Origin of the sequence: Streptomyces sp. NPDC020299, from assembly GCF_044387825.1 — a bacterium.
GTDB lineage: Bacteria > Actinomycetota > Actinomycetes > Streptomycetales > Streptomycetaceae > Streptomyces.
This window is the reverse complement of record NZ_JBIRWL010000015.1, coordinates 1-230,686: the sequence shown is the minus strand read 5'-3', so window position 1 is coordinate 230,686 and position 230,686 is coordinate 1. Positions and strand designations below refer to the sequence as shown.

General features: G+C 71.4%; 196 protein-coding genes, 5 tRNA genes, 2 pseudogenes and 1 riboswitch (1 of these 204 cut by a window edge). Of the genes and pseudogenes, 79 read left to right on the top strand and 124 right to left on the bottom strand.

The window, feature by feature from the left end:
• The 7 genes from ACH45E_RS33195 to ACH45E_RS33165 all read left to right on the top strand — a co-directional run.
• Positions 1-374, top strand: partial view of a DUF6571 family protein gene (locus ACH45E_RS33195; RefSeq protein ID WP_361446997.1) — the final stretch only. It extends 1,867 nt beyond the left edge of the window; 374 of the gene's 2,241 nt are visible here — the last part of the coding sequence; its start codon lies off the left edge, out of view; the stop codon is at positions 372-374.
• A 35-nt stretch (positions 375-409) separates the two neighbouring features.
• Positions 410-1,048, top strand: a complete 639-nt coding sequence (locus ACH45E_RS33190) for a hypothetical protein (protein ID WP_361446999.1) — start codon at positions 410-412, stop codon at positions 1,046-1,048.
• A gap of 498 nt (positions 1,049-1,546) precedes the next feature.
• Positions 1,547-1,909, top strand: a complete 363-nt coding sequence (locus ACH45E_RS33185) for a hypothetical protein (protein WP_361447001.1) — start codon at positions 1,547-1,549, stop codon at positions 1,907-1,909.
• Positions 1,906-2,538, top strand: coding sequence for a hypothetical protein (locus ACH45E_RS33180; RefSeq protein ID WP_361447003.1), 633 nt, complete (start codon positions 1,906-1,908; stop codon positions 2,536-2,538). The genes ACH45E_RS33185 and ACH45E_RS33180 overlap by 4 nt, the downstream gene beginning before the upstream one ends.
• 9 nt (positions 2,539-2,547) lie before the next feature.
• Positions 2,548-3,138, top strand: coding sequence for a hypothetical protein (locus ACH45E_RS33175; RefSeq protein WP_361447005.1), 591 nt, complete (start codon positions 2,548-2,550; stop codon positions 3,136-3,138).
• A gap of 26 nt (positions 3,139-3,164) precedes the next feature.
• Positions 3,165-3,797 (top strand): hypothetical protein, encoded by a 633-nt coding sequence (locus ACH45E_RS33170; RefSeq protein ID WP_361447007.1) that lies wholly within the window; start codon positions 3,165-3,167, stop codon positions 3,795-3,797.
• Complete coding sequence (locus ACH45E_RS33165; protein WP_361447009.1) at positions 3,794-4,855, top strand: hypothetical protein; 1,062 nt, start codon at positions 3,794-3,796, stop codon at positions 4,853-4,855. The genes ACH45E_RS33170 and ACH45E_RS33165 overlap by 4 nt, the downstream gene beginning before the upstream one ends.
• On the opposite strand, the gene ACH45E_RS33160 is transcribed toward ACH45E_RS33165, so the two are convergent.
• The 3 genes from ACH45E_RS33160 to ACH45E_RS33150 all read right to left on the bottom strand — a co-directional run bounded on the left by ACH45E_RS33160 (position 4,833) and on the right by ACH45E_RS33150 (position 5,771).
• Positions 4,833-4,994 (bottom strand): hypothetical protein, encoded by a 162-nt coding sequence (locus ACH45E_RS33160; protein ID WP_361447011.1) that lies wholly within the window; start codon positions 4,992-4,994, stop codon positions 4,833-4,835. The genes ACH45E_RS33165 and ACH45E_RS33160 overlap by 23 nt on opposite strands.
• A 92-nt stretch (positions 4,995-5,086) precedes the next feature.
• A complete protein-coding gene (locus ACH45E_RS33155) occupies positions 5,087-5,398 on the bottom strand; it encodes a WXG100 family type VII secretion target (protein ID WP_361447013.1) in 312 nt (103 codons plus the stop codon).
• A 34-nt stretch (positions 5,399-5,432) separates the two neighbouring features.
• Positions 5,433-5,771, bottom strand: coding sequence for a WXG100 family type VII secretion target (locus tag ACH45E_RS33150; protein ID WP_361447015.1), 339 nt, complete (start codon positions 5,769-5,771; stop codon positions 5,433-5,435).
• A 284-nt stretch (positions 5,772-6,055) separates the two neighbouring features.
• On the opposite strand from ACH45E_RS33150, the gene ACH45E_RS33145 reads away from it, so the two are divergent.
• Entirely contained in the window at positions 6,056-6,349 is a 294-nt protein-coding gene (locus tag ACH45E_RS33145) for a DUF397 domain-containing protein (RefSeq protein WP_361447016.1), read from the top strand.
• An 81-nt stretch (positions 6,350-6,430) separates the two neighbouring features.
• Here the strand turns inward: ACH45E_RS33145 and ACH45E_RS33140 are convergent, their stop codons facing one another.
• The 3 genes from ACH45E_RS33140 to eccB are packed head-to-tail and all read right to left on the bottom strand — an operon-like array spanning position 6,431 to position 10,708.
• Positions 6,431-7,936 carry a PQQ-binding-like beta-propeller repeat protein gene (locus ACH45E_RS33140; RefSeq protein WP_361447018.1) on the bottom strand — a complete coding sequence of 502 codons (1,506 nt, stop codon included), beginning with the start codon at positions 7,934-7,936 and terminating at the stop codon, positions 6,431-6,433.
• A complete protein-coding gene (gene mycP, locus ACH45E_RS33135; protein WP_361447020.1) occupies positions 7,933-9,168 on the bottom strand; it encodes a type VII secretion-associated serine protease mycosin in 1,236 nt (411 codons plus the stop codon). The genes ACH45E_RS33140 and mycP overlap by 4 nt, the downstream gene beginning before the upstream one ends.
• 19 nt (positions 9,169-9,187) lie before the next feature.
• On the bottom strand, positions 9,188-10,708 hold the full coding sequence (gene eccB, locus ACH45E_RS33130) for a type VII secretion protein EccB (protein WP_361447022.1): 1,521 nt from the start codon (positions 10,706-10,708) through the stop codon (positions 9,188-9,190).
• 185 nt (positions 10,709-10,893) lie between these two features.
• On the opposite strand from eccB, the gene eccE reads away from it, so the two are divergent.
• From eccE to ACH45E_RS33115, 3 genes are all read left to right on the top strand, one after another.
• Positions 10,894-12,231, top strand: coding sequence for a type VII secretion protein EccE (gene eccE / locus ACH45E_RS33125; RefSeq protein ID WP_361447024.1), 1,338 nt, complete (start codon positions 10,894-10,896; stop codon positions 12,229-12,231).
• Entirely contained in the window at positions 12,228-13,016 is a 789-nt protein-coding gene (locus ACH45E_RS33120; protein ID WP_399042064.1) for a hypothetical protein, read from the top strand. Before eccE ends, ACH45E_RS33120 begins: the two co-directional genes overlap by 4 nt.
• 326 nt (positions 13,017-13,342) lie before the next feature.
• Positions 13,343-16,846 (top strand): SCO5717 family growth-regulating ATPase, encoded by a 3,504-nt coding sequence (locus ACH45E_RS33115; protein ID WP_361447026.1) that lies wholly within the window; start codon positions 13,343-13,345, stop codon positions 16,844-16,846.
• A gap of 63 nt (positions 16,847-16,909) precedes the next feature.
• Here ACH45E_RS33115 and ACH45E_RS33110 read toward each other — a convergent pair whose 3' ends face one another.
• From ACH45E_RS33110 to rimP, 9 genes are all read right to left on the bottom strand, one after another.
• Positions 16,910-17,857, bottom strand: coding sequence for a bifunctional riboflavin kinase/FAD synthetase (locus tag ACH45E_RS33110; protein ID WP_361447028.1), 948 nt, complete (start codon positions 17,855-17,857; stop codon positions 16,910-16,912).
• Between the two features lie 120 nt (positions 17,858-17,977).
• Positions 17,978-21,484, bottom strand: a complete 3,507-nt coding sequence (locus ACH45E_RS33105; protein WP_361447030.1) for a trypsin-like peptidase domain-containing protein — start codon at positions 21,482-21,484, stop codon at positions 17,978-17,980.
• A 271-nt stretch (positions 21,485-21,755) separates the two neighbouring features.
• Positions 21,756-22,661, bottom strand: a complete 906-nt coding sequence (gene truB, locus ACH45E_RS33100; protein ID WP_361447032.1) for a tRNA pseudouridine(55) synthase TruB — start codon at positions 22,659-22,661, stop codon at positions 21,756-21,758.
• Positions 22,658-23,110 (bottom strand): 30S ribosome-binding factor RbfA, encoded by a 453-nt coding sequence (gene rbfA / locus ACH45E_RS33095; RefSeq protein ID WP_361447034.1) that lies wholly within the window; start codon positions 23,108-23,110, stop codon positions 22,658-22,660. Before rbfA ends, truB begins: the two co-directional genes overlap by 4 nt.
• Before the next feature lie 36 nt (positions 23,111-23,146).
• A complete protein-coding gene (locus ACH45E_RS33090; protein ID WP_361447036.1) occupies positions 23,147-23,440 on the bottom strand; it encodes a DUF503 domain-containing protein in 294 nt (97 codons plus the stop codon).
• A gap of 154 nt (positions 23,441-23,594) precedes the next feature.
• The gene (infB, locus tag ACH45E_RS33085; protein ID WP_361447038.1) at positions 23,595-26,699 is read right to left on the bottom strand and encodes a translation initiation factor IF-2; all 3,105 of its coding nucleotides are present in this window, start codon (positions 26,697-26,699) and stop codon (positions 23,595-23,597) included.
• 147 nt (positions 26,700-26,846) lie between these two features.
• Entirely contained in the window at positions 26,847-27,143 is a 297-nt protein-coding gene (locus tag ACH45E_RS33080; protein ID WP_361447040.1) for a YlxR family protein, read from the bottom strand.
• 102 nt (positions 27,144-27,245) lie between these two features.
• Positions 27,246-28,232 (bottom strand): transcription termination factor NusA, encoded by a 987-nt coding sequence (gene nusA, locus ACH45E_RS33075; protein WP_361447042.1) that lies wholly within the window; start codon positions 28,230-28,232, stop codon positions 27,246-27,248.
• A gap of 2 nt (positions 28,233-28,234) precedes the next feature.
• Complete coding sequence (gene rimP / locus ACH45E_RS33070) at positions 28,235-28,732, bottom strand: ribosome maturation factor RimP (RefSeq protein ID WP_361447044.1); 498 nt, start codon at positions 28,730-28,732, stop codon at positions 28,235-28,237.
• A 469-nt stretch (positions 28,733-29,201) separates the two neighbouring features.
• Here rimP and ACH45E_RS33065 point away from each other — a divergent pair, with 469 nt between their 5' ends.
• From ACH45E_RS33065 to ACH45E_RS33055, 3 genes are read left to right on the top strand one after another with little or no spacing between them, the layout of a single operon-like run.
• Complete coding sequence (locus ACH45E_RS33065; RefSeq protein WP_361447046.1) at positions 29,202-29,780, top strand: hypothetical protein; 579 nt, start codon at positions 29,202-29,204, stop codon at positions 29,778-29,780.
• Positions 29,777-30,283 carry a ferritin-like domain-containing protein gene (locus ACH45E_RS33060; protein ID WP_361447047.1) on the top strand — a complete coding sequence of 169 codons (507 nt, stop codon included), beginning with the start codon at positions 29,777-29,779 and terminating at the stop codon, positions 30,281-30,283. Before ACH45E_RS33065 ends, ACH45E_RS33060 begins: the two co-directional genes overlap by 4 nt.
• Positions 30,284-30,329: 46 nt before the next feature.
• On the top strand, positions 30,330-31,229 hold the full coding sequence (locus tag ACH45E_RS33055) for an aminoglycoside phosphotransferase family protein (RefSeq protein WP_361447049.1): 900 nt from the start codon (positions 30,330-30,332) through the stop codon (positions 31,227-31,229).
• Between the two features lie 90 nt (positions 31,230-31,319).
• Here the strand turns inward: ACH45E_RS33055 and ACH45E_RS33050 are convergent, their stop codons facing one another.
• From ACH45E_RS33050 to ACH45E_RS33005, 10 genes are all read right to left on the bottom strand, one after another.
• Entirely contained in the window at positions 31,320-33,023 is a 1,704-nt protein-coding gene (locus ACH45E_RS33050) for a proline--tRNA ligase (RefSeq protein WP_361447051.1), read from the bottom strand.
• A gap of 72 nt (positions 33,024-33,095) precedes the next feature.
• Entirely contained in the window at positions 33,096-33,626 is a 531-nt protein-coding gene (locus tag ACH45E_RS33045) for a GNAT family N-acetyltransferase (RefSeq protein WP_361447053.1), read from the bottom strand.
• A 29-nt stretch (positions 33,627-33,655) separates the two neighbouring features.
• A complete protein-coding gene (locus ACH45E_RS33040; RefSeq protein WP_361447055.1) occupies positions 33,656-34,504 on the bottom strand; it encodes a GNAT family N-acetyltransferase in 849 nt (282 codons plus the stop codon).
• 99 nt (positions 34,505-34,603) lie between these two features.
• Positions 34,604-36,376 (bottom strand): alpha-L-fucosidase, encoded by a 1,773-nt coding sequence (locus ACH45E_RS33035; protein WP_361447057.1) that lies wholly within the window; start codon positions 36,374-36,376, stop codon positions 34,604-34,606.
• 171 nt (positions 36,377-36,547) lie between these two features.
• Positions 36,548-37,705 carry a flavodoxin-dependent (E)-4-hydroxy-3-methylbut-2-enyl-diphosphate synthase gene (gene ispG, locus ACH45E_RS33030; protein WP_361447059.1) on the bottom strand — a complete coding sequence of 386 codons (1,158 nt, stop codon included), beginning with the start codon at positions 37,703-37,705 and terminating at the stop codon, positions 36,548-36,550.
• Positions 37,706-37,773: 68 nt separating this feature from the next.
• Positions 37,774-38,436 (bottom strand): transposase, encoded by a 663-nt coding sequence (locus ACH45E_RS33025; RefSeq protein WP_361447061.1) that lies wholly within the window; start codon positions 38,434-38,436, stop codon positions 37,774-37,776.
• 121 nt (positions 38,437-38,557) lie between these two features.
• Positions 38,558-39,847, bottom strand: coding sequence for a site-2 protease family protein (locus ACH45E_RS33020; protein ID WP_361447338.1), 1,290 nt, complete (start codon positions 39,845-39,847; stop codon positions 38,558-38,560).
• A gap of 8 nt (positions 39,848-39,855) precedes the next feature.
• Positions 39,856-41,127 (bottom strand): 1-deoxy-D-xylulose-5-phosphate reductoisomerase, encoded by a 1,272-nt coding sequence (gene dxr / locus ACH45E_RS33015; RefSeq protein ID WP_361447063.1) that lies wholly within the window; start codon positions 41,125-41,127, stop codon positions 39,856-39,858.
• 169 nt (positions 41,128-41,296) lie between these two features.
• Positions 41,297-43,231 (bottom strand): acyl-CoA dehydrogenase family protein, encoded by a 1,935-nt coding sequence (locus ACH45E_RS33010; RefSeq protein WP_361447065.1) that lies wholly within the window; start codon positions 43,229-43,231, stop codon positions 41,297-41,299.
• 565 nt (positions 43,232-43,796) lie between these two features.
• Positions 43,797-44,606 (bottom strand): endo-1,4-beta-glucanase, encoded by an 810-nt coding sequence (locus tag ACH45E_RS33005; RefSeq protein ID WP_361447067.1) that lies wholly within the window; start codon positions 44,604-44,606, stop codon positions 43,797-43,799.
• Between the two features lie 236 nt (positions 44,607-44,842).
• On the opposite strand from ACH45E_RS33005, the gene ACH45E_RS33000 reads away from it, so the two are divergent.
• Both ACH45E_RS33000 and ACH45E_RS32995 read left to right on the top strand, forming a co-directional pair.
• Entirely contained in the window at positions 44,843-45,856 is a 1,014-nt protein-coding gene (locus ACH45E_RS33000) for a LacI family DNA-binding transcriptional regulator (protein ID WP_361447069.1), read from the top strand.
• Between the two features lie 150 nt (positions 45,857-46,006).
• Positions 46,007-48,064: a glycoside hydrolase family 31 protein gene (locus ACH45E_RS32995; RefSeq protein ID WP_361447071.1), complete on the top strand. Its 2,058-nt coding sequence runs from the start codon at positions 46,007-46,009 to the stop codon at positions 48,062-48,064.
• Positions 48,065-48,137: 73 nt separating this feature from the next.
• Here the strand turns inward: ACH45E_RS32995 and ACH45E_RS32990 are convergent, their stop codons facing one another.
• From ACH45E_RS32990 to ACH45E_RS32960, 7 genes are all read right to left on the bottom strand, one after another.
• Entirely contained in the window at positions 48,138-48,851 is a 714-nt protein-coding gene (locus ACH45E_RS32990) for a hypothetical protein (protein ID WP_361447073.1), read from the bottom strand.
• A gap of 35 nt (positions 48,852-48,886) precedes the next feature.
• Complete coding sequence (locus tag ACH45E_RS32985; protein WP_361447075.1) at positions 48,887-51,097, bottom strand: glycosyl hydrolase family 95 catalytic domain-containing protein; 2,211 nt, start codon at positions 51,095-51,097, stop codon at positions 48,887-48,889.
• Positions 51,094-53,061 (bottom strand): beta-galactosidase, encoded by a 1,968-nt coding sequence (locus ACH45E_RS32980; protein WP_361447077.1) that lies wholly within the window; start codon positions 53,059-53,061, stop codon positions 51,094-51,096. The genes ACH45E_RS32985 and ACH45E_RS32980 overlap by 4 nt, the downstream gene beginning before the upstream one ends.
• Positions 53,061-55,274 carry a 1,4-beta-glucanase gene (locus ACH45E_RS32975; RefSeq protein ID WP_361447079.1) on the bottom strand — a complete coding sequence of 738 codons (2,214 nt, stop codon included), beginning with the start codon at positions 55,272-55,274 and terminating at the stop codon, positions 53,061-53,063. The genes ACH45E_RS32980 and ACH45E_RS32975 overlap by 1 nt, the downstream gene beginning before the upstream one ends.
• A 282-nt stretch (positions 55,275-55,556) precedes the next feature.
• Positions 55,557-56,492 carry a carbohydrate ABC transporter permease gene (locus ACH45E_RS32970; RefSeq protein WP_361447081.1) on the bottom strand — a complete coding sequence of 312 codons (936 nt, stop codon included), beginning with the start codon at positions 56,490-56,492 and terminating at the stop codon, positions 55,557-55,559.
• The gene (locus tag ACH45E_RS32965) at positions 56,489-57,523 is read right to left on the bottom strand and encodes an ABC transporter permease subunit (RefSeq protein WP_361447083.1); all 1,035 of its coding nucleotides are present in this window, start codon (positions 57,521-57,523) and stop codon (positions 56,489-56,491) included. The genes ACH45E_RS32970 and ACH45E_RS32965 overlap by 4 nt, the downstream gene beginning before the upstream one ends.
• Positions 57,524-57,550: 27 nt before the next feature.
• Positions 57,551-59,245, bottom strand: coding sequence for an extracellular solute-binding protein (locus ACH45E_RS32960; protein ID WP_361447085.1), 1,695 nt, complete (start codon positions 59,243-59,245; stop codon positions 57,551-57,553).
• Between the two features lie 344 nt (positions 59,246-59,589).
• Between ACH45E_RS32960 and ACH45E_RS32955 the strand changes: the two genes are divergently transcribed.
• Positions 59,590-62,430, top strand: a complete 2,841-nt coding sequence (locus ACH45E_RS32955) for a glycoside hydrolase family 3 C-terminal domain-containing protein (protein WP_361447087.1) — start codon at positions 59,590-59,592, stop codon at positions 62,428-62,430.
• Positions 62,431-62,618: 188 nt separating this feature from the next.
• On the opposite strand, the gene ACH45E_RS32950 is transcribed toward ACH45E_RS32955, so the two are convergent.
• The 3 genes from ACH45E_RS32950 to ACH45E_RS32940 form a co-directional block, all read right to left on the bottom strand.
• Positions 62,619-64,064: an aldehyde dehydrogenase family protein gene (locus ACH45E_RS32950; RefSeq protein ID WP_361447089.1), complete on the bottom strand. Its 1,446-nt coding sequence runs from the start codon at positions 64,062-64,064 to the stop codon at positions 62,619-62,621.
• A 339-nt stretch (positions 64,065-64,403) separates the two neighbouring features.
• On the bottom strand, positions 64,404-65,987 hold the full coding sequence (locus tag ACH45E_RS32945; RefSeq protein ID WP_361447091.1) for a PucR family transcriptional regulator: 1,584 nt from the start codon (positions 65,985-65,987) through the stop codon (positions 64,404-64,406).
• 166 nt (positions 65,988-66,153) lie between these two features.
• Complete coding sequence (locus ACH45E_RS32940; protein WP_361447093.1) at positions 66,154-68,535, bottom strand: ATP/GTP-binding protein; 2,382 nt, start codon at positions 68,533-68,535, stop codon at positions 66,154-66,156.
• 292 nt (positions 68,536-68,827) lie between these two features.
• Between ACH45E_RS32940 and gabT the strand changes: the two genes are divergently transcribed.
• Together gabT and ACH45E_RS32930 are read left to right on the top strand one after the other, a co-directional pair.
• Positions 68,828-70,162: a 4-aminobutyrate--2-oxoglutarate transaminase gene (gabT, locus tag ACH45E_RS32935; protein WP_361447095.1), complete on the top strand. Its 1,335-nt coding sequence runs from the start codon at positions 68,828-68,830 to the stop codon at positions 70,160-70,162.
• Between the two features lie 163 nt (positions 70,163-70,325).
• Positions 70,326-71,159, top strand: coding sequence for a phosphatase PAP2 family protein (locus ACH45E_RS32930; protein ID WP_361447097.1), 834 nt, complete (start codon positions 70,326-70,328; stop codon positions 71,157-71,159).
• A 34-nt stretch (positions 71,160-71,193) separates the two neighbouring features.
• Here ACH45E_RS32930 and ACH45E_RS32925 read toward each other — a convergent pair whose 3' ends face one another.
• The 7 genes from ACH45E_RS32925 to ACH45E_RS32895 form a co-directional block, all read right to left on the bottom strand.
• A complete protein-coding gene (locus tag ACH45E_RS32925) occupies positions 71,194-71,646 on the bottom strand; it encodes a hypothetical protein (protein ID WP_361447099.1) in 453 nt (150 codons plus the stop codon).
• A gap of 135 nt (positions 71,647-71,781) precedes the next feature.
• Positions 71,782-73,200 carry an FAD-dependent oxidoreductase gene (locus ACH45E_RS32920; protein WP_361447101.1) on the bottom strand — a complete coding sequence of 473 codons (1,419 nt, stop codon included), beginning with the start codon at positions 73,198-73,200 and terminating at the stop codon, positions 71,782-71,784.
• A gap of 39 nt (positions 73,201-73,239) precedes the next feature.
• Entirely contained in the window at positions 73,240-74,040 is an 801-nt protein-coding gene (locus ACH45E_RS32915; protein ID WP_361447103.1) for an ABC transporter permease, read from the bottom strand.
• Positions 74,041-74,970: an ABC transporter permease gene (locus ACH45E_RS32910; protein ID WP_361447105.1), complete on the bottom strand. Its 930-nt coding sequence runs from the start codon at positions 74,968-74,970 to the stop codon at positions 74,041-74,043. It lies immediately after the preceding gene.
• Positions 74,970-76,127 (bottom strand): ABC transporter ATP-binding protein, encoded by a 1,158-nt coding sequence (locus ACH45E_RS32905; protein WP_361447107.1) that lies wholly within the window; start codon positions 76,125-76,127, stop codon positions 74,970-74,972. The genes ACH45E_RS32910 and ACH45E_RS32905 overlap by 1 nt, the downstream gene beginning before the upstream one ends.
• Positions 76,124-77,371 carry a spermidine/putrescine ABC transporter substrate-binding protein gene (locus tag ACH45E_RS32900; RefSeq protein ID WP_361447109.1) on the bottom strand — a complete coding sequence of 416 codons (1,248 nt, stop codon included), beginning with the start codon at positions 77,369-77,371 and terminating at the stop codon, positions 76,124-76,126. The genes ACH45E_RS32905 and ACH45E_RS32900 overlap by 4 nt, the downstream gene beginning before the upstream one ends.
• 67 nt (positions 77,372-77,438) lie before the next feature.
• Entirely contained in the window at positions 77,439-78,974 is a 1,536-nt protein-coding gene (locus tag ACH45E_RS32895; protein WP_361447111.1) for a gamma-aminobutyraldehyde dehydrogenase, read from the bottom strand.
• A 208-nt stretch (positions 78,975-79,182) separates the two neighbouring features.
• Here ACH45E_RS32895 and ACH45E_RS32890 point away from each other — a divergent pair, with 208 nt between their 5' ends.
• Positions 79,183-79,743, top strand: a complete 561-nt coding sequence (locus ACH45E_RS32890) for an NADAR family protein (protein WP_361447113.1) — start codon at positions 79,183-79,185, stop codon at positions 79,741-79,743.
• 3 nt (positions 79,744-79,746) lie between these two features.
• Here ACH45E_RS32890 and ACH45E_RS32885 read toward each other — a convergent pair whose 3' ends face one another.
• Complete coding sequence (locus ACH45E_RS32885) at positions 79,747-80,721, bottom strand: hypothetical protein (protein ID WP_361447115.1); 975 nt, start codon at positions 80,719-80,721, stop codon at positions 79,747-79,749.
• A gap of 369 nt (positions 80,722-81,090) precedes the next feature.
• Here ACH45E_RS32885 and ACH45E_RS32880 point away from each other — a divergent pair.
• Positions 81,091-82,211 (top strand): annotated as a pseudogene (locus tag ACH45E_RS32880) (adenosine deaminase).
• Between the two features lie 20 nt (positions 82,212-82,231).
• Entirely contained in the window at positions 82,232-82,939 is a 708-nt protein-coding gene (locus ACH45E_RS32875) for a glycerophosphodiester phosphodiesterase (protein WP_361447117.1), read from the top strand.
• Here ACH45E_RS32875 and ACH45E_RS32870 read toward each other — a convergent pair.
• Entirely contained in the window at positions 82,921-84,621 is a 1,701-nt protein-coding gene (locus ACH45E_RS32870) for a sigma-70 family RNA polymerase sigma factor (RefSeq protein WP_361447119.1), read from the bottom strand. The genes ACH45E_RS32875 and ACH45E_RS32870 overlap by 19 nt on opposite strands.
• Positions 84,622-84,871: 250 nt before the next feature.
• Here ACH45E_RS32870 and ACH45E_RS32865 point away from each other — a divergent pair, with 250 nt between their 5' ends.
• The gene (locus ACH45E_RS32865) at positions 84,872-86,077 is read left to right on the top strand and encodes a serine hydrolase domain-containing protein (RefSeq protein WP_361447121.1); all 1,206 of its coding nucleotides are present in this window, start codon (positions 84,872-84,874) and stop codon (positions 86,075-86,077) included.
• Here ACH45E_RS32865 and ACH45E_RS32860 read toward each other — a convergent pair.
• The 5 genes from ACH45E_RS32860 to ACH45E_RS32840 form a co-directional block, all read right to left on the bottom strand.
• Positions 86,022-86,546 (bottom strand): hypothetical protein, encoded by a 525-nt coding sequence (locus tag ACH45E_RS32860; RefSeq protein WP_361447122.1) that lies wholly within the window; start codon positions 86,544-86,546, stop codon positions 86,022-86,024. The two genes, ACH45E_RS32865 and ACH45E_RS32860, sit on opposite strands and share 56 nt — an antisense overlap.
• A gap of 44 nt (positions 86,547-86,590) precedes the next feature.
• Complete coding sequence (locus tag ACH45E_RS32855; RefSeq protein ID WP_361447124.1) at positions 86,591-87,085, bottom strand: hypothetical protein; 495 nt, start codon at positions 87,083-87,085, stop codon at positions 86,591-86,593.
• On the bottom strand, positions 87,069-87,560 hold the full coding sequence (locus ACH45E_RS32850; protein WP_361447126.1) for an RNA polymerase sigma factor: 492 nt from the start codon (positions 87,558-87,560) through the stop codon (positions 87,069-87,071). Before ACH45E_RS32850 ends, ACH45E_RS32855 begins: the two co-directional genes overlap by 17 nt.
• Before the next feature lie 98 nt (positions 87,561-87,658).
• Complete coding sequence (locus ACH45E_RS32845) at positions 87,659-88,282, bottom strand: class F sortase (protein ID WP_361447128.1); 624 nt, start codon at positions 88,280-88,282, stop codon at positions 87,659-87,661.
• Positions 88,279-88,656, bottom strand: coding sequence for a sortase-dependent protein (locus ACH45E_RS32840; RefSeq protein WP_361447130.1), 378 nt, complete (start codon positions 88,654-88,656; stop codon positions 88,279-88,281). The genes ACH45E_RS32845 and ACH45E_RS32840 overlap by 4 nt, the downstream gene beginning before the upstream one ends.
• A gap of 238 nt (positions 88,657-88,894) precedes the next feature.
• Between ACH45E_RS32840 and ACH45E_RS32835 the strand changes: the two genes are divergently transcribed.
• The 4 genes from ACH45E_RS32835 (at position 88,895) to ACH45E_RS32820 (ending at position 100,615) form a co-directional block, all read left to right on the top strand.
• Positions 88,895-94,018, top strand: a complete 5,124-nt coding sequence (locus tag ACH45E_RS32835; RefSeq protein ID WP_361447131.1) for a hypothetical protein — start codon at positions 88,895-88,897, stop codon at positions 94,016-94,018.
• 3,036 nt (positions 94,019-97,054) lie between these two features.
• Positions 97,055-97,717 carry a response regulator transcription factor gene (locus ACH45E_RS32830; RefSeq protein ID WP_361447133.1) on the top strand — a complete coding sequence of 221 codons (663 nt, stop codon included), beginning with the start codon at positions 97,055-97,057 and terminating at the stop codon, positions 97,715-97,717.
• A gap of 154 nt (positions 97,718-97,871) precedes the next feature.
• Entirely contained in the window at positions 97,872-98,555 is a 684-nt protein-coding gene (locus ACH45E_RS32825) for a DUF4255 domain-containing protein (protein ID WP_361447135.1), read from the top strand.
• Positions 98,552-100,615 (top strand): ATP-binding protein, encoded by a 2,064-nt coding sequence (locus tag ACH45E_RS32820; protein WP_361447137.1) that lies wholly within the window; start codon positions 98,552-98,554, stop codon positions 100,613-100,615. Before ACH45E_RS32825 ends, ACH45E_RS32820 begins: the two co-directional genes overlap by 4 nt.
• 9 nt (positions 100,616-100,624) lie before the next feature.
• On the opposite strand, the gene ACH45E_RS32815 is transcribed toward ACH45E_RS32820, so the two are convergent.
• From ACH45E_RS32815 to ACH45E_RS32805, 3 genes are all read right to left on the bottom strand, one after another.
• Positions 100,625-102,070, bottom strand: a complete 1,446-nt coding sequence (locus ACH45E_RS32815) for an RICIN domain-containing protein (protein ID WP_361447139.1) — start codon at positions 102,068-102,070, stop codon at positions 100,625-100,627.
• Positions 102,071-102,074: 4 nt separating this feature from the next.
• Positions 102,075-103,508 carry a hydrolase gene (locus ACH45E_RS32810; RefSeq protein WP_361447141.1) on the bottom strand — a complete coding sequence of 478 codons (1,434 nt, stop codon included), beginning with the start codon at positions 103,506-103,508 and terminating at the stop codon, positions 102,075-102,077.
• 193 nt (positions 103,509-103,701) lie between these two features.
• Positions 103,702-104,850, bottom strand: a complete 1,149-nt coding sequence (locus tag ACH45E_RS32805; protein ID WP_361447143.1) for a hypothetical protein — start codon at positions 104,848-104,850, stop codon at positions 103,702-103,704.
• A 219-nt stretch (positions 104,851-105,069) separates the two neighbouring features.
• On the opposite strand from ACH45E_RS32805, the gene ACH45E_RS32800 reads away from it, so the two are divergent.
• The 14 genes from ACH45E_RS32800 (at position 105,070) to ACH45E_RS32735 (ending at position 120,429) form a co-directional block, all read left to right on the top strand.
• Entirely contained in the window at positions 105,070-105,660 is a 591-nt protein-coding gene (locus ACH45E_RS32800) for a DUF4157 domain-containing protein (RefSeq protein WP_361447145.1), read from the top strand.
• A 140-nt stretch (positions 105,661-105,800) separates the two neighbouring features.
• Positions 105,801-107,414, top strand: coding sequence for a phage tail sheath subtilisin-like domain-containing protein (locus ACH45E_RS32795; RefSeq protein ID WP_361447147.1), 1,614 nt, complete (start codon positions 105,801-105,803; stop codon positions 107,412-107,414).
• Positions 107,415-107,520: 106 nt separating this feature from the next.
• Positions 107,521-107,964 carry a phage tail protein gene (locus tag ACH45E_RS32790; protein ID WP_133047373.1) on the top strand — a complete coding sequence of 148 codons (444 nt, stop codon included), beginning with the start codon at positions 107,521-107,523 and terminating at the stop codon, positions 107,962-107,964.
• Complete coding sequence (locus tag ACH45E_RS32785; RefSeq protein WP_361447149.1) at positions 107,964-108,497, top strand: hypothetical protein; 534 nt, start codon at positions 107,964-107,966, stop codon at positions 108,495-108,497. The genes ACH45E_RS32790 and ACH45E_RS32785 overlap by 1 nt, the downstream gene beginning before the upstream one ends.
• Positions 108,494-108,652, top strand: coding sequence for a DUF6760 family protein (locus tag ACH45E_RS32780; RefSeq protein WP_165955685.1), 159 nt, complete (start codon positions 108,494-108,496; stop codon positions 108,650-108,652). Before ACH45E_RS32785 ends, ACH45E_RS32780 begins: the two co-directional genes overlap by 4 nt.
• A 2,193-nt stretch (positions 108,653-110,845) precedes the next feature.
• Positions 110,846-111,799 carry a hypothetical protein gene (locus tag ACH45E_RS32775; RefSeq protein WP_399042043.1) on the top strand — a complete coding sequence of 318 codons (954 nt, stop codon included), beginning with the start codon at positions 110,846-110,848 and terminating at the stop codon, positions 111,797-111,799.
• A 63-nt stretch (positions 111,800-111,862) separates the two neighbouring features.
• Positions 111,863-112,285, top strand: a complete 423-nt coding sequence (locus tag ACH45E_RS32770) for a phage tail protein (protein ID WP_361447153.1) — start codon at positions 111,863-111,865, stop codon at positions 112,283-112,285.
• Between the two features lie 23 nt (positions 112,286-112,308).
• Positions 112,309-113,034 (top strand): LysM peptidoglycan-binding domain-containing protein, encoded by a 726-nt coding sequence (locus tag ACH45E_RS32765; RefSeq protein ID WP_361447155.1) that lies wholly within the window; start codon positions 112,309-112,311, stop codon positions 113,032-113,034.
• Positions 113,034-114,941 (top strand): VgrG-related protein, encoded by a 1,908-nt coding sequence (locus ACH45E_RS32760; protein ID WP_361447157.1) that lies wholly within the window; start codon positions 113,034-113,036, stop codon positions 114,939-114,941. The genes ACH45E_RS32765 and ACH45E_RS32760 overlap by 1 nt, the downstream gene beginning before the upstream one ends.
• Before the next feature lie 37 nt (positions 114,942-114,978).
• Entirely contained in the window at positions 114,979-115,431 is a 453-nt protein-coding gene (locus ACH45E_RS32755) for a GPW/gp25 family protein (RefSeq protein WP_361447159.1), read from the top strand.
• Entirely contained in the window at positions 115,431-117,392 is a 1,962-nt protein-coding gene (locus ACH45E_RS32750) for a putative baseplate assembly protein (RefSeq protein WP_361447161.1), read from the top strand. The genes ACH45E_RS32755 and ACH45E_RS32750 overlap by 1 nt, the downstream gene beginning before the upstream one ends.
• Entirely contained in the window at positions 117,392-117,967 is a 576-nt protein-coding gene (locus ACH45E_RS32745) for a phage tail protein (protein ID WP_361447163.1), read from the top strand. Before ACH45E_RS32750 ends, ACH45E_RS32745 begins: the two co-directional genes overlap by 1 nt.
• On the top strand, positions 117,964-119,610 hold the full coding sequence (locus ACH45E_RS32740; protein WP_361447165.1) for an NADase-type glycan-binding domain-containing protein: 1,647 nt from the start codon (positions 117,964-117,966) through the stop codon (positions 119,608-119,610). Before ACH45E_RS32745 ends, ACH45E_RS32740 begins: the two co-directional genes overlap by 4 nt.
• A gap of 120 nt (positions 119,611-119,730) precedes the next feature.
• Positions 119,731-120,429: a response regulator transcription factor gene (locus tag ACH45E_RS32735; protein ID WP_361447167.1), complete on the top strand. Its 699-nt coding sequence runs from the start codon at positions 119,731-119,733 to the stop codon at positions 120,427-120,429.
• A gap of 171 nt (positions 120,430-120,600) precedes the next feature.
• On the opposite strand, the gene ACH45E_RS32730 is transcribed toward ACH45E_RS32735, so the two are convergent.
• A complete protein-coding gene (locus ACH45E_RS32730) occupies positions 120,601-120,891 on the bottom strand; it encodes a putative quinol monooxygenase (RefSeq protein ID WP_361447169.1) in 291 nt (96 codons plus the stop codon).
• Positions 120,892-120,973: 82 nt separating this feature from the next.
• A complete protein-coding gene (locus ACH45E_RS32725) occupies positions 120,974-121,936 on the bottom strand; it encodes a carbohydrate kinase (protein ID WP_361447171.1) in 963 nt (320 codons plus the stop codon).
• A gap of 249 nt (positions 121,937-122,185) precedes the next feature.
• On the opposite strand from ACH45E_RS32725, the gene ACH45E_RS32720 reads away from it, so the two are divergent.
• The 4 genes from ACH45E_RS32720 (at position 122,186) to ACH45E_RS32705 (ending at position 126,294) form a co-directional block, all read left to right on the top strand.
• On the top strand, positions 122,186-123,202 hold the full coding sequence (locus ACH45E_RS32720; RefSeq protein WP_361447173.1) for a substrate-binding domain-containing protein: 1,017 nt from the start codon (positions 122,186-122,188) through the stop codon (positions 123,200-123,202).
• A 164-nt stretch (positions 123,203-123,366) separates the two neighbouring features.
• Positions 123,367-124,362: an ABC transporter permease gene (locus ACH45E_RS32715; RefSeq protein ID WP_361447175.1), complete on the top strand. Its 996-nt coding sequence runs from the start codon at positions 123,367-123,369 to the stop codon at positions 124,360-124,362.
• Positions 124,359-125,195 carry an ATP-binding cassette domain-containing protein gene (locus tag ACH45E_RS32710; RefSeq protein ID WP_361447177.1) on the top strand — a complete coding sequence of 279 codons (837 nt, stop codon included), beginning with the start codon at positions 124,359-124,361 and terminating at the stop codon, positions 125,193-125,195. The genes ACH45E_RS32715 and ACH45E_RS32710 overlap by 4 nt, the downstream gene beginning before the upstream one ends.
• A gap of 76 nt (positions 125,196-125,271) precedes the next feature.
• The gene (locus tag ACH45E_RS32705) at positions 125,272-126,294 is read left to right on the top strand and encodes a LacI family DNA-binding transcriptional regulator (RefSeq protein WP_361447179.1); all 1,023 of its coding nucleotides are present in this window, start codon (positions 125,272-125,274) and stop codon (positions 126,292-126,294) included.
• A gap of 27 nt (positions 126,295-126,321) precedes the next feature.
• On the opposite strand, the gene ACH45E_RS32700 is transcribed toward ACH45E_RS32705, so the two are convergent.
• Both ACH45E_RS32700 and ACH45E_RS32695 read right to left on the bottom strand, forming a co-directional pair.
• Positions 126,322-127,503 (bottom strand): spermidine/putrescine ABC transporter substrate-binding protein, encoded by a 1,182-nt coding sequence (locus ACH45E_RS32700; RefSeq protein ID WP_361447181.1) that lies wholly within the window; start codon positions 127,501-127,503, stop codon positions 126,322-126,324.
• A 169-nt stretch (positions 127,504-127,672) separates the two neighbouring features.
• Positions 127,673-129,112, bottom strand: a complete 1,440-nt coding sequence (locus ACH45E_RS32695; protein ID WP_361447183.1) for a gamma-aminobutyraldehyde dehydrogenase — start codon at positions 129,110-129,112, stop codon at positions 127,673-127,675.
• A gap of 166 nt (positions 129,113-129,278) precedes the next feature.
• Between ACH45E_RS32695 and ACH45E_RS32690 the strand changes: the two genes are divergently transcribed.
• From ACH45E_RS32690 to ACH45E_RS32655, 8 genes are all read left to right on the top strand, one after another.
• Positions 129,279-129,791, top strand: a complete 513-nt coding sequence (locus ACH45E_RS32690; RefSeq protein ID WP_361447184.1) for an Lrp/AsnC family transcriptional regulator — start codon at positions 129,279-129,281, stop codon at positions 129,789-129,791.
• Positions 129,776-131,158 (top strand): aspartate aminotransferase family protein, encoded by a 1,383-nt coding sequence (locus ACH45E_RS32685; RefSeq protein ID WP_361447186.1) that lies wholly within the window; start codon positions 129,776-129,778, stop codon positions 131,156-131,158. Before ACH45E_RS32690 ends, ACH45E_RS32685 begins: the two co-directional genes overlap by 16 nt.
• A gap of 194 nt (positions 131,159-131,352) precedes the next feature.
• Positions 131,353-132,093: an ATP-binding cassette domain-containing protein gene (locus tag ACH45E_RS32680; protein WP_361447188.1), complete on the top strand. Its 741-nt coding sequence runs from the start codon at positions 131,353-131,355 to the stop codon at positions 132,091-132,093.
• On the top strand, positions 132,075-133,328 hold the full coding sequence (locus tag ACH45E_RS32675; protein ID WP_361447190.1) for a hypothetical protein: 1,254 nt from the start codon (positions 132,075-132,077) through the stop codon (positions 133,326-133,328). The genes ACH45E_RS32680 and ACH45E_RS32675 overlap by 19 nt, the downstream gene beginning before the upstream one ends.
• 95 nt (positions 133,329-133,423) lie before the next feature.
• Complete coding sequence (locus ACH45E_RS32670; RefSeq protein ID WP_361447192.1) at positions 133,424-133,831, top strand: VOC family protein; 408 nt, start codon at positions 133,424-133,426, stop codon at positions 133,829-133,831.
• A gap of 67 nt (positions 133,832-133,898) precedes the next feature.
• On the top strand, positions 133,899-135,257 hold the full coding sequence (locus ACH45E_RS32665; protein WP_361447194.1) for an MFS transporter: 1,359 nt from the start codon (positions 133,899-133,901) through the stop codon (positions 135,255-135,257).
• Positions 135,258-135,296: 39 nt separating this feature from the next.
• Positions 135,297-136,412: a Rossmann fold nucleotide-binding protein gene (locus tag ACH45E_RS32660; protein WP_361447196.1), complete on the top strand. Its 1,116-nt coding sequence runs from the start codon at positions 135,297-135,299 to the stop codon at positions 136,410-136,412.
• Between the two features lie 160 nt (positions 136,413-136,572).
• Positions 136,573-137,304 (top strand): LAETG motif-containing sortase-dependent surface protein, encoded by a 732-nt coding sequence (locus tag ACH45E_RS32655; protein ID WP_361447198.1) that lies wholly within the window; start codon positions 136,573-136,575, stop codon positions 137,302-137,304.
• A gap of 85 nt (positions 137,305-137,389) precedes the next feature.
• On the opposite strand, the pseudogene ACH45E_RS32650 reads toward ACH45E_RS32655, so the two are convergent.
• From ACH45E_RS32650 to rpsB, 10 genes and pseudogenes are all read right to left on the bottom strand, one after another.
• Positions 137,390-138,403 (bottom strand): annotated as a pseudogene (locus ACH45E_RS32650) (ABC transporter ATP-binding protein); the annotation flags it as partial.
• Positions 138,403-140,004: an iron ABC transporter permease gene (locus tag ACH45E_RS32645; RefSeq protein ID WP_361447340.1), complete on the bottom strand. Its 1,602-nt coding sequence runs from the start codon at positions 140,002-140,004 to the stop codon at positions 138,403-138,405. The pseudogene ACH45E_RS32650 and the gene ACH45E_RS32645, both read right to left, overlap by 1 nt.
• A 38-nt stretch (positions 140,005-140,042) precedes the next feature.
• A complete protein-coding gene (locus ACH45E_RS32640; RefSeq protein ID WP_361447200.1) occupies positions 140,043-141,125 on the bottom strand; it encodes a thiamine ABC transporter substrate-binding protein in 1,083 nt (360 codons plus the stop codon).
• Positions 141,126-141,193: 68 nt separating this feature from the next.
• Positions 141,194-141,301: riboswitch (TPP riboswitch) on the bottom strand.
• A gap of 23 nt (positions 141,302-141,324) precedes the next feature.
• Positions 141,325-142,431 (bottom strand): 23S rRNA (adenine(2503)-C(2))-methyltransferase RlmN, encoded by a 1,107-nt coding sequence (gene rlmN, locus ACH45E_RS32635; protein WP_361447202.1) that lies wholly within the window; start codon positions 142,429-142,431, stop codon positions 141,325-141,327.
• Positions 142,432-142,486: 55 nt separating this feature from the next.
• Positions 142,487-143,173 carry a hypothetical protein gene (locus ACH45E_RS32630; protein WP_361447204.1) on the bottom strand — a complete coding sequence of 229 codons (687 nt, stop codon included), beginning with the start codon at positions 143,171-143,173 and terminating at the stop codon, positions 142,487-142,489.
• A 111-nt stretch (positions 143,174-143,284) separates the two neighbouring features.
• Positions 143,285-144,472 (bottom strand): phosphatidate cytidylyltransferase, encoded by a 1,188-nt coding sequence (locus ACH45E_RS32625; RefSeq protein WP_361447206.1) that lies wholly within the window; start codon positions 144,470-144,472, stop codon positions 143,285-143,287.
• A complete protein-coding gene (frr, locus tag ACH45E_RS32620; protein ID WP_307622679.1) occupies positions 144,472-145,029 on the bottom strand; it encodes a ribosome recycling factor in 558 nt (185 codons plus the stop codon). Before frr ends, ACH45E_RS32625 begins: the two co-directional genes overlap by 1 nt.
• Positions 145,030-145,171: 142 nt before the next feature.
• Positions 145,172-145,930 carry a UMP kinase gene (pyrH, locus tag ACH45E_RS32615; protein ID WP_116146707.1) on the bottom strand — a complete coding sequence of 253 codons (759 nt, stop codon included), beginning with the start codon at positions 145,928-145,930 and terminating at the stop codon, positions 145,172-145,174.
• 216 nt (positions 145,931-146,146) lie between these two features.
• Positions 146,147-146,983 carry a translation elongation factor Ts gene (gene tsf / locus ACH45E_RS32610; RefSeq protein WP_361447208.1) on the bottom strand — a complete coding sequence of 279 codons (837 nt, stop codon included), beginning with the start codon at positions 146,981-146,983 and terminating at the stop codon, positions 146,147-146,149.
• 177 nt (positions 146,984-147,160) lie between these two features.
• Entirely contained in the window at positions 147,161-148,090 is a 930-nt protein-coding gene (gene rpsB / locus ACH45E_RS32605) for a 30S ribosomal protein S2 (RefSeq protein ID WP_361447210.1), read from the bottom strand.
• Positions 148,091-148,373: 283 nt separating this feature from the next.
• On the opposite strand from rpsB, the gene ACH45E_RS32600 reads away from it, so the two are divergent.
• On the top strand, positions 148,374-148,955 hold the full coding sequence (locus ACH45E_RS32600; RefSeq protein ID WP_361447212.1) for a peptidoglycan DD-metalloendopeptidase family protein: 582 nt from the start codon (positions 148,374-148,376) through the stop codon (positions 148,953-148,955).
• A 43-nt stretch (positions 148,956-148,998) separates the two neighbouring features.
• On the opposite strand, the gene ACH45E_RS32595 is transcribed toward ACH45E_RS32600, so the two are convergent.
• The 18 genes from ACH45E_RS32595 to proS all read right to left on the bottom strand — a co-directional run bounded on the left by ACH45E_RS32595 (position 148,999) and on the right by proS (position 163,646).
• Positions 148,999-149,556 (bottom strand): helix-turn-helix domain-containing protein, encoded by a 558-nt coding sequence (locus tag ACH45E_RS32595; RefSeq protein ID WP_361447342.1) that lies wholly within the window; start codon positions 149,554-149,556, stop codon positions 148,999-149,001.
• 53 nt (positions 149,557-149,609) lie between these two features.
• A complete protein-coding gene (gene whiG / locus ACH45E_RS32590; RefSeq protein ID WP_361447214.1) occupies positions 149,610-150,452 on the bottom strand; it encodes an RNA polymerase sigma factor WhiG in 843 nt (280 codons plus the stop codon).
• Positions 150,453-150,764: 312 nt separating this feature from the next.
• A complete protein-coding gene (dprA, locus tag ACH45E_RS32585; protein ID WP_361447216.1) occupies positions 150,765-151,925 on the bottom strand; it encodes a DNA-processing protein DprA in 1,161 nt (386 codons plus the stop codon).
• A complete protein-coding gene (locus ACH45E_RS32580; RefSeq protein WP_361447217.1) occupies positions 151,922-153,547 on the bottom strand; it encodes a YifB family Mg chelatase-like AAA ATPase in 1,626 nt (541 codons plus the stop codon). The genes dprA and ACH45E_RS32580 overlap by 4 nt, the downstream gene beginning before the upstream one ends.
• A 1-nt stretch (position 153,548) precedes the next feature.
• Positions 153,549-153,923, bottom strand: coding sequence for a YraN family protein (locus ACH45E_RS32575; protein WP_361447219.1), 375 nt, complete (start codon positions 153,921-153,923; stop codon positions 153,549-153,551).
• Between the two features lie 88 nt (positions 153,924-154,011).
• Positions 154,012-154,320: a DUF2469 domain-containing protein gene (locus tag ACH45E_RS32570; protein ID WP_003965949.1), complete on the bottom strand. Its 309-nt coding sequence runs from the start codon at positions 154,318-154,320 to the stop codon at positions 154,012-154,014.
• Between the two features lie 56 nt (positions 154,321-154,376).
• Positions 154,377-154,901: an NUDIX hydrolase gene (locus ACH45E_RS32565; protein ID WP_361447221.1), complete on the bottom strand. Its 525-nt coding sequence runs from the start codon at positions 154,899-154,901 to the stop codon at positions 154,377-154,379.
• Positions 154,891-155,670, bottom strand: coding sequence for a signal peptidase I (gene lepB / locus ACH45E_RS32560; RefSeq protein ID WP_361447223.1), 780 nt, complete (start codon positions 155,668-155,670; stop codon positions 154,891-154,893). Before lepB (ACH45E_RS32560) ends, ACH45E_RS32565 begins: the two co-directional genes overlap by 11 nt.
• Positions 155,671-155,728: 58 nt before the next feature.
• On the bottom strand, positions 155,729-156,715 hold the full coding sequence (lepB, locus tag ACH45E_RS32555; RefSeq protein WP_361447225.1) for a signal peptidase I: 987 nt from the start codon (positions 156,713-156,715) through the stop codon (positions 155,729-155,731).
• Positions 156,606-157,697 carry a signal peptidase I gene (gene lepB / locus ACH45E_RS32550; protein ID WP_361447227.1) on the bottom strand — a complete coding sequence of 364 codons (1,092 nt, stop codon included), beginning with the start codon at positions 157,695-157,697 and terminating at the stop codon, positions 156,606-156,608. Before lepB (ACH45E_RS32550) ends, lepB (ACH45E_RS32555) begins: the two co-directional genes overlap by 110 nt.
• Entirely contained in the window at positions 157,690-158,388 is a 699-nt protein-coding gene (gene lepB, locus ACH45E_RS32545) for a signal peptidase I (RefSeq protein WP_361447229.1), read from the bottom strand. The genes lepB (ACH45E_RS32550) and lepB (ACH45E_RS32545) overlap by 8 nt, the downstream gene beginning before the upstream one ends.
• Before the next feature lie 45 nt (positions 158,389-158,433).
• Positions 158,434-158,784: a 50S ribosomal protein L19 gene (rplS, locus tag ACH45E_RS32540; protein ID WP_030612790.1), complete on the bottom strand. Its 351-nt coding sequence runs from the start codon at positions 158,782-158,784 to the stop codon at positions 158,434-158,436.
• 135 nt (positions 158,785-158,919) lie between these two features.
• Positions 158,920-159,753 (bottom strand): tRNA (guanosine(37)-N1)-methyltransferase TrmD, encoded by an 834-nt coding sequence (gene trmD, locus ACH45E_RS32535; protein WP_361447231.1) that lies wholly within the window; start codon positions 159,751-159,753, stop codon positions 158,920-158,922.
• A complete protein-coding gene (gene rimM, locus ACH45E_RS32530; protein ID WP_361447233.1) occupies positions 159,753-160,304 on the bottom strand; it encodes a ribosome maturation factor RimM in 552 nt (183 codons plus the stop codon). Before rimM ends, trmD begins: the two co-directional genes overlap by 1 nt.
• 94 nt (positions 160,305-160,398) lie before the next feature.
• Entirely contained in the window at positions 160,399-160,638 is a 240-nt protein-coding gene (locus tag ACH45E_RS32525; RefSeq protein WP_005479813.1) for an RNA-binding protein, read from the bottom strand.
• 5 nt (positions 160,639-160,643) lie between these two features.
• Positions 160,644-161,063, bottom strand: coding sequence for a 30S ribosomal protein S16 (gene rpsP, locus ACH45E_RS32520; protein ID WP_133027307.1), 420 nt, complete (start codon positions 161,061-161,063; stop codon positions 160,644-160,646).
• 294 nt (positions 161,064-161,357) lie between these two features.
• Positions 161,358-161,960: a hypothetical protein gene (locus tag ACH45E_RS32515; RefSeq protein WP_361447235.1), complete on the bottom strand. Its 603-nt coding sequence runs from the start codon at positions 161,958-161,960 to the stop codon at positions 161,358-161,360.
• Positions 161,961-162,230: 270 nt separating this feature from the next.
• Positions 162,231-163,646: a proline--tRNA ligase gene (gene proS, locus ACH45E_RS32510; RefSeq protein ID WP_361447237.1), complete on the bottom strand. Its 1,416-nt coding sequence runs from the start codon at positions 163,644-163,646 to the stop codon at positions 162,231-162,233.
• A gap of 199 nt (positions 163,647-163,845) precedes the next feature.
• On the opposite strand from proS, the gene ACH45E_RS32505 reads away from it, so the two are divergent.
• Positions 163,846-164,679, top strand: a complete 834-nt coding sequence (locus tag ACH45E_RS32505; protein ID WP_361447239.1) for a methyltransferase domain-containing protein — start codon at positions 163,846-163,848, stop codon at positions 164,677-164,679.
• Positions 164,680-164,703: 24 nt separating this feature from the next.
• On the opposite strand, the gene ftsH is transcribed toward ACH45E_RS32505, so the two are convergent.
• The 6 genes from ftsH to ACH45E_RS32475 all read right to left on the bottom strand — a co-directional run bounded on the left by ftsH (position 164,704) and on the right by ACH45E_RS32475 (position 174,425).
• On the bottom strand, positions 164,704-166,638 hold the full coding sequence (gene ftsH / locus ACH45E_RS32500) for an ATP-dependent zinc metalloprotease FtsH (RefSeq protein ID WP_361447241.1): 1,935 nt from the start codon (positions 166,636-166,638) through the stop codon (positions 164,704-164,706).
• A 95-nt stretch (positions 166,639-166,733) separates the two neighbouring features.
• The gene (gene ffh / locus ACH45E_RS32495) at positions 166,734-168,287 is read right to left on the bottom strand and encodes a signal recognition particle protein (protein ID WP_361447243.1); all 1,554 of its coding nucleotides are present in this window, start codon (positions 168,285-168,287) and stop codon (positions 166,734-166,736) included.
• Between the two features lie 90 nt (positions 168,288-168,377).
• On the bottom strand, positions 168,378-170,834 hold the full coding sequence (locus ACH45E_RS32490; RefSeq protein ID WP_361447245.1) for a [protein-PII] uridylyltransferase: 2,457 nt from the start codon (positions 170,832-170,834) through the stop codon (positions 168,378-168,380).
• A gap of 35 nt (positions 170,835-170,869) precedes the next feature.
• A complete protein-coding gene (locus ACH45E_RS32485; protein WP_039656487.1) occupies positions 170,870-171,208 on the bottom strand; it encodes a P-II family nitrogen regulator in 339 nt (112 codons plus the stop codon).
• Positions 171,205-172,548: an ammonium transporter gene (locus tag ACH45E_RS32480; protein WP_361447247.1), complete on the bottom strand. Its 1,344-nt coding sequence runs from the start codon at positions 172,546-172,548 to the stop codon at positions 171,205-171,207. The genes ACH45E_RS32485 and ACH45E_RS32480 overlap by 4 nt, the downstream gene beginning before the upstream one ends.
• A 398-nt stretch (positions 172,549-172,946) precedes the next feature.
• The gene (locus tag ACH45E_RS32475; RefSeq protein WP_361447249.1) at positions 172,947-174,425 is read right to left on the bottom strand and encodes a hypothetical protein; all 1,479 of its coding nucleotides are present in this window, start codon (positions 174,423-174,425) and stop codon (positions 172,947-172,949) included.
• Positions 174,426-174,913: 488 nt separating this feature from the next.
• Between ACH45E_RS32475 and ACH45E_RS32470 the strand changes: the two genes are divergently transcribed.
• On the top strand, positions 174,914-175,570 hold the full coding sequence (locus ACH45E_RS32470) for a bifunctional DNA primase/polymerase (RefSeq protein WP_361447251.1): 657 nt from the start codon (positions 174,914-174,916) through the stop codon (positions 175,568-175,570).
• Positions 175,571-175,712: 142 nt separating this feature from the next.
• Here ACH45E_RS32470 and ftsY read toward each other — a convergent pair whose 3' ends face one another.
• Positions 175,713-176,915 (bottom strand): signal recognition particle-docking protein FtsY, encoded by a 1,203-nt coding sequence (ftsY, locus tag ACH45E_RS32465; protein WP_361447253.1) that lies wholly within the window; start codon positions 176,913-176,915, stop codon positions 175,713-175,715.
• Positions 176,916-177,079: 164 nt separating this feature from the next.
• Between ftsY and ACH45E_RS32460 the strand changes: the two genes are divergently transcribed.
• Both ACH45E_RS32460 and ACH45E_RS32455 read left to right on the top strand, forming a co-directional pair.
• Positions 177,080-178,051, top strand: a complete 972-nt coding sequence (locus ACH45E_RS32460) for an LLM class flavin-dependent oxidoreductase (protein ID WP_361447254.1) — start codon at positions 177,080-177,082, stop codon at positions 178,049-178,051.
• Between the two features lie 53 nt (positions 178,052-178,104).
• Positions 178,105-178,467: a hypothetical protein gene (locus ACH45E_RS32455; protein WP_361447256.1), complete on the top strand. Its 363-nt coding sequence runs from the start codon at positions 178,105-178,107 to the stop codon at positions 178,465-178,467.
• A 126-nt stretch (positions 178,468-178,593) separates the two neighbouring features.
• Here the strand turns inward: ACH45E_RS32455 and ACH45E_RS32450 are convergent, their stop codons facing one another.
• The gene (locus ACH45E_RS32450; protein ID WP_361447258.1) at positions 178,594-180,012 is read right to left on the bottom strand and encodes a sugar porter family MFS transporter; all 1,419 of its coding nucleotides are present in this window, start codon (positions 180,010-180,012) and stop codon (positions 178,594-178,596) included.
• 210 nt (positions 180,013-180,222) lie between these two features.
• Positions 180,223-184,080, bottom strand: a complete 3,858-nt coding sequence (locus ACH45E_RS32445) for an AAA family ATPase (protein WP_361447260.1) — start codon at positions 184,078-184,080, stop codon at positions 180,223-180,225.
• Between the two features lie 36 nt (positions 184,081-184,116).
• Here ACH45E_RS32445 and ACH45E_RS32440 point away from each other — a divergent pair, with 36 nt between their 5' ends.
• Positions 184,117-184,281, top strand: a complete 165-nt coding sequence (locus ACH45E_RS32440) for a hypothetical protein (RefSeq protein WP_361447262.1) — start codon at positions 184,117-184,119, stop codon at positions 184,279-184,281.
• Positions 184,282-184,345: 64 nt separating this feature from the next.
• Here ACH45E_RS32440 and ACH45E_RS32435 read toward each other — a convergent pair whose 3' ends face one another.
• Positions 184,346-184,549: a hypothetical protein gene (locus ACH45E_RS32435; RefSeq protein ID WP_030048901.1), complete on the bottom strand. Its 204-nt coding sequence runs from the start codon at positions 184,547-184,549 to the stop codon at positions 184,346-184,348.
• A gap of 382 nt (positions 184,550-184,931) precedes the next feature.
• Entirely contained in the window at positions 184,932-185,213 is a 282-nt protein-coding gene (locus ACH45E_RS32430) for an acylphosphatase (protein ID WP_361447264.1), read from the bottom strand.
• A gap of 170 nt (positions 185,214-185,383) precedes the next feature.
• Here ACH45E_RS32430 and ACH45E_RS32425 point away from each other — a divergent pair, with 170 nt between their 5' ends.
• The gene (locus tag ACH45E_RS32425; RefSeq protein ID WP_361447266.1) at positions 185,384-186,478 is read left to right on the top strand and encodes a CAP domain-containing protein; all 1,095 of its coding nucleotides are present in this window, start codon (positions 185,384-185,386) and stop codon (positions 186,476-186,478) included.
• 25 nt (positions 186,479-186,503) lie between these two features.
• Here ACH45E_RS32425 and ACH45E_RS32420 read toward each other — a convergent pair whose 3' ends face one another.
• Positions 186,504-187,088 carry a flavodoxin family protein gene (locus ACH45E_RS32420; protein WP_361447268.1) on the bottom strand — a complete coding sequence of 195 codons (585 nt, stop codon included), beginning with the start codon at positions 187,086-187,088 and terminating at the stop codon, positions 186,504-186,506.
• A 109-nt stretch (positions 187,089-187,197) separates the two neighbouring features.
• Here ACH45E_RS32420 and ACH45E_RS32415 point away from each other — a divergent pair, with 109 nt between their 5' ends.
• Positions 187,198-187,599: a helix-turn-helix domain-containing protein gene (locus tag ACH45E_RS32415; protein WP_361447270.1), complete on the top strand. Its 402-nt coding sequence runs from the start codon at positions 187,198-187,200 to the stop codon at positions 187,597-187,599.
• On the opposite strand, the gene mutM is transcribed toward ACH45E_RS32415, so the two are convergent.
• The 8 genes from mutM to recG form a co-directional block, all read right to left on the bottom strand.
• Positions 187,572-188,432: a bifunctional DNA-formamidopyrimidine glycosylase/DNA-(apurinic or apyrimidinic site) lyase gene (gene mutM / locus ACH45E_RS32410; protein ID WP_361447272.1), complete on the bottom strand. Its 861-nt coding sequence runs from the start codon at positions 188,430-188,432 to the stop codon at positions 187,572-187,574. The two genes, ACH45E_RS32415 and mutM, sit on opposite strands and share 28 nt — an antisense overlap.
• Before the next feature lie 91 nt (positions 188,433-188,523).
• Positions 188,524-189,342, bottom strand: coding sequence for a ribonuclease III (gene rnc, locus ACH45E_RS32405; protein WP_361447274.1), 819 nt, complete (start codon positions 189,340-189,342; stop codon positions 188,524-188,526).
• A gap of 19 nt (positions 189,343-189,361) precedes the next feature.
• Positions 189,362-189,535 carry a 50S ribosomal protein L32 gene (rpmF, locus tag ACH45E_RS32400; protein ID WP_003951102.1) on the bottom strand — a complete coding sequence of 58 codons (174 nt, stop codon included), beginning with the start codon at positions 189,533-189,535 and terminating at the stop codon, positions 189,362-189,364.
• Positions 189,536-189,537: 2 nt separating this feature from the next.
• Positions 189,538-190,188 (bottom strand): DUF177 domain-containing protein, encoded by a 651-nt coding sequence (locus ACH45E_RS32395; RefSeq protein ID WP_361447276.1) that lies wholly within the window; start codon positions 190,186-190,188, stop codon positions 189,538-189,540.
• A 134-nt stretch (positions 190,189-190,322) separates the two neighbouring features.
• Positions 190,323-191,420 (bottom strand): ATP synthase F0 subunit B, encoded by a 1,098-nt coding sequence (locus ACH45E_RS32390; RefSeq protein WP_361447278.1) that lies wholly within the window; start codon positions 191,418-191,420, stop codon positions 190,323-190,325.
• 98 nt (positions 191,421-191,518) lie between these two features.
• A complete protein-coding gene (gene coaD / locus ACH45E_RS32385; RefSeq protein WP_361447344.1) occupies positions 191,519-191,998 on the bottom strand; it encodes a pantetheine-phosphate adenylyltransferase in 480 nt (159 codons plus the stop codon).
• A 26-nt stretch (positions 191,999-192,024) separates the two neighbouring features.
• Positions 192,025-192,612, bottom strand: a complete 588-nt coding sequence (rsmD, locus tag ACH45E_RS32380; protein ID WP_361447280.1) for a 16S rRNA (guanine(966)-N(2))-methyltransferase RsmD — start codon at positions 192,610-192,612, stop codon at positions 192,025-192,027.
• Between the two features lie 158 nt (positions 192,613-192,770).
• Positions 192,771-194,990, bottom strand: a complete 2,220-nt coding sequence (gene recG, locus ACH45E_RS32375; RefSeq protein ID WP_361447282.1) for an ATP-dependent DNA helicase RecG — start codon at positions 194,988-194,990, stop codon at positions 192,771-192,773.
• Between the two features lie 174 nt (positions 194,991-195,164).
• Between recG and ACH45E_RS32370 the strand changes: the two genes are divergently transcribed.
• Both ACH45E_RS32370 and ACH45E_RS32365 read left to right on the top strand, forming a co-directional pair.
• Positions 195,165-197,003 carry an HSP90 family protein gene (locus ACH45E_RS32370; protein ID WP_361447284.1) on the top strand — a complete coding sequence of 613 codons (1,839 nt, stop codon included), beginning with the start codon at positions 195,165-195,167 and terminating at the stop codon, positions 197,001-197,003.
• Complete coding sequence (locus tag ACH45E_RS32365) at positions 197,000-199,933, top strand: tetratricopeptide repeat protein (RefSeq protein ID WP_361447286.1); 2,934 nt, start codon at positions 197,000-197,002, stop codon at positions 199,931-199,933. Before ACH45E_RS32370 ends, ACH45E_RS32365 begins: the two co-directional genes overlap by 4 nt.
• Positions 199,934-200,123: 190 nt before the next feature.
• Here ACH45E_RS32365 and ACH45E_RS32360 read toward each other — a convergent pair whose 3' ends face one another.
• A complete protein-coding gene (locus tag ACH45E_RS32360; protein WP_361447288.1) occupies positions 200,124-201,791 on the bottom strand; it encodes a DAK2 domain-containing protein in 1,668 nt (555 codons plus the stop codon).
• Between the two features lie 258 nt (positions 201,792-202,049).
• Here ACH45E_RS32360 and rpmB point away from each other — a divergent pair, with 258 nt between their 5' ends.
• The gene (gene rpmB, locus ACH45E_RS32355) at positions 202,050-202,235 is read left to right on the top strand and encodes a 50S ribosomal protein L28 (RefSeq protein ID WP_003993230.1); all 186 of its coding nucleotides are present in this window, start codon (positions 202,050-202,052) and stop codon (positions 202,233-202,235) included.
• Between the two features lie 128 nt (positions 202,236-202,363).
• Here the strand turns inward: rpmB and thiD are convergent, their stop codons facing one another.
• Entirely contained in the window at positions 202,364-203,149 is a 786-nt protein-coding gene (gene thiD / locus ACH45E_RS32350) for a bifunctional hydroxymethylpyrimidine kinase/phosphomethylpyrimidine kinase (RefSeq protein WP_361447290.1), read from the bottom strand.
• On the bottom strand, positions 203,146-204,111 hold the full coding sequence (locus ACH45E_RS32345) for a thiamine-phosphate kinase (protein WP_361447292.1): 966 nt from the start codon (positions 204,109-204,111) through the stop codon (positions 203,146-203,148). The genes thiD and ACH45E_RS32345 overlap by 4 nt, the downstream gene beginning before the upstream one ends.
• Before the next feature lie 195 nt (positions 204,112-204,306).
• Here ACH45E_RS32345 and ACH45E_RS32340 point away from each other — a divergent pair, with 195 nt between their 5' ends.
• Positions 204,307-204,540, top strand: a complete 234-nt coding sequence (locus tag ACH45E_RS32340) for an Lrp/AsnC family transcriptional regulator (RefSeq protein WP_003997603.1) — start codon at positions 204,307-204,309, stop codon at positions 204,538-204,540.
• 20 nt (positions 204,541-204,560) lie between these two features.
• The gene (locus ACH45E_RS32335) at positions 204,561-205,076 is read left to right on the top strand and encodes a DUF3515 domain-containing protein (protein ID WP_361447294.1); all 516 of its coding nucleotides are present in this window, start codon (positions 204,561-204,563) and stop codon (positions 205,074-205,076) included.
• A gap of 21 nt (positions 205,077-205,097) precedes the next feature.
• Here the strand turns inward: ACH45E_RS32335 and ACH45E_RS32330 are convergent, their stop codons facing one another.
• From ACH45E_RS32330 to ACH45E_RS32320, 3 genes are all read right to left on the bottom strand, one after another.
• Positions 205,098-206,255 carry a D-alanine--D-alanine ligase family protein gene (locus ACH45E_RS32330; RefSeq protein WP_361447296.1) on the bottom strand — a complete coding sequence of 386 codons (1,158 nt, stop codon included), beginning with the start codon at positions 206,253-206,255 and terminating at the stop codon, positions 205,098-205,100.
• An 80-nt stretch (positions 206,256-206,335) separates the two neighbouring features.
• Complete coding sequence (locus ACH45E_RS32325) at positions 206,336-207,346, bottom strand: NAD(P)H-dependent glycerol-3-phosphate dehydrogenase (protein WP_361447298.1); 1,011 nt, start codon at positions 207,344-207,346, stop codon at positions 206,336-206,338.
• A complete protein-coding gene (locus tag ACH45E_RS32320; RefSeq protein WP_361447300.1) occupies positions 207,343-208,131 on the bottom strand; it encodes a lysophospholipid acyltransferase family protein in 789 nt (262 codons plus the stop codon). Before ACH45E_RS32320 ends, ACH45E_RS32325 begins: the two co-directional genes overlap by 4 nt.
• 164 nt (positions 208,132-208,295) lie before the next feature.
• On the opposite strand from ACH45E_RS32320, the gene cofC reads away from it, so the two are divergent.
• A complete protein-coding gene (gene cofC, locus ACH45E_RS32315; RefSeq protein ID WP_361447302.1) occupies positions 208,296-208,934 on the top strand; it encodes a 2-phospho-L-lactate guanylyltransferase in 639 nt (212 codons plus the stop codon).
• 9 nt (positions 208,935-208,943) lie between these two features.
• On the top strand, positions 208,944-209,168 hold the full coding sequence (locus tag ACH45E_RS32310; RefSeq protein ID WP_361447304.1) for a hypothetical protein: 225 nt from the start codon (positions 208,944-208,946) through the stop codon (positions 209,166-209,168).
• A 121-nt stretch (positions 209,169-209,289) separates the two neighbouring features.
• On the opposite strand, the gene ACH45E_RS32305 is transcribed toward ACH45E_RS32310, so the two are convergent.
• The 4 genes from ACH45E_RS32305 to leuC form a co-directional block, all read right to left on the bottom strand.
• Positions 209,290-209,940, bottom strand: a complete 651-nt coding sequence (locus ACH45E_RS32305; RefSeq protein WP_361447306.1) for an HU family DNA-binding protein — start codon at positions 209,938-209,940, stop codon at positions 209,290-209,292.
• A gap of 138 nt (positions 209,941-210,078) precedes the next feature.
• Complete coding sequence (locus tag ACH45E_RS32300) at positions 210,079-210,309, bottom strand: hypothetical protein (protein WP_361447308.1); 231 nt, start codon at positions 210,307-210,309, stop codon at positions 210,079-210,081.
• A 278-nt stretch (positions 210,310-210,587) separates the two neighbouring features.
• Complete coding sequence (gene leuD / locus ACH45E_RS32295) at positions 210,588-211,181, bottom strand: 3-isopropylmalate dehydratase small subunit (RefSeq protein WP_361447310.1); 594 nt, start codon at positions 211,179-211,181, stop codon at positions 210,588-210,590.
• A 6-nt stretch (positions 211,182-211,187) separates the two neighbouring features.
• Positions 211,188-212,618: a 3-isopropylmalate dehydratase large subunit gene (leuC, locus tag ACH45E_RS32290; RefSeq protein ID WP_361447312.1), complete on the bottom strand. Its 1,431-nt coding sequence runs from the start codon at positions 212,616-212,618 to the stop codon at positions 211,188-211,190.
• Between the two features lie 193 nt (positions 212,619-212,811).
• On the opposite strand from leuC, the gene ndgR reads away from it, so the two are divergent.
• Positions 212,812-213,528, top strand: a complete 717-nt coding sequence (ndgR, locus tag ACH45E_RS32285) for an IclR family transcriptional regulator NdgR (protein ID WP_145883474.1) — start codon at positions 212,812-212,814, stop codon at positions 213,526-213,528.
• A gap of 96 nt (positions 213,529-213,624) precedes the next feature.
• On the opposite strand, the gene ACH45E_RS32280 is transcribed toward ndgR, so the two are convergent.
• Positions 213,625-214,149, bottom strand: a complete 525-nt coding sequence (locus ACH45E_RS32280) for a DUF4188 domain-containing protein (RefSeq protein WP_361447314.1) — start codon at positions 214,147-214,149, stop codon at positions 213,625-213,627.
• A 79-nt stretch (positions 214,150-214,228) separates the two neighbouring features.
• Here ACH45E_RS32280 and ACH45E_RS32275 point away from each other — a divergent pair, with 79 nt between their 5' ends.
• The gene (locus ACH45E_RS32275; protein WP_361447316.1) at positions 214,229-214,873 is read left to right on the top strand and encodes a MerR family transcriptional regulator; all 645 of its coding nucleotides are present in this window, start codon (positions 214,229-214,231) and stop codon (positions 214,871-214,873) included.
• 55 nt (positions 214,874-214,928) lie between these two features.
• Here the strand turns inward: ACH45E_RS32275 and ACH45E_RS32270 are convergent.
• The 6 genes from ACH45E_RS32270 to ACH45E_RS32245 all read right to left on the bottom strand — a co-directional run bounded on the left by ACH45E_RS32270 (position 214,929) and on the right by ACH45E_RS32245 (position 216,229).
• Positions 214,929-215,001 (bottom strand) — tRNA-Glu (locus ACH45E_RS32270).
• A gap of 44 nt (positions 215,002-215,045) precedes the next feature.
• Positions 215,046-215,117: transfer RNA gene (locus ACH45E_RS32265), tRNA-Gln, on the bottom strand.
• 21 nt (positions 215,118-215,138) lie between these two features.
• Positions 215,139-215,211 (bottom strand) — tRNA-Glu (locus ACH45E_RS32260).
• A gap of 29 nt (positions 215,212-215,240) precedes the next feature.
• Positions 215,241-215,313 (bottom strand) — tRNA-Glu (locus ACH45E_RS32255).
• 21 nt (positions 215,314-215,334) lie between these two features.
• Positions 215,335-215,406: transfer RNA gene (locus ACH45E_RS32250), tRNA-Gln, on the bottom strand.
• Positions 215,407-215,497: 91 nt separating this feature from the next.
• A complete protein-coding gene (locus ACH45E_RS32245) occupies positions 215,498-216,229 on the bottom strand; it encodes an HAD family hydrolase (RefSeq protein WP_361447318.1) in 732 nt (243 codons plus the stop codon).
• Positions 216,230-216,333: 104 nt separating this feature from the next.
• Between ACH45E_RS32245 and ACH45E_RS32240 the strand changes: the two genes are divergently transcribed.
• Entirely contained in the window at positions 216,334-216,618 is a 285-nt protein-coding gene (locus ACH45E_RS32240) for a hypothetical protein (protein ID WP_361447320.1), read from the top strand.
• A 61-nt stretch (positions 216,619-216,679) separates the two neighbouring features.
• Here ACH45E_RS32240 and gltX read toward each other — a convergent pair whose 3' ends face one another.
• The 3 genes from gltX to ACH45E_RS32225 all read right to left on the bottom strand — a co-directional run bounded on the left by gltX (position 216,680) and on the right by ACH45E_RS32225 (position 219,299).
• Complete coding sequence (gene gltX / locus ACH45E_RS32235) at positions 216,680-218,164, bottom strand: glutamate--tRNA ligase (RefSeq protein ID WP_361447322.1); 1,485 nt, start codon at positions 218,162-218,164, stop codon at positions 216,680-216,682.
• Complete coding sequence (locus ACH45E_RS32230; protein WP_361447324.1) at positions 218,157-218,942, bottom strand: fumarylacetoacetate hydrolase family protein; 786 nt, start codon at positions 218,940-218,942, stop codon at positions 218,157-218,159. The genes gltX and ACH45E_RS32230 overlap by 8 nt, the downstream gene beginning before the upstream one ends.
• A 168-nt stretch (positions 218,943-219,110) precedes the next feature.
• On the bottom strand, positions 219,111-219,299 hold the full coding sequence (locus ACH45E_RS32225) for a hypothetical protein (protein ID WP_361447326.1): 189 nt from the start codon (positions 219,297-219,299) through the stop codon (positions 219,111-219,113).
• Positions 219,300-219,861: 562 nt separating this feature from the next.
• On the opposite strand from ACH45E_RS32225, the gene ACH45E_RS32220 reads away from it, so the two are divergent.
• The 8 genes from ACH45E_RS32220 to ACH45E_RS32185 all read left to right on the top strand — a co-directional run bounded on the left by ACH45E_RS32220 (position 219,862) and on the right by ACH45E_RS32185 (position 230,463).
• A complete protein-coding gene (locus ACH45E_RS32220; protein ID WP_361447328.1) occupies positions 219,862-223,692 on the top strand; it encodes a nitrate- and nitrite sensing domain-containing protein in 3,831 nt (1,276 codons plus the stop codon).
• A 9-nt stretch (positions 223,693-223,701) separates the two neighbouring features.
• Positions 223,702-224,115 (top strand): roadblock/LC7 domain-containing protein, encoded by a 414-nt coding sequence (locus tag ACH45E_RS32215; RefSeq protein ID WP_003973453.1) that lies wholly within the window; start codon positions 223,702-223,704, stop codon positions 224,113-224,115.
• Between the two features lie 111 nt (positions 224,116-224,226).
• On the top strand, positions 224,227-224,625 hold the full coding sequence (locus tag ACH45E_RS32210; RefSeq protein ID WP_019058642.1) for a DUF742 domain-containing protein: 399 nt from the start codon (positions 224,227-224,229) through the stop codon (positions 224,623-224,625).
• Positions 224,606-225,181: an ATP/GTP-binding protein gene (locus ACH45E_RS32205; protein WP_030793795.1), complete on the top strand. Its 576-nt coding sequence runs from the start codon at positions 224,606-224,608 to the stop codon at positions 225,179-225,181. The genes ACH45E_RS32210 and ACH45E_RS32205 overlap by 20 nt, the downstream gene beginning before the upstream one ends.
• Positions 225,182-225,559: 378 nt before the next feature.
• A complete protein-coding gene (locus ACH45E_RS32200; protein ID WP_361447330.1) occupies positions 225,560-228,811 on the top strand; it encodes a nitrate- and nitrite sensing domain-containing protein in 3,252 nt (1,083 codons plus the stop codon).
• A gap of 10 nt (positions 228,812-228,821) precedes the next feature.
• On the top strand, positions 228,822-229,235 hold the full coding sequence (locus ACH45E_RS32195) for a roadblock/LC7 domain-containing protein (protein WP_037625176.1): 414 nt from the start codon (positions 228,822-228,824) through the stop codon (positions 229,233-229,235).
• A 96-nt stretch (positions 229,236-229,331) separates the two neighbouring features.
• The gene (locus ACH45E_RS32190; protein ID WP_361447332.1) at positions 229,332-229,901 is read left to right on the top strand and encodes a DUF742 domain-containing protein; all 570 of its coding nucleotides are present in this window, start codon (positions 229,332-229,334) and stop codon (positions 229,899-229,901) included.
• Complete coding sequence (locus ACH45E_RS32185; RefSeq protein WP_361447334.1) at positions 229,882-230,463, top strand: ATP/GTP-binding protein; 582 nt, start codon at positions 229,882-229,884, stop codon at positions 230,461-230,463. The genes ACH45E_RS32190 and ACH45E_RS32185 overlap by 20 nt, the downstream gene beginning before the upstream one ends.
• Positions 230,464-230,686 lie beyond the last annotated feature (223 nt).

The window sequence follows — 230,686 nt, the reverse complement described above, 5'->3', positions numbered from 1 at the left end:
AGTGGAAGGCCTGGGCGAACACTGCTGTCAACATCGGTATCGGCGCAGGCGTCAGCACCGCCGCATCTCCTGTTGCCGGCGCGTTCGCCGTGGCCGCGATGAACGACCTGAGCGGCCAAATGGTCGATGGTCTGTTCCCTGATCCACGAGACCGGTCGGATGAAGTGTTGTTCACGTCGGGCAAGGACTGGGAGAAACACAAGGAATCCGCCCTCCAAGCTGCCCAGATGGCTGCCACCTCGGCAGATGCCGCGTACCCGTCCGGTCTGTCACAGGCGGATAGGGAGGCTGCGGTGCGTGAAGGGCACTTCGACGGCAACAGCCGAGCACACGACGTCCTTGATGAGTACCGGAAGTCGCGAGGAAAGGCGTAAGCGCAAGCCATCGCTCAGCATCATCGGAGAAGGAAATGCAGGAATTTACCCGACGGCGAGGCGTCATTGTCGGCGTTGCCGGAATGTTGGCCATCATCGGAGCTGGCGTAGGCATATGGGTCATCACCTCCGATGACTCCGCGAGGCGGCTCAAGGCTTCGGAGACTTGCAATGAAGCAGTTTTCTCCAACAATCTGAAACCCTTGGAAAGAATCCTTACGCCTGATTCTTCTTTCAAGTCAAGTTGGTCACGATCTGCCACTGATGATTCTTTCAAGATCGTCTGCATGAATTCCACAAACCGTGGCGCTGTCAACATGCATGCCGAAATAAGAAACGGGGATCAGAAGGATTGGCTTGCAGAGTCCGGCGCAGGCGACTCGTCAAATGTCTCGCATTTTGAAACGGGAACTTCGGCTGCAGTTTGGGGAAAGCGTGCAGCCATCTATGTCAAATGCAAGTCGCATGCGGAGGGTTCAAGCCATACAGCGGGATTCGAGCACCCTTATCTGTCAATCGTTGCCACGGCCAGCGGCTCTGCCGGAAGCAAGGATCAGAACCTGAAACAGGACCTGGCTCAGCTGGCCAACCGAATGTTCTTCGAGGCCCAACTGCAGACAGGGTGTCAGGAAGACTTCAACCCCCCGTCCGAACCACCGCGCATCACCGGTTGACCCTGTTCCTGCCCGTGGCCGAATTCGCCGTCATCTTTTTCCGTCTCACCACCGTTCTCATGCTCCGGGGCCTCGCCAACCAGCGCAAGCTCTACCGGCGCTTCGCTGCCTGGCGTTTCCGGAATCCGGGCCCCAGTGAGCCATCGGACGGCGCCTCCGCCTGGCAGCGTGGGATGCCGTTCGTCGCCGGCCGCTGTGACGGTGTTCCAGAGGGCAGCGCGATGAACTTCCGCCGACAAGGCCTCCTGGAATGGGGAGGAGTCAGCAGGCGGGTACCCAGACGGCCTCCTCCGACCCCGATCGCGAGAACAGCAGGACGTGCGCTCACAGACCGGGGATTGATGAGGACGCAATGTACTCCCGTACTCTCGCCAGACCTCTGGGTCTTATTCTGCTTGCCCTTCCCAGTGCCGTGCGTGCCAGCTCAACGGTGGCGACCGAGAGGCCGACCCCGACACGGACTGCAGCGGATCCTTGAACGGTCCCGCGGCCAGTGGCGTGGCCGGCTTGCTGGGATCCGGCTCCTACATCACCTCGCCCGCGTACGAGGGCGTCTCCGGAGCGGCACAGGAGCTCGTCTCCGAATATCGCAGCAAGAAAGTCGCCGACGGTGGGCCGGTTGGACTCTGCTGGATCTACCGGTCGGAGAAGGACCTGAGCGATGTGAGCATCTCCTTCTCGTTCGCCACCGAAGTCCCGCAGAGCAGCCAAGTGGCCTCCTTTTTTTTCACCGCCTACAAAATGGGGACTCTGGGACTGGCCAATTCGAGTCTGATGGAGTTTGGCAGAACTTTACGATTCGAGGCGAGACGAACAATCGCTATGATCATAATGGAATCGGTTATCGGAGGTCGCCGGTGAACCGGTATCGCGTTGCCACTTTTGCGACAGCACTTCTTTTGCTGTCCTGCGCGGCGTGTGGAGATGACAAACCGCCGCGTGGAGCCGACGCGCTCAAAAAGGCGTGCGGCGGCATCCTGGACTCTGCGGAGATCAAGGAAGCCCAGAAAAGCGACAGCTTCGATCGCCTGTACGATGCCTCTGCTTCAGGGGAATCCCATGCTTCCGCGGCGAAAACACTGCTTGACGACGATCATGCAGCATACGCGTGCCGGATCGCCATTGCCGATGCCCCGGCGTCCGGTGACGGCGGCCTGTCGATAAAATTCACCCCCGGCCTGGATAATCTCTTTCCAGAGCAGGAGAATCATAGCTACAGTTCGTACAAGGCCTACAAGCTCGGCTCAGGCATGCAGGCCACCACCGAATCAGGAAGCGCGGACCTGTACTTCCCATGCCGACTTAAGGGTCAGGAGACTCCGATTTCCGTGACGGGCAGTCTGTACAACAGTCTGGATCTGTCTGTAGAGATACGGTTCCGAATTCTGTTCCGGTCCACGCTGAAGATGGTCAGCCTTCTCAAGTGTGAGAACGGAATCAAGTTTCCTGCGCCGGAAACAATGCAACCGCTTCCCCTCAAGAAGAGCTAAGAGTTGGACATGACCAGAACGGCTGTCCTGTTTTTCCTGCTCGCCGCGGCCCTTGCGGCACTCGGCCTCGCCGACCAACGCAAGCTCTACTGGCGCTTCGCTGCCTGGCGTTTCCGGAATCCGGAGGCCAATGAGCCGTCGGATGCCGCCTTCGCATGGCAGCGTGGGGTGTTGTTCGTCGCGGCTGCGGTGATTGTGTTCCAGGGGTGCAGTGCGATGGACTCCGCCAACAAGGCCTCCTGGAGTGAGGAGGAGTTGCGGCAGGCTGTTGCCCGGGCGGCCTCCTCGCTTGAGGACGAGCCTCAAGTCAGCGCGCCAGCCGAGGATTACTCCGGGATGATAGAGGACGCGGTCGTCGACGCAGGGAAGGGGTCGGGGCCCGGTTACGCGGTGAGTGTCGAAGCTTCCGATCCCGATGCCCAGTCCAGAGCAGGGAACTATGTCGTGACCGCCGACGGTGCCGACGCCGCCTTCTGCATGAGCATCTCCCGGTCCCTCTCGGAGGACGGGGGATTCAGTGTTCCTGGCGTCGGTGACCAGTCGGGGAGTCATGTCCCCGCATACGATCTCAAGGTCAGGGTGAGTGAGGGACGTTGCTAAGTATGCAGAGCCCGGTGAGAACTGTGATGGCCATTGTCGCCGTTGCGGTGACCGCGACAGCATGTGGGGTGGATGACCATGCCTCGGGTGAGAGAAGCCGAGAGGTCTGCGACTCGTTCGCCGCGGAAGGCGATGTCGCGTCGGCCCTCTCCCGGATCAGCGACACGGACCGCTTCACCGATTCCGGCTCCAAGCCTGAAGAAACGTTGGCGTCACTTCGCTCTGCCGACGGAATGGTCACGAGCGCGGAGGAACTGCAGGGATCACCGCTCTGCGTCCTGAAGCCTGCTGGCGAAGATGATCCGCTTCTCACCATCTACCTCCGGGAGGCTTCAACCGTCAGCAAGGCGGACTCGGAGAAGGAGAAGACCTTCACGCTCTACGACACAGGTGCATCCGCCATGGCGACGGATCGGCTCGCTTCAATCTACTTCCACTGCCGTATGTCAAACCCACGCAAGAGCATCATCGTCAACGGCACCCTGGAGCGGGAGAACAAGGTCGGCGTTCCCCGCAAGGAGACGACCGACAAGCAGATGCTGGTGATGAATGCCGCTGCGCGCCAGGTGACCGACGAACTCGGCTGTGCCGGAGCCGATCTGGCGGAGGGGACGCCGAAAGCGACGTCCGGGGTGTACTCGAGGGCTGAGAACCGGTGAGGATACGACGCACCCACGTCGTCGCCGTGGTGACCGCCCTGGCCCTGCTGGCCGGTGGCTACGCCTGGTACTGGAACTTCGCGCCGTCCGCCCGGGTCGGCAGGGCGTGTGACGGGATGCTGCCGGTCGACGACACGCTGGCGATGAGCGGGAAGCACGCTCGCCTGGGTGGGCAGGCCGGGCTGAAGCTGGCAACCTGGCACTACGAACCGTCGTCCGACGTGAGTGAGCCGGCGGGCCTGTCGGTGGCCTGCCAGGTCAATGGTGTCGAGGTGCACATCGAGCCGTCCGCCGGCAGTATCAGTCCGTTCGGCGTCTACACCTTCCAGCAAGGCGACGATGTGCTGCCGATACCGCTCGGCAACGGCTGGTCGGGCTTTCTCGTCGCTGAGCCGGAGGGCAGCGTCGGTGTGTCGGTTGTGTTGGACTGCACGAACTGGAAGCCCAGCCGGGGCAGCGGAATCCTGGTCACCGCCGATGCCGACACCGACAGTGCCAGTCCTTCGGCCAGGGCCCGGCTTGCTCGTATCGCTACGGAAACGGCGCGGAAGGCGGCCGGGAAGCTCGGCTGTACAGCCGAGCCGGGAAGCACGGTCTCCAAGGTCGATTCCCGGTCGACGACCGCCCGCAAGAACGCCGACCGGGCCGAAGGCACATGCGCGGGCACCCGCTCGCAATCGCGGGTGCGGGAAACGGCAGCGCGGACGGCCCCGGTCGAGTTCTGCGTGCTGGGGGACGAACTGCGGCTGATGGCCTCGTACGGTCCGTTCACCAACACCGCCGAGACCCGTCACGACGGCGCCTACGGCGGCTTCGACAAGCCCTCGGGGCTCCGGGGTGGGACGGCTTGGGGGACGGCGACGTGCACGGGAGCGCAGGGCATGGGGCTCTATACGGTGTCTCCGCCGGAGGGCTCCGGCCGCCGCTTCGACTCCCAGCCGCTCACGCCGCGGGAGTGGCAGGACCTGCGGCAGTTCGCCAGGCGTTCCGCCGCACGCCACCACTGCTCCTCGCCCGTCCTGCCGCCCGCTACCGCTACTCCCGCGCCCGGTACCTGACCAGCAGCCAGATCAGCAGGATCACGCTCCCGATCAGGATGAGCCACTCCCACCACGCTACGGGACCACCTCCGCCCGAATGGGTGCCGTAGTGGTGGTGGTACCGGCTCGCGGTCGTCGTGAGCAGTGTCGGAGACATCCATCAACCCGCATCGTCGTGGTGGCTGGGCTCGCAGCGGAAAAGACAAAGGGAGGCGGCTTGGTGCCGCCTCCCCTTTCGGGTGGGCCCGATCAGCCCATCAGCATGCGGAAACGTGCCGCGTTGCCCTTGTCCGTGTCCTGGTAGCCGACGACCGAGTCGTCCAGGAGCTGGGCGATGCGGGCCAGCTTCTGGGCCATCTGGTCCATCTGGTCGCTGCTGTCCCGCTGGATTTCGGTGTAGGCCGTCTTGGCCTCACCCTCCCAGGTCTCGGCCACGGCCTTGACCCTGCGCATGAGGGTCTCGAGTTGCTCCGCAAGGTTCTTGGCGGTGTTGCGGACGTCGCTGGCGGCCTGCGTGACGGTGTCGTAATTTACGGCGGTACGGTCGGCGTCGTAGCTCATGAAACGTATCTCCCTCGTGGTTGCGGCGTCGGGCTCAGGCGAGGTCCGTGATGCGGCTCTTGACCTCGTAGGAGTTGTCCACCTTCCGAATGTCGGAGATGCGCTCCTGTTCCTGGTCGTTGAAGCCGCCGACGCTCGCCCTCATTGCCTCTTCGAGGTCGACGAGATCGTCCTGGAGCTTCTTGAGGTTCTTGTTCACACCCTGCTGAACGGTGTCGAACTCCTTGCCCGCCGCGCCCTTCCAGCCGGCCTGGATCATGTCCACGACTCGGTTGAGCGAGGTGACCCGCTCACTCACCTGGTGGTGGAAGTCGCGGATGTCGTTCGCCAGACCTGTGAGCGCGTGTGCGCTGAGGTCAACGCTCGAAGCCATACGTTCTTGCCCTCCTGTTGAAGCGGCGGTGACCTTCACCACCGCGACGGGTCCACCCGGACGGCTGTCCGGGCCCTCCTGGCGGGCAAGACCTGCTGCGCTCTCGCGCGACGCGCGGTCGCAGCGTCGCACCGCCCCCGTGCGGTACCACATGTGTGGCACCCGCAGCCACTCTAGTCACTTGACGTGGTGCTTCCAACTGCAAAGGAGACACAGGGAAGTTCTGAGGGCCAGTAGTGTGACCGCCACAGCGTTCGTACGTCGGGAAAAGGGGTCGCTGCGGGATGACCGAGACGGCTGAGGAGATCAAGGCGCGCAAGGAGCGCGAGCGGGACGAGCTGTACGCCCTCGACATCTCAGGCGTCGAGTGGCAGTGCGCGCCCGGTACGGAGGAGCACGAGGAGCGGGTCGAGATCGCCAATCTTCCCGGCGGGGCCGTGGCCATGCGGTCCTCACTCGACCCGGAGACCGTGCTGCGGTACACGGAGGCCGAGTGGCGGGCTTTTGTACTCGGTGCGCGTGACGGGGAGTTCGACCTGGAACCTGCTCCGCACAACGGCGGACTGCCGACCGAGTAGCGCGGAGAGCGAGACACCGCCGGAGGCAGGCGCGGAGGGCGGCACACGCGCGTGTGCCGCCCTCCGGCGGCCCGTGTCACCTCAGTGCTTGAGGCCCGCCGTGCCGACCCCGAGGACCGACAGCACCGGATACGTCGGGTGGTCGTCGTCCCGGGCCAGTTCACGCGGTGCGAAGAAGATGTGGCCCTGCTCGTAGGTGATCTCCGTCTTCTCCGGGTCGCTGAGTTCGTACTCGTCGTCCTCCGGGAGCTGGAAGAGGAGGTACGGGGTCTCCTTGTCGGTGCGAGAGTTCCAGCTGACCACGGCTGCGGGCTGGACGTCGTCGATGCTCCTTCGGTAGATCAGCAGGTCGTCACCGCTCATACGGAGGGGCACGACCATCTGGAAGGGACGGCCCTCGAACTTGCCGACGGAGGTGCCCTTGTCGACGTCGAAGGCCACGATCCAGTCGGAGGGCTGCTTGATGTCGGTCTGCTCCTTGCTCATGACGTAGAGCCTGCTGCGGCCCACGACCAGGCCGTCACAGTTGTCCACCGTGCCGAAGTACGGCGAGAAGGAGTACCGCTTGCCGCATTTGGGGTCGTAGCCGCCCATAGAGATGGTGGCCAGGCGTTTGCCGTGGCCGGCATCGAGTGTGATCAGGTCGGTGACCTCGCTGTCGCCCGCCGCCACGGCCAGGACGGGCGGGTCGGAGGAGGGCAGGAAGACGTCCTGGACGCCGTCGGCGAGTTTGTACGTCCACCGGGTCCTGCCGGTGCGCGGGTTCAGTTTCTCCACGCGGTAGGTGGCGTCGGGCCCGTCACCGCAGGTGACCAGTGCCAGGAGCGCGCGGCCGCCGGCGAAGCCCGTGTCGTGGCACTGGGAGACCGTGGTGGTGTTCCAGAGCCGCTTGCCGGTCTTCATGTCGTACGCCACCGAGCCATGGCCCCACGCCACGGCGACGACCCCTTTGGTGAGGGTGAGGTTGGTGTTGGTGACGTAGGCGAAGTCGGCCGCGGGCATCTTCTTCTGCCACAGCTTCTTGCCCGTGTCGAGGTCGAGGAGGAGCACCTGGTCGCAGATGCCCCCGGTCTTGGCGCCCTTGGCCTTGGGCGGCTGGATGACCACCGCGGTACGGCCGTCGGCGGTGACGTCCCTGCTGGTGGCACAGATGTGGCCGGCCAGCTTGAGGGTCCAGGCCTTCTCGTCGTAGGTGGGCTCGATCTTGTAGCCCTCGATCCGGTTGGCCACGCCCCTCGCGACGATCTTCCCCGTGGCCCAGGTGCCGGGGGCGTAGCGTGGGTTGATGTCGGTGTTCTTGGAGAGCTTCTCCTCGTTGTGCTGGGTCACGATCTGGCCCTCGGGCGAGACGGGGGCTTTCTCGACGGTTTCCCGGACCTCGTCGAGCGCCTGGTGCGCGGCCACCGGTGTCGCCTTGCCGGTCCCTTTGTCACCGGCCTGGTACCACAGCAGGCCCGCGCCGAGGCAGAGGGCGGCGGCCGTCGACGCCGCTGCCGTCCTCAGGACCCGTCTACGGCGCTTCTGGCGTGTCTTGTCCGCTGCCAGTGCGGACTCCGTGTACATCGACGGGGGTGGGCCGAAGCTCACGCTGAGGGTTCCTTTCGGTGACGGCGGCGCAGGTCGCGCGTGACGACGGCCGCGCCGGCGATGACCGCCACCAGCACGACGGTGATGCCGAGGGCGTAGGTGGCGTACCGCTGGTTGCGCTCCTCAGCGGTCTCCGCGAGGGAGAACCGTGCCACGTCGGGGGCCGGGGCCTTGCTGAGGCCGGGGTCGGGGGTGGGCGAGGACGGCGGGTCCTCGGTGTCGGATTCCTGGATGGCCCGGACCGGGTCGACGACGCCCCAGCCGACGTAGTCGTCGTGGCCGTTGACGGAGCGTTCCGCCGTCTGCTCGATCCGGGTGATGATCTGGGCGGGGGTCCAGTGCGGGTACTTCTCCTTGAGCAGGGCCGCCACGCCCGCGACGAAGGGGGCCGAGAAGCTGGTGCCGTTGTCGGTGCACTGGCCGCCGCCGGGAACGGTGGAGACGATGTCCACGCCGGGGGCCGCCACGCCCACGAAGGTGCCGGCCTGGGAGAACGTGGCACGTTCGTTGTTGCGGTCGGAGGAGGCCACGGCCAGGACGCCGTCGAAGGCCGCCGGGTAGGTGTTCTTGACCTTGCCGTCCAGGCCGTCGTTGCCTGCGGAGGCGACCACGACGACCCCCGCGCCGATCGCCTTGCGGACCGCCTGCGCGAGGGCGGAGGTGGCCGACAGGGGCTTCGTCGTGTCCTGGGAGATGTTGATGACGTCGGCACGTTGCGTCACGGCGTAGTTGATGGCAGCGGCCATCGTGTCCGAGTCGCCGCTCTGGTCGGCGTCGTTCTGGCGGATGGGGATGATGGTGGCGTTCGGGGCGAGGCCGACGAAGCCTGTGCCCGAGCGGGGACGGGCGGCGATGATGCCCGCGACTTTGGTGCCGTGCCCGACCTGGTCGTCGGTCGGGTCGCCGCCCTTGCCCTTGGTGAGGAAGTCACGGCCGTCCGCCTTGTCCACCACTGCCCTGAGCTGCGGGTTCTTGTCGTCGACGCCGGTGTCGATGACGGCCACGCGTACGCCCCTGCCCTTGTTCGTGCCCTGCCAGAGCTCGTCGAGCAGGACGCGCTGCAAGGACCAGGGCGTTCCCTTGATCGGCTTGGCGGGGAACGTGCACTCCCCGCTGCCGTCCAGACGGAGGGAGGGGGCGGGCGGGGCCGCGCCCAGGGTGGTCAGCAGTACGGCGGCGGTCAGCAGGGTTGCCTTCGTCGGCAGCACTCGTACGGCGCTCCTATTGATCATGTCCGTAAACAGAGGCGGGCTACGAGCCCTGCGGCTGCCGGGCGCCGTTGGTGGCCAGGCGCGGGCCCTTCGCCAGGAACTCCGACCAGACCGTGGGCACCTTGGCGGGCCTGACGTTCTGGTAACCGAGCTTGACCTGGGCCTCGCTGGGCTCAGGGGTGCCGTCAGAGGTCTTCTTGCCGGCCCCGATGTCCGACTTCTGGCTGTCGCTGTCCCCGTTGGCCTGGACGGCGTACCGCAGACCGGTGTCGGTGACGAGGAAGAGTGCGCCGGCACCCGTCTCGGTGCCCTGGAACTGGGTGTAGAGCAGGCCCGTTCCGGGGGTGACGTAGGTACTGGTGCCGTCTGCGGTGATCTCGGCCGGGTAGTCGGTGCCCGCCCAGGTACTCAGGGTCGTCGAGTTGTCGTCATCGACATCGCGCAGCACGCTGCACACGGTGTCGCGGCCCGAGGCGGACGAGGCGGAGTTGACCTGGCGGGCCCGCTCACGGGGCCAGTCGGCGGGTTGTCCGGCGAAGGGCTCGCTGTCGGCGGTGAAGTCCTGCAGACCTACGGTGCGGGCCTCTCCGTTCATGTTCAGCGGTGCCGTCTGCGGCGAGGAGATCAGCAACCAGGCGGTGAAGTCGCTGATCGGCTGCACCTTGCCCGGCAGGACGACGTAGTACTTGGTTCCCTCCCCGGTCTCGGTCCGCAGGACCATGCCGACCTTGTTCTCCTCCGCGGAGAGCTGGCCCGGGACGTTCGCGGGCGAGCCGACACCGGAGGGCAGTTGGGGGAAGCGTATGGGCGCGCCCTGGTGCAGGGTGCCGAGCCACCCCTTGGTGACGAGTTGCGGCTTGCGGGAGCCGACGAGCGCGGTGGTCAGCGCGTCGGACTCGACACCGGTGACGGCGTACGACGTGCCGCGCGAGTCGACCAGGTAGCGCCGGCCGGTACGGGTCTTCACGTACAGCACGTCGCCACCGGCGAGGCGGCGCGAACCGTCGGCTTTCGCCGCGTCCCGCTGGGCGAGGACGAAGGTCGCCTCCTGGACGGTCTCGCCCTTGCCGCCGGGCTGCTCGCAGACGGCCCAGCGCTTGGCCTTCCCGGCCTCGTCGGCGGACGGGAGGCGGTCCGGCGCGTACGGGATGCCCAGGATCGGACCGCGCGGCAGCTTGCCCGAATCAAGGACGTCGTCGCTGACCTGGATGACCTGGTAGTCGGCGCCGTTCATCAGCAGGCGCGCGGAGGCGAGGTTGAGCACCGGGTGCAAGCGGTTGACCTTGCCGGTCTTGAGGACGACGTAGCGGGTCGTGGACTGCTTGCCCACGATGACCCGGGTGCCGGGCTTGTCCCAGCCGGCGGGCGCGGTGGGCTGGAACATCCCCCAGGCGCCGAAGACCGCCAAAGTCAGCGCGCCCGCGACGAGGCTGGGCACGACCGCGCGCAGCGGCTTGGGCGCGCCTTCCTCCGATCCGGACGGTGACGGCTGGAGGAAGGCCGCGAGGGTGCGCCTCTTCGCGAACGTGTAGGCGTTGAGTTCGTCCCGCCGTGATGCCATGAGTGACTGTTTCTCCCCGTTGTCACATCCGGAGGCGTGACTGGCCGCCCTCCGATGTCAGACCGGCCCCCTACTATGCCTGGTGTCGGCAGTGGTCGGAGGGGTGGGTAGGGTACCTGGGCCTTCCGGCGCCCAAGTGGGGAGCCGGCACCAGCGAGTTGTGAAAAATACGGGGGGATGGAGTGATGGCTTCCGGTACTCGGACGCGGTCGCGCGAGCGGTCGCGGGGCCGGGGTGCCGCAGCGCCCGGTCCCGAGACCGCTCCGCGGCCGTCGGCCGTTCAGCCGCGGCAGCAGGCATCGGGCACGCCGCACCTCAGGGCACGCCCGGGGCAGGGCGGCTCGTTCCGGCTGCAACGGCTCGTGCTGCTGGAGCTCGCGGTGGCCGTGCTGGTCACCGGCTGGGCGACGGGCCCCGCGGCGCTCGTGCCGGCGGCTCTGGTCGCCGTCGCGCTCGTGCTGCTCGCGGTGGTCAGCCGTCGGGGCCGTTCACTGCCCGAATGGCTGCTGACAGCAAGGGCGTTGCGGGCCCGTCAGCGCCGGGCGGCGAACACCGCGGTTCCGCCGGGCACCGAACCCGCATTGGTGCCCGCGGTGGAGTGCGAGCCCGCCCTGCGCACCTACTCCTATGGTTCCCGCGACCGGCGTCCCGTCGGCATCGTCGGTGACGGGACCTTCGTCACCGCCGTTCTTCAGGTGGAGGCCGATGCCACCGCGGTGCGGGCCGAGCGGAGTCGTCAGCCGTTGCCGCTCGGGCTGGTGCGGGACGCCCTCGAAGTGGACGGTATACGGCTGGAGTCGGCGCAGATCGTGCTGCACACGCAGCCGGCGCCCGCGCTGCACCTGCCCCAGCAGTCCGTGGCCGTGGCCAACTACCTGCCCCTGCAGGAGCAGACCGGCGCTCCGGCCGTCCGCATCACCTGGATCGCGCTGAAGCTGGATCCCGAGCTGTGCGCGGAGGCCGTGGCCGCGCGCGGGGGTGGCCTGCTCGGCGCGCAGAAGTGTGTCGTCCGTACGGCCGACCATCTGGCGAGCCGGCTGACGGGGGCCGGGTTCCGGGCGACCGTGCTCGACGAGGAGGAGCTCATCGCCGCCCTCGCCACCTCGGCCTGCGCCAATCCTCTGGTGACGGCCGACGCCGGGCGGACCGAGGCGCGGGAGCGGCGGACCCAGGAGTCCGGCCGCAGTTGGCGCTGCGACAACCGTCGGCACACCACGTACTGGATCCGCCGATGGCCCCAGCTGGGTGGCGACCGAGGGGCGTCCCTGCCGCAACTGATCGCCGAGATCACCGCCATACCCGCGCTGGCCACCACCTTCAGCCTCACCCTCGCGCGCGGGGAGCGGCAGGAGGTGTCCCTGTGCGGGCATCTGCGGGTTACCGGCCGCAGCGACGACGAACTGGTCTCCGCCCGGCGGGCACTGGAGGGGGCCGCCCGGGAGGCGGGTGCGGGGCTCGCCCGGCTCGACCGGGAGCAGTTGCCCGGGATGCTCGCCACGTTGCCCCTCGGAGGTGTGCGGTGACGACCCCGACGACACGGCGGACCGCCGGCACGGCGGTCGGACCGGAGGGCGCCGAGCCATCGGCCGGCCAGCGGGTGACCGCCCGGCTGCGCAACGGCTTCGGCCTGCTCGGTCCCCGGCATGGGCGGCATGCGCTGCCCGCGGAACTGCTGGACTCGCTCGCGCTGCCCATCGGGGACGACGGGGTCGTGGCCGGTGTGGACTCCGAGGGGCAGCCGGCCGTGCTGGGGCTCAACCGGCCCACTGCGTACGACGTCGTGCTGATCGGTGGGCTGTGGACCGCGCAGGTGCTCGCGCTGCGGGCCGCGGCGACGGGGGCGCGGGTCGCCGTCGAGACCGGTCGGCCGCAGGCCTGGACACAGATGGTGCACGCCATGGGTGGCGGCCAGAACGGCCTTGCGGTGTACGACGTGGGCCGTGTGCCGCCGCAGGGCGCGTCGGCCGGTACGCCGGTCCTGGTGGTGCGGGACTGCGGCATGCGGCCGCCTCGCGGGCGGGTGACTTCCGGTCCGTGGCAGTCGGTGCTGACGCTGCTGCCGTATCTCAGTCCGGTCGCGCCCCGGCTTCTTCGGCAGGCGCGACTGGCGGGCATCCAGCGGGTCTCGCCGGACGAGGCCGGGGAACTGGGGCGCGCCATGGGGCTGAACCGGGTCGAGGTGGAGGCCCTGCCGACGCTCGCCGACGGCGTCACCCTCTGGTGTGCCGACCGTGATCGGCAGTATGTGATGACGCAGCCGACCGATGCCGAGGTCGGATTGTTGGGTACGCCACGGCGGATGGACTGACCAACGGGGTGCACACTGACCCGACTTGATAGTTCTTGCCCGTATTGTTCGTTGATGGTGCGCCAATGCGGCGGCGCAGTGGGCCACTTCCGGGCGGGGTGTGACCTGGTGGGTCGGTGCTGAGGGGCGGACGGGCCTGCCCGGGTGCGGCTCGTGGTGATTAGGCTGGTACCGGGTGCGATGCCAGAACCCGTGGACCGGGCATCGACGGCCCAGGGGGAGAGCCGGTGGATCGGACTACCTCGAACGACTACGGACGACTGAGAACGACACGACATGGTCGCCCCGGCACGGCATGAGGGTGCTCGACCACACCAGGAGGAACTGTGAGCAGCGATCGGGACGGGATCCGCGGGGGCTGGGCCACACCCGGCGATGACCAGCCCGACGCGGAGTCCGCCGTCGAGGCGACGGGCGAGTTCACCATCGACTACGCGCCGCCTGCCTGGTACACGCAGAACGCGTCGCAGGCGGGCGGGGCGGCGGAGGGCTCCGGGCAGGGCTCGAGGGCCGGTGGGGCCTCCGGTCCCGCATCCGGGCCCGGTGCGGCTGGTGCGGCCGGTGGGCCGCCCGCTTCGCCGTACGCGGATGCCGGGGGCGCTCCGATTCCGGGGCTGGCCCCGCCGCCGCACGCGACTCGGGCGGCCGGTTCCGTGGCTCCCGGCGCGCCCTTCATGCCGCCTCCCCCGGCTCCCCCGGCTCCTGCGCCGGGGGCGCCGTTCACGCCGCCCGCGCCGCCTACCGGGGGGCCGGGTGCGGTGCCGAGGCTGCCGATGGGGAGCGGGTTCGAGCCGCAGGCCTCGCAGCAGCCGCAGCAGGCTTCGCAGACGGAGGGGCAGGCTCAGTCGTGGACGCCGCCCGCGCCGCCTGCGCCGCCTGCGCCGCCCGCGCCGGCCGCGCCGGCCGAAGCTGATAATGGTGATCTGGAGAGTGGCGCCACCATGCGTTTCTCGGCCGTCGCGCTGAAGCGCGAGATGGCCGCGATCGCGGAGCGCGCCGATGTCTCCGACGATGACGGTTCGGGTGAGCCGGGTGAGCCGGGCGCGTCGAAGGACGTGGCCGAGGCGGAGGCGCAGGGCACGGGCGAGACCGATGGGGCCGACGTGATCGAGCTCCGGAGCGCGCCCGAGGGCGCCTCCGAGGCGTCCGTGGAGGCCGGCGAAGCGGTCGCCGACTCCGGCGAGGACGCCGAGCCCGTGGCGGCGGAGGCTCCCGCCGAAGAGGCCGCGCCGCAGGCCGACATCCCGGTGGAGGAGGAGGTGGAGGAGGAGTCCGCGGACGCCTCTGCCGAGGACAGCGAGGCGGCTGAGACGGACGCCGAGCCTGCCGTCTCCCCCGCCGCTGACGCGGAGTCCTCGGAGGCCGAGGTCGTGGCCGAGGTCGTGGCCGAGGTCGAGGACGCCATGGGAGCGGAGGCCGAGGTTCAGGACGCCGACTCCGCCGATGCCGAGCCCGCCAAGGCTCCGCGGGCTCAGGATGACGCCCCCGAGGCGGAGCCCGCTGTCGCCGACGCCGTTCCGCAGGACAGCGTTCCGCAGGACGCCCCACCCGCCTGGACTCCCCCGCCGGCGCCGCAGGCCGGAGTGCCTCCGCTGCCGCCGTCGTACCAGCCCGCCGCCCCGACACCGGCGGACCAGTGGCCTGCCCAGCCGCAGCCTCAGCAGCCCGAACCGGTGCCGGGACCGCAGCCCGCCGCCGCGCAGGGCCCGGCGGCCGTGCCGCCGCAGCAGCCCCCGTTCCAGCCCCAGGCGCCTCAGCCCGCGCCCGCCGCCTGGAACCAGCCCCCGGCCCCGCCGGCCGCACCCCAGCCGGGCCAGCCGTACGCCCCCGCCCCCGCGCCCAACCCGCAGACGGGATACGGCTTCCCGCAGCCGGGCACCCCGACCGCGGCGGCACCACAGCCGCCCCACGCCGCCGCCCCCACTCCCAACCCGCAGACGGGATACGGCTTCCCCCAGCCCACCGGTCCCGCCGGCCCACCGCCCGCCCAGCCGGGCCAGGGCTACGGCTTCCCCCCGCCCCCCAACCAGCAGGCCCACAACCAGCCGCAGCCCCCGCAGGCACCCCAAGCCGCACCCCAAGCCGCACAGCCCCAGGCACCCGCACCGGACGCCCGACCCCCCGCCCCCGGCTACGGCTTCCCGCAGCCCGGCACAGCGGCTCCCGCCGCCCCGGTGCAGCAGCCGGGCGGCGCGCCCGTGCCCCCGGCCCCGCACCAGACCGCCGGCTATGGCTTCCCCCCGCCCCCCAACCAGCAGGCCCAGCCCCCGCAGGCGCCCCAGGCACCCGCACCGGACGCCCGACCCCCCGCCCCCAGCTACGGCTTCCCTCACCCCGCGGGCCCCACAGGCACCCCCGACTCCCCCGCCGGCCAAGGCGGCTACGGCTTCCCCCAGCCGCCCAACCAGCCGGGTCAGGAGCAGCAGCAGCCTCCTCAGCCTCCTCAGGCCCCCGTCGATCCCCGTGCCGGGGCCGCCTGGCCGCAGCCCATACAGCATGACCAGCGGCAGATGACCAACCCCGGTGCCGCACCGCTGGGTTACACCGCGGCCGTGGAGCTGTCGTCGGACCGGCTGCTCAACAACAAGAAGCAGAAGGCGAAGAGCGGGCGGCCCGCGGCGGTCTCGTCGCGGTTCAAGCTGGGCGGGAAGAAGGAGGAGGCGGAGCGGCAGCGGAAGCTGGAGCTGATCCGGACGCCGGTGCTGTCCTGCTACCGGATCGCCGTCATCAGCCTCAAGGGCGGCGTGGGCAAGACCACCACGACGACCGCGCTGGGCTCCACCCTGGCCTCCGAGCGGCAGGACAAGATCCTCGCCATCGACGCGAACCCGGACGCCGGTACGCTCGGCCGCCGTGTGCGCCGTGAGACAGGGGCGACCATCCGGGACCTCGTCCAGGCGATCCCGTACCTCAACTCGTACATGGACATCCGGCGGTTCACGTCCCAGGCGCCGTCCGGCCTGGAGATCATCGCCAACGACGTCGACCCGGCCGTCTCCACGACCTTCAACGACGAGGACTACCGGCGCGCGATCGACGTGCTGGGCAGGCAGTACCCGGTCATCCTCACCGACTCGGGCACGGGTCTGCTGTACAGCGCGATGCGCGGTGTGCTCGACCTCGCCGACCAGCTCATCATCATCTCCACTCCGTCGGTGGACGGTGCGAGCAGCGCCAGTACGACGCTGGACTGGCTGTCCGCGCACGGGTACGCCGACCTCGTCTCGCGGTCCATCACCGTCATCTCCGGGGTGCGCGAGACCGGCAAGATGATCAAGGTGGAGGACATCGTCAGCCACTTCGAGACGCGGTGCCGGGGTGTCGTGGTCGTGCCGTTCGACGAGCATCTCGCCGCCGGTGCCGAAGTCGACCTCGACATGATGCGGCCGAAGGTGCGGGAGGCGTACTTCAACCTCGCGGCGATGGTCGCGGAGGACTTCGTACGGCACCAGCAGGCGCACGGGCTGTGGACGAACGACGGCAACCCGCCGCCGGTGGCCGCCCCTCCGATGCCGGGTCAGCCCTTCCCCGGCCAGCCCATGCCGGGCCAGCCCATGCCCGGGCAGCAGTACCCGGCGCCCGGGCAGCAGCCGTACGCCCCGGGTCAGCCCTATCCCCAGCAGGGCCAGCCGCCCGCCCAGCCGTACCCGCCGGCCCAGGGTCAGCCGTACCCCCAGGCCCCGGCCCCCGGCCAGCCCTACCCGCCGGCCCAGGGCCAGCCCGCCCAGCCGTACCCGCCGCAGCCCGGTTACCCGCAGCCCGGCCAGGACCAGGGCCGGCCCCCGCAGGCGCAGCCTCCGCAGCCTCCGCAGGCTCCGCCCCAGCAGTAGGACGGCACAAATAAGGGCGGCCGGTGCGTTCTCGCACCGGCCGCCCTTCGACTACCGCCAGGCCTACCGATCCGCCTCGACCAGCTCCCGGCAGCGCTTCACGTCCTCGGCCATCTGCTCCAACAGGGCCTGAAGCGACTCGAACTTCGCCTGCCCGCGCACGTACGCCAGGAAGTCGACGGCGACGTGCAGCCCGTACAGGTCGAGGCCGACGCGGTCGATGGCGTACGCCTCCACCGTGCGCTCGGTGCCGTCGAACTGCGGGTTCGTGCCGACGGAGATCGCGGCCGGCATCACCTCGCCCTGCGCGTGCAGATAACCGGCGTACACGCCGTCGGCCGGGATCGCGGTGTGCGCGAGCGTCTCCACGTTGGCCGTGGGGAAGCCCAGTTCGCGGCCGCGCTGGGCGCCGCGGACGACCACGCCCTCCACGCGGTGCGGGCGGCCCAGGATCTCGCGGGCGCCCTCGACGTCGCCCTCGGCGACCAGGCGCCGGGTCAGGGTCGAGGAGAAGGGCTCGCCGCCGCCCGCGGCGCCGGTCACGTACAGGTCGACGACCTCGACCTCGAAGTCGTAGATCTTGCCCTGGTCGGTCAGGAACTCGACGTTACCGGCCGCCTTGTGGCCGAAACGGAAGTTCGGGCCCTCGACGACCGCCTTGGCGTGCAGCTTGTCCACCAGGACCTTGACGACGAAGTCGGCCGGGGACAGCTTCGAGAACTCGGTGGTGAAGGGAAGGATCAGCACCGCGTCCACGCCCAGCTCGGCCATCAGTTCGGCGCGCCGGTGGTGCGGGGCGAGCAGCGGCGGGTGGCTGCCGGGGCGGACTACCTCGCTGGGGTGCGGGTCGAAGGTGACGACGACGGAGGGAACGCCCAGCTCGCGGGCCCGGTCCACCGCGTGCTTGATGATCAGCTGGTGGCCGCGGTGCACCCCGTCATAGGAGCCGATGGTGACGACGCTGCGCCCCCAGTCCTGGGGGATGTCCTCCAAGCCACGCCAGCGCTGCACTGTGACCGCTCCTCGAACCCGTGTCCGTATCTACCGTTTACCGCTTACGCAGGTCTAAGGGTGCCATGCCGCGCCTTCCGGGCCCGCATCGGCATGGGGGCTGTGACCCGGCGCACGTCATCACGCCGGTACGTGGGTGCGCAGCAATTCCAGCAGTTCCCGGCGCAGGGGGCGGGAGGCCGGAGTGCCCGGGGCTGCCAGCACGGCCGCGAGGGCCGTCCGTACCGGCGTCGGGCCGCCGTCCAGCAGGCCGGTGACCAGGGGCAGCAGCACGGCGCGGGCAGCCGGTCCCTGGTCGAGGCGGCGGCCGACGAACGCCGCCACGGGCTCGGCGGTCTCCGGCCGCAGCCCGGCCGCCTCCCGCACCAGCGCGGCGACCCGGCCGGCCAGCCGGGGTGTGGTGACGTCGGCGAGGGCGCGCAGCACCGCGCCCGCTCCCACCCCGGCGCGCAGCCGGGCGCGGAAGACGTCGAGAACCTGGTCGGGGTCCGTGGCCAGAGCGGGGACGAGGGCGCTCGGCGGGAACTGCGGGTCGCCGGTGGCGAACTGCCGCAGCGCCTGCGGGAGGTGGCGGGCGCGGGTGTGCGGGTCCCGGACGAGGAGGGCGAGCGCGCCACCGTGCAGGCAGGCGTCGGCGGGGCGGGCGAGCAGGGCGAGGGCCGCGTGGCGCAGCAGCTCGCGGTCGGCCTCGGTCCGTACGTGGGGTGCGGCGCGCAGTCCGTACGCCATGGCGGCGGCTCGCCGCGCCGGCCGCTCGTCGTGCGCCCACCGGTCCACCGCCCGGCAGACGGCGGAGGCCTCGTCCTCGGCGAGCACCGTGAGCAGTTCGTCGCCGCGTCGGTGCGCGCTGTCCACGAGCACCTCCGTGAGGTCGTCCAGTGCGCCGTGCCGGTGGGTGTGCAGCAGCGCCTGCGCGGCCGTGGCCACGGTGGCGTGCGGGGTGGCGGGCAGTGGCCGCTCGTCGTCGAACCAGCGGGTCAGGTGCGGTTGTACGGCGGTGGGGCCGGCGGCGAGGAGCCGGGCCACGGCGTCGAGGTAGCGGGTGCTGGCGGGCGGCGGGGCAAAGGCGTCGTCGTCGCGTCGCCCCGGCCACGCCGGCGGGCCGGGCGGGGTCGCCGACCCGGCGGGCTCCTGCGGGGCCTCGTCCGCCTGGACCAGGCGGCGCAGCAGGTCGAAGCGCTCCTGGTCCGGGATCGGCAGAGCGGTCCAGAAGGCGGGGCCGAAGTCCGCGGAGACGGGGTGGTGCCGGCGCCGGCGGGCGACGATGCGGTCGGCCAGCAGGCGGAGCACACCGGTGTACGGGGTCGCGTCGGGGACCTGCGACAGCGTCTGGGCGAGCAGACGCGCGGCCCACCACGAGTCGGGGTCCGCGTCCAGGGCGTGGACCAACTCCTCCAGGCTTCCGGCGAGTTCGGCCGTGCCGTGCTGGCGGGCGAGGAGGAGCAAGGCCTGGACGACGGGACCGACGCGGTGATGCGGGACGGGCAGCGGGCGGCTCTCCTGCGGGGCCTGTGGGATCTGTGGGATCTGTGGGGCCTGTGTGATCTCTGGGGCCTGTGGGCCCTGCGGTTCCTGCCGGGCGCGACGGCGGTGGACCAGGGCGTGCAGGGCCTCGTCCAGGTCGAGGTGCGTGCCCTGGATCCAGTCGGCGAACTCCTCGTGGGCGAAGCGGTAGCCGTTCCCGGCGGGCACCAGCAGGCCTTCCGTGAGGACGGCGGACGCCCAGCCGGTGCCGCGGCCCAGCCAGGCGGGGGCGGGGCCCCAGGGGAACACCGACTCGAAGGTCGCCCGGTCCAGCTCGCCCTGCCCCGGTCCGAGGCTGCGCCGGGCGGCCTCGTGGACCTGGCGGGAGACCCGGGCGGCGAGACGCCGTACGGCGGTGCCGCGCAGGCCGTTCGCGGCGGCGAGGCGGACCGCGACGCGCAGGCACATCAGGTCCAGGTAGGCGGAGAACACCTCGTGCCGGTCGGCGGGGGTCGCCGGGGTGTCCGGCGGCAGGGCTGCGCGGACTTCCGACAGGAGGCGGAGGGTGAGGGGGTGACGGGCGTCGCGCTCGGTGAGGGCCCCCTCGGGGACGCCGTAGCGGGCGCGGGCGCGGCGGGCCTCGTCCGGGGTGAGGTCGGTCAGGTGCACGCAGGGCGGGAGCGGGCGGGGCGGGGCGGCGAGGGCGGGAACAGCGACGGCGGCACCGACCGCGGGGCGGTACAGCGCCTCCGGCGGGAACTCGGCTCCGGCACCCTCCCAGTACTCCTCCCGGCACGCCACGACCAGCCGTGCCCCGGTCGCGCGCAGCCATTGAGCCGTCGCCGCGGTCCACTCGGGGAGCCGGTGGGCGAGGACGGGAGGCATCTCCTCGGGGCCGTCGAGCAGGAGCAGCAGGGGGCGGCCGACCCGCCCGGCGACACGGGCGAGGCACTCCGGGGTGGCCTCTCCCGGACCGGCCGGACCGCCCCCGCCACCCTGATCCGCAGCGCCGGCCGAGCCACCCGGGTCACCGGCGTCGTCACCGGCGCAGTCCCCGGGAAGCGGCCACCGGGAGGCGGCGATGATACGGGCCGCCCGCTCCAGCGCGCGGTGTGCCGCGTCGGCCACCGAGCCGTCGGCATCCTCGAGGTCGGCTCCGCGCAGCCACAGCGTGGGTGCCGGTTCCGATGCGCGGCCGCGGCGTGCGGCGAGGGCCGCGAGTTCGGTCGTACGGCCGCTGCCCGGGGCGCCGACGAGGCCGAGGACGGCACCACCGCCGGCTTCGGCGAAGGACGTCAACTGCCGGACGACTTCGGTCCGTTCGACGGGATCGACGGTCCCCGGCCCGGTGGCGCCGATCCGGCCCACGTGCCCGGCGAGGGCTCCGGGCGGGCCGTCCTGCCCCACCGAGGTGGCGGTCAGCTCCAGGACGCCCGCCAGATTGAGGTCGGCTCCGTACGCGGGCACGGTCGCGGCGTTGCGGTCGAGGAGTGCGGCGAGCCGGGCGTCGGCCGCCGCGCGCAGCGGCACGGCGAAGCCGGCCTCCCGGTCACCGGACCGCAGGGCCGTGCCGAGGACGCCGAGCACGGCGCCGGTCTCCGGGTCGAGCACCGGCCCGCCGGCCGCTCCGCCGCCGGGCCGCAGCGCGTCCCGGCCCGCCGTGCCCATCGCCAACTCCAGGGCGTCGCCGAGGGGATGGCAGCGGTCCGTGGCCGTGTAGGTCACCTCGACGGCGCCGAGCACCCGTGCCTCGCGCCAGCCGCCGGCGGCGATACGCACATACGCGCCGGTCGTGATCCGGTCCCGTGCGCTCACCGGGAGCGGCTCCACGCCGAGGCACTCGGTGCGGACCAGCGCGAGGGCAAGGGCGGGCAGCGGGGTGACGGCGTCGGCGGTCACGACGCGGGTCCGCTCGTCCGCGGTGCACAGCACCAGCCCGGCCAGGCCGTCGACGGCCTCGTGGCTGGTGACGAGGGTGCCCTGGTGGTCGGCGACGAATCCGGTGCCGCGCGGGCGGCCGGCCAGGTCGCGGATCCGGACCAGACGCGCGTCGAGGGCGCGGTATCCGTCCTCGCCGGGCGTGTCCCGCCGTCGCTCCCGCTGGGTCGCGTCCTCGCGGTCCCGTCCGGTGCCGCCTCCGGTACGCGGGCCCCGTGCCGCCATGATCGAACCCTCCCGACCGTGCACCCGTGCTCTGTCCACGACGGTAGGCCGGAAATGATCAGTGGGACAGATCGTGCGGCGAAAGCGCCCCCTTCCGCTCCCCCCGTTCACTCCGAGCGCCCGCACGGTCGGGTGAATAGGCGGGGGCGGCTGGATACACCCTAGGGGTGGGGGAACCGAGGGGGGACCGTGGAGCGGCGACGACATCCCGTGGCCGCCGCTCCACGGGCAGAACAGCCCACGGACAGAGCCCATGGGCCCCGGGCCCGGGTCAGCCGAAGACGGCCAGGCTCTTGGCCTTGCCCTTGTGCTCCTCGACCAGCGCGAGGAAGCGTCCCTCGGGGTCGAAGACGGCGACGGGGCCGGCGCCCGCGTACTCCTCGGGCATCTCCAGCCGCACGCCGTTGAGGAGCAGCCGGGCGCGCCTGGCGTCGACGTTCCAGCGCTGGAACGCGGCCGTGGCCGCCTCGGCGACGGGCATCACGGTCAGCTCCTCCTGGAGCTGTTCCAGCGTCTTCGCGGCGTCCAGCTTGTACGGACCGACGCGGGTGCGGCGCAGCGCGGTGAGGTGTCCGCCGACACCGAGGCCGGCGCCCAGGTCGCGCGCCAGGGCACGGATGTAGGTGCCGGAGGAGCAGACCACCGACACCACCAGGTCGAGGACGGGCGTGCCGTTCTCGGCGACCGCGTCCCGGACGTCGTACACGGTGAAGGAGGAGACGGTGACTGGCCGGGCGGGGATCTCGAAGTCCTCGCCCTCACGGGCCCGCTTGTAGGACCGCACGCCGTCGATCTTGATGGCGCTGACCTTGGACGGCACCTGCATGATGTCGCCGGTCAGCAGGCCGACGCCGGCGTCGACGGCGTCCCGGGTGACCTTGGAGGCGTCGGCCGAGGCGGTGACCTCGCCCTCGGCGTCGTCGGTGACCGTGGTCTGGCCGAGGCGGATGGTGCCGACGTACTCCTTCTCCGTGAGGGCGAGGTGCCCGAGGAGCTTCGTCGCCTTCTCGACGCCGAGGACGAGCACGCCCGTCGCCATGGGGTCGAGGGTGCCGGCGTGGCCGACGCGGCGGGTCCTGGCGATGCCGCGCATCTTGGCGACCACGTCGTGCGAAGTGAAGCCCGACGGCTTGTCGACGATGACAAGGCCGTCGGGCGTGGTGCGCTTCTGGGTCATTCGGCGGTGTCGTCCGTCTCGTCCTCGGCGTCCGGCTTGCGGTACGGGTCCGCGTCACCGGCGTACGTGGCGCTCGCGGACGCCTCGCGTACCTTCTCGTCGGACTGGCGCGCCTTGTCGAGGAGGTCCTCGATGCTCCGGGCGGTGTCGGGGAGGGCGTCCGCGACGAAGGCGAGGGTCGGCGTGAACTTCACGCCGGCCGCACGGCCGACCTCGGAGCGAAGGATGCCCTTGGCGCTCTCCAGGCCCGCCGCTACGGCCTTCCGCTCCTCCTCGTCGCCGTAGACCGTGTAGAAGACGGTCGCCTCCCGCAGGTCCCCGGTGACCCGGGTGTCCGTGATGGTGACGTGCGAGCCGAGCCGCGGGTCCTTGATCCCGCGCTGCAGCTTCTGGGCCACCACCTCTCGGATGAGGTCCGCCAGCCTCTTGGCACGCGCGTTGTCGGCCACTGGTCGTCTCCCGTTCTTCCTGTTCTACGTTCGAAATCAGTCGTCGTCCCCGTGCAAGCGGCGTCTCACCGACAGCAGCTCCACCTCGGGGCGCCCGGCGACCAGCCGCTCGCAACGGTCCAGTACGTCGGTCAGATGCCCCGCGTCGCCGGAGACCACCGCCAGGCCGATGACGGCCCTGCGATGGAGGTCCATGTGATCCACCTCCGCCGCGCTCACCGTGTACTTCCGCTGAAGCTCGGCCACGATCGGGCGGACGACGGAGCGCTTCTCCTTCAGCGACCGGACGTCGCCGAGCAGGAGGTCGAAGGACAGAGTCCCCACATACATATGTGTGTCCGGATGACCCGCCGGTACGGGATTGACGGGCCCGCCGGCAGATCGGCGGGAACATCAGAACCGTACAACGAACGGCCGGGGCCGATCGACGGAAATATTCTCCGTCGACCGGCCCCGGACCGGACCGTCTCGGAAGCCCGAGCGCTTACACGCGCGGCTTCTCCCGCATCTCGTACGTCGCGATGACGTCGTCGATCTTGATGTCGTTGAAGTTTCCGAGGTTGATACCACCCTCGAAGCCTTCGCGGATCTCGGTGACGTCGTCCTTGAAGCGGCGCAGACCGGAGATGGTGAGGTTCTCCGCGACCACCTTGCCGTCGCGGATGAGGCGCGCCTTGGTGTTGCGCTTGACCTCGCCCGAACGGACCAGGACACCGGCGATGTTGCCCAGCTTGGACGACTTGAAGACCTCGCGGATCTCCGCCGTACCGAGCTCGACCTCCTCGTACTCCGGCTTGAGCATGCCCTTGAGGGCCGCCTCGATCTCCTCGATCGCCTGGTAGATGACCGAGTAGTACCGGACGTCCACACCTTCGCGCTCGGCCATCTGCGCCGCGCGGCCGGCCGCGCGGACGTTGAAGCCGATCACGATGGCGTCGGAGCCCATCGCCAGGTCGATGTCGGACTCCGTGACCGCACCGACGCCGCGGTGCAGGACGCGGATGTCGACCTCTTCGCCGACGTCCAGCTGGAGCAGCGAGGACTCGAGGGCCTCGACGGAACCGGAAGCGTCACCCTTGATGATCAGGTTCAGCTGCTGGACCTCGCCGGCCTTGAGCACCTTGTCCAGGTCCTCGAGCGACACACGGCGCGTGCGCTTGGCGAACGCGGCGTTGCGCTCACGGGCGGCGCGCTTCTCGGCGATCTGACGGGCCGTACGGTCCTCGTCGACCACCAGGAAGTTGTCGCCCGCACCCGGGACGTTGGTCAGGCCCAGGACCTGGACCGGCGTCGACGGGCCGGCCTCGGCGACGTTGTTGCCGTTGTCGTCGAGCATGGCGCGCACGCGGCCGTAGGCGTCGCCCACCACCATCGTGTCGCCGACCCGCAGGGTGCCTCGCTGGACGAGGACCGTCGCCACGGCACCGCGGCCGCGGTCGAGACGGGACTCGATCGAGATGCCCTGCGCGTCCTGGGCCGGGTTGGCCCGCAGGTCGAGCGAGGCGTCGGCGGTGAGGACGACGGCCTCGAGGAGGCTGTCGATGTGCAGACCCTGCTTGGCGGAGATGTCGACGAACATCGTGTCGCCGCCGTACTCCTCGGCCACCAGACCGTACTCGGTCAGCTGACCGCGCACCTTGGTCGGGTCGGCACCCTCGACGTCGATCTTGTTGACCGCGACGACGATCGGGACGTCGGCCGCCTTGGCGTGGTTGAGCGCCTCGACCGTCTGCGGCATGACGCCGTCGTTGGCCGCGACGACCAGGATCGCGATGTCGGTCGACTTCGCACCACGGGCACGCATGGCGGTGAACGCCTCGTGACCCGGGGTGTCGATGAAGGTGATCTTGCGCTCTTCGTCGTTGACCTCGGTCGCGACCTGGTAGGCACCGATGTGCTGGGTGATGCCGCCGGCCTCGCCCGCGATGACGTTCGTCTTGCGGATGGCGTCGAGCAGTCGGGTCTTACCGTGATCGACGTGGCCCATGACGGTGACGACCGGCGGACGGACCACCAGGTCCTCCTCGTCGCCCTCGTCCTCGCCGAACTCGATGTCGAAGGACTCGAGGAGCTCGCGGTCCTCCTCCTCGGGACTGACGATCTGAACCGTGTAGTTCATCTCGCCCGCGAGGAGGTGCAGCGTCTCGTCGGAGACGGACTGCGTGGCCGTGACCATCTCGCCCAGGTTCATCATGACCGCGACGAGCGACGCCGGGTTGGCGTTGATCTTCTCGGCGAAGTCGGTGAGCGACGCACCGCGCGACAGGCGAATGCTCTCGCCGTTGCCGCGAGGCAGCATCACGCCGCCGACCGACGGGGCCTGCATGGCCTCGTACTCCTGGCGCCTCTGCCGCTTCGACTTGCGACCACGACGCGCGGGACCGCCGGGACGGCCGAAGGCGCCCTGCGTGCCACCACGGCCACCGGGACCACCGGGACGGCCGCCGAAGCCGGGACGGCCACCGCCGCCGCCACCGGGACCACCGGGACGGCCGGCGAAACCGCCGCCACCGCCACCGGGACCGGCAGGACGGCCGGCGAAGCCGCCGCCACCGCCACCCGGACGGCCGGCGAAGCCGCCGCCGCCCGGACGACCGCCGCCACCACCGGGACGACCGCCGCCGCCACCGGGGCCACGGCCGCCGGGGCCACCGCCACCGGGACGCGGACCCGCGGCGGGACGCTGCGGCATCATGCCCGGGTTCGGACGCGGGCCGCCGGGGCCGCCGCCGGGACGGGGACCGCCCTGCGGACGCGGCATCGAGCCCGGGGTCGGGCGCGGACCGCCCGGAGCCTGCGGACGCGGACCGCCGCCCTGGGCGCCGGGCGCCTGGGGACGGGGGCCGCCGCCGGGGGCACCGGGACCGCCGGGGCGCGGACCGCCCTGCGGGCGCGGGGCCTGCGGGCGGGCCATGCCGGTGGAGCCACCGGAGGTGAAGGGGTTGTTACCCGGACGCGGACCGGCCGGACGGCCGCCGGGACGCTGGCCCTGGCCGCCGGGACGACCGCCGCCCTGAGCGGCAGCGGGACGCTCGCCCCGCTCGCCTCGCTCGCCCCGCTGGCCCTGGCCGGGACCGCCTGGACGGCCGCCGGGCTTGGGGGCGCCGGGACGCGCGCCGGGGCGCGGACCCTGGGCGGCCGGAGCCTGCGGAGCCGAGGCCTGCGGGGCCGGAGCGGCCGGCGGAGCGGTGAACTCCGGGGCGGCCGGGGCCGGACGCGGCGCGGGCTTCGGACCCGGAACCGGGCGCGGGCCGGGAGTCGGCGCCGACGGAGCCGACGGCTGCTGGGCCGCGGGCTGCGGGGCGGCCGGCTGCGGGGCCGACGGCGGCTTGGGGGCGCCCGGCTTCGGGGCAGCCGGACGTGCCGCCTGCGCCGGAGAGGGCGCGGCGGGCCTGGGGGCGGCCTTGCGCGGGGCGGACTTGCCGTTGCCGCCGCCCTGGAAGGCGTCGGTCAGCTTGCGTACTACGGGCGCTTCGATCGTCGAAGACGCCGAACGGACGAATTCACCGAGTTCCTGGAGCTTGGCCATGACGACCTTGCTCTCCACACCGAACTCCTTGGCGAGTTCGTATACCCGGACCTTAGCCACTTCGCTCCTTTTAGGTCCGGGTTGCGTCCGGACCGTCGCTACTTCATGGGCGTACTCATCGCGTGCTCATCGAGTGCTCATCGCAATCTCGACCTACTTCCAACTCGCGGGGTACCAGGGCCGCACGGGGGTTCCGCGCGACGCTTCTTACGGTGTTGCCTGTTCGGCAACTGTCATCTGCTCGACGTACCGGCGCAACACCTTTGTGTCGAGCGCTCCCGGGGCGCGCAACGCCCGCGTGAACGCCCGGCGGCGTACCGCCTGGTCGAGACAGACCTGGGCGGGGTGCACGTACGCACCCCGGCCGGGCAGCGTACCGCGAGGATCGGGGACGCATGCGTCCTTGATCGCCACGATGCGCAGCAGTTCCGTCTTGGCCGCTCGCTCCCGGCACCCCACACAGGTGCGTTCAGGGCATGCTCCGGCGTGCGTCCGGCCAGACACAGCTAAGTCTACCTCCCCGTACCGACCTCACCCCTTTGGGGCAAAGATCGAACAGTTGTCGTGCATATAACTGTCGTGATCTGAGCGACCTGCGGCCTGGATCTATTCCCCGGCCGGCTCGGTGTCCGGCCGGATGTCGATCCGCCAGCCGGTGAGCCGGGCGGCCAGCCGGGCGTTCTGCCCTTCCTTGCCGATCGCCAGCGACAACTGGTAGTCCGGCACGGTCACCCGGGCGGACCGGGCGGCCATGTCGACCACCTCGACCTTGGACACCCGGGCGGGTGACAGCGCGTTCGCGACCATCTCCGCCGGGTCGTCCGACCAGTCGACGATGTCGATCTTCTCGCCGTTCAGCTCGCCCATCACATTGCGCACCCGGCCGCCCATGGGACCGATGCAGGCGCCCTTGGCGTTCAGGCCCGAACGGGTGGAACGGACGGCGATCTTCGTACGGTGACCGGCCTCACGGGCGATCGCGGCGATCTCGACCGAGCCGTCGGCGATCTCCGGCACCTCGAGCGCGAAGAGCTTCTTCACCAGGGCGGGGTGGGTGCGCGAAAGAGTGACCGAGGGTCCGCGGACGCCCTTCGCCACCCGTACGACGTAACTGCGCAACCGCATACCGTGCTGGTACGTCTCCCCCGGCACCTGCTCCTGCACCGGCAGGATGGCCTCCAGCTTGCCGATGTCGACGAGCACGTTCTTCGGGTCGCGGCCCTGCTGCACCACTCCGGTGACGATGTCGCCCTCGCGGCCGGCGTACTCGCCGAGCGTCGCGTCGTCCTCGGCGTCACGCAGCCGCTGCAGGATGACCTGCTTGGCGGTGGTGGCGGCGATGCGGCCGAAGCCGGACGGGGTGTCGTCGAACTCGCGGGCCTCCTGGCCCTCCTCGAGGTCCTCGGGGTCCTCCTTCGCCCACACGGTCACATGCCCGGTCTCCCGGCTGAGCTCCACGCGCGCGTGTCGGCGGCTTCCCTCGGTGCGGTGATAGGCGATGAGGAGGGCCGATTCGATCGCCTCGACCAGCAGGTCGAAGGAGATCTCCTTCTCCCGAACCAAGCCCCGCAGGGCACTCATGTCGATGTCCACGGCTACGCCTCCTCTTCCTTCTTGTCCTTGCGGCTGAACTCGACCTGCACGCGCGCCTTGACGATGTCCGGGAAGCCGAGTCTGCGGGTGGTGGCCTTGCGGCCCTTGACCCCGGGCACTTCGAGGTCGAGGCCTTCGTCGTCGACCGTCAGGATCCTGGCGACCAGCTCGCCGTCCTCGGCGAGCTGGAACTTCGCCAGCCGGCCGACCGCGCGAGCGTAGTGCCGGGGTTCCTTGAGGAGGCGCTCCGCGCCCGGGGTTCCGACCTCCAGGTCGTAGGCGCCCTCACCCATCGCGTCCGTCTCGTCGAGCTTCGCCGAGAGCGCGCGGCTCACATCGGCGATCTGGTCCAGGTCCGCCCCGGTGTCGGAGTCGACGACGACGCGCAGCACCCGCTTGCGTCCGACGGAGTCCACGGCGATCTCTTCGAGATCCAGGCCCTGGGAGGTGACGAGCGGTTCCAGCAGTTCTCGCAGCCTCTCGCTCTGGGTGGTGCTCATCCGGGTGACTCCTCGGCCGCGTGTGCTGTTGTGGGATGGGTCGCGTGTCTGGTCAAAGGGTATCGGGTCGCAGGGGGTGTTGCCGTCCACGTGTGCCTCCGGCGGTGTGACCCGGTTCGCCGGGGAGCCCGGGTGGCTGCGCCCCTCGGACGGCAGCCCAGGCGGTGCGACCCGTTCGCCCGGCAGCGCGGGCAGCCGCGCCCCTCGCCCGGCAGCGCGGACGGTGTGACCGTTCGCCCGGCAGCGCGGGCGGTGTGACCGGTTCGCCGGGGAGCTCGGGCGGCTGCGCCCTTCGGGCGGGCGTCGTCGGGGACTTGTCGCGCGCGCGGCGAAGTCGTGCGTCGATACGACCTCGCGCCCCTCAGACGGGTCCACGAGCCGGTGACATGGGTCGGCCGGGTTCGCGGGTACCGTGATCACCGGCGGGCCCCCGCCGGTGTGTTCGTACGAGTGCCCGAGGACGTCTGCCGTGCCCCTCCCCTCACCGCCGCGTGCCCTCTTGGGGCCGCGCAGAAGAACCCTGCTCGCGTCGGCCGCCGGAGCGGTGCTGCTCGCGGGCTGCTCCGACGGAAGCGGGGACTCCGGCGGCAGGGGTGGCGGCCTCTCGGTCGCCGAACGGGCACGCGCGCGTGCGGCCCGGGACAGCCTGGGGCTGGTGGAGCGGTACGACGCGGTGATCAGCGTCCATCCGGCGCTGGCGGACCGGCTGGGTCCGCTGCGGGCGGAGACCGCGGCCCACGCGGAGGCGTTCGGGGACGGCACGGCGGGCCCCTCGCGATCTTCGTCGGCTTCTTCGGGTTCTTCGGGTTCTTCGGGTTCCTCGTCGCCTTCCTCGTCTCCTTCGCGGTCCGCGGAGGACTCGGCGGCGCCGGCCGTGCCCGCCGGCGAGAAGGACGCGCTCGCCGCACTCGCCGCCGCCGAGCGCGCCCTCGCCGACCGGCGGGCGAAGGCGCTGCTGGGAGTGGAGGGGGAACTGGCCCGGCTGCTGGCCTCGGTGGCGGCCGCAGGAGCGGTGCACGCGTATCTGCTGACGGAGGGTGGCAGGTGAGCGGCGGGGCGAGGCACGGCGAACTCAAGGCCCTCCAGGCGGCGCTGGCCGCCGAGCACGCGGCCGTGTACGGGTACGGGGTGGTCGGCGGGCGGATCGGCGCGGGACGGCGCACTGAAGCACGGACGGCGTACGACGCGCATCGGGCGCGCAGGGATGCACTGGTCCGCGAAGTGCGCGACCTGGGCGGCTCCCCGGTGGCGGCGGACGCGGCGTACGCGCTGCCGTTCCCGGTGCCGGACTCCGCGGCGGCGGTGCGGCTCGCCGCCGAGTTGGAGGAACGCGTGGCCGGGGTGTACTCCGACGTGGTGCGGGCGACCACGGGTGGGCGGCGCGGCGAGGCCGCCGGGGCGCTGCGGGAGGCTGCGGTGCGGGCGGTGCGCTGGCGCGGGGAGAGCGTAGCCTTCCCTGGTCTCGCCGAGCGGGACGGTGCCGCGGCCGGTACGGCTGGTACGGCCGGGACCCCGGCACCGGCCTCGGGCTCGGCGGCACCGACGGCATGACCCGGCACCAGGAGGGGCCGGCACCCAGGAAGGGAACGACTCGCGCATGGCTTTCGAACCGCCGCAGCGTCTCGTCAGGGCGCTCGGTGAGACGGCACCGGACGGTGACGGCTGGCTGGACGAACTGCCTCAGGCCGTGCGGCAGGCCGTCGCGCTACGCGGGTTGACCGTCGAGCGGGTGCAGGTGCCGGGCGGCCGCAGCAGTCTGGTCGTGCTGGTGCGCCGGGCGGACGGGACCCCGGCCGTGCTGAAGCTGGCCCCGCCGCGCGCCCGGCCGGAGGCCGAACGCGCGGCGCTGGCGCACTGGGGCGGCCTGGGCGCCGTACAACTGCTGGAGGCGGACGGGACCGCGGGGGTGCTGCTGCTCGAGCGGCTGCACCCGGACGTGTCGGTGCGGTCGCTGCCCGAGGCGAAGGCGCTGCTGGAGGCGGCTGGGACGCTGCGGCGGCTGTGGGTGGAACCTCCGGCGGAGTTCTCCTTCGAGACCGTCGACGGGCGGACCGGGCGGCAGGCCGAGGCCATGCGGGCCGGCGCGGCGGCCGACCCCGAGGTCGCCCCGCTGGTCGAGGCGGCGCTCGCGGCCCGTGCGGAGTTGCTGGCCGCGCCGCCGGAGCACCGGCTGCTGCACGGCACCTTCCGGCAGAGCAAGGTGCTCGCCGGGGAGCGGATGCCGTGGCTGGCGGTGGGGCCGGACCCGCTGGTCGGCGAGTGCGCCTTCGACCTCGCCCGGCTGGTCCGGGACCGGGTGGAGGACCTGATCGCCACGCCGTCGGGGGCGGCGACGACCCGGCGGCGGGTGAAGCGGCTCGCTCAGTCGCTGGACGTGGACCAGGACCGGCTGCGCGGCTGGACGCTGTTCCGCGCGGTGGAGTCCGGGGTACGGGCCCGCCGGGTGGGCCGGGAACAGGACGCGGAACTGCTGCTGGAGTTCGCGGGCTGGCTCTGAGTGCCCCGGCCCGGCCGACGCGTGCATGACCGTTCCCCGCCGTAGTGACGTTCTGTCACGCCCTACGGCCGGGGAACGGCCAGAGAGTTCTCAGGCGGTCAGGCGCGCGATCGCCTCGTCCACCGTGAGCTCCTCGCGCTCACCGGTCTTGCGGTCCTTCAGCTCGAGGACGCCCTCGGCCGAGCGGCGGCCCGCGACCAGGATCTTCGGTACGCCGATCAGCTCGGAGTCGGTGAACTTCACGCCCGGCGACACCCCGGCCCGGTCGTCGACCAGGACGCGCAGCCCGGCCGCCCGCAGCTTCTCGGAGACCTCCAGCGCCAGCTCGGTCTGCAGCGCCTTGCCGGCGGCGACCACGTGCACGTCGGCCGGGGCGACCTCGGCCGGCCAGCACAGGCCCTTGTCGTCGGCGGTCTGCTCGGCCAGCGCCGCGACCGCGCGGGAGACGCCGATGCCGTAGGAGCCCATGGTGACGCGGACCGGCTTGCCGTGCTGGCCGAGGACGTCGAACTTGAGGGCGTCGGCGTACTTCCGGCCGAGCTGGAAGATGTGGCCGATCTCGATGGCCCGGTCCAGCTTGAGGCCGGTGCCGCACTTCGGGCAGGGGTCGCCCTCCTGGACGACCACCACGTCGACGTACGCGTCGACGTCGAAGTCACGGCCCGCGACGACGTTCTTCGCGTGCGTGCCCTCCTTGTTGGCGCCGGTGATCCAGGAGGTGCCGAGGGCCACGCGCGGGTCGGCGATGTACGTGACCTTCTCCCCCAGGCCCTGCGGACCGACGTAGCCCCGGACCAGGTCCGGGCGGCCCGTGAAGTCCTCGGCCGTCACCAGCTCCACGGCGGCCGGGGCGAAGTGCGCCTCGACCTTGTCCATGTCGACCTCGCGGTCGCCCGGGACGCCCACGGCCACGATCTCGCCGTCGACCTTGACGAGGAGGTTCTTCAGCGTGGCGGAGGCCGGGACGCCGAGGTGGGCGGCGAGGGTCTCGATGGTCGGGGTGTCCGGGGTCGGGATCTCCTCGAGCGCGGCCACGCCGTCGGCGTCCACCGTCTTCAGCTCGTACGAGATCGCCTCGGTGTTGGCCGCGAAGTCGCAGTGGGGGCAGTCCGCGAAGGTGTCCTCGCCGGCGTCGGCCGGGGCGAGGAACTCCTCCGACTTCGAGCCGCCCATCGCACCGGCGGTGGCGGCGCAGATGCGGTAGTCGAGGCCGAGGCGCGCGAACACCTTCTGGTAGGCCTCGCGGTGCAGGGCGTAGGACTGGGCCAGGCCCTCGTCCTCCGTGTCGAAGGAGTACGAGTCCTTCATGAGGAACTCGCGGCCGCGCAGGATGCCGGCCCGCGGGCGGGCCTCGTCACGGTACTTGTGCTGGATCTGGTACAGGATGACCGGCAGGTCCTTGTACGAGGACGCCTGGTCCTTCACCAGCAGGGTGAAGATCTCCTCGTGGGTGGGGCCGAGGAGGTAGTCGCCGCCCTTGCGGTCCTTCAGGCGGAACAGCTCGGCGCCGTACTCGTCCCAGCGGCCGGTCGCCTCGTACGGCTCACGCGGCAGGAGGGCGGGGAGGAGAACCTCCTGGGCGCCGATGGCGTCCATCTCCTCGCGGACGATGCGCTCCACGTTGGCGAGGACCTTCTTGCCGAGGGGCAGCCAGCTCCAGATGCCGGCGGCGGTACGGCGGACGTAGCCGGCGCGGACGAGGAGCTTGTGGCTGAGCACCTCGGCGTCGGCCGGGTCGTCGCGCAGCGTTTTCGCCATCAGCTGGGACATGCGCTGGACGGGTGCGTTCGCCATGGTTCTCGTACTCCTGCCGGGTAACAGTGATGGCTAGGAGGTTAGCCGGGGGGCCGCCCTGCCCGGAAATCCTTACTTCCGGCGCAGGGGGAGCGGGGCGCCCATGACGGCGTACGGCTTGGGGGCGCTGGGGAAGAGCACCTGCCGGGCCAGGTCCTGGTAGCCGAGCGAGTGGTAGAGGCCGCGGGCCGGGCTGTCGGTGTCGATGGCGGACAGGATCGAGCGGGGTTCGGTGGCGCCGTCGGTGATCGTGGTGATCAGGGCGCGGCCGATACCGAGGTTCTGGTGGCCGGGGTGGACGTGCAGCTCGGTGATCACGAAGGAGTCGTCGAGCCAGTCGTCGTGGCCGCGGGCCCGCAGATACGGTTCGACGACGGTGGACCACCAGTGGGCGCGGTCGTTGGGCATGCCGTAGACGAATCCGACGAGCCGCCCGCCGACCGTGGCGCCGAGGGCCCGCGCTCCCGGGTACTGCATGTGGCGCAGGACGATCTGGCGGCGCACGGCCACCTCGTCGGGGCCCAGTCCGAAGGCGACGGCCTGGACGGCCAGGGCCTCGTCGACATGGGCTGAGAGGTCCAGTGGGCCGATCACGACGTCCATGCGGGGAGACTACAGGGGGGCCTTACTTCTCAGAACAGCACGCTCATGAAGGCGCCGACCTCCCGGAAGCCCACCCGCTGGTAGGTCCGCCGCGCCGGGGTGTTGAAGTCGTTGACGTACAGGCTCACCATCGGGGCCACGTCGGCCAGCGCGTACCGCAGGACCGCCGCCATGCCGGGGGCGGCCAGTCCCTTCCCCCGGTACTCGGGGGCCACCCATACGCCCTGGATCTGGCAGGCCTGGGAGGTCGCCGCGCCGATCTCCGCCTTGAAGACGACCTTGCCGTGTTCGTCGACGCGGGCGAACGAGCGGCCGGAGCCCACGAGTTCGGCGACACGGGCCTGGTAGAGGAGGCCGCCGTCGCCGGCCAGCGGGGAGACCCCGACCTCTTCGGTGAACATCGCCACGCACGCCGGCATGATCGTGTCCATCTCGTCCTTGCGGATGCGGCGGACGTAGGCGTCGGGGGCGATGTCGGCAGGCATGCGGTCGGTGACCATGAGGGGCTGGCGGGTGCGGATCTCGCGGGCGGGGCCCCAGTGCGGTTCGAGCAGGCGCCACAGCTCGACGGTGGAGCCGGCGGGGCCGACGATCGAGGAGCAGCGGCGCCCGGCCCGGCGGGCGCGGTCGGCGAACGCGCGTACGGCGCGCGGGGTGGCGCAGATCGGGACGAGGTTGGCGCCCGCGTAGCACAGGGAGGCCAGCATGCCGTCCTCGTACCAGCCCCACATCTCGCCGCCGAGCCGCCACGGGTCGAGGCCCGCGATCTGGACGCGGGAGGTCACGAAGGCGTTGGCGACGGGCTCGCGGTCGAGGACGGCGAGCGCGGCGTCCAGGTCGCTCGGTTCGAGCACCCGTGAGGTGGTCTGGGTCAACACGTTGCGGGGCCTCACCCTGAGGATCTGCTGATCTCCGCACTGTACCTGCCGAAATTGTGCCGCGCCGCCCCGCGGGGGCGGCGCGGGAGGACGCCTGGGTCAGCCATGGCTCGTGGGATGGCCGTAGCCGACCTGTATCTCGTCGATGCGCAGTTGCCGGTAGTAGTTCGGCACGGTGGCCGCGGACCAGGTGGTGGGGACGTCGAGCAGGATGTACCGGGTGCGGAGGCGGTCACCGAGGTCGATGAAGCGGATTCCGCGGGCGCTTTCCAGCACCCCGGCCTCGACCTCACGCCATGCGGTCCCGTCGTCACTCACGGACACCGTGTAGTCCTTGATCCGCGCGGAGTCCTCCTTCCGTCCGAAGGACTCCCTGTTGTACGTCGGCGACCACTCGCGCTGGTTGATCCCCAGGTAGGACACCTTGCGGCGCTTGCGGAGGTCGAGGGTGTAACCGGCGGGCAGGGCCCCCTCGTTGTCGGTGTACGTGGTGAAGTCGCCATCGGTGAGGGCGGGTTGGCTCGCCTTGACGGAGCCGACCGGGTAGACGCCGCGGCGGTGCCCGGACGTGCGCACCTTGAACACCGTGTCGTACGGGTCCCAGTCGGTGATGCCCCGGACGGTGAGTGTGCCGTCCCGCTGGTCGAAGTGGAGCCGCTTGCCGGTGCGCAGGTCGGTGACACGCTTGATCCGGTAGCCGTTGTCACGGATGCGGACCTGGTCGCCTGAGGTCGGGCGGGTGGTGACGTGGATGTACTGGGTGGTGGCGGGGCGGGCGTTGCTGACGGTGATGTAGCCGTAGGAGCCGTCGTTCCAACTGCCCGGCTGCATGCCGCCGTACAGGAACCCGCCGGCGCGGACGTCGTGCAGGGACTCCCAGATGGGTGGCAGGTAGTCCTTCAGCAGGTCGATGAACTTCTCCTGCGCCGGTGGGAAGCGGCCGTCGACCATCGCCGTGAAGTCCATGAGGGAGAGGATGGAGTTGCCCGCGTTGGCGATGTACCGGTCGACGTTGAGGCCGGCCGACACCGGCCGGTCCTGGCCGTCGTACCACCAACTACCGGTGTCCGGCACCTTGTAGCAGGACTCCGTCAGGCGCGGCTGCGGGGTCCAGATGGCCGAGGGCTGGTCGTAGGGCGGGGTCATCCCGGTCTTCTGCTCGTGGGACACCATGTCCATGATCGGGGTGTCCTCGTTGTTGTTGCTCAGCGTCATGTCCGGGCGCAGTTGCCGTATCTGCTCGTAGAGCTGGTGCTGCTCCCAGTACTCGTTGTCGTTGTCGATCCAGAAGCCGGCGAGCTTCGGGTAGTTCCGCATGACCTCGAAGAAGTTGTCGTAGCTGAACTCGCCGAAGCCCTCGCGGGTGGTGAGGTCGACGTCGTGGCCCTTGTAGGCGGAGTACCCCGCGGAGTCGAGGGTCTCGACACCCTGCTCGGCGTGCCACTTGGGGTCGTCGGTCATGTAGAGGATGGCCTTGAGGCCCTTTTTGGCCGCGGCGTCGACGAGTTCGCCGAGGATGTCGCGCTTCGTCGAGCAGGAGCCGGGGATCTGCGACGGCCAGGGGCGGGCGTAGCCGAGGCGGGAGTGGAAGGTGGCGAGCACGATGTAGCTCGCGCGGATCTTGCGGGCCTCGTCGACCCAGTAGTCGGGGTTCCAGCCGCCGTCGGTGACGGCCTGTTCCCAGGAGGCGCAGTCGTAGTGCCTGGGGGCGGTGAACATGCCCCAGTGGAGGAAGAGGCCGGCGGTGGCGTTGCGGAGCGTGGCCTGCCGGGCGGGGTACGGGGGTGCCGTACCGGCGTGGGCCGCGGGAGCGGTGGCCAGCAGCAGGGCGAGGAGGGCGGCCCAGAGGGCGAGAAGTCTGCGGCGTCTCATACGGTCACCTTGGTCATCCGACGTATAGACGGGGGCGTACGCATGGGGTGAGGCAGGATCGCTGGAGCGCCCCTCAAGATCCCGGCATACATCGGATCTGTCAAGGGAATGGAAGCAATAGCCACGCCCCGCCACAAGAGATGTGGCGGGGCGTGGGAAAGCCGCTGTGGTTCAGTCGGCGACGGACACCGACGGTTCGCCGGAGGTCACGCCGTCGGCTTCCATCTGCTCGGCGAGCTTCATGGCTTCCTCGATGAGGGTTTCCACGATCTTGGACTCGGGGACGGTCTTGATGACCTCGCCCTTGACGAAGATCTGGCCCTTGCCGTTGCCGGAGGCGACGCCGAGGTCGGCCTCGCGGGCCTCGCCGGGGCCGTTGACGACGCAGCCCATGACGGCGACGCGGAGGGGGACCTCCATGCCGGTCAGGCCCGCGGTGACCTCCTCGGCGAGCTTGTAGACGTCGACCTGGGCGCGGCCGCAGGACGGGCAGGAGACGATCTCCAGGCCCCGCTGCTTGAGGCCCAGGGACTCCAGGATCTGGTTGCCGACCTTGACCTCCTCCACGGGCGGCGCGGAGAGGGAGACGCGGATCGTGTCGCCGATGCCCTGGGAGAGCAGGGCGCCGAAGGCGACGGCCGACTTGATGGTGCCCTGGAAGGCCGGGCCCGCCTCGGTGACACCGAGGTGGAGGGGGTAGTCGCACTGCGCGGCGAGCTGGCGGTAGGCCTCGATCATGACGACCGGGTCGTTGTGCTTGACGGAGATCTTGATGTCCCGGAAGTCGTGCTCCTCGAAGAGGGACGCCTCCCACAGCGCCGACTCGGCCAGCGCCTCGGGGGTCGCCTTGCCGTACTTCTGGAGCAGGCGACGGTCCAGCGAACCCGCGTTCACACCGATGCGGATCGGCGTCCCGTGGTCCTTGGCCGCCTTCGCGATCTCCTTGACCTTGTCGTCGAACTGCTTGATGTTGCCGGGGTTGACGCGGACCGCCGCGCAGCCGGCCTCGATCGCGGCGAACACGTACTTCGGCTGGAAGTGGATGTCGGCGATGACCGGGATCTGCGACTTGCGGGCGATCGTGGCGAGCGCGTCCGCGTCGTCCTGCGTCGGGCAGGCGACCCGCACGATCTGGCAGCCGGACGCGGTCAGCTCGGCGATCTGCTGGAGCGTGGCGCCGATGTCGGATGTACGGGTCGTCGTCATCGACTGCACCGACACCGGCGCGTCCCCGCCGACCGCCACGGTTCCGACCTGGATCTGCCGGCTCTTGCGGCGCTCGGCGAGCTTGGTCGGAACGGACGGCATGCCGAGAGAAATCGCAGTCATCTGCTGTGCAACCCCAAGTCGTGGATCAAGATCCGGTCCCGTCAGGCATCGGGCTCCAGGCTTCGAGATTACGGCACGGACGTGAATGGACGCGCACGACGTCCTTGCGGTCCACCCAATGGCGTTCGATGGCGGTGGACCGGGCATGGTGGTGCCAGAAGTGAACATGCTTCCTGGTTGAGCATCATGCCCGGCCCGGCATCCGCACTCAGCAGGGCACCCCAGCGTCGCTTCACGATGTCGGCCCAGACACCGTGGACCAGCCAGGTACGCTGCCGGACCTTGACCTTCGTCGGTTCTCCGGATCTCTCTGGCAGATCGGACCAACAAACTCCGCTGCGCAAGCGATGCAGCATCCCCATCAAGGCCGACCGTAGATCAAGCGGCGACCGAAAATGGTGTGCTGAGTACCTGGAGCGGAGCAATCCTTCGATGCGGGCCCACTGGCTGTCCGTGGGATCGGGAGGAATGAGGGTGCTCGTACGCTCGTGCCAATGGATCGTCAGGCAATTCTTCCCCTCCCACTGTCGAAACACCGGATCCACGATGTCGACCCGCACCCTGACCGACTCGATCAGGCAGCGCCGTTCGGAGGATGACAGACCCCGGAGGTCCGGGGCGGCCCCGCCCAGGACGGCTGTCAGTCGAGCGTGCGTGCCACCCACCCCCTCGAGTTCGCTCAGCCAACCCGCGCATGCCCGGGGTGTTGGCGCACCGCTGGGGTCACCCATGAACAGCAAGAACGTACGAAGCTCGCGTCCGTGTTGCACTAAAAAGCCGCGCTCTTCACTCGCGCGAGTTACGCGAACGAAGAGCGCGGCCTGCGGCCACTCGATAGAGAACGACCGTCTACTAACTGATCTTTACTGGGTTGACGACGTCTGCGACCAGAACGAGCAAGGTAAAGCAAATGAAGATCCCGGCCACCACATAAGCCACCGGCATCAGCTTCGCCACGTCGAACGGGCCCGGGTCCGGCCGGCGCAGCACCTTGGCCACGTTCCGGCGCAGCGACTCCCACAGGGCGCCCGCGATGTGCCCGCCGTCGAGCGGGAGCAGCGGGAGCATGTTGAACAGGAAGAGGGAGAGGTTGAAGCCGGCGACCAGCATGACGAACATCGCCAGCTGCTGAGTGGGCGGGATGTCGAGGGTGAAGATCTCACCGCCGACCCGGGCCGCGCCGACCACGCCCATCGGGGAGTCCGGCTGGCGGGGGGCGTCGTTGAAGGCGGCGTTCCAGAGGGCGGGGATCTTGGCGGGGAGCGCCGCGATGGAGTCGACGGCCTCGCCGATGCGGTCGCCCATCCAGGTCGCCGACTCGCCGAAGTCCTGGCGTACGACGCCGTTGGCGGCGCTGAAGCCGAGGAAGCCGGCCGAGGTGTAGCCGTTGACGATCTGCCCGTGGGAGTCCTTCTTCGCCACCTGGTTCTCGACGAGCGTCGCCCGCAGGGTCAGCTCGTGGCCCCCCCGCTCGACGACGATGGGGACCGTCTTGTCGGGGTTGGCGCGGATCAGGTCGGAGAGCTTGTTCCAGTCGTCCGTCCTGATGCCGTCGAAGGAGACGATCTTGTCGCCCGCCTTGAGGCCCGCGGCGGCGGCCGGGGAGACGGGGTCGGACTTCTTGCAGGTGTCGCGGTTCTGGGTCTGGGAGATCACGCACTTGGAGACCGAGCTGACGGTGGTCGTCTGCTGCGTGATGCCGAAGCCCATCAGCACGGTGAGGAACAGCACCACCGCGAGGATCAGGTTCATGAAGGGGCCCGCGAACATCACGATGACCCGCTTCCACGGGGCACGCGTGTAGAACAGGCGGGTCTCGTCGCCCGGCTGGAGCTCCTCGAAGGCGGCCGAGCGGGCGTCCTCGATCATGCCGCGCCACGGCGAGGTGGAGCGCGCGGTGATCCGGCCGTCGTCGCCGGGCGGGAACATGCCGATCATGCGGATGTAGCCGCCCATCGGGATCGCCTTGAACCCGTACTCCGTCTCGCCCTTCTTGCGCGACCAGACGGTCGGGCCGAAGCCGACCATGTACTGCGGCACGCGGATGCCGAAGAGCTTGGCGGTGGAGAGGTGTCCCAGCTCGTGCCAGGCGATGGACACCAGCAGTCCGAGCGCGAAGACGCCTATGCCGAGGATGAACATCAGGGTCGTCATGCACGCGCCTCCGCGGTCGCCGTCTGCGCTGTCAGTTCCCGGGCCCGGGCCCGTGCCCAGGTCTCCGCCTCGAGGACGTCCGACACCGTGAGTGAGGTTCCGGTCCCGGGGGTGCCGTGCTCCTCCACCACCCGGGTGACGGTCTCCATGATCCCGTTGAACGGCAGCGCGCCGGTGCGGAACGCCTCCACGCACTCCTCGTTGGCCGCATTGAACACCGCGGGGGCGGTGCCCGCGAGCTCACCCACGTGGCGCGCCAGGTTGACCGAGGGGAACGCGTCGTTGTCGAGCGGGAAGAACTCCCAGGTGGAGGCCTTGCTCCAGTCGAAGGCGGGCGCCGCGTCGGGGACGCGTTCGGGCCAGCCGAGACCGATGGCGATCGGTCCCCCCATGTCGGGGGGCGTCGCCTGGGCCAGTGTCGATCCGTCCGTGAACTCAACCATCGAGTGGACATACGACTGGGGATGCACGACCACCTCAATGCGGTCGAAGGGAATGTCGTAGAGGAGGTGCGCCTCGATGACCTCCAGGCCCTTGTTGACGAGGGTCGCGGAGTTGATCGTGATCACCGGGCCCATGGCCCAGGTGGGGTGCGCGAGGGCGTCCTCGACCCTGACATCGGCCAGCTGCGCCTTCGTACGGCCGCGGAAGGGGCCGCCGGAGGCGGTGACGACCAGCTTGCGTACGTCGGCCCTGGTACCGGCGGCCAGCGCCTGGAAGAGCGCGGCGTGCTCGGAGTCGACCGGGATGATCTGGCCGGGCTTGGCGAGCGCCTTGACCAGGGGGCCGCCGACGATGAGCGACTCCTTGTTGGCGAGCGCGAGGGTGCGGCCGGCCTCCAGGGCGGCGAGGGTGGGGGCGAGGCCGATGGAGCCGGTGATGCCGTTGAGCACGGTGTGGCAGCCGGAGGCGGCGACCTGGGTGGCGGCGTCAGGCCCGGCGAGGATCTCGGGGAGCGGCTCACCGGTGCCGTACCGGGCGCCGAGCGCCTCGCGCAGCGCCGGTACGACGTCCTCGCGGGCGACCGCGACGGTCCGCACCCGCAGCCGGTGCGCCTGCTCGGCGAGGAGGGTCACCCGGCCGCCGTTCGCGGACAGGGCGGTCACCCGGAAGCGGTCGGGGTTGCGCAGCACGAGGTCGATGGCCTGGGTGCCGATGGACCCGGTGGAGCCGAGGATCACCACGTCCTTGGGACCGTCCCCCGCGAGAGGGTCGTAGACGAGGTGCGGGTCGGCGAGAGGCGCCGGACTGGCGGGACTGTCGGTCATCCCCCCATTGTTGCCGCATTCGGCGACCGGGAGGACAGCGCGTCCCTCGGGCGGGTGCCTTATCTGGATTCTCCACCAGTTGTCCATATTCGGACACCGCGTCGAACAAGCCGAACCGTACGACGCGGCGACGCGGTGTCCGGGTGGCGGGTACCGCCGAGCCGCTGCGCTAGCGGACCGGGCGGTGCACGTTCTCCCGTCGGCTGGGGCCCGGGGTCGCGTCGGCGATCCAGGGGCCGTCGCCCGACGGGTCGACGATGCCCTGCTCCAGCCACTCGTAGGCGCCGCCGAGGACGCCCTTGACCACCTTGCGGTCGACGTCGTCGGTGTTGTTCCAGAGCCGGTCGAAGAGTTCCTCGACCCGGATGCGGGACTGGCGGCAGAAGGCGTCGGCGAGCTGGTAGGCCTCCCGGCCGTGGTCGCCCTGGCTGCGCAGCAGCTCGGCCCGGACACAGGCCGCGCTCATCGCGAACAGTTCGGCGCCGATGTCCACGATCCGGCCCAGGAAGCCCTGCTTGGTCTCCATCCGGCCCTGCCAGCGGGACATGGCGTAGAAGGTGGAGCGGGCGAGCTTGCGGGCGTGCCGCTCGACGTAGCGCAGGTGGCCGGAGAGGTCGACGCCGTGCTTGAACTGGCTGTACGAGGAGGGCAGCTGGCCCGGGCCCGCGACCAGTCTCGGCAGCCACTTGGCGTAGAACACACCGGCGTTCGCGCCTGCCTTCGCCTTGTCCTGCAGGGTCTTGTCGGGGTCGATGAGGTCTCCGGCGACCGAGAGGTGGGCGTCGACGGCCTCGCGTGCGATCAGCAGGTGCATGATCTCGGTGGAGCCCTCGAAGATCCGGTTGATGCGCAGGTCGCGCAGGATCTGCTCGGCGGGTACGGCGCGCTCGCCGCGGGCCTCCAGGGAGGCGGCCGTCTCGAAGCCGCGGCCGCCGCGGATCTGGACCAGTTCGTCGGCCATCAGCCAGGCCATCTCGGAGCCGTACAGCTTGGCGAGGGCGGCCTCGATGCGGATGTCGTTGCGGTCCTCGTCGGCCATCTGGCTGGACAGGTCCAGTACGGCCTCCAGCGCGAAGGTGGTCGCCGCGATGAAGCTGATCTTGGAGCCGACCGCCTCGTGCAGCGCGACGGGCTTGCCCCACTGCTCGCGGGCCGCCGACCACTCACGGGCGATCTTCAGGCACCACTTGCCCGCGCCGGCGCACATCGCGGGCAGCGAGAGGCGGCCGGTGTTCAGGGTGGTCAGGGCGATCTTCAGGCCCGCGCCCTCGGGGCCGATGCGGTTCGCGGCGGGGACGCGCACCTGGTGGAAGCGGGTGACGCCGTTCTCGAGGCCGCGCAGGCCCATGAAGGCGTTGCGGTTCTCGACCGTGACGCCGTCCGAGGCGGCCTCGACGACGAACGCGGTGATCCCGCCCTTGTGTCCTTCGGACTTCGGTACGCGCGCCATGACCACGAGCAGGTCGGCGATCACGCCGTTGGTCGTCCAGAGTTTCACCCCGTCGATGACGTAGTCGTCGCCGTCGGGGACGGCCGTGGTGGCCAGCCGGGCGGGGTCGGAGCCGACGTCCGGCTCGGTGAGGAGGAAGGCGGAGATGTCGGTGCGGGCGCAGCGGGGCAGGAAGGTGTCCTTCTGCTCCTGCGTGCCGAAGATCTTCAGCGGCTGCGGTACGCCGATCGACTGGTGGGCCGACAGCAGGGCGCCGACGGCGGGGTTCGCGGAGCCGGCCAGGGCGAGGGCCTTGTTGTAGTAGACCTGGGTCAGGCCGAGGCCGCCGTACTTGGTGTCGATCTTCATGCCGAACGCGCCGAGTTCCTTGAGGCCGTCGATGACCTCGTCCGGGATCTGCGCGTCGCGCTCGATCCGGGCGCCGTCGATCTTCGTCTCGCAGAAGTCGCGCAGTTTGGCGAGGAACTCCTCGCCGCGCTGGGCGTCCTCGTCCGCGGGGAGCGGGTGCGGGTGGATGAGGTCGAGCCGGAAGCGGCCGAGGAACAGTTCCTTGGCGAAGCTTGGCTTGCGCCAGTCCTGTTCCCGGGCGGCTTCCGCCACCTGGCGGGCCTCCCGTTCGGTGACGGTGGGTTTCTTGGTGGTGGGGGCGGACATGAGGCTCACCTCGCCGCGAAGAGGGATGATTGCGGACCGTTCGTTACCGACCAGTGCTACTGGATCGTTGGTACCCGAAACGGGCCGCCCCCACCAGTCCTGGCGCGTCCGTTCGGCCCAAACCCGTACCCCGTCGCTCCGCGATGTGCGGGGGATGCGGGCGCGGGGTGATCCGGCGGACGGTTTCCTCGCCCCCGCCGCCCCTACCCTTCCCATCCCCAGGGGCTCCGCCCCTTCAACCCCGCCAGGGGCTCCGCCCCCTGAACCCCCGCGGGGCTCCGCCCCCGCACCCCGCCGGGGGCTGCCACCCCCAACCCCCCGCGGGGCCTCGCCCCCGCACCGCCGGGGGCTGCCACCCCCAGAACCCCCACGGGCCCCGCCCTCGCACCGCCGGGGGCTGCCACCCCCAGAACCCACACGGGGCCCCGCCCCTACACCCCACCGCGGGCCGGCGCCCCCAGAACCGAGAGGCTCCGCTCCCAGCCCCACGGGACTGCGCCCCTGAACCCCGCCTGGGCCCGGACGGCTTTGTCCCGAGCGCCGGGTGGGCTGGGGCGGGGGGCGGTCAGTTGATGTCGATCGAGTACGACTTGGTGTCCAGTCGGCCCGAGCCCTTGAAGACCTCGGTGCCGGATTCGATGCCGGAGACGTACTTGTCGTTGGTGAGGAGTTCGCGGCGGACCAGGGCCTGGGTGAAGTCGTCGAGGTTCAGCGTGGCGGTGGTGGTGTTGGCGCGGCGGACGAAGGAGTAGACGTTCCAGCCGATGTCGCCCCGGTAGATGTCCCACATGGCGCCGTCGAGGCTGACGCTGCCGTACTTGGTGCCCAGCGGGCCCGCGCCGCCCTGGCGGTTGAGCCAGATCATGATCTCGTCGGTGGGCTGGTCCTGCCAGTCCGCGGTGTTCTTGGCGTGCAGCCACAGGTCGTAGGCGACGTTCAGCGTGCCGGGGTTGGAGCTGAGCGAGAAGTTCCACTTGGCGGTGACCTTCTTGCGGTCGCCGACCCGGATCGGCAGCCCGGTGGCCGCCTTGTCGGCCTTCCAGCCCCAGTGCCAGCCGAGGACGGTACTGGCGTACGACTTGACGTCCGAGTCGGTGCCCTTGCTGTTGTTCGCCCAGGTGTAGTTCGTGCCCCAGGAGATGGTGGAGCCCGAGGCCGAGTTGTCCCAGACGCACTGGGTGCCGGTGCCCTTGTCCTGGCCCCAGAGGTTGTTGTTCACGTAGTACTTGCCGAGCGTGATCGTGTCGAAGGCCGTGCACTTCCTGCTCGACTCGCCGGCCTGCGCGACGGTGACGCCCGCGGCGGCCGCCAGGGCGACCGAGGCGGCGAGAAGCGTCTTCGCCTTCTTCGACAGGCGCGGTCTGCGGTGTTGCATCAGGGGTCCTTCCGGGGGACGGTTCGTGTACCGCCTCTGTGTGGTCGCGGCCCGGCCGGAAGGTTGCCGTACTCCTGCGGACAGTGCCGCCGAGGCATCGTCCACGAAATAGGTGTCGAAGCGCTTCGACAAAGTATGGACACCCACTCACTGCCGGGGCTACTGTCGATACACCCTCACTCGCCCTTGTCAGCAACGCGCACTGTCGAAGCGCTTCACAAAGCTTGGAGAGCTGGATGGTCACCCTCGCCGAGGTCGCCCAGCACGCCGGAGTCTCGGCGAGCACGGTGAGCTATGTCCTCAGCGGCAAGCGGTCCATCTCCACCACCACCCGCCAGCGGGTCGAGCAGAGCATCCGGGAGCTCGGGTACCACCCCAACGCGGGCGCCCGCGCCCTGGCCAGCAACAGGTCGAACATCATCGCGCTGATGGTCCCGCTGCGCACCGACATGTACGTGCCGGTGATGATGGAGATCGCCATCGCGGTGGCCACCACCGCGCGTGCGCACGGCTACGACGTCCTGCTGCTCACCGGCGAGGAGGGCCCCGACGCGGTGCGCCGGATCACCGGCAGCGGACTGGCCGACGCGATGATCCTGATGGACGTCGAGCTGGAGGACGAGCGGCTGCCGCTGCTGCGCCAGACCGACCAGCCCTCCGTCCTCATCGGTCTGCCCGCCGACACCACCGGCCTGACCTGCGTCGACCTGGACTTCGCGGCGACCGGCGCGCTGTGCGTGGAGCACCTGGCGAAGCTGGGCCACCACGACATCGCTGTCATCGGCGAGGCCCCGGCGGTCTACGAGCGGCACACCGGCTTCGCCGAACGTACCCTCGACGGCCTGCGCGCCCGCGCGCGGGAGCTGGGCCTCAGGGTGCTGCACCGCCCGTGCGAGGGCGGGTACGACGCGATGGCCGTGACCCTCGCCCGGATCCTCGACGAACGACCCACCACCACCGGGTTCGTGGTGCAGAACGAGGCCGCCCTCGAGCCGCTGCTCGCCCTGCTGCGCCAGCAGGGCCGGGCCGTGCCCGAGGACGTGTCGGTGGTCGCGGTCTGCCCGGAGCAGGTCGCCGTCCAGGCCTCCGTGCGGCTGACCTCGGTCGCCATCCCCGCGCAGGAGATGGGCCGGCACGCCGTGGAGCACCTGGTGGCCAAGCTGGACGGCCGCGGAGGCGACGAAGTCGTGCTGATCTCCCCCGAGTTGACCGTCCGGGCGAGCTCCGGGCCGGCACCGGCCGGTTCCTGACCACCCACCGCTCCACGCCGGGGTTCCGTGTCCGGCGTTCCGTGTCCGGCGTTCCGTGTCCGGCGTTCCGTGTCCTTACGAACCCGTCGCCCCTCGCGGGGCACCCCCATGCCTGCAGTCCCCGTCTGCACTCCCCCCAGGAGCACGCACGTGAATCAGCCTGCCGAACACCCGCCTGCCGCAGCGCAGCCCAAGGTCAGCCTCGCGCAGTCCTCCCCCACCGTCGGCACGTTCCGCGAGCGGGACGGCGCGCTGGAGTGGAGCGGTCGCCAGGAGACGGTACGCATCGAGCCGTGGGGCCCGGACGCGGTCCGGGTGCGGGCCCGGCTCGGCGGTCCCGTGCTGGAGGCCCTGCCGGGCGCCCTGCTGGACACACCGCCCGCCACCGAGAGCACCGTCAAGATCGGGGACGGCGAGGCGCGGCTGACGGTCGGCGCGCTGACGGTGGAGGTCGACGCCGGGGGCCTGATCCGCTTCCTGCGCACGGACGACCTGTCCGAGCTGCTGGCCGAGGCGCGCGCCCACTTCTGGTGGCCGGGCTCCCGTCTGTACACGGCGGTCGGCAACGGCCACCACCGCCTGGAGCAGCGTTTCGCCGCCTACGAGGGCGAGAAGCTGTACGGCCTGGGCCAGCACCAGCACGGCCGTCTCGACCAGAAGGGCCTGGTCCTGGACCTGGTGCAGCGCAACGCCGAGGTCGGCATCCCGGTGCTGGCCTCCAGCCGCGGCTACACCCTGTTGTGGAACAACCCGGCGATCGGCCGCGTGGAGCTGGCGCACAACGGCACCCGCTGGGTGGCGGACTCCGCCCGCCAGATCGACTACTGGATCACCGCGGGCGCCCCGGCCGACGGCCAGCGCCGCTACAGCGCGGTGACCGGCCGGACGCCGATGCTCCCTCAGTGGGCGGCGGGCTTCTGGCAGTGCAAGCTGCGCTACCGCACCCAGGACGAACTCCTCGCCGTGGCACGTGAGTACAAGCGCCGGGGGCTGCCCCTGGCCGCGATCGTCTGCGACTTCTTCCACTGGACCCACCTGGGCGACTGGAAGTTCGACCCCAAGGAGTGGCCGGACCCCGCGGCGATGGTCCGCGAACTGGAGGAGATGGGCGTCAAGCTGGTGGTGTCCGTGTGGCCGTCGGTGTCCCCGCTGTCGGAGAACCACCCGGTGATGGAGCAGCGCGGCTACTTCATCGGCACGCAGTACGGCCCGATGGCGCACGCCGACTGGCCGGACAAGGAGGTCGCCTCCACGGTGCAGGTGGCCTTCTACGACGCCACCAACCCCGAGGCCCGGGAGTTCGTCTGGTCCCGGGTGAAGGAGAACTACCTCGATCCGTACGGCATCACGGCGTTCTGGCTGGACGCCTGCGAGCCCGAGCTGAAGCCGGGCTTCCCGGAGAACCTGCGCTACTGGGCGGGCCCGGGTCTGGAGGTCGGCAACAGCTACCCCGCCGAGAACTCCCGCGCGTTCCACGAGGGCCTGCTGGCGGCCGGCGAGGACGAGGTGATCACCCTCAACCGCTCGGCCTGGGCGGGCAGTCAGCGCCACGGCGCCGCCCTGTGGTCCGGTGACATCGGCACCGACTTCCCGACCCTGCGCCGCCAGATCGCGGCCGGCCTGAACACCGCGCTGTCCGGGATCCCCTGGTGGAACACCGACATCGGCGGCTTCCACGGCGGCGACCCGGACGACCCGGCGTACCGGGAGGTCATGGTCCGCTGGTTCCAGTTCGGCGCGCTGTCCCCGCTGATGCGCCTGCACGGCTTCCGCGACCCGGGCATGCCGCTGGGCCCGGAGATGACCGGCGGCCCCAACGAGGTCTGGTCGTACGGCGAGGAGGCCGGCGCGATCCTCGAGCGGTACCTGCGGCTGCGTGAACGCCTCAAGCCGTACGTCCTGCACGTCATGCGGGAGGCGCACGAGGAGGGGCTGCCGGTGATGCGGCCGCTGTTCCTGGAGTTCCCCGACGACCAGGCGGCCTGGTCGGTCGACGACGCCTACCTGTTCGGGCGGGACCTGCTGGTCGCCCCGGTGCTGACGGCGGGCGCCACCGCCCGCACGGCGTATCTCCCGGCGGGCGCCCGCTGGACGGACGCGTGGACCGGTGAGACCTACGAGGGCGGTACGACCGTGACGGTCGACGCCCCCCTGGACCGCATCCCGCTGTTCCTGCGGGACGGGGCACGGCTGCCTGTAGCGGAGTAGCCGTCCCCGGATGCGGAGGTGCGGCCGGTCCCGTAGGGGAGGGACCGGCCGCACGACCATGCGGTCAGGTGGTTCAGCTGCTGCTGACGCTCTCGCTGTTGGTGGTGAAGTTCAGGCCGCCGGACGAGGACGTGATCTCGAAGCCGAACTGCACGTCTCCGATGGTCACGTTGCCGAACCAGCCCTTGGTGTCCTTGATCCACTTCAGGATGGGCAGCACGTTGACCGTGCCGGAGGTGGAGTTCGAGGTGCGGACGAACGAGAAGACGTCGTTGGAGCCGTTGTTGCCCTTGTAGACGGTCCAGGTGTGGCCGCCGAGCGTCAGGTTGCCCTGCGAGGTGCCGAGGGGGCCGACGGCTCCGGTCTTGTTGACCCAGAGCATGATTTCGTACTTGTGGTTGGTGTCCCAGATGTCGTACGACGTGTTGTACGCGCCGGACGACGGGACCGTGACGTTGTAGCCGCTGGTGAGCGAGGCCAGCGAGGTGATCGACTTGTTGACCGTCTTCGTGGCGTTCGGGTACGCCTTGATGCCGCCGGTGCCCGGGTGGTTGGCGTTGACGCCCCAGTTGGTGCCGGAGTTCGCCCATATGCACTGGCTGCCGGCGCCGGAGCCCCAGATGTCGTTGTAGAGCGTGTAGCCGTTCAGCGTGGTGTTGCCCCACTGGTCGCAGGAGCTCCAGACGGCGGCCGAGGCGGGGGCGGAGGCGAGGCCGACGGTGGCGCCGAGGGCCATCGCCGGGGCCAGTACGGCCATCGTGATCCTGCGCAGCGTGCGAAGTGCCATGGTGTCCCTTCCATGGGTGGGGGGAGTGCGCGGGGTTACCACGTCCCCAGGGTGAGGACGCGGTCTTCTCCGGCGACGAGATCGAGCGGCTGTGCGCCGGAGGAAGTCCTGAGTTCGATGCGGTGACTGCGGGTGGGGCGCAGCACCGCGGTGGCCGTCTCGCGGCTCCAGGTGAGGTCCAGCTCCGCCCCGAACCGGGTGAGTACGCCCCGGATCCGGCCCTCGGGGTACGTGGCCGGGAGCGCGGGCAGCAGGACCAGGCGGTCGGGGGTGGAGTGCACCAGCATCTCGATCAGCACGGCGGGCAGGGTGTGGGCGGCGTCCGCGTTGTAGACGTCGCGGCCCGGGTAGTGGGCGCTCATCAGGGAGGCGTGGAAGAAGTCGCCGTCCAGCACGTTCGCGAGCGCCCGGGCGACCCGGTCACCGTCCCGGAGCCGGGCCGCGATCAGGGCGTGGTGGAGGTGGCCGTGGGCGGAGTCGTTCTCGGCGCCGCGCAGTTCGAGGGCGCGGTGGGCGGCGGCGGCCAGTCGGGGGGTGTCGTAGGGGTTGATCTCGTCGAGGGGCCAGACGCCGTAGAGGTGGCTGAGATGGCGGTGGTCGTAGCTGTCGTCCAGGCCGGGCCAGGCCCATTCGGCGAGGGCGCCGTCGGTGTTGGTCCGGTGGGGCGGGAGCCGGTCGGCGAGTGCGCGCCAGCGGTCGGCGTCGGGGGTGCCCGGGTGGTGGCCGGCCGCGGTCCGCAGGGCGTGGCGGGCCGCCGAGAGGTCCATGGCCGCGTTGATCGCGCCCCAACTGGCGTTGGCGGGGCGGTTCTCGGGCGAGTAGGAGGGGACGACGACCAGCTGGCCGGCGTCGTCGGTGCGGGTGAGGAAGTCCTCGTAGAAGCGGGCGGTCTCGGCGAGGGCGGCGGCGGTGCGCGGGTCGCGTTCGCCGCGGGTCTCGTCGTGGTCGACGAGGGGCTTGAGCAGCCAGTCGGCACCGGCGGTCCACAGCTGGTGGGGGTACTCGCGGTCGAAGTGGTACGTGTGTCCGGACTCGCCGTCGGTGTGGGTGGGGGCGACGACTCCCCGGGCGCCGAAGACGGCGCGGGCGTTGTCCCGCCAGTGCGGCAGCTGCCGGTGGACCAGGTTCGCGTGCGCCTCGGTGACCTCGGGCAGCGCGGCCGCGGCGGCGGAGGCCGTCTGGAGGTTGAGATTGGCGTTGGTGGTGAACGCCCCGGACCAGGCGGTGTTCCAGTCGCCGGTCCACAGTCCGGTGAGGCGGGGCGGGTTGAGGCCGGCCGAGGACAGCAGGTGGTAGCGGCCGGCCGCGAAGAGCCGCTCCAGGAGGGCGGCGCTGTGCGGCCGCTTGAGCAACTCCGAGCCCGGCAACGCGCGTTCGGCCGGATCGGCGGCGAGGTCCAGGGTGACGCGTTCGTAGGCGGTGCGGTGCGGGGAGACGTGGCGGGCGAGGAGGGTGTCGTACGGCTGCTCGCCCCACGCCTCCCGCAGTTCCCGGGCCTCGGCCACCGTGTCCAGCTCTTCCGTGTGGCGGCGGACCCGGGTGAGGAGGAGCACCGACTCGGCGCCCGTGACGCGTACACCGGGCGGGGCGAGGCTCGTCGTGCCGCCCGTGACCACGACCAGGGTCAGCCCGGTGTAGGCGCGGTCGCTGTCCGGGTAGCGGGCGCGCAGGGTGAGCAGGGCGCCCTCGGGGGTGAGGAGCGCGCCGTCGCCGACCCCGAGCCCGGCGGGTGCGTTCGGCAGCCGGTGGTCGAGGCTGATGTCGAGGGTGAGGTCGGGCGCCGTGACGGAGTGGGCGACGAGGTCGTCGGCCCGGGAGACGAAGACGCGGCTGTCGAAGTCCGCGCACTCGGCGATCGTCTCGCCCGTGGTGAAGTCCACGGAGCGGCGGTAGCCGTGGCAGGTGCCGGGGGGCCTGCGCAGCCGGATCTGGAAGGCCGGGTGGAAGGGCTGCACCCATTGCAGCGCACGGCCGTCGGTGAAGTCCTCGGCGGCGGTGAGCTCGCCCGCGAGCAACCGGTCCTGGAGGGCGGGCAGTTCGGCGGCGAGCCGGGGCGGGCGGGCGTGTTCGCCGCCGTTGGGGCGGACCAGGGTGTGATGGGTGACGATGACCCGGTCGTCGTTCGGATCGCCGAACACAAGGGCGCCGTGGTGGCCGTTGCCGCTCAGGAAGCCGTCCTCCCAGCGGTCGGCGGGGAGGGGTTCCCAGGTTCCGTGCGCGAGTTGCCCCGCGAGGTCGTGCGTCATGGGGCCAGTACCGCCGTTCCGTAGCGTCCGAGAGCGATCCGATCGGTGACTGTAGCCCCTGTGAGCAGGTCGTGATGGATGCCGGGCACCTCGACGGTGACCGGCTCGCGCCCGTGGTTGAGCAGGAACAGCGACTCGCCGCGCCGGACGGCCTCGACCCCCGCGGGCAGACCGTCGAGCACCGGGCGGGCGCCCGCCTCGCCGGCGATCCGGGCGAGCAGAGCGCGCAGCGCCTCCGGCTCCGGGAGCGTGGAGACGTACCAGGCGCGGCCCCGGCGCAGTACGGCGGGCAGTCCGTCGAGTTCGCCGCCCTGGTAGGGGATCGTCCCGTCGACGGTGTCGGCGGCCTCGATCTCCTCCGACCACAGCGTGCCCCGGAAGCCGTCGCACTCGACGCTCTCCCCCGCGTCCAGCGGCCACCACTCGTGCAGCGTGCGGATGCCGAACAGCTCGCGCAGCCGGGCGTCCATGCCGCCGGGGCGCACCCGGTCGTCCTCGTCGGCGACGCCGGTGTGGAAGCCGCAGACGAGGGTGCCGCCGCCCTGGACGTATGCGAGGAGGTTGGCGACGGCGGTGTCCGTGAGGAGGTACAGCTGCGGCACGACGACGCACCTGTACGCGGACAGGTCGTGCTCGGGGTGGGCGAAGTCGGTGGTGAGGTGGGACTCCCACAGGGCGCGGTGCCAGGCGTGCAGGACGGCCGGGTGGTCGGCCTCGGTGGAGAGGCGGCCGTCCTGGGCGGCGGCCCACCAGGCGTGCCAGTCGTGCAGGATCGCGATGTCGGCGGTGACGTGGTGGCCGGTGACCCGCGGCGCGATCTTCGCCAGCTCGGCACCGAGCCGCTTCACCTCCTGGAAGGTGCGGCCGTGCTCGCCCGCGTGGCTGACCATCCCGGAGTGGAACTTCTCCGCGCCCTGCCGGGACTGCCGCCACTGGAAGTAGCAGACGGCGTCCGCGCCCCGGGCGACGGCCTGGAGGGACCACAGGCGGTTGAGGCCGCGGGGCTTGGGGTGGTTGACGCCCCGCCAGTTGACCGGCCCGGCCGCCTGCTCCATCAGCATCCAGGGACCGCCCGCCTGGGATCGGGTCAGGTCCTGGACCAGCGCGCCGTGCTGGGCACCCAGGGGGTCGCGGGGGTCGGGGTAGAGGTCGACGGAGACGACGTCCTCCTCCTCGGCCCAGCGCCAGGCGTCCTGACCGAAGAACAGCGGCATGAAGTTGGTGGTGACCGGGATGTGCGGGGTGTGGCGGCGGACGATGTCGCGCTCGGCGGCGTAGCACTCCAGGAGCGCGTCGGAGGTGAAGCGGCGGAAGTCCAGCACCTGGGTGGGATTCTTCATGTAATGGGGCTGCCGGGACGGCAGGATGCCGTCCCAACTGTCGTAGCCCTGGCTCCAGAAGGCCGTCCCCCAGGCGGTGTTGAGCGCGTCGAGGGTGCCGTACTTCTCCCGCAGCCAGCGGCGGAAGGCGGCGGCGGCCTCGTCGCCGTGGTCGTAGGTGCAGTACTCGTTGTTGATGTGCCACATGGTGAGGGCCGGGTGGGTGCCGTAGCGGGCCGCGAGGTCCTCGGTGATGGCGGCGGCGTAGCGCCGGTAGGTGGCGCTGGAGTGGGAGAAGTGCTGCCGGCCGCCCCACCACTCGGTGCGGCCGTCCTCGGTGACGGGCAGGGTCTCGGGGTGCAGCCGGCCCATCCAGGGCGGGGGCGAGGAGGTGGGGGTGGCGAGGACGACGCCGATGCCGTGCTCGTGCATGAGGTCCATGAGCCGGTCCAGCCAGCCGAACTCCCGTGCACCGGGCTCCGGTTCCAGCTTCGCCCAGGAGAAGACGCCGAGGGTGACGGAGTTGACGCCGGCCTCCTTCATCAGCCGGACGTCGTCGTACCAGGTCTCCTCGGGCCACTGCTCGGGGTTGTAGTCGCCGCCGAAGAGGATGCGGCTTCCGGTGGCGGCACTGAGGTCCGGCATCAGGCGGGCTCCCCGTACTGGATGCCGCGTCCGTTCGTGGCCAGGTAGACGCGGCCGTGGATCCGCGGGTCACCGGTGATGGCGTCGCCGGTGAAGCCCCACTGGTGGGCGTCGTCGTTGATCCGCACCCAGGTCTTCGCCTCGTCGTCGGAGCGGTGGACGGCGGTGCTGCTCCCGGTCGAGCCGACCTGGTAGATCGCCGGGTAGCCGGCGCCGTCGGCGGCCTTGCCGAACCCGAGGACGTACGAGGCCCGGCAGCTGCCGACCTTGGTGAACGCGGCGCCGCCGTCGGTGGAGCGGTACAGCCCGTTCCCCTTGGTGCTCAGCCACAGGTCACCGGAGCGGCCGGGGGCGGCGACCAGCTTGAACTGGGTGTCGCCGGACGGGAGCCCGGTGGCGCCCTTCGTGAAGGTCAGGCCGCCGTCGGAGCTGACGTACACCGTTCCCGTGTCGGTGTCGAACGTGTAGAAGCGCGTCGCGTCGGCCGGGTCGGCGACCGGTGTGGCGCCCTTCGGGCAGGAGGAGATCTCGGACCAGGTCGCGCCGTTGTCCGCCGAGCGCTGCGCCGGGTACCGGGTGCCGTCCCAGTGCACGAAGGTCCACAGCAGCACGCTGCCGTCGGCGTTGACGGCGATCGGTCCGGGAGCGTCCTTGGCGATGGCGGGCTGGGCGGCGAAGGGGGCCCAGCTCCGCCCGCCGTCGCCCGAGTAGGCGCCGTTGCCGTGGTCGCCCCAGCCCGAGCGGACGACGTACGACGGCTTCCTCGCGGCCTGCGCCAGTCCGGTCGCCGTCCCGAACACGGGGTTCGTCGCCATGCCGCGCGACGGCGACGCCGTGAGCCGGTCGTGGTACAGCACGCCGATGTCCCCCGACCCGCTGATCAGGTGTGCTGTCCCGGTCGGCGGCGAGATCAGCTGGCGTACGGATGTCTCCTCCAGGCCGCGGATCCGCGGGGCCCAGTGCCTCAGGTCGCGGGTGCCGTAGAGGGTCGCGCCGGTGCCGTAGAGGACGTGCTTGGAGTCGTACGGGTCGACGGCGACCGCCTGGATCCACCAGCCGAACTTCGGCTGGTCCGCGCCGAACGTGAGGAACGGGGTCTCGGAGACGTCGAGGACGGCCTTGTCCTTGAGGGACTTCCAGGTACGGCCGCCGTCCGTGGTGCGGAACAGGGTGTCGACGGCCGCCCAGCGGTTGTTGGTGGAGACGACGACGGTGCCGGGGCGGCGGGCGTCGACGGCGACTCCTCCGTAGCCGAAGGTGTCCGCCGACCCGTCGGAGGTCGTTCCACCCGGCTCCACCGGGGTGACCTCGGTCCACTTGCCGGTGGCGGTGTTCAGCCTGTGCACGCTGCCGGTGGACTGGCCGCCCGGGCCGGGCGCGTCGGCGTACGTCACATACAGCTCGCGGGTGTGGCGGTCGTACGCGGCACGGATGGGGACCTTGGCGGAGGTGCCGGTGGGCCGGCCGGGGACGGCCTCCCAGGTGGTGCCGTCAGTCGTCCGGTACAGGTTGGCGGTGCCCGTGGTGCCGTCGCCGTCACCCCAGCCGGCGTAGACCGCGCGTCCGGCCGCGACGAGGAGGACGACGCCCTGCCCGGAGGCGCTCGCGGTCGCGGGGAAGCCGGTGGCCGCCGCCCAGGTGGCGCCCCGGTCCGTCGACTTCAGCAACCCGTCGTGCCGGGTGCCCAGCCACAGGGTGTCGCTGTCGCGCGGGTCGACCAGCAGCCGCTCCCCCGCGCCCCGCCCGTCCTCGTTGGCGCCGAGCTTCACCGACAGGTCGGTACGGGTCCAGGTGGCGCCGCGGTCGTCGGAGCGCAGGACGGCGCCGTCGCCGGCCCAGGACTGGGTGTACGTGCCGACCGCGAGGTAGAGCCGGCCGGGGTGGGCGGCGTCGACGGCCATGGCCTCGACGCCGAGAAGGTTCCAGTCGTCCCAGCCGATGTGGTCGATGAGCGGGACCCAGCGGGCCTCTTTGTCGTCCCAGCGGTAGGCGCCGCCGATGTCGGTACGGGCGTAGGCGAGGCCGCGGACCCTTGGATGGAACAGGACGCCGGTGACGAAGCCGGTGCCGCCGATCATCGCGTTGCGCCAGCGGTACGCGGGCCGCGTGGCTTCGGCGGCGTGGGCCTTGCCCGGGAGTGCGGGGACCGCCGTCAGGGCGGCGGCTGCCGTTCCGGCGAGGACGGCTCTGCGGCTCAGCGGGGAAGCGGGCATGGTGGGACCTCGGTGGGTTCGTAGTGCGGGATTGATGCTGGACGGGGACGGGTCCGCTCACCGGCGCTGGCGGGGTGCCTCCCCCACTCTCGGCTTCGCTCGAGCGGCACGACTGCCCGCAGCTACGCGGGCTGCGCTGCTGGGCGGGCGGCAGCCGCACCGACCTCAAGGGGCGCGGGACTGTGTCGATGTGCGGCTCCGCCGCGTGGGCGCGACCAGCCACGACGGAGCCGCAGCCACCGAACCGCCGTCACCCCTACGGCGAGTAGCCGGGCTCGGGCTTCAGCCCTTCACCGCTCCGGTGAGCATGCCCTTCTTGAAGTGCTTCTGGACGAAGGGGGACAGGAAGGCGACGGGAAGCAGGGCCATCACCATGACCGCCATCTGGATGGCCAGCCCCGACAGCTGGCCGGTCCTGATGGCCTGGCCCAGACCGACCGGCTGCTGCTGCCGCTGGACGAGCTGGATCATGACGTTCTGCAACGGCATCTTGTCCTGGTCGTTCAGGTAGATCGAGGCGTTGAACCAGGCACTCCAGTACCCGACGGCGTAGAACAGCGTGATCACCGCGAGGACGGCCCGCGACAGCGGCATGACGATCTGCCAGAGGATACGGAAGTCACCGGCGCCGTCGATGCGCGCGCTGTCGGTGAGTTCCTGCGAGATCCCCATGAAGAAGCCGCGCAGCACCAGGATGTTGAAGACGCTCACCGCGCTCGGCAGGATCAGCGCGAGGTAGGAGTCCATCAGGCCGAGGGACTGCACCAGCAGATAGGTGGGGATGAGGCCGGCGCTGAAGAACATGGTCGCCAGCAGCGTCATCAGGATCCAGCGGTGCCCGAGCGAGCCGCTGCGGGACAGACCGTAGGCGCACAGGACGGACACCGTCATCGAGAACAGCGTGCCGACCAGGGTGATGAGGATGCTGACGACCGTGGCCCGGGTGACCTGGCCGCCGCTGAGCAACTCCTTGTAGGCGATGAAGGTGATGCCCTTGGGCACGATCACCAGACCGCCCGCCTCGTCGATGGTCTTCCGCGAGGAGAGGCTGGTGACGACCACGATCCACAGCGGGAAGAGGACCGCCAGGCAGGCGAACGACAGGACCAGGCCCTTGCCCGCGAGGCCGGCCTTCGAGGGCTCTTCCTCCCATGCCGGGCGTTCGGGCGCGGCCCACCGGTTCGGCCTGCTCGCCGGTTTGTCGATGACGGTGGTCATTTCTTGTACACCCCCTGCTCGCCCATGAGATGGGCCACCTTGTTCGCGGCGAGGACCAGGCCGATGCTGACCACGCCCTTGATCAGGCCGGCGGCGGCCGCGTAGCCGAAGTCCTGGTTGCGCACACCGGTCCACCACACGAAGGTGTCGAGGACCTCCCCGGCGTCCGGTCCGACGGCGTCGCGTTGCAGCAGTATCTGTTCGAACCCGACGGTCAGGGCGTCGCCGACGCGCAGCACGAGGAGCAGCGCGATCACCGGGCGCAGGGCGGGAAGGGTGACGTGCCACATGCGGCGCCAGCGGCTCGCGCCGTCCATCGCGGCGGCTTCGTAGAGGTCCTGGGGAACCGAGGCCAGCGCGGCGAGGAAGACGATGATCCCCCACCCCGCGTCCTTCCACACGCTCTGCGCGGTGACCAGGAAGGGGAAGGTGTGCGGGTCGGTCATGATGTCGAAGCCGTCGTAGCCGTGCTGCCGCAGCAGCTGCGCGAGCATGCCCGCGCCGCCGAACATCTGCTGGAAGACGGCGATGACCAGTACCCAGGAGAAGAAGTGCGGCAGGTACAGGACGGCCTGCGCTACGGCCCGCACCCGGGGCCGGACCACGCTGTTGATGAGCAGCGCGAGCAGGATCGGGATCGGGAAGAACAGCACGAGCTGGAGGAAGAACAGCAGCAGGGTGTTCTGGACGGCGCTCCAGAAGTCGGGGTCCTGGAAGATCCGCTGGAAGTTGTCCAGGCCCACGAAGGAGCTGTGCAGGATGGAGACGATGCCGTTGTCGCTGATGTAGGGGTCGTAGTCCTGGAAGGCGACGACGTTGCCGAGGATCGGCAGGTAGTTGAAGACCAGGAGCAGCACGACGGCCGGCAGCGTCATGAGGATCAGGACGCGGTCGCGTCTGAACCTGAGCCGCAGGCCCAGCTTGCCGGAGCCTTGTTTCTCCCGGGTGCCGGTGGCGTCGGCGGACGCCACCGGGGTCTTCTCGAGCATGCTGGCCTCGGCACCGCTGCGAGGCACCGTGCTGTGGGACACGGCTGTTCTCCTTGCCTCAGAACCTGGTCAGCTCGCCGCCGAGCCGTTCTCGTCGAGCAGCTTCTTGTACCAGTCGCGGAGCTTGTCCCCGCCCTTGCTCTTCCAGTCCGAGATGGCCTGCTGCATGTCGCTGATCTTCTTGTGGCCGCGGACGATGTCGTCCTCGAGCTGCTCGAAGTTGTCGCTGAGGTTGGTGTAGCGGGAGGGCTCGACGACCTGCATGCCCCAGAAGGACGACTTCTTGGTGTGGGAGCCGACCCGCTGCTGCCACTCGACCATGCCCTTGGTGTAGTCCGGGAGGTCGGGGTGCGCGATGGTCGCGGCGGGACTCGCGACCATGACGAAGGCGTTGACGACCTCGTTGTTGCCCTTGTCGTTCTTGACGGGCAGGCCGTTCTTGAGCGTGTAGTGCGTGCCCTCGACGCCGTAGTTGGTCATCATCCACTCCTTGGTGCCGTACGGCGCCGCGGTGACGTCGGCGACCGCCAGCACGTCGCGGATGACGGACTCGGAGGCCTTCTTGCTGACGAAGGCGAAGATGCCGGCCGGGTTCGCGGCCCAGAACGTCGGGGTACCGCCGTCGTGGGCCCACAGGTCCATGCCCCAGACCTTGAAGTCGGGGTTCTGGGTGATCTGGGAAGCCTGCCGCCCGTACCAGTTGGAGATGTCGTCGTTCCAGATCAGGAACTCGCCCTTCGCGAACAGGGGGGCCGGGTCGCCGATCTGGCTCTTGCCCAGCCTGAACTGGGGATGGACGTAGCCGGCGGCCAACAGCTTGCGCGCCCACTCCAGCGCTTCCAGGTACTCGGGGGTCTCGATGCGGTTGATCATCTTGCCGTCGACCATGGTCCAGCCGAGCGACTTCTCCCCGCCGCTGATCACGCCGAAGGTGTTGAACGCGGTCCACTTCATGTCACCGCAGGCCCAGCGCTTGGCCTTGGGAGCGTTGATCTCCTTGCACAGGGCGGTGAATTCGTCTGCGGACTTCGGGACCTCGTAGCCCTCCTTGTCGAAGATGTCCTGACGGTAGAGGGGCACGATGTTCTGGACGTACGGAGCAGGCATCGGCAGGCCCATCAGCTTGCCGCCGAAGATGGAGCGCTGCCAGGCGTCGGTGGGGATCGCCGCGAGGTTGGCGTACTGCTTGACCTTGTCGCCCGACAGGTAGGGGCCGAGGTCGGCGAACTTGCCGATGATGGCGCTGGGTATCCGGCCGGTCATGTTCCAGCCGGGGACCACCACCACGTCCGGGATGTCGCTGGAGGCGAGCACCGCGCCGAGCTTCTGGTCGTAGGTGTTGCCGTCCTGGTTGCGCCACTGGACGTCGACACCGGTCAGCGCGTTCATCGACGTGTAGTAGGGGTTGTCCTGCTTGGGCGGCGAGCCCCAGTACGGCGCCATGATGGTGACCTTGCCGCCCTTGCCGAGCTTCTTGGACACCGAGGTCTTGAGGGTGGCGACGTCGAGCTTGGCGGTGAAGCCCATCGCCGAGCCGTTCTTGGACGGGATGTCAGGGTTCACCACGCTGCTGGCCACGTAGGCGGGCAGGATCTTCTTGGCGTTCTTGCCCGACGTGGTTCCGTCCCGCGACCCGCTGTCCGACCCCCCGCAGGCGGTCAGCAGCGGCATCCCTCCCGCCACCGCTGCGGCGGCGACCGCCGTGGAGGCGAGGAAACTTCTCCGGCTGGCCCCGGAGGCGGCGGAGGCGGCGTTCGGCGTCATTGCGTCAACCCTTCATGGCACACCAGGACACCCGGCGGGAGGCCGTCGGCTGCGGTGTCTCGAGTGGAACTGGCTGAGCTGAAGCGGTTCGCAGCTGCTCTGGCGAGTCGTCGAAGCGCTTCGATGTTGCTGCGAGGTTAAGTGAACACCTGGGGGTGCACAAGGGTCGATTCCAAGATTCCTCCGGGGTGCGCGCGCGCCCGACAAGCCTCATATGCGGCTTGAAATGCCGGTGAGAAGTCAGAGTTGGTGCGCCGAAGAGGCTTGACACCCACCCGCATGTCGAATGAGCATCGAAGCGCTTCGAAAGCGCCTCGCCGCTCCATCTCAAGGGGAACCCGCCCGTGACCGAACACACGCCGCCCTCGCCGCCCTTCCGCGATCCGCAACTGCCGTTCGCGAAGCGCATCGACGACCTGCTGTCGCGGCTCGCGCTGGACGAGAAGGTCGCCTTCCTGCACCAGTTCGCGCCCGCCGTGGAACGGCTCGGCGTCGCCGCGTTCCGCACCGGCCAGGAAGCGCTGCACGGCGTGGCCTGGATGGGTCCGGCGACGGTGTTCCCGCAGGCGGTGGGCCTCGGCGCGACCTGGAACCCGGAGCTGGTCCGCCGGGTCGGCGACGCGGTGTCCAAGGAGGTGCGGGCGATGCGCGCCCGCGACGACCGGGTCGGCCTCAACGTCTGGTCCCCGACCGTCAACCTGCTGCGCCACCCGCTGTGGGGCCGCAACGAGGAGGGCTACTCGGAGGACCCGAAGCTGACCTCGGCGATCGCCACGGCCTACACGCACGGCCTGCGCGGAGATCACCCGGTCTACTGGCGCACAGCGCCGGTCCTCAAGCACTGGCTCGCCCACAACAACGAGACCGACCGGGCCGTCTCCTCGGCCTCCGTCCGCCCGCGCGTGCTGCGCGAGTACGATCTGCGGGCCTTCAAGGAGACGGTGGAGGCGGGCGCGGTGGCCGGGGTGATGCCCGCCTACAACCTGGTCAACGGGCGCCCCAACCACCTCTCCCCGCATCTGCGTGAGCACCTGCGCGCCTGGACCGACGAGGACCTCCTGGTCTGCTCGGACGCGAGCGCACCCTCGAACCTGGTCGACTTCGAGCACTACTTCGACACCCACGAGGAGGCCACCGCGGCCGCCCTGCTGGCCGGTGTCGACAGCTTCACCGACCACGGCACGGACGGCTCGCAGATCGTCGCGCGGGTGCGCGGGGCGCTCGACCGCGGCCTGCTGACCGAGGCCGACATCGACACCGCCGTCCGCCGTCAGCTGTCGGTCCGCTTCCGGCTCGGCGAGTTCGACCCGCACTACGACCCCCACCTGGGCACCGGCGAGTTCGACACCCCGGGACACCGCGCGCTCGCCCAGGAGGCGGCCGAGCAGGCGGTGGTCCTGCTCAAGAACGACGACGGCCTGCTGCCCCTCGCCCCGGACACCCGCGTCGCCGTGGTCGGTCTGCTCGCCGACGAGTGCAAGCTGGACTGGTACAGCGGCACCCTCCTGCACCGGTCCACACCTCTGGAGGGCCTGTACGAGCGGTTCGGCGCGGAGCGGGTGGAGTTCGCGGAGGGCGTGGACCGGGTCCTGCTCAAGACCTCCGCCGGTACGTTCCTGCACGTACCGCCCGCCCCCGAGGCCCCCGACGAGGTGCGCGGCGCCGAGGGCGCCCTGGACCCGGCCCTGCTCGCCGGCCGCACCGATCTGCCCCCGCTCACCACCGACGCCACCGGCACCGAGTTCGCGCTCGTCGACTGGGGCGAGGGCGTGCTGACGCTGCGCGCGCCCGACGGCCGCTATCTGTCGGTCGCCGAGGACGGCCGTGTCCGCGCCTCCGCCGACCAGCCGGGCGGCTGGGTCGTGCAGGAGACGTTCCGCCTGGAACGTCACGGCGACGGTCACCTCCTCAGGCACATCGGTACGGGCCGCCATGTCTCGGTCTCCGCGGACGGAGTAAAGGTTGCCGATGACAATCCGGAAATCCTGGAGCTCATCGTCACCGAACGGGCCGAGGACGCAGTAACGCAGGTCACGTCGCGGGCCGACGTGGTCGTGGTGGTGGCGGGCAACGACCCGCACATCAACGGCCGCGAGACCGAGGACCGTACGACCCTGAACCTGCCCGCCCACCAGGAGCGGCTGCTGCGCGCGGCGCGGGCCGCGAACCCGAACACGGTGCTGGTGCTGACCTCGGCGTACCCGTACGCGGTGGACGTCGCGCGGCTGCCCGCCGTGCTGTGGACCGCGCACGGCGGGCAGGCCGCCGGCACCGCCCTGGCCCGTGTCCTGGCCGGTGACGTCTCCCCCGCGGGCCGTCTGCCGCAGACCTGGTACGCGGCCGACGCCGACCTGCCCGACCTGCTCGACTACGACGTCATCGGCGCCCGCCAGACGTACCTGTACCACGAGGGCACGCCCCTCTTCCCCTTCGGCCACGGCCTGTCGTACACGTCCTTCACGTATGCCGACCTGGCGGTCCGGCCTGCGGACGACGCGGTGCACGTGTCGTTCACGGTCACGAACACCGGTGACGTCACGGCGGACGAGGTCGCCCAGCTCTACACCCGCGCGGTGGACCCGTCGGCCGTCCGCCCGCGCCGTGAGCTGGCCGCCCACCGCCGGGTCACCCTGACCCCGGGCGAGCGGGCGGAGCTGAGCTTCGCGGTGCCCCTGGCCGCCTTCGAGTTCTGGGACGTGGCGCAGGGCCGGTGGTGCCTGGAGGAGGGGCCGTACGACCTCCTCGTCGGCGCCTCCAGCGCGGACGTCCGGCTGCGCGCGACCGTCCACCTCGACGGCGAGAGCGCCGCCCCGCGCGCGGTGCTCCGGCGCGGCCTGGAGGCGGCCGACTTCGACGAGCAGTCCGGCGTCGCTCTGGTGGACCGTACGAAGGTGTCGGGGGACGCGGTGACGCCGGCGGACTCAGGCTCCGCCGAACTGGTCTACCGCGACTGCGACTTCGGTGACGGCGTGACGGAGGTGACGGTCCAGGTGGCGGGTGAGGGCGTGGTCGAGCTGTCGCTGGACGGCGGCCCGGTGCTGGCGGCCCTGACGCTCGAGGAGCCCACGGCCGGCCCGTACGACTACACCTCGCTCGGCGCCGGGATCGTCGCCGAGGGCGTGCGCGACGTGCACATCGGACTGCGCGGCCCGGTGCGGCTCGCGCGCGTCGGCTTCTCCGGTTGAGGGTCCGGACGAAGCCGGCACAGAGAAGGGGCCCGGCACCGGAAGACACCGGTGCCGGGCCCCTTCGGGGCGCTCGGGGCGACCCAGGGTCTGTCCGGCGGATCATGCCGCAGACGCGGGGCTTGGCACGCCCACCAGTGCCGATGAGGCACCGTCCATTTCCTGCGGCCTGATCCGCCGGACAGACCCTAGAGGGCGAGCCCGGTGAGGACCAGCACGCGCTCGTACGTGTAGTCGTCCATCGCGAACTTCACGCCCTCGCGGCCCACGCCGGACTGCTTGGCGCCGCCGTACGGCATCTGGTCGGCGCGGTAGGACGGGACGTCGCCGACGACCACGCCGCCGACCTCGAGGGCGCGGTGGGCGCGGAAGGCGGTCTGCAGGTCGTGCGTGAACACGCCCGCCTGGAGGCCGTACTTGGAGTCGTTGACGGCGGCGAAGGCCTCGGCCTCGCCGTCCACCTTCCGCACGGTGAGGACCGGCCCGAAGACCTCCTCGCAGGAGATGGTCGTGTCGGCCGGTACGTCGGTGAGCACGGTCGGCGCGTAGGAGGCGCCATCGCGGTCACCACCGGTGAGGAGGGTGGCCCCCGCCTCGACGGCCTCCTTCACCCACGACTCGACGCGCTTGGCGGCGTCCTCGCTGACCAGCGGGCCCACGTCGGTCTTGTCGTCGCCCGGGTCGCCGGTGACCTGGGCCTCGACGGCGGCGACGATGCGCGGGAGGAGACGGTCGTAGACGGACGCGTCCGCGATGACCCGCTGCACCGAGATGCAGGACTGGCCGCCCTGGTAGTTGGAGAAGGTGGCGATACGGGTGGCGGCCCAGTCGAGGTCCGCGTCGGAGGCGTAGTCGCCGAGGACGACCGCGGCGCCGTTGCCGCCCAGCTCCAGGGTGCAGTGCTTGCGCGGCACCGAGTCCATGATCGCGTAGCCGACCTTCTCGGAACCGGTGAAGGAGATCACCGGCAGCCGCTCGTCCTGGACGAGGGCGGGCATGCGGTCGTTGGCGACCGGGAGGATGCTCCAGGAACCGGCCGGCAGGTCGGTCTCGGCGAGCAGGTCGCCGATGATCAGGCCGGAGAGCGGGGTGGCGGGCGCCGGCTTGAGGATGATCGGGGCGCCGGCGGCGATGGCCGGGGCGATCTTGTGGGCGCACAGGTTCAGCGGGAAGTTGAACGGCGCGATGCCGAGGACGACGCCCTTCGGGAAGCGGCGGGTGAGCGCGAGGCGGCCCTGGCCACCGGCGTCGGTGTCGAGGCGCTGGGCCTCGCCGCCGTTGAAGCGGCGGGCTTCCTCGGCGGCGAACCGGAACACGGAGACGGCGCGGCCGACCTCCCCCCGGGCCCACTTGATCGGCTTGCCGTTCTCGGCGGAGATCAGCTGGGCGATCTCCTCGGAGCGCTCGGCGAGGCGCTTGCTGACGTGGTCGAGGGCGGCGGCGCGTACGTGGGCCGGGGTGGCGGCGAAGTCCTCGCGGACGGCGTGTGCGGCGGCGACGGCCTCTTCGACCTGGGCGTCGGTCGGCACGCTGACCTTGCCGACCAGGCGGCCGTCCCAGGGGGAGGCGACGTCGAAGGTGTCCTCGCCGGTGACCTGGCGGCCGGCGAGCCAGAAGGCGTGGGTGGAAGTCATGTGCGTGTTCCGGCCCTTCCGTGTTTCGGGGGTGACTTTGTCGGGTGTCCGGGTCCCACGGTAGGGCGGGGGCGGCGGGAGAGCGCTTGTCCGTGTCGTACGGGTGCGGGTCGGCTGTACGCCGGTTTGGCGTGGTCGGGGCTGGGGCCCGGTCTCCTCGCCCCCGCCGCCCCTACCCATTCCCATCCCCAGGGGCTCCGCCCCTTCGACCCCGCCAGGGGGCTGCGCCCCCTGAACCCCCCTTCGGCCTGAACGGCCTCGTCCTCAAACTCCCCCAGAGCGGGCACCCCAGACGGGCTGACAAGAGCGGGCCGTGCCTCCCAGCCCATCCGCACGGTGCTAGTCGGTCGACGTGGCCTTCAGCGCCAGCCACAGCTCCATGCGGACGTCCGGGTCGTCCAGGGAGCGGCCGAGGATTTCCTCGACGCGGCGCATCCGGTAGCGGAGCGTGTGGCGGTGGACGCCGAGGTCGGCCGCCGCCGCGTCCCACTGGCCGTGGCGGGAGAGCCAGGCGCGGAGGGAGGCGACCAGGTCACCGCGGCCCGTGGCGTCGTGTTCGTGCAGCGCGCGCAGCAACCCGTCCGCGAACGCCTTCACCGCGTCGTCGGCCAGCAGTGGCAGTACCGAGCCGGCCGCCAGTTGTTCGTGTTCGACCAGTACGCGGCCCCGTCGGCGGGCGACGGACAGTGCCTGCTCGGCCTGCTTGTAGGCGGCCGCGGCGGCGATCGGCCCGGCGGGCGCGGACAGCCCCACCACCGGCTCGCCCTCGTCGGCGCCGCCCTGCTCGGGCTCGGCCCGCGCCGTCTCCAGCGCGGCCGCGTACTCCGCGCAGGCGGCCACCGCGGCGCCGCCGTCCGCGGCGAGCACCACCAGCCGCTCCCTCTCCGGCACGATCAGCACGGCCTCCCCGGAACGGGCGGCGGCGGACTCCACCGTCTCGGCCAGCCCGCCCAGCGGGTCCCCGCCCGTATCGGCGGCGGTGAGCATGGTGGCGACGATCATCCGGAAGGGCGCGTCGAGGAGCCCGCCGTACAGGTCGCCGGCGACGGCCCTCGCGTGGTCCGGCTCCCCGGCGAGCAGCATGCGCAGCACGGCCGCGCCGACCCGCTGCTCGGCCGCGTGCAGCGACCGGGAACGTTCGGTGGTGAGGGTGAGCAGGGCGATGGCGGAGTGGACGGCGTACCGCTCGGCCGTGCCGAGGGCGGCGGCCGTGCCCACGGCGAGCGCCGCGCGCGGTCGCCGGCCGGTGCCGAGGGTGTGCAGCTCGACCCGGTCGTCGTGGTCCGGGAGGCCGACCACCGACGAGGCGGGCGCGGGCCGGTCTCGCAGCCGCTCCACGTCCGCGGTGATCCGGGTGGCCCGCCGGCCGGCCCATTCCGGCGCGGTGGCGACGACGGCGCCCGAGGCGTCGTACAGCGCGGCCCAGCCGTCTACCTGGGTGGCGAGCGCGCCGAGCAGCCCTTCGGGGCCGGCGCTGAGTGCTTGCCTCGTGAGTTCCCGCTGGGCGGCGAAGCCGGCGGTCACCGCCCGGTACTGCTCGGCGGCGATGGCGGCGGACACCGCCTTGCTGATCGCGAGGAAGGGGGTGCGGCGGGGCACCTCCAGCAGCGGCAGCCCTTCCTGTTCGGCGGCGTCGACGAGGGCCTTGGGGATCTCGTCGTAGTTGACCCCGATGGCGAAACCGAGCCCGACGACACCCGCGCCGACCAGCCGCTTCACATACCGCCGCATCGTCTCCGGGTCCTCGGCGTCCAGCTTGAGCGCGGTGATCAGCAGCAGCTCGCCGCCCTCCATGTAGGGCACGGGGTCGGCGAGCTCGCTGACGTGGGCCCAGCGGACGGGCACGTCGAGGCGGTCCTCGCCCGCGCGCACGGTGAGCTTGAGCGCGGAGTGGTGGACGAGCGAGGCGAGCGTCGGGGGCATGGGGCCTTCAGGTCTGGGGAGATCGGGTGATCATTGTGATCTTTTGGCCGTGGCGTATGAACGGCCTATGCCGATTCTGCCTCACCGTACGGTCACCCGCCGACCTTATGTACGCACCTCCGTACGTGCCTCCGTACGTGCCTCTGTACGTGCCTCCGTAGAGACCTCAACCACGCAGATCCACCAGCAGCGGCGGGGCGTGCTCGCCCTTGACACTCGTCAGCGACAGCACCGCGTGCCCCGGGGGTACCGCGTGCGCCAGCTCGGACGCGGACCACCGCTCCCGCTCGACCTGTTTGGTCGTCACGGCGTCCGTGGTCACGGCCTTGCCGGTCACCAGCTTGCGCAGGGCGTGGATCGCCCGGGTCATCGGCTGGTCCGCGAAGACGGTGTGCTTGGCGACCTCCTTCGTCTCCACCCACTCGGTGCCCCAGGCATGGGCGAACCGGCTGCCGTCCCAGGTCGTGACGCCGGAGAACGCCATACGGCACCCGACGGCGCCCAGCAGCGGGCCGTGCAGCGCCTCCGGCACGTCGGCGATCGAGCGCAGCGCGAGGACGACGCCGGCGTTGTCGGAACGCAGCCGCTGGATCCGGCGCACCGACTCGGCGGTGACGGCCCCGGTGGCGTCGTCGAGCACCAGGCACGCGAAGTGGCGGCCCCGCCCCTCGCGCACGACGGTGTGGAACTGCGCGAGGACGAGCCGGGTGATCAGCCGGGACGCCTCCTCGTGCCCGCGCTCGGGCAGATCGATACGGACCCGCAGCGGGTGATGGGCCACGGCACGCAGGGAGAAGGACCGGCCGACGCCCCCGGCGCCGAAGAAGTCGGCGAAGACGGGCCGGTCGAGGAGTGCGAGCCGGTCGGCGAGCGCCGGTCCCGTGTCGGCCGCGGCCCCGGTCTGGCGCATGCGGGCGTCTAGTTCACGGCGCATCACGGCGTGCCGGTCGTCCGTGAGCGCGGCACGCAGGGACGACAGCGCCGACTGCTCCCCCTCCAGGAGTTCACGCAGCACCGGCAGCGGCGGGAAGTGCCCGTGCACGGCCCGGTAGGGGCCCAGCAGCTGGGCGAGCGCCGTGGCGGCACTCTGGCTGCTGACGGTGTCGAGATCGCCCACCAGGGCCTCGGCGAGGAACGCGGCGGCCTCGTCGGGGTCGTCGGACTCCGCGTACGGATCGAGGTCGTGGACGGACGCCGGGTCGCCGATGCGCACCACGACGTCGTAGGCCGAGTCCGGGCCGAGCGGGGATCCGGCGGCGGAGACGGCGACCAGGGCGCACCGGCCGGTGAGCGCCTGCAGCGCCAGCGACTCGGTCACCGGCCCGACCACGTGCCTGGTCTTGCCGGAGCCGGGCGGCCCCACCAGCAGCAGCGAGGTGGCGAGAACGTCCGGGCCGACGGCCGCGCCGGCGTCGTGATAGGCGCGCGGGGTCCGCTCGCCCGGCGTCCACCGCCCGATGCGCACCTGTCCTTCGAGCAGGTCGTGCCGGGCGGTGCGGGCGGGCAGGTCCCGGCCTCCGGACGGGTGCGTCCAGGCCGCGGCGCCCTGCCGTAGCACGGTGTCCGTGAAGGCGGCCGGGCTCGCCTGGCTCCTGGCCCGCGTCCAGGCGTGGGCCACGCGCGCGCAGTCCACGTCGTTCATCCGGCCGCCGGCCACTTCGGCGGTGAGCAGCTCGGCCGCCTGGTGCTGGCCCGCGTCGCGGAGTTCGGGCCAGTGCGACCGCGGCAGGTCCGCGGCCGGTGCCGTGGTGGGGTGGGCGGCGGCCCGGCGACGCTCGGCGAGCTCCTTCGCGTACGTCCACCAGCCGCCGGCCCGGGCGAACGGCCAGAGGACCAGCACGGTGACGAGTGTGTAGAGGCTGTCGACGAACAGCTCGGAGCTGAACAGGTCGTAGCCGCCCGCGACCAGGGCGGTGAGGGCGAGCAGCGGGTCGAAGACCGGTACGGCGTCCCAGCCGACGACCGGGAAGGCGCCCGGGAAGACGAGGCTCAGCGCGCCGAGGGCGCCGACGGCCGCGAGCAGGGCCCGTACGGGCTGCGGGCGGCGGCCCACGAAGTGCCGGACGACCTCGGACCAGCTGCCCAGCCGGACCACGGCGTAGACGAGGACGGCGAAGAAGGCGCCGTCGTAGACCACCAGGGCCTCGTGGCCCTGCCACTGCCGGGGCGAGACGGTCCCGCCCCACCACCAGTCGTCCGGCGTGAACAGCTTCAGCAGCGCCCACTCGTAGGGCAGGCTGCCCTGGCGCCACAGGGACCACACGAGCAGGGCCACGACGAGTGGGATCAGGAGGCCGACGACGGTGATCGGGGGGAGCCGGTCCGGCGTCCGCGCGTCCTTGGGCGGCCGGTGGCCGAGGCGCCAGATGCCGGGCGCGGCGGCGGGCCGGGGTTCGTCGAGCCAGTCGGCGACGGCCGACCGGTGCCCCTCGGTCCCGGGAACGCCCGGAGGCCTCGGCGGCATCGCCGGGACGTCTTGCGGTCCCGCCGGACGCGGCACAGGATTCGCATGCGTACCCCGCGCGTCCCGCGTCCCGTCGCTGTCCATCTCCCTTGCCCCCTGAGCAGCCGTTTGGTCCACCATCAGCGAGTCAATCTAACGCCCCGGCCTGGGGAGTTCACCGCTTACGCGGCCGAGAGGAGGCCGAGAGAGCGGACGGAGCCCCGGGGACGCCCCGCGAGCGGGCCCGGACCGCCATGTCCACCATGTCCACCACGGACAACATCGATTCCCGACAACGCCCACATGGAGCATGCCCGCCCCCCTCTCGCCGACCTAGCCTGCGAAGAAGAGAAGAAGGCAAGAGTCGTCAAGGCCGTAGAACCACCAGGAGCCCCCCATGAGCGCACTTCCGCAGGAGCGCCGCGTCGTCACCGCCATCCCCGGTCCGAAGTCGCAGGAGCTGCAGGCCCGCCGTACCGCCGCGGTCGCGCAGGGCGTGGGCTCCGTGCTGCCCGTGTTCACCGCGCGCGCGGGTGGCGGGATCATCGAGGACGTCGACGGCAACCGTCTGATCGACTTCGGTTCCGGCATCGCGGTGACGAGCGTCGGCGCGTCCGCCGAGGCCGTCGTACGCCGGGCCTCCGCCCAGCTCGCCGACTTCACCCACACCTGTTTCATGGTCACCCCCTACGAGGGCTACGTGGAGGTCGCCGAGGCCCTCGCCGAGCTCACCCCGGGTGACCACGCCAAGAAGTCCGCCCTGTTCAACTCGGGCGCCGAGGCCGTCGAGAACGCCGTCAAGATCGCCCGTGTGTACACCAAGCGCCAGGCGGTCGTCGTGTTCGACCACGGCTACCACGGCCGGACCAACCTGACGATGGCGCTGACGGCGAAGAACATGCCGTACAAGCACGGCTTCGGTCCCTTCGCGCCCGAGGTCTACCGGGTGCCGGTGGCGTACGGCTACCGCTGGCCGACCGGCCCGGAGAACGCCGGCCCCGAGGCCGCCGCGCAGGCCATCGACCAGATCACCAAGCAGGTCGGCCCGGACAACGTGGCCGCGATCATCATCGAGCCGGTGCTCGGCGAGGGCGGCTTCATCGAGCCGGCGAAGGGCTTCCTGCCCGCGATCCGCAAGTTCGCCTCGGACAACGGCATCGTGTTCGTCGCCGACGAGATCCAGTCCGGCTTCTGCCGTACGGGCCAGTGGTTCGCCTGCGAGGACGAGGGCATCGTCCCCGACCTGATCACCACCGCCAAGGGCATCGCGGGCGGCCTGCCGCTGGCCGCCGTCACCGGCCGCGCCGAGATCATGGACGCCGCGCACGCGGGTGGCCTGGGCGGCACCTACGGCGGCAACCCGGTCGCCTGCGCCGGTGCGCTCGGCGCCATCGAGACGATGAAGGAGCTCGACCTCAACGCCAGGGCGAAGGACATCGAGGCGGTCATGAAGGGCCGCCTGACCGCCATGGCCGACAAGTTCGACGTCATCGGTGACGTCCGCGGCCGCGGCGCGATGATCGCGATCGAGCTGGTCAAGGACCGCGCCACCAAGGAGCCGAACCCGGAGGCGACCGCCGCGCTCGCCAAGGCCTGCCACCAGGAGGGCCTGCTGGTCCTGACCTGTGGCACCTACGGCAACGTGCTCCGCTTCCTGCCCCCGCTGGTCATCGGCGAGGACCTCCTGAACGAGGGCCTCGACATCATCGAGCAGGCCATCGCGCGGATCTGAGCCACCGGTCCGCACCGGTGACGGACAGTGAACCCACAGCTACGGCAGGCCGTGTGAAGAACGTGTGCGAGGTGGATGACGGGACGCGGTTTCACCTGTCCTGGCGCCACCCGCTGCCGTAGGTTCTCACCAGATGAGAGATACACCCCGCCCACAGGGGACTGTGGGTGACATCAGGCCGGGGCCTCCCCAGCTTCGACCTGGTCGTGCCCTCGCGCACACAACCGGGGCCTCTGGCTCCGGATCTCCTCACCGATCGGACAGTCGCCCGCCCCAAACCCCCCGGGGCGCGCGACGATCCGGTCCGGACGGCCATCCCGGAACTCCCCCCCCTGTTCCGGGGTGGCCGACCTCCTTTCTTCTCTCTTCCTTCCTCCTTCTCCTGGGCCTGCCGGCCCTCCTTTTCGCGTTCCTCACCTGGCAGGTCGTCAGCGACGGCCCCTTGGTGCGGCTCGACGAGCGGCTGAGCCGCGCCCTGGTCCATCCGGACCGCTTCTCGGAGTTCCTCGCCGATCTCGGCAACGTCCAGGTCGCGGTGCCCGCTCTCGCGCTCGCGCTGGTGTACGCGGCATGGCGGGGCCGCGCCACTGGTACGGACCGCTGGTGGCTGCCGCCCGCCGCGGCGGCCGTCCTGATGGCGCTGGTCCCGGCGGTCGTCGTCCCGGTGAAGGACTGGGCCGCCCGCCCGGGCACCCCGGCCATGCCGCCGAGCGTCGGCTACTACCCCTCGGGCCATACCGCCACAGCGGCCGTCGCGTACGGCGCCGCGACCCTCCTCCTCCTCCCTTGGCTGCGCTCGGCCCCGGCCCGCCGCGCGCTGGTCGCCGGCTGCGTGGCCCTCGTGCTCGGCGTCTCCTTCGGCCTGGTCCGGCGCGGCTACCACTGGCCGCTGGACGTCGTGGCCAGCTGGTGCCTGTGTGCGGTGCCGCTCGCCGGGCTGCGGCTCGTGCTCGTACTCGCGTACGACCGAAGCGGGCGCCGGAGTCCGCCGGCGTGAAGGTCAGCGGTATCCCCGTCGTTGGTTCCCCCGGTCAGCGGTCCCCCTCGGTGGCCAGTCCGGCCGCCGCTTCGTGCATCGCCAGTTCCAGCAGCGCGGGATCGGTCAGCGTCCCCGAGCCGTCCGGCGGCACCAGCCAGCGCACGGTCCGCGGCGCCCGGCCCGGGTGCGGCACGACGATCCAGGTCCCGGGTCCGGCGGTGCGGATGCCGGTGCCGAGCCAGCGGGCCGCGGTGCCGGGCGGGACCAGGAAGCCCACCCGTGAGTCCCCGAAGTCGGCCAGCACCGGTCCCGGCTGGTCGAGGATGCGAGTGAGCACGTCCAGCGTCGGGTAGCCGAGCGCGCCCGGGAGTATGAGCACGTCCCAGGCCCTGCCCGCGGGCAGCAGGGCGAGCCCCGGCGGGTTGCGCTCCCATTCCCAGCGGCAGGCCTCGGGATCCGGTGCGACGGATGCCAGCCACTCGAGCGCCGTCCTGGCCCCAGTCATGAGAAGACCTCCCTCTCGTGCGTGCCCCACGAACGTGGTTCACGAGGGAGAGGGAGGTCTCCCGGCGGGCATTACGCGGGTTCCGGTACCCCGTTGGAGTGAACCGGGGCACCCCCGCCCGCCGTCCGCCGGCGGTCAGCTGTCGAAGCCCAGCCCCAGTCGGTCCATCGTCTTCAGCCACAGGTTGCGACGGCCGCCGTGGGCGTCCGCGCGGGCCAGGGACCACTTGGTGAGGGCGATACCGGTCCAGGCGAAGGGCTCGGGCGGGAACGGCAGGGGCTTCTTGCGGACCATCTCCAGCTCCGTCCGCTCGGTGCGTTCCCCGTCCAGCAGGTCCAGCATCACGTCGGCGCCGAAGCGGGTGGCGCCGACGCCGAGGCCCGTGTAGCCCGCCGCGTACGCCACCTTCCCCTGGTGGGCGGTGCCGAAGAACGCCGAGAAGCGCGAGCACGTGTCGATCGCGCCGCCCCACGCGTGCGTGAAGCGGACGCCCTCCAGCTGCGGGAAGCAGGTGAAGAAGTGCCCGGCGAGCTTGGCGTAGGTCTCCGGGCGGTCGTCGTACTCGGAGCGGACGCGCCCGCCGTAGTGGTGGATCGCGTCGTAGCCGCCCCACAGGATCCGGTTGTCGGCGGACAGCCGGAAGTAGTGGAACTGGTTCGCGGAGTCCCCCAGGCCCTGTCTGTTCTCCCAGCCGATCGACGCCAGCTGCTCGGCGGACAGGGGCTCCGTCATCAGCGCGTAGTCGTAGACGGGGACCGTGTAGGAGCGCACGCGCCGCAGCAGGCTGGGGAAGATGTTCGTGCCGAGCGCGACCCGGCGGGCGCGGACCGTGCCGTACGGGGTGCCCACGGCCATGCCGCCGCCGTACGGCTTCAGGGCCAGGGCGGGCGTGTGCTCGTAGACCCGCACGCCCAGCCGGAGGCAGGCCCGCTTGAGGCCCCAGGCGAGCTTGGCCGGGTGCAGCATGGCCACGCCCCGGCGGTCGAACAGGCCCGCCTCGAAGGTGGGCGAGTTCACCTGCTCGCGCACGGCTTCGGCGTCGAGGAACTCGATGCCGTCGGCGAGGCCCTTGTCCTGGAGCTCCTTGTGCCAGTCGCGCAGCTCCCACGCCTGGTAGGTCTCGGTGGCCACGTCGATCTCGCCGGTGCGCTCGAAGTCGCAGTCGATTCCGTGCCGGGCGACCGCCGCCTCGATCTCGTCGAGGTTGCGCTCGCCCAGCTTCTGGAGCGTGTGGATCTCGTCCGGCCAGCGGGTGAGGCCGTTGGGCAGTCCGTGGGTGAGGGAGGCGGCGCAGAAGCCGCCGTTGCGGCCCGAGGCGGCCCAGCCCACCTCACGGCCCTCCAGCAGCACCACGTCCCGCTGCGGGTCGCGCTCCTTGGCATTGAGCGCGGCCCACAGTCCGCTGTAGCCGCCGCCGACGACCAGCAGATCGCAGGTCTCGGTGCCGGTGAGAGCGGGCTCGGGGTGGGGCTTGCCGGGGTCTTCGAGCCAGTACGGGACCGGCTGTGCTTCGGAAAGAGAAGTGATCCAACGGGTCATGGCGCTCGGGGCCATGATTTCAACTCCCCACAGAGTCGATCCGGGTTGTTCCGGTCATGCCTTTTGCTTGTTCCGGCGGTTGGTGATGAGCATCGAGGTCAGGACGAGCAGCACGGCGACCAGGAACATGGCCGTACCGATGACATTGATCTGGACGGGCGTTCCGCGCTGCGCCGAACCCCACACGAACATGGGGAAGGTGACGGTCGAGCCCGCGTTGAAGTTGGTGATGATGAAATCGTCGAAGGAGAGCGCGAAGGACAGCAACGCGCCCGCCGCGATTCCGGGTGCCGCGATGGGCAGGGTGACCCGCAGGAAGGTCTGCACCGGCCCGGCGTAGAGGTCCCGGGCGGCCTCCTCCAGGCGCGGGTCCATCGACATCACGCGTGCCTTGACCGCGACGACGACGAAGCTGAGGCAGAACATGATGTGCGCGATCAGGATCGTCCAGAAGCCCAGCTGAGCGCCCATGTTGAGGAACAGGGTGAGCAGCGAGGCCGCCATGACGACCTCCGGCATGGCCATCGGCAGGAAGATCAGCGAGTTCACGGCCGACCGGGCGCGGAAGCGGTAGCGGACCAGCGCGAAGGCGATCAGGGTGCCGAGCAGCGTGGCGCCGACCGTCGCCCAGACGGCGATCTGGAGGCTGATGGACAGCGAGCCGCACATGTCGGCGACCCCGCACGGGTCCTTCCAGGCGTCCGTGGAGAACTGCTGCCATTCGTAGTTGAAGCGGCCCTTCGGTTTGTTGAAGGAGAACACCGTGACGATGACGTTGGGCAGCAGCAGATAGGCGAGCGTCAGCAGTCCCGCGATGACGACGAGACGGCGCTTGAGCCAGGTGAGCATGGGCATTTAGACCAGATCCTCCGTCCCGGACCGGCGGATGTAGATCGTGACCATGAGGAGGATCGCGGCCATGAGGATGAAGGAGAGGGCGGCGGCCGTCGGATAGTCCAGGATCCGCAGGAACTGCGTCTGGATGACGTTGCCGATCATGCGGGTGTCGGTGGAACCGAGGAGTTCGGCGTTGACGTAGTCGCCGGCCGCCGGGATGAAGGTCAGCAGCGTGCCGGAGACCACGCCCGGCATCGACAGCGGGAAGGTGACTTTGCGGAAGGTGGTCCAGGGCCTGGCGTACAGGTCGCCGGCCGCCTCGTGCAGCCGTCCGTCGATCCGCTCGAGCGAGGTGTACAACGGCAGGATCATGAAGGGCAGGAAGTTGTACGTCAGGCCGCACACCACCGCCAGCGGGGTGGCCAGTACGCGGTCGCCCGCCGTCCAGCCGAGCCAGTCGGTGAGGTCGAGGACGTGCAGCGTGTTGAGGGCGCCGACGACCGGGCCGCTGTCCGCGAGGATCGTCTTCCAGGCGAGGGTGCGGATCAGGAAGCTGGTGAAGAACGGCGCGATCACCAGGATCATGATCAGGTTCCGCCAGCGGCCCGCCCGGAAGGCGATCAGATAGGCCAGCGGGTAGCCGAGCAGCAGGCACAGGATCGTCGCGGCGGCCGCGTAGAAGACGGAGCGCAGGAACTGCGGCCAGTACTCGGCCAGCGCGTCCCAGTAGGTCGCGAAGTGCCAGGTGACCTTGTAGCCCTCCTCCAGGGAGCCCGTCTGCACGGACGTGGAGGCCTGGTAGATCATCGGCAGGGCGAAGAAGACGATCAGCCAGAGGATGCCGGGCAGCAGCAGCCAGTAGGGGGTGAACCGGCCGCGCTTGCGCGGGGGCTTCTTCTCGGGGGCGGCGGGGGCGAGAGGCGGGGGCGCCTCGGTGAGCGTCGACATCAGGCGGCGACCTCTTCCTCGGTGCCCGCATCGATGTCCTGGTCCGCGTCCAGCCCGAACGTGTGCGCCGGGCTCCAGTGCAGGACCACGTCGGCACCGGGGACGAGGCGGCCGTCCCGGTCGACGTTCTGCACGTACACCGCGAACTCGTCGCAGACCGGGGTGTCGATCACGTACTGCGTGGAGACACCGATGAAGCTGGCGTCGGCGATCTTGCCGGTGATGCGGTTGCGGCCCTCCGGGATCTCCCCCGCGTCGTCGGCGTGCGTGAGCGAGATCTTCTCCGGGCGGATGCCCACCAGCACCTTGCCGCCGGCCGCCGCCGGGGCGGAACACCGCGCCTGGGGCAGTACGAGCTTGCCGCCGCCGGCCTTGAGGACGATGTCGTCGCCGTTCCTGGTGTCGACCTCGGCCTCGATCAGGTTGGAGGTGCCGAGGAAGTTCGCGACGAAGGTGGTCTGCGGGTTCTCGTACAGGTCGGTGGGCGAGCCGAGCTGCTCCACGCGGCCCGCGTTCATCACGGCGACCGTGTCGGCCATCGTCATGGCCTCCTCCTGGTCGTGCGTGACGTGGACGAAGGTGATGCCGACCTCGGTCTGGATGCGCTTGAGCTCCAGCTGCATCTGGCGGCGCAGTTTGAGGTCGAGGGCGCCGAGGGGCTCGTCGAGCAGGAGCACCTTCGGGTGGTTGATGAGTGCGCGGGCCACGGCGACCCGCTGCTGCTGGCCGCCGGAGAGCTGGTGCGGCTTCTTGCGCGCCTGCTCGCCCAGCTGGACGAGGTCCAGCATCTCCTCGACCTGCTTCTTCACGGTCCTGATGCCGCGCCGGCGCAGACCGAAGGCGACGTTCTCGAAGATGTCGAGGTGCGGGAAGAGGGCGTAGGACTGGAAGACGGTGTTCACCGGCCGCTTGTACGGCGGCAGGTGGGTGACGTCCTGGTCGCCGAGGTGCACGGTGCCGGAGGAAGGTTCCTCCAGACCGGCGATCATGCGCAGGGTGGTGGTCTTGCCGCAGCCGGAGGCGCCGAGCAGGGCGAAGAAGGAGCCCTGCGGGACGGTCAGGTCCAGCGGGTGGACGGCGGTGAAGGAGCCGTAGCTCTTGCCTATGTGGGAGAGGCGGACGTCGCCGCTGCTGTCAGTCGTCTTCATCGTCGTCACGCCCCTGTGAGCTTCGCGAACTTCTCTTCATAGGCCGTCTCTTCCTTCTGGCTCAGGGAGCGGAAGGCATGGGACCTGGCCTGCATGGCCTTGTCGGGAACGATCAGCGGGTTGTTCGCCGCGTCCTTGTCGATCTTCGCAAGGTAGGGCTTCACACCGTCGACCGGAGACACGTAGTTGATGTAGGCGGCGAGCGCGGCGGCCTGAGCGGGCTCGTAGTAGAAGTCGATCAGCCGCTCGGCGTTCGTCTTGTGGCGCGCCTTGTTGGGGACCAGCATGTTGTCGGTCGACGTCATGTAGCCGCTGTCGGGGATGACGAAGTCGACGTCCGGGCTGTCCGCCTTGAGCTGGACGACGTCACCGGCCCAGGCGACGCAGGCCGCGAAGTCGCCCTTGGTGAGGTCGGAGGTGTAGTCGTTGCCGGTGAAGCGGCGGATCTGGCCCTTGTCGACGGCCTTCTGGAGCCGGGCGATCACCGCGTCGAAGTCGTCGTCGCTGAACTTCGCGGGGTCCTTGCCCATGTCGAGCAGCGTCATGCCGATGCTGTCGCGCATCTCCGACAGGAAGCCGACGCGGCCCTTGAGCTTCGGGTTGTCGAGAAGGTCGGAGACCGACTTCACCTCGATGCCGTCGAGCGCCTTCTTGTTGTAGGCGATGACGGTCGAGATGCCCTGCCACGGGTAGGAGTAGGCGCGGCCGGGGTCCCAGTCGGGGTTGCGGAACTGCGCCGACAGGTTGGTGTAGGCGTGCGGCAGGTTGGAGGGGTCCAGTTTCTGGACCCACCCCAGGCGGATGAGGCGGGCGGCCAGCCAGTCGGTGAGGACGATGATGTCGCGGCCGGTGTCCTGCCCCGCGGCGAGCTGCGGCTTGATCTTGCCGAAGAAGTCGTTGTTGTCGTTGATGTCCTCGGTGTACTTGACCTCGATGCCGGTCCGCTTGGCGAACGCCTCCAGCGTGGGGTGGTGCTTGCCGCTGTCGTCGATGTCGATGTACTCGGTCCAGTTGGAGAAGTTGACGACCTTCTCCTGGGCCGAGTGGTCCGCGGCGGACGTGCCGCCCTGCGTCCTGCCGGCCGCCGGGATCCCGCAGGCGCTCAGCGCCCCGAGACCGCCCAGGGTGAGCGCGCCGCCCGTGGAGGCGCGCAGCAGCGACCGGCGGGTCATGGCAGCCCGGCCGTTGCGGAGGCTGCGCCGCATCGCGGCCACTTGGACCGGCGTCAGGCGGCCGGGCTCGTACTGCTCCATGCGCGTGGTGCCCTTTCGGAAGGGTGGGTCGGGCCCGCCGTGGTCGTCCGGCGGCGGCCGGTCTTCGCTATCGGTCCCCGAAGATCGTGCGGTGCCAGTCCTTCCGGACCACCGCTGTGTTGTCGAACATGACGTGCTTGACCTGGGTGTATTCCTCGAACGAATACGCCGACATGTCCTTGCCGTAGCCGGACTGCTTGTAGCCTCCGTGCGGCATCTCGCTGATGATCGGAATGTGGTCGTTGACCCAGACGCACCCCGCCTTGATCTCGCGGGTCGCGCGGTTCGCGCGGTAGACGTCCCGGCTCCACGCCGAGGCGGCGAGGCCGTAGGGGGTGTCGTTGGCCAGCCGGATGCCCTCATCATCACCGTCGAACGGGAGCACGACCAGCACGGGACCGAAGATCTCCGCCTGGACGACTTCGCTGTCCTGCGGTGCGTCGGCGATCAGGGTGGGCCGGTAGTACGCGCCGTTCGCGAGGTCCCCCTGCGGAGCCTCGCCGCCGGCCACCACGCGCGCGTAGCCACGCGCCCGGCTGACGAAGGCGGCGACGCGGTCGCGCTGGACGTGCGAGATGAGCGGGCCGAGGTCGGTGCCGTGGGCGAACGGGTCGCCGAGCCGGACACTGTCCATGAGGGCGGCGGTCCGCTCGACGAACGCCTCGTAGAGCGGGCGCTGCACGTACGCGCGCGTGGCGGCGGTGCAGTCCTGCCCGGTGTTGATGAGCGCGCCCGCGACGGCGCCGTGGACGGCCGCCTCCAGGTCGGCGTCGTCGAAGACCACGAAGGGTGCCTTGCCGCCGAGCTCCAGGTGGAGGCGCTTGACGGTGGCGGTGGCGATCTCGGCGACCCGCTTGCCGACGGCGGTGGACCCGGTGAAGGAGGTCATGGCCACGTCCGGGTGGCCGACGAGGTGCTCGCCGGCCTCCCGGCCGGTGCCGGTGACGATGTTGATCACCCCGTCCGGGATGCCCGCGTCGGTCGCCGCCTGGGCGAAGAGCAGTGAGGTCAGCGGGGTCAGCTCGGCGGGCTTCAGCACGATGGTGTTGCCCGCGGCGATCGCCGGGAGGATCTTCCAGGCGGCCATCTGGAGCGGGTAGTTCCAGGGCGCGATGGAGCCGACGACACCGATGGGTTCGCGGCGGACGTACGAGGTGTGGTCGCCGGAGTACTCACCGGCGGACTGCCCCGCCAGGTGCCGGGCGGCGCCCGCGAAGAAGGCGGTGTTGTCGATGGTCCCGGGGACGTCGAACTCCCGGGTGAGCTTGAGCGGCTTGCCGCACTGGAGGGACTCGGCGCGGGCGAAGTCCTCGGCGCGGTCGGCGATCACGGCGGCGAAGCGGTGCAGCGCGTCGGAGCGCTCGCCCGGGGTGGTCGCTGCCCAGGCCGGGAAGGCCTCGCGGGCGGCGGCCACGGCCGCGTCGACGTCGTCCGTCCCGGCCAGCTCGTACGTGTACACGTCCTTGCCGCTCGCCGGGTCGACCACGGCGTGCGTGCGGCCGGAGGTGCCCGGGGTGAGGCGTCCGGCGATGAACTGCGCGCCGTCCGCGAGGCGCTCCTGCGCGGGGAATCGTTCCGGGGTGGCGGTGCCCGGGTTGTGCATGTCGCTCTCCTCGGCCGTCGCCCCGTCCCGGGGGGCGGGTGGCGTAGCTCCAGCTCGATTTGAGTGCCGATCCTGACAGAGCGGAGGGACTCCAACAAGTGATTCCGTTGTTGCCTTTTGGTTACGCGACGGAATCTGTCGACCAGGTGTCGAGTGGGCGCGGTAAAGGGGGGACGGAGTGTCAGTGGTGCGTGCCAGACTCGCGTGCATGGGGAAGATCGATGGTGTGGAAGCCCTGATCAGGGAGGTCCGCACGGGGGCGCGGGTCAAGTACCTGCACTTCTGGGGGCACCGGCCGCGGCCGGACGGGCGGGTCGGCGCGAGCTGTCTGAGCCAGTGGTGGCCGTCACCGTTCGTGGTGGACGGGGTGGAGTACGCGACGGCCGAGCACTGGATGATGGCCGGCAAGGCGCGGCTCTTCGAGGACGCCGAGGCGGAGCGCCGGGTGCTGGCGGCCGGGCATCCCTCGCAGGCCAAGAAGGCGGGGCGGCTGGTGCGCGGCTTCGACGAGGCGATATGGGAGCGCGAGCGGTTCGGGATCGTGGTCGAGGGCAGCGTCCACAAGTTCGCCGCGCACGATGATCTGCGGGAGTTCCTGCTGAACACCGGGGACCGGGTCCTGGTGGAGGCGAGCCCCGTGGACCGGGTGTGGGGCATCGGCCTCGCGGCGGACCACGAGGCGGCGGCGGACCCGGAGCGGTGGCGGGGGCCGAACCTGCTGGGGTTCGCGCTGATGGAGGCGCGGGAGAGGCTGGCGCAGGGGGCCTGAGCGTCAGGCCGTCGCGGCGTAGAAGGCGATCGCCGCGAAACCGAGGACGATGCCGGCGGCCCCGCAGATGATCCCGGCCAGGGCCTGGCCGCCGTTGGTCGCCTCACCGCGGCGCGCCTTGCCGCGGCCGATCCCGCCGAAGATCACCGCCAGTACGCCGAGCACGATGGCCAGCGGCCACAGACAGAAGCAGAGGGCGGCCAGGATGCCCAGCGACAGCGCCGCCGTGCCCATCCCGTTGCTCGGCATCGGCTGCATACCGGGCCAGCCGTATCCGGGCCCGGCCGGATAGCCGTACGGGAGCTGTCCGGGGCCGTCGGGGGCTATGGGTGGCGGCGGGACGGGGCTGTACAGGTGCTGCGGGGTGGTCGCGGCAGGCGGGGCGAAGGGGTTCGCGGGCGGGCTCCACGCCACGGGCGCGGCCGGGGCGGCCCAGGCCGGCGGCGCGTCCGGAAGAGAGGTGACGGTCCGCTGGTCGTGGACGAAGGGCGATGCGGGGCTGCCCGCGGCACCGGAGACGGCGGTGTCGCCCGGGCCGGGACGGGAGGCCGGGGCCGCCCAGGGACCGGGGTCGGTCCGCGGGGCGCCGGACGGTGCGGGAGCGCCCGCGGCACCGGAGACGGCGGTCTCGCCCGGCCCGGGAACGGCGGCCGGAGCCGCCCAGGGACCGGGGTCGGCCCGCGGGGCGTCGGACGGTCCGGGCGCGGTCCGGTCCGGGACTCCCGGCTTGTCCAGGGGCACGCCGGGTCCCGAGCCGCGGTGTTCCCGGTCCACCGGCGCCTGGCGCGGGGGCACGGAGTCCGCCGGCACGCTGTCGACGTCCGGTGCGGGTGCGCCGGGGGCAACGGTCTCGCCCGGGCCGGAGTGGGAGGCCGGGGCCGCCCAGGGACCGGGGTCGGCTCGCGGGGCGTCCGGCGGTGCGGGCGCCGTCCAGGGGGAGGCGGGCGCGGCCGGGGCTCCGGGCTTGGTCAGGGGCACGGCGGGTCCTGGACCGTGATGTATTCGGTCCACTTGCGGCTGGCCCGTGGGCACACGGTCCGCCGGCGCTTTGTCGACGGGCGGTGCGGGTGTCGCCCGTGGGGAGGCGGCCTCGGGCTCGGCTCCGGGCTTGGTCAGGGGTACGCCGGGTCCCGGGGCGCCAGGTCCTCGGTCCGCGGGCACGCGGTCCGCCGGTGCGGGGTCGCCCGCTTCCTGGCCCGGGAGGGGTTCCGCGGGGTTTCCCGGAGCCTGTGGCGCCTCTTCGGGCATGGTCGGCGGTCCCCTCTCGTCGGCGTGCCGTCATCGTAAGGCCGGTCCACGCTCGGTACGGGCCCGGCCTACGATGATCCCCGAGTCACCGATCAGCCGATCACCCGCGCCCGGACCCCGGTCCGTGGGCGCCGTTCCGGGGAGGAACCTTGACCGACTTCAGCGCCGTACCCGCCGCCGGCACCGCCGACCGCGGCCTGCACGCCTTCATCGCGGGGCTGCCCAAGGCCGAACTGCACGTCCACCACGTCGGCTCCGCCTCCCCCCGGATCGTCTCGGCACTGGCGGCCCGCCACCCCGACTCCAAGGTCCCCACCGACCCCGAGGCCCTGGTCGACTACTTCACCTTCACGGACTTCGCGCACTTCATCGACGTGTACCTGTCGGTCGTGGACCTGATCCGGAACCCGGAGGACGTCCGGCTGCTGACGTACGAGGTGGCCCGCGACCTGGCCCGGCAGCAGGTACGGTACGCCGAGCTGACCATCACCCCGTTCTCCTCCACCCGGCGCGGCATCGACGAGGCCGCCTTCATGGACGCCATCGAGGACGCGCGCAAGGCGGCCGAGGCCGAGTTCGGGACCGTGCTGCGCTGGTGCTTCGACATTCCCGGCGAGGCGGGCCTGGAGTCGGCCGAGGAGACGGCACGGCTGGCCACCGACGACCGGCTGCGCCCGGAGGGCCTGGTCTCCTTCGGTCTGGGCGGCCCCGAGATCGGCGTACCGCGCCCGCAGTTCAAGCCGTACTTCGACCGGGCCATCGCCGCCGGGCTGCACTCGGTGCCGCACGCGGGCGAGACCACCGGCCCGCAGACGGTGTGGGACGCCCTGACCGAGCTGGGCGCCGAGCGCATCGGGCACGGCACCAGCTCCGCGCAGGACCCGAAGCTGCTCGCCCACCTCGCCGAGCACCGCATCCCGCTGGAGGTCTGCCCGACCTCCAACATCGCCACGCGCGCGGTCCGCACCCTCGACGAGCACCCGATCCGGGAGTTCGTGCGGGCCGGGATCCTGGTCACGGTCAACTCCGACGACCCGCCCATGTTCGGCACCGACCTCAACAACGAGTACGGGGTCGCCGCCCGCCTCCTCGAGCTCGACGAGCGCGGCCTCGCCGACCTCGCGAAGAACGCCGTCGAGGCGTCCTTCCTGGACGCGGCGGGCAAGGCCAGGATCGCCGGGGAGATCGACGCCTACACCTCGGCGTGGCTCGCTTCCTGACCCCCCGCACAATGGGGTCCATGCAGACCGTGACCGCCGTGGCCCACCGCGGAGACCCCTACCGCTTCCGTGAGAACACGCTCGACTCACTGCGTTCCGCGCTCGACCAGGGCGCGGACGCGGTCGAGTTCGACGTACGGCTCACCCGTGACGGCGTGCCCGTACTGCTGCACGACGCCACGCTGAAGCGGTTGTGGGGGCACGACCGGCCGCTGCGCTCGCTGTCGGCCGACGAGGTGCGCGGACTCACCGCGGGCGGCGTGCCGACGCTGGTGGACGCGCTGGCCGCGACGGACGGCACCCGGGTGCTGATCGACCTGCCCGGGCGGCCCGGCCCCCGGCCGGTGCGGGAGATCGTCGGCGTCGTACGGGAGTGCGGGGCCCGGGACCGCGTGTACTACTGCGCCGGTGCCGAGACGATGCTCGCGGTGCGTGCCGCGGACCCCGCCGCCGAGATAGCCCTGACCTGGACGACGCTGGCGCCCCCGCGGGCCGGCCTGCTCGACGTCGTACGCCCGCGCTGGCTGAACTACCGCTTCACGCTGGTCGACCACGCCCTCGCGGCCCGCGTCCACCGCGGCGGCCACCTGCTGTCCGTATGGACCCCCGACACCCGCCGCTCCCTGCGCCGCCTGCTCGACCTCGGCGTGGACTCGATCACCACGAACCGCATCGACCTGCTGTGCGCCCTGCGCACGCACACCGCCGGCTACACCCTCGACCGCTGAGCGACCGTCGCCGGGTCGGCGGGCGTGGCACGGGTGAGGTACTGGGGAACCGGGGCGTCGTCCTTGCCGGTGTCCCGGACGAGACCGTAGCGCTCGGCTCCCTGGCCGGGGCCGGTCGTCACGTCCTTCTCCACCGCGTCCCAGGTCGTCGGGAAGACGTTCAGTCCGTAGTCGGCGCCGCGCTCGTTCACGGTGAGGGTGACGCTGCCGTCGACGTAGAAGTACTCGTTCTGCCACATCTGCTGGGTGCCGGACGGCAGGACCGCGTAGCCGGTGGCCGAGTCGCCCATGCCGGTGGCGGAGCTGTCGGTGCTGCTGACGGGGTCGTCCATGCGGCGGCCACCGCCCGAGGCCACATGGAAGATCTTGCCCTTCAGTCCGGTCCAGCTCGGCATGACCAGGCTGCCGGCCCGGTACTGCGGTGAGATCTGCCAGCGGACGAGGACGTAGCCCTGGCCGCTGAGGGTCACGCCGTCTCCCCGGTGGTTCATGGTGGCGTGCGCCCCGCCGCTGCTGGTGATGCCGGACGCGGGCCGGTGCGGCAGGGCCGCGGGCGGGGTGTCCGGGTCCGGGGCGCGGTCGACGGCGTCGACGACCGTGCCGTACCGGCCCGTCTTCGGCGAGGAGGACGGCGTCGGCGAGGGGGACGCGGTCGCGGAGCGCGGGCGGGTGGTGGCGGCCGGCGGCGGGGGCGCGGTCACGGTGTGCGCCGTGGGGGCGGGCGCGGTGTGCGCGGGCGGGTCGTCGGGAGTCTGTACGACGACGTACGCGCCGCCCGCGACGATCGTCGCGCCCGCCGTCACCGCAACGGCCGGCTTGGTCAGCGCGCCCAGCACCTTGGCGGACCAGCCGGCCGTCGTCGCCGTGGCCGCCGCGGTGGCGGCCACCGCCGTCTTGCCGCCGAGGGCCAGCGACAGCGCGAAGCCCGCCGGGACCGGAACCAGGGCGATCCCGGCGAGGAGCCGCGCCGCCGGTACGACCGGTTCGCGGGTGTCGCCGCAGTAGCCGCAGCCCCTGATGTGCCGGGCCAGCCGTTTGCGCCAGACCGAGTCGGGGCGGCCGTCCCAGCGGGCGGTCAGCTCCCGCAGTTCGGGGCACGCCCCGTCCAGCGCACGCACGATGCCGCGCGAGGTCTCCAGCCGCTCCTTCATCCGCTGCACCCGCACGGCGGCGTGCTGCCGGCTGATGCCGACGGCCGCCGCCAGTTCGCGCCGGGTCAGTTCGCCGGCGACCTCCAGCCACCACAGCGACAGCAGTTGCCGGTCCTCGGGGTCCAGCCAGCGCACGGCCTCCGCGACCTCGCGCCGCTGCCCCTCCAGTTGCAGCCTCAGCACGGTGAGTCCGGCGAAGTCGGCGGCGTCCTCGGGCACGTTCTCGTCCAGCCGCCGGTCCGGCCTGCGGCGGGCCCGGTCCCGTATCTGCCGCATGGCGATGGCCATCAGCCAGGACCGGAAGCTGTCCGGGTCCCGCAGGGCGTTCAGGTTGCCGACGGCCCGCAGCATGGTCTCCTGGACGACGTCGTCGACATCGGCGTGGCCGTTCAGCGCCCGGCCCACGACGTTGTACACCAACGGCAGCCAGCCCTGGACCAGTTCGTCCATGGCCCGCCGGTCGCCGTCCTGTGCCGCCGCGATGGTCGTGTGCCAGCGCCGCCCGGCCTTGTCGTCGGCGTACGTCCTCATGTCCGCACCTTCTCAGCCGGGGCCGGGTTGTTGACAATGCCGGGGATCACACCTGCGGAGACGGAGTGAAGGGCTCCGGGATAACGGTTTTTTCGCGCCCTAGGTGTCATCCCTGACAACGACCGGACCAGGCAGGGAAGTTGGTGAGGGATGGGCCAGGGTCGGCGCCCTCCTCGACGACGATCCGGAGGCCGTGGGCACGAGGCGAGGATGATCACAAAGCTCTCGCCCGCCCTCTCAGGAGCATTCGATGCGCGTACGCAGCCGCACCACCGTCCTCACCGCCTCCCTCGTCCTGGCCCTCGCGGCAGGCCCGCTGGCCGGGCCCGCCTTCGCCACGTCCGCACCGGCCGCCTCCGCACACGCCACCTCCGCCCCGGACGCCGAAGCGCTGCGCGCCGCGATCGCGGGTCTGCCCGACGCGGACGCGACCGCCGCGCTCGTCCGGGTCGGCGGCACCGACGGCGGCTGGCGGGGCAGCGCGGGGGTGCACGATCTGGCGAGCGGCCGGGCGGCGGACCCCGACGCGCGCTTCCGGGCCGGTTCGACGACGAAGGTGGTGACGGCGGCGGCCGTGCTAAGGCTCGCCGCCGAGGGCCGCGTCGACCTGAACGCGTCGATCGAGCGCTACCTTCCGGGGCTGCTCGGCCCGAAATTCCGCGAGCCGGTCACCGTACGGCAGTTGCTGAACCACACCAGCGGTATCCAGTCCGGCGACGGCTGGGGCGACTCCTTCGAGGAGCAGTACGCACACCGCTTCGACACCCTCACCCCCGCGCAGGTCGTGAAGTCCGCGGTGGCGAAGGGGCCGGAGTTCTGCCCGGGCAAGAAGCAGGACTACCTCAACATCAACTACACGATCCTCGGCATGCTGATCGAGAAGGTGACCGGCCACTCGTACGCCGACGAGGCCACCCGGCTGGTGCTGCGCCCGGCCGGGATGCGGGACTCGTACTTCCCGGGCACCGACCCGCGCATCCTCGGCCCGCACAACCACGGCTACCAGAAGGTGACGAAGGCCGACGGGACGACGGAGTTCGTCGACGTGACGGAGTGGAACCAGGCGGACCGGTGGGCGGCCGGGGACATGATCTCCACGACCGCCGACCTGGAGCGGCTGCTCACCTCGCTCTTCCGGGGGCGGATCGTGCCCGGTCCGCAACTGGAGGAGATGTTCACGGTCCCGTCGGGGATCGACGGCGCCACCTACAGCGCGGGGCTCCAGCGGTTCGAGTACGAGGGGCAGGTGTACTGGCTCAAGTCCGGGGGCCGGTACGGCTACAACAGCCTCATCGCGGCGACCAGGAACCTGAGCCGCACCCTCGTCTACTCGGTCGGCTCGACGGACGCCAAGGGCGAGGACATGAACCCGGTGGCCAAGCGGATCGCCCTGGCCGCGCTCAAGCAGCGGGAGCAGGAACCGGGTTCGGCGAACCGATCGCATCCAGCCGCTTGATCTTCCGCCGTACGACATACAGCGGGACGATCCCGAACACCCCGAACGACATGTCGATCATGCTCCACCAGAAGGGGATGTGACGGATCGGCCCGCAGATCAGCGCGAGCGGGATGATGCCGGCGCAGGCGATCATCCCGAACTCGACGACCCAGATGTTGCGGACGGGGTCGCGGTACGGCCCGTAGAAGGCGACCGCGATGACCAGGTGGGCGAAGGCCAGCCAGTCCGTGCCGTAGAGGAGGAAGGGGTACTCGGCGTCGGCGGTGTCCAGCCCGTGCCGCACGCGCGAGATCCAGTCCATGAGTCCCGGCAGGTGCTCCGGCACGGACAGCGAGCGCAGCACGTCCTCCGTCCAGCGCAGTTCGTGGACCAGGGGGAAGGCGGTGGCGCCGCTGAGCACCAGGCACACGACGAAGCAGGCCAGCCAGACGCGGATGCCCTTGAGTTGGGCGGCTCTGTCGCTCATGGCAGGAGCGTACGCCCAGAGTTGAACGTGTTCAAAACCGGAGTTCAGGACCGGGTGCGCGGGGTCCGCTCCCGACTCACCGACGGCTCCGCGTCGGGCACGCTCGGTGTCGCCGAGGCCGAGCGGTTGGGCGCGCTCGTGGGGGTCTTCTCGACCGGCACGCGACCGCGGGTCGGGCTCGTTCCGGTGGGACGGGGGGTGGGGCGAGGGTTCGGGACGGTGGTCTGGCCGCGGCCGGGTGTGGCCGACGGGGAGGGCACGGCCGACGGACTGCTCGCGGGGGGCGGGGCGAGCGGGACCACCGGGGACGCGGGGGGCTCGTGGCCCGACCGCAGGAACGGCAGCGCGAGGACGGCGGCGACCGCGCACGACGCGCCGACTCCGGCCGCAGCGCGCAGCACCCTGCGGCGGCCCGCGGTCCGGCGGATCTCCTCGAACCGGCCCGGGGGCACGGCGAGATGCTCGGAGGGCGGGCGGAGGATGACGGCGAGGGGGTCGTCGGGGTCGAAGTCCGGACCGTCGTCAGGGTGTGTGATCAAGACTTCTCCTCAGGTGGGCGCGGAGCAGTTCACGGGCCGCGTGCAGGTCGGCCTTGACGGTTCCTTCCTTGCGCCCGGTCAGCACGGCCACCTCCCGGATCGGCATGTCAGCGTAGTAGTGCAGCAGGATCGGGGTGCGCAGCCGTTCGGGCAGCGCCTGCACGAGCAGCCGGACCGACGGGTCGGCCTGTTCGGCGGGCGGGCGGACGGCCGCTTCGACACCGGCGCGGTGCACGGCCCTCCGCTCGCGCTCGATCTTGCGCCAGTGGTCCCGGACGAGGTTGGCGGCGGTGACGTAGAGGAAGCCCCGGGGTTCCGCCACGGACGTCCAGCGGGCCCAGAGCCGGGTGAACGCCTCCGAGGCGACCTCATGGGCCGTCTCGTCGTCGTCGACCAGCCGGCGGCACCAGCCGGCCAGGCGCGGATAGAGGGCGGCGAACAGCTCGGCTGCTGCCTTCTCGCGGGACCGTTTCAACGCTCTCCATGAAGGGGGTTCGGGCACTCGTGGGGAAGAGCCCGGGCCGGCGGCGGGGGTTCCGCCGGCCCGGTATCGGGTCGTCCGGCCGGGACGGGTCAGGAACTCGCGGCGCTCAGCGCGGCGAACACGATCACGTTGTCCCGGTATCCGTCGCCGGTACGGGCGCCGCCGCAGGTGATGAGCCGCAGCTCGGGCCGGTGCACGTCCCCGTAGACCTCCTCGGTCGGGAAGTCGGCCTTGGCGACGGTCCGTACGGTGGTGACGGTGAACTCGGCCGAGGTGCCGTTCTCCAGGCGCGCCGCGATCCGGTCGCCGCGGCGCAGCCGGTCGAGGTGCCGGAAGACCCCGTCCCCGTAGGCGCCGACGGTGACGTGACCGAGGATCACCGACGGGCCCACCTGACCGGGCGTCGGCGAGTGCCGGTACCAGCCCGCCCGGTCGTGGGCCGTGATCGGGGGCACCTGCACGCTGCCGTCGGAGGCCAGCCCCAGCCGCAGCACCGGGGTGTCGACCCCGATGGACGGTATCCGCAGCCGCACCGGGACCGAACGGCTCAGCGCGTGCTCCCCGTGGGCGGCGCCACCGCCGGCGGCGGGCCGCCCGGCCGTGGGCGTACCGGCGGAGGGGGTGGTGGCGGCCCGGTGGGGCGTGGAACCGCAGCCGGCGAGCAGCGAGGCGGTCGCCGCGGTGACGAACGCGCGCCTGGAGAGCGAGGTCATGCCCCGGTCGCCCGACGGCGGCGCACGACGAGGAGCGCCGCACCGCCCACGGCGAACGCGCCGGCGGCACCTGTGCCGATCAGCATGCCGTTCGACCCGGAGTCGTTCGACTCGGGGGCCACACCGGTGTTGGGCGCGCCCGAGGGTACGACGTCGACCTGGCCCCGCCGCTCGCGCGGCACGGCGCTCGGCACGGGGGTGGCCGCCCTGGTCGGCTCCGCGGACGGAACCTTGCTGGGCCTGGCCGAGGGCGCGGTGGTGGCCTCCCGCGCGGGCGACGGGCTCGCACTCGTCCCGGCGGCGAAGGCGGGCACCGTGCTCGCCAGCACGGCGGCGCACGCGAAGGCGGCGGCACTGAGGACTGTTCGGCGCATGAATCGCTCTCTTTCGTCGTCCGGCCCGCCCGTCGCGGGGCGGGCCGTGTCATGGATCGAGCAGAGAGACGAGGGAGCGGTGGGGCGGGTTGTAAAGAGATGGCAAAGCCGCCCGGCGTGCGTCGTCCGAGGCCGTCCGATTAACGGGAGTCGACATACCGGTGATGCGGGAGCGGCGAATGTCCCGGGTGTCCGGTGACCGCCCGCCGGCGGTGCCGGCGGTGATTACTTTTGGGCCGTGCGGACACAGCAGCAGCCAGGGGACGGCCGGGCGAAGGGGCCCCAGCGGGCTCCCCTGGCCCCTCGCACCCCGGAACCTCCTTCACAGCCCCTGCTCGCCCTACAGCGGTCCGCGGGCAACACGGCCACCGCGCGGGCGCTCAGGCACCGGCAGGACGGGATGTCCCGGCCCGTGCCCCGGCAGCGGCCCGCCGCCGCGCCGCCGGGCATCAGGGAGAGCGAGCGGGGGTTCACCCTGCCGCCGTACCTGACGGACCTGACGGCGGCCGGGCTGTCCACGGCGTACGGGCTGACCGGGCACGACTTCGTCCGCACCACCGTGGCCGGGGCCGTCGGGCACGACGGGGGCACGGTCGCCGACATCGCCGCCGAACTGGCCGGCCGGCCGGAGAGCTTCTTCGGGCGGGGCCGCGCCTTCGCCGTGCGGGGGAAGACCGGCAAGGAGTGGTTCGACGTCACCGTCACCGTCTCCCCCGCGCCCGACGACCGGCCGCCGGTCTTCCACCCGAGGGACGTCCTGGGCGAGGTCGGACCGGACCCGGACGGGGCGCCCCTGGCGGAACTGGACGACGCCGAGGGCAAGGACACCAAGGTCGACGTCCAGCACAACACCGCGGCCACCGTGGGCAGCACGGCCGGCTCGTCCTCGGCCAAGGGCGCGGGCGGCATGGCCTTCGGGCTCGCGCCCGTCGTGCCGGGGCTGTGGCTGGGCGGCGCCGCCACCGGCACCGTCCAGCCCTGGCAGTCCTCGCGGGAGTCCCGCAGCCAGAGGAACGTGGCCGAGCCGCGCGTGCTGCGCAGCGACAAGGGCTCGGTCGAGGTGCCGCGCAGGGTGCGGTACGGGGTACGGATCAGGAAGCACGGCGCACGGGACGAGCAGACCTCCCAGGGCCCCGGCACGCTCACCCAGCGGGTGCCGACCGAGCACCTGGTCCCGGCCGGCACGGGGGCGCCCCGCGCGCCGCGCCCCGTCGGCGAGGACACCGCCCGACTGGTATCGCTGGCCGACTCCATGGCCCCGGTGGGCGTGGCCGACACGGCCGCCCCGCACCAGGGCGGCGGCGGGCTCTTCGACGCGGTCGCCTCCGTCCTGCACCCCTCGCTGAGCGCACCCGGCGCGCCCGGCCGGGCCCGGCTCTACGAGGCGACCTCGACGGCGACGGTCCTGGAGGACCTGCCGCGGCTGCTGCGGGACGGCGTGACCGGCGCGGACCTGGCCGCCAAGGACGGCGGCACCGTGGGCAGTTACCGCATGCGCGCCGCGATCACCGGGCTCTCGCCGGCCTGGGGCACCGGCAAGACCCAGCTGCGCACCCACCAGCAGACCCAGCACTCCGTCACCGAGTCCGCGGGCAAGGGGCGTGCGGCCGCCGGCGGAGTGGGGCCGGCGATCGGCGTCGGCGCGGCCGGGAACGCGGCCGTCGTGCGGGGCACCGCCATGCCGGTCGCGTCCGCCCGCAGTGCGCGGTTCACCGTGGCCGAGCAGACGGTGTCCAGCCGGCAGGGCGCGGAGGTCCGGGGCGAGAAGGTGCTCTACTTCGGGACCGTCAGGTTCACCGTGGAGGGTACGGGCCCCCGGTCGGCCGGAATGGTCCTCGACCCGCGGGCCCGGGTCGCCGGGCACACCATGAACGTGTGGATCAGCCTGCGCGCCGACGAGGCGCGCTCGCTCGGGCTGCCGCTGCCGCCGGGGGTGACGGCGGGCGAGTTCATCGAGAAGCCGAAGCGGAAGGTGCGGGGCGCGGACGGCGCGGAGACCGAGGAGGACGTCGAGCGCCATCTGCCCTTCGGCGGCATGGGATCGAGCGTCACCCTGAGCCGACTGGACACCGGGCCGATGGTCAAGGCCGTCCAGGAGCTGTTCGCGACCGATTCCCGGCTGGCCGGCTATCTGCCCGCGTTCGGCGCCACCCCTCACGGGACGCTCCCCGGCAAGGAGGAGGCGGAGGCCCAGCGGCACAACCACCGGGAGCTGATGGCCGCCCTTTCGGAGACCAACCTCCGGGTCAACAAGGACCAGTTGCTGTCCACCGGCATCCGGGTGCGGCTGCGCCGCAAGACCACCCTGCACGCGCACGACGTGCAGATACGGGTCAGGGGCGCGCTGCGCGAGACCGGCTACCTCGGCGACATCGGTGACTGGCTGGTCCGCAGCCACTCCGGCGTCACCAGCAACTCCCAGAGCGGTCGCAGCAGTTCACGGTCGGTCGGTGGTCTCGTCCTCGCCCAGGCCCGGCTGGTGCCCGGTGCGCTGACCGGATCGGCCCGCTACGAGAAGCACAGCGCCGGCACGCGCCGGAACCAGGCCGGACCCACCACCCGTACGGACGTCCTCACCAACGGATCGGAGCAGGCGAGCGCCTTCGGGGCGGCCCTGCGCCTGGACGTGGACGTCACCATGACCTCGCGGCAGCGCAAGCTCGCCCGCAGCCTCACCCCGGGCTCCCCGGGGCAGGACGCGCCGGAGGCGAAACTGCTGGCGGGGCTGAGCATGGGCGAGCAGGACGTACGGCTGCTCACGCCGACGGAGTTCACGCTGGACGAGGAGGGCAGTCAGCGGCGCGACGCGGTGCGGGACCGGCGCAGGGCGCAGGCTCCCGCCCCCGAGCACGACTTCGCCGCCGCGGGCATCGGAGACCTGGCCGCGCTCACCACCCGGCCGGCCGTCGGGCGGGCGCTGCGGGACTGGCAGCTCGTGGAGACGGTCGGCGACGGGCAGCCCATCCGGGACCTGGCCTTCCAGTTGCTGTCCCGGGCCGCCGCCCGCGACAAGGGCTTCCGCGACGACCCGGCACTGGCGACGGAGGGACTCGCCCCGCGGCTGGCGATCGAGGAGCGGTTCAGCCCGCAGGCGATCACGGCGTCCCTGCGGCAGGCGGCGTCCTCGGGCTGGGTGGTCAAGAACCTGCGGTACCCGCGCCGCCTGGCCGCGCTGAACGGGGCGGTCGGCACCCGGCTCGCACTGACCAACCCGAAGTTCCTGCACAGGGGCGCGGGCCCCGGCACGGAGACCTTCGTGCTCGGCGGCCACCAGTCCGCCGGGCAGCAGGGGCGGAGCACCACCAGCACGGTGCAGGTGGGGGCGACGGGCTCGGAGAACGGCCCGCAGTGGCGCACCGGCCAGGGCCTCGCGTCGTACCGCACCAGGGGCCGGGGCTGCGCCGAGGCCTCCTCCGTGTCCGGCACGGTCGAGCGCAACGCCCACACCCCGAAGAAGGCCCCGCTCTACCTGGTCCAGTGCGACCTGCTGGTCAACATGGTCGCGGAGGTCAGGGTCACCGGCGGCGGTCCCTATGTGACGAAGGCCGCCCGGACCCTGCCCGCCGCGGCCGCGGTGTGGCTGACGGAGGAGCAGTTGCCCGCGGCGATACGCCGACAGCTCGGGCTCGACGCGGAGGCGGCCCCGGTGCCGTCCTCGGCGCGGGGAGTGGACGGGGCGGAGAGTTCCCGGACGGCCGCCGAGCGGGCCGCCGGTCAGGACAGGGCCGCTGACCGGGACGCGAGTACGTCCTCCGCGCCCGCGCCGGTCCGCTCCGGCCCGTCCCTGGCACGGAACCTCCCCCTCGGCTTCGGCATGGTCGAGGACCTGCCGGACTTCGTGCCGCTGCTGGAGCGGCTGCGGACGCGCCTCGCCCGGACGAAACGGCAGGACCTCGCCGACGACCTGTTGCCCAGGCAGCAGCTCCAGGACCGCAACGACAACGTGCAGCGGCTGCTGCGCGTCCTGGACCGGGACGGTTCGGCGGGACTGCTGTCCAGTGCCATGGACGGCGGGGTCACGGTCGAACTGTTCGACGGACGCCGGACGCCCTACTGGGCGGTGTTCCGGGTCGACCGCGTGGGCGACGGCCGCCGCAAGGGCACGGCGGACGACGGCCGGGACATGGAGTACATCACCTCGGCCGTCGCCCAGCGGGCCGAGTCCCGCGACGAGAGCGTGGTGACCGGCGTCGAGGGCCTCCTCGCGGGGTCGGGCAAACCGGACGGCGGCGCGGGCCAGTTGAAGAGCATGGGCGGCGCGGCGGGGCTCGGCGTCGCCTCCGCCGGCGCAGGCCGCGACGGTGTGGCGAGCCGGGGCCAGCTCGGCATGAAGACGGTCGCGGAGGCGAAGACCGCCAGGGCGGCCAGGATGAACGTGCCGATCCGGGCGAGCCTCGAACTGTACCGGGGCGGCACCCGGGTCGAGATGGTCCAGTTGGCCGGTCTGGCGCTGACCCACCGCGTCCTGGAGAAGGACCTGGAGGCTCTCGGCCGGGTGACCGCGCCCCGCGGGGCCGCTCCGGACGCCTCCCAAGGCGCGCGGAGCGGCCCCCCGGCCGGCCTCGGCGCCTGGCGCGCGGCCGGTGTGCGGCTGCCGATGGAGGCCCAGGTCAACGGCTTCCAGGGAGCGCCCCGGGTACGGGAGCTCGTCACCTCTGCGGTCCGCGCGGCGGGCGGCGGTGACCGCTTCCGGGACAAGGGGGAGGCCGCCGCGTACGCCCTGAACGAGGCGGTCTCCACCGAGTGGCTGATCGCGGCGCTGCCGTTGCTGACCTCCGCCGGGGTGGACCTGCCGCCGGTCCACGCGACCGGTGTCGAGGGACAGGACCTGCGCGCCTCGCTGCACGCGCGGCTGCGCGCCGGGCGGGTCCTGGGCACCGGCGACAAGATGACCTTCGAGACGGTGGGCCAGAGCCACCTGGGGGCGCCCCGCCCCACCCAGGCGGACGGTCAGAGCTCCGCCGACCACGGCCGGCAGGGTCGGGGACTGCTGGGCGCCGGGCTGCTGAACGCCGACGAGTTCCGGCTCAACCAGCTGATGGGCAACGCCGGCGGCTCGGGCGGGGCGACCGACACGGCGGTGAACTCCTCCGGCTCGATGCCGCTGCACAAGCCGAAGACGACCGCCGTCCTGGTGCAGTTCACGCTGGACGTCAGGGTGGTGGCCGAGGTGGCCAACCGGGCGCGGTCCGGGCGTACCTCGACCGCGGTACGGGAGCTCACCCTCCCCACGCCGGTGGTCATCCGCCTGCCGGAGCCGATGGTCCGCCGCATGCTGACGGCCCAGGGCGCCCTGCTCCAGGACCCCGACGACCGGCTGGGCCTGAGGAAGGCGGCGGCACCGGCCCCGCCGGCGAGTTAGCGGCCCCCGGGTCGCCGCCCAGCGCCGCGCTCAGTTCGCCCCGCCGCCGTATCCCCAACTTCTTGTAGACGTTGGTGAGATGGGTCTCCACGGTGCGCCGGGCGAGGTGCAGCAGCGCGGCGATCTCGGTGTTCGTACGGCCGTCGGCGGCGAGTTGGGCGATGCGGCGCTCGCTGCCGGTGAGGGCGCCGGAGCCGGTGCGGGCGGCGCCCTTACGGCGGGCCCCGCCCTCACGGAGGGCCTCCTCGGCGAGTGAGCGCAGGCGCGGCGCCGCCAGCCGCTCGGCGCGTTCGGCCGCCTCCCGCAGTCCCTCCCGGGCCCGGGCGCGGTCGCCGGCGGCGGTCAGCTGCCGGCCCCGCGCGACGAGCGCGGCCACCAGCTCCGGCTCCGTGCCGGTACCGGCGTCCCGCAGCACGCGTACGGCCTCCTCGGCCAGCTCCAGCCCTCTCCGGCCCCCCGTGACCGTGCCGAGCACCCGCACGGCGCGGCCCACCGTGCGGGGCGTGCCCCACACCCTGGCCAGCCGCAGTTCCTCCTCGGCGAGCGCGAGCGCCTCCCGGGGGCTGCCGAGCGCGAACCGGCACTCGGCGGCGGCCGAGCGCCACGGGGTGACGACGGGACTGACCACCTCGCGGGCCGACTGGCGGCGGCCGCACTCCAGGAAGTCGTGCAGGGCGCCCGCCGGGTCGCCCGAGGCGGCGCGCTGCACACCGCGTGCGTACAGGAACCGGTTCAGCTCCCAGTTGTCGGGCGCCGCGTGCAGGTCGAAGCCGTCGGCGAGCCGCCGCGCCTCGTCCGTACGGCCCTGTTCCACGAGTGCGATCAGGGTGAGGGCGTGGGCGTTGGCGGGCCCGGTGTCCGCGGTCACGGGCGGTTCGGCGGGCAGCCGCCCGTACTCGCCGCGGGCCGCCGCGATGTCGGCCCGTGTGTTGAGCAGCGCCTCGTGCATCGGGTGCAGCAGGTCGGGGCGCTGACCGGCCAGACCGCGGTCCACGAGCCGGTCCGCCTCGTCGAGTTCGTCGGCCCACTGGGCGACCGCGGCGGCCGTGCCCAGCAGGAACGGCTCGGCCAGCGGGTCGGCGGGCTCGGCGAGCAGGGCACGCACCTGCTTCATCGCGTCGTCCGCCGAGGTGAGCCCTGCGGTGGCCGCGTGCCGGACGAGCAGGGCCCGGGTGGCCGGCCCGACCAGCTCGGGCGAGCGTTCGGCGGTGTCGCACAGCCACCCGTACACGTCACGGCGGATCGTCTGGTCCTGGTCGGACAGCAGCGCGGAGGCACTGTGCAGGGGAACCGCGAGATCGGGGCGGTCGGCGAGCTGGCCGTCCACCGTGCGCAGCACCTCGACGGCGGCGCGGGCCCTGCCGCGTCCGGCCAGTGCGGTGCCGAGGGCGAGGGCGGCCCGGACCCGGTCCTGCGGGGCGCCGGGCAGTCGCAGGGCCTCGCTGAGCCGGGAGATCCCGGACGCAATCCCCGGTCCCGCGCACTCCAGGGAGCCCAGTTCGGTCAGCAGCCGCTGCCGGCGCTCGTCGGGCAGCGGCTCGTCGAGGGCCCGGCGCAGGAAGGTGACGGCGGCGTCGGCACGGCCGTCGCGCAGGGCCAGACCGGCGGCTTCCTGGAGCACGCCCGGCGCCCAGGGGTCGCCCACCGGGCCGGACAGCAGCAGTTGCCGGGCGACCGTCTCGGTGGGGGCGCCGCGGTGCAGCATCCGTTCGGCGGCCTGCCGGTGCGCCGCCCGCCGCCGGTCCGCGGGCACTCCGGTGAGCACCGCGTCCCGCAGCAGGGGGTGGGCGTACCGGGCGCGGCCGTCGGCATCGGGCGACAGCACGCCCAGGCCGGTCATCGCGGTGAGCCAGCCCGTCACCCGGGCCGGGTCGGCGTCCGCGAGTTCGGCGAGCAGCCCGCCCAGGCCTTCCGCGGTGCAGCCGGGGTCGGCGCCCGCCGTACCGTCCCAGCCCTCGTCCAGGGCGGCGAGCGCCCGCGCCACCTCCGCCGTGCCGGGCCCCGCGCTGTCCAGCCACCACGACACGGCCGCCGGGTACGCGCCCGGGTACAGCGCGGCGGCGGTCTCCGGCACGGCCGGCTGCCGGTCCGGGCCGGCGAGGTCGTCGAGGAGGGCGTGCAGCAGCATCGGGCTGCCGGCGCCGGCGCGTACGCAGTCGTCGACCCATGCCTCGGTGGCGGCCGGGGCCCGGGTGCGTACCAGTTGGGCCGCCGCGTCCGCGGTGAGCGGGGCGAGGGTGTGGGTGTGGACGAGGGCGGGCGAGAGGGTGTGGGTGAAGCCCGGTGCGGACGGGTCGATGTCGTACTGGCTGCGTTCGGTGACCGCCAGCAGGATCGGGATCCGTAATCGGTCCACGTGCCGGGCGGACTCCACCAGCCAGCGGTACGAGGGGGCGTCGGCGAGGTGGACGTCGTCCACGGCGATCAGCAGCGGCGACTCCTCGGCGTACTCGCGCAGGATCCGCCACAGCAGCGCGGCCTGTTCGCGTTCGCCGCCGGCGCCCTCGGGCTGCCCGAACCACTGTACGGGGCCGAGGAGTTGGAGGACGGCGGCGAAGGGGACGGTGGCGTCGCCGGGTGCGCAGCGGGCGCGCAGCACCCGCATGCCGTGGTCGGCGGCGTCCTCGGCGGCGGCTTCCAGGACGGTGGTCCGGCCGGTGCCGGTGGCCCCGCGCAGCAGCACCAGGCCGCCGTTGCCGGCCCGGGCGCGCGCGGCCCCGGCCGCCAGCAGCGCGGCGGCCTCGCGGAGTTCACCCGGCTGGTCACGGTGCGGTCCGGACATCCCTGCCTCCTTGCTCGGACGGGTCACCGTCGTACACGTCGCAGCCGTCGCGGTCGTTGCGGTCGTCGCGGCCGTCGCGGAAACCACGGGTGTCGTGCGGGTCACAGACCTCGTGGTCGCCGTACCGCCGATCTCGTGGTGCCGCTCGTGGTGCTCCACGATTGCTCGGGTCCCTGTGGCCCCAGGAGTGTGGGGACCACACGCCTGCCACCGGTCCCACAGAGGTGGCAGGCACGTGGACATGGGGGAACAGTTTGCTCAGCTCATCGCGGCCCACGCATCCCGGCGCGCCCGGTTCCGCCGAGCGGATACCGGTGACGGTGCACGCCCCTGACCCGATCCTGCGGGAGGGGGTGCTGAGCCAGTTGCGCCGGTACCCGGAGATCGACCTCAGAGAGGAGTCGGGGCCGGACACGGTGGCGCTGCTCGTCGACGACGTGCTCGACGAGGCCGCGCTGACCCGGCTGCGCCGGCTGGTGCGCAGCGAGGGGGCACGGGCGGTGCTCGTCGTGCGGGCCCTGCGGGAGGCCGAGCTGCTCGATGTGATCGAGTGCGGGGTGGGCGCGATCGTGTGGCGCCACGAGGCGACCGCGACCCGGCTGGTGCAGGCCGTCCTGGCGGCGGCCCGCGGCGACGGCGACCTGCCGGCCGACCTGCTCGGCCGGCTCATCACCCAGGTGGGCACGCTGCACCGCGGCGCGGCCGGCCGGCCGGGCGCCCCCGCCTCGGGCCTGACTTCGCGCGAGGTGGACGTACTGCGGCTGGTCGCCGAGGGGTTCGACACCGGAGAGATCGCCAGCAAGCTGTCCTACTCCGAACGGACCGTCAAGAACGTCGTGCACGGACTGACCACGCGGCTGCACCTGCGCAACCGGGCGCACGCCGTGGCGCACGCCCTGCGTGAAGGCTACATCTGACCGAACGGGCATACGAAACCGACCCCTTGGGCACTCCGCTCTGCCCCGCCGCCGTCCCCGGCGTGCCTGCGGGGACGGCCGCCCCGGAGGGCAGGATCGGGTACGGCGGCAGACGGACGGGCGGGACCGGGCACGGCAGGGCGGGAGCACGACGGTGATCCACGAGGTGGACGAGGTACTCAAGGCCCTGCTCGGCGGTGGCGCGCTGACCGGCTCCGGCATCGACGTCGCCTTCGACGCCCCCACCCGGGACTGGGCCGCCCGCCGCAACGCCCCCACGATCAACGCCTACCTGTACGACATCCGGGAGGATGTGAACCGCCGCCAGCGCGGCCACATCCCCGTACTCGACGAGCGCGAGGTGGTCGTCAAGCGCCGCCAGCCGCCGCGCTGGTTCCGGCTGTCGTACCTGGTGACGGCGTGGACCAAGCAGCCGCAGGACGAACACCGGCTGCTGTCCGCCGTGCTGGCCACCCTGATCCCGCGCGAGCTGCTGCCGCCGTCCGAACTGCCCGGTGCGCTGGGCGCACTGGGCATGGCGGTACCGCTGTCGGTGGCCGGTATCCAGACGGAGTCGCGTTCCCTGGCGGAGATCTGGTCCGCGCTCGGCGGTGAACTGAAGCCGTCCCTCGACCTGGTGGTCACCGCGCCCTTCCCGGCGTACCCCGAGTACGACGCCGGGCCGCCGGTCACCGAGGGCGTGGCGGTCCGCGTGCGCACCATGGACGGCGTTCCGGCCGAGGCGGAGGAACGCGCGCACCGGCCCCGGCAGGTGGCGGCGGCCCGGGCCGCCCGGAAGGCCGCCATGCGGCGCGGCGGGGCGGGCCGGGCGTCATGATCACATGGACCCCGGCGTACGACGTGACGGCGGCGGCGTCCGACCCCGCCGCCCCGCTCCTCGCCCGCCTCGCCGCCCTGCGCGACCGGGTCGCCCTGCTGGTCGAGCACCGCTCGGCCGACGACCCCACGGCCACCGATCCCTTGCGCGGCCTGTACCTGTCGGAGGAGGCGGTACGGCATCTGCTGCGCCCGGCGGAGCCCCTGCCGACTCTGCCGGCCGGACCGCCCGGCCCCGCCGGGCCATCGGACGACCGCCTCGCGGCCCTGTCCGCCCGCCTCGGCCTGACCGAGCTCGACGCCGCCCTGCTGCTCATCGCCCTCGCCCCCGACCTGGACCGCACGTTCGAGCCGCTGTACGGCTACCTCAACGACGACGTCAGCAGGCGGCGGGCCACCGCCGCCCTCGCCCTCGACCTGTGCGGCATCCCCGCCCACTCGGCGGGCGCCCGGGCCCGGCTGCACCCCTCGGCCCCGCTGTGCGCGCTGGGGCTGCTCACACTGGAGGAACCCGAACGGCCTTTCCTCGGCCGCTCGTTGCGCGTGCCCGACCGGCTCGTGGCACACCTGCTGGGCGACGACACGCCCGACGCCGCGCTCGCCGGACAGCTCCATCCGCTGCCGGCGCCCCCGCCGTCGTACGACGACGAACCCGGTGGCGACCCCGGCGGCGAGCACCACGAGGGCGATCAGGCCGACTTCACCCGTTTCGTGCACCGGCTGGCCGCCCGGCTCACCTCCGGTCCCCCGCTCACCGCCTATCTCCGCGAGGGCCGCGACGGGGACGGGCTGGTCTGCGTCGCCGCCGCGCTGGACAGGGCAGGCCTCCCCGCCGTGCGCTTCTCGGGCTCCGAGGACCGGGTGCCCGAGCTGCTGCGGGAGGCGCGGCTGGGCGGGTGCGCCGTCGTCGTCTCCGGGCTGCCGGACCGGCCCGGCGCGCTGCTCGGGGAGTTGGGGGCGGCATCCGACGTCACCGTCCTGATCACCGGCCCGCGCCCGTACGATCCCCAGTGGTGCGACCACGACCCCCTCGTCCTGGAGGTGCCCCGGCGCCGCGCCGGGGCGGTGGGCACCTGGTCGGCGGTGCTCGGCGAGGAGCCCGGCTTCGACCTGGCGGCCACCGTCGCCCCGTACCACCTCCCCGACGACCGGATCGCCCGCGCCGCCCGAGCGGCCCAGGGCCTCGCGGGTTTCGAGGGCGCCCCGCTCTCCCCCGCCCACCTGCGCGTCGCCGCCCGCCAGCAGTCGGCCTCCGGTCTGGAGCAGCACGCCCGCCGGATCCGTCCGGCCGTCGACTGGACCGACCTCGTGCTGCCGGACCGCCCGCTGACCCAGCTGCGGGAGCTCGCCCTGCGCGCCCGGCACCGCGACCGGGTCCTCGGCGACTGGCGGCTCAGTGCGGGCGGCGGCCGGGGCCGGGGCGTGCTCGGCCTGTTCGCCGGCGAGTCCGGCACCGGCAAGACCCTCTCCGCCGAGGTCGTCGCGGCCGAGCTGGGCCTCGACCTCTACGTGGTCCAGCTGTCGTCCGTGGTCGACAAGTACGTCGGCGAGACCGAGAAGAACCTCGAGCGCATCTTCACCGAGGCCGACCGCACGGACGCCGTGCTGCTCTTCGACGAGGCCGACGCCGTCTTCGGCAAGCGGTCCGAGGTGAAGGACTCCCACGACCGGTACGCCAACATGGAGAGCGCCTACCTGCTCCAGCGGCTGGAGTCCTTCGACGGCATCGCCCTGCTCACCACCAACCTGCGCGCCAACATCGACGAGGCGTTCACCCGGCGCCTGGACCTGGTGGTCGACTTCCCCTTCCCCGACGCCGGGCAGCGCCTCGCCCTGTGGCGGCACTCCCTGGCCCACGTGCCCTGCGCCGACGGCATCGACCCCGGCCCGGTGGCCGCCGACTTCGAGCTGGCCGGCGGCTCCATCCGCAGTGCCGTGGTGACCGCCGCGTACCTCGCCGCCGGCCGCGACGACGTGGTCACCGCGGCCGACCTCCTGGAGGGCGCCCGCCGGGAGTACCGCAAGGCGGGCCGGCTGCTGCCCGGCGAGGGCGCCTGGTGACGCCGGTGATCAGCCGGTGGTGGGGTGGACGATCAGCCACTCCTGGTCGTCGTCGTTGGAGCAGTCGAAGAGCGTGAGGTTGGTGTCGTTGCCGCCGGTGCTGTAGCCGGCCACGTCCAGGCACTTGTTGTCGCTGGCGAAGTTGCGGATCCAGTAGGCGCCGCTCTGCTGCTTCTGCACCCACCACAGCTGGTTGTCGGCGGTCGTGCCGTCGCAGGTGAACTCGGTGATCGCGGTCCTGACGGGCTGGGCCCCGTAGTTGGGCAGGTCCATGCAGAGCTGGTCCTTGACGTTGCGGATCTGGAAGAGGGGACGGCCGCCGGGACCGCCCTTCGCGTACTTCACCTCCAGGTTCCACAGCTGGTTGTCGTTCGTGGTGCCGTCGCAGGTGAACTCGCGTACGGGGCCGTTGATCGCGCCCTTGTCGTAGTTCGGGATGTCCGCGCACTTCTTGGTGGTGGTGTTGCGCAGCAGGATGTTGCTCGCCGGGACCACGGGCTTCGCGTGCTTCCTGGGCGCGGCCGGTGAACTGCCACCGCCACCGCCGCCACCCGAGCTCCCGCCGCCGTCATCGCCCTTGTCGCCGTCGTCGGGGGCGGCCGGTGTCCCGGCCGCGGCCGACTCGGGCGGGGCGGCCGAGGTGAGGGCCGGGGGGGGTGTCGGGGACGGGGCGAGGGTGGTGCCGGCCTCGGCGACCTTCTCGGTGGCACCGGTGCCCACGGGGGGCTTGTAGGCGATCCACAGCATCACGAAGGTGACCGCGAGAGCCGTGAGGACACCGAAGAAGGTGGCCAGCCAGCGCGGCAGGAACCCGCGCTGGACGTAAGTACCCTCCACGGGAAGGGGGTTCGTGCCCGATCGCTGGACGGCGAGCGTGTACGGCCGCTGTTCCTTCGCCCCGAACCAGATGATCTTCCGCGGCTTCAGCGTCGCCTTCACGAACGCCGCCCGGCCCGGCTCGATCTGCACGTTGCTCGGGTGGATGTCGTACGACAACTGGTCACCGTTGTCACTGCCGCTGACCGAGGCGGTGAGCTTGGTGTTGCCGAGGTTGTCGACCGCCAGCCGGGGCCGCCCACGGAACCGGCCCTTCACCGTCGGCGGCACCAGCTCCGCCCGCACCTCCGTGAACGGGGTGATGGTGAGGTTGCCCTCGGGGACCGTCGTCGCCTCGGGGTGCTCGGTCGGTGTGATCCGCACCGCGTACGGGTTCGGCCCTGCCGTCGCGTCCGGGGTGCGCGGCGGCGCGAAGGTCAGCTCCACCGTCCCCGTCGTCCCCGGGTAGAGCCGCAGGGTCTGCGGTTCCACGGTCGTCCAGGGCGCTATGGGCCCCACCGGCTCGAAGCGGTACTCGTCGACCACGTCACCGGTATTGCGCAACCGCAGCCGCACACACGTACTGCCACCCGGATCCACCGTCGCGGAAGCGGGCTCGAGTGAGGTCCAGAGAGTCATGTCGTCACACCGTCAGCTTGATGGCTTCGAGCCGGCGCGCGTTGTCGAAGTGGCCGGCGGTGTTGAGGTCCGGGCGTGCGTTGTTGCAGGTCTGGTCGTCCCAGTTCTGGTCGCTGATCTTGGGCGTGCTGCAGGCCTGTCCGGAGCCCACGTTCCAGACGAAGGTCACCATGTACGGGTCGTCCTTCTTCGTGCTGCCGATGTAGTTGTCCTTGCCGTCGGCGACGATGGCCGTCCAGCTCGGCTTCCACTTGCCCTGGCCGTTGGTGGACTGGGGGTCGTACACCATGGCGGTACCGGCGGAGCCCTGGACGCCGTACACCGCGACGTTGAGCGCCTTGATCGCCTTGCCCTGTCCGACCGTGCCTGCGACGGTGCCGTCGCACACCGGCTTCTGCCAGCCGTCGTCCTGGACGTAGGCGCGGTAGCAGACGTGCCGCCCGCTGGGGTCGTGGGTCGCCAGCCGGTTCACGGCGGTCGCCGCCGTGTCCGTCTTGGGTTTGGCCGTCACCGTGGCCTTGGCGCCGCCTCCGCCGCCGCCGGACCCGCCCGCCCCGGCCCCGGCCGCGGCACCGGTCTCGGCGGCCGGCGGCGCGCTGGTCATCGCGGGGGCCGGCGGCAGCGCGGGCGACGCGGACGCCGAGGGGCTGGGGGCGAGGGTGGCGCCGGCCTCGGTGACCTTCTCGGTGGCACCGGTGCCCACGGGGGGCTTGTAGGCGATCCACAGCATCACGAAGGTGACCGCGAGGGCCGTGAAGACACCGAAGAAGGTGGCCAGCCAGCGAGGAAGAAACCCGCGCTGGACGTAAGTCCCCTCCACCGGAAGCGGGTTGGCCCCGGACCGGAGCACGGACAGCGTGTACGGCCGCTGTTCCTTCGCCCCGAACCAGATGATCTTCCGCGGCTTCAGCGTCGCCTTCACGAACGCCGCCCGGCCCGGCTCGATCTGCACGTTGCTCGGATGGATGTCGTACGACAACTGGTCACCGTTGTCACTGCCGCTGACCGAGGCGGTGAGCTTGGTGTTGCCGAGGTTGTCGACCGCCAGCCGGGGCCGCCCACGGAACCGGCCCTTCACCGTCGGCGGCACCAGCTCCGCCCGCACCTCCGTGAACGGGGTGATCGTCAGGTTCCCCTCGGGGACCGTCGTCGCCTCGGGGTGCTCGGTCGGCGTGATCCGCACCGCGTACGGGTTCGGCCCTGCCGTCGCGTCCGGCGTACGCGGCGGCGCGAAGGTCAGCTCCACCGTCCCCGTCGTCCCCGGGTACAGCCGGAGCGAGGGGGGTTCGACGGTGGTCCAGGGCGCTATGGGCCCCACCGGCTCGAAGCGGTACTCGTCGACCACGTCACCGGTATTGCGCAATCGCAGCCGCACACGCGTACTGCCACCCGGATCCACCGTCGCGGAAGCCGGTTCCAGAGAAGTCCACAGGCTCACGCCAGCACGCTACGGAAGTGCCGCCACCATGTCGCAGGACTCGGGGCAGCGCTCGCTACCCCAAGGTGCACCACGGGTGCCCCTCCAGCCGGTGCGGGGCGTTGACGATTTCGCCGTGCGACGGGGCAAAGCCGCACCTCATGGGCTGTGCGAACATTCCGAAGCGGTACGAGCCCTGCGCCGGGACCCTCGTTCAGAAGGACCTCTTCCTGGCGCTTCCCGCCGTGGGGGCCGGACGGCTGGAGAGCCCGGAGCCACCCAGCAGCAGCGCCCTGGTGGCCGCGCGGCTCTCCTCCTTGGTCGGCATCCGCTGCTTGCTGGTGTCCAGCTCCTCCAGCTCGGTCATCTCGCCGTACGTCTGGAACGGGCTCGTGGTGCTGAACTCCCTGCCCTCCGGCGGCTGTTCGGGCGCACGGGTGACCTTGAACCTGGCACCGGGCGGGAAGACCGTCTCGCCTTCGCTCTTCTGCACCACGCTGATCGCCGACGACATCTCGCCGCCGTGAAACCCCTGCGCGTCGATGGACAACGTGACCACGTACACGGCCTTCTCCGGGAGATCCAATGTCGCGCCCAGCCGCCGCGTCGTCGACTCGAACTGCACCGCCGTGTACTCCTTGCCCTCTTCGAACTGCCTGGCGTAGGCGTTGAACTGCTCGCGGGTCTCGAAAGAGAGCGTGCGCTGCACCTTCTGCTTGGTCTTGGCGATCTGCGCGAGCCCGGCGATCATCTCGGACGTCTTGTCGGCCACCTCGTACCGCTCGGGGACCTTCCCACTGCGCAGCGCCTTGTTCCACGTCTTGTACTCGCCGCCCTGGTACCTGTCGAAGAGATCCACCTGCTCAGGGGTCAGCCCCCACTCGGCGCGCAGGTGGGACCTCAGCAGCCGGACCAGTTCCTCGCCGCTGCTGACGTCGTGGTTCTGTGTCGTGTCCTCGACCAGCGCACTCAGCGCCGCCGTCTCGGCCGGGGTGAGAGCCGCCGACTGTGCCCCGAGCACGTGCCCACGCGCCTGCTCCAGTGTCAGCTTCTCACCCTTGTACGACAGCGCCCGCTGCACGGGAACGGCGTGGCCCGACGCGCCCCGCACCGCTGAACGCTGCACCGAAGGCGGCGTCGCCTGCTCGTGCCCGCATCCAGCGCCGTGTGCGGGCCGGGTCTCATCCAGAGCGCCCACCACCGCGGCGTTCCCCGCGCTGCGCTGCAGGGCGAGGAGCGCGCCGCTGTCCAGGCCGCCCGCCCCGGGCCGGACCGGGCGCAGCCCGGTCCCGCGCGTGCCGGCGGCCGGAGCGCGGCGCGACTGGGCGTCCTGCCGCGCCCTGTCCAGCTCGTAGGAACGCATGGGACTTCCCTCCGTCGGCGTGGCACGGCATACCCCGCTACGAATACGCCCGTCGCGCGCGGCCCGGAAGGCACTTTCGGGCGCCGTGGGGGGAAGTCTCAACTGCCCGGACCGGCCCGGACCTCAGGGTCACGAAGACTGCCCCATCACCTCTTCCGCCGCGGACCCACATCGTCGTAGAGAGGACTGACACCCACATCCAGGAGGCGGAGAGAGTACATGCGCGCTCATCAGGAGCAGGACCTCGAACAGGTCACCGGCAGGGCGGGACGAGGCACACGTGGAGTCGTCTCACCACCCTCCGCTCACGGGTACGCCCCGGCAGCGGGCACCCCGCTGACACCGGGGCAGGTCCTGGCGCTCCAGCGGACAGCGGGCAACGCCGCGGTGGTCCAGCGCGTCGCTCAGGAGTCGCACACGCATGACGCGCACTGCGGACACGCGCTGCCGGTGCAGCGCTCGACGGTGCACGACGTGCTGGGGACGTCCGGCCGGCCGTTCGTCGGCCCGCAGGCCGAACGGGTGTCGGCGCACTACGGCGGCGCCGACCTCTCCCACCTGCGAGTGCACACCGATGCCACCGCCCAGCGCTCGGCCGCCGAGATCGGGGCCCGCGCCTATACCTCGGGCCATCACATCGTGCTGGGCGCCGACCACACCGAGGAGGACGTCCGGCACGAGGTGTGGCACACCTTCCAGCAGGCCGCCGGACCCGTCTCCGGCGAGGACGACGGCAACGGGCTGAGCATCTCGGACGACGACTCCCACGAGGAGCGGGAGGCACGGGACGCGGCCCGGGCGCGGCCTTAGTCCGGGCCCCGGCGGAGGCACGGGCTGCCCATCCGGGCAAGAACACTGCCCCGGAACGGGTACCCGAAGACGTTTCGGAGCGCGCGCTGCGCGCGTGAGGCTGGAGTTGTTCCTGTCTCGTACCCCGAGGAGAGCAGAGCATGCCGTCCTACCTGTCGCCCGGCGTCTACGTCGAGGAGGTGGCCAGCGGCTCGCGCCCCATCGAGGGGGTGGGCACGTCGGTCGCGGCCTTCGTGGGACTCGCGCCGACCGGTCCGCTGAACGAGCCGACGCTGGTCACCAACTGGAGCCAGTACGTCGCCTCCTTCGGTGAGTTCACCGAGGGGTACTACCTCGCGCACTCGGTCTACGGCTTCTTCAACAACGGCGGATCGGCGGCCTACGTGGTCCGCGTCGGCGGCTCCGCCGAGGGCGCGTCCGTCGACGGCTCGGCGGGCACCGTCCCCGCCGCCGTGGCCGGTTCCGCCGCCCCGGCCGAGCTGCCGCCCGCCGAGCCGCGCCAGCTCGGCACGTTCGCGGTGACGGCCATCGCCCCGGCCAGCAGCGGTTCGCTGAGCGTCGAGGTCGCCGATCCGGAGGGCGAGGGCCCGGCCGAGCGGTTCAAGCTGATCGTCAAGGACGGCGACAAGCCCGTCGAGAGCTTCGACGTGACCGCCAAGAAGGGCGGCCGCAACTACGTCGTCACGCAGGTCAAGGAGCGCTCCAAGCTCATCACCGTCACCGAGGCCGCGCCGGCCGCGCAGCTGGCCCGCCCGGACAACCAGACGGTCGCCCTCCCGGCCCCGGCCGCCGCTCCCGCCGTACCGTCGTCCGGTGCGCCGTCCGGCACACCGCACGAGTCGCACCCCGGCCCGGCGACGTACCTCGGCGACTCCGCCGACCGCACCGGCTTCGGCGGCCTGGAGGCGATCGACGAGATCTCCATGGTCACGGTGCCCGACCTGATGGCCGCCTACCAGCGCGGCGCGATCGACCTGGAGGCCGTCAAGGCGGTCCAGCTCGGGCTGATCGCGCACTGCGAGCTGATGGGCGACCGGGTCGCGATCATCGACCCGCCGCCGAGCATGAACGCCCGTCAGATCCGTGTCTGGCGGCAGGAGACGGCCGGCTACGACTCCAAGTACGCGGCCCTGTACTACCCGTGGATCAAGACCTTCGACCCGGCGAGCGGCCAGTCCCGGCTGATCCCGCCGAGCGGACACGTCGCCGGCATCTGGGCCCGCAACGACTCCGAGCGCGGGGTGCACAAGGCGCCCGCCAACGAGGTCGTACGCGGCGCGGTCGACCTGGAGATCCAGATCACCCGGGGCGAGCAGGACCTGCTCAACCCGATCGGCGTCAACTGCATCCGCGCGTTCCCGGGCCGTGGCATCCGGGTGTGGGGTGCGCGCACCCTGTCCTCGGACCCGGCCTGGCGCTACCTGAACATCCGCAGGTACTTCAACTACCTGGAGGAGTCGATCCTCATCGGCACGCAGTGGGTGGTGTTCGAGCCGAACGACCACGCCCTGTGGGCCCGCATCCGGCGCAACATCTCGGCGTTCCTGGTCAACGAGTGGCGCAGCGGCGCGCTCTTCGGCCAGCGGCCCGAGGAGGCGTACTACGTCAAGTGCGACGAGGAGACCAACCCGCCGGAGTCGGTCGACGTCGGCCGGGTCGTCTGCGAGATCGGCATCGCGCCGGTCAAGCCCGCCGAGTTCGTGATCTTCCGGCTGGCCCAGTTCTCCAGCGGCAGCGGGGAGTTGGAGGAGTAGGACTCACCCGTCGTACGCCCTTTTCGTACGGCCTTTCGGTACGGCCTTTCGGTACGGCCTTTCCGTACGCGTTTCTCAGTAGGACCCTGACAAGGACAGCGAACACATGAGTCTCCAGCCGGGTGACGCCCTCACCTCACACAATTTCGGCCTGCAGATCGACGGCGTGATGGTCGAGTACCTGGCCGAGGTCAGCGGCCTCAGCATCGAGCAGGACGTCATCACCTACCAGCAGAACACCCCCAACGGCCAGAACGTGGTCAAGAACCTGCCGGGTGTGAAGAAGAACGGCACCTGCACGGTCGTGCGCGGTATGACCCAGTCGGCCTCGTTCACCCAGTGGATCAACGAGTCCATCTCGGGCCAGATGACCACGGCCCGCAAGAACGCCTCCATCATCATGATGGACTTCCAGAACAACCCGGTGAAGCGCTACCACCTGCGCAACGCCTGGTGCAACAAGATCGACGCGAGCACGGTGAAGGCGGGCGAGGCGGCCGCCCTCACCGAGACGGTGACCATCGCGTTCGAAGAACTGGTCATCGAGTAATGCGGCGTACGGCTGCCAGGGCCGGTGGCGCCGTCTCCTACTCCGGCGCGGAGGCGCCGGGGGCGGAGACGGGTGTGGACGTGTCCGGGCCGGGGCCGGAGTCGCTGCCGGCCCCTGTTCCGGGGCCCGCTTCGGGGCCCGCCCCCGTGCAGCAACAGGAGTCACTGCGCACGGAGTTCCCCTTCCAGCTGCCGCGCGGGTACGTCGACGAGGCGGGCACCGTCCACCGGGACGGTGTGATGCGTCTGTCGACGGCGCGGGACGAACTCGTCCCGCTGCGCGATGTGCGGGTGCAGGAGAACCCGGCGTTCCTGTCGGTGGTGCTGCTGGGCCGGGTCATCACCCGGCTCGGCACGCTGCCCCTGGTGCACGACGGGATCGTGGAGAACATGTTTGCCTCCGACCTGGCCTTCCTCCAGGACTTCTACCGCCAGATCAACGCGGAGGGCCACACCCGGGCCGCCGTGCGGTGCCCGCACTGCGCGGAGCCGTTCGAGGTGGAACTCGGCGGGAGCCGCCTGGGGGAATCGTGACGTACGCGACCGACCGGCTGCACGAGGAGATCGCGTACGTCGCCTACCACTTCCACTGGAGCCTGGAGGAGATCCTGGACCTGGAACACCACGACCGCCGCCGTTACACGGACCAGATCGCGTCCCTGGTGACGCGGGCCGGCGCGGAGGGCTGAGCGGTGGGTTTCCTGGACCGGTTCCGGAAGCGGGTGCCTGCGGAGGGCTCCGCCGATGCCGCGGTGGGCCCGTCGCCCGCGAGCGGTGACGTACCGACGGGCGGACGGCCGGTGGTGGCCGCCGCCTGGCCTGGGCTGCCCCCGATCCAGCGGGCGCTGGCCCCCAGCCCGTCCGGGGTCGCCGACGCCCGGTTCGGTGGGCGGCTGCCTACGTGGCAGAACCCGTCGTTCACCGCCGCGGGGTCCCCTACGGTGCTCGACGGGCGGTCGAGCGCGATGCTCGGCGGCACCTTCCGCTCGTCGACGGCACGACCCGTCTCCGGCCTCGAAAACCCGCTCGGCGCCCTGCCGTTGGCCGGCCCTCCCGGGCAGCCGGTGGTACAGCGTGCCCCGGCGGTACCGCTGCGGTTGCTTCCGCCGCGGGTGCCGGGGGTGGGGGGCGCGGCGGGTGGATCGGCCTCGCCGGCCCGAACGGCTGTGCCGAGGGGGCCGGTTGCTCCCGGCGGGCCCACCGCCACGTCCGCGTCGGCTCCGGCCGGGGCGACCGCGCCCGGCGGGCCCGCTGCGGCTGCTTCCGCGTTCGTGTCGGCTCCGTCCACCGGAGACACCCCGCCGAGCGGGCCCACTGCGTCCGCCCCCGCGATCTCGTCGGCCCCGGTCGGCGGAGCCGCGCGTACGGGAGTGCAGGCACCCTCGGTCCAGCGGGCGGGTGCCGGCGGCTCGGTGCCGCCCGCTTCGGCGCGGGCCGCCGCGGTTGCCGGTCCGGATGTCCCGGTGGTGTCTCCCGAACCGCCGTCCACCCCGGCGGCGAACGCGCCGCTCCCCGTCTCCGGTCTCCGGGCGACACCCGTGCCGACGGGCTCTTCGCCCCGGCCGAGTTCCCTCACGCGGGCGCGCACCGGGGCGGCGGCGGTTCAGCGACGGACACTGCCGGTGGCCCGACGGCTTCCTACGCCTGTGAGCGGCGCGCCCTCGGGTCCGCCGACGTCGAAGGACACGGGCTCCGCCGCTGACGGCGCCGATCCCGCGCCCACGAGCGGATCACCCACGCCACCCGCGCCCAGCGGCCCGACCAGTGCCCCTCACCACACCGAAACCGCTCCACCCGTCCAGCGACGCCCCTCCGCACCCAACAGCGGCACGACACCCAACCCGCCACCACCGGCCGGAACAACACACCACGCCGAAACCCCCGCCCAGCGACCACAAGCCACACCCACCAGCGGACCACCCACGCCACCCGCGCCCAGCGGCCCGACCAGTGCCCCTCACCACACCGAAACCGGTCCACCCGTCCAGCGACGCCCCTCCGCACCCAACAGCGGCACGACACCCAACGCGCCGACAGCACGGCACACGAGCGGATCCTCCGCGCCATCGCCGGACCACACCCCGGCCACTGCGGCTCACCGTGCCGAAACCGCGCCCACCGTCCAGCGGACAGCGACGTCGTCCGGAGGCATCGGGGCGGCCGACGGCATCTCCGTACAGCGATCCGTGACCGGCGGCGGCCCCACCCCGGCAACGCCGACCCGGGGTGAGGACTCCGGCGCCGAGCACGCCCACGAAAGCCTCCCCGACACGGCCGACGCGTCCCCGGCTCCGCCCGCGACGACCGCCCGCCCCGCCGCAACATCTCCCGTCGTCCAACGACAGCCGGGCGCCGACACCCCGCTGCCCAGCACTACGTCGCCGAACAGCCTCCGCGCGGGCACCGCACCCGCCCAGGCAGGCCTCCCCGCCACAGCCGCCACCCCGGCCCCCTCAACTCTGCCCCCGGCGAGCGCCGGTCCCGCCGCAACACCTCCCGTCGTCCAACAAAGGCCGGGCGCCAACTCCCCCCAGCCCAGCACTACATCGGCAGACCATCACCACCTCCCCGCCACAGCCGCCACCCCGGCACCCTCGACTCCGCCCCCGACGACCGCCCACCCCGCCGCAACACCTCCCGTCGTCCAGCGTCAGCCGGCCACCGGCTCCGGCCGCCCGCGCCCCGCGTCGCCCGACCCCGCTCGCGTCTCGGGTGGTCTGGGGCGCCCCACGGCTGCTGCCCGCCCCGCGCCTTCTGCCGCTACGGCCACATCCCAGCCCCGCTCCGTGGTGGACGCACAGCGGGTCGCGGCGCCCTCGAACACACCGGCCACCCCACCGCTCCCCGAACCGGCCACGCCCAGCACCTCACCCGCGCAGGACATGAGCAAGCCCCCCGTTCAGCGGACGGCGGCGCCCTCCGGCAAGGTGCCCGCGGCCGGCTCCCCCGAGCGCCAGACCCCCGTACGGGCCGACGGCTCTCCCGGCGCGACGCCCGCCATCCAGCGCAGCGTGACCGGCCGGACGTCCCGCCTCGGTCTGGGCGCACCGGTCTCCTCGCCGCCCGCCGCCCCTGCGGCCCCGTCCGTCCAGCCGAGCCCCAAGCAGCGGCCGAGCGCGCCCGCACCGGCAACACACGCCCCCGGCTCCCCCGAGCGCCGGACTCCCGCCCTCCCAGCCATCCCGACGCCTCCTACCGACCCCGCCGACGCGCCCTCGCCCGTGATACAGCGCGTCACCCGGGCCACCGCCCCCCGCCGCTCCCCCCTCGGCGTTCCCATGACCACCCCGCCCGCGGACGCGACACGCGTCGCCGCCGCACCCGCCCCGGCGGCGACGCCGAGCCACCCGACCAGCGTGCAGCGTTCAGCCACCCCCACCGCCCGTACTCCCGTGCCGGTGGCCCCTCTCACGCCACCTCCGCCCCCAGGCACCGCCGCACCCACCCCGCCCCTCCCCGTCGTCCAGCGTTTCGGAAAGTGGGCGAAGAAGCCGGCCAAGGGGGGCTCGGCCACCGGCGCCCTGGCTGCCGCCGCCGCGGCGACCGTCGCCGGCACCGTGCCCACGCCGCCCGTCACCCGCCGGACGGCGGACGCGCCGCCGCCCCCGTACACGGCCCAGGCCGCCGCTCCACCCCCGTACACCCCGCCCCCCGGCGAACCACCCCCGCCCGAATACGCGGCGATCGCGCCGGGCGCCTTCGACCCGAGGGAGCTGACCGACTTCCAGCTGGACGAACTCGTGCACCGGATCATCGGCCGCATCACCCGTCTGATCCGCACCGAACTCCGCCTGGACCGCGAACGGATCGGCAAGCTACGCGACCCCCGTCGCTGACCGGCCCGCCCCGGCCGGCCAGGAACGAAACAAACGACAGGAACGACAGAAAGGCCCCCCTCGATGTCCCGCCAGGACCCGGGCTCCACCATCTGGTTCAGCCTCAGCATCGACGGCGAGAGCCTCGGCTACTTCAACGGATGCGAGGGGCTGTCGTCGCAGGTGGAGGTCGAGCACCGCCAGGAGGGCGGCAACAACGGCTTCGTCTGGCAGCTGCCGACCCGTGTCACGTTCTCCACGATCCGGCTGACCCGCCCGCTCACCCCGGACACCACCAGGGTCGCCAAGTGGATCTCGTCCGTGCAGACGGGGATCAAGCGGCCCACCGCCCAGATCGCGGCGCTGCGCGCGGACGGTTCCGAGGTGGCCCGCTGGGGGCTGATCGACGTACTGCCGGTGAGCTGGACCGGTCCCACCCTCGACCCCGGCAACCCGGCCGTGGCGACCGAGGTGCTGGAGATCGCCCACCACGGGTTCACGGACTGAACGGGCTGAGGGGACGGACCAGCATGGCCAAGGGAAGCAGGGGCGGCGCCGGCAAGAGCCTCGTACGCGCCACGCTCGCGATCCACGAGCCCCCCGTCGGCGGCAGCACGACCCCCGGCGGGATCATCAAGACGTTCGGCTTCGACTTCAATCCGGCGCAGCTGTCGCTGACCCGGCACGCCGAGTGGAAGACCACCCCCGCGCAGATCGAACGGGACGGCTCCCTGCCGGAGTTCATGGGGTCCCGGCCGCGGGAGATGGGCGTGGAGATCTTCCTCGACTCCTCCGACGAACCGACCAGCAACACCGTGCTGAAGAAGGTGGAGTCGCTGCTCGACTGCTGCGAGGTGACGACCAAGAGCATCGCCGCGAAACAGCCCTCGCCGCCCTGGGTGGTGCTCCAGTGGGGGTCCTTCTCCACCGCCCGGTTCACGGCGTACGTGAGTTCCGTGGAGGCCACCTACACGCTCTTCGGGACGACCGGCGTGCCCATCCGCGCCACCTGCCGGCTGCAGCTGCACGAGATCCCCAGCAAGACCAAGGGGCAGAACCCGACCTCGGGCGCGCTCACCGCGCAGCGCGTGCACCGGGTCGTCGCGGGTGACTCGCTGCAGTCGCTGGCCTGGCGGGAGTACGGCAACGCGGCGGCCTGGCGGGCCATCGCCGAGGCCAACGGCATCGACGACCCCGGGCACCTGCCGACCGGCACCGAACTCGTACTGCCCGCCGCCGAGGAGGTGCGTGCCTGATGGTGCGGTCCGCGTTCTCGAACGTCGTCGAGGTGAAGATCGGCGGCGCCAAGCTGCCCTCCGAGTTCTCCCGGGCCGTCGTCGACTGTTACGTCGACCAGGGTGCCGGCGTGCCGGCCGCGTTCCGGCTGACCTTCCGGGACCCGTACCGGCTGCTTCTCGGCAAGCTGGGTGTCACCTTCGGCACCAAGGTCGTCCTCGCTCCGGTCGCCGACGGGCAGGGCGCCTCCGATCCGCTGCTGACGGGCGAGGTGACCGGTCTCGAGGCCGACTACGACGGCACCGGCACCTTCACCGTGATCCGCGGCTACGACTTCGGGCACCGTCTGCTGCGGCAGCGCCGGGTGGCCGCCTACCGCAACCAGAGCGCCTCCGACATCGCCCGGAAGCTGGCCGCCCAGGACGGGGTGCCGGTCGGGCGGATCGAGTCGACGCGGACGGTGTACGAGTTCATCAGCCAGTCCAACGTCACCGACTGGGACTTCCTCGCGCGGCTCGCCGACGAGAACGAGATGGTGATGTCGGTGGACGCGGACGGCAAGTTCCAGTTCGTGAAGCCCAAGTCGGCCTCCGGGGCGCCCTCGCCGAACACCGACGGCGACAAGAGCCCGTTCGTGCTCCAGGCCGGGCACGACATCCTGCGGCTGCGGGCCGCGGTCACGGCCGCCGACCAGGTCGGCAAGGTCGAGTCGCGCGGGTGGGACGTGACCACGAAGAAGAAGCTCACCGCCACCGCGCCCGCGACCACCAACCCCGGTATCGGCATCGGGACCACGCCGGGCGCCGCGGCCGGGAAGTTCAAGACGGCCAAGCTGGTCGAGACGGGCACGCCCTACGACAAGCAGAACGAGGTGAAGTTCGCCGCGGACGCCCTCGCCGACGACGTCACCGGCGCGTTCGCCGAGCTGGAGGTCGTCGCCCGCGGAAATCCCAAGCTGCGTCCGGGAGTTCCGGTGGCGCTCGCCGATGTGGGCAAGCCGTTCGAGGGCAAGTACACCGTCACCTCCGTACGGCACGTCTTCGGCGACGGCAAGCACTACGAGGCCTGGGTGACGGTCAGCGGACGGCAGTGGCGTTCGCTGTACGGGCTCAGCTCCGGCGGCACCGACACCGCGCCCCGGCTGCCCAGCGTGGCCAACGCCCTGGTCACCGATGTGAACGACCCGCTCAAGCAGGGGCGGGTCCGGTTGCAGTTCCCGTGGCTGGACGACACCTACGTCAGCGACTGGACGCGAACGGTGCAGCTGGGCGGCCTCGGCGGTGGCGGCATCTTCCCGATGGACGTCAACGACGAGGTGCTCGTCGCGTTCGACCGGGGAGCCCTCGACCATCCGTTCGTGATCGGCGGGCTCTACAACGGCAAGGACAAGCCGACCGTCGTCGGTGACGTGCCGCTGCACGACACCGTGCGCAAGAAGGCGAGCCGGCACACCGTCTCCGACCGGGACGGCAACCGTATGGACCTGCTCAGCCAGAAGACCGGCGGCCGCAAGCAGGGCGTCCGGCTGACGTCCGGCGACAAGCAGCTGGTCATCAATCTGGACCGGACGAAGACCGAGATCGTCGTGGACAGCAAGGGCGATGTCACGATCAAGGGCAGCCGGTCGGTGTCGGTGGAGGCGGGCGGCGATCTCTCGCTGAGCGCCCGCCGCGGTCTGACCATCAAGAGCGGCGGCCCGCTCAGCATCCAGGGCGGCGGCATGGTCAACATACGGGCCGCGGGCGAGATCGGGGTGAACGCCGCGGGCGCCCTGAACCTGAGCGCCATCGGCATCGCGAGCCTCACCGGCGACGCCACCGTGCAGATCAACTCGCTCGTCAACACGACGATCAAGGCGCCGACCACCCTGGTCGCGTCCCCCACGTTCGGCGTCACCACCATCCCCGTGCCGATGGTGATCCCGTGACGGTCTCCGTGGCCCTGGAAGGCGGGGTGTGGTTCTGATGGCCGAACAGTTCGTCGGCTCCGGCTGGTCGTTCCCGCTGCGCATCGGGCCGACCGGCGGGATCGCCCTGGTCAGCGGGGAGCGGGAGGTCGAGGAGGCGATCCGGCTGGTGCTGTCCACCGCGCCGGGCGAGCGTCCGATGCGGCCCGACTTCGGCTGCGCCATCCACGACCTGGTGTTCGCGCCGGTCAACGAGCAGACCGCGGGCCGCATCCAGCACGAGGTGCACGTCAGCCTGGACCGCTGGGAGCCGCGCATCGAGGTCGACGACGTCGAGGTCACCGCCGGCTCCGACCAGAGCGTGCTGTTCATCGACGTCCGCTACTCGATCCGCGGCACCAACAACCCGCGCAGCCTGGTCTTCCCGTTCTACGTCATTCCGTCCCACGACGAGCCGGACGGGACCACGCCGGCTCACGGCGACTCCCCGGCTCCGGAAAGCGATCGCTGATGGCCCTGCCCTCCCCCAACCTCGACGACCGCCGTTTCCAGCAGTTCGTCGACGACGCCAAGCGCTACATCCAGCAGCGCGCCCCGGAGTGGACCGACCACAACGTCTCCGACCCCGGCGTCACCCTCGTCGAGACGGTCGCACACATGGCCGACCAGATCGTCTACCGGCTCAACCGGGTGCCGGAGAAGAACCACCTGGCGTTCCTGGACCTGGTGGGGATCACCCTGTTCCCGCCGTCCGCCGCCCGCACGGATGTGACGTTCTGGCTGTCGGCGCCCCAGGAGGAGCCGATCTCCGTGCCGCTCGGCACCGAGGTCGCCACCATGCGCACCGAGAGCGAGGAGGCGGTCGTCTTCGCCACTGAGCGCGAACTGATTGTCGTGCCTTGCGAGTTGCGCCATCTGCTGGTGCAGCACAAGGGCGAGGCGGCGGTGGAGCGGACGCATGACCTCGCCGAGGAGGACAAGGACCTGCTCTGCTTCTCGGAGTCCCCCGACCCCGGCGACTGCATGCTGCTCGGCCTGACCGCGGCCGTACCGCACTGCGCGCTCGCCCTGGACCTGGACAGCCGGGTGGACGGCGTCGGCGTGGACCCGCGGCAGCCGCCGCTGGTGTGGGAGGCGTGGACCGCGGACGGCTGGCAGCCCTGCGAGGTCGACCGGGACGGCACGGGCGGCCTCAACCGCCCGGGTGAGGTGATCCTGCACGTCCCCGGCGGGCACGTCCTGTCCCGCAACGCCGGCCAGGAGGCCGGCTGGATCCGCTGCCGGGTCACCGAACCCCTGCCCGGCCAGCCCTTCTACACCACCTCCCCCACCGTCCGGGCCGCCGAGGCCTTCACCATCGGCGGTACGACCCCCGTCGTCCACGCGGAGACGGTGTACGACGAGGCGCTCGGCGAGTCCACCGGGCTGCCCGGGCAGCGGCTGCGGCTCGCGCACGCGCCCGTGGTCGGCGACGAACCGCCCGTACTGCTCCAGACCGCCGAGCACGACGGGTGGGTGGACTGGCAGGTCGTGCCGCACTTCGCGGCCTCGGGCCCGGACGACCGGCACATCACCCTCGACGCCACGACCGGCGAGATCGCCTTCGGGCCGGCCGTGCGCGAACCCGACGGCTCGCTGCGCCAGTACGGGACGGTCGCCCCCAAGGGCTCCCCGGTCCGCGCCCGCCGCTACCGCACCGGCGGCGGCCGTGCGGGCAACGTGGCCCGGGGCGCCGTGCAGATCCTGCGCACCTCCATCCCGTACGTCTCCGAGGTCGTCAACCGGGAGGCCGCGCGCGGCGGGGTCGACGGGGAGACGGTCGAGGAGGCGAAGGTCCGGGCGCCGATCACCCTGCGCGCCCAGGAGCGGGCGGTGACCCTGCGCGACTACGAGGAGCTGGCCCGCCGCGCCGCCCCCGAGACCGCGCGCATCACCTGCCTGGAGGGCGAGGAGGGCGAGCACGGGGCGTACGCGGTACGGGTGCTGGTCGTCCCGCAGGCGGTCCCGGACCCGGGCGGGCGGCTGCGCTTCGAGCAACTGGTCCCCGGAGACGCCCTGTTGGGCCGCATCACCCGGCACCTGGACGAACGTCGGCTGATCGGGACCCGGCTGGCGGTGGGGCCGCCGTACTACCAGGGCGTGACGGTGGTCGCCACGGTGCACGCCTTCCGGGGTGCCGACACCGACCGGGTGCGGCGGGAGGCACACGACGCGCTCTACCGGCACCTCGACCCGCTGACCGGTGGCGCGGACGGCAAGGGCTGGCCGTTCGGGCGGCCCGTGCAGTCCGGTGAGGTGTTCGCGGTGCTCCAGCGCGTGCCGGGGGTGGAGCTGGTCGACCAGGTGGTCCTGCATCCCGCCGACCCGCTGACCGGCAAGCGCGGGGAGGCGACCGACCGCATCGACCTGTCGCCGCCGTCGCTGGTGTTCTCCTTCGACCATCGCGTCCGGGTGATCGGGGACGGCTCCTGATGAGAGGCTCCATCGACGGTCTGGGCTCCTCCGCGCCGATCGGCATGATGCTGCCCGCCGTGTTCGCCGACGACGATCTGGCCCAGCGGTTCGTCGCCGGTCTCGACGAGGTGATCGCGCCGGTCCACAGCGTGCTGGACTGCCTGGACACCTACTTCCGGCCGTCCCTCGCCCCGCTCGACTTCGCCCAGTGGCTGGGCGTCTGGGTCGGTGCGGAGACCGACGGCGGCGAACCCGAGCCGCTGCTGCGGGCCGCCGTGGCCGCCGCCGCGTATCTGCACCGCATCCGCGGCACCCGGCGCGGGCTGGCCGAGGCGGTGCGGCTGGCGTTCGGTGTGGAACCGGAGATCAGCGAGAGCGGGGGCGCCGACTGGAGCGCCCGCCCGCTCGGCCCGGTCCCCGGCGAACCGCGCCCCCGGCTGCACGTCCGGCTGCGGCTGCCCGACCCGACCCCCGCCGACCGGCACCGCCTGGACACCCTGGTGGCCGCCGCCCGGCCCGCCCACATGCCGTACACGGTCCAGGTGACCGCCGCGGACACCGCCCGACCCGCCGAAAGGACCCCGGAGAGATGACGACCACCCAGAACTGCGCCGAATGCGGCACCCGCGCGGAACCGGGGCAGTCGTTCTGCGACGCCTGCGGGGCGGTGCTGAGCTGGACCGGCCAGGCCGGGTCCCGGGCGGCCGGTAGTGCCGCGACGGCATCGGCCGGCGGATCCGGGCCCCGCTCCGGCGACGGACCGGCGGACGACTCCGGCGGTGCCCTGGCGACCCGGCCCGGCACGACCGCGGCCCGCTCCGCCGGCGGACCGGCGGGCGACTCGGGCAACGGCTCGACGAGTCGGTCCGGTACGGCGGACGGTCCCGGCACGGCTGCCGACGGCGGCTCGCGGGAGGCGCGGCCCACCGCGCCCCCGGCCGGGCGGACCGTCCCCGCTCCCGCTGCGGCGTCCGCACCCGGCCCGGCGTCCGGCACGCCGGCCGACGCGGGCCCCGGCTGGGACGCGTTCTCCCGCCGGGACGGCGGTACGGGCCTGGCGCGCGCCCCGCGGGACCTGCTGGGCTCGGGCACGGCGAGCGGGGAGTCCGGGACGGCACCGGCCGCCTCCGGCACCGCCCCGGAACCGGCCCCGGCCGCGCTCGCCGACGGGGACGAGGGCGGTGGGAGCGCCGTCGGCACCGCCGCCGCGCCCGACGCCCCCGACACGGTCCCCTCGCCCATCGGCACCCGCCCCTCCGCCCCCGCTCCCGTGGACGAGACCGCCCCCACCGCACCCGTCCCCAGCGCGGCCCCGGCACCGGCTCCCGGCGCCCCGGACGGCCTGACCGACCGCGCCCGCCAGCTCCTCGTGCCCGTCTCCGACCCGGACCCGCGCCCCGCCGCGTCCCCCTCCGTCGCCCCGGTGCTGCCCGGCCGTCCGGCCCCGCAGCGCCCGCAGGCCGTCCGGGCCCCGGGTGAGGAACTCGGCGCGGACGGCGGGATCCCGTGCCCCTGGTGCGCCACGCGCAACCGGCCCGACCGGCACTACTGCACCCGGTGCGCGATGCCCATGGCCGGGGAGGGCCTCGCCCCCGCGCGCCTGCCGTGGTGGCGCCGGCTGTGGGGAGCCGGCCACCGCGAGGCCCCGTGGGCCGGCGACCGCCCGCGGCTGCGCCGCGCCTTCGACCGGGTACTGTCCTGGCTCGGGGCGGCACTCGTGCTGACCCTGCTGATCGTCCTGGTCGTCAACATCCCCAAGGGCGTCCAGGCGACCCGCGACCACTTCGCCAAGCGGGCCCCGGCCGCCCCGGACAAGGTCGCCGCGTCCCGCTCGTACCCGGGGCACAAGCCCGAGCTGGCCTTCGACAAGCTCAGCAACACCTGGTGGGGCCCGGGGGTGGCCGACTCCGGCCAGGGCCAGTGGATCGAGGCCCGCTTCGACCAGCCGACCCGGCTCCTCGACGTGATCATCACACCGGGGACGTCGACCCACGCCGACCAGCTCTCCAAGTCGGCCCTCCCGCACCGCGTCGAGGCCCGTGTCACCACGGCCGACGGCAAGACCACGACCCGTGAACTCATCCTCGACCAGGGCGCGGGCGCCCAACGCCGCGCCTTCCGGGTCGGCAAGGTCACCGCGGTCCGCCTCACCCTCGAATCCGCCTACCAGCCCTCCCCGAGCAAGCAGGTGGCCATCGCCGAGATCGAGTTCTTCGGCCCGTCGAACGCGAACTGACGCACACGGGGGGGCCGCCCCGCGGCGGCCCCCCGCACGGCATCGGTGGCGCTGCTACCCACGGAGGCCACTCCGGGATAAGATGAACGAAACAGTTTCGTTCATGAACGGGAGACGAGCATGGTCTCCGTACTCGTCGTCAACGGCCAATCCCTCCAACGCCTCGCCCTGCGCACGCTCCTGACGTCCGAGCCCGACCTGACGGTCGTCGGGGAAGCGGCGGGCGGGCAGGACGCGGTCCGGGCGAGCACCGTGCTCCGTCCCGACGTCGTCCTCATGGACAGCCAGCCGTCCGGCACGGACAGCATCGACACCATCCGGCGCATCGCGCGGCCCCCGCGCGTTCCCGGCTTCCCCGGATCCGCCGACGGGGAGGGCTTCACTCCCCGGGTACTGGTCATGACCACGGCCGGTCAGGACGGCTACGCCTCCGCCGCCGTGCGCGCCGGCGCCCGAGGGTTCCTCCCCGACGACGCCTCCCCGGAGGAACTGACCGCGGCCGTCCGTGTCGTGGCGGCCGGGGACGCCGTCATCACCCACGGCCTCACCCGCACACTCATCGACGCCGTCCGGCAGCAGCACACCGCCCTCCCCCGCCCTCGCGCCTCCGGGCTCGACGCCCTCACCGGACGCGAACGAGACGTCCTCATCGCCGTCGCCTCCGGCTGGTCCAACGCCGAGATCGCCGCATCCCTGTCCATCGCCCCGACCACCGTCAAATCCCACGTCAGCAACGTCCTCGCCAAGATCGGGGCCCGCGCCCGCGTCCAGGCCGTGGCCTTCGCCTACGAGACGGGCCTGGTACGGCCCGCGGCCTGACTCGAGTGAGGAAGTTCCCACGCCCCCCGGTCACCCGGGGCGGTTATGCTCGGCAGCGCGAGACGCCTCGTTCTCGATTCCACGAGGTGCCTCTCGTTTCCGCCCTATCGGTGGTACTTCGCCGTCTCGGGGTCAGAGTCGGGGCGGCGAAGCAACCGGTGGCCGCAGCGGCTACAGCGGGGCGAGGAACGTCAGCACGGAGGCGTCCTCCTCGATCAGCGGGGTGAGGGCGGCGTTGAACGGGCCGCCGTACGGGGCGTTCAGGTGCGCCTGGAAGGCGTCCTCGTCCCGGTACACCTCGAAGATCCAGTAGGCGCGCGGGGCGGACTCCTTGGTGTAGACGTCGAAGACGAGGTTGCCCTCCTCCTCGCGCACCTTCAGGGCGTACTCCCGGATCAGGCGGGAGACCTCGTCCTCGGCGCCCTCACGGGCGGTGAACTCGGCGAGCAGGGTCTTCTTCATGGTCTCGTGTCCTCGTTCTCGTCGGGTCTCGTCAGTTCGCGCGGTTCGCGTCAGTTCGCGCCGGTTCGCGGAGATACGTCCGTCAGGCGCCTTCGGCGGTGGCGAGCTGCGCCAGCTGGTTCTGCCAGGGCGGATTGGGGCCGGCGACCGAGCAGGTCAGGGCCGCGACCCGGGCGGCGAACACGCATGCTTCGGCCACCTCGCCGAGCTCCAGACCGGTCAGCCTGCCGCCGAGGTGTCCGCCGGTACCGAGGTGGTGCAGCAGGCCGGCCGTGAAGGAGTCCCCGGCGCCGACCGTGTCGACCACCCGCGTCCGCACGGCGGGCACCCGCACCCGTTCGCCGTCGAGTGAGGCCAGGACACCGTCGGCGCCGCGCGTGATCACGACCAGCCGCGCTCCTTCGGCGTGCCAGATGTCGCACGCCGCCTCGGGCGATGTGCCGGGCAGGAGGAGTTCCAGGTCGTCCTCGCTCAGCCGCAGTACGTCGGCGAGACCGCACCAGTGCGCCAGCCGGGCGCGGTAGACCTCGGGACGGACCAGCAGCGGCCGGACGTTGGGGTCGATGCTGATGGTGGCCCGGACAGCGGCCGCGGCCAGGAACTCCTCGACCACCGCCGCGCCGGGCTCGCGGACCAGCGCGAGGGAGCCGGTGTGCACACAGGCGGTTCCGGACAGATCCACCCCTGCCAGCTCGGCCGGCGTCCACTGCCAGTCGGCGGTGCTCTGCGCGTGGAAGGAGAACGCCGCCTGCCCTTGTGCGTCCAGTTCCGCGACCGCCAGCGTGCTCGGCTCGGTGGCCGCGACGGCATCCGACAGATCCACGCCGGAGGCCTCCAGATGAGCCCGGAACAGCCGGCCGAACACATCACCGGACAGGCGCGCCAGGAAGCGGGCCTCAGTGCCGAGACGAGCCAGCGCCACCGCCGTGTTCGCAGGTCCGCCGCCCGGCAGCACCCGCAGCGCGAGTTCGTTCGAGGCGCTGGCCGGTTCGGTGAAGGCGTCCGCGACGCACTCTCCCAAAACCGTGATCTGACGCGGGCTCATGGGCTGCTCTTCTCTCGGAAAGGCCGGCCGGAAGAGTCACCTCACGACGCGGCTGCCGGCGGGCTGCGCAGGGGTGACGGCCACGGACGTTGCCGATTTGTGACGGGTGGAAGGCATTGACGTTGCCGGGATGCGGAGTCCATCATCCTCGCCAGGCGGTGTCAACGATGACATAAGTCAACGATGACACTCCCGGGCGACATGCTCTGAACCCACCCCGTGCCGCTCGCTATCCCACAGGAGTCGTTCATGTCTCGCACCACTCGTCTGTCCTCCTCCCTCGTCAGAGTCGCCGCGGTCACGGGCATCGCGGCCCTCACCCTGACGGCCTGCGGATCCGGCTCCAAGTCGAGCTCCACGAGCTCCGGCTCCGGCACCGTCAAGGTCGGACTGATCACCAAGACCGACACCAACCCGTTCTTCGTGAAGATGAAGGAGGGCGCGGAGAAGGCCGCCAAGGCGGACGGCGCCCAGCTGGTCACCGCGGCGGGCAAGTTCGACGGTGACAACGCCGGTCAGGTCACCGCCATCGAGAACATGGTCGCCTCCGGTGTGAAGGGCATCCTGATCACCCCGAGCGACTCCAAGGCGATCGTGCCGGCGATCCAGAAGGCCCGTGCCAAGGGAGTCCTCGTCATCGCGCTGGACACCCCGACCGAGCCGCAGAGCGCGGTGGACGCCCTCTTCGCCACGAACAACCTCAACGCCGGCCAGCTGATCGGCGAGTACGCCAAGGCCGCGATGAAGGGCAAGAAGGCGAAGATCGCCGCCCTCGACCTGGCGCCGGGCGTCTCCGTCGGCGTCCAGCGGCACAACGGTTTCCTGAAGGGCTTCGGCGCCACCGACAAGGACGTCGCCTGCGCCCAGGACACCGGCGGCGACCAGGCCAAGGGCCAGACGGCGATGGAGAACTGCCTGCAGAAGGAACCCGGCATCAACCTCGTCTACACCATCAACGAGCCGGCCGCCCTGGGCGCGTACACCGCCCTGAAGGCCAAGGGCCGTGAGAAGGACGTCCTGATCGTCTCGGTGGACGGCGGCTGCACCGGTACCCAGGCCGTCAAGGACGGCAAGATCGCGGCGACTTCGCAGCAGTACCCGCTGAAGATGGCCGCCGAGGGTGTCAAGGCCGTCGTGACGTACGCCAAGACCGGCAAGAAGGCGTCGGGTTACACCGACACCGGCGTCAACCTGATCACCGACAAGGCGCAGACGGGCGTCACGTCCAAGGACACCGCCTTCGGCCTGGAGAACTGCTGGGGCTGAGCCGGCCCGAGGACCGTACGACACCACGACTCCCCCAGCGGGGCGGCCGGCCCCACCTCCCCGACCAGGGACGGCCGCCCCCCTTGTCCGGCGGCGAGGACACCCGTCCTCGCCCTGGGACAAGGTCATCTGTCTTCCGACACGGAATCCGACAAGGACTCTGCATGACAGCCACGACCACGCCGTACGCGGAGCTGAAAGCACCGACCACGGCCCGCAGACTGCTCACGGCACCGACCACCGGACCCCTTGCCGCCCTGATCATCGCCTGCGTCTTCTTCTCCCTCTCGACCGACCAGTTCCTCACCGGGGGGAACTTCTCCCTGATCGTGCAGCAGGTCATGGTCGTGGGCACCCTCGCCATCGGGCAGACCCTGATCATCCTCACGGCGGGCATCGACCTGTCGTGCGGGGCCGTGATGGCGTTCGGCAGCATCGTGATCGCGAAGATGGCGGCCGAGGGCTCCCTGCCCCCGCTGCTGGCCATCGCGCTGGGGCTGGTGGTGTGCGGTGGTTTCGGCCTGCTCAACGGGCTGTTGGTGCAGAAGATCCCGCTGCCGCCGTTCATCGTGACCCTCGGCATGCTCAACGTGGCGTTCGCGCTGACGCACATCTACTCCGAGGAGCAGACCGTCTCGAGCCTGCCCGGCCCGCTGACCGCTCTCGGGGAGACCTTCCCGCTCGGCCACACCGACATCACCTACGGCTCGCTGGTCACGATCGCCCTGTTCCTGGCGTTCGCCTACGCGCTCAGCAGCACCGGCTGGGGCCGGCACGTCTACGCCCTGGGCAACAGCCAGGAGGCGGCCCGGCTGAACGGCATCCGCACCTCCCGCCTGACCATCGGCATCTACACCGTGGCCGGTCTGCTGTACGGCGTCGCCGCCCTGCTGCTCATCTCCCGCACCGGAGTCGGCGACCCCCAGGCGGGCCAGACCGACAACCTCGACAGCATCACCGCCGTGGTCCTCGGCGGGACCAGCCTCTTCGGCGGCCGTGGATCGGTTCTGGGCACCTTCATCGGCGTCCTCATCGTCGGCATCTTCCGCAACGGCCTTCAGCTGATGGGCGTCGCGTCCATCTACCAGACCCTGATCACCGGCGTCCTGGTGATCCTCGCGGTGACCGTCGACCAGATCTCCCGGAAGAAGGCACGATGACCGCCACCGACACCCCCACGCCCGTTCTGCAGGCCCGTGGTCTGGTCAAGCGCTACGGCCATGTCACCGCCATCGACGGCGCCGACTTCGACCTGATGCCCGGCGAGGTGCTCGCCGTCATCGGCGACAACGGAGCCGGCAAGACCAGCCTCATCAAGGCCCTCACCGGCGCGGTGGTCCCCGACGCCGGCGAGATCCGCCTCAATGGCGAACCCATCCAGTTCTCCGGGCCGCAGAGCGCCCGCGCCCACGGCATCGAGACGGTCTATCAGGACCTCGCCGTGGCCGCCTCCATGGACATCGCCTCCAACATGTTCCTCGGCCGCGAACTCCGCCGCCCCGGCGTCCTCGGCAGCGTCTTCCGCATGCTGGACAAGAAGCGGATGCGCCAGGAGGCCGCCGAGCACATGGCCGACCTGAAGATCGGCCTGCGGTCGCTCACCCAGTCGGTCGAGACCCTCTCCGGCGGACAGCGGCAGGCCGTCGCGGTCGCCCGCTCCGTCGCCTGGGCCCGCTCCGTCGTCGTCATGGACGAACCCACCGCCGCCCTCGGCGTCAAGGAGTCCGCGCAGGTCCTCGACCTCATCCGCCGGGTCCGCGACAAGGGCATGCCGGTCGTCCTGATCAGCCACAACATGCCCCACGTCTTCGAGATCGCCGACCGTATCCACGTCCACCGGCTGGGCCGGCGCGCCGCCCTGATCAAGCCCTCCGACTACTCCATGGCGGAGGTCGTCGCCATCATGACCGGCGCGCTCAGCGTCGACGAGACCGGCGGTACTGTCGTAGCGGACTCGGAGGCCGCGAAGGCCGCCGGAGTCCAGGCCACCTGACAACTCGATTCAGCACTCACCGTTTCCGGCCGAGGCCGCGGTCGGAACAGAGGGCTCACAGGAGACGGTTTCCTCCATGGCAGCGAACCGCCGACCCACCCTGGCCGACGTCGCCCGCGAAGTCGGAGTCAGCGCCAAGACTGTCTCCCGCGTCCTCAACGAGGACGGACCCGCCTCGGCGGAGACCCGGGAACAGGTACTCGCCGCAGTGGCCAAGCTCGGCTTCCAGCCGAACCTCATGGCACGCAACATCCGCGTCGGCGGCCCGGACACCACCATCGGTCTGGTCATCCCGGACCTCGCCAACCCCTTCTTCGGAGCCGTGGCCCGCGCCATCGAGGACACCGTCCGCGAACGCGGACTGACCCTCCTCATGGGCTCCTCCGCCGACGATCCCGGCCGCGAACGCGCCCTGACGGACAAGTTCCTCGCCCGGCGCGTCAGCATCCTGATCGTCGTGCCGTCCGTCGGCGCCGACCACACCCACCTCAAGCCCCACCGCACGGCGGGACTTCCCGTGGTCTTCCTGGACCGGCCCGGCGTCGGCCTGTCCACGGACAGCATCGTCAGCTCGAACCGCGCGGGGTCCCATGACGGCGTCGCCCATCTGATCGCCCATGGCCACCGGCGCATCGGCTTCGTCGGTGACCTGCCCGTCAAGCTGTACACCCGCCGCGAACGCCTGGCCGGATACCGCTCGGCGCTCCAGGAGGCCGACATCCCCTACGACCGCTCCCTGGTCGTCAGCGCACACGACCAGCAGGGCGCCGAGGCCGCGACCGCCCAGCTGCTCGACCTGCCCGATCCCCCCACCGCCCTGTTCGCCGGCAACAACATCATGGCGCTGGGCATAGTCGCCGAACTCGCCCGCGGCAAGCGCAAGGAGGTGGCCGTCGTCGCCTTCGACGACGTGTCGCTCGCCGAGGCACTGGAACCGGCCCTGACCGTGGTCGCCCAGGACCCCGAGGAGATCGGCCGCAGCGCCGCGGCCACCGCCCTGGCCCGCCTCGACGGCGACCGCTCACGGGCCCGCACCATCACCGTGCCCACCCGGCTGATCGTCCGGGGCTCGGGAGAGCAGCCCGCGCCCACCCCGTAAGACGTGCCGCGTGCGGGGACGCCCGGCCTACAGCCCCACGATCGCGTTCCACCGCTTGGTGAACTCCAGCCGCTCCGTGGACGTGATGTCCCGCGCGATAGCGAGCCGCTTGCGCATCCCGGCGTCGGGGAAGATCAGGGGGTTGTCGGCCAGGGCGGCGGTGTCCTTGTCCTTGGCGGCGGCCAGGACCTCCTTGGCGGCCGGGACCGGGCAGACGTAGTTGACCCAGGCGGCGAGGTCGGCGGCGACCTCGGGGTCGTAGTAGTAGTCGACGAGGCGTTCCGCGTTGGCTTTGTGGGCGGCCCGGTCGGGGATCATCAGGGAGTCGGACCACAGCTCCGCGCCCTCCTCGGGGACGACGAAGCGGATGTCGGGGTTGTCGGCCTGGAGCTGGATGACGTCACCGGAGTACGCCTGGCAGGCCAGGACATCGCCGCTGACCAGGTCCTTGGTGTAGTCGTTGCCGGTGAAGCGGCGGATCTGGCCCCGGCGGACCTCCTGCTCCACCTGGTCGCAGACGGTGTGGAAGTCGTCCGCCGTCCACTTGGTGATGTCCACGCCGTTGCCCTGCATCAGCAGCGCGAACGCCTCGTCCAGTCCGGACAGCAGGGTCACCCGGCCCTTGAGGTCGCTCGCCCAGAGGTCCTTGACGTGGCGTATCTCGCGGCCCAACTTGCGCCGATTGTAGGCGATGCCGGTGATGCCGGACTGCCACGGCACCGTGTACAGGCGGCCCGGGTCGAAGGCGGGCGAGCGCAGGAGCGGGTCGAGGTACTTCGTCACGTTGGCCTGCCGGGCGCGGTCCATCTTCTGCACCCAGCCCAGGCGCACGAACCGCGCGCACATCCAGTCGCTGACGACGATCAGGTCGCGGCCGGTCGACTGGTGGTTCATCAGCGCGGGGCTGATCTTGCCGAAGAACTCGTCGTTGTCGTTGATCTCCTCGACATAGTCGACCGAGATGCCCGTGCGCTTCTCGAACGCCTCCAGCGTGGGCCGCTTGTTGGGGTTGTCGTCGTCGGTGTCGATGTAGAGCGGCCAGTTCGCCCAGGTCAGCTGCTTGTCGCGGGCGGACACATCGGCGGCGGCACGATCGCCCGGCTTGACGTACGCGGCGGGCACACCACAGCCGGCGAGCGCGCCGAACACGGCGGTACCGCCGAGCGCTCGCAGCAGGGAGCGGCGGGAGGGCAGGTGGGAAGCAGGCACCCAGGCAGCATGCCGCGCCTGCCGTGCCCGGGCAATGGACGCCCCGTCGAGCGAGCCGCGGCGGACGCGACACCATGTCGATCCCACCACCCGGGCGACCGCACACTGTGCGGCCCCGGACCGGAAGCCCGGTCCGGGGCCGCACCCTCACCGCACAACCGCCAGAGGCCTACGCCTCCAGCGACGTCATGACGTGCTTGATCCGGGTGTAGTCGTCGAAGCCGTACCCCGACAGGTCCTTGCCGTAGCCGGACTTCTTGAAGCCGCCGTGGGGCATCTCGGCGACCAGCGGGATGTGGGTGTTGATCCACACGCAGCCGAAGTCGAGCTTCTTGGACATCCGCATGGCGCGGCCGTGGTCCTTGGTCCACACCGAGGAGGCGAGGGCGTACTCGACGCCGTTGGCCCACTCCACGGCCTGGTCCTCGTCCGAGAAGGACTGGACGGTGATGACCGGGCCGAAGACCTCCTTCTGGATGATCTCGTCGTCCTGCTTGAGGCCCGAGACGACGGTCGCGGCGTAGAAGTAGCCCTTGTCGCCGACCTGGTGGCCGCCGGCCTCGACCTTGGCGTGGGCGGGGAGGCGCTCGATGAAGCCGGAGACCTGCTTGAGCTGGTTGGGGTTGTTGAGCGGGCCGTACAGCACGTCCTCGTCGTCCGGCCGGCCCGTCTTCGTCTCGGCGGCGGCCTTGGCGAGCGCGGCGACGAACTCGTCGTGGATGGACTCGTGGACGAGGACGCGGGTGGCGGCCGTACAGTCCTGGCCGGCATTGAAGAAGCCCGCGACCGAGATGTCCTCGACGGCCTTGGGAATATCGGTGTCCTCGAAGACGACGACCGGCGCCTTGCCGCCCAGCTCCAGGTGGACGCGCTTGAGGTCCTTGGACGCGGACTCGGCGACCGACATGCCGGCGCGTACGGAGCCCGTGATGGAGGCCATCGCCGGGGTCGGGTGCTCGACCATCAGGCGGCCGGTGTCGCGGTCGCCGGTGACGACGTTGAAGACGCCCTTGGGCAGGATCGAGCCGATGATGTCGGCGATCAGGACCGTGGAGGCGGGGGTGGTGTCCGACGGCTTCAGAACGACCGTGTTGCCCGCGGCGATCGCCGGGGCGAACTTCCACACCGCCATCATCATCGGGTAGTTCCACGGCGCGACCTGGGCGCAGACGCCGACCGGCTCACGGCGGACGATCGAGGTCATCCCCTCCATGTACTCACCGGCCGAGCGGCCCTCGAGCATCCGCGCCGCGCCCGCGAAGAAGCGGATCTGGTCGACCATCGGCGGGATCTCCTCGGAGCGGGTCAGCCCGGTCGGCTTGCCCGTGTTCTCCACCTCGGCCGCGATCAATTCCTCGGCGCGCTCCTCGAACGCGTCCGCGATCTTCAGGAGGGCCTTCTGCCGCTCGGCGGGGGTCGTGTCCCGCCAGCCGGGGAAGGCCGCGGCGGCCGCGGCCATCGCGGCGTCCACGTCGGCCTGCCCGGACAGCGGCGCCGTCGCGTACGCCTCGCCCGTCGCGGGGTTGACCACCTCGGTGGTCCGTCCGTCGGCGGCGTCCCGGAACTCACCGTCGATGTAGTTGCGCAGACGACGCAGCTCGGTGCTCACTGCCGGCCCTCCAAGGTTCGGGTGTCCATTGACTGAGACACCCACACTAATCCGAGAGCCGACGTTTTCGACACCCCCGGTCGCAGGTTCGGTGCGAAATCCGCAGGCTTCAGCTACGTAAACAACGAATTTCATCGATCACGCCTTGCGGAACTGTCGAGACGTCGTGCACAGTGACCCCGTGGCCAGAAGCGCAGACCAGAGGGACTCCCGCGAGTCCAGGAACGGCGGCCCCCAGCTGGATGCCGTCTCCCTCGCCATCATCGAGCAGCTCCAGGAGGACGGCCGCCGGCCGTACGCCGCGATCGGCAAGGCCGTGGGCCTGTCCGAGGCGGCCGTGCGCCAGCGCGTGCAGAAGCTGCTCGACCAGGGCGTGATGCAGATCGTCGCCGTCACGGACCCGCTCACCGTGGGCTTCCGCCGGCAGGCGATGGTGGGCATCAACGTCGAGGGCGATGTCGAGTCGATCGCGGACGCGCTGACCGGCATGTCGGAAGTCGAGTACGTGGTGATGACCGCGGGCTCGTTCGACATCCTCGCCGAGATCGTCTGCGAGGACGACGACCACCTGCTGGACGTCATCAACAAACGCATCCGGGCCCTGCCCGGCGTGCGCTCCACCGAGAGCTTCGTCTACCTCAAGCTCAAGAAGCAGACCTACATGTGGGGAACCCGATAACCGTGAGCTCAAAGGACCTCAGCCGAACCGCGTACGACCACCTGTGGATGCACTTCACCCGCATGTCCTCGTACGAGAACTCGCCCGTGCCGACGATCGTGCGCGGCGAGGGCACCTACATCTACGACGACAAGGGCAAGCGCTACCTCGACGGTCTCGCGGGTCTGTTCGTGGTCCAGGCCGGTCACGGCCGCACGGAGCTGGCCGAGACCGCCTTCAAGCAGGCGCAGGAGCTGGCGTTCTTCCCGGTGTGGTCCTACGCCCACCCCAAGGCCGTGGAACTTGCGGAGCGGCTCGCGGACTACGCGCCCGGCGACCTGAACAAGGTGTTCTTCACCACCGGCGGCGGCGAGGCGGTCGAGACCGCCTGGAAGCTCGCCAAGCAGTACTTCAAGCTCCAGGGCAAGCCGACCAAGTACAAGGTCATCTCGCGCGCGGTCGCCTATCACGGCACCCCGCAGGGCGCCCTGTCGATCACCGGCCTGCCGGGTCTGAAGGCGCCCTTCGAGCCCCTCGTCCCGGGCGCGCACAAGGTCCCGAACACCAACATCTACCGCGCCCCGATCTTCGGCGACGACCCGGAGGCCTTCGGCCGCTGGGCCGCCGACCAGATCGAGCAGCAGATCCTCTTCGAGGGCCCGGACACCGTCGCCGCGGTCTTCCTGGAGCCGGTGCAGAACGCCGGCGGCTGCTTCCCGCCGCCGCCCGGCTACTTCCGGCGGGTCCGCGAGATCTGCGACCAGTACGACGTGCTGCTCGTCTCCGACGAGGTCATCTGCGCCTTCGGCCGCCTCGGCACGATGTTCGCCTGCGACAAGTTCGGCTACGTCCCGGACATGATCACCTGCGCCAAGGGCATGACCTCGGGCTACTCCCCGATCGGCGCGTGCATCATCTCCGACAAGCTCGCCGAGCCGTTCTACAAGGGCGACAACACCTTCCTGCACGGCTACACCTTCGGCGGCCACCCGGTGTCGGCCGCGGTGGGCCTCGCCAACCTCGACCTGTTCGAGCGCGAGAACCTCAACCAGCACGTCCTGGACAACGAGGGCGCCTTCCTGCGGACCCTGCAGAAGCTGCACGACCTGCCGATCGTCGGCGACGTCCGCGGCAACGGCTTCTTCTACGGCATCGAGCTGGTGAAGGACAAGAACACCAAGGAGTCCTTCAACGAGGAGGAGACCGAGCGCGTCCTGTACGGCTTCCTCTCCAAGGCCCTGTACGACAACGGCCTGTACTGCCGTGCCGACGACCGCGGCGACCCGGTCGTCCAGCTCGCCCCGCCGCTGATCTCCGACCAGGAGACCTTCGACGAGATCGAGCAGATCCTGCGCGCGACGCTGACGGAGGCGTGGACGAAGCTCTGACCTCCGGCGGCCACGCCGGTCATACGGCCCGGGGAGCACCCGTACGAGTGAGAGGGGTGCACCCCGGGCCGCGTGCTGTCCGGCGTCGCGGCCCCGGCTCCTTAGCGTGCCTGGTAACCGATCGGTCCCGCCTTCGTTCCCCCGCACGAGGGACTTGGCACGGGAATCACGGATCAGAACCGAGGTGTACGCCCATGGAGGCCCCGCCGGACAACGACGTGCTCTGGGCACGCTCCCTGCACTACGTGCACCCCGACGGCTCGCCGGCGCTGGCCGGTGTCTCGCTCGGTGTGCGGGTGGGCGAGATCCTCGCCGTCAGCGGACCGCGCGGCAGCGGCAAGACGACCCTGCTGCGCTGTCTGTCCGGCCTGGTGCCGGCGCAGCGCGGGGAGGTCTGGTTCAACAGTGCGCCCGTGCACACCATGGGCCCCGTGCGGCGCGAACGGCTGCGCCGGGACCGCTTCTGCTGGATCGACCCGGCACCGGCGCTGGTCCCCGAGCTGAGCGTGTGGGAGAACACCGCCCTCCCCCTGATGCTGCGCGGCACCAGCCGCCGCCGGGCCAAGGCGGCGGCCCTGGAGTGGCTGGAGCGCCTGGACGTGGGCGACAAGGCCCGCAAGCGCCCGCACGAGCTGGTGCAGGCCGAACGCCAGCGCGTCTCCATCGCCCGGGCGCTGGCCCCCGCGCCCACGGTCCTCTTCGCCGACGAGCCGACCGCCCCGCTGCACCGGGCCGACCGCGGGCACGTCCTGCGGACGCTGACCACCGCGGCCCGCTCGCACAGCATCACCGTGGTGCTGGCCACCCACGACGCGGAGACCGCGGCGCTCGCCGACCGCACGGTGACGCTGCTGGACGGCCGGCGCGTTCACACCGTGCACCTGCCCGAGGCCCCCGAGCCGGAAGGCCGGGCCGCGTGCTCGCTCTCCGCCTGACCCGCCTCGCGCATCCCGTGGTCCAGCTGCGCCGCCTCCTGGTGGCGACGGCGGCCGCGGGCACGGGCTTCCTCCTGCTCGGCACCTTCGGCTACGCGCTGGGCCACCCCGGCGCGCCCGCCGCCTCCCTTCTCCTGCGCCTGGCCTGGTGCGCGCTCCCGCTTGCGGCCACCGTCCACTTCGCGGTGGCCGTCGCCCGCACCGACCCCGGCACCCGCCCCCGGCCCGGCCTGTCCGCGCTGGGCCTGGGCCCGGCCCGCCTGATGACGATCTCCGCCCTGACGACCGCCCTGTCCTGCGCACTCGGCTCGACGGTGGCGCTCCTGCTCTTCCTCCACCTGCGCGGCGATCTGACGGGCATGCCCTTCGACGGCGCCGCCGCGCGGTTGTTCGCCGCCGGCCGGCCGCTGCCCGCTCCGGCCACCCTGACCCTGCTGGCCGTGGTCCCCGCCGCCGCCTCCGCCGCGGCCGCCCTGGTACTGCGCCCCCGGGACATCCGCCGCCCGAAGCCCGTCTCGCCCCGGTTCGGGGCACGCTTCCGGCTCGGTGAGCAAGCACCGGCCGAGGTGCCCGCCTCCGAGGCGGCGACCCCGGACGCCGACTGGACCGACGCCCTCACCGGCCCCCTCACCGACCCCCCGCCACCCCGCGAAGCACCCCGCGGTCTGCCCTGGGGCGTCGCCGTACTGGCCGCGGGCCTCGCCGTGGAGTCCTACACCGGCCCCGCCACCCCGGCTCCCCTCCGGGAAAGCCCCGCCGGGGTACTCGCCGGCTGGGCCCTGACCGCGGCCGGCCTGGTCCTCGCCGGGCCCGGCCTCACCCACCTCTGCGGCCTCCTGTTGCAGGCGGTCCGCCCGGGCGCTCTCAGACTGCTCGCCGGCCGCTTCCTGATGGCGGAGGCCACCCGTATCGGCCGCCCCCTCGGCATCGTCTGCGCGGTCGCCTCCGGCGCGTACGCGATGACGGCCCCGTACGACGCCGCCGCGCCGCCCGTCAGCCCGCTGACCGGCCTCGGCACCCTCCTGGTCGCCGGCTGCACACTGGCCACGCTTCTCACCGCGGCCGTGGAGGTCAAGCAGTCCCGCGCCGACACCACCGCCGCACTGGTCCGCCTGGGCGCCCGCGCCACGCTGCTGCGCGGTGCGGCGGCCCTGCGGGCGGGCACACTGCTCGCCGTCTTCGGCCCGCTCACCCTGGCGGTCGCGCATGTCGCGGCACTCCCGCTGGGCCGCTGAGAAGAATTCGCCGGCCGCCGATGAGATTCCAGGCGGCCACCGGTCTATCAGCCGTACCGACGTAACAACGCACCGCACCCCGACGGGAGACCGGCATGTACCAGCAGATGATCTTCGTGAACCTGCCCGTGAACGACCTGGACGCCTCGAAGAAGTTCTTCACGGAACTGGGCTACACGATCAACCCGCAGTTCAGCGACGAGAACGCGGCCTCCGTCGTGATCAGCGACACCATCGTGGCGATGCTCCTCACCAAGCCGTTCTACGCGACCTTCACCGACAAGAAGATCGCCGACGCGACCAGGACCAGCGAGGTGCTGGTGTGCCTGAGCGCCGAAAGCCGCGAGAAGGTCGACGACCTCCTGGAGAAGGCGATCGCGGCCGGCGGCACGGACACCGGCCGAACCCAGGACCACGGCTCCATATACGGCCGCGCCTTCGACGACCTCGACGGCCACACCTGGGAGATCGTGTGGATGGACCCGGCGGCGATCCAGGGCTGAGCGGCCTGTGGCGTCGATCGGACGGCAGGGGGTGACCTGCTGATGCGACGTTGGCAGAATTCCACGGATGCGTATGCGTGTGCGACCGCGTCTGATCAACCGTGACTTCACACTCTTATGGGCCGGGCAGCTCGTCTCCCAGCTGGGCGATTTCGTCTTCAGCACGACGCTGTCCCTGTGGGTGGGCACAGTTCTGCTCGCGGGGCGTTCCTACGCTCCCGCGGCGGTCTCGGCGCTGCTCGCGGTGGTGGCCGTGGGCACCCTGCTGGCGGGACCGGTCGCTGGGGTGTTCGTGGATCGGTGGGACCACCGGCGGACGATGCTCGGGGCGGACCTGGTGCGTGCGGCGCTGATCGGCGCGCTGACCCTGGTGGCGTTCCTGCCGGCAGGTACGTTGTCGCCGACGGCGTTGCTGGTGCTCGTCTACGGGACAGTCCTGCTGGCGACGTGCGCGGCGCAGTTCTTCAATCCCGCCCGGTTCGCGCTGCTCGGGGACGTGGTGGAGCCGCGCGAGCGGGGGCGGGCGGCGGGCATAGGCCAGGCCACGCAGGCGATCGCGACCATCGCTGGTCCGCCGCTGGCGGCGCCTCTGCTGCTGGCGGCGGGAATCCGCTGGGCGCTGCTGCTCAACGCCGTGTCCTTCGTGGCGTCGTTCGCCGCGGTGCGCGCCGTGCGGACCGGGTCGGCGGGGCGCGCGAAGGCGGTGCTGCCACAGGTGCCGGGGAGCGGACTCCGGGGTGTGCGCGAGGAGTTCACCGAGGGGCTGCGGCTGGTGCGGGGCAGCCGGGTGGTGACCGCGCTGATCGTGACGATATGCCTGGTCACCATCGGCACCTCGGCGCTCAACTCCCTGAACGTCTTCTTCGTGACCGAGAACCTCGGCGCCGCGTCCCGGTGGTTCGGCACGCTGGAGATGGCGCTCGGCTGCGGTCTGGTCCTGGGAGCAATGGGCGCGGGCCGCCTGGGCTCCCGCTACGGCTTCGCCCGGGTCTTCTCCCTGGGCCTGGTGCTCACCGGCCTCGGCCTGGTCCTCTATGCCCGTACGACGTCGCTGCCGCCGGCGCTGGCCGTGCTCGCCGTCGTCGGGCTGCCGGTGGCCGCGGTCAACACCGCACTGACTCCGGTGCTGCTCAAGGCGGTTCCGCAGAGCCACCTGGGCAGGGTCGTCGCCGTGATCGGACCGGCGCAGCAGATCGCGGCGCTGACCGGTGTGGCCGTCTCCGGCTGGCTGGCCAGTTCCGTTCTCCAGGGCCTGGACCTGACCGTCGCCGGACTGCACTTCGGCCGCATCGACTCAGTGTTCACGGCATCCGGCCTCATCGTCGTGGCCGGCGGCCTGTACGCGACGACCGCCCTGCGGGGCAGCGACGGCGCCGAGGAGGCCGACGGCCACGCGGAGACGTCCGCGGCCGCGGAAGACAGGTAGGAGCGAGCGGTCGGGGAACGCACGTCCTAGCATGGCCGCGTGCAGCCCACTTCCTTCCACGCTTCCCACGACCACGAGATAGAGTCCCTCGCCGAGTTCGACGAGGTGGTCGCCGAGCACGGCACGCTCGCCCGGTTCCGTGTCCAGGCCGTCGATCTGACGGCCCGTACAAGTGAGTTGCTCGCCCTGGACACCTCGGGCGCCGTCTTCCTCGGCTGCCCGATGGACCCCGAGGCCGCCGCCAAGGTGCGGGCCGCGGGGGCACTGGTGTTCCCGCCTGTGCCGGGGCTGCCCTTCGATCCGTATCGGGGGTTCGTCTACACGCCCGACGAGTTGTTCGAGTCGCTCGGCGAGGGATACGAGGCGACGCCGGACGCGCGGGCGTACGACTGGTTCCAGCGGACGAAGTCCGACGGGGACGTCTACTCGTCCATGCTGCGTGCGATCCACGACGACGCCGTCTCCGACGCGCTGGACGAACTCCTCGTCGGCGCACGGGTGGTGGGCGTCATGGGCGGCCATGCGATGGAGCGCGGCACTCAGGCGTACGCGGGTGCCGCCTGTCTGGGCCGCGAACTGGCGCGCGCCGGGCTCACGGTGGCCACCGGCGGCGGGCCGGGGGCCATGGAGGCGGCCAACCTCGGTGCGTACGCCGCCCCGTTCGAGGACGGGATGCTGAGCGAAGCGTTGGGACTCCTTGCCAAGGCGCCCTCGTTCCGGCCGTCCATAGCCGACTGGGCGCACGCCGCCTTCGAGGTGCGCGACCGCTGGCCGGGCGGTGGTGCGTCGGTGGGCATCCCGACCTGGTTCTACGGCCACGAGCCGCCCAACCCCTTCGCCGCGCACATCGCGAAGTACTTCGCCAACGCCACCCGCGAGGACGGCCTGCTGGCCCGCTCCACCGCGGGCGTGGTGTTCCTGCCGGGCGCCGCCGGGACCGTACAGGAGGTCTTCGACAACGCGACCCCGAACTACTACGAGTCACGGGGCGAGCCCACGCCGATGGTGCTCGTGGACCGGGCGCACTGGACGGAGCGGCTGCCGGTGTGGCCGCTGTTGCAGGCGCTCGCGCGGGGGCGGTCGATGGAGGCCCGAATCGCCCTTGTTGACCGGATCGAGGAGGCGCCCGAGGCATTGAAACGTATCGCTGGTTAATAAGATGGTAAAGTCAATGCACTTACTCCGCTTGTGCATTGACACTCCTTACGGAGCACTTATAGACCTGTGAGCCTCTTGGGGTTGATGATGCCTCACCTCTGCGTCATGTCATCTCCCCCTCAGCCCCCCGCAGTTATGCACTCTGTAAAGGACAAACGTGTCCCAAACTCGCAGCAACGCACGCCGTTCCGTGCGTGTCCTGGGTGTCGCCTCCGCTTCCGCCGCGCTGGCGCTCGGTGTCGCGGGCACCGCGCTCGCCTGCGAAATAGGTGACTTCTCCGCCGAGGCCACGTGCGACGGCGGCAAGGGCGTCATCGTCGTCACCGACAAGGACGCCGCAGGCACCCCGGCCATCATCACCGTGTTCCTGGAGAACAACGGTGCCGATGTGAAGCAGATAGGCAAGCCGCAGAACATCAAGGGGTCCAGCGCGGGCACCACGGTCACCTTCGCGGAGGACTGGAAGCCCAACGCGACGTACCGCGTCCACGTCAAGGCCGGCAAGAAGGTCGACGCGGACATCTCGCCCAACCTGACCACTCCCTCCACGGCCTGCCAGACCGAGGAGTCCGAGACCCCCTCGGCGCCCGCCACGGAGACCTCGAAGCCGTCGCAGTCCGCCTCGGCCTCCGCCTCGGCCTCGGCCCCCGCCGAGTCCGCGACCCCGTCCGCGTCCGCTTCGGCGTCGGCGTCGGAGGGCACCAGCACCGCCCCCGCGGGCACCTCGAACAACGAGCCGTCCCCGGCGGCCGGTGACTCGAACCTCGCCGAGACCGGTGCGAACTCCAACACCGGTCTGATCGCCGGCATCGCGGCCGCCCTGGTCGCCGTCGGCGGTGGCGCGGTGTTCTACGGCATGCGCCGTCGCGGGGCGGGCAGCGGTCGCTGACGCCTCACTCCTTGTGCACCACCGTGGCCCGTCCCCCCGACCGGGGGGCGGGCCACTGCCGTTCCCCGGAGGGCGGCTGCTCCTCGAGTACGACGATCTCGGCCGCGTCGAAATCCACGCCGACCTCCCCGCCGACCTCCGGCGCCTCCCTGAGCGCGCACGCCGCCTCCAGCCGCGGGGCGTCCTCGGGCTGGAGGAGGACCGCGACATGCGTGCCCTTGAACGTGCGGGCGGTCACCGTGCAGCGCAGCCCCTCACCGGCCGGGACGAGCCGGACACCGGCGGGCCGGACGAGCACCGTACGGGCGCCCTGGGGCGCTCCCGCGGGCACCGGCAGCTTGCCCCACGGCGTGTCCGCGGCCTCTCCGGCGACCGTCGCCCCGGCCACGTTGTCGAAGCCGAGGAAGCGGGCCACGAACTCGCCGGCCGGCCGCTGCCACACCTCCAGCGGGGTCCCGGACTGGGCGATCCGCCCGTCCCGCATCACCACCACCCGGTCGGCCAGCGCGAACGCCTCGCCCTGGTCGTGCGTCACGGCGAGCACGGTGGTCCCCAACCGGCCGAACAGCTCCCGCAGTTCCACCACCAGCCGCTCCCGCAGCGACCGGTCGAGCTGCCCGAGCGGCTCGTCCAGCATCAGCAGCCGGGGCCGGGGCGCGAGCGCCCGGGCCAGCGCCACCCGCTGCTGCTCACCGCCCGACAGCCCGGCGACCGCCCGGCGCGCGGCGCCCGGCAGGCCCACCAGGTCCAGCAACTCCCCCACCCGGGCCTCCTGCTGAGCCTTCGCCGCCCCCTGCATCCGCAGCCCGAAAGCCACGTTGCCGCCCACGTCCCGCTGCGGGAAGAGCTGGTGGTCCTGGAACATCAGCCCCACCCCGCGCCGGTGCGCGGGCACGCCCTTCTGATCGCGTCCGTCGAGCACCACCCGCCCGGAGTCCAGCGGTTGCAGCCCGGCCACCGCCCTCAGCAGCGTCGACTTGCCGCTGCCGCTCGGCCCGAGCACGCACACGATCTCGTGTTCGGCGACCGACAGGTCCACGGCGTCGAGCACCGCCCGCCCGCCGAAGCGCACGGTCGCGGCCGCAAGGCTCAGCAGCATCAGAACTCCCCCGTCCGGTCGGTGCGCAGCCGCTCCAGGACGAGCAGGGCCACCGCGCACACCACCATCAGAATCGTGGAAAGGGCCATCGCCTGCCCGTAGTTGAGATCGCCGGGCCGGCCGAGGAGGCGCGCCACCGCGACCGGCAGCGTCGGGTTGTCCGGCCGCGCGATGAACACGGTCGCCCCGAACTCCCCCAGCGACACCGCGAAGGCGAACCCGGCCGCGATCAGCAGCGCCCGCCGCACCATCGGCAGGTCGACCTCCCGCCACACCCGCCAGGGCGAGGCCCCGAGCACGGCCGCCGCCTCCCTCAGCCGCCCGTCCACGGCCCGCAGCACGGGCAGCATGGTCCGTACGACGAACGGCACGCCGACCAGCGCCTGCGCGAGCGGCACCAGGATCCAGGACTGCCGGAGGTCCAGCGGCGGCTTGTCGAGCGCGATCAGGAACCCGAAGCCGACGGTCACCGCGGACACGCCGAGCGGCAGCATCAGCAGCGCGTCGAAGCCGCGCACGATCCGGCCCGCGTCCCGGCGGGCGAGCGCGGCGGCGGCCAGACCGCCGACCAGCACCGCGATGCCGGTGGCGGCGACGGCGTACTGCAGGGAGTTGGAGATCGCGTTGATCGGCGCCACCAGGAACATGCCGCCGTCCTCGCTGGTCAGCGCCCGGTAGTAACCGAAGCCGGGCGCGTCCAGCGAGCGCCGCACCAGCACGGCGAGGGGCAGCACCAGCAGTACGGCGACAGTGGCGAGGACGCCGGCCAGCAGCGCCCACTGCCCCGCGCCGCGCGGCCGGCGGGCGGTCACGGAGGCGTCCACCAGCCGCAGCGCGGCCTCCCGGCGCCGTACCGTCCAGGCGTGCACGGCGAGGATCGCGCCGACCGCGGCGAACTGCACGATCGTCAGGACCGCGGCCGTGGAGAGGTCGAAGATCTCGGAGGTCTGCCGGTAGATCTCCACTTCGAGCGTGGAGAACGTGGGCCCGCCGAGGATCTGCACGACGCCGAAGGAGGTGAAGGTGAACAGGAAGACCATCAGCGCGGCGGCGGCCACGGCGGGCGCGAGCGCGGGGAGCGTGACCCTGCGCCAGGCGGTCAGCGGCGAGACGCCGAGCATCCGCGCGGCCTCCTCCTGACGCGGGTCGAGCTGCGCCCACAGCCCGCCGACCGTCCGTACGACGACCGCGTAGTTGAAGAAGACATGGGCGAGCAGGATCGCCCACACCGTGGTGTCCAGCCGTACGCCCCACAGCTCGTCGAGCAGCCCGCCGCGCCCGACCAGCGCGAGGAAGGCGGTGCCGACCACGACGGTCGGCAGCACGAACGGAACCGTGACGACGGCCCGCAGCACCTGCTTGCCGGGAAAGTCCAGGCGGGCGAAGGCGTAGGCGGCGGGCAGCGCGATCAGCAGGGTGAGCGCGGTGGAGGCCAGGGCCTGCCAGGTGGTGAACCACAGCACGTGCCGGATGTCCGGCTGGGTGACGACGTCCGCCATTCGCCCGAACTGCCAGACGCCGTCCACCTTCAGCCCGCGGGCCACGATCGCGGCCACGGGCCAGGCGAAGAACACCGCGAAGAACGCGACGGGCAGGGCCATGAGGCCGAGCCGCGCCGCGGTTCCCCGCCTGAGCGCGGCTACTTCAGTACGAGCGACGTCCATGACTTGACCCACTGGTCGCGGTTGGCGGCGATCTTGCCGGGGGCCATGGTCTCCGGGTCCTTGGCGGCCGGACCGTACTCGGTGAACTCCGCGGGCACCTTCGCGCCCTGGACCACCGGGTAGACGAACATGTTGAGTGGCATGTCCTCCTGGAACTCCTTCGAGACCAGGAAGTCGATGAACGCCTTGCCGCCCTTGGCGTTGCCCGCGTTGCTCAGCAGCCCCGCGAACTCGATCTGCCGGAAGCAGGTGCCGGTCGCCACACCGGTCGGAGCGGTGCTGGGCCGCTTCTTGGCGTAGATCACCTCGGCGGGCGGGGAGGAGGCGTACGACACGACGAGCGGCCGGTCGCCGCCGGCCTTCCTGCCCCCGGACGATCCGGAGAACTCCTGGTCGTAGGCCTGCTCCCAGCCGTCGACGACCTTGACGCCATTGGCCTTCAGCTTCTTCCAGTAGTCCTGCCAACCGCCGTCCCCGTACTTCGCGGCGCTGCCGAGCAGGAAGCCGAGACCGGGCGAGGAGGTGGCGGCGTTCTCGGTGACGAGGAGGTTCTTGTACTCGGGCTTGGCGAGGTCGGCGAAGGACTGCGGCGGGGTCAGCTTGTGCTTGCTGAAGTAGGCCTTGTCGTAGTTGACGCAGATGTCGCCGTAGTCGATGGGCGTGACCCGGTGCCTGCCCTTGTCGAGCTGGTAGGCGGCGCCGACGGTGCCCAGGCCCTTCGCCTCGTACGGCTGGAACAGGCCGTTGTCCAGGGCCCGGGACAGCAGGGTGTTGTCGACACCGAAGAAGACGTCGCCCTGCGGGTTGTCCTTGGTCAGGATGGCCTTGTTGACGGCCTGGCCGGCGTCGCCGTCCTTCAGGACCCTGAGCTTGTACCCGGACTGCTTCTCGAAGTCCTTCTGCACGCTCTTCGACACGGCCCACGAGTCGTGGCTGACGAGGGTGACGGTCTTGGAGTCCGCCGATCCCTTGGCGCCGGACGACCCGCACCCTGCCAGAGCGGGCAGCGCGAGCAGACCGAGCCCGGCGGCAGCGGCCACGAACGTCTTGTTGTGCACTGGATTCCTCCTGGGGTTCCAGGAAGAACGCGGCCCCGCCCGGGACACACCCGGGCGGGGCACAACAGCTTGAGTGATGACCGAACTTCCTACCCAGAATGACCTGGGCGAGGTTCAGAGGGTCTGCGGCCCGATCGCCGCACTCTCAGCGCTGTGGCGCTCCCCTGTCGGAATATGAAGATGTGTTGATGCGGCCAGATTACCGCTCGGTGGCGGCGAGCTGACCACAGGCTCCGTCGATCTCCTGCCCACGGGTGTCCCGGATGGTGACGGGCACACCATGGGCGGCGATGGCCTCCACGAACGCCTTCTCGTCCTCCGGCCGCGAGGCGGTCCACTTGGACCCCGGCGTCGGGTTCAGCGGAATCAGATTGACGTGCACGGGCTTGCCCTTGAGCAGCCGCCCGAGCCGGTCACCGCGCCAGGCCTGGTCGTTGATGTCGCGGATCAGCGCGTACTCGATGGACAGCCGGCGCCCGGACTTCTCGACGTAGTCGAACCCGGCGTCGAGCACCTCGCGCACCTTCCAGCGCGTGTTCACGGGTACGAGGGTGTCGCGCAGCTCGTCGTCGGGCGCGTGCAGCGAGATCGCGAGGCGGCACTTGAAACCCTCGTCGGCGAACCGGTGGATCGCCGGGACGAGCCCGACGGTGGAGACGGTGATGCCGCGCTGCGACAGCCCGAGCCCGTCCGGCTCGGGATCGGTGAGCGCCCGGATGGCACCCACCACGCGCTTGTAGTTGGCGAGCGGCTCGCCCATCCCCATGAAGACGATGTTGGACAGCCGCGCCGGTCCGCCGGGCACCTCTCCGTCCCTGAGCGCCCGCATCCCGTCCACGATCTGATGGACGATCTCGGCGGTGGACAGATTCCGGTCGAGCCCCGCCTGTCCGGTCGCGCAGAACGGGCAGTTCATCCCGCAGCCCGCCTGCGAGCTGATGCACATGGTGACCCGGTCCGGGTACCGCATCAGCACCGACTCGACGAGCGTCCCGTCGAACAGCCGCCACAGCGTCTTGCGGGTGGTCCCCTGGTCGGTCGACAGATGCCGCACCACCGTCATCAGCTCCGGCAGCAGCGCCTCCCGCAGCTTGGCGCGCGAACCGGCGGGGATGTCGGTCCACTGCTCCGGGTCGTGCGCGTACCGCGCGAAGTAGTGCTGCGAGAGCTGCTTGGCACGAAACGGCTTCTCCCCGACCTCGGCCACCGCCTCCTTGCGCTCGGCAGGCGTGAGATCAGCGAGATGCCGCGGCGGCTTCTGGGCTCCGCGGGGGGCGACGAAAGTGAGTTCTCCGGGCTTAGGCATGGCCATACCAGTGTCGCAGATCGACAGGGGTGGCCCGGGACGGGTGGCGGGGCGGTCAGGGACGGCCTGGCCCCAGGGTGTCGCGGAGTTCGGCTATGTCGCGTTCGAGGTCTCGGTACTGGTCGCTGACCTTGCGGTCCTGGGTGGGGATGACCCGGCCCTCGTCCAGGGCGGTGAGCCGGTCACCGAGGGCGGCCAGGGCTGCCTGTCGGCCGAACCAGCCTGGGGTGCCCTGGGTCGCGTCCAGTTCCTTCTGGGCCGCGCGGAAGGCGGCGTGGACTCGCTCGCGCAGGGGGAGCAGGTCCTGGCGGAGGCGTTGGGTCTTCTCCCGCAGTTCCAGCATCGACTCGATGAGGCCGGCGAACGACTCCCCGATCTCCGCCATGCCCTGGGCGTGCGCCACGAGTTCCTCGAGGGCCGGCATGATCTCGTCGAGGTCGTTCTCGTCCTTGCCGACGAGCAGCGCCCGTGTGTCGGCGTACTCCTCGGACATCCGGTCTATGTCCCCGAGGATCCGCGTGGCCACGGCGGTCTGCTGCCGGATGGCGTCGACGGGCGTCCCGTCGCGGTGCCCGAGCAGTGCGGCGATCTCCGCGAGCTCCTGCGCCAGCTGCTCCCGCATCTCCAGCAGTGCCTGGTGCGTCTCGTCGGCGGAGTCGATCGTGGACCTCAGGCTCCCGGCGAGCGCCTCGACCGCCTCGGCCGCCTCCTGCTCTCGCCTGGCACGCCTACGTCCCCACATACGAGCCACCCCTCCCGGACACAAATCACGCTGAAGTGATCATATGTTCGGAAGGGGTGGTTCCGGGATTCTCGGACGCAATCGCCGGTACGGACGGTACGGAAGCGGCGGTCAGCCGGACCCTACGAAGATCACCAGCAGAAGCCATACGACTGGGGCCGTCGGCAGCAGCGAGTCCAAGCGGTCCATGATGCCGCCGTGGCCGGGGAGCAGCGTGCCCATGTCCTTGATGCCCAGGTCGCGCTTGATCATGGACTCGCCGAGGTCGCCGAGGGTGGCGCTGGCCGCGACCGCGAGGCCCAGCAGGAGGCCCTGCCACCAGGCGCCGTCGTCGATCAGGAACTGCATGCACAGCGCGCCCGCGACCATGGCGAACAGCACCGCTCCGAGCAGGCCCTCGCGGGTCTTGCCGGGGCTGATGCGCGGAGCGAGCTTGTGCTTGCCGAAGCGCCAGCCGACGGCGTACGCGCCGGTGTCGCTGACCACCGTCAGGAGGAGGAAGGTCAGCACGCGCCACGGGCCGTCGTCGGCCGTGAGCATCATCGCGACGAACGTGGCCAGGAACGGGACGTAGAAGGCCGCGAAGACGCCCGCCGTGACGTCCTTGAGGTAGCCCTCCGGTGGTTCGGTCATCCGCCAGACCAGTGCCGCCAGCGCGGTCAGCGCCATCGCCACCCAGGCGCCCTCGGCACCCCGGACGTACCCGGCGACGACCATCGCCGCACCGCCGACCGCCAGCGGGACCAGGGGCGCCTTGATGCCCTTGCGCTCCTGCAGCCGGCTGGTCAGCTCCCACAGGCCCACGACGACGGCGACCGCCACGACGCCGACGAACACGGCCTTGACGATGAACAGGGACGCGACGATCACCACGCCGAGCCCGACGCCCACCCCTATGGCCGAGCTCAGGTCCCGGCCCGCACTCTTCTTCTGCGGCGCGGGGGCCGGCTGCGGGGCGTCGGACATGGGCTCCGGATTCTGCGGCGCCGCCGGGTCGGGCGACGTTCGCGGCATGTCATACGGACCGTAGGGCTGGGCCTGCGGTGGCGCGTCGCGGAACAAGGGGCCGCTCAGCCGAGCAGCCCCCCGGTCGTCGTCCTGGTCTCCGCCATGAAGGCCGTGAGGGCCATGAGCGGGTACGTCGGCCACGGCCGGCATGGGGCGGGTCTGCTGCACGTCATGTGCATCGTACGCGGGGCCCGCCGGGGCAGCCCCCCGGACCGGGCCCTGGTCGGTGGGCCCCCAGTACCCGGCCTGCGACCCGGCTTGTGGCGGAGCGCCCCAGGAAGAGTCGTTCATCAGACCTCGAGCAGTTCCGCTTCCTTGTGCTTGAGGAGCTCGTCCACCTGGGCCACGTACTTCGCGGTGGTGTCGTCGAGTTCCTTCTCCGCACGGCGGCCCTCGTCCTCGCCGACCTCGCCGTCCTTGATCAGCTTGTCGATGGCGTCCTTGGCCTTGCGGCGCACCGAGCGGATCGACACCCGGGCATCCTCCGCCTTGCCCTTGGCGACCTTGATGTAGTCGCGGCGGCGCTCCTCGGTGAGCTCGGGGAACACCACGCGGATGATGTTGCCGTCGTTGCTCGGGTTGACGCCCAGGTCGGAGTCGCGGATCGCCTGTTCGATGTTGCGCAGCGCGCTCTTGTCGAACGGGGTCACGACGGCCATGCGCGGCTCCGGCACGGAGAACGAAGCCAGCTGGTTGATCGGCGTCAGCGCGCCGTAGTAGTCGGCCACGATCTTGTTGAACATGGCGGGGTGCGCACGGCCGGTGCGGATCGCGGCGAAGTCCTCCTTGGCGACCACGACGGCCTTCTCCATCTTCTCCTCGGCCTCGAGGAGGGTCTCTTCGATCACCACTTGCTCCTGCGTGTCTTGAGTAGGCCCGGCTGCGGTTCCTTGGCGGTGGCGGCGGCCGGCTGCGTCGCGTCTTGTTCCTGCACGGTTCCCGACCGGCAGGACATTGTCCATCCCCCGGCCAGGTCCCGGGGTGGTCCGGTCAGGCCCGGCTGCCCTGATCACCCACGAGCGTGCCGATCTTCTCACCCTTGACGGCCCGTGCGATATTCCCCTCGGCCAGAAGCTCGAACACGAGGATCGGCAGCTTGTTGTCACGGCAGAGGGTGATCGCCGTGGCGTCGGCGACCTTGAGGTCGCGGGTGATGACCTCGCCGTACCCGAGGGCGTCGAACTTGACGGCGTCGGGGTTGGTCTTGGGGTCGGAGTCGTAGACCCCGTCCACGCCGTTCTTGCCCATGAGCAGCGCCTCGGCGTCGATCTCCAGGGCGCGCTGGGCGGCGGTGGTGTCGGTGGAGAAGTACGGCATGCCCATACCGGCGCCGAAGATGACCACGCGGCCCTTCTCCAGGTGGCGCACGGCGCGCAGCGGGATGTACGGCTCGGCGACCTGGCCCATGGTGATGGCGGTCTGGACCCGGCTGTCGATGCCCTCCTTCTCCAGGAAGTCCTGGAGGGCGAGGCAGTTCATCACGGTGCCGAGCATGCCCATGTAGTCGGAGCGGGCGCGGTCCATGCCGCGCTGCTGGAGTTCGGCGCCGCGGAAGAAGTTGCCGCCGCCGATGACGACCGCGACCTCGGCGCCGTCGCGCACGACGGCCGCGATCTCGCGGGCGATCTTGTGCACCACGTCGGGGTCGACGCCCAGGCCCCCGCCACCGGAGAAGGCCTCTCCGGACAGCTTCAGCAGAAACCGGCCGCGTACTTTGCCGTCGTCGCTCTTCTGGGCCTTGGTGGTCATGGGGATCCCGCCTCTGTTACGTGGTGCACATACGAAGAAGGCCACTGCCGGTTGGGGTCGCTTTTCGCTCCCATGCGCGGCAATGGCCTCCTCGTCAGATCTGCTGCCGTCCGCCACATGCCTGGGTGTGGCGGTGTGCGCGGACGACTGCTGTCGACCCTATCGAGATTTCCCCGAGGATTTCTCCGTGGGTCGCTCGACGATCGCGGTACGGACTCAGATGCCGACCTTGATGCGCGCGAAGCGCTTCAGGGTGACACCGGCCTCGTCCAGAATCTTCTGGACGGACTTCTTGTTGTCCAGCGCATACGGCTGACCGAGCAGCGTGGCGTCCTTGAAGAAGCCGTTCAGGCGACCCTCGACGATCTTGGCGATCGCGGCCTCGGGCTTGCCCTCGGCGCGGGTGGTCTCCTCGGCGATGCGGCGCTCGGACTCGACGACGTCGGCCGGCACGTCCTCCTTGGAGAGGTACTTCGGCGCGAAGGCGGCGATGTGCTGGGCGATGCCCTTGGCGACCTCGGCGTTGGGCTTGTCGAGCTCGACGAGCACACCGATCTGCGGGGGCAGGTCGGGCATCGTGCGGTGCATGTAGGCGGTGACGTAACCGTCGGAGAACTGCGCGAAGCGGTCCAGGACGATCTTCTCGCCGAGGTTGGCGTTGGCCTCGTCCACGAACGCCTGGACGGTCTTGCCGGCCTCGATCTCGGAGGCGAGCAGGGCCTCGAGGTCGGCCGGGGAGGCCTTGGCGACGTGCTCGGCGATCGCCGTGGCGGCGGCCTGGAACTTGTCACCCTTGGCGACGAAGTCCGTCTCGCACTTCAGCTCGACCAGGACGCCGGAGGAGTTGTCGTCGGCGATGATGGAGACCACGGCGCCGTTCTCGGCGGAGCGGCCCTCGCGCTTGGCGACGCCCTTCTGGCCCTTGATACGGAGCGCCTCGACGGCCTTCTCGACGTTGCCCTCGGCCTCGTCCAGCGCCTTCTTGCAGTCCATCATGCCGGCGCCGGTGAGCTCACGGAGCTTCTTGACGTCGGCGGCGGTGTAGTTCGCCATGAGTCTGTGAGTCTTTCTCGAAGTCTTGGGAGATCGGAGATGAGCAGGGTCTGCGGGTCCACATGTAGCCGTGGATCGCGGACACCGTGCCGACCAACGGGTGAACAGCGGGGGCGGACTTTCACCGCGCCGGAGGCGCTGTCGGATGCAGTACCGCCCCCGCCGTCAACACGGTTGTCAGGCCTGCTCGCCCTCGGCGGCCGGGGCCTCGGCGGCGGGAGCCTCGGCAGCGGGGGCCTCAGCGGCCGGGGCCTCGGCAGCAGCCGGAGCCTCAGCGGCGGGGGCCTCGGCAGCAGCCGGAGCCTCAGCGGCGGCCGGGGCCTCCTCGGCCTTCTTCTCACCCTCGAGCAGGTCGCGCTCCCACTCGGCGAGCGGCTCGCCCGCGGCCTTCTCACCCTTGTCACCGGTGGCGACGCGAGAGCGGGAGATGAGGCCCTCGGCGACGGCGTCGGCGATCACACGGGTGAGCAGGGTGACGGAGCGGATCGCGTCGTCGTTGCCCGGGATCTTGTAGTCGACCTCGTCGGGGTCGCAGTTGGTGTCGAGGATCGCGACGACCGGGATGTTCAGCTTCCGGGCCTCACCAACGGCGATGTGCTCCTTCTTGGTGTCCACGATCCAGACGGCGCTGGGCACCTTCTGCATCTCGCGGATACCACCGAGGGTCTTCTCCAGCTTGGCCTTCTCGCGCGAGAGCACGAGAAGCTCCTTCTTGGTCAGACCGGACGCGGCGACGTCCTCGAAGTCGATCTGCTCGAGCTCCTTGAGGCGCTGCAGCCGCTTGTAGACGGTGGAGAAGTTGGTGAGCATGCCGCCCAGCCAGCGCTGGTTGACGAAGGGCATGCCGACGCGGGTGGCCTGCTCGGCGATGGCCTCCTGCGCCTGCTTCTTCGTACCGACGAACATGACCGTGCCGCCGTGGGCGACGGTCTCCTTGACGAACTCGTAGGCGCGGTCGATGTACGACAGCGACTGGAGCAGGTCGATGATGTAGATGCCGTTGCGCTCGGTGAAGATGAAGCGCTTCATCTTCGGGTTCCAACGACGGGTCTGGTGACCGAAGTGGACGCCGCTCTCCAGCAGCTCCCGCATCGTGACGACGGCCATGGCCGTATCTCCTTGAATTTCTCGGTTGTGCCGCGGATGCCGGACGGCTCCCGCGCCTGACGCCCACGACGCGCCGTTGCCACATGAGGACCGAGGGGCGCTGATACGAACGGACCGTCGCCGGCCGCGCCTCGTATCGGGGCGTGCGAAGTCGACCCGGTGACCCGGATCGCCACAAGAATTGTACGGGACCGGCGAGGCGCCGGGTGACGCCGCTGTCCACAACCGGTGAGTTGTCCACACGTCCCGGCCATGAACGGCGGGGTGCGGGACGGTTTGCCGCATGCGAGCGAAACGATGTGCGGGTGTGCGGCTGCTCCTCGCGGCTGCCCTGACGGTGACCGTCCTGACCCCCCTGGCCTGGGCCGACGCCCCGGCTCCCCCTGCTCCCCGGGCCCCGCAGGCACCCGTGCCGGCGGTCGGCCGCGCCTGGCCGGTGGGCACCCGTCCGGTGGTGGTGCGTGGCTGGGAACCTCCGGCGACGGTGTACGGCCGCGGCCACCGGGGCGTGGACCTGGCGGCCGGCGCCGCCGTTCCGGTACGGGCGGTGGCGGCGGGCCGGGTGTCCTTCGCGGGCAGGGTGGCGGGCAGGGGCGTGGTGTCCGTGGAGCTGGCGGGCACCGACCTGCGCACCACGTACGAGCCGGTGACGCCCTCGGTGAACAAGGGTGACGAGGTGGCGGCCGGCGAGGTGGTGGGCAGCACGGAGAAGGCGACGGGCGGTCACTGCGCGGGCGGCTGCCTGCACTGGGGCCTGCTCAGAGGCGACACCTACCTGGACCCGCTGTCCCTGCTCCCCCCGTGGCTGCTGCGCAGGGGCCCGTCGAGACTGCTGCCGGTACTGGGCGTACCGCTGCCGGCGTAGCCGCGGCGGGCCCTGCCCGCCCCCACGGCACCCAGCGCCGACGTCAGCCCCGCACACCCCGCAGCGCCATCCCCACCGCGGCGTCCGTGATCGCCTCGGGATCCTCCGCCGCGCCGAGCTCGATCCGCCGCACCGCCGCGTCCACGACGCCCTGGAGCAGCATCGCCGCCAGCCGGGGCTGGGCATGTCCCAGCTCGCCGAGCGCCTCGACGATCATCGCGACGAGCCCGCCGTGCGCCGCCCGGATCTTCTCCCGGGCCCCCGCGTCCAGCTCGCTCGCCGAGATCGCCACGACGGCCCGGTGCCGCCGGTCGCCCACCAGGGCCAGCTGCCGGCGCACATACGCCTCGACCTTGCCCTCGGGTGTCTCCGCCCGTTCCATCGCCGCCGACACCTCGGCCGCCCACACCGGGAAGTCGACCGCGCACAGCTCCTCGACAACGGCGGCCCGCGACCGGAAGTACTCGTACACGGAGGACCGCGCCAGCCCCGTCCGCTCGGCGAGGGCCGGGAAGGTCAGTGCCTCCGTCCCGCCCTCGGACAGCAGGGACCGTGCCGCGTCCAGCAGGGCGGCTCGCTGCATCGACCGGTGCTCGGCCACGGAGGCCGCTCGAATCCTTGGCACGCCGACCACTGTACAAACGCGCCGCTCGGTCAGCGCCCGAAGCTCGCCAGCTTCGCCCGCAGCTGCAGTACCGACTTGGTGTGGATCTGGCTGACCCGGCTCTCGGTGACCCCGAGCACATTGCCGATCTCGGCGAGCGTGAGCCCCTCGTAGTAGTACAGCGTGACCACGGTCTTCTCCCGCTCGGGCAGCGTGTTGATCGCCCGCGCCAGGAACCGTCTGAGCTCCCGGTCCTCGGCCACCTCCACCGGATTGTCGGCGTCGGTGTCCTCCAGCGTGTCCATCAGGGTGAGCCGCTCGCCGCCCTCGCCCCCGGCGTGCAGCATCTCCTCCAGCGCCACCACGTTGGCCAGCGACAACTGGCTGAAGACCGCATGGAGTTCGTCCACCTCGATACCCAGCTCGGCGGCCACCTCCGGCTCGGTGGGGGTACGTCTGAGCCGTGCCTCCAGCGTGGCGTAGGCCCGCTCGACGTTCCGCGCCTTCTGCCGCACCGACCGGGGGATCCAGTCCAGCGCGCGCAGCTCGTCGATCATGGCGCCGCGGATCCGGGTGATCGCGTACGTCTCGAACTTGATCTCCCGGTCGATGTCGAACTTCTCGATCGCGTCGATGAGCCCGAACACCCCCGAGGACACGAAGTCGGCCTGCTCCACATTGGGCGGCAGACCCACGCTCACCCGCCCCGCCACGTATTTCACCAGCGGCGAGTAGTGCAGGATCAGCTGCTCCCGCAGCCGCTCGTCCCCCGTCGCCTTGTAGGACCGCCACAGCTCGTCGAGTGTCGAGGGAGCGGGCGGCCGCACGCTGCCACCGTCGCGGGCGGCTGGGGGGACCGCCGCCCGGTCGGACCCGGAGGTGTGCTGGGGCATTCGTCGCCTTGTGTCGTTCTGCCGTGAAGTGCCGTGAAGTGCTGTTACGGAGTGGAGTGGGCGGAGGAGGGACTGACTGGGTGAGGTGCCGGTCTGGTGTGGAGTTGCAGTGGTCTGCGCCGAGGTCTTCGTGAGCGTAGCGTGACTGACGTGTCGCGGTGCGCGAACAGCGAGCCTCAACCCCTGCGGGGACACCCGCGGCGGTGCCTCCCGGCATGCCGCGTACGTCGCTCTGGGTGACCGAAGAGGTGTGCCAACTCCGAGAAAACCCAAGGGTGTCGGGGGTTCCCCCGGACGGGCGAACACTCTCGGTCAACACCGGGTGGGACCGTCCTCGCCCGGGAACATCGCCTGGCGTGTCAACTTCCAGCCATCGCCGTGTCGTTCGACGTAACCAAGTGCTCGGAGTTCGTACAGCCGGGCGATCGCCTCGTCCCGCGTGGTCTGCGCGCCGCACGCGATCTCCCCGGGCGGGGCCGGCCGGTGTGCGGGCAGGGCGGCGAGGACCCGCCGGGCACCGGGCTCCAGCAGGTCGCGCGGGAGGACCGGGCCGCGCCGCGCCGGAGCCAGCTCGCCGATGTCCCCCACCAGCTCGACGACCTCCGCCGCGTCGGTGACGAGTGCCGCCTCCCCGCGTAGCAGCTCGTGCACCCCCGCCGAGAGGGCGCTGGTGACGGGCCCGGGCACGCCCATGGTGAGCCGCCCCAGCCGCTGTGCCGCCCGCGCCGTGACCAGGGCGCCGCTGCGGTAGGCGGCCTCCACGACCACGGTGCCCCTGGTCAGCGCCGCGATCACCCGGTTGCGCAGGATGAACCGGCTCGGGGTCGGGTGATCGCCGGGCGGCAACTCGCCGATCACGAGGCCCTGTTCCGCGATCCTGCTGATCAGCTGGGTATGTCCGCGCGGGTAGGGCCGGTCGACGCCGCAGGCCAGGACGGCGACGGTGGCACCGCCCGCGCCGAGCGCGCCCCGGTGGGCGGCACCGTCGACGCCGTAGGCGCCGCCGGAGACCACCACCCAGCCGCGCTCGGCGAGCCCGGCGGAGAGCGTGGCCGCCGCATGGGCGCCGTACTCGGTGCAGGCCCGGGCGCCCACGACGGCGACCGATCTGAGCGCCCACATCCGCAAGGAGGCCGGGCCACGCACCCACAGCCCCAGGGGCCGGGCGTCCCCGAGGTCGTCGAGCTGGGCCGGCCACTCGGCGTCCCCGGGGCACACGAACCGCACCCCGGCCGCCCGCGCGACCTCCAGGTCCCGCTCGGGTCCGGCCCGCCCGGCGCGGGCCCGCAGCCCCGCCCAGCGGGCGCCGCTCGCCCCCGGCAGCGGCTCGCCGCCCTCCCGTAGCCGCCGGGCGACCTCCCGCACCCCGTGCTCCCGCACCCAGCGACCGCCCATCTCGTCGCCGGGTTCGAGGACCCGGGTGAGGAAGACCCGGCAGAGCCGTGCGCCGTACGGATCGTCCGGCGGGGTCACGCCGGCGCCCCGATGGCCATCGGCACTCCCCGGGGAACGCCGGTGCGCAGCTGCAGGGCCAGGGCGACGTCCGTGGCGTCGGGCCGGTCATGGCCGACGAGATCCGCCACCGTCCAGGCGACCCGCAGCACCCGGTCGATCCCGCGGGCGGTCAGCACGCCCCGCTCCAGGCTCCGTTCCGCCTCGTCCATCGCACCGCTCGCGGCCTGCCAGCGGCTGCGCAGTTCCCTGCCCGGGACCTCGCTGTTGGCCCGCCACGGGGTTCCGGCCAGGCGTGCGGCGGCCCGTTCCCTGGCCGCCCGGACCCGGTCGGCGACCGTGGCCGTGGACTCGCCGCGCGCGCCGGGCCCGGTGAGCTCGGCCCGGGTGACGGGGTCGACCTCGACCCGCAGGTCGACCCGGTCGAGCAGGGGTCCGGAGAGCCGGGCCTGGTAGCGGCGGATCGCCGAGGGCGGGCATTCGCACAGCGTGTCGCGCTGCGAGAAGCGTCCGCAGGGGCACGGGTTGGCCGCGAGCACCATCAGGAACCTCGCCGGGAACCGCACCACGCCCGCGCTGCGCGCGATCACGACGTGCCCGGACTCGAGGGGCTGCCGCAGCGCGTCGAGGGTGTGGCTGTGGAACTCCGGCGCCTCGTCCAGGAAGAGCACTCCCCGGTGGGCGAGCGAGACGGCGCCGGGCCTGGCGATGCCCGGGCCGCCGCCGACGAGGGACTGCATGGTGGCCGAGTGGTGCGGGGCGCAGTAGGGGGCGACGTCGATGAGGGGTTTGCCCGGCGGCAGGAGCCCGGCCACCGAGTGCACGGCCGTCACCTCAAGCGAGTCCTGCCGGCCGAGCAGGGGCAGGACGGCGGGCAGCCGCTCGGCGAGCATGGTCTTGCCCGCGCCGGGCGGCCCTTCGAGGAACAGGTGGTGCCCGCCGGCCGCGGCCACCTCCACCGCCGTGCGGGCCGAGGTCTGGCCGACGACGTCGGCGAGGTCGTGGTCGAGCTCGTGCCGGCCGGCGCCGATGCTGTGCATGCCGGTGGCCGCTCCCGTGCCGGGCACGCGCAGACCGGCCAGGAGCGGGTCGGGGCGTCCCAGGTCCTGCGGTTCCTCCTCGGGTACGGGTTCCTCCGCCAGGACGGCGATCAGCTGCCGCAGGCTGCGGATGCCGAGCACCGAGACACCGGGCACCAGGGCGGCCTCGGCGGCGGCGCACTCCGGGACGACCATCTGCTCGTACCCGGCGTCGGCCGCGGCCAGCACGGCGGGCAGGATGCCCCGGACCGGGCGGACGCGGCCGTCCAGTCCCAGTTCCCCGATCATCACGATGTCGGCGAGGACCCGGGGGTCGATCCGCTCGGCGGCGCCGAGCACCGCGCAGGCGACGGCCAGGTCGAAGCCGCTGCCCGCCTTGGGCACCGAGGCCGGGCTGAGGCCGACCGTGAGTTTCTTCTGCGGCCATTCGCCGCCCGAGTTCACGACCGCGGCCCGCACCCGGTCCCGACTCTCCGTCAGGCTCTTGTCGGGCAGGCCCACCAGGGTGAACGCCGCGACGCCCGGTTCCAGGTCGGCCTGGACCTCGACCACGACTCCCTCGACACCCACCAGCGCCACGGAGCACGTACGTGCGAATCCCATGTCAGGCCACCCCCCGGACGTGCTCGACCAAGGGTGCGCCGCGGTCGGGGAGCAGCACGCCGACGAGGTCGATGCGGACGCCTCCCGGTGGGGCGCCTCCGTGTTCCTGCGTCCAGCGCTCCGCCAGTCCGCGCAGGCGCTCCGCCTTGGCCGGCGTGACCGCGGCCATGGGGTGTTCGAAGCGGCCCGCCCGGCGGGTCTTGACCTCGCAGACCACCAGGACGTCGCCGTCCCGGGCCACGATGTCGATCTCACCCGTCCTGCCGCAGCGCCAGTTGCGCCACAGGACGGTCATCCCGGCCTCGCCCAGCCGCCGCGCGGCCAGGTCCTCGCCGTACTTGCCCAGCGCACTGCGTTGTGCGTTGCATGCCTTCATCCCGGCACCACCTCCGGCGCCAACGATGAGGGCAGAGCAGCGAGCTATTGGATCTTGGTGGACAAGCCCGCGGCTGTGGACAACTCCGTCACCCGCCCGGGAGCTCCAGGTCGCTCTTGTTCAGCTCCTCGATGTTCACGTCCTTGAACGTGAGCACGCGGACCTGCTTCACGAAGCGGGCCGGCCGGTACATGTCCCAGACCCAGGCGTCCGCCATGGAAACTTCGAAGAAGACCTCACCCTGGACCGAGTGCACCTGCATCTCGTAGTCGTTGGTGAGATAGAAGCGCCGTTCGGTCTCGATCACATATTTGAACAGACCGACGACATCGCGGTACTCCCGGTAGAGCTTGAGCTCCATCTCGGTCTCGTACTTCTCGAGGTCCTCGGCGCTCATGGCATGTTCCCCTTCAGCCGTGCGATCCCACCATTGTGCGCCAGTCCCGCGGGCCCCTAGACGATTTCCGGGTCAAGGGTCACGGGCCTGGCCGGGGGACCCTCGTCGAGCAGCCTGCCAAGGAGCTCGGCGAGTCTGGTCGGATACACCGTCTCATGTGCCCGGGTCAGTTCCCGGCACGTCCACCAGCGTGCTCCCGCGACGCTGCGCCGCTCCAGTTCGGTGAGGGCCGTCGCACGGATCGCGGTCTGGGTCGTACGGGCGAGGTAGTACCACTCGTCCTGGTCCCAGCGGCGGCCCGCGAACGGGAAGGAGCACATGCGCCGCCACAGCACCGGGCCGAGTTCGACCTCGGTGATGCCGGTCTCCTCGGCGAGTTCCCTGAGCGCGGCCTCTTCGCGCGTCTCCTCGCCCTCCAGTCCGCCGCCGGGGGTGAACCACCAGTCGTCGGCCGGGTCGTCCGGCTCGTGACCGTGCAACAGCAGGATGCGGTCGTCGGGGTCGAGCAGGACCACCCGGGCGACTTTGCGCAGCCCGCCCTCGCGGAAGTCCCCGCCCGGCTGCGCGGTCTCAGCCGGCACCGACGGGCTCCGTACGGGCCCGCGAGCGGCCGCCGAGCCGCTTGGCGATGGGGCCGTAGGCTCCGCCGCCCAGGATGAGCACGGCGCCACCGGCGATCAGCAGGCCGATCGTGCGCAGCGGACCGGGCTGGGAGAGGGCACCGAGGGCCTTGAAGCCGGTGGGGCGCTTGAGCATGCCGTTCATGGGCCAGACGACGGCGTCGACACGGGCGGAGACGGCGCTGCGGGCGACCGTGCCGCTGGCGGCGTCGGTGAGGTGGGCGCTGGAGTCCAGGGAGTTCTGGCGATCGTCGCCGAGCAGGAAGAGCCGGCCCTCGGGCACGGTCACCGTCGGGATCTTCTTGGTCTCGGCCAGGCTGCCCTTGGGCAGGTACGGCTCGTCGATCTGCTTGCCGTTGACGGTCAGCTTGCCGTCGGTGCAGCAGGCGACGGTGTCACCGCCGACCGCGACGACGCGCTTGACCACGTTCGCGTTCGTCACCCAGCTCTTGTCACGGAAGATCACGACGTCGCCGCGGCGCACCTCACCGCCGTCGACGCGCTGGGCGAGCACCCGGTCACCGGCGACGATCGTCGGCGACATCGAACTGGTGGGCACCGTGTACGGCCGGTAGACCACCGCCGCCCAGGCGAAGCCTCCGAGGAACAACACCAGGCCCAGTGCCACGGCCACTCCGGACAGCCGCTGTCCCAGCCGGCTGCCCACCTGTGCCGCTGCTGTGCTCCCGCCGCTGCGCGGGACCGTACGCGTCGTGCTCTCGCCACCCATGGACCCGCACCCTACCCGGCGGTACCGACAGGGTGCAGCCCCTCTTTACCTGCCTTGGTCAGCTCTTGCGCTTCCGCCGCCGGACCACCACGGGAAGCACACCCGTCAGGGCGATGGCCTGCGGGGCCACCGTGAGGGATCCGGCCGCGGAGCTCTGCTGGTCGAGGCCCGACTGGTCGAAGGTGTCGGGAACCGGCAGCGTGCCCCAGCGGTTGATCGGCCAGGCCTTGACGATGGCACGCCCGACGACGTCCTTGACCGGGACCATGCCGTGGTACTTGTCGTCCTGGTTGTAGCGCGAGTCGCGCGAGTTCTGGCGGTGGTCGCCCATGACCCAGACGTAGCCCTTGGGCACCTTGACCTTGAACTGGCCGCCCGAGTCGTCGTCGGTGCACGGCGTGTTGCCGGCGTAGACGTACGACTCCTCGTTCAGCGCCTTGCCGTTGACCGTCAGCGGGCCGGTGCCCTTGCATTCGACCGTGTCGCCGCCTACCCCGATCACCCGCTTGATCAGGTCCTTCTCCTGTGCCGACGGCATCAGGCCGATCCAGCTGAGGACCTTCTGCACGGCGTTGGGCTCGGGCGTCGGCTCGCCCTGCAGCCACTTGGTGGGGTCGTGGAAGACGATGACCTCGCCGCGCTCGGGCTCGGAGCCGAACCACGGGGTGAGCTTGTCGACGAGGACCCGGTCGCCCTCCTGGAGGGTGTTCTGCATCGAGTCGGACGGGATCGAGAACGCCTGCACCAGGAACGTCTTGATCAGCAGGGCCAGCACGAGCGCGATGCCGATCAGTATCGGCAGCTCCTTCCAGAAGGAGCGCGGCTTCCTGGGAGCCGGCGTCGAGCCACCGGAGCCCTGGCCCTCGGTCGGGCCCCGGTCCTCGGCCGAGCCCTGCGGCTCGCCCGGCCCCGCACCGTCGCCGCCCGCCGGGGAGTCATTCCCGGAGGTCACGGCGTCGTCCGCGCCGGCGGTCGCGTCCACGGGGCGTCCGCGGTTCTCCTCGCCGTCGTGTCCGGACCGTGCGCCAACCGCCACATCCCCCACGCCAACTCCTCACTCTGTGCCGCCGCCTGCCCCATACACGGTGCAGGCCCACCACTCCCATAACGAGCGGAAGTTCCGCAGGGGTCGGGGGTGGCATCGTTCCGTTGGGATCGTCGGTGACAACCCTATGCGACAGCCGCGAGGACGAGGTCGTCGTGGCCCCCGCGTCGGTGACGGAAGAAAAGGTTTGCGGTTCCTTGAGGCTGGTCCAGTGACCCATCGGCCAGCCGATGACCATCGCGCGTCCGACCACCGAGCTCAGGGCGACCGTGCCTCCGTAGCTGGTGTTCTGGTGGTACCGGGAGTCCGCGGAGTTGCCGCGGTGGTCGCCCATCACCCAGAGCCGTCCCTTGGGGACGGTGATGTCGAACGATGTCTGGGAGGGTGCGTTGCCCGGATACAGGTAGTCCGTCTCGGACAGGGGGACGCCGTTGACGGTCACGCGGCCTTGGGAGTCACAGCACTTGACGTGATCCCCGCCGACCCCGATGACCCGTTTGATCAGGTCCTTCTCGTTGTCGGAAGGCAGCAGGCCGATGAACTGGAGGCCTTCCTTGACCTGCTTGACCCCCACGGGGTCGCTCTTCTTGGTGGTCTGCTCGTCCGCCAGCCAGCCGCCCGGATCGTGGAACACGACGACGTCCCCGCGCTGCGGCTTCGAGCCGAACCACGGGGTGAACTTGTCGACCAGGACGCGGTCGCCGATCCGGATCGTCTGCTCCATGGAGCCCGAGGGGATCACGAACGCCTGGACGAGGAAGGTCTTGAGCACGAGCGCTATCAGGACGGCCACGCCGACCAGGAGAGGGATCTCCCGGACAGCGCTGCGCCTGCGCTTGCGCTTGACCTTGCGCTGCAGCTTGCGCCGCTCCGCACGCGTGCGTCCGCCGGACGGCTTGGCGGAAGCGCGGCGGAAGCCGGTGGGCAGCATGTTCTCGGCGGGGCCACTGGGCACACCGCGCGGTTTGCCGCGGTTACCCATGGGCGCCCTCCGCGGCGGGCACGCGCGCATAGGCGGCGGGGCGCTTCAGGTGCGTGAGACGGGCGGACGGCCAGACGATCCAGTCGGCCCGGCCGATCACGTCACCGACGGGGACCATGCCGCCACCGGGTGAGCCCAGGTGGTCGCGGGAGTCGCTGGAGTCGCTGCGGTGGTCGCCGAGGACGAAGAGCCTGCCGTCGGGCACCACGACGTCGAAGGGGACGGATGACGCGCTGTCCCCGGGGTAGAGGAACGCCGTCTCGTCGACCGACCGGCCGTTCACTTGGATCCGCCCCTCCTTGTCGCAGCAGACAACATGGTCGCCCCCCACACCCACAACGCGCTTGATGTAGTCGGCGTGCCCGAAGTACCCGGTGCCGTCGAACACGACCACATCGCCACGTCGCGGCTGGGCACCGAAACGGTACGCCAACCTATTTACGAGAACGCGGTCCCCGATCCTCAATCCCTGTTCCATGGATCCGCTGGGAATTTGGAATGGCTGGGCCACGAACGCGTTGAGGAGGAGCAAAAACACCAGGCAGACGAGGAGGGTGAGGGTGATCAACCCGCCCGGCAGCCAGTCGGTGATCCGCGACACCAACGCGAAACGCGACCGATCCTCCGTACCCCTGGTGTCGTCGGGGCGGGAGGAGCGGTCGCGCTCCGTCGGCTGTGCTTCGGTGTCCATCGAGGCCAGATGCTATCCGGCCTCGCTGTGACGTCCGGGAGGCGCTCAGCTCTCGCGCTTCTCCTTGATCTTCGCGGCCTTGCCGCGCAGCTCGCGCAGGTAGTACAGCTTGGCGCGGCGCACGTCACCGCGGGTGACGAGCTCGATCTTCTCCACGATCGGGGTGTGCACCGGGAAGGTGCGCTCGACGCCGACGGAGAAGGAGACCTTGCGGACCGTGAAGGTCTCGCGGACACCGGAGCCCTGGCGGCGGATCACAACGCCCTTGAACTGCTGCACACGGGAGCGGTTGCCCTCGATGACGCGGACGTGGACGTTGACGGTGTCACCCGGGCGGAAGGCCGGGATGTCGCTGCGCAGCGACGCGGAGTCGACGGAGTCGAGCAGGTGAGACATTTCGTCTGCTTTCTTCGCTGATGCCACAGGTCATCAACGGGAACTAGGTGTTCACAGGGGCTGCCGCGCGGGTCGGGGCGGACGTCGTGTCCCCCTGTGGCAGGGGCGCACACCGGACGGACGCACAGCAGCGGCCTATTCTTCCACGCCCTCGGTCCTGCGCCAAAATCGGCCGTGGGGCTCGCCCTCCGGGTCGGGGGCCCAGCCCAGGATGGACAGCATCTCGCGGTCCTTCTTGTCGAACGCCTTGGGATCGCAGCGCTCGATGAGGTCGGGGCGGTTGGCCGTCGTACGCCTCAGGGCCTCGTCCCGGCGCCAGCGGGCGATCTTGCCGTGGTGGCCGCTGAGCAGCACGTCCGGGATGTCGCGGCCGCGCCAGAGGGGCGGCTTGGTGTAGACGGGGCCTTCCAGGAGACTCGCCATCGCGCCGGGCGCGAAGGAGTCGTCCCGGTGGGACTCGGCGTTGCCGAGGACGCCGGGCAGCAGCCGTGCCACCGCCTCCGTGACGACGAGTACGGCCGCCTCGCCGCCGGCCAGGACGTAGTCGCCGATGGACACCTCGTACACCGGCATCCGGGTGGCGTACTCGTCGATGACGCGCCGGTCGATGCCCTCGTAGCGGGCCGGGGTGAAGACCAGCCAGGGGCGCTCGGACAGCTCGACGGCCAGTTCCTGGGTGAAGGGACGGCCGCTGGGGGTGGGGACGATCAGCGCGGGGGCCCGGGAGCCCGTCTCGTAGCCGTCGGCGAGGACGGAGTCGAGGGCGTCGCCCCAGGGCTCGGTCTTCATGACCATGCCGGGACCGCCGCCGTACGGGGTGTCGTCGACCGTGTTGTGGCGGTCGTAGGTCCACGCGCGCAGGTCGTGCACGTGCACGTTCAGCTGTCCACGCGCGCGTGCCTTGCCCACGAGGGAGACGTTCAGCGGTTCCAGGTACTCGGGGAAGATCGTGACGACGTCGAGGCGCATCAGGCATCGTCCCCGGCGTCCCGGGAGGACGCGATCTCCGCCCGGTCGTCGATCAGACCCGGCGGCGGAGCGATGACCGCGCGCTGCTCCTCCAGGTCGATCTCGGTGACGATCTCCGCGACGAACGGGATCATGACCTCGGTCCCGTCGGGGCGCTCCACGATGAACAGGTCCTGGGTGGGCAGGTGCGAGATCTCGGTGATCCGGCCGACCTCCGTACCGTCCTCGGTCACCACGTCGAGGTCGACGAGCTGGTGGTCGTAGTACTCGTCCTCCTCCTCGGGGAGCTCGTTCGGGTCGACCTCGGCGATCAGGAGGGTGTTGCGCAGCGCCTCGGCGGCGTTGCGGTCGGCGACGCCCTCGAAACGCAGGAGGAGCCGGCCGCTGTGCACCCGGCCGGTCGCGATGGTGAGCGGCCCCGTCGAGGCGGGATCCGTGGTCAGTACGGCACCGGGTCCGAGCCGGAGTTCCGGCTCGTCGGTACGGACCTCGACGGTGACCTCGCCCTTGATGCCGTGGGCACGGCCGATCCGTGCGACTACCAGCTGCACTGTGCTTGCTCTCCTGTCATACGACCGGCCGTACGACGTCGGGCCGGGGACGGCCCAGTGGCCCTCCCCGGCCCGAGCCGGTGCTGCGAAAACGTCAGCGGACGTGGTCCACGTCGACGAGGTCGACGCGGACGCCGCGGCCGCCGATGGCGCCCACGACGGTGCGCAGGGCGCGCGCGGTGCGGCCGTTGCGGCCGATCACCTTGCCGAGGTCGTCGGGATGCACCCGGACCTCGAGCACGCGCCCGCGGCGCAGGTCGCGCGAGGCGACCTGCACATCGTCAGGGTTGTCGACGATGCCCTTCACGAGGTGCTCAAGCGCCTCTTCGAGCATGCTGCTCAGGCCTCGGTCGACTCGGACTCAGCCGCGGCCTCGTCCTTCTTCTCAGCCTTCTTCTTCTGGGTGATCGCCTCACCCTTGCCCTCGTCGTCACCGCCGAGAGCCTCGAACGTCGGACGCGTGGCCTTCGGCGCGGCGACGAGCAGCGGCGCCGGGGCGGGCTCGCCCTTGAACTTCTGCCAGTCGCCGGTCTTCTTCAGGATGGCGAGCACGGGCTCGGTCGGCTGCGCGCCGACACCCAGCCAGTACGCCACGCGGTCGGCGTCCACCTCGATGACCGACGGGTTGTAGGTCGGGTGGTACTTGCCGATCTCCTCGATGGCCCGGCCGTCACGGCGGGTACGGGAGTCGGCGACGACGATGCGGTAGTGAGGCGAACGGATCTTGCCCAGACGCTTCAGCTTGATCTTGACTGCCACGGGAGTGGATTCTCCTGGATTTGACGTGGTTGGGCACGGCGGAACTGCCGCGTGGGGTTGCGGTACCCGAGTGCCCGACGGACGCGTCAGCCGGAGGAGAGAGGGGTCCTGTGCGGCTGTCGAGTACAGCTAGCCATTGTGCCATACGCGGCGGGTCACTCTTGGCCGAGGGTGCCGAGGGCGGGGAGGGCGTGCCCGGGCATGCCTGAGGGGCACCCGGCGCGGAGGTGAGGTACGTCGGGTGCTCGCCCGGCGGGGAGGGCCGGGTCGCGGCTGCCACGAGCAGCCGTGACCTCAGCTCGCCGCCGCTCCCACGATGTCCGGGATCCGGAACGGCTTGCCGCAGCCGCCGCACACGATCGGGGCCTGGGCCAGGACCGAGGGCACCACCCGGACGTTGCGTCCGCAGTCGCAGACCGCCTTGACACGGACGCCGCCGCCGGAGGAGCCGTGGCGGGCGGCCGGGCCGCGGAACGTACGGGAGGTGTCGGCGGACGTCGCCGCCGTGTGGGCCTTCAGGGCGCGCTGAAGGCGCTCGATGGTCGGCCGATAGCGCCGCTTCGCCTCGGGATTGAGCGTGACCAGCGAGAAACCGCTGCTGGGGTGCGGTTCGTCGGGGTGGTCCAGGCCCAGCTCCTCGGCGATCGCGAGGAATCGGCGGTTGTGGTAGCGACCGGCGCGGGAGGTGTCGCGGATTCCGCGCGCGGCGGCGATGCCGTGGACTGCTTCGTGCAGCAGTCGCTCGAAGGAGAGCTCGTGACCGCAGGCGGACGACGATTCTCCGATCAGGGACTCTGGCGCGGCAAGGTCCGGCAGCTCGGGGTGGTACCGCTGAATGTCGGCCCACGCCTGCGCCAGCTCTGCGGCGAGAACAGGTGGTGTCTGTGTCGTGCTCACGTAATGACAACGAGCCTGGGTGCCCCTGTGTTCCGATTCCGGGCCATCCCAAATAATTTGCACGTACCCGTCAGTTGCCGCTGATGCGTCCTGACGAGGGCGGGTGCGCTGATCTGCCCAGAAGCCGCACAGCTCCTACCAAGCCGGTGCGTAGCCTGACGTACGCCCACGTACGCCCCGGCGCGTAGATGGTGTCCCCGCGCCGGGCCGCCCGTGATGCGCAGGTGCGCAAGACGCGTTTCGGTCGCTCTCGCGCTGAAAGGGCACTACTCAGTAAGCGCGCGCGACGAGCGCGGTGTTACCCGGTGCGTCCTCGTCGTCCGGCACGGAGCCGTCCGCGGCGACCAGACACCGTACGGTCACCGCGTGCTCGGCCAGCTCGGCCTCGCCCTGCGCACCGAGCTTCGCCCAGGGGATACGCGCCCAGCCGCCGGCGCCGACCGCCTCCACTGCCTCCGCGGTCGAGGACACGTCGGAGGTACGGGACTCGCGGCGCTCACGGGACTGCCGCAGCAGCAGCGCCTGGTCCTCCTCCAGCATCGCGGGCAGGACGTCCGCGAGCGTTTCGACCGCCACCGGCTCCTTGCCTCCGGGGATGCGGCGCGCCAGCATCGCGGTGCCGTTCTCCAGGTCCCGGGGGCCGACCTCCACGCGCGCGGGCACGCCCTTGAGCTCCCAGTCGACGGCGCGGCGGCCGAAGGGCGTGTCGACACGGTCGTCGACCTGGACGCGCAGGCCGGCCGCCTTCAGCCGGTCGCCGATCTCGCGTACCTTGGCCAGGACCGCCTCGTCGCCCTTGATCGCGAGGACGACGACCTGGGTCTGCGCCAGGCGCGGCGGAACCCTGAGGCCGTTGTCGTCGCCGTGCATCATCACCAGCGCGCCGATCATGCGCGTGGTCGAGCCCCAGGAGGTCTGCCAGACCAGCTCCTGCGTGCCGTCCTTGGACAGGTACGAGGTGTTGAAGGCCTTGGCGAAGTTCTGGCCCAGCTCGTGGCTGGTCGCCATCTGAAGGGCCTTGCCGTCGCCCATCATGCCTTCGAGCGTGAGGGTGTTGATGGCGCCCGCGAACCGCTCCTTGGCGGTCTTGCGGCCGGGAACGACGTCCATGGCGAGCACGTTCACCATGAAGTCCTCGTAGACCTCGCGGTGGATGTGGGAGGCGAAGTCGCGGGCGTCCTGACGCGTCGCGTGCGCCGTGTGGCCCTCCTGCCACAGGAACTCCGTCGTGCGCAGGAACAGCCGGGGTCTGAGCTCCCAACGGACCACGTTCGCCCACTGGTTGATCAGCAAGGGCAGGTCCCGGTAGCTCTGCACCCACTTCGAGAAGTAGTCGTTGATGATCATCTCGGAGGTCGGCCGGACCACCGCCGGCTCCTCCAGCTCCTTGCCGCCGCCGTGCGTGACCACCGCGAGCTCGGGCGCGAACCCCTCGACGTGGTCGGCCTCCCTGGTGAGGTACGACTGCGGGATCAGCAGCGGGAAGTACGCGTTCTGGGTGCCCGTCTCCTTGATGCGGGCGTCCATCTCCGCCTGCATCCGCTCCCACAGCCCGTACCCGTACGGTCGGATGACCATGGTGCCGCGCACCGGACCGTTGTCGGCCAGTTCGGCCTTGTTGATCAGATCCTGGTACCACCGGGGGAAGTCGTCCGCCCGCGGTGTGAGAACGGGTGCCTTGGCCATGGCGAGATGGTACGGGCTCACGTTGCGGGGATGTGAATTCTCGCCACTGGCACAGGGAAGGCACAAGGAGGGCCCCGCCGGCACTGGACGCCGCCGCGAGCCGGGAGTTACCTGACATACGTGGAAGGTGCGAGCGCACGGCACGGGGGCCACGCAACGGGGCACAGCGGCAACTCTCTGCGGATTGGGGCGCTTACCTATGACACCTACGCTCGTGCGGCAACACCTGTCTCACGCGGGTTCGACGCCCGGCGTGAACCTGTGCGCACGCGCGCGTGACTGGTCCGAGATTCAGGAGCGGATGCTGGTCCCGCTCTACGAGGCCGTCTACGAGCGACTTGAAGTGGGCCCCGGCACACGGCTGCTGGGCCTCGGCTGCGGCTCCGGACTCGCCCTGCTGATGGCTGCCTCCAGAAGGGCCGCGGTCGCCGGTGTCGACTCCTCCCCCGAGCGACTCGCCCTCGCGCGGCAACGCCTGCAGCCGGACGGCTGGACCACGCGCGCGCGTGCCCGCACCCGGATCGTCGCCGGTTCGCTCCGGGACGCGGCCGGCACGGACTCCCCCGCCTACACCCTGGTGACCGCCTTCGACCCCGTCAGGTCCCCGGCGGCCGGCTGCGAGGACCTCGGTGAGCTGCTCGCCGAGGCGGTCCCGCTCGTCGCGCGTGGGACGCCCGTGGTGCTGGCCGGCTGGGGCCCGCAGGAGCGCTGCGCCACCTCGGCGGTGCTGCGGGCGGCCACCCGGCCGGCCCAGTGGCACCCCGCCCTGCGCGACGACCTCGAGGAGGTCGCCCAGCGGGCCGGGCTGAAGCCGGACGGCTCGGGCCGGGTCGCCTGTCCCTTCGGATACGCCGACCTCGACAGCGCCGCCCGCGGCCTCATGTCGACGGGCCTGCTGGACCCGGCGGTCGCCGCGACGGACCGGGACCGGGTGGACAAGGAGCTGGTGGAGGCGCTGCATCCGTACCGGCGGGGGGACGGCACGGTGTGGATGCCGAACATCTTCCGGTACCTGATCGCCCGCGTTCCCTAGGCCGCGCCCCCCGGGCCGAGTCCGTCACTCCCCCTTCGTCAGGCGGGTGATCCCGGCGATCCGGTAGGCGTCCGCCTCCTCCAGCGTCTCGTGCTCCAGCAGCGCGTGGGCGAGGGCGTCCAGCCGCCCGCGGTGGTCGAGCAGTTTGCGGCGCGCCTGCGCGTAGCACTCGTCGACGATCCGCCGCATCTCGCCGTCGATCACGTCGAGGGTGTGCGGGGCGGCGGCGAGCCCGTACGCCTGCTGGGCGTCGCTCGGGAGGGCGGAGAGGCGGCCGACGCGCTCGCTCATGCCCCAGCGGGCCACCATCCCGCGCGCGATGTTGGTGACCTGTTCGAGGTCGTTCTCCGCCCCCGTGGTGACGACCCCGTAGACCACCTCTTCCGCCGCCATGCCGCCCAGGGCGCCGATGATGCGGCCGCGCAGGTACTCCTCCGAGTGCGCGTACCGCTCCACCTCGGGGGTCGACATGGTCACCCCGAGGGCCCGGCCGCGCGGCACGATGGTGACCTTGCGGACGGGGTCGGCGCCGGGCTGGAGCATGCCCAGGAGGGCGTGGCCGCTCTCGTGGTAGGCGGTGCGGCGACGGTCCTCCTCGGGCATGACCAGGGTGCGTTCGGCGCCCAGCTGCACCTTCTCCAGGGCCTCCGAGAGCTCGGACTGGGTCACCTGCTCCTGTTTGCGCTTGATCGCGAGCAGTACGGCCTCGTTGGCGAGATTGGCCAGATCCGCACCTGTCATGCCCGGGGTGGTGCGGGCCACCTGGGTCAGGTCCACCTCGGGGGCGAGCGGAATCCCGCGGGTGTGGATCCGCAGGATGGCCTCGCGTCCGCCGCGGTCCGGCGGGGAGACGTTGACCACCCGGTCGAAGCGGCCGGGCCGGGTCAGCGCCGGATCCAGGATGTCGGCACGGTTCGTCGCCGCGATGACGACCACGCCCTCCGACCCGGAGAAGCCGTCCATCTCGGTGAGGATCTGGTTCAGCGTCTGCTCACGCTCGTCGTGGCCGCTCACCGAGGCGCCGCCGCCCCGGGCCCGCCCGATCGTGTCGATCTCGTCGATGAAGATGATCGACGGGGCCACCTTGCGCGCCTCGCCGAACAGCTCGCGCACGCGGGAGGCGCCGACGCCCACGATCATCTCGATGAACTCCGAGGCGGAGGCCGAGAAGAACGGCACGCCCGCCTCACCCGCCACGGCCCGCGCCAGCAGCGTCTTGCCGGTGCCGGGCGGCCCCGCGAGCAGCACGCCGCGCGGCATCTTCGCGCCCATCCTGCGGTAGACGTCCGGGTGCTCCAGGAAGTCGACGACGTCGTCCAGCTCGCCCTTGACCTCGTCGATGCCCGCCACGTCGGCGAACGTGTTGCGCTGCGTGCCCGGCTGGAGCTCGACCGGCCTCGGCGGCGCCTTGCGGCCGAGCATGCCCCCGGCGCCGCCCAGGCCGCCCGCGCGCAGCCGCCGTGCGAAGAAGATCCACACCGCCGCCAGCACCACCAGTGGCGCGAGGGAGAGCAGCAGGTTGGACAGCAGGCTGCGCTGCTGCACCACCGGCTGCGCGGTCACCGTGACGCCATGGCTGCTCAGGCTCCGCCAGAGGTTGTCGTCCGCGAAGGCCGGGCGCTGCGTCTTGAACTTGGTGTACTGGCCACCGCCCTCGGGGTTGCCACGGGCGCTCTTGAGCTGCCCCTGGATCGCGTCGCCCTTGGAGTAGATCTTGGCGACGTTGCCCGCGTCGACCTGCCTGCTGAACTCCGTGTACGAGATCGTCGGCTCGTTGCCCTGGCCGAGGTAGTTCAGCCCGACGTACGCCAGCAGGAAGACGATCACCGCGGTGACGGCCAGCCCCCACCACCGGCCGCGCGGCCATCTGCCGCCGGGCCGCCGCGGCGCCTCGTCCGGGGTGCCCTCGGTGCGCCACGGGCGGTCGGGGACCCTGGGGGGTGGCCCGGCGTTGCTCATATCTGGACGTTACGGCACACAGCGGGCCATGGCACGCGCTGAGGGCGCCCCTTCGCGGAAGGGGCGCCCTCAGTCTCGTACCGCGTGGGTGCGTGTCAGCCCATGAACTTCTTGAACTCGTCCGGGAGTTCGAAGTCCTCCCCGGCCTGCTGGCCCGGCAGGCCGAAGGCACCGGCGCCCTGGGCTCCGGCGGCGCGGCGGGCAGCCGCCTCCTGCTCCTGCTGCTTGCGCTTCATCGGGTTGCCGGAGCGCTGCTTGCCCTTGGCCTGCTTGGGCTGCTTCTTGCTCCGGCCGGGGCCACCGCCCATGCCCGGGATCCCCGGCATGCCGGGCATGCCGCCGCCCTGGGCCATGCGGGACATCATCTTGCGGGCCTCGAAGAACCGCTCGACCAGGCCCTTCACCGCGCTGACCTCGACACCGGAACCCCTGGCGATACGGGCGCGGCGCGAGCCGTTGATGATCGTCGGGTCCTGGCGCTCGCCCGGGGTCATCGACTTGATGATCGCGCCGACCCGGTCGACTTCCCGCTCGTCCAGGTTGTTGATCTGGTCCTTGATCTGACCCATGCCGGGCAGCATGCCGAGCAGCTTGCTGATGCTGCCCATCTTCCTGACCTGCTCCATCTGGGCCAGGAAGTCGTCCAGGGTGAAGTCCTGGCCCTTCTTGGACGCCAGCTTGGAGGCCATCTTCTCGGCCTCTTCCTGACTGAACGTCTTCTCCGCCTGCTCGATCAGGGTGAGCAGGTCACCCATGTCGAGGATGCGGGAGGCCATCCGGTCCGGGTGGAAGGCGTCGAAGTCCTCGAGCTTCTCGCCGTTCGACGCGAACATGATCGGCTTGCCGGTGATCTGGCGGATCGACAGGGCAGCGCCACCGCGGGCGTCGCCGTCGAGCTTGGAGAGCACCACGCCGTCGAAGCCGACGCCGTCGCGGAAGGCCTCCGCGGTGTTGACCGCGTCCTGACCGATCATGGCGTCGACGACGAAGAGGATCTCGTCGGGGCTGACGGCGTCGCGGATGTCCGCGGCCTGCTGCATCATCTCCTGGTCGATGCCCAGGCGGCCGGCGGTGTCCACGATCACGATGTCGTGGACCTTGGTCCGCGCGTGCTCGATGGAGTCCTTGGCGACCTTCACCGGGTCACCGACGCCGTTGCCCGGCTCCGGCGCGTACACCGCGACACCGGCCCGCTCGGCGACCACGCTGAGCTGGTTCACGGCGTTCGGCCGCTGGAGGTCGGCGGCGACCAGCAGGGGCGAGTGCCCCTGCTCCTTCAGCCACCGGCCGAGCTTGCCCGCGAGCGTGGTCTTACCGGCGCCCTGGAGACCGGCGAGCATGATCACGGTGGGCGGCTGCTTGGCGAAGCGGAGACGGCGGGTCTCACCGCCGAGGATGGTGACGAGCTCGTCGTTGACGATCTTCAGCACCTGCTGGGCGGGGTTCAGCGCCCGGGAGACCTCGGCGCCGAGCGCCCGCTCCTTGATGTTCTTGATGAACGTCCGCACGACGGGCAGCGCCACGTCCGCCTCGAGGAGCGCGATGCGGATCTCACGGGCCGTGGCGTCGATGTCCGCCTCGGAGAGCCGTCCCTTGCCGCGCAGGTTCTTGAAAGTCGCTGAGAGGCGATCGGAAAGAGTATCGAACACGGCGGCGTCGGTCCTCGGAGTCGGGGGCAGTCTGAGCGTCTTCCAGGGTATCCGGCCGCGCAAGACAATCGTCCCCGCCTGTCCAGAAGGTCACGCCCGCAGTGCCTCCTCCAGCGCACGCGCCACCGAAGCCGCCTCCTCACCCGGCAGCGGAGCACCCTTGGGCGCGGTGACGTAGAAGGCGTCGACGGCGTTGGATCCCAGGGTCGACACATGCGCGCTGCGCACCCGTACGCCCGCGTCCTCCAGCGCCTGCCCGATCCGGAACAGCAGCCCGGGCGCGTCCTGGGCGCGGACCTCGATCACCGTGGCGTGGTGGGAGGCGGCCGGGGCGACCGTGACCCGCGGGGGCGGGGCCACCCGGCCACGGCGTCGGGGGTAGGCGGCGTCGCGTTCGGCGAGACGGCCGGCGATGCCGAGGCTGCCGTCGAGGACGCGTACGAGATCCGCGCGCAGCCGGGCCGCCTGGGGCAGGGAGCCGTACTCCGCGGCCACCCGCCAGTTCAGGAGCAGCACCGAACCCTCCTCGAAGCCGCCCGGCAGCTCCAGTGCGCGCAGTTCCGCGGTCCGGACGGTCAGGCGGTGCATGGCGAGGACACCGGCGACGGCGGGCAGGACGCCGGGCTGGTCCGGTACGGCGATGACGAGCTCCACGCCGAGAGGCTCGGGCTCGCCCGACGGTTCCTCGGCCGGCGGCTCGGTCTGGGCGCGCAGTGCGAGGACCGGCCCGCCGGTGCGGAAGGCCTCGACGGCGAGCCGCTCCTGTTCTGCGGTGGGCGCGGCGGCCTCGGGTTCGTCGGGGGCGTCCCCGGCGAGGACGGCGGAGACCCGCTTGACCAGGTCGGCGACGAGGGAGCCCCGCCAGGAGGACCACGCGGCCGGGCCGGTGGCCAGCGCGTCCGCCTCGGTGAGGGCGTGCAGCAGTTCCAGCGTGCTCTGGGTACCGACGGCCTCGGCGACCGACTGGACGGTGGCCGGGTCCTCCAGGTCGCGCCGGGTGGCGGTGTCGACGAGGAGGAGATGGTGGCGTACGAGGGCGGACAGTACGGCCACGTCGGCGCGGTCGAAGCCGATCCGGGCCGCGACGTCCTTGGCGATGATCTCGCCGGCCACGGAGTGGTCGCCGGGCCAGCCCTTGCCGATGTCGTGCAGCAGCGCGGCGACCAGGAGCAGGTCGGGGCGGCTGACGCGGCGGGTCAGCTCGGAGGCGCGGACGGCGGTCTCGATCAGGTGCCGGTCGACGGTCCAGAGGTGGACGGCGTTGCGCTGCGGGCGGCAGCGGACCCGCTCCCAGTCGGGCAGCAGCCTGGTGATCAGGCCCTCGGCCTCCAGTGCCTCCCAGACGTCCACCGTCGGGCGGCCCGAGCCGAGCAGGGTGACCAGCTGCTCGCGCGCCTCGGCGGGCCAAGGCGTGGGCAGGGGCCGCCCATGGGCCGCCATGCGGCGTACGGCGTGCAGGGAGAGCGGGAGGCCGGCCTGTGCGGCGGCGGCCGCGGCACGCAGCGGCAGCACGGGGTCGCGTTCGGGGCGTGCGGCGCGGGCGAGCACCACCTCGCCGTCCTGCTCCACGACCCCCTCGGCCAGCGGAGACCGCTCGGGGGCCGGCTTGCCGCCGCCCAGCATGGCGCGCAGGCGCGGCCGTACGGCGCGCGACCGCAGCACGCGCCCCACTTCGCGCCAGGTGACGTCGCTGGCGTACGAGATGACCCGTGCGGCCTCGTACACCTGGCGCAGCAGGGTGTCGGCGTCGAGCAGGCCGAGTTCGGCGGCCACCTGGTCCTGCTCCTGCAGCGCCAGCCGGTCGGTGGCCCGGCCCGTGGCCAGGTGCAGGGCGTCGCGTACGTCCAGCAGGCGCCGCCGGGCGTCCGCGAGGCCCTCGCGCGGGGCGTCGGCCAGCCAGGAGGCGGCGACCGCGCGCAGGGCGGTGGCGTCACGCAGACCGCCCCTCGCCTCCTTGAGGTCGGGCTCCAGCAGGTACTGGAGCTCGCCCTGGCGTTCGGCGCGCTCGGCGCACAGCTCCTGGAGTTCGGGGAGACGTTTCGGCGCCTGGTTGCGCCAGTCGGCGAGCACCGTGGTGCGCAGTCCGGCGGTGAGGCCGAGGTCACCGGCGAGATGGCGGGCGTCGAGGAGGCCGAGCTGGACCTTGAGGTCCTCGCCGGCCGTCTTGCGGGCCTCGGCCGGGGTGCGCACGGAGTGGTCGAGGGCGAGGCCGAGGTCCCAGACCGGGTACCAGAGCCGGTCGGCGAGGGCGGCCACCGCCTTGGTGTCGCCGCCGTCGTGCAGCAGGAGCAGGTCGAGGTCGCTGCGCGGGGACAGCTCGCCGCGCCCGTAGCCGCCGACCGCGACGAGGGAGACGCCCCCCAGTCCGTCCAGTCCGTCGGCCGCCGCGCTGAACAGCCCCGACAGCCAGTCGTCGGTCAGCTCGGCGAGGGCGGTACGGCGCGGCGGCCCGGACCGCGCCCCCTCACCGAGGAGGCGCAGCCGGGCCGCCGCGTAGCCGCTGGGTCCCGAGTCATCCGCTTCGTTCCGCACATCCGTACTCGTCACCCAGCCGCTCCTGACTGTATGCAGATGGTTCTGTACTACAGCGCGTCCGGGCCGCGCTCGCCGGTCCGTACCCGTACGGCCGTCTCGACCGGCAGGGACCAGACCTTGCCGTCACCGATCTTGCCGGTGCGGGCCGCCTTGACGACGACCTCGATCAGCTGTTCGGCGTCGTCGTCCTCGGCCAGCACCTCGATGCGGATCTTGGGCACCAGGTCGACGGTGTACTCGGCACCGCGGTAGACCTCGGTGTGGCCCCGCTGACGACCGTAACCGCTCGCCTCGGTGACCGTCAGCCCGTGGACGCCGAAGGCCTGGAGGGCCTCCTTGATCTCGTCGAGCCGGTGGGGCTTGACGACGGCGGTGATGAGCTTCATGCGTCCACCTTCTTGCTCTGCGCGGCGGCGGCCAGGGCCGAACCGCCGACGGATCCGACGACACCGCCGCCGGCGCCGCTGAAGTCGTATGCGGTCTCGGCGTGCTCGGCCTGGTCGATGCCGGACACCTCCTCGTCCTCGGTGACCCGCATGCCGATGGTCTTGTCGAGGAGGAAGGCGAGGACGGCGGAGACGATCAGGGAGTAGGCGAGGACCGCGCCGACACCGGCGCACTGCTTCCACAGCTGGGTGAAGGTGTGGTCGCCGTAGAGGACACCGGTCGCGGTGGACTGGCCCTTGCCGGTGGCGAAGAAGCCGATGAGCAGGGAGCCGATGATGCCGCCGACCATGTGGACGCCGACGACGTCGAGGGAGTCGTCGTAGCCGAACCGGAACTTCAGGCTGACGGCCGCGGCGCAGGCGACACCGGCGATGGCGCCGACGGCGATCGCGCCGAGCGGGGAGACCGCGCCACCGGACGGGGTGATGGCGACCAGACCGGCGACCGCGCCGGAGGCGGCGCCCAGCGTGGTGAACGCGCCGTGGCGGATCTTCTCGTAGGCGAGCCAGGCCAGCATGGCGGCGGCGGTGGCGACCTGCGTGTTGACGAACATCAGCGCGCCGACGCCGTCGTCGTTGCCGAGCCACGAGCCAGCGTTGAAGCCGAACCAGCCGAACCACAGCAGACCGGCACCGAGCATGACCAGCGGGAGGCTGTGCGGGCGCATCGGGTCCTTCTTGAAGCCGACACGCTTGCCGATGACCAGGATGACGCCGAGGGCGCCGGCACCGGCGTTGATGTGGACCGCCGTACCACCGGCGAAGTCGATCACACCGAGCTTGTAGGCCCAGCCGTCGGCGCCCCACACCCAGTGGGCGACCGGGACGTAGACGACCGTGAGCCACAGGGCGACGAACAGCGACCAGGCCGAGAACTTGACGCGGTCGGCGAGGGCGCCGCTTATCAGGGCCGGCGTGATCACCGCGAACATCAGCTGGAAGACCATGAAGACGAAGATCGGGATGGTGTAGCCGTCCCACAGCTCCGTCAGGCCGATGTTGCTGAGGCCGAACCAGTCGGTGTTCCAGCCGATGAGGCTGTTGTGCGTGCCGAAGGCGAGGGAGAAGCCGTAGAGGACCCACAGGATCGTGACGATCCCGATGCTGATGAAGCTCATCATCAGCATGTTCAGGGTGCTCTTGACGCGGACCATGCCTCCGTAGAAGAAGGCGAGTCCGGGTGTCATGAGCAGCACCAGGGCGGAACAGATGAGCATGAAGCCTGTGTTCGCGGAGGACAGCTTGGGTGCCTCCGCGGCAAGCGTGATGGCTGGTGCCATCGGCGTCTCCTCGTCGATTGGTACGGCCCCGTGCGGGCGAAGCCTTGAGCGGTCCGGTCAGTGAGGGGTGGGCCGGTTATGCGCCATGAGATTGGCGCAGCGCGGTTTCGGTGGAAGCCCCTCGTTGTTTCGCCGGGGTGACGAAGACGCCCTGCGTGTTACGCGTAGGTGAAGTGCGAGATGCCGCCCGCGCCGATCGTTATCGTGGCGCAACCTTGGGCGGAGACGACCGCAACCATCAATTGAGGAACCCACACGGCGGTCAGCCACGTCCGCGAGAGCGACGCCGGTTTAGGCGCACAGGGGAGACCGGCCGCGGGCGGCCTTCCGATGACCTGGCATGGGGGAGCCGAGTCGGACAGTTCGGGAGGGCCGGCCGCGGCCGGGGTTTCGCGGGGTCAGACCGCTTCGGCGGTCTCCGGGAGGTCGACGGCGAGCTGCTCGCCGAGCTCGATGACCTCGGTGAGGTCGCCGAAGTCACGGACGGCGGTGTCGACGGTCTTTCGGATACGGGTGTTCACCCGCTCGGAGCGGACCTTCTTGGCGACCTGCATGGCCTGCGAGGCCAGCACCGCGCTCTGCTCGGGCTCGCGGCGCAGCAGGTGCACGGTGGCCATGCCGATGAGATTGAGCGCGTACGACCGCTGGTGCTCGTGGTCCTTGGCGAACAGTTCCACGGCCCGCTGCATCAGCGGCTCGGCCTCGGAGGCGTAGGTGGGGCTGCGGCCCGCGACATAGGCGAGGTCGCGGAAGGAGTGGGAGTTCTCCGCGTACAGCTCGGCCTCGGAGAAGAAGCGGATCCAGTCGGGGTCGGGATCGTCCCACTCGTCGGCCTCGGCGAAGGTGTCCTCGGCCATCCGCACCGCCCGCTTGCACTTGCCGGGCTGGCCCATGTTGGCGTAGGCGCGGGCCTCCATCGCATACAGCATGGCCTGGGTGCGCGGGCCGGCGCAGTCGCGGCTGCCGTACTGGGCGAGGTGGATCAGTTCCAGAGCGTCGTCGGGCCGGCCGAGGTGGATCATCTGGCGGCTCATGCTGGACAGGACGTACGAGCCGAGCGGCTTGTCCCCGGCTTCCTTGGCGGCGTGCAGGGCGAGGACGAAGTACTTCTGCGCGGTGGGCTGGAGCCCGACGTCGTACGACATCCAGCCCGCGAGTTCGGCGAGCTCGGCGGCGACCTGGAAGAGCTTGCGGGTGGTGGCCTCGGGCTGGGGTTCCTGGAGGAGGTCGGTGACCTCGTGCAACTGGCCGACGACGGCCTTGCGGCGCAGGCCGCCGCCGCACTGCGCGTCCCACTGCCGGAACATCATCGTGGTGGTCTCCAGCAGGTCCAGCTCCGGCATGGACAGCCGGCCCGGGCGGCGGGGCTCGGCGGCGGGCCCGGCCTGGTGCGGGACGGCCATGGACGGCGAGGGGACGAGCCAGCGCTGCATCGGCTCGATGAGGGACGGGCCCGCGGACAGGCCCAGCGAGGTTCCGAGGAAGCCGCGCCGCGCCAGCATCAGGTCGCTGCGCGAGAACTCGCTGAGCAGTGCCACCGTCTGCGGGCCCGTCCAGGGCAGGTCCACGCCGGATGCGGAGGGTGACTGGCGGACGGCGCGCAGACCGAGGTCCTCGACGGAGACGACGCAGCCGAACCGCTCGGAGAACAGCTCGGAGAGGATCCTGGGGATCGGCTCGCGCGGGTTCTCACCGTCCAGCCAGCGGCGCACCCGTGAGGTGTCCGTGGAGATGTGGTTGGCGCCCAACTGGCGGGCTCGGCGGTTGACTTGGCGGGCGAGCTCGCCTTTGGACCAGCCGCTGCGCACGAACCACGAACCGAGCAGCTCGTTGGGGCGCTTGTCAGCGTTCGTCCCACTACCGCCGTTGCCGCTCACTGGAACGCCCCCACTCCCTGAGACCACTTGTCGCCGACTGCGCCAAGCCTTATCAGAATGCCGGTAAATACGGCCTCCCGTCCGGCGGTTGCCACCCTTCGAACGAGATGCCGACTTGCCTCCGGCATACCCACGAGTGCATGTGCCCCCAGGACTCGTGCACACACCGTAATCCTACGATCACTGACGCAGCCACGACGATCCCGGAAACGCCACCATTCGCCACCCCTTCGAATGAACTAACGGTCGGCCAGGCGCGATTCACTTGACACAGGACGGCGGGAAGTGATGAAGCGATGCATCCAGGGGCGCGCGCGGCCGGGCGTACGACCCCGAGCGCTTCCGGACGCCGTCCGCCGCAAGCGGGAAACCGTCCGCAACGAGCGGGAAGAGCGCGAAGAGAGGGAAGGCGGAGCGTGACGGTCACTTTCCGTTTCCGTCTCATTCCGCCGCGTAACCACCGGCGCGTTGGACCCGTTGGAGGGGGCATGGAGTTCACGATCGGCGGCATCCGCGAGATCCGCTCCGGCGCACGTCGGCGCGGCCGCTCGTCGGAGTGCACCGCCGTCGCCGAGTTCACCGGACTGTGGGGCTGGGACGTGGTGCCCGGCGCGCGGGCCTCGGCGGGCGCCTGCTCCTGCGGCCTCACCGACTGCCCCGCCCCGGGTGCGCACCCTCTCGCGTTCGCGCCGCGGGTCTGTGCCGGGGCCACGCTGGACGAGGCGACCAAGGCCTGGGCCGAGTTCCCGGGCGCCGCCGTGATGCTGCCGGTCGGGCGGGCGTTCGACGTGATCGAGGTCGCCGAGCCGGCCGGCCGCCGGGCGCTGGTCCGCCTGGAGCGCATGGGCATCCCCCTCGGCCCGGTCACCGCGACCCCCGACGGCCGAGCCCACTTCTTCGTCGCTCCCGGCGCCGCCGCGGAGCTACCCGCGCTGCTGTACCGGATGGGCTGGGACGCCCCCGCCGCCCTCGACCTTCGCGGCCTCGGCCCCGGTACGCACATCACCGCACCGCCCTCCGACCAGGCCGGCCTGGGCCCGGTGCGCTGGCTGCGGCCACCCGCGCTGGACGCCGCGACCAAGCCTCCGGCGGCCCGGCTGCTCCTGGGCACGCTGGCGTACGTGGCACACCGGTCACGGGCCTAGGGCCTGTCTGACAATTCCCGTCGTCCGCCCGAAGGGCGGACCCCGGCACCGCCCCGCTCGAACGGCGAAGCGCCCGTCCCCGGCTGTGGTTCGGGGGCGGGCGCTTCGTGGGTCACGTGCCGGCGTCGGCAGGTGGGTGGGGTCACTCGCCGATAAGGGCGTCAACGAACGCCTCCGGCTCGAACGGCGCCAGGTCGTCCGCGCCCTCGCCGAGACCGATCAGCTTGACCGGCACGCCCAGCTCGCGCTGGACCGCGACCACGATGCCACCCTTGGCGGTACCGTCCAGCTTGGTCAGCACGATGCCGGTGATGTCGACGACCTCGGCGAAGACGCGGGCCTGCACGAGACCGTTCTGGCCGGTGGTGGCGTCGAGGACGAGCAGCACCTCGTCGAGCGGCGCGTGCTTCTCGACCACGCGCTTGACCTTGCCGAGCTCGTCCATGAGACCGGTCTTGGTGTGCAGCCGGCCGGCGGTGTCGATGAGGACGACGTCGACCCCCATCTCCTTGCCCTCCTTGACCGCGTCGAAGGCGACGGAGGCGGGGTCGCCGGCCTCGGGCCCGCGCACGGTGTAGGCGCCCACGCGCTCGCCCCAGGTCTGCAGCTGGTCGGCGGCGGCGGCCCGGAAGGTGTCGGCCGCGCCGAGGACGACGGTGCGGCCGTCGGCCACCAGGACACGGGCGAGCTTGCCGGTGGTGGTGGTCTTGCCGGTGCCGTTGACGCCCACGACCATCACGATGCCCGGCTTGCGGTCCTCGGGTTCCGTCTTGACCGTGCGGTCGTACTCGGTGCCGACCAGCTTGACCAGCTCTTCGCGCAGCAGGCCGCGCAGCTCCGCGGGGGTGCGGGTGCCGAGCACCTTGACCCGCTCACGCAGTCGTTCGACCAGCTCCTGGGTGGGCAGCACGCCGACGTCGGCGGTGAGCAGCGTGTCCTCGATCTCCTCCCAGGTCTCGTCGTCGAGGTGCTCGCGGGAGAGCAGGGTGAGCAGGCCCTTGCCGAGGGCGTTCTGCGAGCGGGAGAGGCGGGCGCGCAGCCGCACCAGGCGGCCGGCCGTGGGCTCCGGGATCTCGATCGCGGGAGCCTCGGCGGCGGGGGGCTCCTCCACGACGACCGGTGCCGGGCCGCCCGGGAGGTCCACCTCCTCGATCGTCCGGCGCGGCTCCTCGCGCGGCGTCTCGGCCTCGTCGCCGACATGCGGCTCGGCCGGGGGCGCGGTGATGTCGGGCGTGCTGGGGGGCGGCGGGGGCAGCGGCTTCTTCCGCCTGCTGCCGACGACGAGCCCACCGAGCGCGGCGAGCACGACCACGGCGATGACTACAACAAGGATGATGGTTTCCATAACGGCACCAGTATCCATCCCTGCCACGGGCTCAGCCGGGCGGAGCGCTCCGGTGTGCCTCGTGCGCGAGCTCACGAGGGGGCCGTGTCACCCCCATGGCCATCTGACGCACCGTCAGCTACTGTCCCCGCACCGACCCCGCCCACCCGGTGAAGGGGGACCCCATGCCCGTCACGGTCGTGCGTTTCAACCTCGTCGAACCCGGTGCCTCCCCCGCCGCTCTCGGCGCCCGCTACCGGGCGGCCCTGGAGATGGCCGCGTACGCCGACGAGCGCGGTGTCACCATCGTGCAGACGGAGGAGCACCACGGGGCCGAGAACAACTGGCTGCCGTCGCCCTTCGTCTTCGCCGGCGCGGTGTTCGGGGCGACCCGGCGGATCGCGGTCACGGTGTCGGCGATCATCGGCCCGTTGCACGATCCGCTGCGGCTCGCGGAGGAGATCGCCGTACTGGACCTGCTGAGCGGCGGCCGGCTGGTCACGGTGGCCGGGATCGGGTACCGGCCCGAGGAGTACGCCCTGTTCGACGTGGACTGGAAGCGGCGCGGCCGGCTCCAGGACGAGCTGCTCGAGACCCTGCTCAGGGCCTGGACCGGCGAGGAGTTCGAGTACCGGGGGCGTACCGTGCGGGTCACCCCGCGCCCGCTCACCGAGCCGCACCCGATGCTCCTGGTCGGCGGTTCCTCCAAGGCCGCCGCCCGCCGGGCCGCGCGGCTCGGCCTGCCGTTCTTCCCGAGCGCGCACCTGCCCGAGCTGGATTCGTACTACAAGGAGAAGCTCGTCGAGTACGGCACCGAGGGCTGGACGATGATGCCCGCCGCCGAGACACCGCTGCTGCACATCGCCGAGGACCCGGACCGCGCCTGGGCCGAGTACGGCGGCCATTTCCTGCACGAGGCGCGGACGTACGCCTCCTGGCAGTCCGCCGGCACCCGCTCGGCGGTGCGGTCGGCGGCCACGACGGTGGAGGAGCTGCGGGCGGAGGGCGTGTACCGGATCCTCACGCCTCAGGAGTGCGTGGCGCAGGGACTGGACAACCTCGTGCTGCACCCGCTGGCGGGCGGGATGCCGGTGGCGGAGGGGTGGCGGAGCCTGCGGCTGTTCGCGGAGCGGGTGGTTCCGGCGCTGGGTGGCTGACCTGCGGCGATATCCGGTGGCGCGTGCGGCCGCGGTGCTGGTCACCTGGGCCCATGAGCCTTTGCGTGGACGTGGTCGTCCGGGGACCGAACGGCGAGCTCGATGTGCTTGACGTGCCCGAGGGGTGCAACGACTCGGCCGGGTTCGAGTCCTGGCGCTGGGAGGTATGGGGATCGGAAGTGGTGCGTTCACTCGGGGCACGCCGTCTTCCCGTGCTGGCCGACGGCGGCTGGCTGGAGGTCCCGACCGAGGAGCTGCCGCTGTTCCTGGAGGAGATCACCCTGTTGCGTGCCCACGTGGACGTGATCTGCGCGGCGGTCGAGCTGCATCCGTCGTACATCGTCGGCCGCCTGGACGACATCGAGGCGGCGACCCTGCGCGCTCATAAGATCGGCGCCCGAGTCCTCATCTGGTGACCGCGCCCGCACGAGACCGCCGCCCCCGGTCCGGGCAGTGGCCGGGCCGGGGGCGGCGGGGAGTGCGAGGAGAGGGGCAGCGGGGACTTGGCCCTTCTCCTCGGGTTCGCGGGCCTGAGGCGAGGCTCAGCCCATCTCCTCCAGCGCCTTGCCCTTCGTCTCCTTGACGAACTTCAGGACGAACGGGATGGAGAGCGCGGCGCAGACCGTGTAGATCACGTAGGTCACGGAGAGGTTCCAGTCGGCCAGCGACGGGAAGCTCGCGGTGATGGCCCAGTTGGCGATCCACTGCGCTGCGGCGGCCACGCCCAGGGCGGCGGCGCGGATCTTGTTCGGGAACATCTCGCCGAGCATGACCCAGACGACCACACCCCAGGAGAGGGCGAAGAAGAGGACGAACACGTGGGCGGCGACCAGTGCGGTCCAGCCCTGGGCGGCCGGCAGCTTGCCGCCGACGAGGTCGTAGGAGAAGGCCCAGGCCTCCAGGGCGAGGCCGACGACCATGCCGACCGAGCCGATGATCGCGAGCGGCTTGCGGCCGATGCGGTCCACGAAGATCATCGCGATCACGGTGCCGAGGATGTTGATGATCGACGTCGTGAAGGAGTAGAAGAACGAGTCCGCCGGGTCGACGCCGACCGACTGCCACAGCGTCGAGGAGTAGTAGAACGCGACGTTGATGCCGACGAACTGCTGGAAGACCGACAGGCCGATGCCGACCCAGACGATCGGCTTGAAGAAGAAGCCACCGCCGAGCAGGTCGCGGAAGCTCGACTTCTCCTCGCGGTTCATGGCGTGCTCGATCTCGGCGACGCGGGCGGTCAGATCGACGTCCCCGCCCTCGACCTCGGCGAGGATCTCGCGGGCGCGGTCGTGCTTGCCGACGGAGATCAGGAAGCGCGGGGACTCGGGGATGGCGAAGGAGAGCAGACCGTAGAGGACGGCGGGGACGACCATGACGCCGAGCATGACCTGCCAGGCCTCCAGGCCCATCAGCTTGCCGCGCTGGTCGCCGCCGGCGGCGTTGAGCAGGCCCCAGTTGACCAGCTGGGAGACGGCGATGCCGACGACGATCGCGGCCTGCTGGAAGGAGCCGAGGCGGCCGCGGTAGGCGGGCGGGGCGACCTCGGCGATGTAGGCGGGGCCGATGACGGAGGCCATGCCGATGGCGAAGCCGCCGACGACGCGCCAGAAGGCGAGGTCCCACAGCGCGAAGGGCAGGGCGGAGCCGACGGCGCTGATCGTGAACAGGACGGCGGCGATCTGCATGCAGCGGATACGGCCGATCCGGTCGGCTATGCGGCCGGCGGTCGCGGCGCCGACGGCGCAGCCGATCAGGGCGACGGCGATGACCTGGGCCAGGGCCGCGGAGCCGATGTCGTAGCGGCCGCGGATGGCCTCGACGGCGCCGTTGATCACGGAGCTGTCGTAGCCGAAGAGGAAGCCGCCCATCGCTGCCGCCGCCGCGATGAAGATGACGTGCCCGAGATGATCGGGGTGAGCCGTCCTGGCTCCTGACTTGAGTGCCTGCTCTGTGCTGGTCACGTGTACAACTCCTCGGGCCGCCGGCAACGCTGCCGACGTGGGGGGGCGAGCCCTTCCGGTGAGACCTGAAGGTAAAAGCAACGTTGCAGAGACTATGCCTTCAAGTTCCGAAGTCAATGGGTCGAGTCGTGTGAGCTTCGAGATACACCGAGGCCTGATGTGTTCATTTCTTGAAGACCCTGTGAGGCAGGGGTGACGCGGGGGTGACCGTTACCGCAGCCGCTGCGAGATGACCTTCGACACGCCATCGCCCTGCATGGACACGCCGTACAGCGCGTCGGCGACCTCCATCGTGCGCTTCTGGTGCGTGATCACGATCAGCTGGGAGGCTTCCTGGAGCTCCTGCATGATCCGGATCAGCCGCTGGAGGTTGGTGTCGTCGAGGGCGGCCTCGACCTCGTCCATGACGTAGAACGGGCTGGGCCGCGCCTTGAAGATCGACACCAGCAGCGCGACGGCGGTCAGCGACCGCTCGCCACCGGACAGCAGCGACAGCCGTTTGACCTTCTTGCCCGGCGGACGCGCCTCGACGTCCACGCCCGTGGTGAGCATGTTGTCGGGGTCGGTCAGGACCAGCCGGCCCTCACCGCCGGGGAACAAGCGGCTGAACACGCCCTCGAACTCCCGGGCCGTGTCCCGGTAGGCCTCCGTGAAGACCTGCTCGACGCGCTCGTCGACCTCCTTGACCACCTGGAGCAGGTCGGCGCGGGTCTTCTTCAGGTCCTCGAGCTGCTCGCTGAGGAACTTGTGCCGCTCCTCCAGCGCCGCGAACTCCTCCAGGGCCAGCGGGTTGACCTTGCCGAGCTGCTGGTAGGCCCGCTCGGCGGCCTTGAGCCGCTTCTCCTGCTCGGCCCGTAGATACGGCCTCGGCTGGTTGCGCGGGTGTTCCGGGTCCTCCGGCAGCTGCTCGCCCTCGGCGGGGGGCGAGGGCGGCACCGGCAGGTGCGGGCCGTACTCGGCCACGAGCCCCGCCGGTTCGACACCGAGTTCCTCCAGAGCCTTGGTCTCCAGCTGCTCGATCCGCAGCCGCTTCTCTGCTCCTAGTACCTCGCCTCGGTGAACTGAATCCGTCAACTTGTCAAGCTCGGACTTCAGTTCGCGGCCCGTGTGCCGGGCGGCCGCCAGTTCCCGCTCGCGCAGCGCCTTGGCGGCCTCGGCGGCGGCGCGCTCCCGCTCGGCCCGGCCGAGGGACACCTCGACGTGCGCGAGCAGCTGGCGTGCGCCGGAAGCCACGGCTTCTGCGACGGCGGCCTCGTGCCGCAGCCGGGCCCGCCGCTGCTCCGCACGCGCGCGTGCCTCGCGTTCCGCGCGGGCGGCCCGGTCGAGCGAGTCGGCCCGTCCGGCCAGCCCCTTGACCCGCTCCTCGTGCGTACGAGCCTGGAGGCGGGCCTCCATCTCGGTCTGGCGGGCGTTGGCACCGTCGGCAGCGAGACGGTCCCGTACCGATGTGTCCGGCTCCTCCTCGACCGGCATCTCCTCGGCGACGGCGAGCCGCTCGGCGAGCTCCTCCGCCTCCTGGACGGCCTTGTCGAGCGCCTCCTGCGCGCGGGCCGCGGCCGCGGTGGACCGCTCGGCCTCGCCGGCGGCGCCGCGTGCCTGACCGGCGAGGCGGCCGAGCTGCTGGGCGACGGACGACTTCTCCCGGTCGGCCGCCCGGCGCCGCTCCCCCAGTTCCTCCACCAGCGCGACGCACTCCCCGCGCCGCTCGGCCGCCGCCCGCTGGTCCTCGGCCAGTTCCTCGCAGCGCACCGCCAGCTCCTCCAGCTCGGCGGCGGCCTCGTCCACGGAGGCCTGCACCTCCAGGAGACTGGGCGCACCGGCGGACCCGCCCTGCGCGAAGTGCGCGCCCAGCAGATCGCCTTCGGCGGTCACGGCGGTGAGGTCCGGGCGGGCGCCGACCAGATCCTCGGCGTCCTCCAGCGTGCCCACGACGACGACCCCGCGCAGCAGCCGGCGCACGGCGGGCATGAGCTCGGCGGGACCCCGGACGAGGTCCGCGGCGAGGGGCGGCTGGGCGGAACGGCCCGACTGCTCCGCGAGGCCGGGGCGTGGGTGCGGCATGACCTGGTCCGGCGAGGCACCGGCTGCGATGCCCTCCGGGTCGCCGGTACGGGCGCTCTGGCCGACGAGGGCACTTCCCGTGCGGGCGTCCGCCTCGCCCTGGGCCGCGCGGCGCCTCGCGGCGTCGTCGGTGGGAGTGCTCCGGTCGCCGGAGGCCGGACGCTCCGGCATTCCGGCCTCGCCGGTCCCTCGGCCCATGACACCGAGGTCCTCCGCCGCGGCTTCACCGCCACCGGCGTGCCGACCCTCGGCAGCCCCAGCGGTCCCTGCCGTCCCCGCCGCGTCCGGCGCTGTCGCCAGAAGCAAGGCCGCGCGGCCCGCGTCCTGTTTGCGCAGGAGGCGGATCGCGTCGGCCGCGGCGGACGGGGTCGTCACGGCGAGGGCGTCGGCGGCGGTGCCGAAGGCGGCGGCCAGGGGGGCCTCGTAGCCGGGTGTCACCGTCAGGAGTTCGGCGGCCGGGCCGAGCAGACCGGTGAGCCGGTCCTTCGCCGCCAGCAGCGCACCGGTGCCGTCCTTCCGGCGCAGGCCGAGGGCCAGCGCCTCGTGGCGGGCCTGGGTCGCGGCGCGCCTGCGTTCCGCCGCGGTGGCGGCCTCGCGGGCCGCGGACAGAGCAGTCTCCGCCTGGGCCAGCCGCTGCTTGGCGGCCTCGTGCCGCTCGGCGAGTTCGATGTCCCCGGCGTCGAGGCCGTCGACCTCGGCCTTGAGGGTCTCGTACTCCTCCTGCGCGCGGACCGCCCGTTCCTGGGCCTCGTCCCGTGCGGCGGCGAGGCGGTCGATCTCGGCCTGGGCGGAGGCGGCGCGGGAACGGGCGGCGTTGACCTGCCCGCTGAGCCGGGCCAGGCCCTCGCGGCGGTCGGCGATGGCACGGGCCAGGTCCTTGAGGCGGCGTTCCTCGGCGGCGAGTTCCCGCTCCAGCTCGGCCCGGTGGGCGACGGTGTCGTCGAGTGCGCGCTGGGCCGCCTCCAGGGCCGCCTCCAGCTCGGCCTCCTGCTCGCGGATCCGGGCGGCCTCGCGCTCCATGTCCTCGGGGTCCCGGCCGCGGCGTTCCTCGGGCGGCGCCGAGGTGGCGCTCTTGACCCGGGCGTCGGCCAGCGAGATCGTGCCGCGCACCCGCTCGGCGAGCTGGGAGAGCTCGTACCAGGTCTGCTGGGCGCGCTGCAGGCGCGGTGCCAGCTGCCGCACCTCGTCCTCGAGGAGGGCCTCGCGCTGGAGGGCCTTCTTCAATTCCTGCTCGGCGGCCTCCTTGCGCTCCTTGAGCGCGGCCTCGTCGGCGATCTCGGCCCGCAGGGCCTCGCGCAGCCGTACCAGGTCGTCGGCCAGCAGGCGCAGGCGCGCGTCCCGCAGGTCCGCCTGGATCACCGCCGCGCGGCGGGCGACCGCCGCCTGCCGGCCCAGTGGCTTGAGCTGGCGGCGCAGTTCGTCCGTGAGGTCCTGTACGCGCGCGAGGTTGGCCTGCATCGCGTCGAGCTTCCGCAGCGCCTTCTCCTTGCGCTTGCGGTGCTTGAGGACGCCGGCCGCCTCCTCGATGAAGGCGCGGCGGCCCATGGGGTCGGCGTGCAGGACGGAGTCGAGCTGGCCCTGGCCAACGATGACGTGCATCTCGCGGCCGATGCCGGAGTCGGAGAGCAGTTCCTGGATGTCGAGCAGGCGGCAGGTGTCGCCGTTGATCTGGTATTCACTGCCGCCGTTGCGGAACATTATCCGCGTGATGGTGACCTCGGCGTACTCGATGGGCAGCGCCCCGTCGGAGTTGTCGATGGTCAGGGACACCTCGGCGCGGCCGAGCGGCGGACGGCCGGTGGTGCCGGCGAAGATGACGTCCTCCATCTTGCCGCCGCGCAGCGACTTGGCGCCCTGCTCGCCCATGACCCAGCTGAGGGCGTCCACGACGTTGGACTTGCCCGAGCCGTTCGGACCGACGACACAGGTGATCCCCGGTTCGAACCGGAGTGTGGTGGCGGAGGCGAACGACTTGAACCCGCGAAGGGTCAGGGCCTTGAGGTGCACGCCGCCGGACTCTACCTTCCGGCGCTATCTCACTCCATGAACACCGGCAACCGCGCGGTTTCGCGCATGAACATGCAGGGCACACCAGACGTTAAAGAAGGTGAAAGGATGCGTGGGGGCAAGAAAGACGAGGGGCCGAAGACAGAGGCGCCAAGGGGGGCCAAGAAAGAAGGGACGCCGAAGCGTCCCTTGCAACTCTGACAACTCAAGCGGTTGATACGGGCAGCCCAACCACTGCATGTGCTGTCGTGAAGCGATGCAGTGATCAGGTGAGCGCAGGCTCCGCCTGGTGTGCGTCGATGCTCTCCATGATCCTGTCGTGAGAAGCGGCAGCCGTCAGCGCGTCGTTCTCCGCCTGGATCCGTCCGAGCTCGGATTCCAGGTCCTGTACGCGCTGCTGGAGCCGTCGCATCTCGGCAAGGAGTCGAGGGTCGGAGCCGCCGACGTAACCGAGAAGCGCCTTTGCCATGATGGATGGTCCTCCACACTGAGCGACCGACCGAAGCGGTGTGGGTCGTGAGGGATTCGCACCCGGAGTGCTTGGCACACTCGAGTGTTGCTCTGCTATTGCTACATGCCAAACAGCTAAGGTGCGCGGGGCTTTCAGCGTCTCACCAAAAAGTTTGACGGTCAACACGATCACGCCCCGGATTGGCGGGCAACCCGGCTGCGCGCGGCCGGAAAGCGGCGACGCTGCGACTCCTGCGGGACCCTCAGGGCGTGGCGATCATCTTTACGTGCGGAGCCTGCCACGGCAAGCGGTTCTTGGCAACTACCAGCCTATTTCTGCTCGGGGCAGGTGCCCGGGGCACATTCTTCCGCTTCGGCCTGCGGCTCTGCACGGAATGGAGTCAGCGGACCGCGAAGCCGTCGTAGCCGCCCCGGGGTGTGTCCCAGATCTCGGTGACACCGTCCACACGCCCGGGCGTGTCGCCGTCTTGCAGCCACTTCAGCAGTTCTTCGCAGGCCTCGCGCGAGCCCTCGGCGACCACCTGGACCCGTCCGTCCGCCAAATTGAGAGCAAAACCACTCAAGCCGCCGACCTCAAGGGCCCTCGCCCGCGTGAACCAGCGAAAACCCACGCCCTGCACGCGTCCACGCACCCAGGCGACCAGCCGTACATCCTCGCTCATGGGTGCAACCTAACCGGCCAATGTCTCTCGGGACACTTCGTCCCCCGGTGCCATGGAGTACCGTCCTCACCCAATGAATCTCATATGAAACTCACTCGATGGAGTGAGTCGGGTTGACCCTCAAGATCGTATAAGCGGGGTTGGCCGTGAGGGACGAGGAAGGCCAGGACATGGGACGCCACCGACGCGCCGCCGCCGGCACGGGCGGCCACGACTCGCAGGACTCGTACGCCGGCGACCGCGGCACCTTGGGCATCGCGCCCTACCTGAACCCGGAGGCGTACACCGACGCCCACCAGAAGTCCGAGGACTACCTGTACGCCACGGACGACGACTACGCGCACAGCACCGGCACGGTCGTCTTCCCGGAGGGCGGATACACCCCGTCGGGCGGGTCGTCGCGGGGCCGCCGCCGGAAGAAGAGGGCGGCGACGCCGGTGCGTACGGGCCTGCTGGGCGTGTCCGCCGCGGTCGCCCTCGGCACGGTGGCGGTGGCCACCGGCGCGGTGCCCGGGCTCGACAACTACCGGCTCGGCGGCGGCACCAGCGCCGGCGGCGACAAGGTGCAGGCCGCGGGCTCCCCCAGCAACACGGCGAGCGAGCAGGGCGGCACCTCGGCGACCGCCACCGACGGCCGGGCCGGCGGCTCCTCCACCAGCCGGGACAGCGACCGCTCGACCTCGCCGTCGAGCCCGTCGAGTCCGTCCGTCTCGCACTCCCCCTCCGCCTCGGCCTCCGCGTCCCCCTCCGCGCCGGCGTCCCCCAAGCCGACGAAGACGCCCTCGAAGAAGCCGCAGACCAAGATCCCCTCCCAGTCCAGGGCCACCCCGAGCCGCCCGGCCGCCAAGGCCCCGGCGAAGACCTCCGCGCCGGTGACGGTGTCGGCGGAGTCCGCCGCCGAGGCGGAGGTGCTGAAGCTGGTCAACGAGGAGCGGGCCAAGGTCGGCTGCAGCGCCCTGTCGGCGAACAGCTCACTGACCAAGCTCGCCGAGTCCTTCAGCTCGGACATGGCCGCGCGCGGCTTCTTCGACCACACCGACCCCGACGGCGCCACCCCGTGGGACCGTGCCGCGAAGGCCGGCATAACGGGCCTCGGCGGCGAGAACATAGCGCGGGGCCAGGCGGACGCGGCCGCGGTGATGGAGGCCTGGATGAACAGCCCGGGCCACCGGGCCAACATCCTGAACTGCGACTTCAAGACCCTGGGGGTCGGTGTCCACTACGGGTCCGGCGGGCCCTGGTGGACGCAGGACTTCGGCTACTAGGAGCCGGTCACGTACCAGGAGCCGGTCACGCCGCCGCGCGGCCGAGCGCGAACGCCCGTGCCGTCTCGGCCACCCGGCGTCCCAGGTGTTCCGCGGTGGCGATGTCGGCCTTGTGCACGGCGTCCGGGCCCTCGTCGGCGTTGGTCTGGGCGGCCGCGCCCAGGAAGACACCGAGGCGGTTGAGGTCGTTCTCGGAGGCGGTGGAGCTGTTCCAGCCGGGCAGCAGGCCGAGGCTGACCCAGTGCATGCCGAGCTGCGCGGCGAGGATCTGGAAGAACTGGAGCGTGTGCAGCTTGTCGCCGCTCTTGGAGGCGGAGTTGGTGAAGCCGGCCGCCAGCTTGTCCGTCCATTCCTGGGTGGCCCAGCGCCCGGAGGTCGCCTCGGCGAAGGCATGGAAGGCACCGCTCGCCGTGCCCATGTAGGTGGGCGAGCCGAAGACGATCGCGTCCGAGGCGTCGAGCAGCGCCCACTGCTCCTCGGTGATCTCGTCGACCTTGACCAGGTGCGCCTCGGCGCCGGCCTCGGCCGCACCGGCGCGGACCGCCTCGGCGAGGACGGCGGTGTGGCCGTAGCCGGAGTGGTAGGCGATGGAGACAACAGGGGTGGTCACGGGTGTCACTCCTCGATTGGACTGCTCAACAACACTAACTTCAGGAAAGCACTAACTGAAAGTTAGTGCAACCTGATGGTTAGCGCTGCCTTGGAGTACGCTTGAGGGCATGACCGTCACGCAGGAGAGCGCGGAGGAACAGAACCTCCCCTACAACGTGTTCGCGAAGGCGTGTCCCTCGCGCGGCACCCTGGAGCACGTCACCGGCCGCTGGGGTTCGCTCACCCTCGGCGCGCTGCACGAGGGCTCGCTGCGCTTCAACGAACTGCGCCGCCGTGTCGACGGCGTGAGCGAGAAGATGCTGTCGCAGACGCTGCAGGCGCTGGAGCGCGACGGCCTGGTGCACCGCGAGGCCCAGCCGACGAACCCGCCCCGCGTGGACTACGAACTGACGCCGCTGGGCCGCGAGGTGGCGACCCGTCTGCTGGACCTCATCCACTGTGTGGAGGGCCGGATGGACGAGGTACTTCGGGCCCGCGAGCGTTACGAGGCCACGCGCGGCGCCCGCTGACACTTCGGGCAGAAGTAGCTGGAGCGGTTCATCCACGCGCGGCGGCGCATGGGTGCCGCACACCTCCGGCAGGGCAGACCCTCCCGGCCGTACGCGTCCAGGGAGCGGTCGAAGTAGCCCGACTCGCCGTTCACGTTGACGTAGAGACTGTCGAAGCTGGTGCCGCCCACGGCGAGGGCCTCGTTCATCACGTCCCGGATGTGACCCAGGAGTTCAGTGGTGCGCGGGCGGGTGAAGGTGCCGGTGGGACGTTCGTAGTGCAGACGGGTGCGCCAGAGCGCCTCGTCCGCGTAGATGTTGCCGACGCCGCTGATCAGCGACTGGTCCAGCAGGGCCCGCTTGATGGTGGTCCGCTTCCGGCGCAGCGCCTGGTGGAAGTCCTCGTCGTCGAACATCGGGTCGAGGGGGTCACGGGCGATGTGCGCGATGACGTCCGGCAGGCCGTCGGGGGTGGTGTCGTGCAGCGAGAGACCGCCGAAGGTGCGCTGGTCGACGAAGCGGAGTTCGGTGCCGAGCGCGTCGGCGAAACGGACACGGATCCTGAGGTGCTTCTCGTCCGGCACCGTGTCCGGCTGGACCAGCAGCTGTCCGCTCATCCCGAGGTGCGCGAGGATCGCCTGCCGGGTGTCCTCCAGCGGCAGCCACAGATACTTCCCGCGGCGGCTGGGCGTGCCCATGCGATGCCCCTTGAGCCGGTGCGCGAAGTCGTCCGCACCGGCCAGGTGACGGCGTACGGCACGGGGGTGCAGCACCTCGGCGTCGGCGACGGCACGGTGGGCGACCCACCGCTCCAGGCCACGCCGTACGACCTCGACCTCGGGCAACTCGGGCATCGGGACCCCCGTGGACAGCCGGTGGACGATCCGAGCGCCCGCCCCTGGACGGGGGCGGGCGCTCGGCTCTTACTGTTTCTTACTGCTCTTGTCAGGCGGAAGCGGATGCCTCGTCGTCGGCGCCCGCGTCGATGTCGACGGCGTCGGCCGCCGCCTTGACGCGCTCGTCCGCCGCGGCCCGGATGGACCGCCACGCGGACTCGGCTGCCTGCTGCTCCGCTTCCTTCTTGCTGCGGCCGGTGCCGGTGCCGTACGAGACGCCTCCGACGCGGGCAGCAGCAGTGAAGGTCTTCTCGTGATCGGGGCCGGTCTCCGTGACCAGGTACTCGGGCACGCCGAGTCCCTCCGTCGCGGTGAGCTCCTGGAGGCTGGTCTTCCAGTCCAGGCCGGCTCCGAGGTTCGAGGACTTCTCGATCAGCGGGTCGAAGAGCCGGTGCACCAGCTCGGACGCCGAATCGAGGCCCTGGTCGAGATAGACCGCGCCGATCACCGCTTCCAGGGTGTCGGCAAGGATGGACGCCTTGTCCCGGCCGCCCGTGCCCTCTTCACCGCGGCCGAGCCGGATGAAGGAACCCAGGTCGAGACCGCGACCCACCTCCGCCAGCGCACGCGAGTTCACCACCGCTGCCCGCAGCTTGGCCAGCTGGCCTTCGGGCAGGTCGGGGTGAGTGTTGTACAGCGTGTCCGTGACGACGAGGCCGAGGACGGAGTCACCGAGGAACTCCAGCCGCTCGTTCGTCGGCAGACCGCCGTTCTCGTACGCGTAGGAACGGTGGGTCAGCGCGCGCACCAGAAGGGCGGACTCGAGCTTGTAGCCGAGCCGCCCTTCCAGAAGCGTGTGGGACGAGGCCGTGTTGTCCGCCGGACGACCCGCGCGTTGACGGGAAGTGTGTTCCTTCGGATCAGACATCACACCTGTCACCAGCCGCTCAGACCTCGAGGACCTGGCGCTTGTTGTAGGTGCCGCAAGACGGGCACGCGATGTGCTGCTGCTTGGGCTCGTGGCAGCGCTCGCACGCAACCAGGGTGGGGACCGCAGCCTTCCACTGCGACCGGCGGTGGCGCGTGTTGCTGCGCGACATCTTCCGCTTCGGAACAGCCACGGCTACTTCTCCTGCTTCTCGTCGACGCCCGCTTCCGCGTCAGCGCCGCTCATCTCGTCCTTCTCGCCGTCCTTCATGGAACCGGCGAGTCCCTGCAAAGCCGCCCAACGGATGTCGACGGCGTCATGATGGTGGTCCGGGTCGTCCGCGAGCCGCGCTCCGCACTCGGAGCACAGGCCCGGGCAGTCTTCCTGGCACACCGGCTGCATCGGCAGTGCGAGCACCACCGCATCGCGCAGCAGAGGTTCGAGGTCGAAAAGTCCGTCCTCGAGGAAGAACCTGTCCTCGTCGTCCTCGGCGTCGTCGCCCGGTTCCGCGATCACACGGCCCCGGTCGTCGGCGTCAGGGTACGTGAACAGTTCCTGGAAGTCCGCTTCGAGCTCCAGCCCGACCGGCTCCAGACACCTTACGCACTCCCCCTCGGCCGTGGCACGGGCGGTGCCCGTGACGAGCACCCCTTCCATGACCGACTCGAGCCGGAGTTCGAGCTCGACCGGGGCGCCTTCCGGCACTCCGATGACTCCCTGGACACCGAAGTCCTTGGGGGCGTCGATCGTGCGGGTCAGGCGCTGCAGGGCACCAGGACGCCGCCCCAGTTCGTGTGTGTCGAACACGAGGGGGTTGCGGTGGTCGAGGTGCGCGTTGGAGGCCATTCCTGCTTTCGATCTTCGAGCTCAGAGGGACACCGCCCGGAGAGTGTCGCCGGGGCAGCGTTGATCGCGGACGTGCACGCGACCGAAGAGCCAGGATACTGGACCTTTCGCTGACAGCCCAATCGGGGCTGTCACTACAGTCCGCGCTCCTGCTCGTACGCCCGCAGCTGCTCGGCGCTGATCATGCTGGTGTCGAAGAGGCTGGTCTCGTCGAGTTCGTAGCCCTGCTGGGACTGCTGGGGCTGGTGGGCCTGCTGAGGCTCCTGAACGTGCTGCCCGGCGTTCGGGTCGTAGCCGGTGTGCTGGTCGTAGCCGCCCTGGCCGCCCTGGTACGCATAGGGGTCGGCCTGCTGGTAGCCGTACGGGTCCTGCTGGCCGTAGCCGTGCTGCTGCGGGAAGCCTCCGTAGGGGTCGGGCTGCTGCTGGTATCCGTAGGCCGGCTGCTGCTCGTACGGCGCCTGCTGGGGCTGCTGCGGCTGCTGTTGCGCCGGCTGTCCGGCCTGGGCGTCCTGCTCGGCGAGGGCCGCGAGGTCGGCGAGGTAGTCGGCGTCACTGGAGTGCTGCCGGGTGGTGGAGTCGTCGGCGAGGGCGCCGAGGTCGTCCGTGGCGATGCGGCCGTGCAGCTTCTGGCGGCCGCGGCCGACGGCCTCCAGGGTCTTGGCGAGGACCGCCTCGAAGGCGCCGAGCTTGACGTCCACGTAGGAGTCGGCGTCGCGGCGCAGGGTCTCGGGGTCGTGGCTGCGCTCGGGGGCGTCCTCGTCCTCGTAGCCGTTCTCGTCGAGGCCCGGGCCGGTGCCGAGCAGCTTCTCGCGGCCGCGGCCGACCGAGCCGAGGGTCTTGGTGAGGACGACCTCGAAGTTGGCGAGCTTGGAGTCGACGTATTCGTCGGCCTCGGCGCGGACCTCCTCGGCCTCCTTGCGTGCCTCGGCCAGGATCCGGTCCGCCTCGGTCTGGGAGCGGCGGGCGACCTCCGTGCCGGAGATCAGCGAGCCGCGCTCGGCGTGCGCGCTCTCGATGATCCGCTCGGCCTCCTGGTGGGCCTGCTGGACCATCTGCTCGCGGTCGCCGATCAGCTCCTGGGCCTGGGCGAGGGAGCCGGGCAGGGCCTGGCGCACCTCTTCGAGCAGCGCGAGCAGCTCGGCGCGGTTGACCACGCAGGAGGCCGACATGGGCATGGACCGGGCGCCGGAGACCGCGGTGACGATCTCGTCGAGCTTCTTCTGGACGTCCACCTTTGCTCGCCACTCTCTACAGCTGTGTTGGAGACGGACGGGACGACTGTACGGCCCCCGGCCGGCGGTCCGACACCGGGTGACGGGTTGTCAGCCCGTCAGTCCTTCCTGAGGCGCTCGCGGAGGGCTTCCAGGACCTCCGGCGGTACCAGGTGGGAGACGTCCCCGCCCCAGGTCGCGACCTCCTTGACGAGGGAGGAGGAGAGGAAGCTGTAGGTGGGGTTGGTCGGCACGAAGAGGGTCTCGACGCCGGACAGGCCGTTGTTCATCTGGGCCATCTGCAGCTCGTAGTCGAAGTCGCTGACGGCGCGCAGGCCCTTGACGATGGCGGGGATGTCGCGCTGCTTGCAGTAGTCGACGAGGAGACCGTGGAAGGCCTCGACGATCACGTTCCCGTACTCGGCGGTGACCCGGCGGATCAGGTCGATCCGCTCGTCGATCTCGAACAGGCCCTTCTTGGCCTTGTTGATCATCACCGCGACGTAGACCTCGTCGTAGAGGCGCGAGGCACGGGAGATGATGTCGAGGTGTCCGTTGGTGATCGGGTCGAACGACCCGGGACAGACGGCGCGGCGCACTAGTGATCCCTCGCTCTCCGGTCCGGTCATCGTGCGTCTTCGCACGTAGAGGCGGCGCGACCGTACCAAAACGTTCCCTCGCCGTAGCGACGGGCCCGGATCGCCTCGAAGCCGTCCGGCCACCGGAATTCGCCGCCTCTGGTGCTGCGCTCCACGGTGACGAGGGCTTCCGCCGCGAGCCACCCCTGCGTACGGAGTGTGAGCAGGATCTCGCGAAGATCGTCGTCGGTGACGGCGTACGGCGGGTCGAGGAAGACGAGGCCGTACGGCTCCGCAGGGGCCGCCGACCGGATGATCTGTTCGGCTTTGCCCGCCCGGACCTCGGCGCCGGGCAGGCCGAGGTTCCGCACGTTCTCCCGTACCGTGCGGGCCGCCCGCGCGTCGGACTCGACGAGGAGGGTGTGGCCCGCGCCGCGGGAGAGGGCCTCCAGGCCGACGGCGCCGGAGCCGGCGTACAGGTCCAGGACGCGTTCCCCGTCCAGAGGTCCGCCGAGCAGGGACTGCCAGGTGGAGAAGAGGCCCTCGCGTGCGCGGTCCGATGTGGGGCGGGTGCCGTTCCCTGGCGGGACGGCCAGGCGGCGTCCGCCGGCTGCGCCGGCGATCACGCGGGTCATGTGGGGGTCCTTCTTCGTGAGCGGCCTTGTGGATCCAGTCTGGCAGGCGGGATGGGGTGGGTGCCTGCTCGTCGTCGGCCGCTGCGGGTGCGTGGTGTTCGCCCACGCGGCGGAGCCGCATGTCGATACAGCCCCGCGCCCCTATGGGGCGCTCCGGCTCACCCTTTCTCCAAGTACTGCTCTCTCTCCTCATCCAAGAGGGCGTCCAAGGCCGTGCGCAGGGCAGGGAGGTCGGTCAGCTCCGGGTCTGCCGCCACGACGGCTGCCGCCTCCTCCCTCGCCTCCGCGATGATCTCCTCGTCGTCGATGACGGCCAGCACGCGCAGGGACGTGCGGGCGCCCGACTGGGCCTGGCCCAGGACGTCGCCCTCGCGACGCTGTTCCAGGTCGAGGCGGGAGAGTTCGAAGCCGTCCAGCGTCGACGCCACGGCGTTCAGCCGCTGGCGGGCGGCGCTCGCCTCGGGCATCTCGGTGACCAGCAGGCACAGGCCGGGCGCCGAGCCACGGCCCACGCGGCCGCGCAGCTGGTGGAGTTGGGACACGCCGAACCGGTCGGCGTCCATGATCACCATGGCGGTGGCGTTCGGGACGTTGACGCCGACCTCGATGACGGTCGTGGCGACGAGGACGTCGGCCTCCCCGGCGGCGAAACGGCGCATCACCGCGTCCTTGTCGTCGGGATGCATCCTGCCGTGCAGGACCTCGACCCTCAGGCCCTTCAGGGGGCCCTTCGCCAGTTGCTCGGCCACATCGAGGACCGCGAGCGGGGGCCGCTTCTCGGCCTCGTCCTCCGGGGACCTGTTCTTCCCGGCCTTCTTGGGGTCGTCCTCCTCGTCCCCGATGCGCGGGCAGACCACGTACGCCTGATGGCCATTGCCCACCTCCTCACGCACCCGCTCCCACGCGCGCGCCAGGAAGTGCGGCTTGTCGGCGGCCGGGACGACATGGCTGGCGATCGGCGAGCGGCCGGCCGGGAGCTGGTCGAGGACGGAGGTCTCGAGGTCGCCGAAGACGGTCATGGCGACCGTGCGCGGGATCGGCGTGGCGGTCATGACGAGCAGGTGCGGCGGCTGCTTTCCCTTGCCGCGCAGGGCGTCGCGCTGTTCGACGCCGAAGCGGTGCTGTTCGTCGACCACGACCAGTCCGAGGTCGTGGAACTGCACCTTGTCCTCGATCAGCGCGTGCGTGCCGATGACGATCCCGGCCTCCGCGGTGGCGAGGTCGAGCAGCGCCTGGCGGCGGGCGGCGGCCCCCATCGAGCCGGTGAGCAGCACCACCTTGGTGGCGTGCTCGGCGCCGCCCAGCATGCCCCCCTCGGCGAGCTCGCCCATCATCTCGGTGACCGACCGGTGGTGCTGCTGGGCGAGGACCTCGGTGGGCGCGAGCATGGCGGCCTGGCCGCCGGCGTCGACGACGACGAGCATGGCGCGCAGGGCGACCAGGGTCTTGCCGGAGCCGACCTCGCCCTGGAGCAGCCGGTGCATCGGGTGTTCGGTGGCGAGGTCGCCGAAGATGTCCCGGGAGACCTTCTGCTGGCCCTCGGTGAGGGTGAAGGGCAGCCGGTCGTCGAAGGCGGTCAGCAGGCCGTCGGGGAGCGGCTTGCGGGCGACCGCCGGGAGCTGGGCGTCGGCGTGCCGGCGGCGGGCCAGGGCGACCTGGAGGACGAAGGCCTCGTCCCACTTGAGGCGGGCGCGGGCGTCGGCGATGTCGGCCTTGGTGTGCGGGCGGTGGATCTTGAGCAGGGCCTCCGGGAGGGAGGTCAGGCCGCGGCCCTCGCGGAGCGAGTCGGGGAGCGGGTCGAGGGCGTCCTGCGCGGCGGGAAGCACCGTCTGGATCGCCTTGCCGATCTTCCAGGACTCCAGTTTGGCGGTGGCCGGGTACAGGGGGATGAGGGCCCCGGCCCAGGTCTCGACCGTCTCCTCGCCGTCCCCCTTCAGCAACTCGTATGCCGGATGGGCCAGTTGGAGCCGCCGGTTGAACACGGACACCTTGCCCGCGAACATCGCGCGCGTGCCCGGCAGCAACTCCTTGTGGGGCTTGTGAACGCCGGCGCCGAAGAAGACGAGCTGGAGCCGGCCGCTGCCGTCGGTGATCGTCACCTCCAGGCGCTGGCCCTTGCCGCGTGGGGCCTTGGCGGAGGCGAAGCTGTGCAGGCGGGCGTCGGCCACCTGGGCGACCACCGTGACGTGCTCGTCCATGGGGAGGTCGGCGAGATGGGTGAGCTGGCCCCGCTCCTCGTATCTGCGCGGGTAGTGGTGCAGCAGGTCGCCGACGGTGTGCAGGCCGAGATGCTCGGCCATCACCTTCGCGGTGGCGGGGCCGAGCACTGACTTCAGCGGCTGTTTCAGTGGTTCTTCCAGTGCGGGCACGAGATCCATTGCACACCACACCACTGACATCGCTGTATACGTCTCGGGAAAGTCCTGGTCAGGCAGGCTGTTCGCACTCTAGGATGGCGCGTTCCGGCCATCCCCCCGCGGTCACCTCCCCAACCAAGGGACCGCCCGACCCCCGCGCCGTCGCGAAGTCCCCCCACCGGCGGCGCTGCGACGATGGACTCCCAGACCCCACAGTCATCCCAGGCATCACAGTCACCTCATACGTTCCAGGTCGACCTGCGTGGTTTGGTGGACCTGCTCTCCCATCACCTCTACTCCAGCCCCAAGGTCTACCTGCGCGAGCTGCTCCAGAACGCGGTGGACGCCATCACCGCCCGGCGCGCCGAGCAGCCCGACGCCCCGGCGCGGGTGCGGCTGTACACGGACTCCCGCTCGGGCGCCGCCCTGCGGGTGGAGGACACCGGCGTCGGGCTCACCGAGTCGGACGTGCACAGCCTGCTGGCGACCATCGGCCGCAGCTCCAAGCGCGCCGAGGGGTTGCAGGAGGCCCGCTCCGACTTCCTCGGCCAGTTCGGCATCGGCCTGCTGGCCTGCTTCGTGGTCGCCGAGCGCATCCGGGTGGTCAGCCGCAGCGCCCGTACGCCCGACGCCCCGCCCGTGGAGTGGACGGCGAGCGACGACGGCTCCTACACCGTGCGCACGCTGCCCGACGAGGCCAGGCCCGAGCCGGGCACCACCGTGCAGCTGATCGCACGGGCCGGCGCCGGGGAGTGGCTCTCGCCCGAGCGCGTCCTGACGCTGGCACGGGACTTCGGCTCGCTGCTGCCCTACGACGTCCGGGTGGGCGACGAGGCGGTCACCGATCTGCCCGCGCCCTGGGACCGCCCCTACCCCTCCCCCGCCACCCGCCGGGTGGCCCTGGCCCGGCACTGCCACGAGACGTTCGGGTTCACCCCGCTGGACTCGATCGAGCTGGACGTGCCGCTGGCCGGGATCCGCGGGGTGGCGTACGTGCTGCCGTCCGCGGTCAGCCCCGCCCAGCGCGCGACCCACCGGGTGCACCTGAAGGGCATGCTGCTGACCGAGCGGGCCGAACAGCTGCTGCCGGACTGGGCGTTCTTCGTGCGCTGCGTCCTGGACACCGACAGCCTCAGGCCCACGGCCTCGCGCGAGTCGCTGTACGAGGACGAGACGCTGGCCGCCGTACGGGAAGCGCTCGGCGAAAGGATTCGGTCCTGGCTGACCGCCCTGGCGGCGGGCGATCCGGAACGGCTGGCGGCCTTCCTGTCGGTGCACCACCTGGGGGTGAAGTCCCTCGCCCGGCACGACAAGGACATGCTGCGCACGATGCTGCCGTGGCTGCCGTTCGAGACCACCGACGGGCAGCTGTCCCTGGAGGAGTTCGCGCAGCGCCACCCCGTGGTGCACTTCACGCGCACGGTCGAGGAGTACCGGCAGGTCGCGCCGATCGCCTCCGCGCAGGGCGTCGGCGTCGTCAACGGCGGTTACACCTACGACAGCGAACTCATCGAGGCACTGCCGTCGGTGCGCCCCGGGACGGTCGTCGCCGAGCTGGACGCGGACACCGTGACCGCCCACCTGGACGCGGTCGACCCGGCGGAGGAGCTGGCCCTGTCCGGCTTCCTGGCCGCGGCACGGGCGAAACTCGACCCGCTGGGGTGCGATGTCGCCCTGCGCGCCTTCCACCCCCTCTCGGTGCCCGCGCTGCACCTGGACGACCGTGCCGCCCGGCACGAGCAGGCCCGCGCGGAGGCGGAGGCCGAGGCCGACGACCTGTGGGCGGGCATCCTCGGCTCGCTGCGCGGCAGCGCCCCGCGCGCGCGTCTGGTGCTCAACCACCTCAACCCGCTGATCCGGCGGATCGCTTCCCTGAAGGATCCCGAGCTGATCGGCACCGCGACCGAGTCGCTGTACGGGCAGGCGCTGCTGATGGCGCAGCGGCCGCTCAGGCCCGCGGACTCCGCGCTGCTCAACCGCGCGTTCATCGGCCTCCTGGAGTGGGCCACACACGGGGAGGACGGTCACCGATGACCGGGATCACGGACTTCGACGCGCTGCGCCGGGCGATGGCGGAGAACTCCGAGCAACCGGAGGGCCCGGCCCGCAACGCGCGCGCGGAGCAGCTGCTCGCCGAGGCGGAGAAGCTGAACATCCCGCTCGCGGTGATCGAGGCGCTCGGACACCAGCTGAAGGTCTACAACTACAGCTCCGAGAAGGACAAGATGTTCGTCCCGTTCGCGCGGCTGCTGCGCATCTGGGACGAACGGCCCGAGGACTTCGACGAGTACGAGACGCACTCCCTGCACTGGGTCTTCAAGTGGGTGTCGGCCGGCATGCTCGACCAGCCGCACGTGCCGCTCGCCTCCATCGAGAAGTGGCTCGGCGAGATGGAGCACCGCTACCGGCTGGCCGGGCACTCCGAACGGGCCGTGCGCAGCGCCGAGTTCAGCGTCGCCGCGCACACCGGGGACCTGGACCGCGCCGAACGGGCGTACACGGCCTGGCTGGCCGCCGACCGGGACCGGATGGCCGACTGCCATGCCTGCGAGCTGCACGGGCAGGGCACCTGGCAGATCAAGCGCGGCCGGGACACCGAGGCGCTCGAACTGTGGCGGCCGGTCCTGGAGGGCGAGTACAGCTGCGCCCACGAGCCGCACAGCGTCCTCGCCTCCTCCCTCACGCCACTGCTCAGGCTGGGCCACGTGGACGAGGCCCGCGCCCACCACCTGCGCGGTTTCCGGCTGGTGCGGCCGATGGAGAGCATGCGCGGCGCGTACGCGGACCACGTGGAGTTCTGCGCGCTCACCGGCAACGAGGCACGCGGCCTGGAGCTGCTCGCCGAGCGGCCGGCCTACTTCACCGACACCGGGCATCCGCGCAGCCGCCTGGACTTCATGGCCGTGGTGGCGCTGCTCATGGACCGCGTGACCGAGCTGGGGCTCGGCGAGGAGCGGGTCCCGGGACCGGCCGGGCAGGTGTGGACCGCGCGGGAACTCGCCGCCCACACGCGCGCGGAGGCCCTCGATCTGGCCGGGCGGTTCGATCTGCGCAACGGCACCTCGTACGTCGGTGACCGGACCCGCGAGCGCATGGCTCAGCGCCCGCTGGTGGAGCGGCTGCCGCTCGGGGTGCGGACGTCGGCCGCGCCGGCGGCCATGACCGGTGGGGTCCGCCCGGTCGCGCCGGTGCCCCCGGTCGCGGCCGCGGGCCCGGACGAGCCCGGCCTGCCCGCGCTGCTGGCCGAGGCCCGGCGGCTGTCGGACTCCCTCCAGCCGCACGCCCTGGAGGCGTGGGCGGCGGTCGCCCGGGCCGCCGACGGCGTCGAACTGGCGGCACGGGACCGCGCGGAGATCGTCGATCACGAGGCGATGGGCCGGGGCCCCGAGGGCGTCGAGCTGTTCGAGCGGGCCGCCGGGCTGTACGCGGAAGCGGGCGACGCCGGGGAGGCACTGGCCGCACGCGCGCGTGCCGCCTACGCACGTGCCCTGTCGGGCCAGGTCGACGAGGCGCTCGCGGCGGTCGCCGAGCCGTACGACCAGGTCCTCGCCCTCTACGCCGAGGACACCACCGGTGTGCGGCAGGCGGCGGCGGTGCTGATGAGCCGGGCGCGGATCCTGATGCGCCGGCTGCACGAGGACCCGCAGGGCGCCGGTGAGGCCGTCGGGCGGGCGGTACGGGAGCTGCTGGCGCTGGTGGACGGGCATGTCGGGGGCGACGTGCGGCTGGCGTCCCGGGCGGCCGAGGCGCGGGCGATGCTCGCGGAGCTTGCGGAGCACTCCGGGGACGTCGAGACGGCCGCGAACCTCTTCCGGCGGGCCACCAGGCAGTTCGTGGAGGCGGGCCTGCCGTGGTTCGCGGTCGAGTACGAGGTCCGGGTGGCCGCCTTCGCGCACGCGCAGGGCGACATGGCGGAGGCCGAGCGGGCGCTGCGGGCGGCCCTGGCGCACGGCGGACCCCACGTGGAGGCCGTCGGGCGGGCCCAGCTGCACCTTCAGCTCGCGGAGGTCGTCGGCGGCCGGGACGACGTACGGGAGGCGGCGGAGCACGCCCTGGAGGCGGCGCACTGGGCCGACGAGGCGGGTGAGAGTGCCACGCTCGGCGCCTGGGCACGGCACCAGCTGGGCGGCTTCCTGCTGCGGCAGGGGCGGTGCGCGGAGGCCGCCGAGGTGCTGGAGTCGGCGCTTGCCGATCTGACCGCCGAGACGCACGGCGACGGCGCGCTCGTGCAGACGCGGTGGTGGCTCGGGGACTGCCTGAGCGAGCTGGGCGAGCACCGGGAGGCCGCCGGGCACCGGCTGGAGGCCGCCGGGATCGCCCGGCACTGGCCCGAGCAGCAGGACCACGCCACCCTCGCCCACCTCGCCGGCGAGTCCCTCGGTCAGGCCGGGCTGCCCGCCGACGCCGACCAGGCCTACGCGCGCGCGGGCGAGCTGTGGCGCTCCCTGGGCAACGTCCACGGCCTCGTCCGCAGCCTGCGCGCCCGCGCGTGGCTGGCGCTGCGCACCGAGGCCGGGCTCGACGGGGCGCGGGAGCTGATGGGGGGCGCGGTCCGGGAGTGCGCGCAGGCGCTGGAGTCGGCCGACGAAGCGGAGGCCGTGGAGCGGCTCACCGCCGAACTCGGTCACACCCACCGGCAGTACGGCGACCTGCTGACCCGCTCGGTGCCCCAAGGCCCCGAGGACACTGAGGACACCGCGGTGCAAGCCGCGTTCGAGGACGCGCTGGCCCAGATGACGCGGGCGGTCGCGGTGTTCGCCTCGCTCGGTGAGGAGGCCCTGCACAGCCGTACCGGCGCGGAACTGGCCGCGGGCTGGCTGGAGGCGGACCTGAGCCGCCCGGCGGACGCGACGGCACGCGCGCGTGCGGTGCTGGCGGCGTACGACGGCGCCGACGACGCGGACGACACCGTGCGGGCCCGGCGGACGGAGGCCGAACAACTGCTGGACGTGCTGCCGCACTGACCGTCCGGCGGCGACCACAGCCGTACCGGCGCCGAGCCGCAGGCGCACCCGGGCCGCCCGGTGCGAGCCGCCGCGTGTGCGCGTGCCGGCGGCGTACGACGGGGTGGGCGGCGCGGACGACACCGTGCGGGCCCGGCGGTCGGAGGCGGAACAGTCGCTGGGCGTGCTGCCGCAGTGACCGTCCGACGGTTCACTCCACCCCGATGAGCAGCAGTGCCCCCTGTCGCCCGCCCCGGTAGACGACGGTGTCGACGGCCAGGTACAGCTCCCGCACGCGTGCCTGGAGGTGCTCGGCGACGGTCTGTGGGGCCTCGTCGCCGAGCACGAGGGTGACCAGTTCGCCGCCGGCCTGGAGCATGCGGTCCAGGACGGTCTCGGCGGTGGCGGTGACGTCCGAGCCGATCACCGCCACATCGCCGTCGACGAGCCCCAGCACGTCGCCGGCCTGGCAGATGCCGGCCATGGTCCAGAACTCGTGCTCGGCGACGACGACCTCGGCGTACCGGGTGGCGCCCGCCGCCGAGGTCATCTGGACGACGTCCTCGTCGAAGCGGCGGCCGGGCTCGTGCACCGCCAGCGCGGCGATCCCCTGGACCGCCGAGCGGGTCGGGATGAGGGCGACCCGGACACCCTCCGTGCGGACCTGCTCGGCCGCCGCGGCCGCCGTGTGGCGCAGCTCGGCGTCGTTGGGCAGCAGCACGACCTCGCGCGCGTGGGCGCGGCGCACGGCCTCGACGATCTCCCCGCTGGCGGGCGACTCCCCGGGGCGGGCGAGCACGGTGGTCGCGCCGGCCTCGGCGTACAGCCCGGCCAGGCCCTCACCGGGCACGACGGCCACGACCGCGCGCTGGGCCCGCTCCCTGGGCGGGGGTTCCGCGCCGGTGTGCACGTCCCCGAGCCCGAAGTGGGTGATCCGGATCCGGTGCGGGCGTCCGGCCTCGACACCGGCCTCCACCGCGGCACCCGCGTCGTCGACGTGCACGTGCACGTTCCACAGCCCGTCGCCGCCGACGACGACGAGGGAGTCCCCGAGCCGGTCGAGCCGCTCCCGCAGCCGGTCCACGGCCGCGTCCTCGGCCTCCAGCAGGTAGATCACCTCGAAGGCGGGCCCGCCGTTTTCGGCGCATCCCCGCACGTCCGTCCCGGCGGGCTCCACGCGCGCGTACGGCAGCCCCACGGCGGGCGCCCCCGGCGCCTCCCCCGTGAACGTCTCCACCAGCGCTCCGAGGACCGCCACCAGCCCGCGCCCACCAGCGTCCACCACCCCGGCCCGCTCCAGCACGGCCAGCTGCCCCGGAGTCGCCGCCAGCGCCGTGCGCGCTCCCTCGTAGGCCGCCCGCGCCACGTTCCCGCAGTCGCCCCCGGCCTCTTCGGCGGCGTCGGCGGCGGCCGAGGCGACCGAGAGGACCGTGCCCTCCACGGGGTGGGCCACCGCGTGGCGGGCGGCGTCGGCAGCGTGCCGCAGGGCGAGCCGCAGCCCCTGTCCGTCGGTGTGAGGTGTCTCACCGTCGGCGGCGAGCACCTGCGCCATACCGCGCAGCAGCTGCGCGAGGATCGTCCCGGAGTTGCCGCGCGCACCTATGAGCGCTCCGTGCGCCATGGCGTGCATGGCATCGGCCGACGACGGCCCCTGGCCGCCCCCGGGCTTCTTCACCTCGTACCCGGTGAACACGGCCTCCACGGCCGCCACCGCGGACTCCAGGGTCAGATACAGGTTCGTGCCGGTGTCGCCGTCCGCCACCGGATACACGTTGATCGCGTCGATCTCCTCGCGCGAGCGCCCCAGCGCCCGCAACGCCAGACCGCACCAGGTGCGCACCGCGAGAGCATCGAAGAATGTCTGCGGCACCTGCGCCACCTGCGCCTCCCTGAGCTGGCTGGACGTGGGAGGCAGCGTAGACCCCGGACGGGTGCCGACCGGAAGAGGGCCGGGCCGGGCCCCTGAGCTGCCATGGTAGTTTCGTTGTACGGGCGCAGTCGTTGTATGCTGCTCCGGTTGCCCGATCCTGATCGGGCCATTCCCCTGGCAGCGCCACTCAAGATCTAAGGTCTTATGATCTCGATCCCGGCATGCCGGGTTCAACCGTAAGTGCATCTGAAGTCTTTGGAGTGACCCGTGGCTGCCAACTGCGACGTCTGCGGCAAGGGGCCGGGCTTCGGCAACAACATCTCGCACTCGCACCGCCGTACGTCCCGTCGCTGGAACCCGAACATCCAGCGTGTGCGTACCGTGGTCGGCGGGACGCCGAAGCGCGTGAACGCCTGCACCTCGTGCATCAAGGCCGGCAAGGTCTCGCGCTGACGCACTGCTGAGCGCGCGGCCACTGCTGGTTCGCTGCACAGAGCCGGTCCACCTCACGGTGGGCCGGCTTTTTGCCGTACCCGTAGATAAGACCCGCACATCAGAACCCGTACAGCAGGACCCGTGCATCAGCTCCGCAGGCGCCAGCCGTGATCCACCGGCCCGATCCCCGCCCCCAGCGCGAACCCGGCCGCGATCGCCCCGGTGACGTACTCCTTCGCCTCCGTGGCCGCCTCCGGCACGCTCAGCCCCTTCGCCAGCCCCGACGCGATCGCCGAGGCGAGCGTGCAGCCCGTGCCGTGGGTGTGCCGGTTGTCGTGCCGCGGGGCCCGCAGCCAGTGCTCCGCGGAGCCGTCGGTGAGAAGATCCACGGCATCTCCGGACAGATGCCCGCCCTTGATCAGCACCCACCGCGGCCCGTACTCCAGCACGGCCGCCGCGGCCCGGCGGAGATCACCTTCGGACTCGACCCGCACCCCCGTGAGTTGTGCCACCTCGTCCAGGTTGGGCGTGGCCACGGTCGCCACGGGCAGCAGCCGCTTCCGTACGGAGTCCAGCGCGGAGGCCGCCAGCAGCGGATCCCCGTGCTTGGACACCCCCACCGGGTCCACCACGGCAGGCGCGTCCGTCCCGGAGATCAAGTCCGCGACCGCCTCGACCAGTTCCGCCGAGGCCAGCATCCCGGTCTTCACGGCCTCGACGCCGATGTCGTCGACCACGCTGCGGTACTGGGCCCGTACCGCCTCCACCGGCAGCTCCCAAGCTCCCTGGACACCCACGGAGTTCTGCGCGGTCACCGCGGTGATCACGCTCATCCCGTGCACCCCTAGCGCGAGCATCGCCTTCAGGTCGGCCTGGATGCCCGCGCCTCCGCCCGAGTCCGAGCCCGCCACGGTCAGGACCCTGGGGATCATGACTCGATGTCCCCGAAGTGGTCCCAGCCGCCCTTGCTGGTCCACGGCGCCCCGTCGACCGTGACCTGGGGCAGCGCCGAGGGGTTGAGGACCTCGCCGATCACCTTCCAGCGGGCCGGCAGCTTCACGTCCGGCGGGAAGGTCGCCACGATCGCGTGGTCCTCTCCCCCGCTCAGCACCCACTGCAGCGGGTCGACGCCGACGGCCTGCCCGATGTCGTTCATCTGGGTGGGGATGTCGATGGCACCGGAGCGGATGTCGATACGGACCTTGCTGGCCTCCGCGATGTGCCCGAGGTCGGCGATCAGGCCGTCGCTCACATCGCACATGGCGGTGGCGCCGAGCCCGGCGGCGGCCGGGCCCGCGTGGTACGGCGGCTCGGGGCGCCGGTGGGCCTCCACGAAGGCGCGCGGCGAGCGGAAACCGCGGGCGAGCACCGCGTATCCGGCCGCGGACCAGCCCAGCCAACCGGTCACCGCGACGAGGTCGCCGGGCTGGGCGCCGCCCCGGGTCACCGGCTCCTGGTTGCGCAGATCGCCGAGCGCCGTGATCGACACCATGATCGTGTCGCCGCGCACCACGTCACCGCCGACCACGGAGGCGCCCGCGACCTGGCATTCGTCGCGCAGCCCGTCCATCAGCTCGCTCGGCCAGGTGACCGGGAGTTCGGCGGGCACGACCAGGCCGAGCAGCAGCGCGGTCGGTACGGCGCCCATGGCGGCGATGTCCGCGAGGTTCTGCGCGGCCGCCTTGCGGCCCACGTCGTACGCCGTGGACCAGTCGCGGCGGAAGTGCCGCCCCTCGAGGAGGATGTCGGTGCTCGCCACCACCCTGCGGTCGGGCGCGGCGACCACCGCGGCGTCGTCGCCGGGGCCGACCCGTACCGCCGGGGTGGTGGTGAGCCGGGAGGTGAGCTCCCGGATGAGCCCGAACTCGCCCAGCTCACCCACAGTGCCCTTCATTGCCCTTCAGCCCCTTCTGTGCCTGGCCGTACGCCTGGTCGTACCCGCTCGCGCGCCATCCTGGCCTCCCTGGGGCCCCGAACAAAATGGGCGCGTGGCTTCGCGGGCCGCGCAGGTCTCCCCGTGGCGACCGGCGACGCGATACCGTGGCGTTCCTTTTCCCCACATGATCCTCGTGGCCGCCCTGGAGGTTCCGTGGTACAGGCGTACATCCTGATCCAGACGGAGGTCGGCAAGGCGTCGACCGTCGCCGAGACGATCAGCAAGATCCCTGGAGTCATCCAGGCAGAGGACGTGACGGGCCCGTACGACGTCATCGTGCGCGCCCAGGCCGACACCGTGGACGATCTCGGCCGCATGGTGGTCGCGAAGGTCCAGCAGGTGGACGGCATCACCCGCACCCTGACCTGCCCGGTCGTGCATCTGTAGCCCCCGTCTACCCTTGGCCGGTGAACATCTTCCGTCACCGGCTCACCGGCCTGCCCGCGCTCGCCCTGCTGATCGCCGTCGCGGGCTGCTCCTCAGGCGACGACAGCGCCGAAGTGGCGGTACCCAGCCCCGACGCGAAGACCGCGAAGGTGTGCCGGAACCTGCACCGGGTGCTGCCTCAGAAGGTGGACGGCCGGAGCCGCAACGACCCCGATCCCCGGTCCGCCCTCACGGCGGGCTGGGGAAGCCCGGCGATCATACTGCGCTGCGGTGTCGGAAGGCCGCCCAAGATGATCGACCCCAAGGTGGCCAAGGGCACCGACCCGGACGCGATCGGCGGCGGGGTCGACGGCGTCGACTGGCTGATGGAGAAGCAGGACGACGGGACGTACCGGTTCACCACCGCCAAGCGCGAGGCGTATGTGCAGGTGGCCCTGCCGAAGTCGGTGGCCCAGCAGGACAGTGCCAAGGTCCTCGTCGATCTGGCCGCCGCCATCAAGAAGGCGATCCCCACCGGGATCGCCTCCACCGTCTGACCGCGCGGCCGTCTTTGGCGGCTACCGCAGTCCGGTCGACCGCCGCAGCGCCGCCTGCACCAGCCGGTCCACCAGCTCGGGGTAGGAGATGCCGGTCGCCTGCCACATCTGCGGGTACATCGAGATGGGCGTGAAGCCTGGCATCGTGTTGATCTCGTTGATCACGAACTCGCCGTCCTCGGTGAGGAAGAAGTCCGCGCGGACCAGGCCCTCGCAGGAGGCCGCCTCGAAGGCGTCCACCGCGAGGCGCCGCACCTCGGCGGTCTCCTCCTCGGTGAGCGGGGCGGGCACGATGCCGGGCGTGGAGTCGATGTACTTCGCCTCGAAGTCGTAGTACGCGTGCGCGTCCGGCGGCGGGATCTCCGCGGGCACGGAGGCGCGCGGCCCGTCCTCGAACTCCAGGACCCCGCACTCGATCTCGCGGCCCCGCAGCGCGGCCTCCACGAGGATCTTCGGGTCGTGCCGCTGGGCCTCGGCGATCGCCTCGTCGAGCCCGGCCAGGTCGTCGACCTTGGTGATGCCGATCGACGAACCCGCGCGCGCGGGCTTCACGAACAGCGGCCAGCCGTGCTCGCCGGCGAAGTCGACGATCTTCTTGCGGGCCGCCGGCTCGTCCTGCTGCCACTCGCGGGGCCGGATCACCACGTACGGGCCCACCTTGAGCCCGAAGGAGGTGAACACCCGCTTCATGTACTCCTTGTCCTGGCCGACGGCCGAGGCGAGCACACCCGCACCCACGTACGGGACGCCGGAGAGCTCCAGGAGGCCCTGGAGGGTGCCGTCCTCGCCGTACGGGCCGTGCAGCACCGGGAAGACCACGTCGACCTCGCCGAGGGCCTTGGGCACCGAGCCGGGCTCGCTGTAGACGACCTCCCGGTTGGCGGGGTCGACGGGGAGCACCACGCCACCCTCGCTGGATTCCGCGAGCTCGTCGACGCTGGGCGTGCGCCGGTCGGAGATGGCCATGCGCTCGGGCTCGTCGGCGGTGAGCGCCCAACGGCCGTCCCGGGTGATGCCGATCGGCAGGACGTCGTACTTCGTCCGGTCGATGGCCTTGAGGACGGCGCCGGCGGTGACCACGGAGATCCCGTGTTCGGAGCTGCGCCCGCCGAACACGACGGCCACGCGCGGCTTGCGGGACGGCTGCTCAGGGCTCTGGGGGAGGTTCTCGGTGCTCATATCGCGTTGAGAGTACCCGGTGGTAGGGCCCCGAGACAGCGTCGGCGGGCCGGGAGAGGCGCGGCGTCACCCGGCGTCGCTCAGCGTCGTTCGGGCTTCGCGCTGCGCGACATCAGCTCCTTCAGGGCGACCACCGGAGGCTTGCCCTCGTGCACGATGCCGACGACCGTCTCGGTGAGCGGCATGTCGACGCCGTGCCGGCGGGCCAGATCCAGCACGGACTCGCAGGACTTGACGCCCTCCGCGGTCTGCTTGGTGACCGCGATGGTCTCCTGAAGGGTCATGCCCTTGCCGAGGTTGGTGCCGAAGGTGTGGTTGCGGGACAGCGGCGAGGAGCAGGTGGCCACCAGGTCGCCCAGTCCGGCGAGGCCGGAGAAGGTCAGCGGGTCGGCGCCCAGGGCCGCGCCGAGCCGGGTGGTCTCGGCGAGCCCGCGCGTGATGAGCGAGCCCTTGGCGTTGTCCCCGAGGCCCATCCCGTCGGCGATGCCGACCGCCAGGCCGATGACGTTCTTGACCGCGCCGCCGAGTTCACAGCCCACCACGTCGGTGTTGGTGTACGGGCGGAAGTACGGCGTGTGGCAGGCGGTCTGGAGCCGCTGCGCGACCGTCTCGTCGGTGCAGGCGACCACGGCCGCGGCGGGCATGCGGGCGGCGATCTCGCGGGCCAGGTTGGGCCCGGTGACCACGGCGACGCGCTCTCGGCCGACCTTGGCGACGTCCTCGATGACCTCACTCATCCGCATGGCGGAACCGAGTTCGACGCCCTTCATGAGGGAGACGAGGACGGTGCGGGGGGCGAGCAGCGGGGCCCACTCGGCGAGGTTGTCGCGCAGGGTCTGGGAGGGGATCGCCAGCACGGTGAAGTCGGCGTGCCGCACGGCCGCGGCGGCGTCCGCGGTGGCACGCAGGTTCTCCGGGAGCTCCACGCCGGGCAGGTAGTCGGGGTTGATGCAGGTGGAGTTGACCGCTTCGGCGAGTTCGGGGCGACGCGCCCACAGAGTCACCTCGCACCCCGCGTCGGCGAGGACCATGCCGAAGGCGGTGCCCCACGACCCGGTGCCCATGACGGCGGCCCGAACTGGCTGGCTCACTTGGCGCTCTCCTCTTCCTGTCCGCTCTGCGCCCGCTCTTCCTGTCCGCTCTGCGCCCGCGTCCTGCGCCGCTGCTCGATCCGCTCGCGGCGCGGGTCGTACGGCGCCTCGGGGGCCTTCTCGCCGCGGATCTCCTCCAGCTGGCGGGTGATGGCCGCCATGATGACCTCGGTGGCCTCCTTCAGGAGGTCCGCGGTCATCTCCTTGTCGTAGAAGCGCGTCAGGTCCACCGGCGGGCCGGCCAGCACGCGGTGGGTCTTGCGCGGGAGAAGCTGGGGCTTCTTGGCGTACGGCGGAAGGAGTTCGTTGCAGCCCCACTGGGCGACCGGAATGACCGGGCACTTGGTCCGCAGCGCCACGCGCGCGGCGCCGGTCTTGCCGGTCATGGGCCAGCCGTTCGGGTCGCGGGTGAGGGTGCCCTCGGGGTAGAAGGCGACGCACTCACCGCGCTCCACGGCGTCGATCGCGGCCCGGAAGGCGCTGAGCGCGTCGGTGGACTCGCGGTAGACGGGGATCTGACCGGTGCCGCGCATCATGGTGCCGACGAATCCCTGCTTGAAAAGGCCGCTCTTCGCCAGGAATCGCGGAACCCTTCCGGTGTTGTACTGATAGTGCGCGTACGCGAAGGGGTCCACATGGGAATTGTGGTTCACCGCGGTGATAAATCCGCCCTCGGCCGGAATGTGCTCCATTCCGCGCCAGTCCCGCTTGATCAGAGCCACCAGGGGCGGTTTGCAGATCACCGCGGCGAAGCGGTACCAGAAGCCGATTCTGCGGCGGGACACGCGGACACCTTCCTCTAGGGCCTGTAGAGCTGCCACCTGGGCCGGGGAGCCGCACAAGTGTCGCCCCAGGCCGCCGGTCTGTCGAGGACACCGTACGCCCCGCCGCCCGGCGTGCCGGAAGCCCCGGGGGACAATGGGCGCAACGAGTAAGGGACGGTACGTCGGTGCAGTGGACCTTGGTCATACCCCTCAAGCCCCTGGAGCGGGCCAAGAGCAGGCTGGCGGACACCGCCGCCGACGGGCTGCGCCCGGGGCTGGCCCTCGCGTTCGCCCAGGACACGGTGGCCGCCGCGCTCGCCTGCCCCGCGGTGGCGGATGTGTCGGTCGTCACCAACGACGCCCTGGCCGGCCGTGAGCTGGCCGCGCTGGGCGCCCGTATCGTCCCCGACGAGCCGGGCAGCGGCCTGAACGACGCTCTGACGCACGCCGCCGCCGTCGTACGGGCATCGCGTCCGGAAAGCCCGCTCGCGGCCGTGAACGCCGATCTGCCGGCGCTGCGGCCGCTGGAATTGTCCCGGGTCCTGTCGGCGGCGGCGGAATTCCCGCGCGCTTTTCTCCCCGACGCGGCCGAGGTCGGCACCACCCTGCTGGCCGCGGCCGCCGGCCGGGAATTGCTTCCGGCTTTCGGCCCCGGTTCCCGCGTCCGGCACCGCGCGTCCGGCGCCGCGGAAATCCTGCTGGACGCGGTGGATTCGGTACGCCAGGACGTGGACACCGGCGAGGACCTGCGGGCGGCCCTGGCCCTCGGGGTGGGCCCGCGCACGGCGGCGGCGACCGCGCGGCTGCTGATTCCGGGGCAGTAGGCTGCCGGTATGCAGGCGACCGCGTACACGTACGACCCCGAGACCCGCAGCGGGCAGGTGCTGCTCGACGACGGCACCCCGGTGGCCTTCGAGGCGCCGGCGTTCGACGCGGGCGGGCTGCGGCTGCTGCGGCCCGGGCAGCGGGTGCGGATCGAGACGGAGCCGGTGGCGAACTCGCCGGAGCGCGCGGGAGCGGACCTGCGGATCACCCTGGTGACGCTGCAGACCTTCTGAAAGAACGCTCCGGAAGATCCCCTGAGCGCCCTGAGACCTTCTGAACGCCCTGGAAAACGCCGCGGGCCGGGCTCCCGAGGGGAGTCCGGCCCGGCGTGTGAGTGCCCTTTGCCCTTGCGCCTCAGCGGGCGGTGGCCTTCTTGGCGGTGGTCTTGCGCGCGGCCGACTTCTTGGCCGGGGCCTTCTTGGCCGTGGCCTTCTTCGCCGGTGCGCTCTTGGCCGTGGTCTTCTTGGCGGCGGCCTTGGTACCCGTCGTCTTCTTGGCGGCCGCGGTGGTCTTGGCGGTCGCCTTCTTCGCCGTGGTCTTCTTGGCGGCGGCCGTGGTCTTCTTCGCGGCGGCCGTCGTCTTCCTCGCCGTGGTCTTCTTCGCCGTCGCCGCGGCCTTCTTGGCCGTGGTCTTCTTGGCGGCGGCCTTCTTGACCGTCGCGGCGGCACCGCCGGTCAGGCTGCCCTTCGGCGCCTTCTTGACGGACACCTCGCCGCCGCGCGGCAGCTTCTTCGAGCCGCTCACCAGGTCCTTGAAGCCCTGACCGGCACGGAAGCGCGGCACAGAGGTCTTCTTGACACGAACCCGCTCGCCCGTCTGGGGGTTGCGGGCGTAGCGGGCGGGGCGGTCCACCTTCTCGAAGGACCCGAAGCCGGTGACCGAGACCCGGTCTCCGCCGACCACCGCTCGAACGATGGCGTCCAGGACCGCGTCGACAGCCTCGGCGGCCTGCTGGCGGCCACCCATCTTGTCGGCAATCGCTTCTACGAGCTGCGCCTTGTTCACGTCTTCCCCTTCGGAGACATCGCCAGAACGAAACTGTTCTAGCTTTTTCGCACGTTAGGCAGATATATACCGCAAATCAAACACGAAACGGGCTAATCACCCTTGTGCCGCAACGGACTCGGCGAGTTCTGATCTTGTTCAGCGGTCCTCTTCCGGGATATGCCCCGCGTCGAGGTCCGCGGTGAACCGATCGAGCCGCCTTGCCGCGTCGGCGAGATCGTGCTTGGCCGCGGCCGTAATGACCAGCAGCTTCCGGGTCAGCGCCATCCGTACGCCCTCCGGGACTTGCAGTGCGCGCACCCTTGAGTGCGCTTCCTTGAGTCGGTCCGCGACCGCCGCATAGAGCTCGAGTTGGCCGTCGTGTTCCATGCACAGATTGTGCCATCTGGGGCGAGTTGTCGCCTGCCCAGGGTGCAACTGCCGCCCAGGGAGGGCTTCCTGGCTCGCCCGGAGACCTCCGTCCCATATCACGCCTACCCCGGCAACCACCTTCTTAACGTGGGAAGTTGACTGCGGGGTCGGAGCGGCGCGGGGCCGTTCGGGTGCAGAAACGGCTGTACCCCCAATCGTGGTGATCGGGGGTACAGCCGGGGTGTCGCGGTGGCCGAAAGTCGACCTCTTCAGTTGGTTCGGTCGTTGCGGTTGGTTCAGACCTGAAGCGTCCGCGGCTTGTACGACGGGCGCTTGGCCTCGTACTCGGCGATGTCGGCCTCGTTCTGGAGCGTGATGGAGATGTCGTCCAGTCCGTTCAGCAGCCGCCAGCGGGAGTTCTCGTCCAGCTCGAAGGAGGCGGTGATGCCCTCGGCGCGCACCTCACGCGCCTCAAGGTCCACAGTGACCTCAGCAGTGGGGTCCTGCTCGGTCAGCTGCCACAGCGCGTCCACGATCTTCTGGTCCAGGACCACCGTGAGCAGGCCGTTCTTCAGCGAGTTGCCGCGGAAGATGTCGGCGAAGCGGGAGGAGATCACCGTCTTGAAGCCGTAGTTCTGGAGCGCCCAGACGGCGTGCTCACGGGAGGAGCCGGTGCCGAAGTCGGGGCCGGCCACCAGGACGGTCGCACCCTGCCGCTCGGGGCGGTTGAGCACGAACTCCGGGTCCTTGCGCCAGGCCTCGAACAGCCCGTCCTCGAACCCGTCCCGGGTCACCTTCTTGAGCCAGTGAGCAGGGATGATCTGGTCGGTGTCGACGTTGCTGCGGCGCAGCGGGACGGCCCGGCCGGTGTGCGTGGTGAATGCTTCCATGACTGATCAGACTCCAGCGGGCGTACGGGTTGCGGCGTCGGACAGGTCGGCCGGGGAGGCCAGGTGGCCCAGGACCGCCGTGGCGGCCGCGACCTGCGGCGACACCAGGTGCGTACGGCCGCCCTTGCCCTGCCTGCCCTCGAAGTTGCGGTTGGAGGTGGAGGCGGAGCGCTCGCCCGGGGCCAGCTGGTCGGGGTTCATGCCCAGACACATCGAGCAGCCCGCGTGCCGCCACTCGGCGCCGGCCTCCTTGAAGACCACGTCCAGGCCCTCGGAGACGGCCTGCAGACCGACCCGCGCGGAGCCGGGAACGACCAGCATCCGTACGCCGTCGGCGACTTTGCGGTCCTTCACGATCTCGGCGGCGGCACGCAGGTCCTCGATACGGCCGTTGGTGCAGGAGCCTACGAAGACGGTGTCCACCTTGATGGAGCGCAGCGGCTGGCCGGCCTCCAACCCCATGTATTCCAGGGCCTTTTCAGCGGCGAAGCGCTCCGAAGCGTCTTCGTACGAAGCAGGGTCGGGGACCGACGCCGAAAGCGGCGCGCCCTGGCCGGGGTTGGTGCCCCAGGTGACGAACGGCGACAGTGCACCGGCGTCGATGACGACCTCGGCGTCGAACTCGGCGTCCTCGTCGGTCCGCAGCGTCTTCCAGTACGCGACGGCCGCGTCCCAGTCCTCGCCCTCGGGGGCGTGCGGGCGGCCCTTGAGGTACTCGAAGGTGGTCTCGTCCGGGGCGATCATGCCCGCGCGGGCGCCGGCCTCGATCGACATGTTGCAGATGGTCATCCGGGCCTCCATCGAGAGCTTCTCGATGGCGGAGCCGCGGTACTCCAGGATGTAGCCCTGGCCGCCGCCCGTACCGATCCTGGCGATGATCGCCAGGATCAGGTCCTTGGCCGTGACGCCCTCGGGCAGCTCGCCTTCGACCGTGATCGCCATGGTCTTGGGGCGGGCCAGCGGCAGCGTCTGGGTGGCGAGCACGTGCTCGACCTGGGAGGTGCCGATGCCGAACGCCAGCGCGCCGAAGGCGCCGTGCGTGGAGGTGTGCGAGTCACCGCAGACGACCGTGGTGCCGGGCTGGGTCAGACCCAGCTGCGGGCCGACGACGTGCACGACGCCCTGCTCGACGTCGCCCAGCGGGTGCAGCCGGACGCCGAAGTCGGCGCAGTTCTTGCGCAGCGTCTCCAGCTGGGCGCGGGAGACCGGGTCCGCGATGGGCTTGTCGATGTCGAGGGTCGGGGTGTTGTGGTCCTCGGTCGCGATGGTGAGGTCGAGGCGGCGCACCGGGCGGCCGTTCTGCCTGAGCCCGTCGAAGGCCTGCGGGCTGGTCACCTCGTGCAGCAGGTGCAGATCGATGAAGAGGAGGTCGGGCTCGCCCTCGGCGCGCCGGACGACGTGGTCGTCCCAGACCTTCTCCGCGAGTGTCCTACCCATCGCTTTCCCTCCGGCCGGCAAAGGTGCGCCGGCCCAACTAGAGATCTTGAGGAGGCAGCCGTGTGTCCCGCGCCCCAGATACGGGCGTCCGCCGCCGGGCCCGGTGGTCCGCGGGCCGTTGTGTGTTCAAGGGTGTCGCAGTCCACGGGAAATTGAACTTGCGTTTCACAGAGTGAGACGCGAGTATCGTTGCATGGACAACAGTAGCGGCGTCGGCGTTCTGGACAAGGCAGCCCTTGTCCTGAGCGCTCTGGAGTCCGGTCCGGCCACCCTCGCGGGTCTGGTCGGGGCCACCGGACTGGCACGACCCACGGCCCACCGGCTGGCCGTGGCATTGGAACACCACCGCATGGTGGCGCGCGACATGCAGGGCCGTTTCATTCTCGGCCCGCGCCTGGCCGAGCTGGCCGCGGCGGCGGGCGAGGACCGCCTGCTGGCCACGGCGGGCCCGGTGCTCACGCACCTCAGGGACGTCACCGGCGAGAGCGCGCAGCTCTACCGTCGCCAGGGTGACATGCGCATCTGCGTGGCCGCGGCGGAACGCCTGTCCGGCCTGCGGGACACGGTCCCGGTCGGCTCCACGCTGACCATGAAGGCCGGCTCCTCGGCGCAGATCCTCATGGCCTGGGAGGAGCCCGAGCGCCTGCACCGCGGCCTCCAGGGCGCCCGCTTCACGGCGACGGCCCTGTCGGGTGTACGGCGGCGCGGCTGGGCCCAGTCCATCGGCGAGCGCGAGCCCGGCGTGGCCTCCGTCTCCGCGCCCGTGCGCGGTCCCTCCAACCGCGTGGTGGCCGCGGTCTCCGTCTCCGGCCCCATCGAGCGCCTGACGCGCCACCCCGGCCGTATGCACGCCCAGGCGGTCATCGACGCCGCCGGCCGCCTCTCCGAGGCTTTGCGCCGCTCGGGCTGACCGCCCGCGGCATGCGACCGGACGGCTCGGGCCCGCCTCAACGCCGCGGCAGGCCCGCCCCCTCCGGTCTCATCCGTCTCACCTGTCTCACCTGTCTCATGCGTCCCGCGACGCCGTCGCCTTCTCCGACCGGTGCGCGAACCGGTCCTTCGCCCGCCTCCCCCGCCGCTCCAGCGGCACCTGCCCGTGGGCGGCGGCGAGCCCGAACGCCGGCATGTCCGCGTAGATCGACTCGTACGCCCCCTCGGACGCGACGTACGTCTCGTGCCACAGGCCCACGTGCTGCCGGCTCTTCCCCGCCTTCTCCTTGCGGTTGATGATCGACCAGGCCCGGTGGTGGAACATGTCGGGGGAGCTCGCGTACGCGTAGAGCTTCTCCTTGGACTCCCAGTACTGGACGACGTAGTACGTCCGCGGCGAGGCCGTCAGCAGCACATGGCCGAGCAGGCCGCGCCCGGGGTCCTTCCGCAGTTCGCGGAGCATGCGCGGCATCGCCAGGAACACCGGGAGCCAGTGGTGCACTCCCCAGAAGTGGTTGATCCGCATGCCGATCAGCAGGACGACCACGTCCCCCTCGGCGCCCGCGGTGGTGCGACCCGGTACGACCCGTTTCCGGAGCATGACTCCCCCTCATCGGTGAGCAGCGCTATCCAAGCCCTCATGCTTGGATAGTGCCGTTATCCAAGAAGGGGCGCAAGACATGCGGCTCGCCGAGTTGAGCAGACGCAGCGGTGTGTCCACCGCGACGATCAAGTACTACCTGCGCGAAGGGCTGTTGCCCGCGGGCCGCCAGATCAACACGACGACGGCCGAGTACGACGAGGAGCACCTGCGCCGGCTGCGTCTGGTGCGCGCGATGATCCAGGTCGGCCGGCTGCCGGTGGCGACGGTGCGGGAGGTGCTCGGGCACGTCGACGACGAGTCGCTGGGCCGCACGATCCGTCTGGGCGCGGCCCTGTGGGCGTTGCCGCAGGTGCCGGAGCCGGACGAGGAGGACGAGTACGTCCGGGCCGCGCACCGGGAGGTGGGCGAGTTGCTGGAGACCCTGGGCTGGACGAACGCGAAGGCGCTGACCACCATCTCCCCCGCCTACCGCTCACTCGTGGTCGGCGTGGCCGCGTTCCGGCGGCTCGGCTACGACTGGGGGGCTGAACTGCTCGCGCCCTACGCCCGGTTGATGCATCAGGCGGCCGTGCTCGACCTGGACTTCGTGGAGACCCATCCGTCGGAGGCGGAGAAGGTGGAAACCGCGGTTCTGGGGGCGATCCTCAACGAGCCCGTGCTGCGAGCCCTGCACCGGCTGGCCCAGGAGGAGGAGTCGGCGCGGCGGTACGGCTTCGAGTGAACGGGCTCCGGGAACGCCGAAGGCCCTCCATTGAGTGGAGGGCCTTCGAACCGCGTACCCCCGACCGGATTCGAACCGGCGCTACCGCCTTGAGAGGGCGGCGTGCTAGGCCGCTACACAACGGGGGCGAGGATCTTGCGAGCGCTTAAAACCACACCGCCGCAGATCCGAGCTGGTCTACCTGGACTCGAACCAAGACTAACTGAACCAGAATCAGTCGTGCTGCCAATTACACCATAGACCAATGATGGTTTAGACCAGACAGTACCCCCGACCGGATTCGAACCGGCGCTACCGCCTTGAGAGGGCGGCGTGCTAGGCCGCTACACAACGGGGGCCCTAGCGATCCCGACTTGACCGAGATCAGTACCCCCGACCGGATTCGAACCGGCGCTACTGCCTTGAGAGGGCAGCGTGCTAGGCCGCTACACAACGGGGGCGTTGCAGATGAGCTCTGCGAGCTGGCCTACCTGGACTCGAACCAAGACTAACTGAACCAGAATCAGTCGTGCTGCCAATTACACCATAGGCCACTGGAACGCAAGCCCTTGCAGGGATTTTGTTCTAGTTCGCTCCCCCGGGTTCCGGCCTTTCGGCCCGCTCCTCGGCGGCGCAGGAAGAACATTACCCGAAGGTGGACGGGGCTCCAAAACGACTATCCGGAGCGAGGAGCGCGGGTAGTTCGGCGAGGGACTCGATCCGGTGGCGCCCGGCGGGGTCGTCGCCGCCGGCCCACGCACCGGCACGGTCGATCCACACGGACCGCAGTCCCGCCTCCGCGGCGCCGCGGCCGTCGATCTCCGGGTGGTCGCCGACGTACGCCACCTCGTGCGCAGGCAGGCCGAGCGCCTCGCAGGCCGCGAGGAACGCCCGGGCCTCCGGCTTGGAGACTCCGAGCTCGGCGGCGCACAGGACGGCCTCGAAGCGGTCGCGCACCCCGAGGGTGCGCAGCTTGCGTTCCTGGACGTGGATGCTCGAGTTGGACAGCACCGCGTGCCGGTGGCTGGCGGCGAGGGCGTCGAGGACGGGCAGCACGTCCGGGAAGAGGGCCCAGGCGGTCTCGTAGTGACCGATGTAACGCTCGAACCAGGCGTCCGCCTCGGCGTCGGTCAGTTCCTCGCCCAGGAACACCCGCACGCGGTCCCGCCGCTGCCCCTCGAACGTGAGCTCCCCCGCCGAGAACCGCGCCCACTGCCGGTCGGTGATCCGCCGCCAGCGTGCGATGGCCTCCTCGACGCTCTCGTACCCGTCGAGCAGCCCCTCGGCCGTCAGGTGGGCGCGCATGCCCACGCGGTCGGCCGTGGTGTAGTCGAAGAGGGTGTCGTCGACGTCCCAGACCACGGCGCGGATGCTCATGCCCCGACGGTAACCCGGGGGCCGGGTTGCATGGGCCGGTTTCCGGGGCCGCGGGCTGGGCGGATGTCGTAGCGTGGTGAGACCCACGAGCGAAAGACCGAGCCATGACCGAGTACCGCGTTCAGTTCACCGTCGAGGCCCGCGCGACGTTTGACGCCCAGCCCGGCGAACGTCGGGCCCAGTTGGACAGGGCCGTTCGCATACTGGCCCGTGACCCGTTCCGGAAGACCTCGACCGCGCAGCTCGGACCCGACGAGCATCTCCGCAAGGCATATGTGGCCCCGGGCGTGATGCTGGAGTACATGGTCGCCGGCGCGATCATGGTCATCGTGGTACTGGAGATCTTCGACGAGAGCGCCTACCTGATCGACGAGGCCGACGCGCAGTGACCTGTACGTGTGAGGGGCGGCACCCGTGGTTTCCGGGTGCCGCCCCTCACACGTGTTCGGCTTACGCCGCCAGCTTCGCCAGCGCCGCGTCGATCCTGGCCAGCGTCCTCTCCTTGCCCAGGACTTCCAGGGACTCGAAGAGGGGCAGGCCCACCGTGCGGCCGGTGACGGCCACGCGGACGGGGGCCTGGGCCTTGCCGAGCTTGAGGCCGTGGGCCTCGCCGGCGGCCAGGACGGCTTCCTTCAGGGACTCCGCCGAGGTCCAGTCGGCCGACTCGAGCTTCTCGCGGGCCGTGCGGAGGAGGTCACCCGCGCCCTCCTTCATCGCCTTCGCCCAGCTCGCCTCGTCGGAGACCGGCTCGGAGAGGAAGAGGAAGTCGACGCTGTCGGTGATCTCCGAAAGGACCTTGAGACGGGTCTGCGCGTGCGGGGCGATGGCCTGCCACTTCGCCTCGTCGAAGTCCTCGGGGGCCCAGGGCGCGAAGGGGGCCTTGAGCCAGGGCGCGCAGCGCTCCGTGAAGTCCTTCACGTCCAGCAGGCGGATGTGGTCGGCGTTGATCGCCTCGGCCTTCTTCAGGTCGAAGCGGGCCGGGTTGGGGTTCACGTCCTTGATGTCGAAGGCCGCGATCATCTCGCCGATCGTGAAGATGTCCTGGTCGGCCGAGAGCGACCAGCCGAGCAGCGAGAGGTAGTTGAGCAGGCCCTCGGGGAGGAAGCCGCGCTCCCGGTAGAGGTTGAGGGAGGACTGCGGGTCGCGCTTGGAGAGCTTCTTGTTGCCCTCGCCCATCACGTACGGCAGGTGCCCGAAGGCCGGGGTCCGCTTGGCGATGCCGAGCTCGGTCAGCGCCTTGTACAGCGCGATCTGGCGCGGGGTGGAGGAGAGCAGGTCCTCGCCGCGCAGGACGTGGGTGATCTCCATCAGGGCGTCGTCGACCGGGTTGACCAGCGTGTACAGCGGGGCGCCGTTCGCGCGGACGATGCCGTAGTCCGGGACGTTCTCGGGAGTGAACGTCAGCTCGCCGCGGACCAGGTCGGTGAAGGTGATCGTCTCGTCGGGCATGCGGAAGCGGACGATCGGGGTGCGGCCCTGGGCCTCGTACTCTCCGACCTGCTCGGCGCTCAGGTCGCGGCAGTGGCCGTCGTAGCCGGACGGCTTGCCGGCGGCGCGGGCGGCCTCGCGGCGGGTGTCCAGCTCCTCCTGGGAGCAGTAGCAGTGGTAGGCGTGGCCGGCGTCGAGGAGCTTGGCGGCGACGTCCTTGTAGAGGTCCATGCGCTGCGACTGGCGGTACGGCGCGTGCGGGCCGCCGATCTCGGGGCCCTCGTCCCAGTCGAAGCCCAGCCAGCGCATCGAGTCGAGCAGCTGCTCGTAGGACTCCTCGGAGTCGCGGGCGGCGTCGGTGTCCTCGATACGGAAGACCAGCGTGCCCTGGTGGTGCCGGGCGAACGCCCAGTTGAACAGGGCGGTGCGGACCAGGCCCACGTGGGGGTTACCGGTGGGCGAGGGGCAGAAACGGACGCGGACGGGGGAGGCGGGTGCGCTAGCCACGCTTGACAACCTTGTTGGTGAGAGTGCCGATGCCTTCGATGGTGACGGCGACCTCGTCGCCGACGTTCAGGGGGCCGACCCCTGCCGGGGTGCCGGTGAGGATCACGTCGCCGGGGAGCAGCGTCATGGCCTCGGAGATGTTGACGACCAGGTCCTCGATGGAGTGGATCATCTCGGACGTCCGGCCCAGCTGGCGCTGTTCGCCGTTGACCGTGAGCTGGACGGTCAGGTCGGACGCGGTGGCGAGGTCCAGATCGGTCTCGACCCAGGGGCCGAGCGGGCAGGAGGTGTCGAAGCCCTTGGCCCGCGCCCACTGCTTCTCCCGCTTCTGGACGTCGCGGGCGGTGACGTCGTTGGCGCAGGTGTAACCGAAGATCACGTCCCGGACGCGCTCGCGGGGCACCTCGCGGCACATGCGGCCGATCACCACGGCCAGCTCGGCCTCGTGGTGCAGCTCCTGGGAGAAGGACGGGTACTGGATGCCGTCGCCGGGGCCGATCACCGAGGTGGAGGGCTTGAAGAAGGCGAACGGGGCGTCGGGTACCTCGTTGCCGAGTTCGCGGGCGTGCTCGGCGTAGTTGCGGCCGAAGGCGACGACCTTGTTGGGGAGCACCGGCGGCAGCAGCCTGACCTTGCTGACCGGGACTTTCGTGCCGGAGAGCTCGTAGTCCGCGAACGGGATGCCCTTGATGATGTCGAGGACGAGTTCGTCCTGCTTGTCGCCCTCGACCGCGCCGAAGGCGACATTCCCGTCGATGGAGAATCTGGCGATGCGCACGGGTTCCTTGCGCCCCTTAAGTTTCGGTGGCCGAGCCGGCTGGAGTCTGACGCTCCAGGCTAACGCGGAACAGGCCCGGGACCTCGCGCATTACGAAGGGCGCCCCTGGTGGCGGGGCGCCCTGAGTTCGTGCGGCCGCCGCTGAGCATCCGGCGGCCCGGCCGCGTACTACTCCGCGACGGAGGCCCCGACCGGGACCTCGGTGAGGATGGTGCGCCTGGGGTTGGCGGTCTGGGCCGGCAGTTCGACGGAGTGCTCCGGCTGCTCCGCGGTCTGCAGTTCGTCGGCGTCCTCGAGGTGCGCCAGAGTCGTGCGCCGCGGGTTGGCTATGTTGCGGAACATCATCGTCGTTTTCACGGTTGTCGTACGCCCTGTTCTTGTTGTCGTTGTTGCCGTATTTGTAAAGCGTCAGGCTAAACACGCGATTCCCCAGCGGACTCGCGAAGTACTCGTGATCATTGTGTGAGTTTGCTCACGAGCGTGGAGACAATCCGGTCAATTCCGGCCTGCACGTGATGCCGCCGAAACGGACATTGACTCCCCGAAGCCACCATTCCGCTCCCGATCATCGCGACTGGGACACCGGCGCCACCCCGGCGACTCGCTGGAGTAAGTCCGATTCGCCCGAGAACGGCTTCCACGGTTCGTGATGCGGCACTCACATGCTGTCACGGAGGTCACAGCTCGGCCCCGGCCCTTGTTGGAGATCCTGCCACTGTGCTGGAATCTCACGGACCGCCGCAGGATCGAGCCGGCGCACAGGGGCGCGACGCAGCGCCGAGTGGCGGCGAGACAGGGGGAGCCAGCGCCGGTCACTCAAGACCACCCAGGGGGGCGTTTTCAGGGCGTTCCCCACAACGCCGACACCGTGTCCTTCCGTTCACGCGGAGGGGTGCCTGGTCCAGAGGTTGCGACGCTAGTGCAGGGACGTTTCAAGAGGGATGGCAGTGCTTCGGCGGAGCCGGAGCCGCATGGCGGGACTGCCCCCAGCAATGGCAGCTCCTCGCCCCAGCACGCCCAGAACCCGGGCCCGGCCCCGTCCGGCGACGGCGGTGAGCGCCCCGGGCGCCCCGGCGCGTCGGCGCCTTCCGGGCCCCCGAGCCCCGCTCCCGCGGTCAAGCCCGCCGGCGGCCCGACGGGCCCCGGCTCGCGCATAGCCCTGCGCAACTGGCGCATCTCCACGCGCCTGGTGTCGCTGCTCGCGCTCCCCGTTGTCGCCGCGACCTCGCTGGGCGCGCTGCGCATCAGCTCGAACGTCGACGACATCCAGCAGCTCGACAACATGAAGCTGCTGACGGACATGACCAAGCAGGCCACCGAGCTCGCCCAGGCGCTCCAGGACGAGCGCGACCAGTCCGCGGGCCCGCTGGCACACGGTTCCGCCGCCAGCGGCGACTACACGGTCAAGGGCCTGTGGGAGAAGACCGACCACGCCAAGACCAACTTCGAGGACGCCTCCGAGCAGATCGACGACGCCAGTAAGAACGGCCAGCTCCAGGGCGTCCGCGACGCCCTCGTCGGCATCGCCGGGCAGCTGGACGACCTGGCCAAGATCCGCAAGGCCGCGTACCAGTCCAAGAACAACTCCACGCAGACGGTCGAGTCCTACCACCGCCTGATCACCCAGCTGGTCGACCTCTCGCAGGACATGGCGGAGGCGTCCAGCAACCCCGAGATGATCTCGCGCACCCGCGCCCTGGCGGCGTTCTCCACCGCCAAGGAGTACGCGTCCGTGCAGCGCGCCGTCATCGCCGCGGCCCTGCCGGAGACCAACACGTCCGCCGGTCGCCTCTCGGACAACGACCGGCTCTACGCGCAGTCGGCGCAGAGCAGCGAGGAGTCCGAGCTCACCATCTTCAGGAAGATCTACTCGGACCAGGACGCCGAGGACCTCCTGAAGCCCATCGACGACGGCAACGTGACCATCGAGTCCGCGGACAAGTACGCGAACCGCGCTCTGAGCAGCGCCGACGGTCTCGCCGAGCTGCCGAAGCGGTCCTACCGCGACTGGGTCGACGAGAGCACGACCAAGATCGAGCAGATGAAGAAGATCGAGCACACGCTGCTCGAGGACATGGAGCAGAAGGCCCGCGAGCTGCGCTCCGCCTCGGAGCGCGAGGCGATCATCTCCGGTGCGCTGATCCTGCTGGTGCTCGGCGTCTCCCTGGTCGGCGCCTTCGTCGTGGCCCGCTCCATGATCCGCTCCCTGCGCCGCCTCCAGGAGACCGCCACCAAGGTCGCCCAGGATCGTCTGCCCGAGCTGGTCAAGCAGCTGTCCGAGTCCGACCCGCAGGACGTCGACACGTCCGTGGAGTCGGTCGGTGTGCACTCCAAGGACGAGATCGGCCAGGTGGCCGCGGCCTTCGACGACGTGCACCGCGAGGCGGTCCGCCTCGCCGCCGAGCAGGCCCTGCTGCGGGGCAACGTCAACGCGATGTTCACCAACCTCTCGCGCCGCTCCCAGGGCCTCATCCAGCGTCAGCTGTCGCTGATCTCCGAACTGGAGTCCCGCGAGGCCGACCCGGACCAGCTGTCCTCGCTGTTCAAGCTGGACCACCTCGCGACCCGTATGCGCCGGAACGGCGAAAACCTCCTCGTCCTCGCCGGTGAGGAGCCCGGCCGCCGCTGGACCCGCCCGGTCCCGCTGGTCGACGTGCTCCGCGCCGCCGCGTCCGAGGTGGAGCAGTACGAGCGCATCGAGCTGGCCGCGGTGCCGACCACCGAGGTCGCCGGCCGCGTCGTCAACGACCTCGTGCACCTGCTCGCCGAGCTGCTCGAGAACGCGACCTCCTTCTCCTCGCCGCAGACCAAGGTCAAGGTCACCGGTCACGCGCTGCCCGACGGCCGCGTCCTGATCGAGATCCACGACACCGGTATCGGCCTCTCCCCCGAGGACCTCGCGGCGATCAACGAGCGGCTCGCCTCGCCGCCCACCGTGGACGTCTCGGTGTCCCGCCGCATGGGTCTGTTCGTGGTCGGCCGGCTGTCCCAGCGGCACGGCATCCGCATCCAGCTCCGCCCGTCCGACTCCGGCGGCACGACCGCGCTGGTCATGCTCCCCGTGGACGTCGCCCAGGGCGGCAAGAAGCCCACTCCCGGCAAGCCCGGCGCCTCCTCCGGCGGTCCGGCCGCCGCGCAGGCCGCCGCCGGTGCTGCCGCGGCGCGCCGCAACAACGGCCAGGGCAACGGCGGTTCGCTCGGCGCGGGAGCGCCCGGCGGCGCCCTCGGCGGCGGTGCCTTCGGTGCCGGCGCCCCCGGTGGCGCGCTCGGCGGAGGTGCGCCCTCGGGCGGCGGACGCCCGGGTGCCGGTCCCGGCGCGCGTGGCCAGGTCGGTGCGGGTCAGGGTCCGCGGGCGGCGCTGCCCGGCGCGGGCCAGGGCGGCCGTTCCGGCGGGCTCGCACCGCGTGGACCGCAGCAGGGCCGGCCGGCTCCGGCCGGTGCGGGTGCGGGCGGCTTCGGCGGTCAGGCCCCGGGTGCCCCGCAGGGCCTCCAGGCCGCGGGCCCGGGCGCTCCGCAGCAGGACGCCTTCGGCAGCCGCGGTCCCGTACCCCCGCAGCGTGGCGACAACGGCAACACCCGCAACAACGCCTCCGACCAGGGCCGTCAGCCCCAGCTCCCGCCGCGCGGCGGGCCGCGGGCCGAGCTGCCCGGCGGCAACCCGCAGCAGCGCACGCCGAACTGGGGCGACGAGACCGGCCGGCCGCCGGTGTCCCGCGCCTCGCTGGACGCCCCGCGCGGCCACGACGAGCAGGACCCGGCGCAGACCTCGCGGATGCCGCGCATCGACGACCGGCAGGGTCCCGGCGCGACCGCCGAGATACCCCGGTTCGACGACCGGCAGGGTCCGGCCGCCACGGGCGAGTTCCCCCGCCCCGACCTGAACGGCGTCAACGGCTCCCAGAACACGGGCTCGTTCGTCCGCTCCGACGTGTTCGGCGCCCCCGCCGGGCAGCCGGACGACTCGGGCACGGGCCAGTTCGCCGCCCCGCAGGCCTACGACGCCGGCTCCACCGGCCAGTTCGCCGCGCCGGGCTACGACAACAACTCCACCGGCCAGTTCGCCACCCCGAACTTCGACGGTGGGTCCACCACCGGGCAGCACTCCCTGCCCGGCCGCCACAACGGCTCCGGCAACGGCCAGTTCGAGCGGCCTCAGCCGGGCGGCCGGAGTGCCGACTTCGGCGCGCCGCGTCCGCCGGCCCCGCAGCAGCAGCGTCCGGTCCGGCAGGAGCCCGAGGCCCTGCCGCCGGCCAGCAGCCCCGGGGACGGCCGTACACCGCTGTACGACACCCTGGAGACCAACTGGTTCCGCGGTGGTCAGGGCGGCGGACAGGACGGCGGACAGGGTGGACAGCGCGAACCGCAGCAGAGCAACGGCTCGGCTCCGGCTCCCGCCCCGCAGCAGCCGCAGGCTCCCGCTCCCGCCGCCGCGGCGGCCGCACAGCGTCCCGCCACCAGCTCCTGGCGCGCCTCGCCGAACGACGAACTCGTCCGGCAGGCAGAGCGCGTCCGGCAGCCGGCCGCGGGCGGCGTCACCACTTCCGGCCTGCCGCGCCGGGTGCCCCGGGCCAACCTCGTCCCGGGCACGGCTCAGCAGCAACAGCACCAAACCGGTCCGCAGGTCTCGCGCGCGCCTGACGACGTTCGCGGCCGACTGACCAATCTCCGTCGGGGTATCGCGCAGGGTCGCCAGGCCGGCAACGGTCAGACCGGCAGCTTCCCGAGCCCCACTCACCAGCAGGAGCGTTAGTTGAGTCCGATGAGCCAGGCGGCACAGAATCTCAACTGGTTGATCACCAACTTCGTGGACAACACCCCCGGGGTGTCCCACACCGTCGTCGTGTCCGCCGACGGTCTCCTTCTGGCGATGTCCGAAGGCTTCCCGCGTGACCGCGCCGACCAGCTGGCGGCCGTCGCGTCCGGGCTCACCTCGCTGACCGCCGGGGCTTCCCGGATCTTCGAGGGTGGCAACGTGGCGCAGACGGTCGTCGAGATGGAGCGCGGCTTCCTCTTCCTGATGTCCGTCTCGGACGGGTCGTCCCTCGCGGTCCTGGCCCACCCCGAGTGCGACATCGGCCTCGTCGGCTACGAGATGGCGCTGCTCGTCGACCGCGCGGGCGCGGTGCTCACGCCCGACCTGCGCGCCGAACTACAGGGCAGTCTGCTTCACTGATCGGCTCCGGTACCACCCACATCACCAAATCACCGTCCGGCCGCCACAATCCCCCCACCGGCCCCGTCAGACGGCTTGACCGACCGACTTGCTGTCCCGCCCGGAGGATTCATGACCCCGCCCACCGCCTCTCATGATCCGTACGCCGAGCCGTACGGGGACGAGGGCGACCAGCCGCTGGTACGTCCGTACGCGATGACCGGCGGCCGGACCCGGCCGCGCTACCAGCTCGCCATCGAGGCGCTGATCAGCACCACGGCCGACCCGGCAGCGCTCATGGGACTGCTCCCGGAGCACCAGCGGATCTGCCATCTGTGCCGCGAGGTGAAGTCGGTCGCCGAGGTCTCGGCGCTGCTCGCCATGCCGCTGGGTGTGGCCCGGATCCTCGTCGCGGACCTCGCCGAGGCCGGCCTGGTGGCCATCCACCAGCCGGGCGGCGATGAGAACAACGGTGGCGCACCGGATGTGACGCTGCTCGAAAGGGTGCTCAGTGGACTTCGCAAGCTCTGACGGCGGCCGGGCGACCACCTCCGCGAAGATCGTGGTGGCGGGCGGCTTCGGCGTGGGCAAGACCACGTTCGTCGGCGCCGTCTCGGAGATCAACCCGCTGCGCACGGAGGCCGTGATGACGTCCGCGAGCGCGGGCATCGACGACCTCACCCACACCGGGGACAAGACGACCACCACGGTCGCCATGGACTTCGGCCGCATCACGCTCGACCAGGACCTGATCCTGTACCTCTTCGGTACGCCGGGCCAGGACCGCTTCTGGTTCATGTGGGACGACCTGGTCCGCGGCGCCATCGGTGCCGTCGTGCTCGTGGACACCCGGCGCCTGGCCGACTGCTTCCCGGCCGTGGACTACTTCGAGAACAGCGGCCTGCCGTTCGTCGTGGCGCTCAACGGCTTCGACGGACAGCAGCCCTACCAGCCCGAGGAAGTACGCGAGGCGCTGCAGATCGGACCGGACACCCCGATCATCACCACGGACGCCCGGCACCGCTCCGATGCCAAGAGTGCGCTGATCACGCTGGTGGAGCACGCCCTGATGGCCCGCCTGAGGTAGTGCAAATCGGGAGTGCCGTACGGCAGTTGTCGTAATCACACCGGAGCCGGCTGTGGCCTTTGCCACGGCCGGCTCCGGTGTTCATAACGTTTCGGCAGAGGAATCGGGTGGTATTGCCACGCGTCGCGGTCGAACGGTCTCACTGCGCTAACAAACGCCCCGCAATTTGCCAGGGCTCGCTCTTTATGACCGTTTTATCTGAGCCTTACATCACTCCGAATCAGAGGTTTCCACTGTTTGGAAGTGCGAAGGCCCACGTGCTGGAATGCCTGAACTGCCCAATAGTCAAAGACGTACTCCCCAGTGGTCTGTGACACACCGGGCTCTGAGAGACTGCGGCACGACGTAGGTGCCCGCCGCCGAGAGGTTGTTGGTCGAGTGAGGCGAAGCAAGAACGGTCCCGAGCCGTCGGCGCGGGGCAACTTCACCCCGCCGCCGCGCGCTGTGGCGCCCACCCCTGTGCCCGGTGCGGAACCGGCGGCCGCCCCCGCCAAGAGCGGCGGCCGATTCTCCCCACGCAACTGGCGGGTGCCGACCCGCCTGAACGCGATCCTGCTCATACCCGTGGTCGTCGGCCTCGTGATGGGCGGCTTCCAGGTCAAGAGCTCGATCGACACCTGGCAGAACGCCCAGGACGCGGAGAACACCGCCCGGCTGGTGCGCGCCGCCATGGCCTACAGCAACGCGCTGCTGGTCGAACGGGACGCGAGCGCCGCGCCGCTGCTCCAGGGCAAGGGGGAGAAGGACCCGACCGTCGTCGAGGTACGCCGGGAGACCGACAAGACCGCCGACGCCTTCGACGCGGCCGTCCAGAACATGCCCGACCGGGAGAACCTCCAGCGTCGCCTGGCCCGCTTCCGTCAGGTGGAGCCGAAGCTGTCGCAGATCCGCGCGGCCGCCTACACCTCCAGGCGCACCGGCGTGCAGACCGAAGAGAGCTACGTCGACATCGAGCACCGGCTGCTCGAGTTCTCCAACGAACTCGGCCTGGGCACCGGCAACATCACCAGCTACGGCCGTACCGTCTACGCCGTCGCCCTCGCCCACGGCGCGCTCTCGCTCGAACGCTCCATCGGCATGCACCTGCTGATCAAGCCCGGTCCGGACGCCCCGAACCTGGCCTCCCAGCGCGTCGCCCTCACGTCGTACGCCTACCTGGAGGGCATCGCCATCCAGGAGTACCAGAGCGGTGGCACCGATCAGGACATCGCCGCGCTGGGAGCGGCCCAGAAGAAGATCGTGAGCGACGGCAAGGCGATGGCCGCGGCGGCCAAGGGCAAGGACCCGAACTACGTGCCGCCGCCGTCCGACTCCAGCAAGATGATCGCGGCCATAGCCGGGCTGAAGGACACCGACCCCACCACGCGGGCCGCGCTGGCCCAGAAGGGCATCACCGCCCAGAACTGGTGGGCGTTCACCACTCTCAAGTTCAACGCCTACCGCCAGATCGAGTCGAACCTGGCCGACAAGGCGGTGAACGAGGCCTCGACCATCTCGGACAACGCCCAGCGCGACGCCTACATCACCGGTGCCATCGTCGTGGTGGCCCTGCTCGCCGCGTTCATCCTGGCCGGCATGGTGGCCCGCCAGATGAGCCGCTCGATGCGCCAGCTGCGCAACGCCGCCTTCGGCATCGCCGAGCAGCGCCTGCCGATGCTGGTCGACCAGCTCTCCCGTACCGACCCGGGCCGGGTCGACACCCGCGTCGCGCCCATCCCGATCAACACCCGGGACGAGATCGGCGAGGTCGCCCGCGCCTTCGACCAGGTCCACCGCGAGGCCGTCCGGCTCGCCGCCGAGCAGGCCCTGCTGCGGGGCAACATCAACGCGATCTTCACCAACCTCTCGCGCCGCAACCAGTCGCTGATCGAGGGCCAGCTGACCCTGATCACCGACCTGGAGAACAACGAGGCCGACCCGGACCAGCTGGAGAACCTCTTCAAGCTGGACCACCTCGCGACCCGTATGCGCCGCAACGGCGAGAACCTCCTGGTCCTCGCCGGCGAGGAGCCCGGCCGCCGCTGGGACCAGCCGGTTCCGCTGGTCGACGTCCTGCGCGCCGCTTCCTCCGAGGTGGAGCAGTACGAGCGCATCGAGCTGTCCGGCGTCCCGGAGGCCGAGATCCACGGCCGCGCCGTGACCGACCTCGTGCACCTGCTCGCCGAGCTGCTGGAGAACGCCACCACGTTCTCCTCCCCGCAGACCAAGGTCCGCGTCACCGCGACCCGTCTCCCCGACGGCCGCATCATGATCGAGATCCACGACAAGGGCATCGGCCTGACGGCCGAGGACTTCGCGGACATCAACCACAAGCTGGCCAACCCGCCGACCGTGGACGCCGCGATCTCCCAGCGCATGGGCCTGTTCGTGGTCGGCCGGCTGTCCGACCGGCACGGCATCCGCGTCCAGCTGCGCCCCTCCGGCGAGCAGGCCGGTACGACCTCGCTGGTCATGCTGCCGGACGCGATCACGCACGGCGGTGGCGGCGAGCAGGCGCTGGACCGCGACGAGTTCACGGTCTCCCAGATCATCCCCGAGCAGCAGTTCCAGGGCGAGAACTTCAACCCCCAGCAGCAGCTCCAGCCGATGCGCACGGCCGCCGAGCTCGGCTTCGACGACAGCCGCTACGTCGACGTTCCCGACGACATCCGGGACCTGGACCCCGTCGGCCGCTCGCTGATGCGCGAGGAGCGCCGCGCGGCCCTGGAGTCCCAGACGCACACCCCGCAGGAGATCGAGGCCCCCCGGGAGACCCCCGAGGCGCCCGCGTACGCCGACGAGTTCGATGCCCAGGGCTACGACGGGAGCCGTACCGGCTACCAGGAGCAGCCCGCCGCCTACGACCCGCAGCAGGCGTACCAGGATCAGCAGCAGGCGTCCTACGACGAGCCGCAGCAGCCCGCGTACGACGAGCAGTACTACGCGCCGAACGGCGGCCTGCCGCAGAACGACGCCTTCTCGTCGGCCGGCGGCTACCCGGAGCCCGCGTATGCGGAGCCCGCCCAGGAGGAGCACCCGGCCGCGCACGCCGCCGCCTCCGAGTCCTACCCGGCGTACGAGGAGCAGTCCTACCAGGACGACTGGCCCCAGCAGGCCGGTTACCAGAACGGGTACCCGGCCCAGTACGCTCCGGAAGCGGAATCCGCGCAGGCCGGTGACGTGAACGAGTCGGACCGCGTAGGCTTCGACCGTCCGGGACCGACCTCCACCGCCGGCCACGCACTGACCGACGCCGGACTGCCCCGCCGCGGATCCATCGCGAGCGGATCGAACGGCTCGAACGGTACGCGGCACACGAGCCGGGAAACGTCGGCTCCCACCCCGGAGAGCGACGGCGGCGACTGGCGTTCGCAGAACGACCAGCGGTGGCAGCAGGCCTCGCAGCTCCGCAAGCCCAAGGCAGGCGGGGTCACCTCCTCCGGTCTGCCGCGGCGGGTACCCAAGGCCAACCTGGTCGAGGGCGCCGCCGAGAGCACCCCCCAGGGAGGCCCACAGGTCTCCCGCGCTCCGGAGGACGTCCGGGGCAGGCTGAGCAACCTGCGTCGAGGCGTCCAGCGCGGGCGCAACGCAGGCAGTGAAACGAACGGCCAGGGCTTCGGCCCTGACAGCACCTACAACCAGGAGCGTTAGTGTGAGCCCGATGAGCCAGGCGGCACAGAACCTGAACTGGTTGATCACCAACTTCGTGGACAACACCCCGGGGGTGTCCCACACGGTGGTGGTCTCCGCCGACGGACTCCTTCTGGCGATGTCCGAAGGCTTCCCCCGCGACCGCGCCGACCAGCTCGCGGCCGTCGCCTCCGGTCTGACGTCTCTGACGGCAGGCGCCTCCCGGATCTTCGAGGGCGGCCACGTGAATCAGACGGTTGTGGAGATGGAGCGGGGATTCCTGTTCCTCATGTCCATTTCCGACGGTTCCTCGCTGGCGGTCCTGGCACACCCCGAGGCGGACATCGGCCTCATCGGGTACGAAATGGCGCTCCTGGTGGACCGCGCAGGCACGGTCCTTACCCCGGATCTGCGTGCGGAACTCCAGGGAAGCCTTCTCAACTAACTATCAGACGGTGCGTTTTCGCGTCCTGGGGCCGTAAGGTTTCGGGACGCGGCTCCACAGGGATGGGTGCCCGGCACGGTCGGAGGAGGAGAGAAAGTGGCAACACCCCCAGGCGGTTCCAATTCGGGCAACTGGTCGTACGGCCCTGCCCAGGGCCAGGGCGACGGTTCCGCGAACCGGTACAACTTCCCCTCCGCCCCCAGCCACCGGCAGCCGTACGCGCCACAGGGCCCCGGCCCGTCGCCGTACGACCAGCCGCCCGCGCCGCGCATCCAGCCGGTGCAGCCGCATCGTCGACCTGAGCCGTCGCCCGCCGGGGCGTCGAACAACCCCTTGGTGCGTCCGTACGCCATGACCGGTGGCCGGACCCGCCCTCGGTACCAGCTCGCCATCGAGGCACTGGTGCACACCACCGCGCAGCCGCACCAGATGCAGGGCCAGCTGCCCGAGCATCAGCGGATCTGCAACCTCTGCCGTGAGATCAAGTCGGTAGCCGAGATCTCGGCCCTCCTGACAATCCCTCTCGGCGTGGCCAGGATCCTCGTCGCCGACTTGGCGGAGGCGGGCCTGGTCGCCATCCATCAGCCCGGCGGCGACGAGAACGCCGGCGGCCAGCCAGACGTGACACTGCTCGAAAGGGTGCTCAGTGGACTTCGCAAGCTCTAGCGGCGGTCCTTCCCGCTCCACCACCTCCGCGAAGATCGTGGTGGCGGGCGGCTTCGGCGTGGGCAAGACCACGTTCGTCGGGGCTGTTTCGGAGATCAACCCGCTGCGCACAGAGGCCGTCATGACGTCCGCTTCGGCCGGCATCGACGACCTCACCCACACGGGGGACAAGAAGACCACCACGGTCGCCATGGACTTCGGCCGTATCACCCTGGACCAGGACCTGATCCTGTACCTGTTCGGCACCCCCGGTCAGGACCGCTTCTGGTTCATGTGGGACGACCTGGTCCGCGGCGCCATCGGCGCGATCGTCCTGGTGGACACCCGCCGTCTCGCCGACTGCTTCCCCGCGGTCGACTACTTCGAGAACTCGGGTCTCCCCTTCGTCATCGCCCTCAACGGCTTCGACGGCAACCAGCCGTACAACCCGGACGAGGTCCGCGAGGCGCTCCAGATCGGTCCCGACACCCCGATCATCACGACCGACGCCCGCCACCGCTCGGACGCCAAGTCGGCGCTGATCACTCTCGTGGAGCACGCGCTGATGGCGCGCCTGCGGTAGCGCTGCCGCGCAGTGGACGAAAGGGGGCGCCCTCTCCGAGTCGGAGAGGGCGCCCCCTTTCGCCTGTCCCCCATGACGCCATGCTGAAGGGGGCCCACCCGGGCGGGTGGGCCCCCTTCAGGGACGTACTAAGGGGTCCTTGCACTATGAGCGCCCGATCAGGTCGCGTGGTCTGGTGCCGTGCATCGCAAGGCGCCGGAAAGCCCTCGTAGCGGAGCTACTA

Excerpts from the sequence above, each read along its gene's own strand:
- ACH45E_RS32570 (WP_003965949.1), bottom strand. The coding sequence starts at position 154,320 with ATGAGCGCCGAGGACCTCGAGAAGTACGAGACCGAGATGGAGCTCAAG.
- ACH45E_RS32990 (WP_361447073.1), bottom strand. The coding sequence starts at position 48,851 with ATGGCACTTCGCACGCTGCGCAGGATCACGATGGCCGTACTGGCCCCG.
- ACH45E_RS32525 (WP_005479813.1), bottom strand. The coding sequence starts at position 160,638 with ATGCTCGAAGAGGCGCTTGAGCACCTCGTGAAGGGCATCGTCGACAAC.
- ACH45E_RS32485 (WP_039656487.1), bottom strand. The coding sequence starts at position 171,208 with ATGAAGCTCATCACCGCCGTCGTCAAGCCCCACCGGCTCGACGAGATC.
- ACH45E_RS32925 (WP_361447099.1), bottom strand. The coding sequence starts at position 71,646 with ATGACTGGGGCCAGGACGGCGCTCGAGTGGCTGGCATCCGTCGCACCG.
- ACH45E_RS32455 (WP_361447256.1), top strand. The coding sequence starts at position 178,105 with ATGAGCCTTTGCGTGGACGTGGTCGTCCGGGGACCGAACGGCGAGCTC.
- ACH45E_RS32505 (WP_361447239.1), top strand. The coding sequence starts at position 163,846 with ATGACACCTACGCTCGTGCGGCAACACCTGTCTCACGCGGGTTCGACG.
- ACH45E_RS33000 (WP_361447069.1), top strand. The coding sequence starts at position 44,843 with ATGGTCACCCTCGCCGAGGTCGCCCAGCACGCCGGAGTCTCGGCGAGC.
- ACH45E_RS32665 (WP_361447194.1), top strand. The coding sequence starts at position 133,899 with ATGCGTATGCGTGTGCGACCGCGTCTGATCAACCGTGACTTCACACTC.
- ACH45E_RS32435 (WP_030048901.1), bottom strand. The coding sequence starts at position 184,549 with ATGGCAAAGGCGCTTCTCGGTTACGTCGGCGGCTCCGACCCTCGACTC.
- ACH45E_RS32240 (WP_361447320.1), top strand. The coding sequence starts at position 216,334 with ATGACCGAGTACCGCGTTCAGTTCACCGTCGAGGCCCGCGCGACGTTT.
- ACH45E_RS32730 (WP_361447169.1), bottom strand. The coding sequence starts at position 120,891 with ATGAAGAAGACCCTGCTCGCCGAGTTCACCGCCCGTGAGGGCGCCGAG.
- ACH45E_RS32765 (WP_361447155.1), top strand. The coding sequence starts at position 112,309 with ATGGCCAAGGGAAGCAGGGGCGGCGCCGGCAAGAGCCTCGTACGCGCC.
- ACH45E_RS32370 (WP_361447284.1), top strand. The coding sequence starts at position 195,165 with ATGGACTCCCAGACCCCACAGTCATCCCAGGCATCACAGTCACCTCAT.
- ACH45E_RS32720 (WP_361447173.1), top strand. The coding sequence starts at position 122,186 with ATGTCTCGCACCACTCGTCTGTCCTCCTCCCTCGTCAGAGTCGCCGCG.
- lepB (WP_361447223.1), bottom strand. The coding sequence starts at position 155,670 with ATGGGTGGCGAGAGCACGACGCGTACGGTCCCGCGCAGCGGCGGGAGC.
- ACH45E_RS33035 (WP_361447057.1), bottom strand. The coding sequence starts at position 36,376 with ATGAGACGCCGCAGACTTCTCGCCCTCTGGGCCGCCCTCCTCGCCCTG.
- gabT (WP_361447095.1), top strand. The coding sequence starts at position 68,828 with ATGAGCGCACTTCCGCAGGAGCGCCGCGTCGTCACCGCCATCCCCGGT.
- ACH45E_RS32740 (WP_361447165.1), top strand. The coding sequence starts at position 117,964 with ATGACGACCACCCAGAACTGCGCCGAATGCGGCACCCGCGCGGAACCG.
- ACH45E_RS32415 (WP_361447270.1), top strand. The coding sequence starts at position 187,198 with ATGACCGTCACGCAGGAGAGCGCGGAGGAACAGAACCTCCCCTACAAC.
- ACH45E_RS32365 (WP_361447286.1), top strand. The coding sequence starts at position 197,000 with ATGACCGGGATCACGGACTTCGACGCGCTGCGCCGGGCGATGGCGGAG.
- ACH45E_RS33190 (WP_361446999.1), top strand. The coding sequence starts at position 410 with ATGCAGGAATTTACCCGACGGCGAGGCGTCATTGTCGGCGTTGCCGGA.
- ACH45E_RS32330 (WP_361447296.1), bottom strand. The coding sequence starts at position 206,255 with ATGAGCACCGAGAACCTCCCCCAGAGCCCTGAGCAGCCGTCCCGCAAG.
- leuD (WP_361447310.1), bottom strand. The coding sequence starts at position 211,181 with ATGGAAGCATTCACCACGCACACCGGCCGGGCCGTCCCGCTGCGCCGC.
- ACH45E_RS32805 (WP_361447143.1), bottom strand. The coding sequence starts at position 104,850 with ATGCGTTCCTACGAGCTGGACAGGGCGCGGCAGGACGCCCAGTCGCGC.
- ACH45E_RS32715 (WP_361447175.1), top strand. The coding sequence starts at position 123,367 with ATGACAGCCACGACCACGCCGTACGCGGAGCTGAAAGCACCGACCACG.
- ACH45E_RS32910 (WP_361447105.1), bottom strand. The coding sequence starts at position 74,970 with ATGTCGACGCTCACCGAGGCGCCCCCGCCTCTCGCCCCCGCCGCCCCC.
- ACH45E_RS32895 (WP_361447111.1), bottom strand. The coding sequence starts at position 78,974 with ATGCACAACCCGGGCACCGCCACCCCGGAACGATTCCCCGCGCAGGAG.
- ACH45E_RS32705 (WP_361447179.1), top strand. The coding sequence starts at position 125,272 with ATGGCAGCGAACCGCCGACCCACCCTGGCCGACGTCGCCCGCGAAGTC.
- ACH45E_RS32670 (WP_361447192.1), top strand. The coding sequence starts at position 133,424 with ATGTACCAGCAGATGATCTTCGTGAACCTGCCCGTGAACGACCTGGAC.
- lepB (WP_361447229.1), bottom strand. The coding sequence starts at position 158,388 with ATGGACACCGAAGCACAGCCGACGGAGCGCGACCGCTCCTCCCGCCCC.
- ACH45E_RS32645 (WP_361447340.1), bottom strand. The coding sequence starts at position 140,004 with ATGGCCCTGCCCGTCGCGTTCTTCGCGGTGTTCTTCGCCTGGCCCGTG.
- ACH45E_RS32820 (WP_361447137.1), top strand. The coding sequence starts at position 98,552 with ATGATCACATGGACCCCGGCGTACGACGTGACGGCGGCGGCGTCCGAC.
- ACH45E_RS32970 (WP_361447081.1), bottom strand. The coding sequence starts at position 56,492 with ATGACCACCGTCATCGACAAACCGGCGAGCAGGCCGAACCGGTGGGCC.
- mutM (WP_361447272.1), bottom strand. The coding sequence starts at position 188,432 with ATGCCCGAGTTGCCCGAGGTCGAGGTCGTACGGCGTGGCCTGGAGCGG.
- ACH45E_RS32735 (WP_361447167.1), top strand. The coding sequence starts at position 119,731 with ATGGTCTCCGTACTCGTCGTCAACGGCCAATCCCTCCAACGCCTCGCC.
- ACH45E_RS32600 (WP_361447212.1), top strand. The coding sequence starts at position 148,374 with ATGCGAGCGAAACGATGTGCGGGTGTGCGGCTGCTCCTCGCGGCTGCC.
- ACH45E_RS32630 (WP_361447204.1), bottom strand. The coding sequence starts at position 143,173 with ATGTGGGGACGTAGGCGTGCCAGGCGAGAGCAGGAGGCGGCCGAGGCG.
- ACH45E_RS32815 (WP_361447139.1), bottom strand. The coding sequence starts at position 102,070 with ATGACTCTCTGGACCTCACTCGAGCCCGCTTCCGCGACGGTGGATCCG.
- ACH45E_RS33155 (WP_361447013.1), bottom strand. The coding sequence starts at position 5,398 with ATGAGCTACGACGCCGACCGTACCGCCGTAAATTACGACACCGTCACG.
- thiD (WP_361447290.1), bottom strand. The coding sequence starts at position 203,149 with ATGATCCCCAGGGTCCTGACCGTGGCGGGCTCGGACTCGGGCGGAGGC.
- ACH45E_RS32980 (WP_361447077.1), bottom strand. The coding sequence starts at position 53,061 with ATGCCGGACCTCAGTGCCGCCACCGGAAGCCGCATCCTCTTCGGCGGC.
- truB (WP_361447032.1), bottom strand. The coding sequence starts at position 22,661 with ATGACCCAGAAGCGCACCACGCCCGACGGCCTTGTCATCGTCGACAAG.
- ACH45E_RS32460 (WP_361447254.1), top strand. The coding sequence starts at position 177,080 with ATGCCCGTCACGGTCGTGCGTTTCAACCTCGTCGAACCCGGTGCCTCC.
- leuC (WP_361447312.1), bottom strand. The coding sequence starts at position 212,618 with ATGGGTAGGACACTCGCGGAGAAGGTCTGGGACGACCACGTCGTCCGG.
- ACH45E_RS32840 (WP_361447130.1), bottom strand. The coding sequence starts at position 88,656 with ATGCGCCGAACAGTCCTCAGTGCCGCCGCCTTCGCGTGCGCCGCCGTG.
- ACH45E_RS32750 (WP_361447161.1), top strand. The coding sequence starts at position 115,431 with ATGGCCCTGCCCTCCCCCAACCTCGACGACCGCCGTTTCCAGCAGTTC.
- tsf (WP_361447208.1), bottom strand. The coding sequence starts at position 146,983 with ATGGCGAACTACACCGCCGCCGACGTCAAGAAGCTCCGTGAGCTCACC.
- ACH45E_RS32275 (WP_361447316.1), top strand. The coding sequence starts at position 214,229 with ATGCGGCTCGCCGAGTTGAGCAGACGCAGCGGTGTGTCCACCGCGACG.
- ACH45E_RS32875 (WP_361447117.1), top strand. The coding sequence starts at position 82,232 with ATGCAGACCGTGACCGCCGTGGCCCACCGCGGAGACCCCTACCGCTTC.
- rplS (WP_030612790.1), bottom strand. The coding sequence starts at position 158,784 with ATGTCTCACCTGCTCGACTCCGTCGACTCCGCGTCGCTGCGCAGCGAC.
- ACH45E_RS32470 (WP_361447251.1), top strand. The coding sequence starts at position 174,914 with ATGGAGTTCACGATCGGCGGCATCCGCGAGATCCGCTCCGGCGCACGT.
- ACH45E_RS33045 (WP_361447053.1), bottom strand. The coding sequence starts at position 33,626 with ATGGACGTCGTGATCGGCCCACTGGACCTCTCAGCCCATGTCGACGAG.
- ACH45E_RS32425 (WP_361447266.1), top strand. The coding sequence starts at position 185,384 with ATGGGACGCCACCGACGCGCCGCCGCCGGCACGGGCGGCCACGACTCG.
- ACH45E_RS32940 (WP_361447093.1), bottom strand. The coding sequence starts at position 68,535 with ATGGACAGCGACGGGACGCGGGACGCGCGGGGTACGCATGCGAATCCT.
- eccB (WP_361447022.1), bottom strand. The coding sequence starts at position 10,708 with ATGGCATCACGGCGGGACGAACTCAACGCCTACACGTTCGCGAAGAGG.
- trmD (WP_361447231.1), bottom strand. The coding sequence starts at position 159,753 with ATGCGCCTCGACGTCGTCACGATCTTCCCCGAGTACCTGGAACCGCTG.
- ACH45E_RS33105 (WP_361447030.1), bottom strand. The coding sequence starts at position 21,484 with ATGGCGGCACGGGGCCCGCGTACCGGAGGCGGCACCGGACGGGACCGC.
- whiG (WP_361447214.1), bottom strand. The coding sequence starts at position 150,452 with ATGCCCCAGCACACCTCCGGGTCCGACCGGGCGGCGGTCCCCCCAGCC.
- ACH45E_RS33145 (WP_361447016.1), top strand. The coding sequence starts at position 6,056 with ATGACCGAGACGGCTGAGGAGATCAAGGCGCGCAAGGAGCGCGAGCGG.
- ACH45E_RS32480 (WP_361447247.1), bottom strand. The coding sequence starts at position 172,548 with ATGGCACCAGCCATCACGCTTGCCGCGGAGGCACCCAAGCTGTCCTCC.
- ACH45E_RS32915 (WP_361447103.1), bottom strand. The coding sequence starts at position 74,040 with ATGCCCATGCTCACCTGGCTCAAGCGCCGTCTCGTCGTCATCGCGGGA.
- ACH45E_RS32210 (WP_019058642.1), top strand. The coding sequence starts at position 224,227 with ATGACCCCGCCCACCGCCTCTCATGATCCGTACGCCGAGCCGTACGGG.
- ACH45E_RS32680 (WP_361447188.1), top strand. The coding sequence starts at position 131,353 with ATGGAGGCCCCGCCGGACAACGACGTGCTCTGGGCACGCTCCCTGCAC.
- ACH45E_RS32745 (WP_361447163.1), top strand. The coding sequence starts at position 117,392 with ATGAGAGGCTCCATCGACGGTCTGGGCTCCTCCGCGCCGATCGGCATG.
- ACH45E_RS32770 (WP_361447153.1), top strand. The coding sequence starts at position 111,863 with ATGTCCCGCCAGGACCCGGGCTCCACCATCTGGTTCAGCCTCAGCATC.
- ACH45E_RS33005 (WP_361447067.1), bottom strand. The coding sequence starts at position 44,606 with ATGCAACACCGCAGACCGCGCCTGTCGAAGAAGGCGAAGACGCTTCTC.
- ACH45E_RS32625 (WP_361447206.1), bottom strand. The coding sequence starts at position 144,472 with ATGAACGACTCTTCCTGGGGCGCTCCGCCACAAGCCGGGTCGCAGGCC.
- ACH45E_RS33055 (WP_361447049.1), top strand. The coding sequence starts at position 30,330 with ATGGCTTTCGAACCGCCGCAGCGTCTCGTCAGGGCGCTCGGTGAGACG.
- lepB (WP_361447227.1), bottom strand. The coding sequence starts at position 157,697 with ATGGGTAACCGCGGCAAACCGCGCGGTGTGCCCAGTGGCCCCGCCGAG.
- dxr (WP_361447063.1), bottom strand. The coding sequence starts at position 41,127 with ATGACCGACAGTCCCGCCAGTCCGGCGCCTCTCGCCGACCCGCACCTC.
- ACH45E_RS33050 (WP_361447051.1), bottom strand. The coding sequence starts at position 33,023 with ATGGCGAACGCACCCGTCCAGCGCATGTCCCAGCTGATGGCGAAAACG.
- ACH45E_RS32870 (WP_361447119.1), bottom strand. The coding sequence starts at position 84,621 with ATGAGGACGTACGCCGACGACAAGGCCGGGCGGCGCTGGCACACGACC.
- ACH45E_RS32195 (WP_037625176.1), top strand. The coding sequence starts at position 228,822 with ATGAGCCAGGCGGCACAGAACCTGAACTGGTTGATCACCAACTTCGTG.
- rpsB (WP_361447210.1), bottom strand. The coding sequence starts at position 148,090 with ATGGCCGTCGTCACGATGCGGGAGCTGCTGGAGAGCGGCGTCCACTTC.
- ACH45E_RS32860 (WP_361447122.1), bottom strand. The coding sequence starts at position 86,546 with ATGAGCGACAGAGCCGCCCAACTCAAGGGCATCCGCGTCTGGCTGGCC.
- ftsY (WP_361447253.1), bottom strand. The coding sequence starts at position 176,915 with ATGGAAACCATCATCCTTGTTGTAGTCATCGCCGTGGTCGTGCTCGCC.
- ACH45E_RS32310 (WP_361447304.1), top strand. The coding sequence starts at position 208,944 with ATGCAGGCGACCGCGTACACGTACGACCCCGAGACCCGCAGCGGGCAG.
- ACH45E_RS32245 (WP_361447318.1), bottom strand. The coding sequence starts at position 216,229 with ATGAGCATCCGCGCCGTGGTCTGGGACGTCGACGACACCCTCTTCGAC.
- ACH45E_RS32890 (WP_361447113.1), top strand. The coding sequence starts at position 79,183 with ATGGGGAAGATCGATGGTGTGGAAGCCCTGATCAGGGAGGTCCGCACG.
- ispG (WP_361447059.1), bottom strand. The coding sequence starts at position 37,705 with ATGACTGCGATTTCTCTCGGCATGCCGTCCGTTCCGACCAAGCTCGCC.
- ndgR (WP_145883474.1), top strand. The coding sequence starts at position 212,812 with ATGGACAACAGTAGCGGCGTCGGCGTTCTGGACAAGGCAGCCCTTGTC.
- ACH45E_RS32900 (WP_361447109.1), bottom strand. The coding sequence starts at position 77,371 with ATGGAGCAGTACGAGCCCGGCCGCCTGACGCCGGTCCAAGTGGCCGCG.
- ACH45E_RS32440 (WP_361447262.1), top strand. The coding sequence starts at position 184,117 with ATGAACACCGGCAACCGCGCGGTTTCGCGCATGAACATGCAGGGCACA.
- ACH45E_RS33010 (WP_361447065.1), bottom strand. The coding sequence starts at position 43,231 with ATGTCCGCCCCCACCACCAAGAAACCCACCGTCACCGAACGGGAGGCC.
- ACH45E_RS32775 (WP_399042043.1), top strand. The coding sequence starts at position 110,846 with ATGAGCAAGCCCCCCGTTCAGCGGACGGCGGCGCCCTCCGGCAAGGTG.
- ACH45E_RS32575 (WP_361447219.1), bottom strand. The coding sequence starts at position 153,923 with ATGAAGGCATGCAACGCACAACGCAGTGCGCTGGGCAAGTACGGCGAG.
- ACH45E_RS32345 (WP_361447292.1), bottom strand. The coding sequence starts at position 204,111 with ATGAAGGGCACTGTGGGTGAGCTGGGCGAGTTCGGGCTCATCCGGGAG.
- ACH45E_RS32580 (WP_361447217.1), bottom strand. The coding sequence starts at position 153,547 with ATGGGATTCGCACGTACGTGCTCCGTGGCGCTGGTGGGTGTCGAGGGA.
- proS (WP_361447237.1), bottom strand. The coding sequence starts at position 163,646 with ATGGCCAAGGCACCCGTTCTCACACCGCGGGCGGACGACTTCCCCCGG.
- ACH45E_RS32785 (WP_361447149.1), top strand. The coding sequence starts at position 107,964 with ATGCGGCGTACGGCTGCCAGGGCCGGTGGCGCCGTCTCCTACTCCGGC.
- ACH45E_RS33025 (WP_361447061.1), bottom strand. The coding sequence starts at position 38,436 with ATGGGTGACCCCAGCGGTGCGCCAACACCCCGGGCATGCGCGGGTTGG.
- ACH45E_RS32975 (WP_361447079.1), bottom strand. The coding sequence starts at position 55,274 with ATGCCCGCTTCCCCGCTGAGCCGCAGAGCCGTCCTCGCCGGAACGGCA.
- ACH45E_RS32920 (WP_361447101.1), bottom strand. The coding sequence starts at position 73,200 with ATGGCCCCGAGCGCCATGACCCGTTGGATCACTTCTCTTTCCGAAGCA.
- rnc (WP_361447274.1), bottom strand. The coding sequence starts at position 189,342 with ATGTCTGATCCGAAGGAACACACTTCCCGTCAACGCGCGGGTCGTCCG.
- ACH45E_RS32710 (WP_361447177.1), top strand. The coding sequence starts at position 124,359 with ATGACCGCCACCGACACCCCCACGCCCGTTCTGCAGGCCCGTGGTCTG.
- eccE (WP_361447024.1), top strand. The coding sequence starts at position 10,894 with ATGGCTTCCGGTACTCGGACGCGGTCGCGCGAGCGGTCGCGGGGCCGG.
- rsmD (WP_361447280.1), bottom strand. The coding sequence starts at position 192,612 with ATGACCCGCGTGATCGCCGGCGCAGCCGGCGGACGCCGCCTGGCCGTC.
- ftsH (WP_361447241.1), bottom strand. The coding sequence starts at position 166,638 with ATGAGCAACGCCGGGCCACCCCCCAGGGTCCCCGACCGCCCGTGGCGC.
- ACH45E_RS32950 (WP_361447089.1), bottom strand. The coding sequence starts at position 64,064 with ATGACTTCCACCCACGCCTTCTGGCTCGCCGGCCGCCAGGTCACCGGC.
- ACH45E_RS32300 (WP_361447308.1), bottom strand. The coding sequence starts at position 210,309 with ATGGAACACGACGGCCAACTCGAGCTCTATGCGGCGGTCGCGGACCGA.
- rimP (WP_361447044.1), bottom strand. The coding sequence starts at position 28,732 with ATGAGCACCACCCAGAGCGAGAGGCTGCGAGAACTGCTGGAACCGCTC.
- ACH45E_RS32790 (WP_133047373.1), top strand. The coding sequence starts at position 107,521 with ATGAGTCTCCAGCCGGGTGACGCCCTCACCTCACACAATTTCGGCCTG.
- ACH45E_RS32280 (WP_361447314.1), bottom strand. The coding sequence starts at position 214,149 with ATGCTCCGGAAACGGGTCGTACCGGGTCGCACCACCGCGGGCGCCGAG.
- ACH45E_RS32960 (WP_361447085.1), bottom strand. The coding sequence starts at position 59,245 with ATGACGCCGAACGCCGCCTCCGCCGCCTCCGGGGCCAGCCGGAGAAGT.
- ACH45E_RS32985 (WP_361447075.1), bottom strand. The coding sequence starts at position 51,097 with ATGACGCACGACCTCGCGGGGCAACTCGCGCACGGAACCTGGGAACCC.
- ACH45E_RS32760 (WP_361447157.1), top strand. The coding sequence starts at position 113,034 with ATGGTGCGGTCCGCGTTCTCGAACGTCGTCGAGGTGAAGATCGGCGGC.
- ACH45E_RS32215 (WP_003973453.1), top strand. The coding sequence starts at position 223,702 with ATGAGCCAGGCGGCACAGAATCTCAACTGGTTGATCACCAACTTCGTG.
- ACH45E_RS33150 (WP_361447015.1), bottom strand. The coding sequence starts at position 5,771 with ATGGCTTCGAGCGTTGACCTCAGCGCACACGCGCTCACAGGTCTGGCG.
- ACH45E_RS32865 (WP_361447121.1), top strand. The coding sequence starts at position 84,872 with ATGCGCGTACGCAGCCGCACCACCGTCCTCACCGCCTCCCTCGTCCTG.
- ACH45E_RS32430 (WP_361447264.1), bottom strand. The coding sequence starts at position 185,213 with ATGAGCGAGGATGTACGGCTGGTCGCCTGGGTGCGTGGACGCGTGCAG.
- ACH45E_RS33160 (WP_361447011.1), bottom strand. The coding sequence starts at position 4,994 with ATGTCTCCGACACTGCTCACGACGACCGCGAGCCGGTACCACCACCAC.
- ACH45E_RS32725 (WP_361447171.1), bottom strand. The coding sequence starts at position 121,936 with ATGAGCCCGCGTCAGATCACGGTTTTGGGAGAGTGCGTCGCGGACGCC.
- ACH45E_RS32795 (WP_361447147.1), top strand. The coding sequence starts at position 105,801 with ATGCCGTCCTACCTGTCGCCCGGCGTCTACGTCGAGGAGGTGGCCAGC.
- ACH45E_RS33175 (WP_361447005.1), top strand. The coding sequence starts at position 2,548 with ATGACCAGAACGGCTGTCCTGTTTTTCCTGCTCGCCGCGGCCCTTGCG.
- ACH45E_RS33170 (WP_361447007.1), top strand. The coding sequence starts at position 3,165 with ATGGCCATTGTCGCCGTTGCGGTGACCGCGACAGCATGTGGGGTGGAT.
- ACH45E_RS32845 (WP_361447128.1), bottom strand. The coding sequence starts at position 88,282 with ATGACCTCGCTCTCCAGGCGCGCGTTCGTCACCGCGGCGACCGCCTCG.
- recG (WP_361447282.1), bottom strand. The coding sequence starts at position 194,990 with ATGGATCTCGTGCCCGCACTGGAAGAACCACTGAAACAGCCGCTGAAG.
- ACH45E_RS32945 (WP_361447091.1), bottom strand. The coding sequence starts at position 65,987 with ATGCCCCCGACGCTCGCCTCGCTCGTCCACCACTCCGCGCTCAAGCTC.
- ACH45E_RS32395 (WP_361447276.1), bottom strand. The coding sequence starts at position 190,188 with ATGGCCTCCAACGCGCACCTCGACCACCGCAACCCCCTCGTGTTCGAC.
- rlmN (WP_361447202.1), bottom strand. The coding sequence starts at position 142,431 with ATGCCTAAGCCCGGAGAACTCACTTTCGTCGCCCCCCGCGGAGCCCAG.
- ACH45E_RS32755 (WP_361447159.1), top strand. The coding sequence starts at position 114,979 with ATGGCCGAACAGTTCGTCGGCTCCGGCTGGTCGTTCCCGCTGCGCATC.
- ACH45E_RS33020 (WP_361447338.1), bottom strand. The coding sequence starts at position 39,847 with ATGTTCATCCTCGGCATAGGCGTCTTCGCGCTCGGACTGCTGGTGTCC.
- ACH45E_RS33090 (WP_361447036.1), bottom strand. The coding sequence starts at position 23,440 with ATGTATGTGGGGACTCTGTCCTTCGACCTCCTGCTCGGCGACGTCCGG.
- mycP (WP_361447020.1), bottom strand. The coding sequence starts at position 9,168 with ATGATCAATAGGAGCGCCGTACGAGTGCTGCCGACGAAGGCAACCCTG.
- ACH45E_RS32800 (WP_361447145.1), top strand. The coding sequence starts at position 105,070 with ATGCGCGCTCATCAGGAGCAGGACCTCGAACAGGTCACCGGCAGGGCG.
- pyrH (WP_116146707.1), bottom strand. The coding sequence starts at position 145,930 with ATGACCACCAAGGCCCAGAAGAGCGACGACGGCAAAGTACGCGGCCGG.